Annotated in this window: 201 protein-coding genes and 1 riboswitch (2 of these 202 running past the window's edge); of the genes, 99 read left to right on the forward strand and 102 right to left on the reverse strand. The window is 68.6% G+C overall.

The genetic code is table 11. The features are described 5' to 3' along the window. Window positions 1–690, forward strand: partial view of a hypothetical protein gene (locus AB0P11_RS10760; protein WP_363521875.1) — the 3' portion only. 372 nt of this gene lie to the left of the window's left edge; only the last 690 of its 1062 coding nucleotides appear in the window; the start codon falls outside the window, past its left edge; its stop codon occupies window positions 688–690. Further along, window positions 674–1897, forward strand: a complete 1224-nt coding sequence (locus AB0P11_RS10765) for a hypothetical protein (protein ID WP_363521878.1) — start codon at window positions 674–676, stop codon at window positions 1895–1897. Before AB0P11_RS10760 ends, AB0P11_RS10765 begins: the two co-directional genes overlap by 17 nt. Before the next feature lie 14 nt (window positions 1898–1911). Here the strand turns inward: AB0P11_RS10765 and AB0P11_RS10770 are convergent, their stop codons facing one another. Then, the gene (locus AB0P11_RS10770; RefSeq protein WP_363521881.1) at window positions 1912–3120 is read right to left on the reverse strand and encodes a class I SAM-dependent methyltransferase; all 1209 of its coding nucleotides are present in this window, start codon (window positions 3118–3120) and stop codon (window positions 1912–1914) included. Window positions 3121–3263: 143 nt separating this feature from the next. Between AB0P11_RS10770 and groES the strand changes: the two genes are divergently transcribed. The 3 genes from groES to AB0P11_RS10785 all read left to right on the forward strand — a co-directional run bounded on the left by groES (window position 3264) and on the right by AB0P11_RS10785 (window position 6064). Next, window positions 3264–3560: a co-chaperone GroES gene (groES, locus tag AB0P11_RS10775; RefSeq protein WP_039394204.1), complete on the forward strand. Its 297-nt coding sequence runs from the start codon at window positions 3264–3266 to the stop codon at window positions 3558–3560. Window positions 3561–3703: 143 nt separating this feature from the next. Beyond that, window positions 3704–4642, forward strand: a complete 939-nt coding sequence (rarD, locus tag AB0P11_RS10780; protein WP_363521884.1) for an EamA family transporter RarD — start codon at window positions 3704–3706, stop codon at window positions 4640–4642. Between the two features lie 144 nt (window positions 4643–4786). Further along, window positions 4787–6064 carry an ABC transporter substrate-binding protein gene (locus AB0P11_RS10785; protein ID WP_053098955.1) on the forward strand — a complete coding sequence of 426 codons (1278 nt, stop codon included), beginning with the start codon at window positions 4787–4789 and terminating at the stop codon, window positions 6062–6064. Window positions 6065–6205: 141 nt separating this feature from the next. On the opposite strand, the gene AB0P11_RS10790 is transcribed toward AB0P11_RS10785, so the two are convergent. The 4 genes from AB0P11_RS10790 to AB0P11_RS10805 are packed head-to-tail and all read right to left on the reverse strand — an operon-like array spanning window position 6206 to window position 10278. Further along, window positions 6206–6970, reverse strand: a complete 765-nt coding sequence (locus AB0P11_RS10790) for an ABC transporter ATP-binding protein (RefSeq protein ID WP_363521887.1) — start codon at window positions 6968–6970, stop codon at window positions 6206–6208. Further along, on the reverse strand, window positions 6967–7932 hold the full coding sequence (locus tag AB0P11_RS10795) for an ABC transporter ATP-binding protein (protein ID WP_053099395.1): 966 nt from the start codon (window positions 7930–7932) through the stop codon (window positions 6967–6969). Before AB0P11_RS10795 ends, AB0P11_RS10790 begins: the two co-directional genes overlap by 4 nt. A gap of 46 nt (window positions 7933–7978) precedes the next feature. Further along, the gene (locus AB0P11_RS10800; protein ID WP_053098957.1) at window positions 7979–8956 is read right to left on the reverse strand and encodes a branched-chain amino acid ABC transporter permease; all 978 of its coding nucleotides are present in this window, start codon (window positions 8954–8956) and stop codon (window positions 7979–7981) included. Window positions 8957–8961: 5 nt separating this feature from the next. Beyond that, window positions 8962–10278 carry a branched-chain amino acid ABC transporter permease gene (locus AB0P11_RS10805; RefSeq protein WP_363521890.1) on the reverse strand — a complete coding sequence of 439 codons (1317 nt, stop codon included), beginning with the start codon at window positions 10276–10278 and terminating at the stop codon, window positions 8962–8964. 300 nt (window positions 10279–10578) lie between these two features. Between AB0P11_RS10805 and guaB the strand changes: the two genes are divergently transcribed. Next, entirely contained in the window at window positions 10579–12081 is a 1503-nt protein-coding gene (guaB, locus tag AB0P11_RS10810; protein WP_053098958.1) for an IMP dehydrogenase, read from the forward strand. A gap of 62 nt (window positions 12082–12143) precedes the next feature. Here guaB and AB0P11_RS10815 read toward each other — a convergent pair whose 3' ends face one another. Then, the gene (locus tag AB0P11_RS10815; RefSeq protein WP_072590851.1) at window positions 12144–12557 is read right to left on the reverse strand and encodes a hypothetical protein; all 414 of its coding nucleotides are present in this window, start codon (window positions 12555–12557) and stop codon (window positions 12144–12146) included. Window positions 12558–12774: 217 nt separating this feature from the next. Here AB0P11_RS10815 and AB0P11_RS10820 point away from each other — a divergent pair, with 217 nt between their 5' ends. The 8 genes from AB0P11_RS10820 (at window position 12775) to AB0P11_RS10855 (ending at window position 21023) form a co-directional block, all read left to right on the forward strand. Then, window positions 12775–13818: a response regulator gene (locus AB0P11_RS10820; protein WP_053098960.1), complete on the forward strand. Its 1044-nt coding sequence runs from the start codon at window positions 12775–12777 to the stop codon at window positions 13816–13818. Beyond that, window positions 13818–14807, forward strand: a complete 990-nt coding sequence (locus AB0P11_RS10825) for an ATP-grasp domain-containing protein (protein ID WP_363521895.1) — start codon at window positions 13818–13820, stop codon at window positions 14805–14807. The genes AB0P11_RS10820 and AB0P11_RS10825 overlap by 1 nt, the downstream gene beginning before the upstream one ends. Further along, window positions 14804–15517 (forward strand): PHP domain-containing protein, encoded by a 714-nt coding sequence (locus AB0P11_RS10830; RefSeq protein WP_363521898.1) that lies wholly within the window; start codon window positions 14804–14806, stop codon window positions 15515–15517. The genes AB0P11_RS10825 and AB0P11_RS10830 overlap by 4 nt, the downstream gene beginning before the upstream one ends. Continuing rightward, window positions 15517–17004, forward strand: coding sequence for a glycosyltransferase family 2 protein (locus AB0P11_RS10835; protein ID WP_053099397.1), 1488 nt, complete (start codon window positions 15517–15519; stop codon window positions 17002–17004). Before AB0P11_RS10830 ends, AB0P11_RS10835 begins: the two co-directional genes overlap by 1 nt. Further along, complete coding sequence (locus tag AB0P11_RS10840) at window positions 17001–17144, forward strand: hypothetical protein (protein WP_171821987.1); 144 nt, start codon at window positions 17001–17003, stop codon at window positions 17142–17144. The genes AB0P11_RS10835 and AB0P11_RS10840 overlap by 4 nt, the downstream gene beginning before the upstream one ends. Continuing rightward, window positions 17141–17488: a response regulator gene (locus AB0P11_RS10845; RefSeq protein WP_053098963.1), complete on the forward strand. Its 348-nt coding sequence runs from the start codon at window positions 17141–17143 to the stop codon at window positions 17486–17488. The genes AB0P11_RS10840 and AB0P11_RS10845 overlap by 4 nt, the downstream gene beginning before the upstream one ends. After that, window positions 17485–19269, forward strand: coding sequence for a PAS domain-containing sensor histidine kinase (locus AB0P11_RS10850; protein ID WP_056277283.1), 1785 nt, complete (start codon window positions 17485–17487; stop codon window positions 19267–19269). Before AB0P11_RS10845 ends, AB0P11_RS10850 begins: the two co-directional genes overlap by 4 nt. A 65-nt stretch (window positions 19270–19334) precedes the next feature. Continuing rightward, window positions 19335–21023 carry an ATP-binding cassette domain-containing protein gene (locus AB0P11_RS10855; protein WP_363521903.1) on the forward strand — a complete coding sequence of 563 codons (1689 nt, stop codon included), beginning with the start codon at window positions 19335–19337 and terminating at the stop codon, window positions 21021–21023. A gap of 2 nt (window positions 21024–21025) precedes the next feature. Here AB0P11_RS10855 and AB0P11_RS10860 read toward each other — a convergent pair whose 3' ends face one another. Further along, entirely contained in the window at window positions 21026–22105 is a 1080-nt protein-coding gene (locus AB0P11_RS10860) for an FAD-dependent oxidoreductase (RefSeq protein ID WP_363521906.1), read from the reverse strand. Window positions 22106–22181: 76 nt separating this feature from the next. Between AB0P11_RS10860 and AB0P11_RS10865 the strand changes: the two genes are divergently transcribed. The 6 genes from AB0P11_RS10865 (at window position 22182) to AB0P11_RS10890 (ending at window position 29816) form a co-directional block, all read left to right on the forward strand. Further along, window positions 22182–23297 carry a GuaB3 family IMP dehydrogenase-related protein gene (locus tag AB0P11_RS10865; RefSeq protein ID WP_053098967.1) on the forward strand — a complete coding sequence of 372 codons (1116 nt, stop codon included), beginning with the start codon at window positions 22182–22184 and terminating at the stop codon, window positions 23295–23297. 57 nt (window positions 23298–23354) lie between these two features. Further along, window positions 23355–24113, forward strand: a complete 759-nt coding sequence (locus AB0P11_RS10870) for an SURF1 family cytochrome oxidase biogenesis protein (RefSeq protein ID WP_082298004.1) — start codon at window positions 23355–23357, stop codon at window positions 24111–24113. Between the two features lie 245 nt (window positions 24114–24358). Further along, a complete protein-coding gene (locus tag AB0P11_RS10875; protein WP_363521909.1) occupies window positions 24359–28993 on the forward strand; it encodes an ExeM/NucH family extracellular endonuclease in 4635 nt (1544 codons plus the stop codon). A gap of 129 nt (window positions 28994–29122) precedes the next feature. Beyond that, window positions 29123–29332, forward strand: coding sequence for a WXG100 family type VII secretion target (locus tag AB0P11_RS10880; RefSeq protein ID WP_056277292.1), 210 nt, complete (start codon window positions 29123–29125; stop codon window positions 29330–29332). Then, a complete protein-coding gene (locus tag AB0P11_RS10885) occupies window positions 29329–29469 on the forward strand; it encodes a hypothetical protein (protein ID WP_162253849.1) in 141 nt (46 codons plus the stop codon). Before AB0P11_RS10880 ends, AB0P11_RS10885 begins: the two co-directional genes overlap by 4 nt. Continuing rightward, complete coding sequence (locus AB0P11_RS10890) at window positions 29466–29816, forward strand: DUF2510 domain-containing protein (protein WP_230101018.1); 351 nt, start codon at window positions 29466–29468, stop codon at window positions 29814–29816. The genes AB0P11_RS10885 and AB0P11_RS10890 overlap by 4 nt, the downstream gene beginning before the upstream one ends. A 9-nt stretch (window positions 29817–29825) precedes the next feature. On the opposite strand, the gene AB0P11_RS10895 is transcribed toward AB0P11_RS10890, so the two are convergent. Continuing rightward, window positions 29826–30632, reverse strand: coding sequence for a DeoR/GlpR family DNA-binding transcription regulator (locus tag AB0P11_RS10895; protein ID WP_053098975.1), 807 nt, complete (start codon window positions 30630–30632; stop codon window positions 29826–29828). A 249-nt stretch (window positions 30633–30881) separates the two neighbouring features. Here AB0P11_RS10895 and AB0P11_RS10900 point away from each other — a divergent pair, with 249 nt between their 5' ends. From AB0P11_RS10900 to AB0P11_RS10950, 11 genes are all read left to right on the forward strand, one after another. Beyond that, on the forward strand, window positions 30882–32177 hold the full coding sequence (locus tag AB0P11_RS10900) for a sugar ABC transporter substrate-binding protein (protein WP_056277298.1): 1296 nt from the start codon (window positions 30882–30884) through the stop codon (window positions 32175–32177). A gap of 83 nt (window positions 32178–32260) precedes the next feature. Next, entirely contained in the window at window positions 32261–33184 is a 924-nt protein-coding gene (locus AB0P11_RS10905; RefSeq protein WP_363521915.1) for a sugar ABC transporter permease, read from the forward strand. 2 nt (window positions 33185–33186) lie between these two features. Beyond that, a complete protein-coding gene (locus AB0P11_RS10910; RefSeq protein WP_053098978.1) occupies window positions 33187–34032 on the forward strand; it encodes a carbohydrate ABC transporter permease in 846 nt (281 codons plus the stop codon). A 46-nt stretch (window positions 34033–34078) separates the two neighbouring features. Continuing rightward, window positions 34079–34942 (forward strand): ketose-bisphosphate aldolase, encoded by an 864-nt coding sequence (locus tag AB0P11_RS10915; RefSeq protein ID WP_053098979.1) that lies wholly within the window; start codon window positions 34079–34081, stop codon window positions 34940–34942. 30 nt (window positions 34943–34972) lie between these two features. Then, entirely contained in the window at window positions 34973–36169 is a 1197-nt protein-coding gene (locus AB0P11_RS10920) for an ADP-dependent glucokinase/phosphofructokinase (RefSeq protein WP_363521918.1), read from the forward strand. Beyond that, entirely contained in the window at window positions 36166–37143 is a 978-nt protein-coding gene (locus AB0P11_RS10925; RefSeq protein WP_363521921.1) for a carbohydrate kinase, read from the forward strand. Before AB0P11_RS10920 ends, AB0P11_RS10925 begins: the two co-directional genes overlap by 4 nt. A gap of 40 nt (window positions 37144–37183) precedes the next feature. After that, window positions 37184–37654 carry a DUF3817 domain-containing protein gene (locus tag AB0P11_RS10930; RefSeq protein ID WP_053098982.1) on the forward strand — a complete coding sequence of 157 codons (471 nt, stop codon included), beginning with the start codon at window positions 37184–37186 and terminating at the stop codon, window positions 37652–37654. Further along, window positions 37651–39237: a glutamine-hydrolyzing GMP synthase gene (guaA, locus tag AB0P11_RS10935; protein ID WP_072590861.1), complete on the forward strand. Its 1587-nt coding sequence runs from the start codon at window positions 37651–37653 to the stop codon at window positions 39235–39237. Before AB0P11_RS10930 ends, guaA begins: the two co-directional genes overlap by 4 nt. Window positions 39238–39318: 81 nt before the next feature. Continuing rightward, a complete protein-coding gene (locus tag AB0P11_RS10940) occupies window positions 39319–40257 on the forward strand; it encodes an L-lactate dehydrogenase (protein WP_053098984.1) in 939 nt (312 codons plus the stop codon). Window positions 40258–40370: 113 nt separating this feature from the next. Next, on the forward strand, window positions 40371–40799 hold the full coding sequence (locus AB0P11_RS10945) for a YciI family protein (RefSeq protein WP_053098985.1): 429 nt from the start codon (window positions 40371–40373) through the stop codon (window positions 40797–40799). 1 nt (window position 40800) lies between these two features. After that, complete coding sequence (locus AB0P11_RS10950) at window positions 40801–42090, forward strand: RNA polymerase sigma factor (protein ID WP_363521926.1); 1290 nt, start codon at window positions 40801–40803, stop codon at window positions 42088–42090. A 79-nt stretch (window positions 42091–42169) separates the two neighbouring features. Here the strand turns inward: AB0P11_RS10950 and AB0P11_RS10955 are convergent, their stop codons facing one another. Both AB0P11_RS10955 and AB0P11_RS10960 read right to left on the reverse strand, forming a co-directional pair. Further along, on the reverse strand, window positions 42170–42442 hold the full coding sequence (locus tag AB0P11_RS10955) for a GlsB/YeaQ/YmgE family stress response membrane protein (RefSeq protein WP_053098987.1): 273 nt from the start codon (window positions 42440–42442) through the stop codon (window positions 42170–42172). 159 nt (window positions 42443–42601) lie between these two features. Then, window positions 42602–43528, reverse strand: a complete 927-nt coding sequence (locus tag AB0P11_RS10960) for a Bax inhibitor-1/YccA family protein (RefSeq protein WP_056277311.1) — start codon at window positions 43526–43528, stop codon at window positions 42602–42604. An 87-nt stretch (window positions 43529–43615) separates the two neighbouring features. Here AB0P11_RS10960 and AB0P11_RS10965 point away from each other — a divergent pair, with 87 nt between their 5' ends. Then, entirely contained in the window at window positions 43616–44602 is a 987-nt protein-coding gene (locus AB0P11_RS10965) for a glycerophosphodiester phosphodiesterase family protein (protein WP_363521930.1), read from the forward strand. A gap of 6 nt (window positions 44603–44608) precedes the next feature. Here the strand turns inward: AB0P11_RS10965 and AB0P11_RS10970 are convergent, their stop codons facing one another. Both AB0P11_RS10970 and AB0P11_RS10975 read right to left on the reverse strand, forming a co-directional pair. Continuing rightward, the gene (locus AB0P11_RS10970) at window positions 44609–45070 is read right to left on the reverse strand and encodes a hemerythrin domain-containing protein (protein ID WP_187250070.1); all 462 of its coding nucleotides are present in this window, start codon (window positions 45068–45070) and stop codon (window positions 44609–44611) included. A gap of 29 nt (window positions 45071–45099) precedes the next feature. Further along, on the reverse strand, window positions 45100–45495 hold the full coding sequence (locus AB0P11_RS10975) for a YccF domain-containing protein (RefSeq protein WP_187250071.1): 396 nt from the start codon (window positions 45493–45495) through the stop codon (window positions 45100–45102). Window positions 45496–45660: 165 nt separating this feature from the next. On the opposite strand from AB0P11_RS10975, the gene AB0P11_RS10980 reads away from it, so the two are divergent. The 4 genes from AB0P11_RS10980 (at window position 45661) to ligD (ending at window position 53319) form a co-directional block, all read left to right on the forward strand. Next, complete coding sequence (locus AB0P11_RS10980; protein ID WP_363521934.1) at window positions 45661–48504, forward strand: lamin tail domain-containing protein; 2844 nt, start codon at window positions 45661–45663, stop codon at window positions 48502–48504. A gap of 98 nt (window positions 48505–48602) precedes the next feature. Further along, window positions 48603–51065 carry a UvrD-helicase domain-containing protein gene (locus AB0P11_RS10985; RefSeq protein ID WP_363521937.1) on the forward strand — a complete coding sequence of 821 codons (2463 nt, stop codon included), beginning with the start codon at window positions 48603–48605 and terminating at the stop codon, window positions 51063–51065. A 26-nt stretch (window positions 51066–51091) separates the two neighbouring features. Further along, window positions 51092–52225, forward strand: a complete 1134-nt coding sequence (locus AB0P11_RS10990; protein ID WP_053098993.1) for an SseB family protein — start codon at window positions 51092–51094, stop codon at window positions 52223–52225. A gap of 41 nt (window positions 52226–52266) precedes the next feature. Beyond that, window positions 52267–53319, forward strand: coding sequence for a non-homologous end-joining DNA ligase (gene ligD, locus AB0P11_RS10995; RefSeq protein ID WP_363521940.1), 1053 nt, complete (start codon window positions 52267–52269; stop codon window positions 53317–53319). A gap of 3 nt (window positions 53320–53322) precedes the next feature. Here ligD and AB0P11_RS11000 read toward each other — a convergent pair whose 3' ends face one another. Then, window positions 53323–54366, reverse strand: coding sequence for an ATP-dependent DNA ligase (locus AB0P11_RS11000; protein ID WP_363521943.1), 1044 nt, complete (start codon window positions 54364–54366; stop codon window positions 53323–53325). Between the two features lie 50 nt (window positions 54367–54416). Then, entirely contained in the window at window positions 54417–55868 is a 1452-nt protein-coding gene (locus tag AB0P11_RS11005; RefSeq protein ID WP_363521946.1) for an NAD(P)/FAD-dependent oxidoreductase, read from the reverse strand. 41 nt (window positions 55869–55909) lie between these two features. On the opposite strand from AB0P11_RS11005, the gene AB0P11_RS11010 reads away from it, so the two are divergent. Beyond that, on the forward strand, window positions 55910–56395 hold the full coding sequence (locus AB0P11_RS11010; RefSeq protein WP_053098997.1) for a hypothetical protein: 486 nt from the start codon (window positions 55910–55912) through the stop codon (window positions 56393–56395). Window positions 56396–56425: 30 nt separating this feature from the next. Here AB0P11_RS11010 and AB0P11_RS11015 read toward each other — a convergent pair whose 3' ends face one another. The 8 genes from AB0P11_RS11015 to AB0P11_RS11050 all read right to left on the reverse strand — a co-directional run bounded on the left by AB0P11_RS11015 (window position 56426) and on the right by AB0P11_RS11050 (window position 61667). Beyond that, complete coding sequence (locus AB0P11_RS11015) at window positions 56426–57661, reverse strand: acyl-CoA dehydrogenase family protein (protein ID WP_363521949.1); 1236 nt, start codon at window positions 57659–57661, stop codon at window positions 56426–56428. Between the two features lie 75 nt (window positions 57662–57736). Beyond that, entirely contained in the window at window positions 57737–58399 is a 663-nt protein-coding gene (locus tag AB0P11_RS11020; RefSeq protein WP_053098999.1) for a TetR family transcriptional regulator, read from the reverse strand. 90 nt (window positions 58400–58489) lie between these two features. Next, on the reverse strand, window positions 58490–58750 hold the full coding sequence (locus tag AB0P11_RS11025) for a hypothetical protein (protein WP_053099000.1): 261 nt from the start codon (window positions 58748–58750) through the stop codon (window positions 58490–58492). Continuing rightward, window positions 58747–59190, reverse strand: coding sequence for a hypothetical protein (locus AB0P11_RS11030; protein WP_363521954.1), 444 nt, complete (start codon window positions 59188–59190; stop codon window positions 58747–58749). The genes AB0P11_RS11025 and AB0P11_RS11030 overlap by 4 nt, the downstream gene beginning before the upstream one ends. Next, entirely contained in the window at window positions 59187–59471 is a 285-nt protein-coding gene (locus AB0P11_RS11035) for a hypothetical protein (protein WP_363521956.1), read from the reverse strand. Before AB0P11_RS11035 ends, AB0P11_RS11030 begins: the two co-directional genes overlap by 4 nt. Next, window positions 59468–60928 (reverse strand): glycohydrolase toxin TNT-related protein, encoded by a 1461-nt coding sequence (locus tag AB0P11_RS11040; RefSeq protein ID WP_363521958.1) that lies wholly within the window; start codon window positions 60926–60928, stop codon window positions 59468–59470. The genes AB0P11_RS11035 and AB0P11_RS11040 overlap by 4 nt, the downstream gene beginning before the upstream one ends. Beyond that, window positions 60925–61254: a type VII secretion target gene (locus AB0P11_RS11045; RefSeq protein WP_053099004.1), complete on the reverse strand. Its 330-nt coding sequence runs from the start codon at window positions 61252–61254 to the stop codon at window positions 60925–60927. Before AB0P11_RS11045 ends, AB0P11_RS11040 begins: the two co-directional genes overlap by 4 nt. Next, window positions 61254–61667: a YbaB/EbfC family nucleoid-associated protein gene (locus AB0P11_RS11050; protein WP_056277348.1), complete on the reverse strand. Its 414-nt coding sequence runs from the start codon at window positions 61665–61667 to the stop codon at window positions 61254–61256. Before AB0P11_RS11050 ends, AB0P11_RS11045 begins: the two co-directional genes overlap by 1 nt. A gap of 164 nt (window positions 61668–61831) precedes the next feature. On the opposite strand from AB0P11_RS11050, the gene sucC reads away from it, so the two are divergent. Next, window positions 61832–62998, forward strand: coding sequence for an ADP-forming succinate--CoA ligase subunit beta (gene sucC / locus AB0P11_RS11055; protein ID WP_053099006.1), 1167 nt, complete (start codon window positions 61832–61834; stop codon window positions 62996–62998). A 27-nt stretch (window positions 62999–63025) separates the two neighbouring features. Next, entirely contained in the window at window positions 63026–63928 is a 903-nt protein-coding gene (gene sucD / locus AB0P11_RS11060; protein WP_285364884.1) for a succinate--CoA ligase subunit alpha, read from the forward strand. A gap of 138 nt (window positions 63929–64066) precedes the next feature. Here sucD and AB0P11_RS11065 read toward each other — a convergent pair whose 3' ends face one another. Further along, window positions 64067–65524, reverse strand: a complete 1458-nt coding sequence (locus AB0P11_RS11065) for an NCS2 family permease (protein ID WP_053099008.1) — start codon at window positions 65522–65524, stop codon at window positions 64067–64069. A gap of 91 nt (window positions 65525–65615) precedes the next feature. Here AB0P11_RS11065 and AB0P11_RS11070 point away from each other — a divergent pair, with 91 nt between their 5' ends. The 7 genes from AB0P11_RS11070 to AB0P11_RS11100 all read left to right on the forward strand — a co-directional run bounded on the left by AB0P11_RS11070 (window position 65616) and on the right by AB0P11_RS11100 (window position 75451). Next, window positions 65616–67010: a DUF6350 family protein gene (locus AB0P11_RS11070; RefSeq protein WP_363521962.1), complete on the forward strand. Its 1395-nt coding sequence runs from the start codon at window positions 65616–65618 to the stop codon at window positions 67008–67010. A 43-nt stretch (window positions 67011–67053) separates the two neighbouring features. Beyond that, complete coding sequence (gene purN / locus AB0P11_RS11075) at window positions 67054–67641, forward strand: phosphoribosylglycinamide formyltransferase (protein WP_056277354.1); 588 nt, start codon at window positions 67054–67056, stop codon at window positions 67639–67641. Between the two features lie 40 nt (window positions 67642–67681). Then, the gene (gene purH / locus AB0P11_RS11080) at window positions 67682–69289 is read left to right on the forward strand and encodes a bifunctional phosphoribosylaminoimidazolecarboxamide formyltransferase/IMP cyclohydrolase (RefSeq protein WP_053099011.1); all 1608 of its coding nucleotides are present in this window, start codon (window positions 67682–67684) and stop codon (window positions 69287–69289) included. A 154-nt stretch (window positions 69290–69443) separates the two neighbouring features. After that, window positions 69444–70943 carry an AlkA N-terminal domain-containing protein gene (locus AB0P11_RS11085; protein ID WP_056277357.1) on the forward strand — a complete coding sequence of 500 codons (1500 nt, stop codon included), beginning with the start codon at window positions 69444–69446 and terminating at the stop codon, window positions 70941–70943. Then, window positions 70940–71437: a methylated-DNA--[protein]-cysteine S-methyltransferase gene (locus AB0P11_RS11090; RefSeq protein ID WP_056277359.1), complete on the forward strand. Its 498-nt coding sequence runs from the start codon at window positions 70940–70942 to the stop codon at window positions 71435–71437. The genes AB0P11_RS11085 and AB0P11_RS11090 overlap by 4 nt, the downstream gene beginning before the upstream one ends. A 271-nt stretch (window positions 71438–71708) precedes the next feature. After that, entirely contained in the window at window positions 71709–73640 is a 1932-nt protein-coding gene (locus AB0P11_RS11095; protein WP_053099014.1) for an ABC transporter ATP-binding protein, read from the forward strand. Beyond that, entirely contained in the window at window positions 73637–75451 is a 1815-nt protein-coding gene (locus AB0P11_RS11100) for an ABC transporter ATP-binding protein (protein ID WP_053099015.1), read from the forward strand. Before AB0P11_RS11095 ends, AB0P11_RS11100 begins: the two co-directional genes overlap by 4 nt. Before the next feature lie 124 nt (window positions 75452–75575). Here the strand turns inward: AB0P11_RS11100 and AB0P11_RS11105 are convergent, their stop codons facing one another. Then, a complete protein-coding gene (locus tag AB0P11_RS11105; protein ID WP_187250097.1) occupies window positions 75576–76424 on the reverse strand; it encodes a DUF559 domain-containing protein in 849 nt (282 codons plus the stop codon). A gap of 316 nt (window positions 76425–76740) precedes the next feature. On the opposite strand from AB0P11_RS11105, the gene AB0P11_RS11110 reads away from it, so the two are divergent. Beyond that, window positions 76741–77544, forward strand: coding sequence for a hypothetical protein (locus AB0P11_RS11110; RefSeq protein WP_363521968.1), 804 nt, complete (start codon window positions 76741–76743; stop codon window positions 77542–77544). A gap of 54 nt (window positions 77545–77598) precedes the next feature. On the opposite strand, the gene AB0P11_RS11115 is transcribed toward AB0P11_RS11110, so the two are convergent. From AB0P11_RS11115 to AB0P11_RS11145, 7 genes are all read right to left on the reverse strand, one after another. After that, window positions 77599–79032: a GH1 family beta-glucosidase gene (locus AB0P11_RS11115; protein WP_363521970.1), complete on the reverse strand. Its 1434-nt coding sequence runs from the start codon at window positions 79030–79032 to the stop codon at window positions 77599–77601. Further along, window positions 79029–81263: an alpha-xylosidase gene (gene yicI, locus AB0P11_RS11120; RefSeq protein ID WP_363521972.1), complete on the reverse strand. Its 2235-nt coding sequence runs from the start codon at window positions 81261–81263 to the stop codon at window positions 79029–79031. The genes AB0P11_RS11115 and yicI overlap by 4 nt, the downstream gene beginning before the upstream one ends. Next, the gene (locus AB0P11_RS11125; RefSeq protein WP_198032385.1) at window positions 81263–82150 is read right to left on the reverse strand and encodes a carbohydrate ABC transporter permease; all 888 of its coding nucleotides are present in this window, start codon (window positions 82148–82150) and stop codon (window positions 81263–81265) included. The genes yicI and AB0P11_RS11125 overlap by 1 nt, the downstream gene beginning before the upstream one ends. Next, on the reverse strand, window positions 82150–83115 hold the full coding sequence (locus tag AB0P11_RS11130; protein ID WP_157538122.1) for a sugar ABC transporter permease: 966 nt from the start codon (window positions 83113–83115) through the stop codon (window positions 82150–82152). The genes AB0P11_RS11125 and AB0P11_RS11130 overlap by 1 nt, the downstream gene beginning before the upstream one ends. Window positions 83116–83173: 58 nt before the next feature. Then, on the reverse strand, window positions 83174–84481 hold the full coding sequence (locus AB0P11_RS11135; protein ID WP_363521974.1) for an extracellular solute-binding protein: 1308 nt from the start codon (window positions 84479–84481) through the stop codon (window positions 83174–83176). A gap of 123 nt (window positions 84482–84604) precedes the next feature. Further along, window positions 84605–85618: a LacI family DNA-binding transcriptional regulator gene (locus AB0P11_RS11140; RefSeq protein WP_285364863.1), complete on the reverse strand. Its 1014-nt coding sequence runs from the start codon at window positions 85616–85618 to the stop codon at window positions 84605–84607. Between the two features lie 212 nt (window positions 85619–85830). Continuing rightward, window positions 85831–86289 carry a GNAT family N-acetyltransferase gene (locus tag AB0P11_RS11145; protein ID WP_056277753.1) on the reverse strand — a complete coding sequence of 153 codons (459 nt, stop codon included), beginning with the start codon at window positions 86287–86289 and terminating at the stop codon, window positions 85831–85833. Window positions 86290–86468: 179 nt separating this feature from the next. Between AB0P11_RS11145 and AB0P11_RS11150 the strand changes: the two genes are divergently transcribed. Beyond that, window positions 86469–88688, forward strand: a complete 2220-nt coding sequence (locus AB0P11_RS11150; RefSeq protein WP_056277754.1) for an NADP-dependent isocitrate dehydrogenase — start codon at window positions 86469–86471, stop codon at window positions 88686–88688. A 116-nt stretch (window positions 88689–88804) separates the two neighbouring features. On the opposite strand, the gene AB0P11_RS11155 is transcribed toward AB0P11_RS11150, so the two are convergent. Both AB0P11_RS11155 and AB0P11_RS11160 read right to left on the reverse strand, forming a co-directional pair. Further along, window positions 88805–90319, reverse strand: a complete 1515-nt coding sequence (locus tag AB0P11_RS11155; protein WP_363521977.1) for a L,D-transpeptidase family protein — start codon at window positions 90317–90319, stop codon at window positions 88805–88807. Window positions 90320–90419: 100 nt separating this feature from the next. Continuing rightward, window positions 90420–90827 (reverse strand): RidA family protein, encoded by a 408-nt coding sequence (locus AB0P11_RS11160; protein WP_053095391.1) that lies wholly within the window; start codon window positions 90825–90827, stop codon window positions 90420–90422. Window positions 90828–90852: 25 nt separating this feature from the next. Between AB0P11_RS11160 and AB0P11_RS11165 the strand changes: the two genes are divergently transcribed. From AB0P11_RS11165 to nagB, 5 genes are all read left to right on the forward strand, one after another. Next, the gene (locus AB0P11_RS11165) at window positions 90853–92070 is read left to right on the forward strand and encodes an alanine racemase (RefSeq protein ID WP_363521979.1); all 1218 of its coding nucleotides are present in this window, start codon (window positions 90853–90855) and stop codon (window positions 92068–92070) included. Beyond that, complete coding sequence (locus tag AB0P11_RS11170) at window positions 92061–95315, forward strand: family 20 glycosylhydrolase (protein WP_363521981.1); 3255 nt, start codon at window positions 92061–92063, stop codon at window positions 95313–95315. The genes AB0P11_RS11165 and AB0P11_RS11170 overlap by 10 nt, the downstream gene beginning before the upstream one ends. A 79-nt stretch (window positions 95316–95394) precedes the next feature. Continuing rightward, complete coding sequence (locus AB0P11_RS11175; RefSeq protein ID WP_056277392.1) at window positions 95395–96582, forward strand: ROK family transcriptional regulator; 1188 nt, start codon at window positions 95395–95397, stop codon at window positions 96580–96582. A 58-nt stretch (window positions 96583–96640) separates the two neighbouring features. Then, the gene (locus AB0P11_RS11180; protein ID WP_171821895.1) at window positions 96641–97606 is read left to right on the forward strand and encodes an ROK family protein; all 966 of its coding nucleotides are present in this window, start codon (window positions 96641–96643) and stop codon (window positions 97604–97606) included. Continuing rightward, complete coding sequence (gene nagB / locus AB0P11_RS11185; RefSeq protein ID WP_363521983.1) at window positions 97599–98378, forward strand: glucosamine-6-phosphate deaminase; 780 nt, start codon at window positions 97599–97601, stop codon at window positions 98376–98378. The genes AB0P11_RS11180 and nagB overlap by 8 nt, the downstream gene beginning before the upstream one ends. Before the next feature lie 12 nt (window positions 98379–98390). Here the strand turns inward: nagB and AB0P11_RS11190 are convergent, their stop codons facing one another. From AB0P11_RS11190 to AB0P11_RS11215, 6 genes are all read right to left on the reverse strand, one after another. After that, window positions 98391–98798 (reverse strand): NUDIX domain-containing protein, encoded by a 408-nt coding sequence (locus AB0P11_RS11190; protein WP_363521985.1) that lies wholly within the window; start codon window positions 98796–98798, stop codon window positions 98391–98393. Beyond that, on the reverse strand, window positions 98791–100155 hold the full coding sequence (locus AB0P11_RS11195; RefSeq protein WP_363521987.1) for an FAD-linked oxidase C-terminal domain-containing protein: 1365 nt from the start codon (window positions 100153–100155) through the stop codon (window positions 98791–98793). Before AB0P11_RS11195 ends, AB0P11_RS11190 begins: the two co-directional genes overlap by 8 nt. Further along, window positions 100152–100523 (reverse strand): YrdB family protein, encoded by a 372-nt coding sequence (locus tag AB0P11_RS11200; RefSeq protein WP_053095398.1) that lies wholly within the window; start codon window positions 100521–100523, stop codon window positions 100152–100154. The genes AB0P11_RS11195 and AB0P11_RS11200 overlap by 4 nt, the downstream gene beginning before the upstream one ends. A gap of 30 nt (window positions 100524–100553) precedes the next feature. Further along, entirely contained in the window at window positions 100554–102791 is a 2238-nt protein-coding gene (locus AB0P11_RS11205; protein WP_363521989.1) for a sigma-70 family RNA polymerase sigma factor, read from the reverse strand. Window positions 102792–103219: 428 nt separating this feature from the next. Beyond that, the gene (gene nagA / locus AB0P11_RS11210; protein WP_053095400.1) at window positions 103220–104386 is read right to left on the reverse strand and encodes an N-acetylglucosamine-6-phosphate deacetylase; all 1167 of its coding nucleotides are present in this window, start codon (window positions 104384–104386) and stop codon (window positions 103220–103222) included. After that, window positions 104383–105912: a family 20 glycosylhydrolase gene (locus AB0P11_RS11215; RefSeq protein ID WP_363521991.1), complete on the reverse strand. Its 1530-nt coding sequence runs from the start codon at window positions 105910–105912 to the stop codon at window positions 104383–104385. Before AB0P11_RS11215 ends, nagA begins: the two co-directional genes overlap by 4 nt. 52 nt (window positions 105913–105964) lie before the next feature. Then, a riboswitch (ZMP/ZTP riboswitch) is annotated at window positions 105965–106049 on the forward strand. Between the two features lie 35 nt (window positions 106050–106084). Here AB0P11_RS11215 and glyA point away from each other — a divergent pair. Both glyA and AB0P11_RS11225 read left to right on the forward strand, forming a co-directional pair. Next, window positions 106085–107359: a serine hydroxymethyltransferase gene (gene glyA / locus AB0P11_RS11220; RefSeq protein WP_053095402.1), complete on the forward strand. Its 1275-nt coding sequence runs from the start codon at window positions 106085–106087 to the stop codon at window positions 107357–107359. Then, window positions 107356–108234, forward strand: a complete 879-nt coding sequence (locus AB0P11_RS11225) for a bifunctional methylenetetrahydrofolate dehydrogenase/methenyltetrahydrofolate cyclohydrolase (protein WP_056277410.1) — start codon at window positions 107356–107358, stop codon at window positions 108232–108234. Before glyA ends, AB0P11_RS11225 begins: the two co-directional genes overlap by 4 nt. A gap of 102 nt (window positions 108235–108336) precedes the next feature. On the opposite strand, the gene AB0P11_RS11230 is transcribed toward AB0P11_RS11225, so the two are convergent. Together AB0P11_RS11230 and AB0P11_RS11235 are read right to left on the reverse strand one after the other, a co-directional pair. Next, window positions 108337–108891: a hypothetical protein gene (locus AB0P11_RS11230; protein WP_056277411.1), complete on the reverse strand. Its 555-nt coding sequence runs from the start codon at window positions 108889–108891 to the stop codon at window positions 108337–108339. Between the two features lie 61 nt (window positions 108892–108952). Continuing rightward, window positions 108953–109513, reverse strand: coding sequence for a TetR/AcrR family transcriptional regulator (locus AB0P11_RS11235; RefSeq protein ID WP_363521994.1), 561 nt, complete (start codon window positions 109511–109513; stop codon window positions 108953–108955). Between the two features lie 65 nt (window positions 109514–109578). Here AB0P11_RS11235 and AB0P11_RS11240 point away from each other — a divergent pair, with 65 nt between their 5' ends. Beyond that, window positions 109579–110055 carry a DUF4188 domain-containing protein gene (locus AB0P11_RS11240; protein WP_056277414.1) on the forward strand — a complete coding sequence of 159 codons (477 nt, stop codon included), beginning with the start codon at window positions 109579–109581 and terminating at the stop codon, window positions 110053–110055. Window positions 110056–110075: 20 nt separating this feature from the next. Here the strand turns inward: AB0P11_RS11240 and AB0P11_RS11245 are convergent, their stop codons facing one another. From AB0P11_RS11245 to AB0P11_RS11280, 8 genes are read right to left on the reverse strand one after another with little or no spacing between them, the layout of a single operon-like run. Then, window positions 110076–110798: a DUF6882 domain-containing protein gene (locus AB0P11_RS11245; RefSeq protein WP_187250108.1), complete on the reverse strand. Its 723-nt coding sequence runs from the start codon at window positions 110796–110798 to the stop codon at window positions 110076–110078. 22 nt (window positions 110799–110820) lie between these two features. Beyond that, window positions 110821–112068 carry an MFS transporter gene (locus AB0P11_RS11250; protein ID WP_363521996.1) on the reverse strand — a complete coding sequence of 416 codons (1248 nt, stop codon included), beginning with the start codon at window positions 112066–112068 and terminating at the stop codon, window positions 110821–110823. A 58-nt stretch (window positions 112069–112126) separates the two neighbouring features. Continuing rightward, a complete protein-coding gene (locus tag AB0P11_RS11255; RefSeq protein WP_363521998.1) occupies window positions 112127–112930 on the reverse strand; it encodes an HpcH/HpaI aldolase/citrate lyase family protein in 804 nt (267 codons plus the stop codon). Beyond that, on the reverse strand, window positions 112915–113700 hold the full coding sequence (locus AB0P11_RS11260; protein ID WP_295102880.1) for a fumarylacetoacetate hydrolase family protein: 786 nt from the start codon (window positions 113698–113700) through the stop codon (window positions 112915–112917). Before AB0P11_RS11260 ends, AB0P11_RS11255 begins: the two co-directional genes overlap by 16 nt. 50 nt (window positions 113701–113750) lie before the next feature. Further along, the gene (hpaD, locus tag AB0P11_RS11265) at window positions 113751–114914 is read right to left on the reverse strand and encodes a 3,4-dihydroxyphenylacetate 2,3-dioxygenase (RefSeq protein WP_053095410.1); all 1164 of its coding nucleotides are present in this window, start codon (window positions 114912–114914) and stop codon (window positions 113751–113753) included. A 13-nt stretch (window positions 114915–114927) separates the two neighbouring features. After that, window positions 114928–116424, reverse strand: coding sequence for a 5-carboxymethyl-2-hydroxymuconate semialdehyde dehydrogenase (gene hpaE / locus AB0P11_RS11270; protein WP_053095411.1), 1497 nt, complete (start codon window positions 116422–116424; stop codon window positions 114928–114930). Beyond that, window positions 116421–117107 carry a GntR family transcriptional regulator gene (locus tag AB0P11_RS11275; RefSeq protein WP_053095412.1) on the reverse strand — a complete coding sequence of 229 codons (687 nt, stop codon included), beginning with the start codon at window positions 117105–117107 and terminating at the stop codon, window positions 116421–116423. Before AB0P11_RS11275 ends, hpaE begins: the two co-directional genes overlap by 4 nt. Continuing rightward, window positions 117104–118558: a fumarylacetoacetate hydrolase family protein gene (locus AB0P11_RS11280; RefSeq protein WP_320491365.1), complete on the reverse strand. Its 1455-nt coding sequence runs from the start codon at window positions 118556–118558 to the stop codon at window positions 117104–117106. Before AB0P11_RS11280 ends, AB0P11_RS11275 begins: the two co-directional genes overlap by 4 nt. 154 nt (window positions 118559–118712) lie before the next feature. Here AB0P11_RS11280 and AB0P11_RS11285 point away from each other — a divergent pair, with 154 nt between their 5' ends. Further along, a complete protein-coding gene (locus AB0P11_RS11285; protein WP_053095414.1) occupies window positions 118713–120092 on the forward strand; it encodes an MFS transporter in 1380 nt (459 codons plus the stop codon). 92 nt (window positions 120093–120184) lie between these two features. Here AB0P11_RS11285 and AB0P11_RS11290 read toward each other — a convergent pair whose 3' ends face one another. After that, window positions 120185–120886: an IclR family transcriptional regulator gene (locus AB0P11_RS11290; protein ID WP_363522002.1), complete on the reverse strand. Its 702-nt coding sequence runs from the start codon at window positions 120884–120886 to the stop codon at window positions 120185–120187. Window positions 120887–121018: 132 nt separating this feature from the next. On the opposite strand from AB0P11_RS11290, the gene AB0P11_RS11295 reads away from it, so the two are divergent. Then, the gene (locus AB0P11_RS11295; protein ID WP_072590903.1) at window positions 121019–122890 is read left to right on the forward strand and encodes an FAD-dependent monooxygenase; all 1872 of its coding nucleotides are present in this window, start codon (window positions 121019–121021) and stop codon (window positions 122888–122890) included. A 259-nt stretch (window positions 122891–123149) separates the two neighbouring features. Further along, window positions 123150–123530, forward strand: a complete 381-nt coding sequence (locus AB0P11_RS11300; protein ID WP_053095417.1) for a VOC family protein — start codon at window positions 123150–123152, stop codon at window positions 123528–123530. A gap of 19 nt (window positions 123531–123549) precedes the next feature. Here the strand turns inward: AB0P11_RS11300 and AB0P11_RS11305 are convergent, their stop codons facing one another. From AB0P11_RS11305 to AB0P11_RS11315, 3 genes are read right to left on the reverse strand one after another with little or no spacing between them, the layout of a single operon-like run. Next, window positions 123550–123990, reverse strand: coding sequence for an NUDIX domain-containing protein (locus tag AB0P11_RS11305; protein WP_363522004.1), 441 nt, complete (start codon window positions 123988–123990; stop codon window positions 123550–123552). Window positions 123991–124027: 37 nt separating this feature from the next. Further along, on the reverse strand, window positions 124028–124882 hold the full coding sequence (locus AB0P11_RS11310; protein ID WP_363522006.1) for a PhzF family phenazine biosynthesis protein: 855 nt from the start codon (window positions 124880–124882) through the stop codon (window positions 124028–124030). A gap of 27 nt (window positions 124883–124909) precedes the next feature. Continuing rightward, window positions 124910–126673 (reverse strand): thiamine pyrophosphate-binding protein, encoded by a 1764-nt coding sequence (locus tag AB0P11_RS11315; RefSeq protein ID WP_056277445.1) that lies wholly within the window; start codon window positions 126671–126673, stop codon window positions 124910–124912. 204 nt (window positions 126674–126877) lie between these two features. Here AB0P11_RS11315 and AB0P11_RS11320 point away from each other — a divergent pair, with 204 nt between their 5' ends. The 4 genes from AB0P11_RS11320 to AB0P11_RS11335 are packed head-to-tail and all read left to right on the forward strand — an operon-like array spanning window position 126878 to window position 130883. After that, on the forward strand, window positions 126878–128563 hold the full coding sequence (locus AB0P11_RS11320) for a circularly permuted type 2 ATP-grasp protein (RefSeq protein WP_056277447.1): 1686 nt from the start codon (window positions 126878–126880) through the stop codon (window positions 128561–128563). Then, a complete protein-coding gene (locus AB0P11_RS11325; RefSeq protein WP_056277450.1) occupies window positions 128557–129483 on the forward strand; it encodes an alpha-E domain-containing protein in 927 nt (308 codons plus the stop codon). Before AB0P11_RS11320 ends, AB0P11_RS11325 begins: the two co-directional genes overlap by 7 nt. Further along, window positions 129480–130325: a transglutaminase family protein gene (locus AB0P11_RS11330; RefSeq protein ID WP_363522009.1), complete on the forward strand. Its 846-nt coding sequence runs from the start codon at window positions 129480–129482 to the stop codon at window positions 130323–130325. Before AB0P11_RS11325 ends, AB0P11_RS11330 begins: the two co-directional genes overlap by 4 nt. Window positions 130326–130373: 48 nt before the next feature. Further along, window positions 130374–130883 (forward strand): phosphoribosyltransferase, encoded by a 510-nt coding sequence (locus AB0P11_RS11335; protein WP_053099026.1) that lies wholly within the window; start codon window positions 130374–130376, stop codon window positions 130881–130883. 6 nt (window positions 130884–130889) lie between these two features. Here AB0P11_RS11335 and AB0P11_RS11340 read toward each other — a convergent pair whose 3' ends face one another. From AB0P11_RS11340 to AB0P11_RS11375, 8 genes are all read right to left on the reverse strand, one after another. Next, on the reverse strand, window positions 130890–132413 hold the full coding sequence (locus AB0P11_RS11340) for an ATP-dependent DNA ligase (protein WP_363522011.1): 1524 nt from the start codon (window positions 132411–132413) through the stop codon (window positions 130890–130892). A gap of 78 nt (window positions 132414–132491) precedes the next feature. Further along, window positions 132492–133262 (reverse strand): enoyl-CoA hydratase/isomerase family protein, encoded by a 771-nt coding sequence (locus AB0P11_RS11345; RefSeq protein ID WP_056277458.1) that lies wholly within the window; start codon window positions 133260–133262, stop codon window positions 132492–132494. A 10-nt stretch (window positions 133263–133272) separates the two neighbouring features. Continuing rightward, the gene (gene paaE, locus AB0P11_RS11350) at window positions 133273–134451 is read right to left on the reverse strand and encodes a 1,2-phenylacetyl-CoA epoxidase subunit PaaE (protein ID WP_363522014.1); all 1179 of its coding nucleotides are present in this window, start codon (window positions 134449–134451) and stop codon (window positions 133273–133275) included. After that, the gene (gene paaD, locus AB0P11_RS11355) at window positions 134451–134957 is read right to left on the reverse strand and encodes a 1,2-phenylacetyl-CoA epoxidase subunit PaaD (RefSeq protein WP_056277465.1); all 507 of its coding nucleotides are present in this window, start codon (window positions 134955–134957) and stop codon (window positions 134451–134453) included. Before paaD ends, paaE begins: the two co-directional genes overlap by 1 nt. Next, window positions 134951–135793: a 1,2-phenylacetyl-CoA epoxidase subunit PaaC gene (paaC, locus tag AB0P11_RS11360; protein WP_056277468.1), complete on the reverse strand. Its 843-nt coding sequence runs from the start codon at window positions 135791–135793 to the stop codon at window positions 134951–134953. The genes paaD and paaC overlap by 7 nt, the downstream gene beginning before the upstream one ends. Continuing rightward, the gene (paaB, locus tag AB0P11_RS11365) at window positions 135790–136095 is read right to left on the reverse strand and encodes a 1,2-phenylacetyl-CoA epoxidase subunit PaaB (RefSeq protein ID WP_053095429.1); all 306 of its coding nucleotides are present in this window, start codon (window positions 136093–136095) and stop codon (window positions 135790–135792) included. Before paaB ends, paaC begins: the two co-directional genes overlap by 4 nt. Then, window positions 136095–137072 (reverse strand): 1,2-phenylacetyl-CoA epoxidase subunit PaaA, encoded by a 978-nt coding sequence (paaA, locus tag AB0P11_RS11370; RefSeq protein ID WP_285363146.1) that lies wholly within the window; start codon window positions 137070–137072, stop codon window positions 136095–136097. The genes paaB and paaA overlap by 1 nt, the downstream gene beginning before the upstream one ends. A gap of 122 nt (window positions 137073–137194) precedes the next feature. Then, a complete protein-coding gene (locus AB0P11_RS11375; protein WP_053095430.1) occupies window positions 137195–137614 on the reverse strand; it encodes a hypothetical protein in 420 nt (139 codons plus the stop codon). Between the two features lie 94 nt (window positions 137615–137708). On the opposite strand from AB0P11_RS11375, the gene AB0P11_RS11380 reads away from it, so the two are divergent. After that, complete coding sequence (locus AB0P11_RS11380) at window positions 137709–139829, forward strand: RecQ family ATP-dependent DNA helicase (protein WP_363522018.1); 2121 nt, start codon at window positions 137709–137711, stop codon at window positions 139827–139829. A gap of 24 nt (window positions 139830–139853) precedes the next feature. Here the strand turns inward: AB0P11_RS11380 and paaK are convergent, their stop codons facing one another. From paaK to AB0P11_RS11410, 6 genes are read right to left on the reverse strand one after another with little or no spacing between them, the layout of a single operon-like run. Beyond that, window positions 139854–141149, reverse strand: coding sequence for a phenylacetate--CoA ligase PaaK (gene paaK, locus AB0P11_RS11385; RefSeq protein ID WP_363522020.1), 1296 nt, complete (start codon window positions 141147–141149; stop codon window positions 139854–139856). A 44-nt stretch (window positions 141150–141193) separates the two neighbouring features. Continuing rightward, a complete protein-coding gene (paaI, locus tag AB0P11_RS11390; protein ID WP_363522022.1) occupies window positions 141194–141586 on the reverse strand; it encodes a hydroxyphenylacetyl-CoA thioesterase PaaI in 393 nt (130 codons plus the stop codon). After that, entirely contained in the window at window positions 141583–143664 is a 2082-nt protein-coding gene (gene paaZ / locus AB0P11_RS11395; RefSeq protein ID WP_363522024.1) for a phenylacetic acid degradation bifunctional protein PaaZ, read from the reverse strand. Before paaZ ends, paaI begins: the two co-directional genes overlap by 4 nt. Further along, complete coding sequence (locus AB0P11_RS11400) at window positions 143661–144527, reverse strand: 3-hydroxyacyl-CoA dehydrogenase family protein (RefSeq protein ID WP_363522026.1); 867 nt, start codon at window positions 144525–144527, stop codon at window positions 143661–143663. The genes paaZ and AB0P11_RS11400 overlap by 4 nt, the downstream gene beginning before the upstream one ends. Continuing rightward, on the reverse strand, window positions 144524–145252 hold the full coding sequence (locus AB0P11_RS11405; RefSeq protein WP_363522028.1) for an enoyl-CoA hydratase/isomerase family protein: 729 nt from the start codon (window positions 145250–145252) through the stop codon (window positions 144524–144526). The genes AB0P11_RS11400 and AB0P11_RS11405 overlap by 4 nt, the downstream gene beginning before the upstream one ends. Continuing rightward, on the reverse strand, window positions 145249–146436 hold the full coding sequence (locus AB0P11_RS11410) for an acetyl-CoA C-acyltransferase (RefSeq protein WP_363522030.1): 1188 nt from the start codon (window positions 146434–146436) through the stop codon (window positions 145249–145251). The genes AB0P11_RS11405 and AB0P11_RS11410 overlap by 4 nt, the downstream gene beginning before the upstream one ends. Before the next feature lie 111 nt (window positions 146437–146547). On the opposite strand from AB0P11_RS11410, the gene AB0P11_RS11415 reads away from it, so the two are divergent. Continuing rightward, on the forward strand, window positions 146548–147159 hold the full coding sequence (locus AB0P11_RS11415; protein WP_056277496.1) for a TetR/AcrR family transcriptional regulator: 612 nt from the start codon (window positions 146548–146550) through the stop codon (window positions 147157–147159). A gap of 6 nt (window positions 147160–147165) precedes the next feature. On the opposite strand, the gene AB0P11_RS11420 is transcribed toward AB0P11_RS11415, so the two are convergent. Beyond that, on the reverse strand, window positions 147166–147933 hold the full coding sequence (locus tag AB0P11_RS11420; protein WP_053099028.1) for an IclR family transcriptional regulator: 768 nt from the start codon (window positions 147931–147933) through the stop codon (window positions 147166–147168). Window positions 147934–148091: 158 nt separating this feature from the next. Between AB0P11_RS11420 and dhaK the strand changes: the two genes are divergently transcribed. The 4 genes from dhaK to AB0P11_RS11440 all read left to right on the forward strand — a co-directional run bounded on the left by dhaK (window position 148092) and on the right by AB0P11_RS11440 (window position 153624). Next, complete coding sequence (gene dhaK / locus AB0P11_RS11425) at window positions 148092–149084, forward strand: dihydroxyacetone kinase subunit DhaK (protein WP_056277499.1); 993 nt, start codon at window positions 148092–148094, stop codon at window positions 149082–149084. Then, window positions 149084–149725, forward strand: coding sequence for a dihydroxyacetone kinase subunit DhaL (gene dhaL, locus AB0P11_RS11430; RefSeq protein WP_056277501.1), 642 nt, complete (start codon window positions 149084–149086; stop codon window positions 149723–149725). The genes dhaK and dhaL overlap by 1 nt, the downstream gene beginning before the upstream one ends. After that, complete coding sequence (gene ptsP / locus AB0P11_RS11435; protein WP_363522033.1) at window positions 149725–152190, forward strand: phosphoenolpyruvate--protein phosphotransferase; 2466 nt, start codon at window positions 149725–149727, stop codon at window positions 152188–152190. The genes dhaL and ptsP overlap by 1 nt, the downstream gene beginning before the upstream one ends. A gap of 144 nt (window positions 152191–152334) precedes the next feature. Further along, window positions 152335–153624: a hypothetical protein gene (locus AB0P11_RS11440; protein ID WP_363522035.1), complete on the forward strand. Its 1290-nt coding sequence runs from the start codon at window positions 152335–152337 to the stop codon at window positions 153622–153624. A gap of 53 nt (window positions 153625–153677) precedes the next feature. On the opposite strand, the gene AB0P11_RS11445 is transcribed toward AB0P11_RS11440, so the two are convergent. From AB0P11_RS11445 to pdhA, 4 genes are all read right to left on the reverse strand, one after another. Further along, entirely contained in the window at window positions 153678–155000 is a 1323-nt protein-coding gene (locus AB0P11_RS11445; RefSeq protein ID WP_363522037.1) for an MFS transporter, read from the reverse strand. Between the two features lie 149 nt (window positions 155001–155149). Continuing rightward, a complete protein-coding gene (locus AB0P11_RS11450; protein WP_363522039.1) occupies window positions 155150–156550 on the reverse strand; it encodes a dihydrolipoamide acetyltransferase family protein in 1401 nt (466 codons plus the stop codon). After that, a complete protein-coding gene (locus AB0P11_RS11455; protein ID WP_363522041.1) occupies window positions 156547–157575 on the reverse strand; it encodes an alpha-ketoacid dehydrogenase subunit beta in 1029 nt (342 codons plus the stop codon). The genes AB0P11_RS11450 and AB0P11_RS11455 overlap by 4 nt, the downstream gene beginning before the upstream one ends. After that, a complete protein-coding gene (pdhA, locus tag AB0P11_RS11460; RefSeq protein WP_056277509.1) occupies window positions 157572–158672 on the reverse strand; it encodes a pyruvate dehydrogenase (acetyl-transferring) E1 component subunit alpha in 1101 nt (366 codons plus the stop codon). Before pdhA ends, AB0P11_RS11455 begins: the two co-directional genes overlap by 4 nt. Window positions 158673–158823: 151 nt before the next feature. Here pdhA and AB0P11_RS11465 point away from each other — a divergent pair, with 151 nt between their 5' ends. The 3 genes from AB0P11_RS11465 (at window position 158824) to AB0P11_RS11475 (ending at window position 162301) form a co-directional block, all read left to right on the forward strand. Further along, entirely contained in the window at window positions 158824–159261 is a 438-nt protein-coding gene (locus AB0P11_RS11465; protein WP_187250130.1) for an Lrp/AsnC family transcriptional regulator, read from the forward strand. A 134-nt stretch (window positions 159262–159395) separates the two neighbouring features. After that, window positions 159396–160841 (forward strand): aldehyde dehydrogenase family protein, encoded by a 1446-nt coding sequence (locus AB0P11_RS11470; RefSeq protein WP_053095444.1) that lies wholly within the window; start codon window positions 159396–159398, stop codon window positions 160839–160841. Then, window positions 160838–162301, forward strand: coding sequence for an FAD-dependent oxidoreductase (locus tag AB0P11_RS11475; RefSeq protein ID WP_363522044.1), 1464 nt, complete (start codon window positions 160838–160840; stop codon window positions 162299–162301). The genes AB0P11_RS11470 and AB0P11_RS11475 overlap by 4 nt, the downstream gene beginning before the upstream one ends. Before the next feature lie 177 nt (window positions 162302–162478). Here AB0P11_RS11475 and AB0P11_RS11480 read toward each other — a convergent pair whose 3' ends face one another. The 3 genes from AB0P11_RS11480 to AB0P11_RS11490 are packed head-to-tail and all read right to left on the reverse strand — an operon-like array spanning window position 162479 to window position 166454. Beyond that, window positions 162479–164122: an amidohydrolase gene (locus tag AB0P11_RS11480; protein ID WP_363522046.1), complete on the reverse strand. Its 1644-nt coding sequence runs from the start codon at window positions 164120–164122 to the stop codon at window positions 162479–162481. Window position 164123: 1 nt separating this feature from the next. Further along, the gene (locus AB0P11_RS11485) at window positions 164124–164963 is read right to left on the reverse strand and encodes a molybdenum cofactor biosynthesis F family protein (RefSeq protein WP_363522048.1); all 840 of its coding nucleotides are present in this window, start codon (window positions 164961–164963) and stop codon (window positions 164124–164126) included. A 33-nt stretch (window positions 164964–164996) separates the two neighbouring features. After that, window positions 164997–166454: an APC family permease gene (locus AB0P11_RS11490; protein ID WP_363522050.1), complete on the reverse strand. Its 1458-nt coding sequence runs from the start codon at window positions 166452–166454 to the stop codon at window positions 164997–164999. A 243-nt stretch (window positions 166455–166697) separates the two neighbouring features. Between AB0P11_RS11490 and AB0P11_RS11495 the strand changes: the two genes are divergently transcribed. From AB0P11_RS11495 to AB0P11_RS11505, 3 genes are all read left to right on the forward strand, one after another. Next, window positions 166698–167444, forward strand: coding sequence for an SDR family oxidoreductase (locus AB0P11_RS11495; RefSeq protein WP_072590928.1), 747 nt, complete (start codon window positions 166698–166700; stop codon window positions 167442–167444). Window positions 167445–167516: 72 nt separating this feature from the next. After that, on the forward strand, window positions 167517–168332 hold the full coding sequence (locus tag AB0P11_RS11500) for an SDR family oxidoreductase (RefSeq protein WP_053095450.1): 816 nt from the start codon (window positions 167517–167519) through the stop codon (window positions 168330–168332). Window positions 168333–168627: 295 nt separating this feature from the next. Continuing rightward, a complete protein-coding gene (locus AB0P11_RS11505; RefSeq protein WP_363522053.1) occupies window positions 168628–170139 on the forward strand; it encodes a DUF222 domain-containing protein in 1512 nt (503 codons plus the stop codon). Window positions 170140–170216: 77 nt separating this feature from the next. Here AB0P11_RS11505 and AB0P11_RS11510 read toward each other — a convergent pair whose 3' ends face one another. The 7 genes from AB0P11_RS11510 to AB0P11_RS11540 all read right to left on the reverse strand — a co-directional run bounded on the left by AB0P11_RS11510 (window position 170217) and on the right by AB0P11_RS11540 (window position 176712). Then, entirely contained in the window at window positions 170217–170867 is a 651-nt protein-coding gene (locus AB0P11_RS11510) for an HAD-IA family hydrolase (protein ID WP_053095452.1), read from the reverse strand. 45 nt (window positions 170868–170912) lie between these two features. Beyond that, window positions 170913–171605, reverse strand: a complete 693-nt coding sequence (locus AB0P11_RS11515) for an ATP-binding cassette domain-containing protein (RefSeq protein ID WP_053095453.1) — start codon at window positions 171603–171605, stop codon at window positions 170913–170915. Beyond that, complete coding sequence (locus AB0P11_RS11520) at window positions 171602–173374, reverse strand: ATP-binding cassette domain-containing protein (protein WP_363522056.1); 1773 nt, start codon at window positions 173372–173374, stop codon at window positions 171602–171604. The genes AB0P11_RS11515 and AB0P11_RS11520 overlap by 4 nt, the downstream gene beginning before the upstream one ends. After that, window positions 173361–174221, reverse strand: coding sequence for an inner-membrane translocator (locus AB0P11_RS11525; RefSeq protein ID WP_053095455.1), 861 nt, complete (start codon window positions 174219–174221; stop codon window positions 173361–173363). The genes AB0P11_RS11520 and AB0P11_RS11525 overlap by 14 nt, the downstream gene beginning before the upstream one ends. Before the next feature lie 72 nt (window positions 174222–174293). Beyond that, window positions 174294–175463, reverse strand: coding sequence for an ABC transporter substrate-binding protein (locus AB0P11_RS11530; protein WP_056277792.1), 1170 nt, complete (start codon window positions 175461–175463; stop codon window positions 174294–174296). 36 nt (window positions 175464–175499) lie between these two features. Then, entirely contained in the window at window positions 175500–175889 is a 390-nt protein-coding gene (locus AB0P11_RS11535) for a nuclear transport factor 2 family protein (protein ID WP_072590934.1), read from the reverse strand. Between the two features lie 31 nt (window positions 175890–175920). Continuing rightward, a complete protein-coding gene (locus AB0P11_RS11540) occupies window positions 175921–176712 on the reverse strand; it encodes a MoaF C-terminal domain-containing protein (protein ID WP_363522059.1) in 792 nt (263 codons plus the stop codon). A 218-nt stretch (window positions 176713–176930) separates the two neighbouring features. Between AB0P11_RS11540 and AB0P11_RS11545 the strand changes: the two genes are divergently transcribed. Next, on the forward strand, window positions 176931–177323 hold the full coding sequence (locus tag AB0P11_RS11545; protein ID WP_363522061.1) for a hypothetical protein: 393 nt from the start codon (window positions 176931–176933) through the stop codon (window positions 177321–177323). A gap of 25 nt (window positions 177324–177348) precedes the next feature. Here the strand turns inward: AB0P11_RS11545 and AB0P11_RS11550 are convergent, their stop codons facing one another. Beyond that, window positions 177349–178305, reverse strand: coding sequence for a helix-turn-helix domain-containing protein (locus AB0P11_RS11550; protein ID WP_053095460.1), 957 nt, complete (start codon window positions 178303–178305; stop codon window positions 177349–177351). A gap of 112 nt (window positions 178306–178417) precedes the next feature. On the opposite strand from AB0P11_RS11550, the gene AB0P11_RS11555 reads away from it, so the two are divergent. Continuing rightward, complete coding sequence (locus AB0P11_RS11555; protein ID WP_285363123.1) at window positions 178418–179560, forward strand: DUF998 domain-containing protein; 1143 nt, start codon at window positions 178418–178420, stop codon at window positions 179558–179560. Between the two features lie 10 nt (window positions 179561–179570). Here the strand turns inward: AB0P11_RS11555 and AB0P11_RS11560 are convergent, their stop codons facing one another. Continuing rightward, on the reverse strand, window positions 179571–180425 hold the full coding sequence (locus AB0P11_RS11560; protein ID WP_187249329.1) for a MurR/RpiR family transcriptional regulator: 855 nt from the start codon (window positions 180423–180425) through the stop codon (window positions 179571–179573). 79 nt (window positions 180426–180504) lie between these two features. Between AB0P11_RS11560 and AB0P11_RS11565 the strand changes: the two genes are divergently transcribed. After that, window positions 180505–181455 carry a BadF/BadG/BcrA/BcrD ATPase family protein gene (locus AB0P11_RS11565; RefSeq protein WP_363522064.1) on the forward strand — a complete coding sequence of 317 codons (951 nt, stop codon included), beginning with the start codon at window positions 180505–180507 and terminating at the stop codon, window positions 181453–181455. Beyond that, window positions 181445–182380 (forward strand): N-acetylmuramic acid 6-phosphate etherase, encoded by a 936-nt coding sequence (gene murQ, locus AB0P11_RS11570; protein ID WP_363522066.1) that lies wholly within the window; start codon window positions 181445–181447, stop codon window positions 182378–182380. The genes AB0P11_RS11565 and murQ overlap by 11 nt, the downstream gene beginning before the upstream one ends. Before the next feature lie 79 nt (window positions 182381–182459). On the opposite strand, the gene AB0P11_RS11575 is transcribed toward murQ, so the two are convergent. After that, complete coding sequence (locus AB0P11_RS11575; RefSeq protein WP_363522068.1) at window positions 182460–184439, reverse strand: primary-amine oxidase; 1980 nt, start codon at window positions 184437–184439, stop codon at window positions 182460–182462. A gap of 152 nt (window positions 184440–184591) precedes the next feature. Further along, window positions 184592–185176: a TetR/AcrR family transcriptional regulator gene (locus AB0P11_RS11580; protein WP_053095466.1), complete on the reverse strand. Its 585-nt coding sequence runs from the start codon at window positions 185174–185176 to the stop codon at window positions 184592–184594. A gap of 66 nt (window positions 185177–185242) precedes the next feature. Between AB0P11_RS11580 and AB0P11_RS11585 the strand changes: the two genes are divergently transcribed. The 3 genes from AB0P11_RS11585 to AB0P11_RS11595 all read left to right on the forward strand — a co-directional run bounded on the left by AB0P11_RS11585 (window position 185243) and on the right by AB0P11_RS11595 (window position 188492). Further along, window positions 185243–185782: a hypothetical protein gene (locus tag AB0P11_RS11585; protein WP_363522070.1), complete on the forward strand. Its 540-nt coding sequence runs from the start codon at window positions 185243–185245 to the stop codon at window positions 185780–185782. 163 nt (window positions 185783–185945) lie between these two features. Next, on the forward strand, window positions 185946–187394 hold the full coding sequence (locus AB0P11_RS11590) for a glyceraldehyde-3-phosphate dehydrogenase (RefSeq protein WP_363522072.1): 1449 nt from the start codon (window positions 185946–185948) through the stop codon (window positions 187392–187394). Between the two features lie 36 nt (window positions 187395–187430). Next, a complete protein-coding gene (locus tag AB0P11_RS11595; protein WP_363522074.1) occupies window positions 187431–188492 on the forward strand; it encodes a winged helix DNA-binding domain-containing protein in 1062 nt (353 codons plus the stop codon). Between the two features lie 56 nt (window positions 188493–188548). On the opposite strand, the gene hisC is transcribed toward AB0P11_RS11595, so the two are convergent. Then, complete coding sequence (gene hisC / locus AB0P11_RS11600) at window positions 188549–189646, reverse strand: histidinol-phosphate transaminase (RefSeq protein WP_363522076.1); 1098 nt, start codon at window positions 189644–189646, stop codon at window positions 188549–188551. 127 nt (window positions 189647–189773) lie between these two features. Between hisC and AB0P11_RS11605 the strand changes: the two genes are divergently transcribed. Genes AB0P11_RS11605 through AB0P11_RS11625 form a run of 5 tightly spaced genes read left to right on the forward strand, consistent with a single transcriptional unit; the run spans window position 189774 to window position 194882 of the window. Next, entirely contained in the window at window positions 189774–190742 is a 969-nt protein-coding gene (locus tag AB0P11_RS11605; protein ID WP_363522078.1) for a PDR/VanB family oxidoreductase, read from the forward strand. Window positions 190743–190761: 19 nt separating this feature from the next. Next, the gene (locus AB0P11_RS11610; protein WP_363522080.1) at window positions 190762–191964 is read left to right on the forward strand and encodes an aromatic ring-hydroxylating dioxygenase subunit alpha; all 1203 of its coding nucleotides are present in this window, start codon (window positions 190762–190764) and stop codon (window positions 191962–191964) included. Between the two features lies 1 nt (window position 191965). Further along, window positions 191966–192517, forward strand: coding sequence for a hypothetical protein (locus tag AB0P11_RS11615; protein WP_363522082.1), 552 nt, complete (start codon window positions 191966–191968; stop codon window positions 192515–192517). Then, window positions 192514–193689, forward strand: coding sequence for an amidohydrolase (locus tag AB0P11_RS11620; RefSeq protein WP_363522084.1), 1176 nt, complete (start codon window positions 192514–192516; stop codon window positions 193687–193689). The genes AB0P11_RS11615 and AB0P11_RS11620 overlap by 4 nt, the downstream gene beginning before the upstream one ends. Further along, the gene (locus tag AB0P11_RS11625; RefSeq protein ID WP_363522086.1) at window positions 193689–194882 is read left to right on the forward strand and encodes a M20 family metallopeptidase; all 1194 of its coding nucleotides are present in this window, start codon (window positions 193689–193691) and stop codon (window positions 194880–194882) included. Before AB0P11_RS11620 ends, AB0P11_RS11625 begins: the two co-directional genes overlap by 1 nt. A gap of 7 nt (window positions 194883–194889) precedes the next feature. Here AB0P11_RS11625 and AB0P11_RS11630 read toward each other — a convergent pair whose 3' ends face one another. Then, the gene (locus AB0P11_RS11630; protein WP_363522088.1) at window positions 194890–195618 is read right to left on the reverse strand and encodes an FCD domain-containing protein; all 729 of its coding nucleotides are present in this window, start codon (window positions 195616–195618) and stop codon (window positions 194890–194892) included. Window positions 195619–195778: 160 nt separating this feature from the next. On the opposite strand from AB0P11_RS11630, the gene AB0P11_RS11635 reads away from it, so the two are divergent. The 7 genes from AB0P11_RS11635 (at window position 195779) to AB0P11_RS11665 (ending at window position 205506) form a co-directional block, all read left to right on the forward strand. Next, window positions 195779–197446: a thiamine pyrophosphate-dependent enzyme gene (locus AB0P11_RS11635; protein WP_363522090.1), complete on the forward strand. Its 1668-nt coding sequence runs from the start codon at window positions 195779–195781 to the stop codon at window positions 197444–197446. A gap of 1 nt (window position 197447) precedes the next feature. Continuing rightward, window positions 197448–198887 (forward strand): aldehyde dehydrogenase family protein, encoded by a 1440-nt coding sequence (locus tag AB0P11_RS11640; protein WP_363522092.1) that lies wholly within the window; start codon window positions 197448–197450, stop codon window positions 198885–198887. Between the two features lie 104 nt (window positions 198888–198991). Continuing rightward, the gene (locus AB0P11_RS11645) at window positions 198992–200566 is read left to right on the forward strand and encodes an ABC transporter substrate-binding protein (RefSeq protein ID WP_363522094.1); all 1575 of its coding nucleotides are present in this window, start codon (window positions 198992–198994) and stop codon (window positions 200564–200566) included. Between the two features lie 4 nt (window positions 200567–200570). After that, window positions 200571–201593: an ABC transporter permease gene (locus AB0P11_RS11650; protein ID WP_120493327.1), complete on the forward strand. Its 1023-nt coding sequence runs from the start codon at window positions 200571–200573 to the stop codon at window positions 201591–201593. Next, window positions 201590–203521, forward strand: a complete 1932-nt coding sequence (locus tag AB0P11_RS11655) for a dipeptide/oligopeptide/nickel ABC transporter permease/ATP-binding protein (RefSeq protein WP_363522096.1) — start codon at window positions 201590–201592, stop codon at window positions 203519–203521. The genes AB0P11_RS11650 and AB0P11_RS11655 overlap by 4 nt, the downstream gene beginning before the upstream one ends. Next, on the forward strand, window positions 203521–204321 hold the full coding sequence (locus tag AB0P11_RS11660; RefSeq protein WP_363522098.1) for an ATP-binding cassette domain-containing protein: 801 nt from the start codon (window positions 203521–203523) through the stop codon (window positions 204319–204321). Before AB0P11_RS11655 ends, AB0P11_RS11660 begins: the two co-directional genes overlap by 1 nt. Then, a complete protein-coding gene (locus AB0P11_RS11665) occupies window positions 204322–205506 on the forward strand; it encodes a M20 family metallopeptidase (RefSeq protein ID WP_363522100.1) in 1185 nt (394 codons plus the stop codon). It begins immediately after the preceding gene. A 17-nt stretch (window positions 205507–205523) separates the two neighbouring features. Here AB0P11_RS11665 and AB0P11_RS11670 read toward each other — a convergent pair whose 3' ends face one another. The 3 genes from AB0P11_RS11670 to AB0P11_RS11680 are packed head-to-tail and all read right to left on the reverse strand — an operon-like array spanning window position 205524 to window position 209858. After that, window positions 205524–206891: a hypothetical protein gene (locus AB0P11_RS11670; RefSeq protein WP_363522102.1), complete on the reverse strand. Its 1368-nt coding sequence runs from the start codon at window positions 206889–206891 to the stop codon at window positions 205524–205526. Window positions 206892–206901: 10 nt separating this feature from the next. Beyond that, window positions 206902–208365 (reverse strand): hypothetical protein, encoded by a 1464-nt coding sequence (locus AB0P11_RS11675; protein ID WP_363522104.1) that lies wholly within the window; start codon window positions 208363–208365, stop codon window positions 206902–206904. 50 nt (window positions 208366–208415) lie between these two features. Beyond that, the gene (locus AB0P11_RS11680) at window positions 208416–209858 is read right to left on the reverse strand and encodes an XRE family transcriptional regulator (RefSeq protein WP_056277833.1); all 1443 of its coding nucleotides are present in this window, start codon (window positions 209856–209858) and stop codon (window positions 208416–208418) included. A gap of 108 nt (window positions 209859–209966) precedes the next feature. Here AB0P11_RS11680 and AB0P11_RS11685 point away from each other — a divergent pair, with 108 nt between their 5' ends. Continuing rightward, on the forward strand, window positions 209967–211829 hold the full coding sequence (locus AB0P11_RS11685; protein WP_363522106.1) for a phosphoenolpyruvate carboxykinase (GTP): 1863 nt from the start codon (window positions 209967–209969) through the stop codon (window positions 211827–211829). A gap of 161 nt (window positions 211830–211990) precedes the next feature. Here the strand turns inward: AB0P11_RS11685 and AB0P11_RS11690 are convergent, their stop codons facing one another. Together AB0P11_RS11690 and AB0P11_RS11695 are read right to left on the reverse strand one after the other, a co-directional pair. Beyond that, entirely contained in the window at window positions 211991–213874 is a 1884-nt protein-coding gene (locus tag AB0P11_RS11690) for an ABC transporter ATP-binding protein (protein ID WP_056277840.1), read from the reverse strand. Between the two features lie 78 nt (window positions 213875–213952). Further along, the gene (locus AB0P11_RS11695; protein ID WP_053095473.1) at window positions 213953–214159 is read right to left on the reverse strand and encodes a hypothetical protein; all 207 of its coding nucleotides are present in this window, start codon (window positions 214157–214159) and stop codon (window positions 213953–213955) included. Window positions 214160–214252: 93 nt separating this feature from the next. Between AB0P11_RS11695 and AB0P11_RS11700 the strand changes: the two genes are divergently transcribed. Next, on the forward strand, window positions 214253–215284 hold the full coding sequence (locus AB0P11_RS11700; RefSeq protein ID WP_363522109.1) for a S66 peptidase family protein: 1032 nt from the start codon (window positions 214253–214255) through the stop codon (window positions 215282–215284). A gap of 62 nt (window positions 215285–215346) precedes the next feature. Here the strand turns inward: AB0P11_RS11700 and AB0P11_RS11705 are convergent, their stop codons facing one another. After that, complete coding sequence (locus AB0P11_RS11705; protein WP_053095475.1) at window positions 215347–216807, reverse strand: MFS transporter; 1461 nt, start codon at window positions 216805–216807, stop codon at window positions 215347–215349. Between the two features lie 147 nt (window positions 216808–216954). Here AB0P11_RS11705 and AB0P11_RS11710 point away from each other — a divergent pair, with 147 nt between their 5' ends. Together AB0P11_RS11710 and AB0P11_RS11715 are read left to right on the forward strand one after the other, a co-directional pair. Continuing rightward, on the forward strand, window positions 216955–217452 hold the full coding sequence (locus AB0P11_RS11710; RefSeq protein ID WP_363522111.1) for a metallophosphoesterase: 498 nt from the start codon (window positions 216955–216957) through the stop codon (window positions 217450–217452). Next, window positions 217449–217970, forward strand: coding sequence for a GAF domain-containing protein (locus AB0P11_RS11715; RefSeq protein WP_072590948.1), 522 nt, complete (start codon window positions 217449–217451; stop codon window positions 217968–217970). The genes AB0P11_RS11710 and AB0P11_RS11715 overlap by 4 nt, the downstream gene beginning before the upstream one ends. A 9-nt stretch (window positions 217971–217979) precedes the next feature. Here the strand turns inward: AB0P11_RS11715 and AB0P11_RS11720 are convergent, their stop codons facing one another. From AB0P11_RS11720 to AB0P11_RS11740, 5 genes are all read right to left on the reverse strand, one after another. After that, window positions 217980–218345: an HNH endonuclease signature motif containing protein gene (locus tag AB0P11_RS11720; protein WP_053099033.1), complete on the reverse strand. Its 366-nt coding sequence runs from the start codon at window positions 218343–218345 to the stop codon at window positions 217980–217982. Between the two features lie 37 nt (window positions 218346–218382). Then, window positions 218383–220125 (reverse strand): beta-galactosidase family protein, encoded by a 1743-nt coding sequence (locus tag AB0P11_RS11725; protein ID WP_363522114.1) that lies wholly within the window; start codon window positions 220123–220125, stop codon window positions 218383–218385. 65 nt (window positions 220126–220190) lie between these two features. Next, window positions 220191–221549 carry a sugar ABC transporter substrate-binding protein gene (locus AB0P11_RS11730; RefSeq protein WP_320491256.1) on the reverse strand — a complete coding sequence of 453 codons (1359 nt, stop codon included), beginning with the start codon at window positions 221547–221549 and terminating at the stop codon, window positions 220191–220193. Window positions 221550–221618: 69 nt separating this feature from the next. Next, entirely contained in the window at window positions 221619–222464 is an 846-nt protein-coding gene (locus AB0P11_RS11735; RefSeq protein ID WP_363522345.1) for a carbohydrate ABC transporter permease, read from the reverse strand. A gap of 46 nt (window positions 222465–222510) precedes the next feature. Next, the gene (locus AB0P11_RS11740) at window positions 222511–223428 is read right to left on the reverse strand and encodes a sugar ABC transporter permease (protein WP_056277859.1); all 918 of its coding nucleotides are present in this window, start codon (window positions 223426–223428) and stop codon (window positions 222511–222513) included. A gap of 160 nt (window positions 223429–223588) precedes the next feature. On the opposite strand from AB0P11_RS11740, the gene AB0P11_RS11745 reads away from it, so the two are divergent. Further along, window positions 223589–224572, forward strand: coding sequence for a LacI family DNA-binding transcriptional regulator (locus tag AB0P11_RS11745; RefSeq protein WP_363522347.1), 984 nt, complete (start codon window positions 223589–223591; stop codon window positions 224570–224572). A gap of 25 nt (window positions 224573–224597) precedes the next feature. On the opposite strand, the gene AB0P11_RS11750 is transcribed toward AB0P11_RS11745, so the two are convergent. The 3 genes in view from AB0P11_RS11750 to AB0P11_RS11760 are tightly spaced (at most 9 nt apart) and all read right to left on the reverse strand, a layout consistent with a single transcriptional unit that may run on beyond the window. Then, window positions 224598–226220 carry an MFS transporter gene (locus AB0P11_RS11750; RefSeq protein ID WP_056277862.1) on the reverse strand — a complete coding sequence of 541 codons (1623 nt, stop codon included), beginning with the start codon at window positions 226218–226220 and terminating at the stop codon, window positions 224598–224600. After that, on the reverse strand, window positions 226217–226975 hold the full coding sequence (locus AB0P11_RS11755) for an ion channel (RefSeq protein ID WP_363522117.1): 759 nt from the start codon (window positions 226973–226975) through the stop codon (window positions 226217–226219). Before AB0P11_RS11755 ends, AB0P11_RS11750 begins: the two co-directional genes overlap by 4 nt. Before the next feature lie 9 nt (window positions 226976–226984). Beyond that, window positions 226985–227819 carry the 3' portion of a DUF2252 domain-containing protein gene (locus tag AB0P11_RS11760; protein ID WP_230100682.1) on the reverse strand. 590 nt of this gene lie beyond the right edge of the window, so only the last 835 of its 1425 coding nucleotides appear in the window; the start codon falls outside the window, past its right edge; it ends in the stop codon at window positions 226985–226987.

Consider the following 227819-nt stretch of genomic DNA (forward strand, 5'->3'; position numbering starts at 1 on the left):
CCGATGCAGCTCAGCGCCCAGCAGGAGGAGTGGCAGAGCGCGATCGTCGCATCGGGGGACTTCGACCCGGGGTCGGTGCGGGCCATGGCGGAGGAAGAAGGCGTCGTGATCTGGTTCGCGACGAAGAACGAGAGCGCTGACGTGTGCCTGGTGCTCGGACACGAGGACGCGACGGCTCCCGCGTGCACGACGCGGGAGCAGGCCGTGGTCCAGGGCGTGAATGCCACTCTCACGAAACCCGTGAGCCAGAGTCAGACTTATGACGTCGAGGCGCAGATGTTCCTCACGCCGGCCGGCGAGCCGGCGGTCGTCACCCGCAGCTACATTACCTCGCCGCAGTCCACGGCGATGTTCGCCAGCCCCGACGAGGCGGAGGCGGCGACCGCCCTCGCCGAGCGGACGGGACTGGACCGGCGGACGATCCTGGTCGCCGGCTACGACGATGACGTGCCGATCTGGACGGGGATCGACATGTCCACGCAGAGGTACTGTCTCGTCTACGACGGGTCGATGCCCGACCCTCCGATGGCCTGCGATGACAGCATCATGCTCGCCGACGCGGACAGGACGCTCGTGCTCGACGTCGTGGGTGAGGGGAAGACGACCCGCTACGAGTACCGGTTCGGCTACGGTCAGCAGTACCTGACCGTGACGAAGGGCTGGGAGGGCGACGATGCTGCAGGAGAGTGACTCTACCGAGCTGCGCGCACTGCAGGTCAAAGCGTACGGCCGCGACGGTGGCCTGACCGGGGCCGAGGCGGCGAGGCTGAGAGAGCTCGAATCGCTGCGTGGCGAGCCTGGCAGGCCTGACCGGGTCGACCCTGGCCCGCGTGACCGGGTCGACGCGCCGGTCGGGCAGGGACCGGCCCACGAGCCGCCGACGTCGGAGAAGCCGTTCCGTGACGGTCAGGCACCCGTCGCCGACGCTTCCCCCAGCGCGCCCGGCGAACACGCGGACGACGGACGTCGGTCCACCGAGACCGGAGGCCTCCGCGCGGCATTCCGTCAGCACTGGAAGGCGGTCGTCGCGGCATCCGCACTTCTGCTCGTGATCGGTCTCGGCACCGGCTGGGCGCTCTTCGGGCGTTCCGGCGATGCCGTCGCGTTGACTTCCGCGCAGCAGGAGCGGCGTGCGGAATTGCAGGCCGAGGGCGGGTTCGACCCGGGCAGTCTGCGCGCGATCGGACAGGACGAGGATGCCCTCGTCTGGTACGCGACGAAGGACGACGGCGAGACGGTGTGCCTGACGCTCGATGCCGCCGACAAGTCGGCGGATCAGTGCCAGCCCGCGGCCGATCTCGACAACGGGAACGGCATCGGCCTGAACGCGAGCGTCGCGGTGCCGGGGGAGGGGGACGAGGGCCTCGAGGAGATCTGGGCGTCCGCCGCGCGAGCGATGAACGGGGAGGTCGTCGGCATCATCCAGCGATGGCGTTCGGACGAGAACTCCTGGCTGTCGCAGTTCCAGGGCGACGAGCGGGAACGCGCCGAGCAGCTGGTCGAGGACGGTTTCGAAGAGTTCTCCTTCTCGGTCGTCGGGTACTTCCGCGATGCGCCGGTCTGGCGCGCACAGCGCGTCGCGAGCGACGACATCCAGGACTGCCTCATCGTCGATGCCGTCCAGGCCGTCGAATGCCGCCCGGCGAGCGAGGGACAATCGTCGGCGGACGTCATCGAGGTCGCCGGAACCGTCGTGGACGAGGCCGGAGGGATGACCTCCGACTGGAGCGTGCGTCTCGCGTACACGTTGAACGGCATGCCCTACCTCGTGGTGTCCGGAGACAGCACGACGGCGACGGCAGAGCCGACGGTGAGGCCCGGTGAGACACTCGAGCTCGGCGGCGAATACCAGGATCCGATCCAGGTCGACATCCCGTCAGACGACACCGAGGGCTAGGCGCCGGGGAGACGTCAGCCGGCTGCCGGCACCCGATCGGCGAGGATCGCTCGTCGCTGATCACCCACGCGAGTGAGGATCAGCGTCGCGGTCTGCTCGCCCCGCAGCGCCAGCTTCTTGCGGAAGGCCGCGGGGTCGATGTCCATGCCGCGCTTCTTGATCTCGAGAGATCCGATCTCGTTCGCCTTGAGGACGGCGCTGATCGCCTTCGGGTTCGCCGGCATCGTCTCGCGCACCCGGAACGACTGCACGAACGGACTGGTGACCGCGGCGTCAGAGGTGAGGTACGCGATGCGCTCGTCGAGCATTCCCGCGTCGAGGCTGCGCGCGACATCGCCGATCAGACGCGCCCGGATCACCGCCCCGTCCGGCTCGTGCAGGAACGCGCCGAGTTCCCGCACGGGCTCGTCGACGGCGTCGGCGCCTGCGGTGAGTTCATGTGAGCGCTCGCCGCGGATCACGAGGGCGGAACGGCGGATGCCGTCGCGGGCGAGAGCGCGCGTCCAGAGCACGAGCTCGACCACGCTGCCGTCTGCGCTCACCCACTGCGCCTCGGCGTCGACGGGAAGCGAATCGCGGTCGTGACCGGGACCGAGCTTGATGCCCGTCGATGTGCGCGAGGCCACATCGAAGGCCCAGTCCAGCGGCGGAGAGTAGTCATCGGACGAGACCCGGCGCGTCTCGCTGTGCCCGGCGGTGCGGCGGGCCGGATCCATCCAGATCGCCTGGTTCTCGTCGCCCTCGACGGGCACGTGCGCCTCGGCCGTGCCGTGGATCACCCTCGCGCTGTCTCCGAGAGGCGCCAGGTTGTACGCCGCGATCGCCGAGGTCACCTCGTCGGCGTCGACGGCGACGACGTCGAGCCCTGCACCGGCGAAGGCAAGAGAATCCCCGCCGATGCCGCAGCCGAGATCCGCGACGCGAGTGATGCCGGCGCGGCGCATCCGCTGGGCATGCCGGGCGGCCACGCCCAGCCGTGTCGCCTGCTCGAGTCCGGCCCGGGTGAACAGCATCCGGGCCGCGAAGTCGCCGAACTTGCCTTTCGCCTTGGTGCGAAGTCGTGCCTGTCCGACCACGGCCGAGACGAGCTCGGGCGAGTGGCCGGCCGCACGCAGCCGGGATACGATTCGAGCGACGTCGGCGACGTCGTCGACGGGGCCGAGTTCGTCCAGCGCCTTGAGGCCCTCGGGGGTCAGCAGTGCGCGCAGCTCGGAGATCTCCACTGCCCCAGCTTAGGCGGCGGGCTGTTCGCCGCATTGGCACTCGCATTGCGTGAGTGCCAGCGGAACGCCTAGACTGGATTAGCACTCTCGGGTTGAGAGTGCGAAAAGTCTTCCTGTCAGCGTCAAGAAAGAAGAGGTAGACCGTGTCGGTTTCCATCAAGCCGCTCGAGGACCGCATCGTCATCAAGCAGGTCGAGGCCGAGCAGACCACCGCGAGTGGCCTGGTCATCCCCGACACCGCCAAGGAGAAGCCCCAGGAGGGCGAGGTCGTGGCCGTGGGCCCCGGCCGCATCGATGACAACGGCAACCGCGTTCCGCTCGACGTCGCCGTGGGCGACCGTGTGCTCTACAGCAAGTACGGCGGCACCGAGGTGAAGTTCGGCGCAGACGAGTACCTCGTCCTGTCGGCTCGCGACGTGCTCGCAGTCGTCGTCCGCTGAGACAACGTCTTCGGAAGGCCCGGATGCATCACGCATCCGGGCCTTCCTGCGTGTTCGGCCACCGGTCCATCGATTCCTGCCAATGTCCGGACGGCGGGTCTCGTGGGGCGGAGGCGGCGCAGCGACGGGCATAGGGTTGTGCGGTGACCCCGACGAACGCCGCCTCCCGAGCCACTCAGACGGCGGGAGTCGCGTACGCGGGGGGAGCGTATCTGCTCTGGGGCGTGCTGCCCCTCTACTTCCTGCTGCTCGTGCCCACCGGTCCGTGGGAGGTCGTCGCGTGGCGCGTGCTGCTGTCGTTCGTCTTCTGCCTGCTCCTCCTCACCGTGATGCGCGGCTGGGCCGCCTTCGGCGTCATCGTCCGACAGCCGAGGCTGCTGGGATGGACGGCTCTGGCGGGTGTCCTGATCTACGTCAACTGGCAGGTGTTCCTCATCGGAACCCTCTCCGGGAACATCGTGGAGACCAGCCTCGGGTACTTCATCAACCCGATCACCACCGTGCTGCTGGGGGTGTTCGTGCTCAAGGAGCGCATCCGCAGGCTCCAGTGGGCGGCGATCGGCATCGCGGCGGTCGCCGTGATCGTGATCGTCCTCTTCTACGGCGAGTTCCCGTGGATCGCCCTGTCGCTGACCGCCTCGTTCGGCGTCTACGGACTCATCAAGAAGAAGATCGGCCCCGCGGTCGATGCGGTCAGCGGACTCACGCTCGAGTCGTTCTGGCTGATCCCGATCGCCATCGTGCAGCTGATCCTCGTCGCCGCCACCCCTGCCGGGATCACGATGGGCTCGCACGGTGCGTGGCATGCGGTGCTTCTCGCGTTCGCCGGTGTGGCCACGGCAGTGCCCCTGCTGCTCTTCGCCGCGGGCACCCGGCGCATCAACCTCACCGTCATCGGGATGATCCAGTTCATCACCCCCGTCATGCAGTTCATCATCGGCGCGGTCGTGCTCGGCGAGCCGATGCCGGCCGAGCGGTGGGCGGGCTTCATCATCGTCTGGGTCGCGATCCTCGTGTTCCTGATCGACCTGCTGCTCGCCGCGCGTCGCGGACGCCGGATCGATCAGCCGACACTCGTCTGAACTCCCGGTTCATCCGTCCGGAAACTCGGTGTCGGATCGTTAACGCACCGAAACATCGGCGACCCCTACGGGAAGCCTTTCAGTCCTAGTGTTAGAGCACCCGACCGTGGTCACAATCCACGGCCAGTCACGCAAGGGAGCATCATGACCTCATTCACGCGCTCGCGCAGCGCCAAGATTCTCGCCGGAGTCGCGCTGCTGAGCGTCTCGGCGATCGTCGTCGCAGGCTGCAGCGGCACGCCCTCTGAGGAGCCGTCCGACGGTGGTGGCGGCGGCGGATCGTCGGCCGACCTCACGCTCGAGCTCGGCTCGCTGCTGCCGCAGACCGGTTCGCTGTCGTTCCTCGGCCCGCCCATGGAATCCGGCGTCGGCCTCGCGGTCAAGGAGGTCAACGATGCTGCTGCCGGCGTCACGATCAACCTGACGGCTGAGGACGAAGGCGACACCGACACCAAGGCCTACGAGACGTCGATCAGCAAGCTCCAGGGCGCGGGCGTCACCGCCATCGTCGGTGCCGCGGCGTCGGGCGTCTCACGCCTGATCCTCGACGGAAACGTCAGCGCCGGCATCCTGCAGATCTCGGCCTCGAACACCGGCCCGGACTTCACCGACTGGGACGACAACGGTCTCTACTTCCGCACCGCGCCCAGCGACCTTCTGCAGGGTGAGGTCCTCGGCAACCTGATCGCCGAAGACGGACACAAGACCCTCGGCGTGATCTACCAGAACGACGCCTACGGAACCGGACTGTTCGACAACATCAAGTCGACGTTCGAGAACGCGGGTGGCGAGGTCGTCGCTGACGCGTCGTACAACGTCGGTGACGGTCAGTTCGACGCACAGGTCGAGACGATCAAGGCTCAGAACCCCGACGCCGTCGCGATCGTGTCGTTCGACCAGTTCAAGACCATCGCCCCGCTGCTGGTCAACGCCGGCATCTCGCCCGACAAGTTCTACCTCGTCGACGGAAACCTGTCGGACTACGGCTCCTCGCCCGACACGAACTTCCCGTTCTCGCTCGAGGGCGCACAGGGCACGAAGCCGGGACCGGCGCTCGAGGACGACTTCACCGACCGTCTGCAGACGTTCTGGACCGGTGAGGGCAACCCCGAGGTCAACGACTTCACCTACGCAGCCGAGGCCTACGACGCGGTCGTGCTCGTCGCACTCGCGTCTCTCGCCGCCGGTTCGACCGAGGGCGCGGACATCGCGGCAAAGATGGCCGAGGTCTCGGGCGGCAGCGGAGACGGTGAGAAGTGCACCAGCTTCGAGGACTGCGCGGCGATCATCAACGACGGTGGAACCGCCGACTACGACGGCTACTCCGGCGAGATCACGTTCGATGAGAACGGCGACCCGCAGGGTGCATCGATCGGCACGTACGAGTACGGCGCCGACAACCTGATCTCCCGCACCAACTGATCACGAGCGAAGGCCCCGGATCCTCGATCCGGGGCCTTCGTCGTGTGAGTGCCCCGAGCTGCGGCCGCGTGTCCGGAGCTGCGCGGGGGGACAGAAGAGGGGCGGATGCGAGTCGCATCCGCCCCTCTGTCGTGGGAGCCCTCAGGCGGCGTCGGTGCCGAGAGTTCCGAGGTAGAGACCGATGACCTTCGGATCGTTCAGCAGGTCGCGTCCGGTGCCCTCGTACGCGTCCTTGCCCTGGTCGAGCACGTAGCCGCGGTCGCAGATCTGCAGGCAGCGCCGCGCGTTCTGCTCGACCATGATCGTCGTCACGCCCGCCTTGTTGATGTCGGAGACGCGGATGAACGCATCGTCCTGACGCACGGGGGAGAGGCCGGCGGAGGGCTCGTCGAGAAGCAGCACCGACGGATCCATCATGAGTGCCCTCGACATCGCCACCATCTGCCGCTCGCCGCCCGAGAGCGACCCGGCGCGCTGCTTGAGGCGCTTGCCGAGCTCGGCGAAGATGCCGGTGACGAACTCGAGTCGCTCGGCGTAGATCTTGGGGTTCTGATACAGCCCCATCTGCAGGTTCTCCTCGATGGAGAGCGAGGGGAACACATTGTTCGTCTGCGGCACGAAGGCGACGCCCCGCTTGACGAGCTTGTCGGCCTTCAACCCGATGATGCTCTCTCCGTTCACGGTGATCTCGCCGCTGCGGACGTTCACCATCCCGAAGATCGCCTTCAGCAGGGTCGACTTGCCGGCGCCGTTGGGGCCGATGATGCCGATCAGCTCGCCCTGTCGGGCGACGAGGTTGGCGCCGTTGAGGATGTTCACACCGGGCAGGTAGCCGGCGTGCACGTCCTTCAGCTCGACGACGATGTCGTCGGTTAGCGGTGCCGCAGCGGAGGTCTCGGCGCTCATGCGTTGTCCTTCTGGTCGTGATCCGGCGTGCTCGTCGCTTCGAGCTCCGCCTCGGCTTCTGCTTCGATCTGCTCGCGGAGCTTGGCGGCGGTGGCGTTCTCGATCACGGGGATGCGACCGGTCACGGCACCGAGATCGAGGTCCTGGTGGGCGCCGAGATAGGCGTCGACCACGGCCGGGTCCTCCATGACCTCGTCGGGCGGGCCCTCGGCGACGACCTTGCCCTCGGCCATGACCACGACCCAGTCGGCGATGTGGCGGACCATGTGCATGTCGTGCTCGACGAACAGCACGGTCATGCCCAGGCCCTTGAGGTCGAGGATGTGATCGAGGAGCGACTGGGTCAGCGCCGGATTGACGCCGGCCATCGGCTCGTCGAGCATCACCAGGGTCGGATCGCTCATGAGCGCTCGCGCCATCTCGAGGAGCTTGCGCTGGCCGCCCGAGAGCGCCGCGGCGAAGTCCTTCTCCTTGGCGTCGAGCTTGAAGCGGGCCAGCAGCTCGCGGGCCTTGACCTCGATCTCCTGATCCTGCTTGCGCCACAGGAACGGGAACAGGCTCGACCAGAAGCCCTCGCCGCGCTGTCCCGGAGCACCGAGCTTCATGTTCTCGAGCACCGTGAGCAGCGACAGCGACTTGGTCAGCTGGAACGTGCGCACCTGTCCCATGCGCGCCACCTTGAAGGAGGGAACGCCCGAGAGGCTCGTGCCGTCGAACGACCAGGTCCCGCTGTTCGGCTTGTCGAAACCGCAGAGCAGGTTGAACAGGGTCGTCTTCCCTGCTCCGTTCGGGCCGATCAGAGCGGTGATGGCGCCGCGAGGGATCTCGACGTGGTCGACGTCGACGGCCGTCAGACCGCCGAAGCGCCGCTGCACGGCATCCGCGATCAGGATGGGATCGACCTTCGGCACGCCGGGGGCCGCAGGGCCCTTGGCGAGTCCGGTGGTCTTCGGTCGGCGGATGCTGCCGGTCGCGGGCGCCGTCTGGGCGCTCTCGTCGGGGGTCAGTTCATTTGACAAAGGTCATCTCCCTCTTGTCTCCGAGGATGCCCTGAGGTCGGAAGATCACGAGCAGCATCAGGGCGATGCCGACGAAGATGAACACCAGGGTCGAGGCCTGGCTGTCGGACATGGGCAGGATTCCGGACCGCGCCATCGCCGGGAGCAGGTTCGCCATGAAAGCGAAGACGACCCAGAAGAGGATGGCCCCGAGTGTCGGGCCGAACACGGTGGCCGCGCCGCCCAGCAGCAGGATCGTCCACAGGAAGAACGTGAGCGAGGTCGTGTAGCTGCCCGGCACGACAGCCGAGGGGAGGACGAAGACGATTCCTCCGGCTGCGCCGATCACGCCACCGACGACGAGCGCCTGCATCTTGTACGCGAAGACGTTCTTGCCGAGCGAGCGCACGGCATCCTCATCCTCGCGGATTCCCTTGAGGACGCGTCCCCACGGGCTGCGCATGAGCGACCACACCAGCAGGATCGCGACGAGCAGCACGATGAGTCCGAACACCCGGTTCCACAGGTCGTTCGCGCTGTAGGTCCACGGTCCGAAGCCGTAGGTGCCCGGCGGGAACGGATTGGCGTCGCGGAACCCGCCGTTGAACTGCGCGAGACCGTCGGCCGAGTTGGTGTACTCGTCGAAGATCTGGGTGGTGAAGAGCAGTCGTACGATCTCACCCGCGGCGATCGTCGCGATGGCGAGGTAGTCGGCGCGGAGCCGCAGCGTCGGGATGCCGAGGAGGACTGCGAAGAACGCGCCTCCCAGGAGACCGATGAGCATGCCGACCCACCAGGGGAGCCCGAAGGTCAGCACGGAGATCGCGTAGCCGTATCCGCCGACCGCCATGAAGGCGGCCATGCCGAAGTTGAGCAGGCCCGCATAGCCGAAGTGCACGGCCAGACCGGTCGCCGCCAGCGCGTAGGCGAGGGTGACGGGGCTGAACAGATAGACGGCTGTGTTCGAGAAGATGCTTCCGAAGTCCATGGCGATCAGCCCAACCTTTCCCTGCGTCCCAGCAGGCCCTGAGGTCTGACGAGGAGGATCACGATGAGCACGACCAGGGCGCTCGCATACTTCAGATCCGAGGGGATCCAGAGGGTGGAGACCTCGACCGCGATGCCGACGATGAGGGAGCCGACGAGCGCACCGAACGCCGTGCCGAGCCCGCCGAGGGTGATGGCGGCGAAGATGAGCAACAGCATCTGCATGCCCATGTCCCACTTCACGCCGGGGCGGAAGTAGGCCCAGAGGATGCCGGAGATGGCGGCGAGCGTGCCGGACAGGATCCAGACGTAGCGCACGACCTTGTCGACGTCGATGCCGGATGCTGCGGCGAGCTGCGGGTTGTCGGAGATGGCGCGGGTCGCCTTGCCGATGCGGGTGCGGGTGAGGAAGAACGCGACGCCCACGATCACGACGATGCTGACCACGATGCCGATCAGGTCGATGTAGGACAGCGAGATCGGACCGAACCGGAACGGCTCGGGGCTGGCCCCGGGGAGCTGGCGAGTGCCACCACCGATCATGTACTGGAACGCATAGCGCAGGGCGAGAGACAGACCGATGCTGACGATCATCAGCTGCACGACACCGAGGCCTCGTCGTCGAAGCGGACGCCAGATGCCGGCATCCAGGGCCCAGCCGAAGAGACCGCCCCCGATCACGGCGGCGATGATGCCGAGCCACAGCGGCAGATGCCAGAAGCTCGTCGTCACGAGGGCGACCAGGCCGCCCCACGTGACCATCTCGGCGTGAGCGAAGTTCGACAGCCGCGTCGTGCCGTAGATGAGCGCCGCGCCCATGGAGGCGAGCGCCAGCAGCAGACCGAAGTTCAGGCCGCCCACGAGACGTGAGAGGAGCTGGTCGATGAAGGACGTCGTCATCCTCTCGCCCTCACCGAGGAAGAGGTTGAGGATCTTCGTGCCGGTCAGGCCGAACTCGACCTCGAACGACGCCGTCGTGCCGGCGATGGGCTGGGTGCCCTCGGGCAGCTGCGCCGCATCGACGATCACGCCGTCGGGGAGGGTCTCCTCGTCGACCGTGAGCGTGTACGTGTCCTTCTCGGGCACGTACAGGCGCCACTTGCCCTCGGCGTCGGTCTCGGTCTCGCCTTCGAAGCCGCCGCCGTCGATCGTCATCACGACGCCTTCGACGGGGTCGTCATCGAAGGTGATGACACCGGCGAAGTAGAAGTCTGTGATCTCCTGGCCGTCGTCCGTTTCTTCGGCGGAAGCCGCAGCAGGAGGCTGCAACCACAGGAAAGCGATGGCGAGGAGCGACGCGAGCAGGATGATGACCCACCGCATTCCGCTTCGATTCGCCGAGATCGTCGGACGCACAGAACCTCCAGCCCAGTACACAGGCCATGACGGAGTTGTTCATCGGCCCTGATGTACGACGGTATGAGCGTAATGTGTCGGCTCTGTTTCGACCAAGGCACGATCTGCTCACGGTGAGAACGATCCCATCACGAAGTTGCGAAATACCGATAGGTCACCCGGGGCGTCCTGCGCGCGATGTCAGCGGGCGCAGGGAATTTCCTCAGCCGCTCCGCACTTAGAATTGGTACACCCTCGCCCCAGATCGCGCCCGCAGGAGGACTATCCATGGACCAGCACGACCCCTTCGGCTTCGTCGGACTCACGTACGACGATGTGCTGCTCCTTCCCGGGCACACCGACGTCATCCCCAGCGAGGCAGACACCTCGTCGCGGATCACTCGCCGTATCTCGGTCGCGACTCCGCTGCTCTCCAGCGCCATGGACACGGTCACCGAATCCCGCATGGCCATCGCGATGGCGCGAGAGGGCGGCATCGGGATCCTGCACCGCAACCTCTCCATCGCCGATCAGGCGGCCCACGTCGACCGCGTCAAGCGCAGCGAGTCGGGCATGATCACCGACCCGATCACGACGTCGCCCGACGCGACCGTGGAAGAGGTCGACGCGCTCTGCGCCAAGTACCGCATCTCCGGTCTGCCGGTCGTCGACCCCGACGGCCGCCTCGTCGGCATCATCACCAACCGCGACATGCGCTTCGTCTCGGGCTTCGAGCGTCAGACCACCTTCGTGAAGGACGTCATGACGTCGGAGGGTCTCGTCACCGCACCGGTGGGCGTCGCCGCCGGCGAGGTCATCGCCCTGTTCGCGCATCACCGTGTCGAGAAGCTGCCGCTCATCGATGAGGACGGCAAGCTGGCCGGTCTCATCACCATCAAGGACTTCGACAAGAGCGAGAAGTACCCGCTCGCCACGAAGGACGACCAGGGTCGTCTGCGTGTCGGCGCGGCCATCGGCTTCTTCGGCGATGCCTGGGAGCGCGCAGAGGCGCTGCGCGACGCCGGAGTCGACGTCCTCGTCGTCGACACGGCCAACGGCCAGTCACAGGGCGTGATCGACCTCGTCACGCGGCTCAAGGCGGACGAGAGCTTCGCGCACATCGACGTCATCGGCGGCAACGTCGCCACCCGCGAGGGCGCTCAGGCGCTCATCGACGCAGGTGTCGACGCGGTCAAGGTGGGCGTGGGGCCAGGCTCCATCTGCACGACGCGCGTCGTCGCCGGCGTCGGCGTGCCCCAGGTCACGGCCGTCTACGAGGCGTCGCTCGCCGCACGTCCGGCCGGCGTCCCAGTGATCGCCGACGGTGGTCTGCAGTACTCCGGCGACATCGCCAAGGCGCTCGTCGCGGGTGCTGACGCCGTGATGCTCGGCTCGCTGCTCGCCGGCACCGACGAGTCGCCGGGCGAGATCGTCTTCCAGTCGGGCAAGCAGTTCAAGCAGTACCGCGGCATGGGCTCCCTCGGGGCCATGCAGACCCGCGGCAAGCAGACCTCGTACTCGAAGGACCGCTACTTCCAGGCCGACGTGCCCAGCGACGACAAGCTGATCCCCGAGGGCATCGAGGGACAGGTGCCGTACCGCGGCCCCGTGTCGGCCGTCGCGTATCAGCTGGTCGGCGGACTGCGGCAGTCGATGTTCTACGTCGGAGCCCGCACCATCGAAGAGCTCAAGCAGCGCGGCAAGTTCGTGCGCATCACCGCGGCGGGTCTCAAGGAGTCGCACCCGCACGACGTGCAGATCGTGGTCGAGGCGCCGAACTACAAGCGCTGAGACGAATCGAGAAAGGGGCCGGATGCGATCGCATCCGGCCCCTTTCTCGTCCGGCCGCGAACTCAGCTGCAGGTGTAGGTGACTCCGCCGACCTGCCACACGCCCGGACCGAGGTCGGCGCACATCGCGAACAGGTTCGCGAAGACGCTCACGAGCACGATGATGCCGATGATCCAGATGACGGTGATGACGGCGCCGACCGCGATTCCCGCGATGGCGAGGCCGCGCGGCGCCCCGGCCTTGCCGAGCCTGACGGCGGCGACGATGCTCAGGATCAGTCCGAGCGGAGCGATGACGAAGGCCAGGACGAGTCCCGCGACCGCCAGCCCCTGCCCGGCCGGGGAGGTGTACGGCGTGGGCTGTCCCGGGCCGGCCAGCGGGTAGGCGGCAGGATCCACGGCGGCATCCGCCGGTCGCGCTCCGTCCCACGCGGGAGGGCTGTACTGCGGGTCTTCGGGCCGCGTCGAGTCGGTCATGGTCGCTCCGTTTCGAGAGGGGCGGCCGTCCGCAGACCGCTTTCATCCTCGAGAGTACTGAGGGAGCAGCCGTGGCCGCCATCGCGGCGGTCTGTTGATATGCCAGTATTTAGAGACACCCGCTCGACTTCCCCTCGAGCTCCCGGCGCGAAGGGCGCAGGGAGTGCCACGCCGGCCGCTGACCGGCAGGGGGACTTCCCCACTGAGAGCTGCAGATATGCCCCAGGATGCTCCCCGCGTCCTCGTCGTCGACGACGACCCAGACGTCGCCCTGCTCGTCAAGACCGTGCTCGAGAGGCGGGCCGGCTGCGAGGTCGTGGTCGCTCACGATGGCGAGTCCGCCGTCGCGCGGCTCGAGACCTTCACGCCGGACGTGGTCGTCACCGACATCGAGATGCCCGGACTCGACGGGCTGGAGCTGCTCGCGCAGCTGCGTCGGAACGACCCGCTCCTGCCGGTGGTCGTCATGACCGCGCACGTCTCGGTCGAGTACGCCGTCTCGGCTCTGCGCGCGCAGGCCGACGAGTTCCTCACCAAGCCGCTCGACAACGTGAAGCTCGTCGAGGCGGTCACCCGGCTCGTGACGGAGGGCCGCACGCGCCGCGAGGCCAACCGCACCAAAGAGGTGGTGCTCGCCATCGGCGCGCACCCCGACGATGTCGAGATCGGCGTCGGAGGACTCCTCGCCGCGCACTCCCAGGCGGGCGACTCGATCACGATCCTCACCCTCTCGCGCGGTGCGCGCGGGGGAGACGCTGACAGCAGGCAGCACGAATCGCTCGCCTCGGCGGAGATGCTCGGTGCGCGACTGTTCGTCAAAGACCTCATCGACACCGAGATCTCCGGCGGCGGAGCCACGGTCCGGTTGATCGAGGAGGTCGTGCAGGAGGTCCAGCCGACGATCGTCTACACGCACTCGTCGAACGATCGGCACCAGGATCACCGAGCGGTGAGCGAGGCGACGATCGCCGCGACCCGGCGGGTCGGAACGGTCGCCTGCTACCAGAGCCCCTCGGCGACGATCGACTTCCGCCCGACGCGTTTCGTCCGCATCGACCAGTACATCGGTCAGAAGCTGCGGCTGCTCGAATGCTTCGGCTCGCAGACGGCGACCCGGGACTACCTCGAACCCGAGTTCGTGACGGCCACCGCTCGCTACTGGTCGCGCTTCGGCGGAGGATCGGCGGTCGAGCCGCTCGAGGTCGTCCGTGAGACCGCCGAGTTCATCGGCGCCCACGAACTCACGCGACGGGAGAGCTGATGAGCGCGCGCGTACTGGTGACGGGCGCCGGTGGCCCGGCGGGCGTCGCCGTCATCCGCTCGCTGCTTCGTCGTGAAGACCTCGAGGTCTTCGCCGCGGACATGGACGGCTGGGCGAGCGGCATCTACCTCGTGCCGCCGACGCACCGCCGTCTCGTGCCGCCGGGGCGCGATGACGACTTCGTCTCGGCGATAGCCCGCATGGTCGAGGATGACCGGCTCGATCTCGTGATCTCCACCGTCGATGTCGAGCTGATCGCGCTCGCCGGCAGGCGCGAGGAGCTGGCTCCGGCTGTGCTCGCCGCGCCCTCGCAGGACACGCTCTCCGTCGCCCTCGACAAGCTGCTGCTCGCCGAGCGGTGCGAGTCGACCGGTCTCACGCCGCGTACTGTCCTCGCAGGCCCCGATGCGCTGGCGGTCGATTGGGAGTTCCCCGTCTTCGCCAAGCCTCGTCAGGGAGCCGGCAGCCGCGGCGTACGGCTCGTCCCCGACCGGGCGGCGCTCGAAGCGCTGCCGCAGGACGAAGGACTCATCGCGCAGGACTTCCTCCCGGGCGAGGAGTACTCGGTCGATGTGATCGCAGATGCCTCCGGCTCGGTCGTCGCGGCGGTGCCGCGGACCCGAGCCAGGGTCGACTCCGGTGTGGCCATCGCGGGGCGCACGGTGCACGACGACGAACTCGAGAACGCGGCGGCATCCATCGCCCGGGCGATCGGACTCGTCGGCGTCGCCAACGTCCAGCTCCGGCGCGACCGCGACGGCCGAGCGGTGCTCCTCGAGGTGAATCCCCGATTCCCTGGCGCGCTTCCGCTCACGATCGCCGCGGGAGTCGACATCCCCTCGCTCGTCGCCGACCTGTTCCTGGGCCGCGGGATCCCGTCGACGGTCGCCTTCCGCGAGATCGCGTCGGTGCGCTTCCTCGAGGACGTGATCGTCGAGGTCGACGAGATCCTCGTCTCCGCGCACGCGGGACATCAGGAGGAACTGTGAGTCACGCGCTGCTGCGAGGCGACCACCACGTGCATTCGACGTTCTCGGATGACGCGGTCTCCACTCTCGCCGAGAACGTCGCCGCGGCATCCGCTGCCGGTCTCACGACCGTGCGCCTGGTCGACCACGTGCGGCAGTCGACGCCCTGGGTGCCCGAGTACCTCGCGGCGGTGAGGGCGCTGCGCGTGCCCGAGGATCTGACGGTACTGACGGGAGTCGAGGCGAAGATCCTCGATGCCTCGGGAGAACTGGACATCCCCGAGCTGCCGAGCGGGATCGATCGCATCCTGATCGCCGACCACCAGTTCCCCGGAATCGACGGACCCCTCGGTCCGAGCGCCGTCCGCGAACGGCTCGACGCCGGCTGGGCCGCCGAGGACGCGCTCGATCAGCTCGTGTCGGCACTGATCGCGGCGATGCGACGTCACCCCGGCAATCAGCTCGCCCACTGCTTCTCGATCCTGCCCAAGATCGGTCTCTCCGAAGCGGAACTCGGTGCCGATCGCGTCACCGCGTGGGCGACGACGGCGGCCGAGACCGACACGCAGGTCGAGGTGAACGAGAAGTGGGGCTGCCCCGGCATCCCCCTGCTCGACGCGCTGCGCAGCGCCGGCGCCGAGATCGTCGCGTCCACGGACAGCCACATCGCGTCCGACGTCGGACGCTACGCGCGCGTGACAGAGATCCTCGACCGATGGAGGGCGAGCTGATGGCCGAACTGAACTGGGTCGAGACCGTCGTCGTCGTCATCCTCCTGCTCTGCGTGCTGGTCGGCACCCTGCCGGTGATCAACACCGGGCTGCAGTTCCTCGCCCTGCCCGTGCACGCGTTCCGCAACCACTACGGCAAGGCGGCACCGCACCATCCCCGCGTCGCGGTGCTGATCCCGGCGTGGAACGAGGGCCTCGTGCTCGGCCAGGCGATCGAACGCCTGATGCAGCTCGAGTACCCGGCCGACCGCCTGCGCATCTTCGTCATCGACGATGCATCGACCGATGACACCCCCGAGGTGGTCGCCGCGAAGGCGGCGGCATTCCCCGGACGAGTCGTGCATCTGCGTCGGGACAAGGGCGGCGAGGGCAAGGCGCACACGCTCAACCACGGACTCGACATCGTGCTCGCGGACGAGTGGACCGAAGCGGTGCTGATCATGGACGCCGATGTGATCTTCGCGCGGGATTCGCTGCGCAAGATGAGCCGGCATCTCGCCGATGAGAAGGTCGGCGCCGTCACCGCGTATATCGCCGAGGGCAGTCGCGACCGCAACTACCTCACCCGGTTCATCGCGATCGAGTACGTCATCGGGCAGCTCTCGGCCCGGCGGACGCAGAACGTCGGGGGAGCGATCGCGTGCCTCGCCGGAGGTGCGCAGCTGCATTCGCGCGCGAATCTCGAGGCGATCGGCGGCCGGATCCCGACGGGAACGCTCGCCGAGGACACCATGACGACCTTCGAAGGGCAGCTGGCCGGGCGCAGGATGGTGTTCGAGCCGCACGCGGTCGTGCTGGCCGAAGAGCCGCGCACGATCGACAGTCTGTGGAAGCAGCGCCTGCGGTGGGCCCGCGGCAATGTGCAGCTGACGTCGATCTACCGGCATCTGTGGTTCCGCCCGAGCCGAGTGCACAACCTCGGCAGCTTCGCCTTCGGGCTCGCGTGGTTCACCATCCTGCTGCTGCCGGCCTTCATGATCCTCGCAGCCACCGCGCTGCTCGTGCTGCTGGTCCTGCACAGCGACATCGCCGAGTTCGTGTTCCGATTCATGTGGATCGCCGCCGCGTGCATCTATCTGTTCTCGATGCTCTACGCCGTGCAGCTCGATGGGCGGATCGGCCGACAGTCGTGGCGTGAGGCGCTGATGTTCCCCGGGCTCGGCGCCCTCATCCTGATGGCGATCGCCCTGTTCCCCTGGCTGTTCGAATCGGGCCTGAACGACCTCGGGCTCGCGCTCACCGACGAGACGCGGTTGATGTGGGCTGTCGTCTTCTACCTCTGGGGACCGATCTCGATGCTCGGGATCTGGCTCGCCCGTGTCGTCGAGCCCCTGCCGGCAGGACGGTTCTTCGCCGGGCTGCTGCTCTACGTCTGCGGGTACGGCTCGCTGCTCTGCGCCATCACGGTGGACTCCTACATCAAAGAGTGGCGCCACGCCGACGCCGCATGGATCAAGACCGAGAAGATCGGACGGGTCGACTCATGACCGAAGCACCTTCGAGAAGCGCCGAGGAGGAGGAGATCGCCGCGGACGCCCGTCGGGAGAAGCTCCTGATCCCGCAGGCCCTCCTCGCCCTGGGCATCGTCGTCGTCATCGTGATCGTGCGAGAGCTGTTCCTGCGATGACCGCGCGGCCGCTGGCCCTCGTGGTCGAGGACAGCGCAGACCAGACGGCGCTCCTGAAGCGCTATCTCGACCGCGAGGGCTTCGACGTGTTCGCCGCGGTGGACGCCGAATCGGCGATCGCCGCATTCTCGACGATCTCACCGGTCGTCGCCGTGCTCGACCTGCTGCTGCCCGGCATCAGCGGCTCGGAGCTGGCGAGACTCATCAAGACCCGCTTCCCGGAGTGCTTCCTGATCGTGAGTTCCGTGCTCGACGTCGCCGACTACCCCGACGCCGACGCGGCACTGCCCAAGCCGATCATCGGGGCCGAACTGCGGGCACTCCTCAGAGAAGTGGCACGATGACTCCGACCAGCACCGTCCAGCAGACGATGGAGCGCAGCTGGCGCCGGTACTTCGACAATCCGACGCCGCTGATGAAGCAGGGTCCCACGGCGATCGCCGTCGCGGTCGCCTCCGTTCTCATGTTCACGATCCCCGGCATCCCGGTGACCGACACCGGCGTCGCGATCTTCGGCCTCGCCACCATCGCGGTGGTGACGGCACTCGCGGCGGTGCTCTCGGTGCGCGGGGTGTACGACGGCTGGGTCGTCATGCTCATTCCGATGATCGACATCCTCGGATTGGGTGCGATCAGGGCGGGTACCGGCGGGCCGGCTTCCCTCTTCTCCTCGTTCGTGCTCCTCCCGGTCATCTGGATCGCCGCAGCCCCCGGGCGACGCCAGGTCGTGATCGTCGGTGTGTTCTCATCGATCGCGCTGCTCATGCCGAACATCATCGATCCGCCGGAAGACCCCGTGGCCTGGCTTCGCGGTGTCATCGGCCCGCTGGTGTTCGCCACCGTCGGTGCGATCGTGAACGAGCTCTCCCGACTGCAGAGACTGCGAACGGCCCAGGCCGAGGCGCATGTCGTCGAGCGCACGGCCGCTCTCGCCGCCAACGAGGCGATGCTCGAGCAGCTGAAGTCGAGCGAGCAGCAGTACCGCGCGCTCTCCGAGTCCTTCACGAGCCTGTGGAACTCCATCACCGGCCAGGCGGTCATCGCCACCGACAACTGCGGGGTGATCACGGCATGGAATCCGGGTGCGGTGCGCCTGCTCGGCATGGCAGTGCCGGACGCGCTCGCCGCCGTTCCGGTCGACCGGTTCTTCCCGTCGCACGCTCTCGCCCCGTTCGCGACCGAGGCCGCCGCCCACGCTGACGACGGGCTGCACCCCGGCCTGCGTGCGCTGTTCGACGATGCCGACGCCGGCCTGCCGGTGGACTCGCACATCGACGTGGCGACCGTCGGCGGATCGACGGTTCCCGCGCGCGTCACCGTCACTCCCTACCAGGACTCCGACGGCTCCCGACACGGCTACCTGCTGGTGATCACCGACGAGACCAGGGCGGTGGAGGTCGCGCGCATGAAGGACGAGTTCGTCGGCATGATCTCGCACGAGCTGCGGACACCGCTCAGCGCCATCATCGGCTTCCTCGACCTGCTGCAGAACGATCCCGCGCAGCCTCTGACGACCGACCAGCAGGAGTTCGTCGACATCATCGAGCGCAACGCCCAGCGCCTGCTCAACCTCGTCGGGGACCTGCTGTTCACCGCCCAGGTGGAGTCGGGCCGCTTCCCGCTCGAGCGCCGAGACGCCGACGTCACCGAGCTGGTGCGCAGCGCCGTCGCATCGTCCGGCCCGCATGCGCAGCGCGAGGGCATCGAGATCGTGGCCGAGATCCCGGCGACTCCCGTCGTGCTCTCGGTCGACTCGGGACGAATCGGACAGGCCCTCGACAACCTGCTCTCGAATGCGATCAAGTTCACCGCTGCGGGCGGGCGGGTCACCGCGGGCGTGCGTCTCGTCGACGGAGGCGTCGAGCTCTCCGTGCGCGACACCGGTGTGGGCATCCCCGAAGACGAGCAGGGCATGCTGTTCACCCGATTCTTCCGCGCGTCGACAGCGACCCGCAACGCCGTGCCCGGCGTCGGCCTGGGCCTCACGATCACCCGGGCGATCGTGCTCGCCCACGGCGGCACGATGGACGTGACGAGCAGAGAGGGCGTCGGCACCGAGTTCCGGATGCTGCTCCCGGCGGCGCCGCGCACCGAGGCGATCCAGGTGGTCGGCCGCACTCGCTGACCGGTCGGCCCGATTGCTGATAGCCTGGTCGGCTCGCCACGCGGGCGGAAGGACGGCCACGCACGGTGGGATACATAGATGTTGCGGGGGTCTCGCTGACCCTTCCCGACGGCAGACCGCTGTTGGACGAGACGAGCTTTCGCGTCGGAGCCGGGTCGACGAGCGCCCTCATCGGGCCCAACGGGGCCGGCAAGACGACGCTGCTCCGCATCATCCGAGGCGACCAGCCCGCCGATGACGGCGTCGTGACGATCGATGGCGGCCTCGGCGTGATGGACCAGTTCGTCGGCCACGGCGAGTCCGGTCAGACCGTTCACGAGCTGCTGGTGCGGGTCGCGCCCCATCGCATCCGGCAGGCGGCGCAGGCTCTCGAGGCTGCGGAGGACGCGCTGATCGAGCGCGATGAGCACGACACGCAGATGGCGTATGCGACGGCGATCGCGGAGTACGCGGATGCCGGCGGCTACGAGCACGAGACGGTCTGGGACCAGTGCACGGTCGCCGCGTTGGGAGTGCCCTTCGAGCGTGCCCGCTTCCGCGATCTCACGACGCTGTCGGGTGGCGAGCAGAAGCGACTCGCTCTGGAGGCGCTGCTGCGCGGACCCGACGAGGTGCTGCTGCTCGACGAGCCGGACAACTATCTGGACGTTCCCACCAAGCGCTGGCTCGAGGAGCAGCTCAGGCAGACGCCGAAGACCGTGCTGCTGGTATCGCACGACCGGGAGCTGCTGGCCCGTGCGGTCGATCGGCTGATCACCCTCGAGCCCGGCGGCGCGGGGGCCTCGGCGTGGGTGCACGGCGGCGGATTCGCGACCTACCACCAGGCGCGCAGCGACCGCATGGACAGACTCGACGAGCTGCGCCGCCGGTGGGACGAGCAGCACGAGAAGCTGCGGACCCTCGTCGCGAACCTCAAGGTGAAGGCGTCGGCGAACGACGGATTCGCGTCGCGGTACCAGGCGGCGCAGACGCGACTGCGCAAATTCGAGGAGGCCGGACCGCCGGAGGAGCGACCCCCGGCTCAGGACTTCGACATGAGGCTGCGAGGGTCACGCACGGGAAAGCGCGCGGTGGTCGCACACGGGCTCGAGCTCTGCGGGCTGATGAGGCCGTTCGACGCCGAGGTCTGGTACGGCGATCGGGTCGCCGTGCTCGGGTCGAACGGATCGGGGAAGTCGCACTTCCTCCGCCTCCTCGCACGCGGGGGCAGCGACCCGGACCCGACGCTGGGTCACGTGACGTCCACCGGGGAGCAGCTCGCGACGGTCGATCACCGTGGGCAGGCCGTGCTGGGAGCGCGCGTCGTGCCGGGGCTGTTCGCGCAGACGCATGCGCATCCCGAGTTCGTCGGCCGAACGCTGCTCGAGATCCTCCACAGGGGAGACGAACGACGGGCCGGCATGCCGCGGGATGCCGCGAGCTCGGCGCTCGACCGGTACGGACTCGTGCGGCAGGCGCAGCAGACCTTCGAATCGCTGTCGGGCGGCCAGCAGGCCCGGTTCCAGGTGCTGCTGCTCGAGCTCTCCGGTGCGACGCTGCTGCTGCTCGACGAGCCGACGGACAACCTGGACATCGAGTCGGCCGAGGCGCTCGAAGACGCTCTGCGTCGTTTCGAGGGGACCGTGCTCGCGGTCACGCATGATCGCTGGTTCGCCCGCTCGTTCGACCGGTTCCTCGTGTTCGGCTCCGACGGCGAGGTGTACGAAGCCGATGCCCCCGTGTGGGACGAGCGCCGCGTGGTGCGAGCCCGCTGAGTTCAGCGCAGTCGGAACGGCTCCGCCGCGAGAGCGGAGGGATCGAGGGCCAGATCGGCGAGGGTCGCGCCCACGCCAGGGGCGAACTTGAAGCCGTGGCCGGAGAAGCCGGCGCCGACGACGATCCGCCCCGATCGGTCGAGCACGAAGGCGCTGTCATCGGTCGAGGTGTAGGTGCAGCTGATCGGCTCCGCGGATGCCGGGTCGAGGCCCGGCATCCACTCGCCCACATAGTCGGCGAGAGCCTGCGCGTGCGTCACCGCGTGCGGGCGGGCATCCGGGTCGACGACGTCGCCCACGCGATGGAACCCGACCTTGACGCCCTCGCCGGGCGTCGGCATCCCGTAGACCGTCGCCGGGTAGCGGCCGGGATCGACGTAGTGATTGAACGAGGGCCATACCGAGTCGGCGGCGGGGCGGAAGTGCGCGGGGAACTCCTCGGTGACCTCCAGGCTCGGCAGCGGGATGCCGGGAAGCATCCGCTCGGTCCAGGCGCCGGCCGCGACGACGACGACGTCTGCCCGCACGCGGGCGTCAGGCAGCACGATGTCGACGCCCTCGTCGGTCTCGTCGATCCGCGTGACGGGGGTCTCCCAGCGCACCTCGCCTCCCGCGGCGACGATCCGTCGCTCGAACTCGCCCAGCGCGGCGGATGCGCGGGCGACGCCCGCGTCGCGGGAGAAGAGCACATCGTCGCCGAAGCGCATGCCCGACCATCGCGACGATGCCTCGTGCGCCGTCAGCATCTCGGCGTGGATGCCGCGCTCGGACAGCCGCCGTTCGATCGCGGCGACGTCGACATCTCCGTGGGTGACCAGGCCGTGCAGACGCAGCAGCGGCTCGCCGCCCACCTGCCCGAGGGCGTCCCATCCGGCGCGTGCGCGGACGAGCAGGTCGAGATAGTGGTCCTCGTCGTAGGCGTTGTTGAAGTTGCGCGTGGCGCCGTGCGAGGCGCCCTGGTGGTGGCCACGGGCGAAGCGCTCGAAGACGACGGGCTTCATCCCTCGTCGGGTGAGCTCCCACGCGGTCGCAAGGCCCATCACGCCGCCACCGACGACGGCGACCTCCACCGACTCCGACATATTGCCTCCCGACCTCTCTCTCAGTCTCCCAGCCGTCGGTGTCATCGCGTACGCCCGGTAGTCTGGGGTGGTGACCATGGAGATCGAGCTCGGCCGAGGCAAGCGTGCGCGTCGCGCGTACACGTTCGACGACATCGCGGTGGTGCCCTCGCGGCGCACCCGCAACCCGGAGGACGTGTCGACCGCCTGGACGATCGACGCCTTCGGCTTCGGGATCCCGGTGCTCGGCGCACCGATGGACTCCGTCGTGAGCCCTCAGACGGCGATCATGCTCGGGCAGCTCGGCGGACTCGGCGTCCTCGACCTCGAAGGACTGTGGACCCGTTACGAGAACCCCGAGCCCCTCCTTGCGGAGATCGCATCCCTCGGTGAGGGAGAGGCGACCGCGCGCATGCAGCAGCTCTACTCCGAGCCGATCAAGCCCGCGCTCATCACGCAGCGTCTCGCCGAGATCCGTGAAGCCGGAGTGACCGTCGCCGGATCGCTGACGCCGCAGCGCACGCAGGAGTTCTACGACACGGTCGCCGCCGCAGGGGTCGACCTGTTCGTCATCCGCGGAACCACCGTGTCGGCCGAGCACGTCTCGAGCGTCGACGAGCCACTGAATCTCAAGAAGTTCATCTACGACCTCGACGTGCCCGTCATCGTCGGAGGCGCAGCCACCTACACCGCGGCCCTGCATCTGATGCGCACGGGTGCGGCCGGTGTCCTCGTCGGCTTCGGCGGGGGAGCGGCGTCGACCACGCGTGCGACCCTCGGCATCCACGCTCCGATGGCCACGGCCGTCTCGGACGTGGCCGCGGCCCGCCGTGACTACCTCGACGAGTCCGGCGGACGCTACGTGCACGTCATCGCAGACGGTGGGGTCGGCACGTCCGGTGACATCGTCAAGGCACTCGCGATGGGTGCCGACGCGGTCATGCTCGGCGTCGCCCTCGCACGCGCCACCGATGCACCGGGTCGCGGCTTCCACTGGGGTCCCGAGGCGCATCACCCCAAGCTCCCGCGCGGTCGTCGCGTCGAGGTCGGCGGCATCGGCACGCTCGAGGAGATCCTCTACGGTCCGGCGCCCGTCGTCGACGGCACGGCGAACCTCATCGGTGCGCTGCGCAAGTCGATGGCCACCACCGGATACTCCGACCTCAAGGAATTCCAGCGGGTCGAGGTCGTCCTCGCACCGTACGAGGCCTGAGGCCCGCACCACGCCGTGACTTCTGCTGCTCTGTTCCCCCCGACTCTCCGCGAGGTCATGCTCCGGGGACGCTGGATCGGGATGCTCGTGCTGTGCCTCGTGGTGGCCGGCGTGTTCGCGTGGCTGGGGCAGTGGCAGCTCGAGCGCGCGATCGAGACCGATCCGCCGCCCGCAGGAGCGACCGAGCAGGTGCGACCGCTGACCGATGTGGTCGAGCCGGGTGCGTACCTCCCCGAGCCGCTGGTCGGGCAGAAGGTCGAGACGTCGGGGACCTGGATCCGCGATGACTTCCTCATCGTGTCGAGCCGGTTCAACGACGGCGTCGAGGGCTACTGGGTGACCGGTCAGCTGCGGGTCGCGGAGCGCACGTCGATCGCGGTCGCGATCGGATGGACCGCCGACCGTGCCGTCGCCGAGGCGGCCGTCGAGAAGCTCGACGAGAGCGCAGAGGACGTATCCCTCGTCGGTCGGGTGATCTCGGACGAGGGGCCATCGGTGCCGCCGAAGGACGATCCCCAGCGCATGGACCGCATGTCGACCGCTGCGCTGCTCAGCCACTGGCACGACGTCGACGAGCTCGACGTGTATCGGCCGTACCTCGCCTCGATCACGGCGACGGCAGGTCTCACGGACATCTCCTCGCCTGCACCCGAGGAGCAGTCGCCGGTGAACTGGCTCAACATCTTCTATGCCGCGGAGTGGGCGATCTTCGCCGGGTTCGCCTTCTACCTCTGGTATCGACTCGCCAAGGACGCCTGGGAGCGTGAGGTCGAGGAGTTTGAGGACGCAGCGACCGCCGCCGGCGACTCCGTCTGATTCCGCCTGACCCGACCCGCATCCGCGCGGCGCATCGCGCGCATGTGAGCGGTTCGCGGTCCGATATTCCACCTTCGTCAGGGTCGGGTCCGGACGTTCGGTGAGGGCTTGGTTACCAATCGGAAAACTCCGTTGAGGTTGTCGGAGGGCCTCCGTATGCTCGCTCACATGTGCGTCGGCTGAGAGCCCGCACCGCCCGGTTTCACGAGAGCCGTCGCCAGAACACACCCGAGGAGACAACACAGATGATGTCCGCTCCCGACGCCGCGAACCATCAGGTTCCCGGGTCAGACCGCAGAAGTCGGGGGCGTCTCGGCGTTCTCGCCGCCACCTGCGTCGCCGCACTGGGCGCCAGCGCCCTGATCGCCGCGCCAGCCTCCGCAGACGTCTCGGGAACGGGGGTGGTGATCAACGAGGCCTACCTCTCCGGGGGCAGTGCCGGGGCGGCGTTCACCAACAAGTTCGTCGAGCTCTACAACCCCACGGCGGCACCCGTCACCCTCGACGGGCTCTCGCTGCAGTATCGATCCGCGACAGGAACGGGCGGTTCGAACGGCGTCGCGCCGCTGACCGGCGTCATCCCCGCCGGCGGCCACTATCTCGTGCAGGCGGGCAGCAACGGAGCCAACGGCGCAGCACTGCCGACGGCCGACGTCGTCAGCACCCTCAACCCGAGCGGAACGAACGGCACTCTCGCGCTGGTCGAGGGCACCGCGGCGGTCACACTGACCCCCGGCTCGGTCACGGGTGTCGACGGCGTCATCGACGTGCTCGGCTACGGCACCTCGAACACATTCGAGACTGCCGCCGCGACTCCTCCCACGGGCAACACCGACGTCAAATCGCTCAACCGCACGGGCGGCAAGGACACCGACGACAACAAGGCGGACTTCAGCCTGTCGGCCACCATCACGCCGCAGAATGCGGGCACGGTTCCCGACCCCGACCCCGATCCTGAGCCTGAGCCCGAGCCGACCGACGTGTCGATCGCCGACGTCCAGGGAACGACCGATGTCTCGCCGCTGAACGGCCAGACGGTCACGGTCGAGGGCATCGTCACCGCCGACTATCGGACCGGCGGCTACAAGGGCATCGTGATCCAGACCGAGGGCTCCGGCGGCGCGGTCGACGCGACCCCCGGCGCATCGGACGGCGTCTTCGTCTTCCTCAACGCGCTCGCTCCCACGCTCGCGATCGGCGATCGCGTCTCGGTCACCGGCTCGGTCAGCGAGTACTTCGGCCAGACGCAGATCAACCCGGCAGCGCTGACCGGCATCTCGGTCCTGCAGGCAGGGGTGGGCGTTCCCGAGGTCACCCCGCTTCCCGACGCCGCCGTCGGCGGCGACCGTGAGCAGTACGAGAACATGTACGTGGCCCCGGCGGGCACCTATCGCCTGGCTTCCAGCCACCAGCTCTTCAACTTCGGAACCCTCTGGCTGAACGCCGGGGCGGATCTCAACGTCAAGAGCACGGAGCTCGTGCGTCCGGGAGCCGAGGCGGCGGCGATCACCGCGGCGAACCGCGCCAACCGGATCCTGCTCGACGACGGGTGGTCGATCCAGGTCTCGAACAGCGGGCACCCCAACGACCAGCCGTACTTCACGAAGGACCTCGTCGTCCGCAACGGCGACACGGTCGACTTCAGCGAGAACGGGTACGTGCTCCAGTACGGCTTCGACGACTGGCGTCTTCAGCCGGTCGTGCCGATCGACAGCACGTCGTCCGCCGACCTGAAGGTCGGCTTCCAGCCCACGAACCCTCGCACGGACACCGCCCCGACGGTCGGCGGCGACGTGCAGGTGGCGTCGTTCAACGTCTTCAACTACTTCACCACGCTGAAGAGCGAGAACTCGAACGCACGGGGCGCGGCGAATGCTGCCCAGTTCGAGATCCAGAAGTCGAAGATCGTCGCGGCGATCAACGGCCTCGACGCCGAGATCGTGTCGCTGATGGAGATCGAGAACTCGATCAAGCTCGGCGGCTCGCTCGACGAGGCGCTGGCCGATCTGGTCGACGGGCTCAACGACGCACTCGGCAGCGCGGAGTGGGACTACGTCCGCACTCCCGATGAGCTGAACGACTCGGCGACGACCGACTTCATCACGAGCGCGATCATCTACAAGAAGGACGCGGTCGAGACGGTCGGCGACAGCCTGACCGTGACGGACGAGAGCGTCTGGGGCAACGCCCGCGAGCCGATCGCGCAGGCGTTCGACATCGACGGACGCGTCGTCACGGTGGTGGCGAACCACTTCAAGTCGAAGTCGGCACCCGAGGGCGGCGGCGCCGAGCCGGCAGACGGCCAGGGCTTCTTCAACGCCGACCGCGTGAAGCAGGCGAACTCGCTCAAGACCTTCACCACCGAGATCGAGGAGACGACAGGCAGCAGCGACATCCTGCTGATCGGTGACTTCAACGCCTACGCGAAGGAGGACCCGATCGAGGTCTTCACGAGCGAGGGGTGGAGCGACGTCGCACGCGAGAAGGCTCCGGAACAGCACACGTACACGTTCGACGGCGAGCTCGGCTCGCTCGACCACGTGCTCGCGTCGCCGTCGCTCGCCGCATCCATCACGGGCGCGGGTGTGTGGAGCATCAACTCTCCGGAGTGGAGCGACCGCGGCTACGCGTTCGGCGCCACCGAGGCGGGAACACCGTTCCGCTCCAGCGACCACGACCCGATCATCGTCGGCGTCTCCTCCGAGGTCCCGCCGGTGAGCATCGACGTCGTCACCATGAACGACTTCCACGGTCGCATCGAGGCCGACGGCGCTGCCGCAGGCGCGGCGGTCGTCGCCGGAGCCGTGCAGCATTTCCGTTCCGAGAACCCGAACACGATCTTCGCCGGTGTCGGCGATCTGATCGGCGCATCGACGTTCACCTCCTTCATCAACGATGACAACCCGACGATCGACGCGCTCAACGCCGCCGGCCTCGACGTCAGTGCCGCGGGCAACCACGAGTTCGACCAGGGCTGGGAGGACCTGCGCGACCGCGTGCAGGACCGCGCGGACTGGGAGTACATCTCGTCGAACGTGTTCGTCACCGAGACGGGCGAGCCCGCGCTCGCACCGGCCTGGGTGAAGGAGCTCGACGGCGTGCGCGTCGGCTTCGTCGGCGCCGTCACCGAGGACCTCGACTCGCTCGTGTCGCCTGAGGGCATCGCGGATCTCGAGGTGCGCAGCATCGTCGATTCGGTGAACGCCGTGGCCGACGACCTGCGTGACGGAGACGCGTCCAACGGCGAAGCGGATGTCGTCATCCTTCTCGTTCACGAGGGAGCATCGAGCGTCGAGCTGTCGAGCATCACGCCGGATTCGCCCCTGGGCGAGATCGTCTACGGCGTGGACGATGACGTGAACGCGATCGTCTCGGCACACACGCACCTCGCCTACAACCACGTGATCGACGGGCGTCCGGTCATCTCGGCCGGGCAGTACGGCGAGAACCTCGGACTGATGAACATCCAGGTCGACCCGAAGACGAAGGACCTGATCTCGATCACCAACGAGATCAAGCCCCTCACCTCGGCAGGGAAGGCGCTCTACCCGGCCGTCCCGGAGGTCGCCGACATCGTCGCGAAGGCGAAGGCTGAGGCCGACGTGCTCGGCGCGGTCAAGGTCGGAGACATCACCGCCGACTTCAACCGCGCTCGTCAGACGAACGGCTCGGAGAACCGCGGTGGGGAGTCCACCATCGGCAACTTCGTCGCCGACGTGCAGAAGTGGTCCACCGGTGCGGACATCGCGCTGATGAACCCGGGAGGCATCCGCGCCAACCTGACGTACGCCTCGTCGAACGCCAACGACCCGAACGGCAATGTCACCTACCGCGAGGCGGCCACGGTGCAGCCGTTCGCCAACACGCTGGTGACCCTGTCGCTGAGCGGCGTGCAGCTCAAGGGCGTGCTCGAAGAGCAGTGGCAGCCGGCAGGCTCGGCCCGTCCGTTCCTGAAGCTCGGCGTATCGGAGGGTCTCGTCTACACCTACGATCCGGCCGCGGCTCAGGGATCGAGGATCACGTCGATCACGCTCAACGGCACGCCGATCGACCCTGCGGCGAACTACACGGTCGCAGCGAACTCGTTCCTCGCCGGGGGTGGAGACAACTTCTTCACCTTCAAGGAGGGCTCGAGCAAGCGTGACACCGGCAAGATCGACCTGCAGTCGATGGTCGACTGGTTCGATGCGAACAAGACGGCGACCCCCGACCTCGCGCAGCGCGCGGTGGGAGTCTCGGTCAGTGCACCGGATGCCGACGGCTACAGCGCCGGCGACCAGGTGACGGTCGCTCTCTCGTCGCTGGCGTTCAGTGCGGGGGAGCAGGCGCCCGGCGAGGTGACCCTGTCGCTCGGCGGCACCCAGCTCGCTGCGAGCGCCGTCGATCCCACGATCGTCGACACGACCGATGAGGCAGGGCGCGCGTCGCTCGGCTTCACGGTTCCGGCGGGTGTCTTCGGTGAGCAGCTGCTCACCGTCGCCGTCGCCGGTACCGGGACCACCGTGCAGGTGCCGTTCTCGATCGCGGGGGAGGAGCCGGTCGAGTTCGCAGGATCGATCGACCTCGGCTCGTCGAAGGTGGCAGCGGGCAAGAAGCTCACGATCACCGGCGAGGGCTACCAGCCGGGTGAGACGGTGACCGTGCAGCTGCGACCGAAGAAGGGCGCGGCCCTCGACGTCGGCACCGTTCAGGTCACCGCCGACGGCACGTTCTCGACCACCGTCACGGTGCCGAAGAGCACGCAGCCGGGCAAGTACACGGTCGCGGTCGCTCAGGCCGACGGCGATGAGGCGACGGCCACCGTCACCGTCAACCGCGCGGGCGGCATCATCGGCGGCATCATCGACTGGCTGTGGGATCTCATCTCCGGCTGGTTCTGACCTCGACAGGCGGCACGCCCGCCTGACACGCACGAAGGCCGTCGGGAGTGATCCCGGCGGCCTTCGTCGTTCCCGTGGTTCGTCAGGGTGCCGCGTTGCAGAGCGGAGGAGGGATGTCATGGTGCTGGCATGGGGGTAGCAGTCGAGGTCGATTTCGACCAGATCCAGACCATGATCGATGTCCTGCTCGGGTCGCTTTCCGATCTGCGGGCCGAGGGTGCCGCTCTCGACAGCGCTTCGCAGGTGATGCTCGCAGGTTGGGACGGCGAAGCCGCAGACGCCTACGAGAGTCGGCACGACCAGTGGCAAGCGGACCATGCCTACAGTCTCGACGCATGACTCCCTCAGACGACCTGACCGCCCGCATCGACGCTGTCATCGGACGAGGCGACTCGGAGTCTCGCGCATCCGTGCTCTCGGGGGTTCTCTCGTGCACCGCCCTGCCCTCGTGGCCCCAGCCCTCGTTCGCCTCATGAGCGGCGGCGGACCCGTTGCACCGGGCTGGTACGACGTCCATCGACGCACCCAGAGGTGGTGGGACGGTCGCCAATGGACGGAGAACGTCATCCATCACGGGCGACCGATCACGGCCACGGCACTTCGCACAGCGACGACCAGGATGCAGTGGACGTGGGTCGGAGTCGGCGTGGTCGCCTGGGCGGCGTTCCTGGTCTTCGCGTTCGCCTTCGGTCCGAGCGCGGCGTTCGCGCTCGCCCTGCTGCCGGTCGCCGGCACGGCGGCGATCGTCGCCGCCGCGATCACCGGGTCGCGCCTGATCGTGGCTGTTCCCCCCACCCCCGGTGGCCCGGTCGCCTCCCGATGACGAGAGCGGTCAGGCTGAGGGGCTGATGACCTCGACCTCTGCCTGCGCGAGAGCGGCGGCGAACGCCGGCGCCGGGGACGAATCCGTCACCAGGTAGTCGGCTCGGTCGAGCGTGGTGACCTGAGCGAACAGTCGTCGGCCGAACTTCGACGAGTCGGCAAGGATCGCGGTGCGCTCGGCCCGCTGGATCATCTCGGCCATCATGTTCGCGTCCCCCATGTTCGACGTCGAGAACCCGGCCTCGTCGATGGCGCCCACGGCGATCAGTGCCAGATCGCAGCGGATGTCCACTTCCGGGCCGCCCGGGGTCATCATGAACGCGACGGGTCCGGTGGTGGCCTGGGTGATCGCCCGCACGGCCCCGCCGAACACGTAGAGGTCGCGGAAGGCGGATGGCGAGATCTCCGCGGGGATCCGCAGGTTGTTCGTGGCGATCGTCAGGTCGCGATGGTTGCGAAGCGCCCGAGCGAGAGCCAGCGTCGTCGTTCCGGCGTTGAGCATCACAACCGCTCCGTCGTCGATGAGTCCCGCCGCGAGACGCGCAATCGTCTCCTTCTCCTCCGTCTGCAGCCGGAGACGGACGTCGAGCGCCCGGTCCTTGAGCTGCCCCTCGGCGCTGACCGCTCCGCCGTGGGTGCGGATGACGACGCCCTCTCGGTCGAGCTGATCGAGGTCCCGACGGATCGTGTCGATCGAGACGTGGAAGTGCTCTGCGAGACCTCCGACGGTCACTTCGCCGACCTGTTCGACGTAGGCGGCGAGGTCGGCTTTGCGGCCGGCGGGGAGTCGACGCTTGGGCGACGGAGTTGCTTCCATGCAGACATCTCTAGCACAGGTGCGCAGATAAACCCGCAGACTTCGGCAGAGATCGGCATCCGACGTATCCACGCGACCAACTTGGTTTTCGCCGTGACAATGCGGGTACAGTCGTGAAATCTGTAGTTACAAGTCGAAATAGATGCAGAGAATGCTTGACGATCTCGCAAACTACGGCATAACATTGCTCAAAACCGCATGAACAAGCATTGAAGCGCGAATGCGGCACGATCTCGAAGAGGAGAAGTGATGATCACAGTGGGGCGAGGGCGACGCATTCTGAAGCTCGCCGGCGCAGCGACAGCAGCCGTGACAGTCCTGGCCGTGGCAGGGTGCGCGGCAGGCGACAGCGGAACCGATGGAGGGGATGGCGGAGACGTCACCATCGAGTTCGCCCAGTGGTGGGAGCCCGAGCTCCCCGACGGTGAGTTCCGGGCGCTCATCGACGAATTCGAGGACGCCAACCCGGGCGTCACGGTCAAGCTCGTGAGCGGACCGTACGCATCGACCAAGGAGCAGCTGTTCGCGGGAGCGGCCTCCGGCACCATGCCGGACGTCGTCGGCCTCGACGGCGCGTGGGTCAACGACTTCGCCTCTCAGGGAGTGATCGCAGACCTCACCGCACTCATGGAGGAGTACGACTACGACGACAGCGAGCTGGCGAGCCAGATCCAGGTCGACGACAGCACATACATGATCCCGGTGGTGAACTTCGTCTACCCGATGTTCACCAACGACACGCTGCTGGCAGATGCGGGCGTCACCGCCCCGCCGGCCACGCGCACGGAGTTCGCCGATGCGGCATCGAAGGTCTCGGCGCTCGGCGGCGACGTGTCGGGCTGGGTGCTCCCGCTCTCCCTGGAAGCGCCGAACGGCGTGCAGAACGACGTCATGTCGTGGGTGTGGGCCTCCGGAGGCTCGATGCTCGAAGACGGTCAGCCCGATCTGACGAACGACGACGTGACGTCGGCGGTCGACTTCATCGGCGGCATGTGGGATGACGGCTCGATCGCCTCCGGTTCCTTCACGATGAAGGAGCAGGACAAGGTCGAGGAGTTCACCAACGGTCGTGTCGGCATGATGATCGACTCGCTCGCGCACATCAACCTGATCCGCGAGACGAACCCCGATCTGAAGTTCTCGATCTCGGCGCTGCCGGCCGAGGACGGATACGACGGCGAGCGCGGCATCCCCTACGCATCCTGGGGCATCGGCGTCGCCGAGAACTCGGAGCACAAGGAGGCGGCATTCAAGCTGGTCGAGTTCCTCATGAGCGAGCAGACCAACTCGGAGCTCTCGACGATGGCGAACGCGTTCCCCGGCAACTCGAAGTCGGTCCCCGGATTCGTCGAGGACGATGAGCTGTTCAAGACGGCGTTCGAGATCTACCAGGCGGGCTACCCGGCGAACGAGTTCACCGGGCTCCCCGTGGCGGAGGAGCTGATGCGTCAGCTCGGCGAGCAGCTGCAGTCGGCCTTCGACGGTCAGCAGTCGATCGACGACGCGCTCAAGAAGGCGCAGGACGCGTGGGTCGCGGAGTTCTGATCTCCCACGACCCGCATTGAACGGGGTGCCGCATCGCTCCCGATGCGATGCGGCACCCGACCAACCAAGGAGCCACGCTTCCCATGAGCCTGAGAACGTCCGACGACACCGAGGTGATCGTCACCGGAGTCGCGCTGTCGCGTCGCCGACGGCAGCTGCGCAAGACGACCGAGTCGTACGCCTTCCTCTCGCCGACCATCATCCTGCTGTTCGTGCTGATGATCGTGCCGATCGTCATGGTGATCGGCTATTCGTTCCAGGACAACGTGATCCTGAACAAGTCGCCCGAGTTCGTCGGCATCGGCAACTACGTCGAGATCCTGTCGGATCCGCGCTTCTGGAAGGCGACGGGCAACACCATCCTCTTCACGGTGACGAGCGTGGTGGCGCACCTGGTGCTCGGTCTCGCCTTCGCGATGATGCTCAACAGCGCGCTGCTCGGTCGGTTCTCACGGTCCTTCTTCCGGGCCCTGTACGTGCTGCCGTGGCTGTTCACGGTCGCCGTGATCGCCGTGCTGTGGCGGATGCTCCTGGCCCCGAACGGTGTGGTGAACTTCCTGCTCAACACCGACATCGAATGGCTCGCATCGCCGCAGCTCGCGCTCGGCACCATCATCTTCATCAACATCTGGGCGGGATACCCCTTCTTCATGGTCAGCCTGCTGGCCGGCCTCCAGGGCATCCCGAATGAGCTGAACGAGGCTGCCACCGTCGATGGCGCGGGTGCCGCGCAGCGCTTCTGGAACGTCACCATCCCGCAGCTGCGTCCCATCATCGTCAGCCTCGTGCTGCTCGACCTGATCTGGACGTCGCAGCAGTTCGCGCTCATCTGGATGACCACGGGTGGCGGACCGATCGACGTGACCGAGGTGCTCAGCACCTTCACCTACAAGCTCGCCTTCGCGAAGTACGACTTCTCGCTCGCGGCGACCTCCGCCGTGCTGGTCCTGCTCATGTCGATGGTGCTCGCCGTCTTCTACGTCCGTCACCAGAAAGCGAGGGACTGACCATGGCTCTCACCGTGCAGAACCAGCGCCGCGTCGCCAAGACCGGGGTCATGATCGGCCTCATCCTCGGAGCAGTGTTCGCCGCAGGGCCCGTGCTGTGGATGCTGTCGAGCTCGTTCAAGTCGAACACGCAGATCTTCGAACTGCCTCCTCGTCTGGTCACCGACACGTTCTCGTTCGACGCCTACATCGCGATCTTCACGAACCCCGAGACGATGCGGTTCTTCTTCAACAGCTACGTCGTCGCGGGCTCCGTCACGATCCTCACCCTCCTCGTCGCGATCCAGGCGGCGTACGCGTTCAGCCGGTTCGACTTCCGGGGCAAGCGCATCCTCAACGTGGTCATCGTCAGCGTGCAGGCCGTGCCACCCATCACCCTGCTGATCCCGTACTTCGGTCTGATGGTGGCGCTCGGGCTGTACAACTCGTACCTCGGGCTGATTCTCACCTACATGGTGTTCACGCTGCCCTACGCGATCATCATGATGACCGGCTACTTCAACACCCTCCCCAAGGAGCTCGACGAGGCCGTCCGCGTCGACGGCGCCGGATCCATGACCGCCCTGTGGCGCATCCTCGTGCCGATCTCGATCCCCGGGATCGTGTCCGTCGGCATCTACACGTTCATGATCGCGTGGAACGAGTACCTCTTCGCTCTCACCCTCACCCGCACGATCGACATGCGCACGGTGCCCATCGGCATCCAGCTGCTCATGGGGCAGCACTCGTACGAGTGGAACCAGATCATGGCGATGAGCGTGCTCGGCTCGATCCCGGTCCTCATCCTCTTCCTCATCTTCCAGCGGTACTTCATCAGCGGTCTCACGGCGGGGTCCGTGAAGAGCTGACGTCGTCCCGACGGATCCACGACCACCACGAAACAGGAGAAATCACGTGCTCTACACCGGCAAATCCATCCTCGATGTCGCCAATGCCAATAACTTCGCCATCCCGGCGTTCAACATCAGCGACTGGGCGATGTTCAACGGGATCATGGACATCAGCGAGGAGAAGGCCGCTCCGGTCATCATCGCGATCCACCCCGACGAGGTGTCGCACATCACCACCGACCTCATCCCCGCGATGCACGCCCGCGCCCACCGGTCGAGCGTTCCCGTCGCGATCCACTGGGACCACGGCGGAAGCTACGAGGAGATCATCTCGGCCATCAAGGCCGGCTTCACCTCGGTCATGATCGACGCATCGCTGCTGCCGTTCGACGAGAACGTCGCGCTCACGCGCAAGGTGGTCGATGCGGCGCATGCCGTCGGCATCCAGGTCGAGGGCGAACTCGGCACGATCGGCGCCAACGACAGCTACGGCGAGTCGGGAGCGGCCGAGATCATCTACACGAACCCGGAAGACGCGGTGCGCTTCGTCGAGGAGACCGGCGTCGACAGTCTCGCCATCGCGATCGGCACGTCGCACGGCCTGTACCCGAGCGACAAGAACCCCGAGCTGCGTCACGACCTGCTCGAGCAGATCAAGGCCGCGGTCGGCATCCCGCTCGTGCTGCACGGCGGATCCTCGAACCCGGATGCGGAACTCCGCCGCGCCGTCGAGCTGGGTGTGAACAAGATCAACATCTCGAGCGACATCAAGGTCTCGTACCACAACCGCATGCGCGAGATCCTCGGCACCGATCAGCGTCTGCGCGAGCCGAACGCGATCCAGCCGGCGGCGCTCGAGGCCATGAAAGCCACCGCTGCTGAGAAGATCGAGCTGTTCGGTGCGGACGGCAAGGCGTCGCTGTACTGAACCCCGGATCTCGGAAGGATGATCGGCGACGTGGGCAGAACTCTCGTACTCGGACTCGGCGGCACCGTCGACTACGAGCTGAAGTGGGATTCGTCGGTGTTCGACAGGCTGGCGCACGCGCACGGAGTGCGGCGGCACGAGCTCACCACCACGGCGCCGATCACCGACGAACGGTCGTTGCTGGTGGCGGTGCTCGCGTTCGTCGCCTCGGGGACCGGGGCGGAGCGTTTCGTCGCCTCGTCCGAGGTGATCGAGGACTTCGTGTCGCACTTCGAGCACGCGATCACGCTCGGGGGCACCGGTGTGCGAGCGGGGCTCGTGCTCGACGCCCTCGGCATGCCGAGCGTGCAGCACCTCGTCAGCATCGACGACAACGTCCGTCGTCTGCTGCCGGACACGATCTCGTACATCTGCTCGGCGACCGAGGACACCCTCGACCCGCATCTGATCGTGCAGTATCCGGTCGGCGCGCACGTGCGCCTCACGGACGGCGACGTCCTGTCGCCCGCGCCCAATCGGCTGATCTTCGCGAACGATCCGCCGAACCGGAGGATGCTGCTCGCCACCGATCTGCCGACGACGCTGTCGGACGCGGGCGTCTTCCTCGTCTCGGGATTCAACACGATGCAGGATCACGACCTGCTGGAGCTCCGGCTCGCCGAGGTGCAGGGCGCGATGCGCAGCCTCCCCGACGACGCGCTCGTCTACTACGAGGACGCGGGCTTCTACACGCGCGATTTCGCCGACACCGTGCGCCGCCATCTGCTGCCGCAGATCCATGTCTACGGCATGAACGAGGATGAGCTGCAGGAGTACCTCGGACGCGCGGTGAACCTCCTCGACACCGACGACGTCATCCGCGCCCTCCGCGCGGTGCACGCGATCATCCCCGCGCGGGCACTCGTCGTGCACACCCGCTACTGGGCGATCGCCATCGGACCGGATGCCGCTCGGCACGGTGCCGCCCTCGACTCCGCCGTCCGCGTCGCCGCCACCCGCTACCGCGTGGGTGACGGCCTGACCGCCGCGGACGTCGACGACACCGATGCGATGCCCCGCCACGGGGGAGGGGAGGCGCTCGTCGCCGCTGTCGAGGCCGGTCTGCCCGGTTCCGTCGGGGTCGCCGCATTCTCGCTCGACGTCGCCACACCGACGACCGTCGGACTCGGCGACACGTTCGTCGGCGGCTTCCTCGCCGGAGCCGTGCGATCGAAGGAGAACGTGTGAACCCGATCCTGCTGTCGTCCAACCGGCCCGCCGCGCGCTTCTACCGCGGCGGTGCGCGCATCAGCGCCTTCCGCGGCGAAGCCAGTGACGCTCCCCGCGAGCCGGAGGACTGGATCGGCTCGACGACCACGGTGAACGGCGAGCCCCTGCTCGGGCTCACCACGCTCCCGGACGGCCGCGTGCTGCGTGACGTGATCGAGCACGATCCGACGGCCTGGCTGGGCGATGCCCACGTCGCACGGTGGGGTGCGGACACACGACTGCTCGTGAAGCTGTTGGACGCGGGGCAGCGACTGCCGGTGCATGCGCACCCGCACGACGACTTCGCAGCGACGCATCTCGGTCGAGCACACGGCAAGGCAGAGGCGTGGTACATGCTCCAGGGCGGCACGGTGCATGTGGGACTTCGGGAGGACGTCGATGCCGCGGCGCTCGCCGACCTCGTGGATCGGCAGGACGTGGACGCACTGCTCGGTCTGCTGCACGAGGTGGAGGTCGCTGCGGGCGACGTCGTCTGGGTGCCGCCGGGCGAACTGCACGCGATCGGCGCCGGAATCCTGCTGCTCGAACTCCAGCAGCCCGAAGATCTGTCGATCCTTCTCGAGTGGGACGGCTTCGCGATCGACGGTGCGGAGGCCGGGCATCTCGGCCTCGGCTTCGAGCTGGCGCTCGCCGCGGTGAACACCCGTGGGCGTTCGGCGGCCGACCTGGATGCGCTGATCGGAACCGCCCCCGATTCCGGTTCCGTCTTTCCAGCCGCCGCGGACGAGTACTTCCGACTCGAGCGGATCCCCGTCGACGGCTCGACCGTCGTCGGTCGCGGCTTCTCGATCGTGATCGTGAGCGGCGGTGACATCGAGATCGACGGACGGAGACTCCGCATCGGTTCCTCGCTGCTCGTGCCGGACGCGGCCGGGGTGCTCGAGGCGACGGGCGCGGGCGAGCTTCTCGTCGCCCGCCCGCCCGCGCCCTGACTCGGAATCGACGCGGACTCTCCCCGGCTAGACTGGAGCCATGCCCGAACCGAAAGTCGCCAGCTTTCCGGCGATCCGTGGTGCGCTGAAGTTCTACCAGATCGCGTCGATCATCACCGGAGTCATGCTGCTCCTGCTGGTCGCCGAGATGGTGCTGAAGTACACGCCGATCCGACTCGAGCTCTTCGCAGGGGGATCCGGCGGTCTGCTGTGGTTCGCACCCGTGGTCGAGGGACCCGAGGGCCTCGAATCGACCGGCGACGGACTCAACATCTCGCTCTCGATCCTCGTCGCGCACGGCTGGTTCTACGTCGTCTACCTCTTCGCGTGCTTCCGGATGTGGAGCCTGATGCGCTGGCCGTTCCTGCGCTTCATCCTGCTCGCGCTCGGCGGCGTCATCCCGCTGCTGTCGTTCTTCATGGAGGCCATCGTCGCCCGCGACGTCAAGGCCTACCTCGCTTCCCGGGAGGCCGCCGCGGCCCCCGCCCCTGCCACGGAAGGTGTCCGGTGACCGAACAGTCCGAGACCCAGCAGCGCCCCGCGCTCGTCGTCGACTTCGGCGCGCAGTACGCGCAGCTGATCGCCCGCCGAGTGCGTGAGGCGGGTGTCTACAGCGAGATCGTGCCGCACACCGCCACGGCCGCCGAGATCGCCGAGAAGAACCCCGTCGCCATCATCCTCTCGGGTGGTCCGTCGTCGGTCTACGAAGAGGGCGCCCCGCGCCTCGACCCGGCCGTGTTCGACCTCGGAGTGCCCACGCTGGGCATCTGCTACGGCTTCCAGTACATGGCGCAGACGCTCGGCGGCGAGGTCGCGAACACCGGGCTTCGCGAGTACGGCGCGACGGATGCCGTCATCTCCGGCGACGGCGGCACGCTGCTCGGCGGCCAGCCGGCAGCGCAGAACGTCTGGATGAGCCACGGCGACCAGGTCGCCAAGGCGCCCGAGGGGTTCGACGTGCTCGCCACGACCGACGCGACGAAGGTCGCGGCGTTCGCGAACGAGGAGCGCGGCTTCTACGGTGTGCAGTGGCATCCCGAGGTCAAGCACTCCGACCACGGACAGCAGGTGCTCGAGAACTTCCTGCACAAGGGAGCCGGGCTCGCCTCCGACTGGAACAGCGACAACGTGATCGCCGAGCAGGTCGAGCGCATCCGCGAGCAGGTCGGTGACGCCCGCGTCATCTCCGCCCTCTCCGGCGGTGTCGACTCGGCGGTCTCGACCGCGCTCGTGCACAAGGCGATCGGCGACCAGCTGACCGCGGTGTTCGTCGACCACGGCCTTCTCCGCAAGGGCGAGCGCGAGCAGGTCGAGAAGGACTACGTCGAGTCGACCGGCGTGCGTCTGATCACGGTCGACGCGGCAGATGTCTTCCTCGGTCATCTCAAGGGCGTCACCGACCCCGAGGAGAAGCGCAAGATCATCGGGCGCGAATTCATCCGCGCTTTCGAGAAGGTGCAGCTCGACCTCGTCGCCGAGGCGAAGGCCTCGGGCGGCGCCCCGGTCAAGTTCCTCGTGCAGGGCACGCTCTACCCCGACGTCGTCGAGTCGGGCGGCGGTGCAGGCACCGCGAACATCAAGTCGCATCACAACGTCGGCGGACTGCCGGATGACCTCGATTTCGAGCTCATCGAGCCGCTGCGCGCGCTGTTCAAGGACGAGGTCCGTGCGATCGGCCGCGAGCTCGGCATCCCCGAGGCCATCGTCGGGCGCCAGCCGTTCCCCGGCCCCGGCCTCGGAATCCGAATCATCGGCGAGGTCACGCAGGACCGCCTCGAGATTCTCCGCGAGGCCGATGCCATCGCTCGCGAGGAGCTCACCAAGGCCGGACTCGACCAGGACATCTGGCAGTGCCCGGTCGTTCTCCTCGCCGACGTCCGCTCGGTCGGCGTGCAGGGCGACGGACGCACCTACGGCCACCCGATCGTGCTGCGTCCGGTGTCGAGTGAAGACGCCATGACCGCCGACTGGACACGCCTGCCCTATGACGTGCTGGCCAAGATCTCCAACCGGATCACCAACGGCGTGCGCGACGTCAACCGCGTCGTGCTCGACGTGACGTCGAAGCCGCCGGGGACCATCGAATGGGAGTGAGCGTCTCGCTCACCTGATCTCGAACGGGCACGGACCATCACGGTCCGTGCCCGTTCGCGTTATTTCGGGCAGGATGAGCGTATGACCAAGGCGCGGACGAAGATCACGGTGATCGGTGCAGGCAGTGTGGGCGTCAGCGTCGCGTATGCGGCGCTGATCCGGGGGAGTGCGGCCGAGGTGGCGCTCTACGACATCGCCACCGACAAGGTGGATGCCGAGGTGCTCGATCTCGCGCACGGGACGCAGTTCACCTCCGCGGCCGTGAGCGGCGGCTCCGACCTCGCCGTCGTCGAGGGCAGCGACGTGATCGTCGTCACCGCCGGAGCGAAGCAGCAGCCGGGACAGACCCGCATGGAGCTCTCGGGCATCAACGCTCGTCTGCTCGAGAAGCTCATGCCCCAGCTCGTCGAGCGCGCGCCGAACGCCGTCTTCATCATCGTCACGAATCCGGCCGATGTGATGACGGTCGTCGCCCAGCGTGTCTCGGGCCTGCCGCCGCATCGCGTCTTCGGATCCGGAACCGTGCTCGACACGTCGCGTCTGCGCTGGCGGCTCGCGCATCGCGCGAATGTGAGCACCGCGAGCGTGCACGCCGACATCGTGGGCGAGCACGGCGACACGGAGTTCCCGCTCTGGTCGAACGCGACCATCGGCTCGGTGCCGATTCTCGACTGGCCCGCCGATGAGCCGTTCACCGTCGACGAGCTCGACCGCATCGCCGTCGAGGTGCGCGATGCGGCCTATGCCGTCATCCGCGGCAAGGGAGCCACGAATCTCGCGATCGGCGTCAGCTGCGCCCGCATCGCCGAGGCAGTGCTGCACGACGAGCGGGCGGTGCTTCCGGTCGCGACGGTGCTCGACGGCGAATACGGGCTTCGCGGTGTCGCGCTGTCGGTGCCCTCGGTGGTGGGCGCTGCCGGGGCCGTGCCGTTGGCCGAGACGCCCATGAGCGAGCACGAACTCGCACTGCTGCGGGCCTCGGCCGACGCGATCCGGGCTGCGGTCGACGAGCTCGACTGAACGGCCACCGGAGAATCCCAGAGTTTTTTCGCGGAGATGTCGATCTGCGGCACCTTCGTTCGACGTCTTCAATGAGAGGGTCGACAGGCGGCCCCACCACCGAGGAGAACACCATGAAGTACATGCTGATCATGCGCTCGAACGACGAAGCGGTCGAGGCGTACAAGGAGATGCCGTTCGAGCAGGTCATCGAGGCGATGGGCAAGTACAACGAGTCGATGATCAAGGCCGGCGTGCTGGCTGCGGGCGAGGGCCTCAGCGACGCGGCGGAGGGATTCGTCGTCGACTTCAGCGCCGAGAAGCCTCTCATCACCGACGGCCCCTACGGAGAGACGAAGGAGCTGTTCAACGGCTTCTGGATCCTCGAGGTCTCCAGTCGTGAAGAGGCGGCGGAGTGGGCGAGCAGGGCTCCCCTCGGCAAGGGGTCGTTCCTCGAGGTGCGGCGTGTGACCGACGAGTCCGACTTCCCGGCCGACAACGAGTGGATCGAGAAGGAGAAGGGCTGGCGCGAAGAGGAAGAGGCGCGTCGCGCCCAGCAGTGAGATGACCGACTCCGCACACCGCGAGACGGTCCGCCACACACCCGACGAGGGTGTGCGGCGGGCCGTCGCCGCCGTGTGGCGCATCGAGTCGGCGAAGATCGTCGCGACCCTGACGCGTGTGGTCGGCGACTTCGGCCTCGCCGAGGACCTCGCGCAGGAGGCGCTGCTCGATGCCCTGCGGCAGTGGCCGGTCGAGGGCGTGCCGCGCAACGGCGCCGCCTGGCTCACGGCGGTCGCGAAGCGCAAGGCGATCGACGGCTGGCGGCGCCGCGAACGTCTCGACGACCGGATGGCCGTGCTCGCCCACGACCTCGAGCGAGAGCAGGCGGATGCCGCAGATGCGCCGCCCTGGGACCCGGATGCGGTCGACGACGACGTGCTGCGGCTGATCTTCATCTCGTGCCACCCGGTACTCTCGCGCGAGGCGCAGGTGGCGCTCACCCTCCGCGTGGTGGGCGGCCTGTCGAGCGAGGAGATCGCCCGGGCGTTCCTCGTGCCGACGGCGACTGTGCAGCAGCGCATCGTGCGGGCCAAGAAGACTCTCGGTGCGGCGCAGGTCCCGTTCGAGATGCCACCACGGGAGGAGCACGCAGAGCGCCTGGGAGCGATCCTGGGCGTGCTCTACCTGATCTTCAACGAGGGGCACGCCGCGAGCAGCGGTCCCGACTGGATGCGCCCCGAGCTGAGTCTCGAGGCGATCAGACTCACGCGGGTGCTGGCCGCGCTGATGCCGCGCGAGCGCGACGTGCACAGCCTGCTGGCCCTGATGGAGCTCACCGCCGCGCGGTTCCCCGCCCGGATCGATGCCCACGGCGAACCGGTGCTCCTGTCCGACCAGGACCGTCGTCGCTGGGATCGCAGCCGCATCGCGCGGGGACGTGCTGCGCTTGCGGCCGCTGACGCACTCGGCTCGGGTCGAGGCCCCTACGGCCTTCAGGCGGGGATCGCGGAATGCCATGCGACAGCCGCCTCCGTCGACGACACCGACTGGGAGCGGATCGTGCTCCTGTACGAGGCGCTCGGTCGGATCGCTCCCTCGCCGGTCGTGGAGCTCAACCGGGCGGCTGCCGTCGCGATGGCGACGGGCCCGGCATCCGCTCTGCAGATCATCGACCGGCTCGGCGCCTCGGGTGCGCTGGCCGGTTACCACCTGCTGCCCGCGACGCGGGGGGAACTGCTGCTGCGACTCGGTCGCGCGGAGGAGGCGCGCAGCGAGTTCGCCGTCGCCGCAGCGCTCGCAGGCAATGACAGGGAGCGGGCGCTGCTGCAGGCCAAGGCCGACGCGCGCTGAGCGCAGACGGCACACAGAGAAACCGCCCTCTTCACCAGCGTCGCTGGGGAAGAGGGCGGTTTCCTGTGTTGCTATGAGGTCAGCTGCGGGCCTTGCTGCCGCGGTTGACGATCAGGCCGTAGATCAGCAGCACGATGATCGAGCCGCCGATGGCGAGGAGCCACGTGCCCAGGTCCCAGAACTCCGTGAGAGGACGGTTCAGGATCAGGCTTCCGAGCCAGCCGCCGAGGAGGGCGCCGACGACGCCGAGCAGGAGGGTGATGAACCATCCGCCACCCTGCTTGCCGGGAAGGATCAGCTTCGCGATGGCTCCGGCGATGAGGCCGAGAAGAAGGAATCCGAGAAAGCTCATGTTCAGCTCCTTTGTTTCGTGAGCCCTGGGGTGCCAGGGCTCGTGTGATCCACTGTGCCCTCTCAGCTGATTATCAGCCAACCCCTTGCGCTGGAGGCCTCGGATATGCCAAGAGGCCCGCCCCCGAAGGGACGGGCCTCTGAGTGAGGCGGTTCGCGGTCAGTTGTTGCCGCGGACGATCGCGATGATGCGCAGGATCTCGACGTAGAGCCAGACGACCGTGACCATGATGCCGAAGGCGCCGAGCCAGCCGTACTTGCGGGGAGCGCCGTTGCGCACGCCCTGCTGGATCTGGTCGAAGTCGAGGACCAGCGAGTAGGCCGCCATGATGACGACCAGGACGCCGATGATCAGACCGAGCGGGATGCCGAAGATCTCAGCGCTGTAGAGGCCGAACGCCTGTCCCTGGGGGAGGACGCCGGTCCACATGAGCACGAGGTTCAGCAGCGAGAACACGAGGTAGCCGACCATGGCGATCATGAAGATCTTGGTGGCCTTCTTCGACGCGCGGACCTTGCCGCTGGCGAAGAGAGCGAGGGTCACGCCGACGACCGAGACCGTGGCCAGGGTCGCCTGCATGACGATGCCGGGCCACAGGACCTCGAAGAACGCCGAGATGCCGCCGATGAAGAGGCCCTCGAATGCGGCGTAGGCGAAGATCAGCGCGGGGCGGACCTTCTTGCGCGAGGTGAACGTGATGACCATCGCGAGCACGAAGCCGCCGAGCGCGCCGACGATCCACGGCATGAGGTTCGGCTCGAAGCGGTTGTAAGGGTTCAGCTCGGGAGCGGCGACGCCGCCCAGAGTCAGGAACCAGCCGACGGCGGCGGTGACGAGCAGGATGGCGAAGAGTCCGGCGGTCTTCCAGACGGTGTCCTCGACGGACATGCGGTCGGTCTCGATCGCTCCGGCCGGGGGAGCCGCGTACATGCCCTCCAGCTGTGCGTTCGCCGCGGCGTCCATGGTGCCGTGCTGGAACGACGCGGCTTGCGCCCCCTGCGCTCCCTGCGGGGCACCCGGGTAGGTCGCGACGTTGCGCGGATCCTGCTGCTGGAACGCCGGGTTGTTGAAGGCGAAGTTGCTCATGTGGGCCTCACTCCAAAGTGGGTTGTAGGTCGCTTTCCTCCACGATACCCGGAAGGGCAGGTCATCAGGGTGTTCTACGCTGAGAGCGTGCCCAGGAAATCGCCTCTCGTGATCGGGCATCGCGGTGCGCCCGGCTATCGTCCGGAACACAGTCGCTCGTCATACGAGCTCGCCCTCGCGATGGGAGTCGATGCGGTCGAACCCGACGTCGTCGCCACGAAGGACGGCGTGCTCATCGTGCGGCACGAGAACGAGATCTCCGGCACCACGGATGTGGCCGAGCACCGGGAGTTCGCCGACCGGAAGACGACCAAGCGCGTCGACGGCGAGGCCCTCACCGGCTGGTTCACCGAGGACTTCACCTGGGATGAGCTCACGACGTTGCGCAGCCGGGAGCGCCTTCCGAAGGTGCGCGTGTCGAGCGCGAGCTTCGACGGTTCGCAGACGATCCTGCGGTTGACCGACGTGCTCGACATCGTCCGGGCCGGCTCGGTCGAGTACGGACGCGAGATCGGCGTGGTGCTCGAGGTCAAGCACGCCACATACTTCGCGAGCATCGGCCTCGACCTCGCGCCGCTGATCGAACGCGACCTGCGTGCGGCGGGGTGGGCCGAGGGCGAGCTGCCGCTGATCGTGGAGTCCTTCGAGTCGACGATCCTCGGACAGCTGAGGGCCCGAGGCATCGCGGCGTCGTACGTCTATCTGATCGAGGCGTCGGGACGCGCGTACGATCTGGTCGTCGCTCAGGGCACGCAGGCGCCCACGTATGCGGCCACCGTCACCCCGCAGGGACTCGATGCGCTCTTCGGCCGGGTCGACGGAATCAGCGTCGACAAGCGCATGCTGCTCGCCGCAGGCAACTCGATCGTCCCCGATGCGCACGCGCGCGGACTCGCGGTCTTCACATGGACCTGTCGGCCGGAGAACGCCTTCCTCTCGGCGGAGTTCCGCGGCCACGGAGGCAAGAGCGCCTACGGGGACTACGAGGCCGAATGGGGCGTCATCGCTCGCACGGGAGTCGACGGGGTCTTCGTCGATCACCCCGACCTCGGGGTCGGCTTCTTTCGCGGCTGACCTCGATCAGAACGGGCCGAGCACGTCCGGAACGGGGCGATCGAGGTGGAGCGCTCGCAGCGGCTCGAGGATCTCGCGCTCCTCGAAGCGGAAGTGCGACTCCATGATCGCGCCGATGCCGTCGAGGTGGCGCTTCAGCGTCTCGCTGCCCTCTCCGCTCTCGACGGCCGTGCGGAGTCCTCCGAGCAGGTGGGCCAGCATCGAGTGATCCTGCATCAGCTTGGCGATCACGTCGCCGAGTTCCGGGTGCTGGTCGCGCAGCGCGGGGAACAGGGCGCGGTCCTCGCTCAGATGATGCCCATCGAGGGCCGAGCAGAAGCCGATGCAGAACAGCGCGAGCTCGCGCGCGGCATCCGGAGCATCCGAACCGTCCTGCACCGCCTCCCTCGTGGCCTCGAGGGCGGCGCGGAGTCTCGTGTGCGCCCGGCGCAGCTCTGCGTCCCAGGCGATCAGGCGATCGGCATCCATCCCGGCAATTCTAGAGCCGGCGTCCGCGGTCAGAGCGTGCGGTCGAAGGCGCCGCGGCGCGACACGATCTCCTTGCCGAGAGGCATCAGCGAGACGGGCACCATCTTGAAGTCGGCGATGCCCATCGGGATGCCGATGATCGTGATGCAGAGCGCGAGGCCGGAGACGATGTGTCCGATCGCCAACCACCAGCCGGCGAGGATGACCCAGAGCACGTTGCCGAGGAACGAGCCGACTCCGGAGGTCGGCTTGCTGACGATCTCACGCCCGAACGGCCAGATCGCGTAGCGGGCGATGCGGAACGAGGCGATGGCCCAGGGGATCGTCACGATCGGAATGCACAGCAGGATGCCGGCCAGCATGTAGCCGAGGAAGAGAGCGAGTCCGGCGAAGATCAGCCAGATGATGTTGAGGATCGTGCGCACGGGCCGATTCTCGCATCGACGGCTGAGCATCCGCCTGTTCGCGGCCTCCCGGGCCGATGGCGAACCGCCACCGGTCGTTCACCATCCGTGCACCTGCACGCCGTCGTTCGGCCATGCGGGATCGCTGATGTGGAGTCCTACCCGACTGATTCCCTCAGGAGCCCTATGTCCCGCCTGCACTCTGCGGCTGCGGTCACGACGGTCTGCGCACTCAGCGCTGCCGCCCTGCTCGCCGTGCCGCTCGCCGCCACCGGAGCCGAACCCGGTGTCCGCATCAACGAAGTCGAGTCGAGCGGGGGAGCACCCGGCGACTGGATCGAGTTCGTCAACACGTCGGCCGTCGCGGTCGACCTGAGCGGTTTCGTCGTCAAGGACGACGGCGAAGATGAGGCGTACACATTCCCGGACGGATCGGTGATCGAGCCCGGCGCGCATCTCGTTCTCGACCAGGCCGATGCCGGAGCGGGCGACTTCGCCTTCGGCCTCGGCAAAGAAGACCAGGTGCGACTGTTCGACCCGAGCGCCGTGCTCGTGGACGAGACATCGTGGGCGGCTCACGCTGCAGTGTCCTGGGGAGCGCGGGAGGTCGACGGCATCGTCGAATGGGCGGAGACGTCCGAGTCCACGAAGGGCGCGGCGAACGTCTTCGCATCCGACGAACCTCTGGGCGGCACCATCGCGATCAATGAGGTCGACTCGCAGCCGGCGGACTGGGTGGAGTTCCACAACGCGGGCGATGCCCCTCTCGACATCTCGGGCTACGAGATCCGCGACAACTCCGACGACCACCGCTGGCAGTTCCTGCCGGACACGGAGATCGCCGCCGGCGAGTTCCTCGTCGTCGAGGAGGGGACCATCGGTCTCGTCGGTGGCGTCGAGACGGCCTTCCGCGATCCGATCGGAATCGGCAGCGCCGACCGCATCCGCCTGTTCGACACGGCTGGCGTGCTGGTCGACGACACGCAGGCATGGAGCGGCCATGCCGCCATCGACGGCGACGCCATCGCCGCGACCCTCGCTCGCTGCCCCGACGGAGAGGGCGCCTTCGTGCTCGCATATGCGACCCCGGGGGCGACGAACACGTGCGTCATGCCGGACGTCGTGATCAACGAGATCGAGTCCGACGGCGACGCGACCGACTGGGCCGAGGTCGTCAACTCGGGCAGCACACCGGTCGACCTCTCCGGCTGGACCGTCATGGACGGCGACCCGGTCGGCCACGCGGCGGAGACGACGCCGCTGCCCGCGGGCACCGTGCTCGAACCCGGCGCGTACCTCGTCTTCGACCAGCCGAAGGACTTCGTGTTCGGTCTGGGGAACGGCGACACCGTCACGCTGCGCGACGCGAACCTCAACATCGTCGACGAGCACGTCTACGCGGCGCATGCGGCGGGCGTCCTCGCGCGATGCGCGGACGGAGCTGGAGAGTTCGCCGACATCGCGGTCTCGACCAAGGGCCAGCGCAACGCGTGCGGCAACCCGGTGCGGATCAACGAGGTCGAGTCCGACGGCGGATCGCCCGGTGACTGGATCGAACTCGTCAACCCGACCGCATCCGCCCTCGACGTCTCCGGCGTCGTCGTGAAGGACGACGACGACACCCACTCCTACGTCATTCCGGCCGCGACCACCATCGCCGCGGGCGGATACCTCGTCATCGAGGGCACGGACCTCGGCTTCGGTCTGGGTGACGGCGACTCCGTTCGCGTCTTCGACGGAGATCTGCTCATCGACTCCACCACGTGGGGCGCAGGGCACGCGGCCACCACGTGGGGGCGCTGCCCGGACATCGCCGGCACCTTCGCGGCGACCGCGGAGAGCACGAAGGGTGCGGCGAACATCTGCGCCGGCGCGATCCCCGTCTCGCCATGGCCGGGTTCGGCCGACGTCCGGGTGCTCGACACCGCGCCGACGTTCCTCGAGGACAGCTCGGGTCTCGACGTGCAGGAGACGTCGGACGGATCGTTCCTCTGGGCCGTGGACAACGGCGAGGGGCGCATCTGGAAGCTCGAGGCACACGCCGACGGCTCGTTCTCGCAGATCGCCGGGTGGGAGTCGGGCAAGCGCGTGCGATTCCAGAAGGATGCCGGCGACCCGAACGCCGCAGGCCCCGACACCGAGGGCATCACCGTCGACGGCGAGGGATCGGTCTACGTCGCCTCCGAGCGTGACAACAGCGCCAAGGGCGTGAACCAGAACACCATCCTGAAGGTCGACCCTGAAGCCTCCGCCGACGACCTCGTCTCCGAGCAAGAGTGGGATCTGACCTCGTCGCTCCCCGCCGTGGGAGCGAACCTCGGCATGGAGGCGGTGCAGTGGGTGCCGGACAGCGCTCTTGACGGCGCACTCTTCGACGTCAACACCGCGGCCCCGTACGACTCGGCAGACTACGCCGGACACGGCGGCGGCCTGTTCTTCGTTGCGGTCGAGGACAACGGTCACGTCTACGCGTTCGCGCTCGGCGCCGACGGCCGGGCCACGCTGGTGTCGGAGATCGCACCCGGTCTGCCCGGCGTCATGGCGCTCGACTACGACAGCGTGCTCGACGTGCTGTGGGCGGTCTGCGACGACGGCTGCCAGGGGCAGTCGGCCCAGATCACGCTGAACGGCACCGAACAGCCCGGCATCGCGCACTTCGCCCGCCCTGCCGGCATGCCCGACATCAACAACGAGGGATTCGCGACCGCCCCGGCCTCGCTGTCGGTCGACGGTGAGCGTCCGGTCTGGTGGTTCGCCGACGGTTTCGCCGCCGAGGCGCTGCGAGTCGGCACCCTTCCCGGAGTGACCGGAGAGACGCCCGGCGAAGGGCCCGGGGAGAACCCGGGGCAGACTCCTGGCGAAGGCCCGGTCTCGAGCCAGCCCGGCGGCGCGCCTTCCGGTGACGACCGTGACGGTGCCGCCGGCCTCGCTGCGACCGGCGCGGAGGTGCCCGTGGCCCTGATCGCTCTGGCCCTGATGCTCGTCGTCGGCGGTGCGCTCGTCGCCGGTCGGCGCCGGCGCGTCAGCTGACACGAGCGACGCGACGAGGATGGGGCGGATGCACGGGATCCCGTGCATCCGCCCCATCCGCCGGCAGTGTCGGTGGCGCGGCCTAGACTCGTAGAGCCATGACCGAAGCCCCCCTCATCGTCCCCGGATCCGTCGGCCCTCGCTCCACCGGAGCGCAGGGACAGGACGACCTCCTCGCCGGCCTCAACCCGCAGCAGCTCGAAGCGGTGACCTACCGCGGACCCGCGCTGCTGATCGTCGCGGGTGCAGGCTCCGGCAAGACCAGCGTGCTGACACGGCGCATCGCCTCTCTGCTGAGGTCACGCGAGGCATGGCCCAGCCAGATCCTCGCGATCACCTTCACCAACAAGGCCGCCGGTGAGATGCGCGAGCGCGTCGAGGCGATCGTGGGCGACGCGGCGCGGGGCATGTGGATCTCGACGTTCCACTCCGCCTGCGTGCGGATCCTCCGGCGTGAGGCTCAGCAGTTCGGGTTCACCAAGTCGTTCACGATCTACGACTCCGGTGATTCGCGGGCGCTCATCAAGCGGCTGGTCAAGCAGCACGAGGCCGATGCCTACGGTCTCACGCCCGGGGCCGTGCAGTCGCGCATCTCCAAGCTCAAGAACGAGCTGTCGGATGCCGACGCGTATGCGCGACAGGCGAACATGAACGACCCGGCCGAGCGGATCTTCGTCGAGCTTTTCGCCGACTACCAGCGGCAGCTGCAGAAGGCGAACGCGTTCGACTTCGACGACCTGATCGGCCAGACCGTCTATCTGTTCCGCGCCTTCCCGCAGGTCGCCGACACCTATCGGCGCAGGTTCCGTCATGTGCTGGTCGACGAGTACCAGGACACGAACCACGCTCAGTACGCCCTCATCCACGAGCTGACGCGTCCGGTCTCGGGCGATTCGCCCGATCCGTATGCCTCCGACGGCATGATGATCTTCGAGCCGGAGACCACGCCGGAGCTCGAAGGCGCGTCACTCACCGTGGTGGGTGATTCCGACCAGTCGATCTACGCCTTCCGCGGCGCCGACATCCGCAACATCAGCGAGTTCGAGCGCGACTTCCCCGGCGCTCGCGTCGTGCTGCTCGAGCAGAACTACCGTTCGACGCAGAACATCCTCTCGGCGGCGAACGCGGTGATCGGCAACAACTTCGACCGCAAGGACAAGAAGCTCTGGAGCGACAAGGGCGACGGCGACATGATCGTCGGCTTCACCGGGTACTCCCAGCACGATGAGGCCCAATTCGTCGCCGACGAGGTCGAGGCGCTGCACCGCGCCGGCATGCCGTACTCCGAGATGGCCGTCTTCTACCGCACGAACTCGCAATCGCGTGCGCTGGAGGAGATCTTCATCCGCTCCGCCGTGCCCTACAAGATCATGGGCGGCACGAAGTTCTACGAGCGTGCCGAGATCAAGGACGCCCTCGCCTACCTGGTCGCCGTCGCGAACCCGGCCGACGAGATGGCTGTCCGCCGCATCCTGAACAAGCCCAGGCGCGGCATCGGCGATGTGACCGAGACGGCGATCGCCCGGTTCGCCGAAGACCACGACATCACGTTCCGGCAGGCCCTGTCCGTGCCCGAGCAGCTGGGCTTCGGTCCGAAGATCCAGGCCGGCATCGCCCAGCTCGATGCCGTGCTGGCCGAGGCGACGGAGATCATGCTCCCCGCCTCCGGCGAGGTTCCCGCTCCGACCACCGTCGCCGACGGGCTCAGCGTGCTGCTGTCGAAGAGCGGCTACCTCGACGCCCTGCGGGCGAGCCGCGACCCACAGGATGAGGCGCGCGTCGAGAACCTCGACGAGTTCGTCGCCGTCGCGCGGGACTTCGCGCGCAACAATCCTGACGGGACGATCGTGGACTTCCTCACAGAGGTCGCCCTGGTCTCGGATGCCGATGACCTCGATGACGAATCAGGGTCGGTGTCGATGATGACGATGCACACCGCGAAGGGGCTCGAGTACGACGCGGTCTTCGTGACCGGCGTCGAAGAGGATCTGATCCCGCACCGCATCTCGGCGGGGGAGCCGGGCGGTCCTCAGGAAGAGCGGAGGCTCTTCTACGTCGGCATCACGCGCGCGCGGAAGCGCCTGCACCTGTCGCTCGCGATGACCAGGGCCCAGTTCGGCGAGGTCTCGGTCGCGATGCCCAGCCGCTTCCTGCAGGAGATCCCCGCCGGACTCATCGACTGGCGCCAGTCGCCCGGCGACGTCAACTCCCGGGGAGGCATGCAGTCCCGTGCGCTCAATGTGCGCCGGGCAGGCGGATTCGGCGGCTCCGGCGGCTCCGGTTCCGGCGACCGTTTCGCGGTGAAGCAGCTGCCGGGGCGCGACTCTCTCAAGCCGCTCTCGACCGCGATGGACAAGTTCCCCAACCGCGTGACGGCGAAGATGCGTGACAACGGCGACCTCGAACTCGCCGCCGGGGATCGCATCCGCCACACGGACTTCGGCGACGGACGGGTCGACGCGGTGACGGGCGAGGGTGCCAAGCGCATCGCGCACGTGCGCTTCGATTCCGCCGGCCAGAAGAAGCTCCTGATCAAGGTCGCGCCGATCGAGAAGATCTAGCCCTCTGGCGGGTTAGGCTGGCTGATATGGCCCTGTTCTCCCGCCGCAAGAAGTCCGCCGACGACGTCGTCGCCGACCAGTTCGACACCGAGACCGAGGAGTCCGCCGACGAGACTCCGGACGGTGCGGAGGCGCCGGCGGACGCCGCCGAGGCCACGCCCACCATCGGTATCTCCGTCCAGGCGTTCCGTGGGGTCGGTGCTCAGGCCGGACCGGAGGTCGAGCTGCCCGGTCCTGACGCGCCGGCAGCATCGGCGCCTGCGACAGCACCCGCCCCTGCTCCCGCTGCGCCGGCACCCGCCCCCGTGGCCGAGCCCGAGCGTCGACTGCCGCTGGCGCCCGCGATGCCGCCCGAGCAGACCGAGACCGTCCCGGGCATGAAGGACAACGTCCTGCTGCGTGAATCCCTGAAAGAGGTCGAGCAGGGCGCCACGAACGAGCAGCTGCTCGGAGTGCTCCGCCAGGCGCTGCAGGGGCACATGTACATCCGCGTCAACGGTGATGCACGCGCGCAGATCAGTGAGGGCAAGCCTCTCGCTGTCGCGGTCGTGCGTGATGGCGATCGTCAGTTCATGCTCGCGTTCAGTTCGGCCGCCGCTGTCCGAGACTCCGTGCAGCTCGAGAAGGACCCGACGGCGACATCTGCCGTCGCCCAGCCCGTCACGTCCGTTCTGCAGCAGGTCGTCTCGGGTGACTTCGCCGGCCTCATCGTCGACAACGCCTCTGCGCCGCACCGCGTGGTGTTCCCGTCCGAGCTCCTGCAGAAGGCGCTCGAGCAGGCAGACGTCGACATGACGGTCAAGTCGCTCATCGCCGCGCCGCGTGAGCAGGACACCGCATCGAAGGTCGGCGAGGCGCTCGCGACGAAGCGCATGTGGGTCGCCGTCAACGAGGGAAATCCCGGCGGACAGGTCGGGATCGCCGAAGCGCAGACTCCCGACGGCAAGCGGTTCCTCCAGCTCTTCTCGCACCCGCTCGAGGTGCTCGCGCTCGGTCGGGGCGATCGACCGCTGCCGTTCGAGCCGCTGCAGCTGGCCAAGATCCTCTCCAGCCACATCGATATGGCCGGGGTCATCATCGATCCGGCCGGCCCCAGCATCGTGGTCGAGCGCGACGCTCTCACCTCGGTGCTGATCCTCGCGATCGACATCGACGACTGACGGGCTTCCCCCGCGTCGCACCGGCCCTCTAGGGTCGGAGCATGGCCTCAGAACGCGTGACCCTGACAGTCATCGATCCCGATGGAGAGCGCGAGGTCGCGCTCTCGAGCCCGAACAGGGTCGTCTGGCCGAAGGACGGCATCACGAAGGTCGAGCTCGCGGAGTACTTCCAGCTCGTCAGCGTGCCGTTCCTCGAGGCGAACGGGAATCGTCCCGTCTCGCTCGAGCGCTTCCGCGACGGCGTGGGAAGCGACGGGTTCTTCTCGAAGAACCCGCCCAAGGGAACGCCCGACTATGTCGACGCGGTCACCGTGACCTACAACAGTGCGCGTCGGCATCCGCAGATCGTCCTGAATCGCCCGAGCGCGATCGTCTGGGCGGCGCAGATGAACACGATCGTCTTCCATCCCTGGGCGTCCCTCGCCACCGACCCGGACAATCCCGTCGAGTTGCGGATCGACCTCGACCCGCAGCCCGGCACGGGTTTCGCGGATGCCATCCCCGCCGCGCACGCGCTGAGAGAGGTGCTCGAGGAGGTCGGTCTCACCGCGTTCGTGAAGACCAGCGGCAACCGTGGACTGCACGTGTTCGCGCCCATCGAACCGACTCATGAGTTCCTCGATGTGCGGCACGCCGTGATCGCAGCCGGCCGCGAGCTGGAGCGACGGATGCCGGAGCAGGTCACGATGAGCTGGTGGAAGGAGGAGCGTGGTCAGCGGGTCTTCATCGACTTCAACCAGGCGAACCGCGACCGCACGATGGCCGGTGCCTACAGCCCCCGCGCGCTTCCCGGGGCCACGGTCTCGACGCCCGTGTACTGGGACGAGCTGGACGGTCTCGACCCCGCGGTCTTCACCGTCCGCAGCATCCCGAAGAGACTCGCCGAGGTCGGTGATCCCTGGGCGGGCAAGCAGGACGAGCCGGGGCGCATCGACACGCTTCTCGAGTGGTGGGAGCGGGACAAGGCGGCGGGCCTCGGCGAGTTGTCGTTCCCGCCCGAGTTTCCCAAAATGCCCGGAGAGCCCCCACGCGTGCAGCCCAGCAAGAAGGTCGACGCCCACTGGGATGCGAACGGTGACCCCGTCGAGGAGTGAGCCTCAGCCGATGACCTCGGCCAGGTCGTACCCGGCCACGGTGTCGAGCTGGTCGTAGGTGCACGACCGCGCATCCCGGTCCGGACGCCAGCGGTCGAACTGCACCGTATGGCGGAACCGCGAACCCTCGAGCTGGTCGTAGCGCACCTCGAGCACGAGCTCGGGGCGCAGCCGGACGAACGAGACATCCTTGGACCCGCTGAAGCGCGAACGCTCACCCTCGCCGGTGAGGGCCTCGCCGGAGTCGTCGCGCTGCACGAGCGGGGCGAGCTCCTCGACGAGCTCCCGGCGGCGCACATCACTCCATGCGGCCACGCCGCCGACCTGCCGCAGGGTGCCGTCGGAGTCGTAGAGGCCGACGAGCAGAGACCCGACGCCCGACCCGGACTTGTGCACGCGGTAGCCGAGCGCGACCACGTCAGCGGTGCGGGCATGCTTGATCTTGATGAGGGTGCGCTTTCCGGGCGCGTACGGCTGATCGAGTGGCTTGGCGACGACCCCGTCGAGCCCTGCGCCCTCGAACTCGGCGAGCCAGCGCACGGCGGCGTCCCGATCGCGGGTGGTGCGCGTGATGTGCAGGGGATGCTCGACCCCTTCCATCAGGGTCTCCAGGCGCGCGCGGCGTTCGGCGAACGGAGTGCTCAGGAGGTCTTCGTCGTCGACGGCCAGCAGATCGAAGGCGATGAACATCGCAGGCGTCTCCGCGGCGAGCTTCGCCACTCGTGAGGCCGCGGGATGGATGCGCTGACTCAGCGCCTCCCAATCGAGTCGCTGCGCCCCCTCGCGGCCCGTGGCCACGACGATCTCTCCGTCGAGCAGGCACGGCCTCGGAAGCAGTCGCGGGATCGCCTCGACGAGCTCGGGGAAGTATCTCGTCAGCGGTTTCGCTCCGCGGGAGCCGATCTCGACGGTCTCGCCGTCCCAGGCGATCAGCCCGCGGAATCCGTCCCACTTGGGCTCGAACAGCAGCCCTCCGGCGGTCTTCGCGGGATCGGGGACGGATGCTGCCGCCTTCGCCAGCATCGGGGACGGGATCTCGTAGCGCATGGATCCATCCTGGCGTCGGTCGCGTCGTGGCAGAAGGGTGATTTCGCCCGTCAGGAGAAGAGGTCGTCGAGGGAGACGCGCATGCCGGCATCCTTGAGCGCCGTGCGGGCGGCATGCCATCCCGCCATGCCGTTGACGCCCGGGCCGGGCGGTGTCGACGCCGACGCGAGGTACACCCCGTGCATCGGAGTGCGCCAGGGCGCGATGCCGAGGACCGGGCGCCGCAGCGCCTGCGGGATCGTGAACGCCCCGCCGAGGATGTCGCCGCCGATCTCCGACGGGTTGACCGCCTCGCGCGACGACGCCGGCACCGAGTGGTGCGCGAGGATGAGGTCCCGGAATCCCGGTGCGAATCGCTCGACCTGACGCGTGATGAGTTCGGTGGCGTCGAGATCGGAGTCCTGGGGAACATGGATGTACGCCCACAGCACCGCCTTGCCCTCCGGCGCCCTGCTGGGGTCGAAGACCGAGGGCTGCACCGTCAGGACGTACGGTCGGTCGCTGATCCGTCCCCCGGCGACAGCGTTCTCACTCGCCCACGTCTCCGCGGCCGATCCACCGATGTGGACGGTGGGCGACTGGGCGACGTCGGGATTCGCCCAGGGAATCGGCCCGTCGAGAGCGAAATCCACCTTCGCAGCGGCGGGGCCGTATCGGTAGTTGCGGATCGCCCGCGCGTAGGCCGCGGGGATGTCCGGATGGGTGAGGGTGAGGCGGGGCGATGTGTTCAGCATCAGCAGATCACCACGGGCGGGGTCGCCCCAGTCGAGCGATCCCAGGTCGGTGACGTGGATGCCCGATTCGACGGATCCGCCATGGGCCTCGATATCGGCGACCATGCTGTCGGCGATGCGCTGCGCGCCGCCTCGCGGGTACATCCATCCGCCGGCGTGCGCCTGCGCGGCGAGCAGCAGCCCGGCTGCGGCACCGGCGAGCGAGGGGAGCGGGGTGTTCGCGTGCGCCAGGACACCGGCCATCAGCGCGGCGGCCTCTTCGGTGCGGAAGCTGCGCCGGGCGAGCGGCGTGCCCTGGTCGAGCATCCGCAGGGCGAACCGGAGAGCCGTGATCGGCTCGCGAGGCACCCTGAGCATCTGGTTGCCGGTGAAGTCGACGACACCCTCGACGTGAGTGCTGAGCGGGCGCAGGAGCGACAGCCAGGCCCGCTCGTCGATGCCGAGCCCTGCCGCGGTGCGTTCGATGTCGCGCCATGCGATTCCGGCTCTGCCGCCGTCTAGCGGGTGCGCGTACGAGATGTCGGGGAGGATCCAGTCCACCCGTTCGGCGAGGCCGAACGCCTGGAAGAACGACGAAGAGAGCGCGGCCGGGTGCACGGCGGCGCAGACGTCATGCCGGAAGCCCGAGAGGGTCGATTCCGTCGTGCGGACTCCGCCGCCGATCGTGTCGGCGGCTTCGAGCACGTGCACCTCGTAGCCGGCGCGCGCGAGGGACACAGCCGCCGCCAGGCCGTTCGGTCCGGAGCCGATGATCGTCGCGCGTGCCATTCGGCCAGTCTTCCATGCCCGGGCGTGAGATCCTTGAGGAAATGAATGAAGTTCAGGGCCCGACCCCCACAGGCAACTCCCGTCCGTACCGAACCCTCGCGGAGGCGCTCCGCGCGCATCGCATCGCCGAGGAGAACCACGAGTTCATCTCCGCGATCACCGACGCCGTCGGCATCTCCTCCTATATCGACCGCGGTCGCTACATCGAGGCGATCCGCCGCGGCGACGGCGCCCCGCTGCACATCGGCAAGACCTACACCAACGGCTTCACCGAGGACGAGACGATCGTCATCGGCTCGACGCCCCTGCGACTGCAGCCGAGCGAGGGACGCGCACCGTACTTCTACGTGACGCACCCGAGCGAGTTCCGCCCGATCGCGCCTGTCAAGGCGAAGAGATCGACGACCCCTCGTGTCGCGGCTGCGCCGAAGGCCGAGCGCGCGACCAAGACGGAAGAGCGCGACTACGGCGTCTGCGACGTCTGCTTCATGGTGAAGACGCCGGCCGGCGGCTGCGGCTGCGACTGACGTCCTCGTCGGCGCCGCGGTGGTGAGCGCTCAGGTGAAGGCGCTCATCCCCGTGATGTCGCGCCCGAGCAGCAGCGCCTGCACGCTCTCGGTGCCCTCATAGGTGTGGATCGCCTCGATGTCGGCCATGTGCTGCATCACACCGTTCTCGAGCAGGATGCCGTTGCCGCCGAGGAGGTCACGGGCGACGGATGCCACGCGTCGAGCTGCTCGCGTGTTGTGGAACTTCGCCAGCGAGGCCTGCGTGGGGCGAAGCTCACCCGCGGTCTCGAGGTCTGCGAGGCGACGGCAGTACAGCTGCATGGCCGTGAGGTCCTCGAGCATGTGCGTGAGGCGCTCCTGCACCATCTGGAACTTGGCGAGCGGCTTGCCGAACTGGATGCGCTGGGTCGAGTAGGCCAGCGCCGCCTCGTAGCAGGCCGTCGCGTGGCCGAGGGCCGACCACGCGACCCCTGAGCGGGTGGCGTAGAGGACGACCGACGCGTCCTTGAAGCTCTTGGTGCCAGGGAGCACGGAGTCGAGCGGCACCCGGACGTCGTCGAGCACGATGTGAGCCTGGTGGATCGCCCGAAGCGAGGCCTTGCCGCGGATCGGCGTCCCTGAGTATCCGGGGGTGTCCTGTTCGATGAGGAAGCACCGGACCGCACCGTGTTCGGGCGCCGTCTCGTCGTCGACGCGGGCCCAGACGAAAGTGATGCCGCCCGAGGCGCCGTTGCCGATCCACTTCTTCGCGCCGCGGATGACCCACTCGTCGCCGTCGCGGCGGGCCACGGTCTCCAGCGATACCGAATCAGACCCGTGGTCGGGCTCGGTGAGGGCGAAGGATCCGAAGACCGAGCCGTCGGCCAGAGCCGTGAGCCACTTCTCCTGCTGAGCGGGGGATCCGAAGAGCGCCAGGGTGCGCAGCGCGAGCCCGCCTTGGACGGCGAGCACGGTGCCGAGCGACCCGTCGCCGCGCGAGATCTCCATGTTCACGAGCCCGGCAGCGAGGGGAGAGAGCCGGGTGAGGGCAGGATGCTCGATGCCATCGACGACGAGATCCATCTCGCCCATTCGGCGCGCGGCCTCGAGTGGATACTCCGCGCGATCCCAGGCGTCCGCCATCTGAGGCCCGACCTCGTCGATGTAGGCCTTGGCGCGATCCCAGGCCGACCGGTCGGCGTCGGGGATGTCGGCGAAGACGGCGTAGTAATCGCTGTCCTGTCGCCCGGTGATGTCGTACGACGAGACGCGCTCGCCGGGCAGGGGAGAGGCTGCGGTGCTCATGGTGACTCCTTCGTGACACCAAGTATCGTACGCTCTGAAACTCGGTTTCACGACTCCGGTGGAGAGAGTCCTGGTTCAGTCGAGTTGAGAGCGCAGGCGCCGGGTGACCTCGGCGATCGGCATCGAGCGAGGGAACACGGCGACGACCACGTCATCCGGAGCCTCGGAGACCGCGTCGGAAGGCACCCCGTAGCGGCGGCGGACGTCGGCGAGCGCCGTCTGCAGCGTCGAGAGCGGCACCTTCTTCTTGCCGCGCAGCAGCTGCCGCAGCACATGGTTGTGCACGGCGGTGACGAGGGCGGAGAACCCGACGGCATCGAGAGGATCGATCCCGGGGAGCGAGCTGCGCAGATAGTCGTCGAACAGCCGCTCGTAGCGGAACACCGTGATGATCTCGCGCTCACGGAGCACCGGCACCTGGCGGACGATCTGATAGCGGCGACGCGCGAGTTCGGGATCGTGCGCGAAGTGGGCGAAGACCGACTCGGATGCCGCGCAGACCGCACGCCAGGGATCGTCATGCCCTTCCGCGAGGAAGGTCCGCAACTGGTCGAGCAGCACCTCATGGTCCGCGAAGACCACATCCTCTTTGCCGCCGAACTGGCGGAAGAAGGTCGAGCGTGAGACGCCTGCGGCCTTCGCGATCTGCTCGACGGAGGTCTGGTCGAAGCCCTGTGACGCGAAGAGCTCGAGTGCAGCGGCCACGACGCCGGTGCGCAGTTCTGCGGATTCGTGCATGGAATGAGCCTAGACCTGTCGATGTCGTCGACGATCATGGGGGTCGCCGTAGGGCGTGAGGCCGTGGCGACCGGACGGAGGCGTGGCCGTCTATGCCGTCGGACGGACGCCGCTGACGCGGTTCCAGATCTCCACCCGGTGGGTGAAGTCGGCGAGGGCCTCGGATTCCGCGTCGAAGGCGCGGAGCGAACCGGCGATGGGTTGTGCGCGTTCGTCTTGGATCCAGGTCTGGAAACCGTTCCTGCCGAAGGTCAGGACGATGACGTTCGGCTTGCCGCGCGGGTCCTCGAAGAGGGAGTACCCGGCATGGCCGCGTGCGCGGAGGTCGGCGAGCACGGTGTCACGGTTCATGCCAGTCCTCCAGGGACGCTCAGTTCGCGCACGACTCCGAGTCGCAGATAGAACGAGAGCGGCAGGGGCAGCACGAGCTGGGTGGCGCCGCCGGGTTCGCCGAATGCGGGAGCCACCCTGCCGCTGTAGATGGGCTCGTCCCAGCGGTAGTAGCCGATGTCCACGAGATCATCCAGGTCGCGGCGAAGCGCGGCATCGCCGGATCGCTCGTATGCGGCACGGACGTGTACGCAATCGCCGAGGACGATGAACTGGTGGTACGCCGACGGATTCTCGACCCAGGGGAGCGAGCGCTCAGGATACGCAGCGGGCTGCCCGTTCTCGACGAGGAAGACGTAGCGGGTGTTCACGGGGCCGTACATGTCCCAGACCTCCGCGCCGGCCGGCACGGGCTCGCGAGTGAGGGCGCGGCCGTCGGGGCCGATCCAGACCTCGGTCATGCGGAGTCCCCGATCCGGCGCACAGCGGTGGAATCCGCTGCCTTGTGCGACCGTGCCATCCGCAGGAACTGGTCGAGAGCCTCGGCTTCGGAGGAGAAGCGCGACGGGCCGAAGAACCGGTCGCCGCGCTCGTCGGTGTCCCACACGATCCACTCATCGCCGTCGTGATCGATCCATGCCGACCGTTCGCGACGGCCGGTGCGCCCGAACCAGTTCGCGGTGGCGGTGAGCTGTTCGTCCTGGATGATGCGCTGTGCGTCGGCGGCGGTGAGGTTCGTCATGGGATCTCCTTTAGCAGGCCCAGCGCGATGAGCTGCTCGGCGGTGAGCGGAAGCTGCACCTGGGAGCCGCCACCCGGCGAGCCGAATCCGGGCGCGATGTCTCCCTGGTACCCCTGTGAACCGAGGTATTCGGGCTTGAGACCGCCCGCCAGGAGTTCGTCCTTGACGTGCTGAGGGGCGCTGTCGAACGCACCACGCAGATCGGACAGATCGCCGACGACCTCGTAGCGGTGGTAATGCGCGGGATTCTCGACGTAGGGCAGGGAACGCTGGTCGTACGTGTACGGCCCGTCATCCGGCACCGGTGAGGTGTATCGACCGTCGGGGGGACCGTAGCGGTCGAGCACATCACCGGGCTGCGGCGTGTGCGGCTGTCGGATCGGATTGTCGTTGGCATCCAGCACGTACCCGCCGCCGGGCACCTGGCTCCAGTCGATGCTCCCATCCGGCTGAAGGACCTCAGGCCCCTTGGGGATCTGCACGTCGGGTGGGAGCGTGCCGGTCTCGGCGAAGTCGTCGGCGTACTGCGGGTAGTTGCGCTCGAGATATGTCTGGAGCTGCTCGTCGGTGAGCATGCTCTGGTCGCGCACGCTGGGACCGGGCGAGGTGGGCCCGTCCGGCGTCGTGCCGTCCGGCGGGTTGTGGGGAGGCGTGCCGTTCGGGCTGTGCGGTGCTCCGGGACCGGAGGGAGCGTTTCCGCCGCCCGGACCGCGCGAGAAGAGGTCTCCGAGGCGCTGGAAGAGCGCCTTGAGTTCGTCCAGGTGCTTGGCGAGAGCCGTGACGGCGTCGACGAGCTTGAGCACCGTGCCGGAGATCCGGGCGGTCATCGCCGAGACCCGGCTCGTCGCCTGCGCGATGACGTACGGGGTTGCAGTGCCGAGTGAGATCACCAGCGTGCTCGCATAGGAGATCAGCGAGCCCACGAGCTGCGAGAGCGTGTCGCGTACGAGCTCATGAACGACCTGGACGAGCATGGATGCCGCTTCCATGCCGGTCTTCATGCCGCCCGCCCACGCGCCCGCGGCGGAGATATGAGCGGCGACGTCCGCCTGGAGTCGGAGGTACGCGGCGATCGCCTCGCCCGACATCGAGCTCACGTCGGCGAGTCGGGAATCGAGGGTCTCGCCCGCCTGCTGCAGATGCTGGGCGATGTTGCCCCACGTCGCGGCGAATCCGGCGACTTCACCTGCGTCGCCGGTCAGGTCGTTGAGCCAGCCTTTGAGCGGCTCGAGATGGTCCATGAGCCAGCCCAGACCCGCCGCGATCAGCGATCCGAGCGGATCCATCGCCGTCGCGACGGTGTTCGCCAGGGCGGAGAACGATGCGAGGCCTCCGGCCACCCAGTCTCCGCTCTCGATGGCGTTGACGAGCTCATAGCCGTCCTCGAGCAGCCCTGCGCCGCTGAACGGCGTCGTCGGATCGATCGGTCCGGCCACCAGCGGGTTCGGCGGCGTCATCGGACGCCGCCCTCGACCGATGCCATCAGACCGCTGATCGTGTCGAGCTGTCGCTGCTCGCCCTCATCGAAGTCATCGGCGAGACCTTTGAGCTGTTCCTCGGACTGCTCGAGCATGGTCGCCGCGGCGGAGATCGCGCCGATGGCGATCGACGAGACGAGTTGCGCAGGCGGAACCAGGAATGCGCACATCACCCCGAACGCCCCGCCGCCGACGTTCATCGACCCGGCGGCGTTCTCGGCGAGCCTGACATCCGACGCGATCTGGCCGACGCGCTGCGCGTGCCTGCGCACCGTCTCGGTGTCTACCGCGATCAGCTCCGCCATCAGCGGTACTCGATCCGTGGCTGGCCGTCCTGACTCGGGTCGGGGAGCTGAGCGATCTCTTCACGCAGGTGCTCGACGGCTGCGTCGTCCGCGCCGAACGCCTCGGCGGCGATCTCGACGGCCTTCGCGCCGGCCGCGCGCTGCGCATCTCCGGCGAGGGAGACGATCAGAGCGCCCAGCGCTGCGGGGGATCGGTCGTATGCGGCATCCGTGAGCGTGACCTCGGCGAGCCGACCGGAGGAATCCACCGTGACCGCGACATCACGGCCAGGCGACGTCGCCCGCTCACGCACGGCAGCGATGTCGTCGCGCACCTGCTCGGCCTGTGCCGCGCGGCGCTCTGCGTCTCTGACCTGCTGCTCGATGCGGGCCCGTGTGGCGATCGGATCCGACCAGTCGAACGTGTCCGTCATTGTCTCCCCCTGATTCAACGCACAAGAATGCTACCGGACGACATCGGCTCGTCGCCCGCGCTCTGCGGACGTAGGGGCGCTCAGGCGGCGGTAGTAGGCTGGGGGATTGATCGATGTCTCGACATCGAGAGAATTCCAGGCCGCAGCCCAGTGAAGGAAGCACAGTGGATCTGTACGAGTACCAGGCACGAGACGTTTTCGAGAAGTACGGAGTGCCGGTCCTCGCCGGCATCGTCGCCGACACCCCTGAGGAGGTGAAGGCAGCCGCTGAGAAGATCGGCGGCGTCGTCGTCGTCAAGGCCCAGGTCAAGACCGGTGGTCGTGGCAAGGCCGGCGGCGTCAAGGTCGCCAAGACCCCCGACGAGGCGTACGAGGCGGCCAAGGCCATCCTCGGTCTCGACATCAAGGGCCACATCGTCAAGCGCGTCATGGTCGCGCAGGGTGCCCGCATCGCTGAGGAGTTCTACTTCTCCGTGCTGCTCGACCGTGCCAACCGCTCGTACCTGAGCCTCTGCTCGGTCGAGGGCGGCATGGAGATCGAGGAGCTCGCGGTCGAGCGTCCCGAGGCGCTCGCGCGCGTCGAGGTCAACCCGCTGACCGGCATCGACAAGGAGAAGGCCGTCGAGATCGCTCGCGCCGCCAACTTCCCGGAGGACCTCATCGAGAAGGTCTCCGACGTGTTCGTCAAGCTCTTCGACGTCTACAAGGGCGAGGACGCGACTCTCGTCGAGGTCAACCCGCTGGTCCGCACCGAAGAGGGCGACATCATCGCCCTCGACGGCAAGGTCACGCTCGACGACAACGCCTCCGAGATCCGCCACCCCGAGCACGAGGCGCTCGAGGACAAGGACGCAGCGGACCCGCTCGAGGCGAAGGCCAAGAAGAGCGGTCTGAACTACGTCAAGCTCGACGGCGAGGTCGGCATCATCGGCAACGGCGCAGGTCTCGTCATGTCGACGCTCGACGTGGTCGCCTACGCCGGCGAGAACCACAACGGCGTCAAGCCCGCGAACTTCCTCGACATCGGCGGCGGCGCCTCGGCAGAGGTCATGGCCGCAGGCCTCGACGTCATCCTGGGTGACCCGCAGGTCAAGAGCGTGTTCGTCAACGTCTTCGGCGGCATCACGGCGTGCGACGCCGTCGCCAACGGCATCAAGGGCGCACTCGAGACGCTCGGCTCCACGGCGTCCAAGCCGCTGGTCGTGCGCCTCGACGGCAACCGCGTCGACGAGGGTCGTGCGATCCTCGCCGAGTACGCGCACCCGCTCGTCACGCTCGCCAGCACCATGGACGAAGGCGCCGACAAGGCCGCCGAACTCGCCAACGCCTGATCGCAGAGAGACACAAGGACTAGAGAAATGTCGATCTACCTCAACAAGGATTCCAAGGTCATCGTCCAGGGCATCACCGGCGGCGAGGGCACCAAGCACACGGCGCTCATGCTGAAGGCCGGCACCCAGGTCGTCGGCGGCGTGAACGCACGCAAGGCCGGCACCACGGTCGCGCACACCGACAAGGACGGCAACGCCGTCGAGCTCCCCGTCTTCGGCTCGGTCGCCGAGGCCATGAAGGAGACCGGCGCAGATGTGTCGATCGCCTTCGTGCCCGGCGCCTTCACCAAGGACGCGATGATCGAGGCCATCGATGCCGAGATCCCGCTGCTCGTCGTGATCACCGAGGGTGTCCCCGTCGGCGACTCGGCAGAGGCCTGGGCTTACGCCCAGAGCAAGGGCAACACGACTCGCATCATCGGACCGAACTGCCCCGGGATCATCACCCCCGGTGAGGCGCTCGTCGGCATCACGCCGGCGAACATCACCGGAAAGGGACCGATCGGGCTCGTGTCGAAGTCGGGCACCCTGACGTACCAGATGATGTTCGAGCTGCGCGACCTGGGCTTCTCGACGGCCATCGGCATCGGCGGCGACCCCGTCATCGGCACGACGCACATCGACGCGCTCGCCGCGTTCGAGGCCGACCCCGATACCAAGGCGATCGTGATGATCGGTGAGATCGGCGGCGACGCCGAAGAGCGCGCGGCCGACTACATCAAGGCGCACGTCACCAAGCCGGTCGTCGGCTACGTCGCGGGCTTCACGGCTCCCGAGGGCAAGACCATGGGCCACGCCGGCGCGATCGTGTCGGGCTCCGCGGGCACCGCCCAGGCGAAGAAGGAGGCCCTCGAGGCCGCGGGGGTCAAGGTCGGCAAGACGCCGTCCGAGACGGCCGCACTCATGCGTGAGATCGTCGAGTCGCTCTAAGCGCTAGACTGTAGGAGAAGGCCCTGGACTCCACTCCGGGGCCTTCTTCTATGCCCGGACGCTTTCGACACGCCAGGTGCGTGGGGACGACGAAGGGCGGATGCCGCAGCATCCGCCCTTCGTGTTGTTCGTCGTCGCTCAGGCGACGCCGAAGAGCGCCTCGATGGGACCTCGGGCGAAGAAGATCACGAAGCCGACGGCGACGATCCACAGCAGCGGGCTGATCTTGCGGGCCTTGCCGGAGAACGCCTGGATGAGCACCCAGCTGACGAAGCCGGCGCCGATTCCGTTGGCGATCGAGTAGGTCAGCGGCATCACGGTCACGGTCAGGAAGACGGGCAGCAGCACGTCGAACTCCGTGAGGTCGATGTACTTGATCTGCGCCATCATCATCGCGCCGACGATCACGAGCGCGGCGGCCGCGATCTCGGTCGGGACGATCGAGGTGAGCGGCGTGAGGAACATCGCGAGCAGGAACATGCCACCCGTGATCAGGTTGGCGAATCCGGTGCGCGCACCCTCGCCGATACCCGCTCCGGACTCGATGAACACGGTGCTCGACGACGAGGACGTACCACCACCGACGATCGCGCCGACACCTTCGACGACCAGCGCCGACTTGATGCGCGGGAAGTCGCCGTTCTCATTCGCGAGGTCGGCCTCCTTGGCGAGACCGGTCATGGTGCCCATGGCGTCGAAGAAGTTCGAGAAGACGAGGGTGAAGACGATCATCACGATCGCGACGAGGCTCACCTTGCTGAAGTCGAAGCTGAAGTCGACCGCGCCGACCAGGCTCAGGTCGGGCAGACCGAACGGCGATCCCGTGAGAGTCGGAACCGTGAGCCCCCAGCCGCCCGCGTTGTCGTCGGATGCGGCTCCGAGATGCCAGATCGCCTCGACGATCACCGCGAGGACGGTGCCGGTGACGAGGCCGATGAGCAGCCCGCCCTTGACCTTGCGCGCGACCAGGATGCCGGTGACGATGAGCGTGACGATGAACAGCACGGTGGGCACGGTCGCGACCGATCCGCCGACGCCGAGACCGACCGGCGGAGATGCGCTGCCGGTCGCGGTGACGAAGCCGGAGTTCACGAACCCGATGAAGGCGATGAACAGGCCGATTCCGACCGTGATCGCGATCTTCAGCTGGAAAGGAACCGCGTCGAAGATCATCTTGCGCAGGCCGGTCGCCGCGAGAAGCACGATGACGAGACCGTTGATCATCACGAGAGCCATCGCCTCGGGCCAGGTGACCTGACCGACGACCGAGAAGGCCACGAAGGCGTTGATGCCGAGGCCGGCGGCGAAGCCGAACGGCAGGCGGGTGATGAGACCGAACAGGATCGTCATGATGCCGGCGGTCAACGCGGTGGCGGCGCCGACGGCGCTGAAATCGAGCGTGTCGCCGGCGACGTCGGCCGAGCCGGACAGGATGATCGGGTTGAGGATCACGATGTAGGCCATCGTGACGAAGGTCACCAGGCCCCCTCGGATCTCGGTGCCGATCGTGGATCCGCGCTTGCTGATCTCGAAGAAGCGGTCGAGGGCGTTCTTGGGTTGGGCCTCTGAGCGGGTGGGGGACGGGGCAGTTGTCATCGGGAAACCTCCGCTGGAGACGATATCGTGTCGCCCGAGTCGCGCGCGCCCACAGGCGACGACAGGGTTCTCGTCGTAGTCTCGATTCGATATGCAACGCCTCCTCGTCGCGCTCCTCGCCGCCTTCGATGCCGCAATCGCTGCGGCGGTCGGTCTCGTGGTCCTGCTGGCGCCGCTCACCCTGCTCTGGACGCTCTCGTTCGGCGTCACGGCCGACTGGGGCGCGCTCTGGCCGCTCACCGGCACCCTGTGGCAGTTCGGCCACGGCGTGCCGCTGAGCATCGACGTATCGACCGAGGTGCTCCGCACGACGGGCATCGCACCGGCGGCCGCCGCCTTCACGCTCTCGGTGACACCGCTCGCGTTCCTGATCTTCACGCTGCTCTTCGCAGCCCGCTCCGGCACCCGCGCCGCGCGCGCGGGGGCCTGGCTCCTCGGCTCGCTCTCCGGCTCCCTCACGTTCGCGGCGATCGCGACCGGAGTCGCACTGACCGCCCATCTCGGAGCCGTCGAGACGCCCTTCGTCGAGGCGATCCTGCTTCCGACAGCCGTCTATCTCGTGGGCGCCGTGTGCGGTGCCGTCCGCATCGCCTGGGAGGACGGTGACGGCGGCTTCCTCGACCGGATCCACGACGTCGTCGACTCGTGGGGCGATTGGGGGCCGGTTCCGAGTGCGGCCGTGCGCGGAGCGGCCTTCGCCGTCGTGGGGACCACTGCAGTCTCCGCAGTTGCTGTCGCCGTGCTCACGGCGGCACGAGGCGGCGAGATGGTGGCTCTCTTCCAGGCGGCGCGGGTCGATGCGCTCGGCGCCGGAGTCATCACTCTCGGGCATCTCGCGTATCTGCCCACCATCATCGTCTGGGCGGCCTCCTGGCTCGCCGGACCCGGATTCGCCGTGGGTGTCGGCACAGCGGTGTCCCCGGCGGGCACCCAGCTCGGCGTGGTCCCCGGAATCCCCGTGCTCGGGCTGCTTCCCGAGAGCACGTCGATCTGGATGCTCATCGTCATCATCCTCCCGATCGGTGCCGGTGCCTTCGCCGGATGGGCGGTTCGGTCCCGCCTCGTCTGGGAGGGCACGCCGCTCGGTCTCGCCCCGCGTGCGACGATCGCCCTCGGAATCGGCGTGCTGACCGCCGCTGTCGCCGCGATCGCCGCCCTGTTCGCCGGAGGGTCGATGGGTCCGGGGCGGCTCTCCGAAGCCGGCCCTGCCCCGCTGCCGTTCGCTCTCGCGCTGGGGGGAGAGGTCCTGCTCGGCGCAGCGATCCTGCTCCTGTCGCCCCGCAATCGCGATGAGCTCGCGGAAGAGCGCACCGACCGCTGGGTCGCCGAGATGACGGCATCCGATGCGGTGTCGAACGCACGCACGGATCCCAGCGACGGAACGGTCGGCTGGCCGGACGGACCGTCGACCTATGACACGGCGCCGCTCGATGACGCGGGCGGATTCCGGCTCCCGCGGCGCGATCCGCGCGATCCCGTCGGCTGACATGCGGCTCGGGGCCTCCCATCGGCCCCGGTAGACTGGGCGCGTGCTCACGGTCGCCGTTCTCATCTCGGGCACCGGCTCGAACCTTCGCGCCCTCCTCGAGGCTGCTCGCCACCCCGATTTCCCTGCGCGGGTGGTGGTCGTCGGCGCCGACCGCGAAGCCGACGGCCTGGCTCACGCCGAGGAGTTCGGCATCCCGAGCTTCACGGTTCCGTGGCACGAGCACGAATCGCGCGAAGCCTGGGGCGAAGAGCTCGGCCGCCAGCTCGCCGTCTGGAACGCAGACCTCGTCGTGCTCAGCGGCCTGATGCGTCTGCTTCCTGCCGCCCTCGTCGCCGACCTCTCGCCACGACTGATCAACACGCATCCCGCATACCTGCCCGAGTTCCCCGGCGCACACGGAGTGCGCGACGCGCTCGCCGCGGGCGTCTCGGAGACCGGCGCGAGCGTGATCGTCGTCGACGACGGCGTCGACACCGGCCCGATCCTCGCGCAGGAGCGCGTGCCGGTCGTCGCCGGTGACACCGAGCACAGCCTCCACGAGCGCATCAAGCCCGTCGAGCGCCGACTTCTCATCGACGTGGTGCGCCGCATCGCGACCGGTGAGCTCTCGCTGACCTCAGCATCCTGAACCGATCCACGCACGCCCCCCTCGCACGAAGGAGCCCATCATGGCCGGCCCCCGCCACGACCACTCGCTGTACCGCGATCGCGACACCGTCCCGGTTCGCCGCGCACTCGTCTCGGTGAGCGACAAGTCCGGTCTGCTCGATCTCGCCGCCGCTCTCGCCGGCGCGGGCGTGCAGATCGTCTCGACCGGCTCGACGGCCTCCACGATCCGCGAGGCGGGCTTCGAGGTCACCGACGTCGCCGCCGTCACGGGAGTCGCCGAGATGCTCGACGGCCGCGTGAAGACGCTGCACCCGAAGATCCACGGCGGTCTGCTCGCGGACCTGCGCCTCGAGGATCACGAACGTCAGCTCGCGGATCTCGACATCGCGCCGTTCGAGCTCGTCGTCGTGAACCTGTATCCCTTCGTCGAGACGGTCGCCTCCGGTGCTGAGGGCGACGACGTGGTCGAGCAGATCGACATCGGCGGCCCCGCCATGGTGCGCGCCGCGGCCAAGAACCACGCGAACGTCGCGATCGTCGTCTCGCCGCAGTCGTACCCGGGCATCATCAGCGCCATCGAGAACGGCGGCACCACGCTGACGCAGCGCCGCGAGCTCGCGGCCCGTGCCTTCGCCCACACCGCCGCCTACGACACCGCGGTGGCCTCATGGTTCGCGGAGGGCACGCTCGGCGAGGGCGAGGACCTGCCGACGCACCTGACGATCCAGGCCGAGCTGCTGGCGACGCTGCGCTACGGCGAGAACTCGCACCAGCGCGGCGCGATCTACACGCGTGTCGGCGGCCACGGCATCGCCCAGGCGACGCAGCTGCAGGGCAAGGAGATGTCGTACAACAACTACGTCGACGCGGATGCCGCGCTGCGCGCCGCCTACGACATGGTGAAGCCGGCCGTCGCGATCATCAAGCACGCGAACCCGTGCGGCATCGCCACGACCGCCCCGAACGCCCTCGACCCGATCGCGAGCGCGCACATCCGCGCCCACGAGTGCGATCCGGTGTCGGCGTACGGGGGAGTGATCGCCGCGAACGGCACCGTCACCCTCAAGATGGCCGAGAATCTGAAGGACATCTTCACCGAGGTCATCGTCGCGCCGTCGTTCGAACCCGCAGCCCTCGAGGTGTTCAAGGCGAAGAAGAACCTGCGTCTGCTGCAGCTGCCGGAGGACTGGCAGCAGGAGCGCATGGATGTGCGCCTCGTCTCGGGCGGACTTCTGCTGCAGGATGCCGATCGCTTCCCCGACGACATCGTCTCGGTCGCGAAGAACTGGGAGCTCGTCTCGGGCGAGCGCCCCAGCGACGAGGAGATGGAGAACCTCATCTTCGCGTGGAAGGCGTGCCGCGCCGTCAAGTCGAACGCGATCGTGCTCGCGAAGGACAACGCCACGGTCGGCGTCGGCATGGGTCAGGTCAACCGTGTCGACTCGTGCCGCCTCGCGGTCGAGCGAGCCGGTGATCGTGCAGCCGGTTCTGTCGCTGCCTCCGATGCCTTCTTCCCGTTCGCCGACGGTGCGCAGGTGCTCATCGATGCGGGCGTCACCGCGATCGTGCAGCCCGGTGGCTCGGTGCGCGATGAAGAGGTCGTCGACGCCGCACGCAAGGCCGGCGTCACGATGTTCTTCACCGGGGAGCGTCACTTCTTCCACTGAGTGCGGCGGCCCTGAGGCCCAGGCACATCCGAGACCCCTCGCGCCGATGCAGGTGCGAGGGGTCTCGTCGTCGGATGATGCGGCCGATCCCGATGTCCACCGTGATGTCCGATTTCCGCCAGTCGATGTCGGAGGGCGGTGGCAGAGTGGAGGCATGAGCTTCCCCGTGACCGACTTCGATGAGCGATACCGTGCGATCAGCGCGCGCGACACCCGCTTCGACGGGCAGTTCGTGACCGCCGTGCGCTCTACCGGGATCTACTGCCGTCCGAGCTGCCCCGCGCGCACGCCCAAGCCGCAGAACGTCACCTTCTATCCCACCAGCGCAGCGGCGCACGAGGCGGGCTTTCGGGCGTGCAAGCGCTGTCTGCCCGAAGCTGCCCCGGGCTCGCCTGCGTGGGACCTGCGCAGTGACGTCGCGGCGCGGGCGATGCGTCTCATCGCCTCGGGCGTCGTCGAGCGCGAGGGAGTGTCGGGCCTCGCCGTGCGTCTCGGCTATTCGACACGGCACCTGACCCGACTGCTCTCGACCGAGCTGGGGGCAGGTCCGCTCGCCCTCGCGCGGGCGCATCGCGCGCACACGGCGCGCATGCTGCTGGTGGGCACGGACATGCAGATCTCGGATGTGGCTTTCTCGGCCGGTTTCGCGAGCATTCGGCAGTGCAACGACACGATCCGCGAGGTGTTCACTCTGACTCCGGGCGAGCTCAGGGCTCGACGGAAGACCCCGGCGTCCGCTGCTCCCGGTGCGATCGACCTCGTCCTCCCGTACCGCGGGCCGCTCGATGCGTCCGGAATCTTCCAGTGGATGGCTGCGCGTGCGGTATCGGGGGTCGAAGAGGCCGCGACCACATCTTTCTCTCGGCACCTGCGTATGGCGGGCGGGCCCGCGTGGTTCGAAGTGCATCAGGACTCGACGCAGCGACTGCACCTTCGGGCGCGCGTCGCTCAGCTCGGCGACCTCGCTCCGCTGGTGTCGACCGTGCGACGGATCTTCGACCTCGACGCCGACCCTCTCGCGGTCGACGAGGCGCTGAGCGCCCACCCCGAGATCGCTCCGCTGGTCGCGCGCACTCCGGGCATCCGCGTGCCGGGCTCGGCGGATCCGCACGAGATGCTGATCCGTGCCATGGTCGGTCAGCAGATCACCGTCGTCGCCGCGCGCACTGCCCTCACCGCGCTCGCCGACGCGCTGGGGGAGCGCACGGAGCAGGGGCTGCTCTTCCCGACGATGGCGGCGATCGCCGAGCACGGGGCCTCGGTGCTGCGCGGACCGGCCGCCCGCATCAGGGCGATCGTCGGCGCAGCCACGGCCCTCGCCGACGGCAGCCTCGCTCTCACGGTCGGCGACGACGGAGTCGAGCAGCGCGCTGCCCTGCTCGCGATGCCCGGCATCGGCCCCTGGACGGCCGACTATGTCCGGATGCGGGTGCTGGGCGACCCCGACGTGCTGCTCCCCGGCGACGTCGCACTTCGTGCGGGGGCCGCCGCGTCCGGACTGCCGGCGGATCCGCTGCCGCTGGTCGCGTGGGCCGAGCGGGCTGCCCCGTGGCGCAGTTATCTCAGTGCTCACCTCTGGCGAGCAGCGCCCGCACGTCCGGTTCGACGGCCGAGCGCGAGACAGACCACCGCCCTTGTGAAGGAGACCTCATGAACGCCATCATCCAGACCGTCGAGACGCTCGACGGACCGTTCACCATCCTCGCCGACGACCGTCAGCGGGTGCTCGCCTCTGGATGGACGGCCGACCAGGCGACGATCCTCGCACGGCTCGCCGTCCCGGTGCGGCCGACGGAGGTGCGCGAGGGCGAGACGGATGCGGCTGCCGCTGCGCTCTCTTTCTATGCCGGGGACCTCTCGGCGATCGACGCGGTCGCCGTGAAGCAGACGGGCACGGCGCTCCAGCTCACCGGATGGTCGGCGCTGAGGTCGATCGAGCCGGGGGAGCCGCTGACCTACACCTCGTTCGCAGCGCGGCTCGGCAACCCCCGTGCGGTGCGCGCCGCGGCATCGATCTGCGCCCGCAACGCCCCCGCGCTGTTCGTGCCCTGCCACCGTGTGCTGCGATCGGATGGCACCCTCGGCGGGTTCGCCTGGGGTCTCGACGTCAAGGCGAGCCTGCTGGAGCGAGAAGCCGCGCGGGCATGAATCGGGAATCTCTCTTGTGCTCAGCTTGTTCACAGGAATAGGCTGGTGGGCTGTCGCACCGACCGGGACGACATAGCCGAGCCCCTGAGGAGGACACCATGACATCGATCGCCGCTGTGCAGATCGCCGCTCTCGGCTCGACCCCGGTGCGCCCGCTCCGCTAGAGCCACTTTCCGACACGCACGACCACCGGATGCCGGACTCCGAGAGTCCTTCGCTGCGTCTGCCGCCTTCAGCAACCGCTTCCCCATACGAAACTCGTCTGAGAGACATGTCTTCCTCGCCTTCATCGCAGAACGCCTCCCCCTCCTCCTCCCTTTCCACACCGGCCGCACTGTGGCGCCTGAAGCCTTTCGTCAAGCCCGTCATCTGGCGGCTCGCGGGAGGCGCCGCGAGCGCGCTCGTCGCCGCGATCATCGCACTGATGATTCCCATCGTCCTCGAGCAGATCATCCGCGGTCCTGTGCGGACGGGCGCGATCGATGCGATCGCCTGGGGTGCGCTCGCGGTCTTCGGCCTCGCTCTGGGTGAGGCGCTCATGGTCTGGCTGCGCCGCCAGTTCGTGCTCAACCCCGCAACACAGGTCGAGTACAAGATGCGCACCGAGCTCTACTCGCGCCTGCAGACGCTGCCGGTCTCCTTCCATGACCGCTGGCAGTCGGGGCAGCTGCTGAGCCGGATGATGCAGGACATCGGCCTGATCCGCCGGTGGCTGGCCTTCGGCCTCGTCCTGCTGGTGGTCAACGTCCTGACTATCATCATCGGATCCGTGCTCCTGTTCCGCTGGCACTGGCTGCTGGGAGTGATCTTCATCGTCACCGCCATTCCGCTCTGGATCCGCGGCTACCTCTTCGAGAAGCGTTACGGCGCGCTCACTCGCCGCAGCCAGGACCAGGCCGGCGACCTCGCCACCAGCGTCGAGGAGAGCGTGCACGGCATCCGCGTGCTCAAGGCGTTCGGTCGGGGCAAGCACGCTCTGAGCCGCTTCAGCCGCCAGGCCGAGACGCTGCGTGAGACCGAGATGAGCAAGGCCGGCGCGATCGCGTCGATCTGGTTCTGGCTCGATCTCATGCCGCAGATCGCGTTCGGGCTGAGCTTGATGTCCGGCATCTGGCTGATCTCGCAGGGACAGATCGACGAGGCTCAGCTGTTCGCGTTCTTCGCCATGGCCGTCGTGCTGCGCTGGCCGATCGAATCGATCGGGTTCCTGTTCTCGTTCATGCTCGACGCCCGCACGGCGACCGATCGAGTGTTCGACATCTACTCCGAGACGAACAGCATCACCGACCCCGAGAACCCCGTGCACATCGCGGAACCCCGTGGCGAGCTCGCATTCGACAAGGCGCACTTCCGGTACCAGGACGCGGGCGCGAACGAGCGCGATCTGCTCGACGGCATCGATCTCGTGCTGCGCCCGGGCGAGACCATGGCGCTCGTGGGGCTGACCGGCAGCGGCAAGACCACCCTGACCACCCTGCCCACGCGCCTCTACGACGTCACCGGCGGGCGCGTGACGCTCGACGGCGTCGACGTGCGCGACCTGCCGCTCGCCGAGCTGCGTCAGCACATCGCGATGGCGTTCGAGGACGCCACGCTGTTCTCGGCCACCGTGCGCGAGAACGTCCTGCTCGGACGGGCCGATCTCGACGTGCACAGCGACGAGGCCGAACGAGTGCTGCGCGAAGCGCTCGACGTGGCACAGGCCTCTTTCGTGGACTCGCTCCCCGAGGGGGTCGAAACCGTCATCGGCGAGGAAGGGTTGAGCCTGTCCGGCGGACAGCGTCAGCGTCTCGCACTGGCCAGGGCGGTCGCCGCCAAGCCGAAGGTGCTCGTGCTCGATGACCCGTTGTCGGCGCTCGACGTCGACACCGAGGCTCTCGTCGAAGAGGCGCTGCGGCACGTGCTGGCCGATACGACCGCCATGATCGTGGCGCACAGGCCCTCGACCGTGGCTCTGGCCGACCGGGTCGCGCTGCTCGAATCGGGCCGAGTCACCGCCGTCGGGACGCACAGCGAGCTGCTGAAGACGAGTCGTCACTACCGCCACGTCATCTCCAGCCTCGAGGCTGAGGAGGCGGCGCGCACCGGCGCGATCCCGATCATCCGCGATGAGGAAGACGAGATCGACGCCGTCGTGCAGGACGGGATCCGCCAGGACGCCGCCGACGAAGACATCATCACCGAGAAGGAGGTGCAGCGATGAGCTCCGCGATCACCGGAACCCAGGACGAAGACCGCTCCAGCTACACCAAGGAGGAGAGCCGGGCCATCCGTCGCCGGTCGCTCCGACTGCTGGGATCGCTCGTGCGTCCGCTGAAGCCGCAGATCACTCTGGCGGCCATCGTTCTCGTCATCTCGACGGCGCTCCAGGTCGCGGGACCGATCCTCATCAGCATCGGTCTCGACCGTGCCCTGCCCGCTGTGCTCGAGCGCGCCGATTGGATGCCGACCTTCATGATCGGCGGGATCTACCTTCTCGCCGGCGCCGTCGCGGCGGCGATGATCGCCTGGTACGTGATCATCGCGGCCAAGCTCACGCAGGCAGTGCTGCTCGACCTCCGCAAGCGGATCTTCCTGCACACCCAGCGCCTCAGCCTGGAATTCCATGAGTCCTACACGTCCGGTCGCATCATCTCGCGTCAGACGAGCGACCTCGACTCGATCAAGGAGCTGCTCGACGGCGGGCTGAACGAGCTCGTCTCCGGCGTGCTGTTCGGCCTGTTCACCTTCATCGCGCTGTGCGTGTGGGACTGGCAGTCCGGGCTCATCCTCGCGATCGGCGGCGTACCCCTGTTCTTCCTGATGCGCTGGTTCTACTCGCGCTCGCAGCTCGTCTACCGTGAGTCGCGCGTCATCAGCGCGAAGGTCATCGTGCAGTTCGTCGAGACCATGACCGGCATCCGTGCCGTCAAGGCCTTCCGCAAGGAGCCTCGCAACGACGTGACCTTCCAGAAGATCGCCGGCGACTACCGGGACGTCAACCGACGCTCGATGCTGCTGTTCGGCACGTTCGAGCCCGGCCTGATGGGCGTCGCGGCGCTCGTGCTCGGAATCGTCGTGCTGTGGGGCGGCATCAGGGTCTCGAACGAGACCCTCACCGTCGGCGTGCTGCTGTCGGCCGTGCTGTACGTGCGCAACTTCTTCGCGCCGATGCAGGAGATCGCGATGTTCCTGAACTCCTACCAGTCCGCCACCGCGGCCCTGGAGAAGGTGTCCGGAGTGCTCGAAGAGGTGCCGACGGTTCCGGATCCCGAGAAGCCGGTCGACCTGTGGGAGTCGCGCGGACACGTGCGGTTCGACGAGGTCACGTTCGGATACAACGGCGAGAAGACCATCCTGCCGAACTTCTCGCTCGACATCCCTGCCGGGCAGACGATCGCGCTGGTGGGTACCACGGGCGCGGGCAAGTCCACTCTGGCGAAGCTGATCTCCCGGTTCTACGACCCGTCGATCGGCACGGTCACGCTCGATGGAGTCGACCTGCGCAGCCTGCATCCGAAGGACCTGCGTCGCGCCATCGTGATGGTCACGCAAGAGGCCTACCTCTTCAGCGGCACGGTCGCCGACAACATCGCTCTCGGAAAGCCCGATGCCTCGCTGGATGAGATCCGTGCGGCTGCCCGCGCGGTCGGGGCAGACGAGTTCATCTCGTCGCTGCCCGACGGATACGGCACCGACGTCAACAAGCGCGGTGGCCGGGTGTCGGCGGGGCAGCGTCAGCTGATCTCGTTCGCGCGGGCGTTCCTCGCGGACCCTGCGGTGCTGATCCTCGACGAGGCGACCGCGTCGCTCGACATCCCCTCGGAACGTCTGATCCAGGATGCGCTGCAGACGCTCCTCAAGGACCGCACGGCGATCATCATCGCGCACCGGCTGTCGACGGTCGCGATCGCCGACCGGGTGCTCGTGATGGAGCACGGCAAGATCATCGAGGACGACACCCCGGAGACCCTCATCAGCGGCACGGGCAAGTTCGCTCAGTTGCACGCCGCCTGGCAGCAGACGCTGGTGTGACCGTCTCCTGAGCGAGCGCGACTGCTGTCGTCCTCTGCGTCTTCTGCGGCCAGGCGCACTTCTGCGGCCACGACGAGAAGTCGTGGCCGCAGAAGTTCACTGTGGCCGCACGAACCGTTGGCCATCATCGGCGCCGACGGGGTGGAAGATGCAACCCCCGCGCGATCGCGGCCTGCAGAGTGCGCTCGACGTCTTCCCACCCGTGCACGATCTGCGCATAGGACAGGCGCAACACGGTGTACCCGCGCAGGCGCAGCTCGGCATCATGGGCGACATCGGATCCCCGCTGCGCCGACGAGGAGTGATGTGCGTATCCGTCGATCTGCACGACCAGGTGTGAGCCGATCACGATGTCGACCCGGCGACCCGCGAGCCGGACCTGCTGGCGCAGGGGCACACCCCAACCACTGAGCCGTACGACCACCATCGTCTCCAGGCCGGAGTCCGACAGTCCGATGACCTCCTCGGCCAGTGCGCGCGACCGCGGCTCACGCCATTCCACCAGTCGAAGAGCTTCGACGTCGAGCCGCTCGATGCGGACGGCCGACTCCCAGATCACCCGTGCGTCCTCGTGGAGGCAGCAGCCGGCGATGTGCGCCAAAGCGTCTTCGACGGACGCCGTGAGTCGCCGCGGGCCGCAGTCGACGAGCGGCGCGCCCCAATGCAGGGTCGCGTCATCTCGGTGGCGGTGCGCATTGGGCCCGACCTGCAGGTGCAGACCGCCCGGCGCTCGATCCGGCACCCACCACCCGCGACGACGTGCGAGCGACACGCAGGTCAGCCGCGCGGATGCCGCGGCAGCCGCCACCAGGTCGTCGGGCGCCGATGCCAGGGCCACCCACTGAGCGCGCAGGCGGCGCACTGCTCCGGAGCGGATCGCCCCACGAACCTGTCTCGGGGCGAAGCCGTGTTCGGCAGCGTCCGATCGGTGGGCGATGCCGCCTCGCGCAGTGAGCCATTCCCTCAGGTCCATCGCCTCAGGATGCCGCCCCGCCCACCTCCTCGAAAGCCGGCTACCCGCATCCTGAGGAGAACCGACTGCCGAAGCGGGATGTGGAGGGGCAGTCACGCCCTCCACTTCGGCGGCTCGGGTGAGCTTCTGCGGCCGTGAGCTTCGGCCCTGGCCGCAGAAGGTGACCAAAGCCGCAGATGTGGGGAGGGAGACACGAGGGAGGAGGGGGAGAGGGGAGGGGAGGAGGGGAGGGGGGAGGGGGGGAGGAGGACAGGAGGAGGGGAAAGGGGGAGAGGGGGGAAGGGACACGAGCCTTGGCTCTGGGTACCATCGAGGTATGGATCCGCTGCTGCTCGCCGTCGAGTTGTGGTGGATCGCGCCCGCCGCAGCCGGGGGTGTCGCAGCCGGCGCGGTCGGGCTGCGTCGCCGCAGCATCAAGAGCGGACGCCGACTCGAGTACGACGCGGCTCGGCATGATCTCAAAGCCGCCAGGCAGACGGCGGTCGAGAGGCGGATGGCCGTCAAGCTGGCGCGCGCCGACGTCGCCCGCATCTCGGCCGAACGCAGCGCGCGGCGTGCGACCCCGGAGCAGGTCGCGGGTGCCAAGCGGATGCTGCGGGCGAAGGAGAACGACGCCAAAGCCGCGTCCGCCGACGTCCGCGCCAAGCAGGTGCGCCTGAACGCCGCCCGTGCGGCGATCCCGCCGGCATCCGCACCACGCCCCCTGGAGAGGCTTCAGGCGCAGCACGAGGCGATCGTCGTGCGCTGGATGAGCTACGAGACCGATCCGGGGCTGCAGATCGCCTACCCGGAGATGACCGACGTCCGACAGCCGACGACTGCGGCGTATCTGCGCGCGGCAGCGCACGCGGTCGAGATGCGCCGCGCCGCCACCGGAAGGGTCAGCGCGGCGGACTTCGCCGCGTACCGCGACGCCGTCGCCGATCTCGAGCGGGCCTTCGAAGCGGCCGAGCACGCCGCTCGGGTGCACGCGGGAGAGGCGTCCTCGGCATCGTCCACCTGGCAGGATGCCGCGCAGGATGTGATCAGTCGGTCGGCCGAGGCGATCGACCGTGCCGCCGGTGCCGCCGCATCGGCGTTCGCCGCGTGGAACGAACGCAAACGCCCGGACAAGCGCTGAGCGCCGCCTCCGCAGGGCGAAGACGGCGCTCGATGCTCACGTGAGTGCGGTGCCTCAGGCGCCGATCGTCCGTGAGGCGATCAGCTGTCGATACCAGTGCCCCGAGTCCTTGACGGTGCGTTCGAGCGAGTCGAAGTCCACGCGCACGATGCCGAATCTCTTGGCATAGCCGTAGCCCCACTCGAAGTTGTCGAGGAGCGACCACACGAAGTAGCCGCGCAGGTCGACACCGCGCTGGATCGCACGATGAGCGGCCGTGAAGTGCCTGCGCAGGTAGTCGGTGCGCTCGGGATCGGGGACGGAGCCGTCCTCAGCCACCTCGTCGTCGAACGCCGCCCCGTTCTCGGTGACCATGAGCGGCTGCGACGGGAACTGCTCCGACAGCGAGACGAGCAGCTCCTCCAGTCCCTCGGGCGCGATGTTCCATCCCATCGCCGTGTACGGCCCCGGCTGCTCGACGAACTCGACCAGCTGATCGCTGCCCGGCCACGCCGTGCCTCCGGCCGTGCCCTTGTGCCCGTCGTTCTGCTGCTTCTCCGACACCCCGTCCCACAGGCGGACGGTCGCCGTCGAGTAGTAGTTGACCCCGAGGACGTCGATCGGCTGGTTGATCGTGGCGAGGTCGCCATCCTGCACGAACGACCAGTCGGTGACCGATGCCGTGTCGTCGAGGAGGTCTGCGGGGTACTCGCCGCGCAGCATCGGGTGGGTGAAGGCGCGATTCGCGAGACCGTCGATCCGGCGCATGGCCTCGTCAGCGCCGTCGCCGACGCCGCGCAGGACATGGAAGTTCAACGTCACCGAGTAGTCCGGGTCACCGGTCGACGTCGCCCGGAGCGCCTGGATGGCGCGCCCGTGCGCAAGGTTCAGGTGGTGCACGGCCGACAGCGCGGAGGCGGGCTCGTGCCGACCCGGCGCGTGACCGCCCTGACCGTAGCCCAAGTAGGCGGAGCACCAGGGCTCGTTGAGCGTGGTCCAGGTGTGTACCCGGTCGCCCAGTGCTGCGCCCACGATCGACGCGTATCGCTCGAAGGCATCGGTCGTGGCGCGAGACGTCCACCCGCCCGCATCCTCGAGGTACTGCGGAAGATCCCAGTGGTAGAGGGTCGCCACGGGGCGGATGCCGCGCTCGAGGAGTCCGTCGACGAGACGCGAGTAGAAGTCGATGCCCGCCTGATTGACTCGTCCGTCTGCCGCAGGGACGATGCGCGGCCAGGCGATCGAGAATCGGTAGGCCTGCAGTCCGAGATCCGACATCAGGTCGAGGTCCTCATCGACGCGATGGTAGTGATCGCAGGCCACATCGCCGGTGTCGCCGTTCCACACCTTGCCCGGCGTTCGGCTGAACGTGTCCCAGATCGACGGCGTCCTGCCGTCCTCGTCTGCCGCACCCTCGATCTGGTACGCGGCGGTCGCCGATCCGAACGTGAAGCCCTCGGGGAGGACGAGTCCGGATCCGCGGTAGTCATCGGCGGGGGAGAGAGTCACCGGGTCACCTCCGTCAGGTCGGTTTCGTAGATCTTCTCACGGCCGTCGGGGCTCGTGACCGTCACCGTCGTCGACCCCGATCCGCCGGGGAACACGCGCAGTCGCAGGCCGTCGTGATAGTCGTAGTCCGGCCGATCGGTGCGAGCGCCCCAGGGGAGCGCGGTGCCGGGGCGCACGTACAGCGGCAGCGAATCGAAGGCATGGGTCTCCCGGCGCCATCCGCCGCCCGCGACCGTCTCTCCCGTCAGCAGCGACGTCCACTCGCCCTCCGGGAGATAGAACTCCACCGTTCCGTCCTCCGAGAAGACCGGCGCGACGAGCAGGTCAGAGCCCAGCATGTACTGCCGGTCGAGGTAGCCGACGGCCGGGTCGTCCGGGAACTCCAGCTGCATCGGACGCATCACCGGCAGCCCGGTCCTCGAGGCGATGATGCCCTGCTGATAGAGGTAGGGCATGAGCTGCATCTTGAGGTGCGTGAAGCGCCTCGTCACGTCGACGGCCTCCTCGTCGAAGGCCCACGGCACCCGGTACGAGCTCGAGCCGTGGAAGCGGGAGTGCGAGCCGAGCAGGCCGAACGCCGTCCAGCGTTTGAAGACCCCGGCATCCGGAGTGCCCTCGAAGCCCCCGATGTCGTGACTCCAGAAGGCGAAGCCGCTGAGCGCCAGCGACAGCCCTCCGCGCAGGGTCTCGGCCATCGACGCATAGGTCGAGGTGGAATCCCCGCCCCAGTGCACCGGCATGCTCTGTCCGCCCGCCGTGGCCGAGCGCGCGAACAGCACGGCGTCATCCGCGCCGCGGGCGTCGACGAGCACGTCGTGCACCGCGCGATTGTAGAGATCGGTGTACAGGTTGTGCATGCGCTCGGGGTCGGAGCCGTCGGCCCAGACGACCTCGGTCGGGATGCGCTCGCCGAAGTCGGTCTTGAAGCAGTCCACGCCCTGGTCGATCAACCCGCGGAGCTTCGACTGGTACCAGGCGGTGGCCTCGGGGTTCGTGAAGTCCACGAGACCCATACCCGCCTGCCACAGGTCCCACTGCCAGACCGATCCGTCGGGGCGCTGCACGAGGAAGCCCTGATCGGCGGCCTCGCGGAACAGCGGGGAGCGCTGGGCGATGTAGGGGTTGATCCAGACGCAGACGCGCAGGTCCTTGTCGTGCAGTCGCGACAGCATGCCCTCGGGATCGGGGAACACCCGCGAATCCCAGACGAAGTCGGTCCAGTTGAATTCCCGCATCCAGAAGCAGTCGAAATGGAACACCGACACCGGCAGCTCCCGCGCCGCCATCTCGTCGATGAACGAGTTGACGGTCTGCTCGTCGTAGTCGGTCGTGAAGCTCGTCGACAGCCAGAGCCCGTATGACCAGGCGGGAACCACCGGCGGCCGTCCGGTGAGAGCGGTGTAGCGCGAGAGCACCTCCTTCGGCGTCGGACCGGCGATGAGGAAGTACTCGAGCACCTCTCCCGAGACCGAGAACTGCACGCGCTCGACGGATTCCGAGCCGATCTCGTACGACACGTGACCCGGATCGTTCACGAGAACCCCGTACCCGCGGTTCGACACATGGAACGGGATGCTCTTGTACGCCTGCTCGCTCGAGGTCCCGCCGTCGGCGTTCCAGATGTCGACCGACTGACCGTTCTTCACCAGCGGGCCGAAGCGTTCGCCGAGGCCGTAGATGAGCTCGCCCACTCCCAGGTCGAGCTGCTCGTGCACGAAGACGGATCCGCTGGGGGTCGAGCCGCCCTGGCGGGCGTTGTCGACGATTCCGGCATCCACCTGCGCGTCCGGAGCGAGCCGGACGTAGCCCTGAGCCTTGTGCCCGCTTCCGGTCACACGCCTGCCGTCGACCTCGAAGGACAGGCCCCACGGCGCACCGTGTGTGATCCGCGCCACGAGCGAACCGGCATCCAGGACGCCGCCCGCCTCGCTCACGGACACGGCGGCGGCCCCCGCTCCTGCGCCGGGGAGGCCGAATCCGCCGTGCCAGCGGCCGCCTTCGTGGTGCGCGATGCGCACGCGCACCACCCCTTCGGCGGGAGAGGAGAGCGTGGTCGTGAGCACGGGACGGTTCAGGGTGTCGCCGCGCTTGGCGATCACCATGGTGGGCGCCGTGATGACGATCCCTCGCCCGTCGGGGGTGTCGGTGGTCTCGGCGATGTCATAGGCCTCCTGCGCGTACAGCGCGGTGACCCCTGGACGCAGTTGCCAGAACCCGTCGGTGAACTTCATTACTTGACTGCTCCTGCCGTGATGCCGCGCGTGAGGGTGCGCTGGAAGATGAGGAAGAAGATGAGCGTGGGGATGATGCCGAGCAGCGCTGACGCGCTCGTCGTCGTGACGTCCATGAGCCGGTCGCCCTGCAGCACGCTGATCGCCACGGGGACCGTCTGGTTGGCGTTCGACGCGAGGAAGGTCAGCGGGATCAGGAACTCGTTCCACGTCCAGATGAAGAAGAAGATGAGCAGCACCGACAGGGTCGGACGGCTGATCGGGAAGACGACCCGCCACAGGATCTGCCAGCGGCTCGCGCCGTCGAGGGACGCCGCCTCGAGGATCTCCTTCGGGAACGTCCCGTAGACCGACGACAGCAGATACGTGCCGAACGCCGCCTGGATCACGGTGAAGACGATGATCACCGACCACACGTTGTCGTACAGGCCGACGGACTTGAACATGTAGTAGAGCGGGTAGAGGAGGGCCTCCTGGGGCAGCAGGTTCGCGAGCAGGAAGAGCAGCACGATCCAGCTGCGTCCGCGGACTCGCCCGATGCCGATCGCGAAGGCGTTGAGCATCGAGATGACCACGGCGAGGACGGAGACCACGCCAGCGATGAAGAGCGAGTTCCAGACCTTCTCGGGGAAGTTCACCCTCTCCCAGAACTTGATGATCCCGCCGAAGTCGAGGGTCTCGGGGAACGCCAGCGGACCCGACGTCGCGTAGTCGACCGGCGACTTGAACGAGTTGACCAGCACGAGGTAGAACGGCGCGATGATCAGCAGCGCACCGATCACGACGAGGGCGAGCATGAGCCAGTCGATCGGACGCTTCTTGGTCATGCCGCCGCGCGGACGGCTGGTGGCCGGCTTGCCGGTGACGATGGCGGTGGTGGCGTGCATCAGAGACCCGCCCTTTCCTTGCGCTCGAGCGAGTTCTGCACGCGGATGAAGATGATCGACACGATCACCACGACGATGGTCAGCACGGTGGCGATGGTCGCGCCGTAGCCGACGTTCCGCTTCGTGAAGAACTCCTGGTAGGCGTAGTACGCGGGCACCAGGGTGGCGCCTGCGGGGCCGCCGCGGGTGATGATGTAGACGGGGCCGAAGACCTTGAGTGCCGCGATCGTGCAGGTCAGAGTGACGACGAAGATCTCCGGGCGGATGATGCTCATCGTGATCGCCGAGAATCGCTGGAACCAGTTCGCCCCGTCGAGTTCGGCGGCTTCGTAGAGCTCAGGGTCGACGCGCTGCAGCGCCGCCATGAAGACGACCACGGGGTAGCCGAGCTGCACCCACACCATGACGACCATCAGCACGATGAGGGCCGAGGGCATCTGGCCGAGCCAGTCGTAGGCGGGGATGCCGAACCATCCGAGGATCTGGTTCAGCGCGCCGTCGCCACCCGGCCGGACGATCCAGCCGATCACGATGCCGGCGACGGCGATCGGGAGGATCTGGGGGAGGTAGTACGTCGCCCGCAGGAAGCTGCCCACCTTGCCGCCGAACTTGCGTCCGACGACGTCGAAGAGAAGGGCGGCGACGATGAGACCGACGATCGTGGGCACCACGACCATGGCGATGATCATCCACACCGAGTTCGTGAATGAGGTCCAGAAGTCGCTGTCGGTGAGGATCTTCTGCCAGTTCTCGAGACCGATGAACTCCGGTGTGCGGACGCCCTTCCACTTCGTGAAGGTCAGATACACGTTCCAGATCAGCGGGACGATGACGACGACGAGGAGCAGGACGAAGCCCGGGAGCAGGTACATCCAGTAGGCGCCGGTCCCACCGCTGCGCTGCGGGATCGACGGCTCTTCGGGCGGCAGCTTCGTGCGGCCCTCGCGGCGGGTGACGAGTGACATGTTCATCTCCAGGAGGATGCGGGGGCGGCGACGTGCGGTCGCCGCCCCCGCGAGTGGATCAACGGAATTCGGACGTGCCCTCGTCGTACTGCTCGCCGAGGTTGGTGTTGGTCGTCTCGGCGTCCTGCGTGCCGGTGATCAGACCCTGGAGCTCCTGGACGATCACGTCGTAGAAGCCGGGGGCGGGCCAGTCGGGGTAGAACGAGAGTCCGTCGGCGTCGAGCACGCCGTTGAACGTCTCGATCAGGGCCGCGCTCTTCTCATCGGTGATGTCAGCGGTGTCTGCCGCGACGGGGAGGCCGCCGTTGTTGCCGATGATCGCCTGGATCTCCGGCCGCATCGTGATGTCGATGAACTCGTACGCGAGCTCCTTGTTCGCGGCGTTCTCGGGGACGACCCACAGGTTGCCGGACGAGCCGAGCGAGAGATCCGCTCCAGGGAACGCCGTCATCGTCCAATCGAAGCCGGTGGCCTCCGAGACGAAGCGTCCGAACCACCAGGAGCCCGAGACGAAGATCGGCGAGGTGCCGTTGATGAACGAGACACCGGCGTCCTCGGCCTTGACCGATGAGACGTCCGAGGCGATGTAGCCCTTGTCGACGTATTCCTGGAGCGTCTCGGAGGCGGCGGTGACCTCCGGGCCCTGCCAATCGACCTCTCCGTCGTAGAGCTGATAGGAGTCGACGAAGTCGCGGTCTCCTTCGAGCAGCGCGAGCTGATACCACAGCTGTCCGAGCGGGTACTCCGCACCGGCCTCGGCGAGAGGGGTGACTCCCTGTGCGACGAACGCGTCGAGCACGTCGACGAACTCCTCGTAGGTGGTGGGGATCTCGAGCCCTGCCGCGGCGAACGCGTCCTGGTTGTAGTAGACGCCGACGAACTCGCCGTAGTTCGGGACGCCGAACCACGTGTCACCGCCCATCACACCGTCTTCGGAGTACTTCGCGGTGGTCTGGAGAGAGGGTGCGAGCTTCTCGTCCCACCCGTACTCCTCGACGGCGTCGGAGATGTCGGCGATCAGGCCGGTGGAGGCGAGGAAGCCGGCCGTCGCGTTGCCCTTGTTGAACTCCATGAGGTCGGGGGCGGCGTCCGTGTCGAGCACCTGGCTGGCGGTCTTCTGGATCTGTTCGAAGGACTTCTCCTCGAACTCGACCTTCGCGCCGGTCTCCTCCTCGAAGATCGCGATCGCCTCGGCCCACGCCTTGCCCATCGCGCTGTCGGCGCCCTCGTAGTGCCAGAGCTTGAGGGTGTCGCCGCCGCCCCCCTCGTCGCCGGAACCGGCGGTGCATCCGCTCAGGGCGATGCCTGTCGCGGTGAGAGCGGCGAGAGCCGCCAACGTCTTCGTCCTGCGGGTGGTGCGTGCCATCGTCGGCACTCCTTTCTCGGTGGCCCTGGGGCCGGACACTTCAGTGGGTCGGGTGTTCAGTTGTGATGAGGCGATCGTCGAAGCGCTTCGATGATCGCGATGCGGCTGCGTGGTCGACGCCCGTCACTCCCGGGCGGGAGCGACGGAGCCGGCGGACTGGTATTCGGGTGGGATCAGGTGGATCTGCGCGGGCAGGCCCGGTTCCTCCAGGCGTCGCACCGCGAGGTCGACGGCGAGCTCGCATGACCTCTGCGGCACGAGCGGGATCGTGTCGATCGGGACGACGAGCGCAGACGTGTCGAACGATGCGGCCGCCGAGATGACGGAGACGTCTTCTCCCACCGTCAGCCCCTGGGCCGAGATCGTCTCGAGGAGGACATCGTGGACGTCGCCGACGGCGTGGACGATGAAGGCGCGGACGCCGCGCTCCAGCGCCAGCTCTGCGGCCGCGCGCACGGAGGAGGCATCGGTGGTCGTGACGCCCGTCGTCACCCAGTCGAGGTCGACGCCCCGCTCGGCCGCTCGCTCCTGCACGCCGAGGAGCAGGCGACGAGGGAAGTTCGACTTCCGGTAGGAGACCTCGGTCTGGCCGAACAGCGTGACCGACGTATGTCCGGCATCGGCCAGTCGATCCACCGCGAGATGCCCCGTCGCCTCGAAGTCGAGGTCGACACAGGTCAGATCCCGGGCGTCGTCAGGGATGCCGATGAACACGGTGGGGGAGCGCAGGGAGCGGGCGATGTCCGCGCGCTCATCGTCGGGGGCGACGTCGAGCACGAGGATGGCGTCGACCAGATTGCTCGCGGCGACGCGGTTCATGCCCTCCGACGCCTGCTCGTCGGTCAGGAGGAGGATGTCGTAACCGCGGCGCCGCGCGGCGACCGCGGTCGCGAGCACGAACGCCATGTGGGTCGGGGCGTGCGTGTCGGCGCGGAGGGGCTCGGTGAGCCCGAAGATCTGAGTGCGGCGCCCGGCGAGCATCCGTGCTCCGGCGTCGGGTTCGTAACCGAGCGTGTGCACCGCGTCCTCGATGCGGCGTCGCGTCTTCTCGGAGACGGGGCGCTTGCCGCTCAGAGCGTAGGAGACCGTGCTGATCGACACTCCGGCGGCTTCTGCCACCTCGTGGATCGTCGTCATCAGGACTCCATCGTCGCGTTTCGGTCACATCGTCGAAGCGCTTCGCTACCGCCTCTGACAGCGATGATAGGCACGGTTCAACGCTGCGCGCAACCTTTTTGTGGTCACTCGCAACAAATCGATCGCGGAGAGCGCGGGAGCGGTCCCATCGATTCACCGGACAGGGCGACGGGGCCTCGATGGGGGAGGGGATTCGAGACCCCGCCGCCGGTCTACGAAGGGATGCGGATCTGAGCGATGACCTCGGAGTACTCGGTCTCGCCGACAGGGGTGAAGCCGACACGCAGGAAGAACGCCTCGGGGCCGTCTTCTCCGGCCTCGTAGATGACGTTGATGTGGTCGAATCCGCGGACTCGCGCCTCTTCGATGAGCTGCTCGACCGCGAAGCGACCCACGCCCTTGCCCTGGTCGTCGGCGTCGACGTTGATGCGCCACAGCACGGAGCGGAAGTGCTCTTCCGGGGCGTCGGCGTCGAAGTTCGCACTGACGAAACCGACGACCTGGTCGTCGTCGAGGACGACTCGCTGCCAGGAGGTCTGGGGGTTGATGACGGTCGCGGCGATGCCATAGGACACCGGAGCGAGGAACTGCTCCTGTCCGGGCTTGAGCGACATGTTGTTCACGGCGACGATCGTCGCAGCGGAGAGTTCGACCATGCGCAGTTCGGACATGATCACAGGCTAGCCCCTCATCGGGTCGCCGCGCAGAAACCTCGACTTTCGTCAGGGGTGCAGCTCTGCGGGATGCCGGAAGTCGATGTCCACCCCGCCTCGGGGCGAACGTGCGTCGGGAGCGGCTCAGGTATCTTGGTATCGAGACAAATATGCCCTCGCGAACGGAGAACCTCCTGGTGACCGACGACGCCATCATCTACACCTACACGGACGAGGCTCCGGCTCTCGCCACCGCTTCCTTCCTGCCGATCATCAAGGCCTACACGGGGCAGGCGGGCATCGAGGTCGAGACCCGCGACATCTCGCTCGGCGGACGCATCCTCGCGGCATTCCCGCAGAAGCTCACCCCGGAGCAGCAGGTCGGTGATTCCCTCGCCGAGCTCGGTGGCCTCGCCACGCTCCCCGAGGCGAACATCATCAAGCTGCCGAACATCTCGGCCTCGATCCCGCAGCTCAAGGGCGCGATCGCCGAGCTGCAGGCCCAGGGCTACGACATCCCCGACTTCCCGGACGAGCCGACCTCTCTCGAGGAGAAGGACGTCCGCGCCCGCTACGACCGCATCAAGGGCTCAGCGGTGAACCCCGTGCTCCGCGAGGGGAACAGCGACCGTCGGGCACCTCTGGCCGTGAAGAACTACGCGAAGAAGCACCCGCACCGCAACAAGCCGTTCGCCGAGGGATCGAAGACCCGCGTCGCGACGCTCGGTCACGACGACTTCAAGCACAACGAGCGCTCCTGGGTCGCCGCCCATGACGACGTCCTCAGCTTCCGCCACACCGCCGCAGACGGCACCGTCACGATCCTCAAGGAGGGGCTGAAGGTCCTTCCGCGCGAGATCATCGACGCGACGTTCCTCTCGGCCGCGCACCTCGACGCCTTCCTCGCCGAGACGCTCGAGACGGCGAAGAACGACGACGTCCTCTACTCGGTGCACCTCAAGGCCACCATGATGAAGGTCAGCGACCCGATCATCTTCGGTCACGTCGTGAGGGTGTTCTTCAAGGACGTGTTCGCGCAGTACGGCGACAAGCTGGCCGCCGCGGGACTCAACCCCAACGACGGTCTCGGCTCGATCCTCTCGGGCCTCGGCGACATCGCCGACGGCGACGAGATCGCCGCAGCGTTCGACAGGGCCATCGCCGAGGGGCCGCGTCTCTCGTACGTGAACTCCGACAAGGGGACCACGAACCTGCATGTCCCGAGCGACGTCATCGTCGACGCCTCCATGCCCGCGCTCGTCCGCAACGGCGGCAAGCTGTGGGGCAAGGACGGCGGCGAGGCCGACACGCTCGCGGTGATCCCGGACTCCTCGTATGCGAGCGTCTATCAGGCGGTCATCGACGATGTGATCGCCAACGGCCCGCTCGACCCCGCCACGATCGGCACCGTGCCGAACGTGGGCCTCATGGCCCAGGCGGCTGAGGAGTACGGCAGCCACGACAAGACGTTCGAGATCGCCGCCGCAGGCACTGTTCAGGTGCTCGACAGCGAGGGCACCGTGCTGATCGAGCACGAGGTCGGCGCGGGTGACATCTGGCGTGCGACGCAGACGAAGCACATCCCGGTGATGGACTGGGTCAAGCTCGCCGTCTCCCGCGCTCGCGCCACGGGCGTGCCCGCGGTGTTCTGGCTCGATGCCAACCGCTCGCACGACGCGCAGATCATCGCCAAGGTGCACCAGGGTCTCGCGACGCTCGACACCAAGGGCCTCACGATCACGATCCTCGCTCCCGAGGAAGCCACTCGCTACACGCTGGCGCGGATGCGCCACGGCCTCGACACCATCTCGGTGACGGGCAACGTGCTGCGCGACTACCTGACCGACCTGTTCCCGATCCTCGAGGTCGGCACCAGCGCGAAGATGCTGTCGATCGTCCCGCTGCTCGCCGGCGGTGGCCTCTTCGAGACGGGCGCCGGCGGATCGGCCCCCAAGCACGTGCAGCAGCTCGTCGAGGAGAACTACCTGCGGTGGGACTCGCTGGGCGAGTTCTTCGCGCTGGCCGCGTCGCTCGAGCACTTCGCCGACCGCACCGGGAACGAGAAGGCCCGGGTCCTCGCGGAGACCCTCGATGCGGCGACCGGAACGTTCCTCGAAGAGGACCGCTCCCCGGGCCGCGCTCTCGGCACGATCGACAACCGCGGCAGCCACTTCTACCTGGGTCTGTACTGGGCGCAGGAGCTGGCGAAGCAGACGAAGGATGCCGAGCTCGCCGCGTCCTTCGCACCGATCGCCGCCACGCTCGCCGAGAACGAGGAGAAGATCGTCTCCGAGCTCAACGCCGTGCAGGGCAAGCCCGTCGAGATCGGCGGGTACTACCGCCCCGACGACGCGCTCGTCACCGCAGTCATGCGCCCGTCCACCACGCTGAACGGCATCGTCGACGCGCTGAGCTGACGCAGATCACAGAAGAAGGGGACGGATGCGAGAGCATCCGGCCCCTTCTTCGCGTGATCCCTCCGCGGAATCGACGACGCGTCGCGTGCGGGGGATCTGCTCGGTGAGAGCGGGGATCAGTAGTGGACCGCGACCTCGAGGCCCACGGGCGACCATTCGTAGACGTACCGGGCGACATCGATCGGCATGTTCACGCAACCGTGGCTGCGGGGATTGCCGAAGTCGTTGTGCCAGTAGGTGCCGTGGAAGCCCTCGTCGCCGTTGAAGTAGGTGACCCAGGGGACGTTGGGCGTCTCGGTGATCGAGCCGTCCGGCTCGCGGCTCTTCATGGTCTGCTCGCGCACGTGCGCGTAGACACGGAAGTTGCCGGTGTCGGTGGGTGTCGCGCTCTTGCCCGAGGAGATCGCCCAGGAGCGCACGACCGCGCCGTTCTCGATGAGGGTCGCGGTCTGCGACCCGAGGTCGACATCGATCTTGCGCACGAGGTTGACGGACTCGAACGGCGTCTCGGTGACCTCGATGGCGAAGATGCCCTCGCCGGCCTCGAGCTTCGTCGCGACGTCTGATGCGAGGGCAGAGGTGTCGCCGATCGCGCGACCGCTCACTCCCTCGGCCTCGGTGCGGAGGATCTTGCCGGCCGAATCGACGATGTTCGTCGCGTTGACCGGGGCCCGGTCGACGGCTGCCGGGAGGGCGTCGATCGTCGCCTGGATCGAAGCCTCGTCGGCGACCACGCTGAGCTCGCCACCGTCGTCGACGACGGAGATCCAGGTCGAGGCGGTCGCCGCGTCGACGGGCACCGTGCGCTCTTCGCCGATGTAGAAGCCGATCGAGCCGAGCATCGTGTTCAGTGAGGTCGCGAAAGCCGTGGCGTCTTCATCAGTGATCGCCGGCGCGGCTTCGGCCGGGTCGCCGGAGAACTCGAGGCTCGTGCCACCGTCCGCGATCGTGTCGACGATGGCGGCGGTGAGACCGTCGAGGTCGACGGCCGTCCCGGTGGCTGAGGGGGTGATCGCGTAGCCACCGCCTGCGGCGTCGAAGACGACGCCGGCATCGACCGCGTCTTCGAAACTCGACGGCACGGCCTCACGCAACGCGGCCTCGGCCGTCGCGGGATCGAGAGTGATCTCGCCGGCGACGGGTTCACCCATCCAGGCGGTCACGTTCCAGAACGGACGCTCCGCGAAAGCGGCGTCCGCGAGTGCGGTCGCGTCGATCTCGGCGCCGAGATCCGCTCCCGTCAGCACGGTGTCGCCGCCTGCTCCGGTCAGAGTGACCTCTGCATCGGCGACGTGGGCCTGGATCGTGTCGGCCGCGGCACCGGGCGTGAGCCAGCCGACGGGAATCCCGGCGACCGTGGTGCCCGGCGCGATCAGGATCATCGAGGCGGCGGCCGTGCCCAGGGCCAGCGCGCCCACGCCGAGGCCGATCCACAGGCCGAGGCGCTTCTTCTTCGGAGCCGGTTCGATCGGCGCCCAGGCGAGTTCCTGGTCGCCGCTGCGCGGCGGCTGGGAGTCGGTGGGTGCGTCGCCGGAGTCGGCGGGCGCGACAGGATTCGGCTGGTCGCCGGAGGCGGTCGCCTCGGTCAGCTTCTCGGTCTTCGCATCCTGCGCTGAGATCAGATCGGTCACGAACTCACCCCCCGGTTTCTCACGTGTCCTTAGCGATATGCTACGCGATCGCTGATAACGAGGAGGCAACGGTCCGTGGACCGCGGAAATTCCCGATGCGTCAGTCGCTGATGACGGCGAGGCCGTCGATCTCGACCAGCATCTCCTCGCGGGGGAGGCCCGTGAAGACGGTCGTGCGCGAAGGCAGGACCCCGCTGGTGGTGTGCGCTGTCACGAACGCGCCATACGCGTCGTTCATGATCGCGAAGTCCTCGCGCTTGGTCAGGTAGACGCGCAGCATCACGACATCGTCGAATGTCGCGCCGGATGCCTCGACGATCGCCTTGACGTTCTCGAGCGTGCGCGTGGTCTGAGCCGCGACATCGCCGGGGAAGAGGTATTCGCTCGTCTGGGGGTCGACAGGGCCCTGCCCGGAGACCTGCACGATCGGGCCCTTTCGGATCCCCTGCGAGAAGGTGTGAGCGGGAGCGGGGGCGGCGTCGGTCGACACTCGGATCTTCGCGGTCATGCGACCAGCCTAGTAGCCTTGTTAGATGCCTCTACAAATCCCGGATCCTGTACTCGGCACCTGGGCGAAGGGTTTCCCTCCGCGTTCCGGGGGGCTGCGGCTGTCGGAGGTACCCGACGCGGGCCTGCACCTGTCCGATCTCGTGACGCCGGTGCTGACGGTCCACGAGGCGGCGCTCTCCCACAACGAATCGACCGTCTTCGCCTGGGCGGCGGAACAGGGAGTCGTCCTCGCACCGCACGGCAAGACGACGATGGCACCGGCGCTCTGGCAGCGGCTGCTCGATGCCGGCGCATGGGGGATCTCCGTCGCGACGCCGTGGCAGGCCGAAGTCGCGGTGGAGGCAGGGGTCTCCACCGTGCTCATCGCGAACGCCGTCACGGATCGTGGCGCCGCGCACCACCTCGGCGCTCTGCTCGCTGCGGCGGGCGATCTCCGGATCCTCTGCTGGGCGGACTCCGTCGAGACCGTCGGCATCCTCGCCGACGCGCTTCACGACGCCGAGCGTCCTCTCGACGTGCTCGTCGAACTCGGTGGCCGGGGCGGGCGCACGGGCGCACGCAGCGTGGAAGCGGGGGAGCGCATCTCCCAGGCGATCGTCGCGGCCCCCGGTCTGCGGCTCGCCGGAGTAGCCGGCTACGAAGGACCGTTCGGTCCCGACCGGTCGGAGGCGTCTGTCGCCGCCGTCGACGCCTATCTGTCCACACTCGTCGACCTGCACCGTCGCCTCGAGTATCCGCCCGGCGTTCGGCCCGTGCTCAGCGCAGGAGGCAGCGCCTTCCCCGACCGGGCAGCGGCGATCCTGGCCCCTCACGGAGCGGATGCCGACATCGTGCTGCGGTCGGGTGCGTTCCAGATCCACGATGACGGCTTCTACTCGCGCATGTCGCCGTTCGGCGCCCTGACATCGACGGCGCCGCTGCGATCCGCCATGCACGCGTGGTCGCGCGTCGTCTCGCAGCCCGAAGAGGGACTCGCACTGCTGGACGCGGGCCGTCGAGATGTGCCGTTCGACCTCGACCTGCCGGTCCCGCAATCGGTCGAGGGGCGGATCACGGCCCTGAACGACCAGCACGCCTTCCTCGCTCTTGCAGACGGGGCAGATGTCTCCGTCGGCGACGTGGTGCGTCTCGGGCTGTCGCATCCCTGCACGGCTTTCGACAAATGGCGCGTGGTGGCGGTCATCGATGACCCGGATGCGGCGGACCCCCGGGTGATCGGAGCGGTCGCGACATGCTTCTGAGCACCGAGAAGCCCGTGCGGGTGTACCGAGGCGTCACCGTGGTCGACGGCACCGGAGCCGAGAGGTTCGCGGCCGACGTCGCGGTCGAAGGAGCCCGCATCGTCGCGGTGATCCGCGACGGAGATGAGAGGGTCCTGGAACTGCCGGCGGATGCGGTGGAGGTCGCGGGGGCGGGGCGGGTGCTGGCTCCCGGGTTCATCGACATGCACGCGCACAGCGAGCTGGCCGTGCTGCAGGGAGCAGCCCACGACGCGAAGATCCTCCAGGGCGTCACGACGGAGGTGCTCGGCCAGGACGGGCTCGGCTATGCCCCGCTGGACGACGCGACGGCTGCGGTGATCCCGGCTCAGATCGCGGGCTGGAACGGCATGCCGCCCGCCGTCCCCTGGCGTTCGATGGATGACCTGCTCGCTGCGATCGACTCGGCCGCGGTGGGCAACGCCGCGGTCCTGGTGCCGCAGGGCAATCTGCGCATGATGGTGGTCGGTCACGAGAACCGGGCGGCCACACCTGCGGAGATCGCAGCGATGTCCGGCATCCTCGGCGCGGCGCTCGACGCAGGCGCGTTCGGCATGTCGAGCGGATTGACCTACACCCCGGGGATGTACGCCGACACGGCGGAGCTGGAAGCGCTCTGCCGAGTCGTCGCCGAACGCGGCGGCTACTGGGCGCCCCACACCCGAAGCTACGGCGGGGGAGCCCTGGACGCCTATCGGGAGGCGCTCGACATCGGCCGTCGCACCGGGTGCCCGATCCATCTCACGCATGCGACCATGAACTTCGCTCCGAACCGCGGGCGTGCGGCAGAGCTGCTCGCTCTGGTCGATGAGGCCCTCGACGACGGCGTCGACGTGACCCTCGACACCTACCCTTATCTTCCCGGTGCCACCACGCTCGCGGCGCTGCTTCCGAGCCGACTGGCCGAGAGCGGCGACCTGCTCGCGACCCTCGCTGCGCTCGATGAGAGCGGACGCGAGACCGTCCGCGTCGAGCTCGAGGAGATCGGCTGCGACGGTTTCCACGGGGAGCGTGCCGACTGGTCGGCCATCCAGATCTCCGGCACCTCGTCGCCCGAACTCGCGGACCTCGTCGGACGGACCGTCGCGGAGATCGCCGAGTCGTCCGGCAGGCGCTCGGTCGACGTGGTGCTGGACACGATCCTCGAGGATGCGGGGGCCACCGGCATCCTGATGCACATCGGCGACGAGGAGAACGTCCGCACGATCATGCGGCACCCGCGGCACAGCGGCGGCAGCGACGGGATCCTGATCGGCGCGAGGCCGCATCCGCGGGGCCGAGGGACCTTCCCGCGCTACCTCGGGCACTACGTGCGAGAACTCGGGGTGCTCTCCCTCGAACAGGCTGTGCAGCACCTGTCCGGGACGCCGGCGATGCGGCTGGGCCTTGACCGGGGTGACGCGCCGCGGGGTGTGATCCGCGAGGGAGCCACGGCCGACCTCGTGCTGTTCGATCCCGAGACCATCACGGCGGGGGCGACCTTCGATGCTCCCCACGAGGCGCCGATCGGCGTCGACGAGGTGCTCGTCGGCGGTGTGCCGGTGGTGCTGGCGGGACACGCGTGCGGCGCGACACCGGGTCGAGCGCTGCGAATGACGCCCGCCGCGCATCGTGCCCCGGTCCCGAACATCCCGTCGGTGATCGATCCCGCTGCCGAGCCGTTCAAGTGGACGGTTCACACCTCGGTGTCGGCTCCGGAAGCCCTCGTCGCGAGCGCATCCCGTCTCGGCGAGCATCTCGAAACCGCGAAGGCGGCACCCGCGATCACGCTGAGGATCGACGAGTCTCTCGCGGGGGAGCCGTTCGCCCGAGCGCGTGTCGGCGCCGAGGCATTCCGCGTGACGGTGACCGCCGACGGAATCGACGTCGCGGGGGCGAGTGCGGCGGGCGTGTTCCGGGGCGTCACGCTGCTCCGGCAGCTGCGCGAGCCCGGCTCCGATCGCGCTCGGATCCCCGCAGGAACATGGCAGTCTGCTCCGGCTCACACGTGGCGGGGGGTCATGCTCGATGTCGCGCGGCACTTCCGCCCGGTCGAGGACCTGAAGCGACTCGTCGATCTGATGGCCGACCACCATCTCACGGTGCTGCACCTCCACCTCACCGACGATCAGGGCTGGCGCTTCGAGGTGCCGGGTTATCCGCTGCTCACAGAGGTGGGCGCGCGCCGCGAGGAGACACAGCGGGGCCACGGGCCGCACGCCACAGTGGTGCCGGGGCTGCACGAGGGTCATTACACGGATGCGGAGCTGCGCGACCTGGTCGCCTACGCCGCGGAGCGATTCGTGGCGGTCGTGCCGGAAGTCGAACTGCCCGGGCACATCCAGGCGGCGCTCGCCGCGTACCCCGCGCTCGGCAACACGGATGCGAGCGAGCGAGCTGTCGCGCCGTGGTCGCGCTTCGGCGTGAACCCTCGCACCCTCGCGCCGACGGATGACGCCCTCGCGTTCGGGCGTGCGGCGATCGACGCCCTGTGCGACCTCTTCGACTCTCCGTGGATCGGCATCGGCGGCGACGAGGTGCCGGTCACCGAGTGGGCGCAGAGCGCCGCTGCGCGCGAGCGGATGGGCGAGCTCGGTCTCGCGACTCCCCACGACGTGCAGCCCTGGTTCACCGATCACTTCGTCGCCCACCTCCGCAGCCGTGGGCGCATCGCCCTGGCATGGGACGAGGTGCTCGAGGGCGATGTCCCCGAGGGTGTGCGGATCCTCGCGTGGCGGGGTCCCGTCGCGATGCGCGAGGCGCTGAGGCGCGGCATCCCCGTGATCGCGTGCCCCGACCTCGAGGTGTATCTCGACTACCCCCAGTCGGAGTCGGCGGAGGAGCCGATCCGGGTCGGCCCGCCGCTGCCGATCGAGCAGGCCTACACGCTGCGCATCGAGGACGGCGCGGTCGGCGGACAGGCCAACGTGTGGACCGAGCACCTCCCGACGAGAGATCGGGTCGACTTCGCGATGTTCCCTCGTCTCGCAGCGATCGCCGAACGGCTGTGGGACGGCGGCGAACCACCCTCGTATGAGGGGTTCGCGCGACGTCTTCCCGTCCATCTCAGACGCCTCGCCGAGTCCGGTGTGCGGTATCGTCCTCTCGACGGTCCGACGCCCGCGCAGAGGCGTCCTGGAGTGCCGGGGAAGCCTCTGACACGCGAGGCGCGGCAGGCGATAGTCGCGGGCCTCGTCGAAGGCCTGGCGGACTCGTCGGGCACCGCCGCCGGAGTACTCTCGGCATAATGTAACGTTTCCGTAACCCTCCCTGTGCTAACTGTGGCAGGGGTTGCGAAATTTATGTTCGTAAGGTCTACTAACAAACATGTCCGTATCGGATGGATCGCGTCCTTCGACGTCGCCAGATTACGTCGCCGCGAGCGCGCACGCCTTCGGCCCGGGGCGCCACCTGCGCTCTCGCTCGAAGGTGCTCCCGGAACACGCTCGCGGTCACAACCGCGCGCTCGTGCTGCAGACGCTCTATCACTCGGGAGCGATGAGTCGAGCGGACCTCTCTCGCGAGACCGGCCTCACTCGGGTCACCATCTCCGACCTCGTCGCGGAGTTCATCTCCGACGGCATCGTCGTCGAGATGGGAGTGCGCGAGACGGTCGGACCGGGCAAGCCTCCGATCCTCATCGACATCGACCGAGTCGGGCACCAGATCATCGGGATCGATCTCTCCGGCCCCCATGCCTTCGTCGGCGCTCTGCTCAGCCTCGACGGCGACGTGCTCGAGCGCCGTGAGGTGCCGCGACCCGAGAGCGCAGACGGCGACGCCGCCTACGCCGCCACGCTGGAGCTGGCCCGAGCGCTCGCCGAGACGGCCACGCAGCCCATCCTCGGCGTCGGGATCGGCAGCCCCGGTGTCGTGCGTCCTGACGGCGTCGTGCTCAGCTCGCCCAACCTCGGGTGGAGCAATCTCCCTCTCGAGGCGAAGCTGGGCGTCGATCTCGATCTGCCGGTCCTCGTGCGCAACGACGCCAACGCCGCGGTGCTCGCCGAGTACACGTTCGGCGAGGCGAAGGCCGACTTCATGCTCATCAAGATCGGTCGCGGAGTCGGAGCCGGCGTCATCACCGGCAGCCAGCCGCTGCTCGGCAGTCGCTTCGCAGCGGGCGAGATCGGCCACGTCGTCGTGGGCACCGACGGTGGACCCCGCTGCGCGTGCGGCAAAGACGGCTGCCTCGAAGCGTGGCTGAGTGAGACGCGGCTGCGTCCCGCCATCGCAGACGCCCCCGGATCGCGCGACGAGATCCTCCGCGATGCGGGAACCCGCATGGGCATCGCGATCGCCCCGATCGTCGCGGCACTCGATCTGTCCGAGGTCGTGCTCTCGGGTCCCGAGGATCTGCTCGACGGCGTGCTGATCGACGCCGCGGTCGAGACCCTGCACGCGCGCACGCTCGAGGGCGTCTTCGAGGACGCGCTCATCCGCCGCACCCACCAGGACGACATCGTCCTGCGCGGTGCCGCCGTGATGGTGCTGTCCAGCCAGCTGGGCGTCTCGTGATCCGTGCCTGCGGGAGCGACCGCGTCCCCGAGCCGAAGACGAGCAGGGGCACCATCCGATGACGGATGCGCTCGCCGTCGACCTGTCCGGTCGGCCCATACGAGTGGGCCTGGACGTCGGCGGAACCAAGATCGATGCCGTCGCGGTATCCGCGGACGGAGACATTCTGGCGCGCCTGCGCCGACCCACCGGCTGGGGTGAGGAGGCAGTCGTCGTCAGCATCCTCGAGACGGTCGATGCGCTCGCCGACGAGGGAGGATTCGCTCGCTCGTCGGTCAGATCGGTGGGCGTCGGGATCCCCGGGCTGGTCGACGCCGACACCGGTCGGGTGCTCCATGCCGTGAATCTCGGCGTCGAGTCCCTGGATCTCGCCGGGCGCGCCGGTCGACAGCTGGGTATCCCCGTCCGCGTGGAGAACGACGTGAAAGCGGCCGCCCTCGGGGCTGCGGTGCTGCGCGGCGTCGACGGGTCGATGGCCTATCTCAATCTCGGCACCGGGGTCGCTGCCGGGATCGTCGTCGACGGCACGATCTGGCGTGGCGCGCGAGGCACGGCCGGCGAGGTGGGGCACCTCTCGGTCGACCCGAACGGCCGTCTCTGCGGCTGTGGACAGCGCGGCTGCATCGAGACCTTCTGCGGCGGAGGCGCGCTCGCCCGAGCCTGGGATCGTCCCGGTGCGCTCCCGGTGCGCGACATCTTCGACGCAGCCGACACCGGTGACGAACGGGCGCTCGCGCTCCGCGCCGATCTCTTCCACGGCGGGGCCGCGGCGGTGCGTGCGCTCGTGCTCTCCGCCGACGTCGAACGCGTGATCATCGGCGGCGGCCTCACTTCGCTCGGCGACAGGCTCTACACGGGCATCCGCGACGCTCTCCGGTCCGATGCCGAGGCCTCGCCCTTCATGCGCTCGCTCCACCTGGACGACAGGATCGAACTGCTCCCTGCCGGCTCTCCCGCCGCGGCCTTCGGGGCCGCGGTCGTCGGCGCAACCACCCCCTCTAAGGAGACCGTTTCTCATGGCTGAAGTCGTCATCGTCGAGAACGCAGAAGCGGCAGGCGCGCTCGTCGCCGCCGAGATCGTCGAGCTGATCGACGGACGTGCGGACGCCGTGCTCGGCCTCGCCACCGGTTCGACACCCCTCCCCGTCTACAAGGCACTGCGAGACAGGCTCGCGGGTCGCGACGTCTCGCAGGTGCGCGGTTTCGCCCTGGACGAGTACGTCGGGATCGACCCCGCTCATCCCGAGAGCTACCGCTCGGTCATCACCCGCGAGGTCGTCGAGCCGCTCGGGCTCGACCCGCGACGGATCCATGTGCCCAACGGCGCACAGGCCACCATCCAGCACGCAGGTGACGACTACGAGGCCGCGATCGACGCGGCCGGAGGAGTGGATCTGCAGATCCTCGGCATCGGCACCGACGGACACATCGGCTTCAACGAACCCGGCTCGTCGTTCGCCTCGCGCACGCGCGTGAAGACCCTCACCGAGCAGACCCGCGACGACAACGCCCGCTTCTTCGACTCGATCGACGACGTGCCCATGCACTGCATCACCCAGGGGCTCGGCACGATCCTTCGCGCTCGGCACCTCGTGCTGCTCGCCTTCGGAGAGGGCAAGGCACAGGCCGTGGCGGATGCCGTCGAGGGGCCGCTGTCGGCCATCCTCCCGGGTTCGGCGATCCAGCTGCACCCGCACGCGACCGTCGTCGTCGACGAGGCCGCGGCGTCCCGGCTGAAGCTCGCCGACTACTACCGCTACACCTTCGCGAACAAGCCGAGCTGGCAGGGGATCTGACGCGGCCGGCTCTCAGGGGCGAGTCGTCGGCCACGCCAGCGGCAGCAGGTGCTCGATGCTGAGCGGCGCCAGCGGCAGCGTCTCGGCATCCGCGGGTGTGATCCATCGCAGCTCGGCGAGCTCCGCCTGGACGACGACCTCCGCCGCGGCGATGGACACCGAGAACGCGTCGGCCACGACTCGGTGACCGGGCTCGTTGGCCGCCTCGGAGACGAACGTGCCGAGCGGCTCCAGATCGACCTCATCCAGGCGAAGGCCGAGCTCTTCGTGCAGCTCGCGGATCAGCGTCTGCGACGGGGTCTCCCCGGGCTCGGGCTTGCCGCCGGGCTGCATGAAGCGCGTCGTGCCCTGCTTGCGCACGACGAGCACCCTGCCGGCGTCATCGACGATGACCGCGGCGCTGACGTGGATGTCAGGCATCGGGCGCGAAGACCTTGCCGGGGTTGAGGATTCCCAGCGGATCGAACACCCGAGTGATCTGACGCTGCAGCTCCCACTGGTCGTCTCCGAGCTCGTCGGCCAACCAGCGGCTCTTCAGCGTTCCGATGCCGTGCTCTCCAGTCAGCGTGCCGCCGAGCGCGATCGCGGCCCGGAACAGCTCGTCCGCCGCCGCCCAGACCTCAGCGGGAGGCTCTGCGCCCTCGAAGATGAAGTTCGGATGCAGGTTGCCGTCGCCCGCGTGAGCGACCGTGGGGATCGCCATCGAGTAGGCCTTCTCGATGCGGGCGATCTCGTCGAACATGGCGGGCATGGCGCTGCGCGGCACCGACACGTCTTCGATGAGGGTCGTGCCGAGCGCCGACATGGCGGGGTGCATGGCACGCCGGATGGCCAGGAGGCGCTCTCCTTCTTCGCGGTCATGGGAGACCTCGGTCACACCCTGATGAGCCGTCAGGATGTCGGAGATCATCGTCGCCTCGGCCACTGCCGCCGGACCATCGGTCTGGATCGTCAGCTGGGCGCTCCCGGCCACGGGCGAGGGAAGGTCGAGCAGGGCTGCGACGGCGGCGAGGCTCGCGGAGTCCATCAGCTCCATGATCGCCGGCTGCGCACCCGAGGCGGTGACCGCGGCCGAGGCGGACGCTGCGGCACGCACATCGGGGAAGACGGCCGTCACGGTGCAGGTCGTTCCCTCGACCAGTCGGCGCAGCTTGAGGGTGGCGCCGACGACCACGCCCAGCGTGCCCTCGGAGCCGATCACGAGCGAGGTGAGGTCGAGTCCTGTCACGCCTTTGACGCTGCGGTGGCCGAGGTGCAGCAGTCGGCCGTCGGCGAGAACCAGGTCGACACCGAGGACCGCGTCTCGCACGACGCCGTACTTCGCACAGAGCAGCCCACCCGCTCCGGTGGCGATGTTGCCGCCGACCGTCGAGATCGCACGGCTCGCAGGATCCGGCGCCCACCAGAGTCCGTGCTCCGCGAGTACGTCGTTGAGGTCGGCGTTGAGGATTCCGGGTTCGACGACGGCAAGCAGGTCGTCGGCCCGGATCTCGTGGATCGCGGTCATCCGGCGAGTGGACAGCACGATCTCGCCATCGCCGCCGTTCGCCGCGCCGGCGAGACCGGTGCCGGCGCCACGCACCACGACAGGGGTCGCCGTCTCGGTCGCGATGCGCATCACCGTCTGGACGTGCGCGACCGTCTCGGCGTGCACGACCGCGAGCGGCCGCCCGGGCGCCGCATGCCCGGATCTGTCGGCGCGGGCTTCTTCGAGGACCGTCGCATCGGTGTCGACGATGTCGCCGAGCGCGGCGACGAGCAGGTCGAGGGCGCTCATCGGATGCGACGCCGGCCGCTCACGACGCCGGCGCCGACGGCGACCACGGCGAACGCGATGCCGATGAGGGGCTGGTCCATCAGCCACCACGCGATCGTGACGCCGACGTAGATCAGCAGCTCGACGACGACGCGAAGGAACGGATGCAGTCGCAGGACGGGTCGCGGCGAGAGGAAGAGCGCCCAGATCAGGATCACGACGACCGGAGCCCCGATGCCGAGGATGACGTTGTACGGGAAGGGCCAGGTGGCGAATCCCCACAGGGCGAGGGTGCCCACTGCGACGATCAGGACGACCGATCGGACGACGTCGAGAGCGGTGATGGTGGGGCGGTCGACGCCGGGAACGGAGGCGGGATCCTGGGACATGGATCCAGTCTATTCGCCGCCGATGGCGGGTCAGAGCGCGGGCGCGGCCTCGTCTGCGGCCACCTGGTCGACCGGCGCGGTCTGGTCGGCGGGCGCGGTGTCGTCAGCGGGGGCCGGCTCTGCCGGAAGGGCGGTCTGGTCCTCGGTCACGGGCTCTGCCGGAGGAGCGGTCTCGACGGGAGCGGCCGGGGCCTCCGTCTCGGGTGCCGGCGTCTCAGGGGACGCCTCGGCGTCCGGGGACTCGGTCGGGGCAGCGGGTGCTGCCTCGTCCGTCGGCTCGGGGATCGGCGCGATAGCGTCGTCCGGAGTCGGCTCGGAGGGTACCGTCTCGGCGGGATCCGCAGCCGGCCCTCCGCACGAGGGAGCGAGGGCCACGGAACCGAGGGTCACCCCGAGAGCCGAGAGGCTCGTGGTCGTCGGCAGCATCGGACCGGACGCCGTCACGTAGTGGACCTCGAGGGGCGCGCCGAGGAGAATCTGGACGAGACCGGGGCGCAACTCGATCGTGCCGGTCCCTGCGTCACTCAGCGATGTGCCGTCGACGCCGCCGCGGCGTCCGCCGAGCAGCGCTTCGATGTCCGCGCCCGGTTCGCCGGACACATTCACGGTCACATAGGTGACAGCGCGTGCGTCGAGGCAGATGCTCGCGAGGCTCACTTCGATCGGAGTCGTCGGCGCGGCCGGTTCCGTGGGGTTCTCGCCGGGGGTTTCGCCGCCGGGGGTTTCTCCGGGGTTCTCGCCGGGGGTTTCGCCGCCGGGGGTTTCTCCGGGGTTCTCGCCGGGGGTTTCGCCGCCGGGGGTTTCTCCGGGGTTCTCGCCGGGGGTTTCGCCGCCGGGGGTTTCTCCGGGGGTCTCTCCGGGGTTCTCGCCCGGGACCTCGCCATCGGGGTTCTCGCCGTCGGGGTTCTCGTCGTCAGGCTCTTCGTCCACGGGAGGGGACGTGGACTCGGGCAGTGCCGGCGCGGTCGACTCGGTCGGGGCCGGGGGTGAGACGATCGCCGGCGCGATGTCCTCAGCGGGCTGGGGGGTGACGGGTGCTTCGACGGGCGGGGTGACGGGCTCGGGCTCGGTCTCCGCTTCATCGACGATCGGCGTCTTGTCGTCGGACATCGACTCGTCGGGCCCGACGTCTGCACTGATCGACGAGGAATCGCTGTCGCCCGCACTCGGCATCGATGCCGCGGGCGTCGCGCCCGTGAGGCTCGGGATGATTGTGGCGGCCGCCACGACGCCGGCGACCACGAGGGCCGCCGATCCTGCGCTGACGAGCGCACCGACTCCGCTGAAGATGCCTCCGGTCGCCGTGCCACCGGCTCCGCCACCGGTCGCTGTGCCTGCGCCGGTCGCGCCGGCTCCACCGGTGCCGCTCGACGATCCGGCGGCGGCTGTTCCGCCTCCCGCAGCCACGACAGCTCCCTCGGTGATCCCCGAGGGCATGGCCGCGAGCGCGACGATGGGCGTACCGCCACCCTGGAGGGTGGCGAGGTAGCCTGCGGAACCCGTGACTCCGAGGACGAGCGGCAGCAGCACGAGGGCCAGCCGCTTGGAGACGTCCTTCGCCTCAGCCGCGACGATCATGCAGCGTGCGCACTGGTCGAGGTGCTGCTCGAGACGGTTGTGGTCTCGCGTGCTGAGGTTGCCGCGCGAGTAGGCACCCAGGTGCTCGATGGTCCACCGGCAGTCGGAACCTTCGGCCGCGCTGCGGAGGTGAGCCTGGATCCACGCTTCGCGAAGTCCTTCACGCGCTCTGAAAGCCAGCTGCGAGACGGCGCCGGACTTCATGCCGAGCAGGGTCGCGGCCTCCTGCGGCTTCATCTGCTCGATCTCTGTGTACCAGAGCACTTCCTGCCAGCGGGAGGGCAGGCTGCGGAACGCCTGCGCAGTCAGGCTGCGATCGAGGGCCTCGTTGGCGGCCTGGTCTGTGCTGTCGGGATCGGCGACGGAGTCGAGCTCGTCGATGGCGGACTCGCGTCGAGAGCGGCCCCACGCGGCGGCGGTGTTGCGGATGCTCGTGAACAGGTAGGCGCGGAACGATCCGTTCGGTCCGCCGCCCTTGATGATCGCCTGATAGATGCGGGTGTAGGACTCCTGCACGAGGTCGTCGGGGTCGATCGACGACGTGATAGATCGCGCGACCGACATGCCGGAGGGATAGTGCCGCCTCCACAGTTCGCCGAAGGCCGCCGCGTCACCCGAGCGGGTGCGCAGGACGAGATCGGCGTCGGCGATCGTTTCCTCGTGTGAAGTGCTGTCCTGATCCACTGTCATCCATCTGTCGTGGAGCGCGAGTGCGCCTCCACATGAAGAGACGCGTGAACCCCATTTTCATCACGCGTCATCTCCATTCTCTCTCCTATCTCTCAGGCTTGCCACCCCTTCTCGAAAAGTGCTCGCAGAAGACCGGGGGCGAATAAAGACCTGATCACGGGCAGATCAGTCGGGCGCGCGGAAGAACCGTGAAAAAAGATCTGAGAAATCGCGTAATGAATCGGCGTCGACGTCGTCTCATCACTAGAGACAGCCATGGGGCTCCACCGGGGGGCGGAGCTCAGGCGCTGGTGCAAGGGGTAAGTGCACCGGCATGGTGGGTCGGGCACCTCGGGGGAGGAGCGCTCGGCCCGCCAGCTCTCGCAACGTGGGGGGAATTGTGACGGGGTCGCCGATCTGGGGAACGGCGGCCCCTCACCCGCACCGGGCTACGGCCGGTCGCCGACCCACACGCGAGCGACCTGCAGCTGTGCGTTCAGCAGCACCGCGTCAGCGACGAACCCGACCGCCAGGCGACCGATCCGGTCGCCGTATCCGATCGCTCCCGCCGGTGTCTCGGTGAGCGCCCGGACGGCTTCCGTGAGAGGTGCGCCCGCCGCGGTCGCCCTGCGCAGCGCCACGTCGAGGGTGAGCGTCGACCCCGCGATCGATCCCGTGTCGTCCGCGCGCGCGATGCCGTCGAGGACCGTCACGCTCACCGCACCCAGGTCGTAGTGCCCGTCGGCGCTGCCGGCAGCCGCCATGGCATCCGTGATGAGTGCGACGCGACCGGGTGCCGAGTCGAACACGAGCTTGACCACGTGCGGGTCGAGGTGGATGTCGTCGGCGATCACCTCGAGCACGACGCGGCGGTCGGCCGCCGCCGCCAGTACCGGCCCCGGCGCTCGGTGATGGATTCCGGGCATGGCGTTGAAGGCGTGGGTCAGCACGGAGGCGCCGGTCTCGAATGCCGCGTCCGCAGTCGCGGCATCCGCACTCGTGTGTCCCACCGCTGCGACAGCGCCGGCGTCCACGATCATCCGGATCGCCTCGAGACCGCCGGGGAGCTCCGGTGCGATCGTCACCTGCCGGATCGTCCCGCGGCCGGCGTCGAGCAGGCGGGCGACGTCGTCTCGTGTCGGAGTGCGCAGCAGCGACGGCTCGTGAGCTCCGTGGTGCGCCGGGTCGAGGAACGGCCCTTCCAGATGCGAACCCAGGATGTCGGCATCCGACTCCATCAGGTCGGCGATCTGCGCCACGCGTCGAGCGAGGGCGTCGACGGGGGCGGTGACGAGGGAGATCACCGATCGTGTCGTGCCATGAGCGCGGTGCAGAGCGCGAGCCGAGCGGATCGCCTCCGGCCCGTCGTCGAACGACGCTCCGGCGCCGCCGTGGCAGTGGATGTCGATGAATCCGGGTGTGAGCACGGCATCCGGCCCGGCGACGACGGTCGCGTCGACGACCTCATCGGCGGGGGCCCACGTCTGGCCGGTGCCGAGAGCGGCGACCCGCCCGTGTTCCATGCGAACCCAGGCGTCCGCGACCTCGACGCCGTGGTCGATCAGTCGGGCCGAGTGGATGACGACCGATCCCGTCGCTGTCGAAACGGATGTCATCGCTCGCTCCAGGGGATCTCGTCTGCGGGGTGGAAGTCCACGCCCTCAGCCTTCCACAGCGGGGCGAGTGCGCCGAGTCGCCCGCGGAACGACTCCCAGTCCCGGCCGTCGGCGTCGCGCGGTGACCACGCGACCTCCGCCTGAGCGGCGGCCCGCGGAAAGACCAGCTGCTCGACCTCGCTCAGGGTGCGGGTGGTCTCGCTCCACAGCGGAGCCTCGATGCCGAGGATCGCGGACTCCGGGACGTCGAGCACAGCGGTCGGCTCCCACTCGTACGCCCTGCGGACATCGATGATCGCGGCCCAGGTGAGTCCGAGCGGAAAATCCTCGGTGTACTTCATGTCGAGGTAGGCGACGTCGGCGGTCGACATGATGAGCGCCCCGCCGCGCTCGACGAAGTGCGCCGCCTCCTCAGCGTGCGATCCCTCGGGCGTCGTCTTGCCCCAGTACTGGCCGATCGTCCCCTCGGCGATGTCCTTCGCTGCGCCCACCTCGTGCCAGGCGACGGGGATCTTGCCCTCCTCGAACACGATCGCGGTGGCGCGCTCGACGAACAGATCGAAGTCCGCCTGCGGGGTGCCGAGAGACTCGTCGCCGCCGATGTGGATGTACGGACCCGGGGTCATCTCGGCGAGCTCGCGCACGACGTCACGGACGAACTCGTAGGTGCGCTCTTCATGGATGCGGACGCTCGAGTGCCCGACGCCCCACCCGAGATAGGGCTCGCCTGCGACGGGGAGCGGCTGCCCCAGGCGCGCCGATTCGGCGATCAGGCTGTCGTTCATGACCGGATCCTCGACGAGCTCCGGATACGCGACGCCGATGGCGTGCGTGTGACCGGGGAGGTCGATCTCAGGGATCACGACCATGTGCCGCTCAGCGGCGTACGCGACGATCTCGCGATAGTCGTCCTTCGTGTAGAAGCCGCCGGGGTCGCCGAGGGAGGCCGTCGACGAGGCGAGCTCGGTGAGCTTCGGCCACGAGTCGATCTGGATGCGCCAGCCCTGGTCGTCGCTGAGGTGCAGGTGCAGGTGATTGAACTTCAGGGCACTGGTGCTGTCGATGAACTTCTTGACCTCATCGACGTCGAAGAAGTGACGCGTGACGTCGAGCATGACGCCGCGACGTGCGAATCGTGGCGCGTCGGTGATCTCGGCGCGCAGGAACGCCCATCCCTCGTCGTCCTCGCGGAGCAGTTGCAGCAGCGTCTGCATGCCGTAGAAGAGTCCGGCCTCGTCGCCGCCCACGATCTCGACGGAGTCGCCGACTGTGAGCCCGTATCCTTCGGGCGCCGTGGTGGGGTCGATCCGCAGGACGATCGTCGACGCGACGCCGTCGCCGGCGCCGTCGCTGTCCGTCGAGTGCGACAGCCGGATGCCGCTGCGGCGCGCGACGGCGTCGATGAGCTGGGCCGCCGCGGGGGAGTCGCCGATGACTCGCAAGCCGTCGGAGACGGGCAGCCGACCATCCACGGCGATGGAGGAAGCGGGAAGAGGAACAAGGGGCATGGAATGGGGAAGGACCATGAACAAAACCTACCGTGCGCAGAGTCGGCAGCACAGGGAAATCCGCTATGCTTTCTCACGTCGCGACTGGCGTCTGGGTGGACTACCACCGGGGAGCGACTGACCACGGAATTCGACCGCGCGCCTGGGCCGATAGGTACACCCTTCGAATCCGTTGTCAGAGGAGCATGTCATGACCGACCGTTACTTCAACGCCCCACTCTCCGAGGTCGACCCCGAGATCGCACAGGTCCTCGACCGAGAGCTCGCACGGCAGCAGACGTTCCTCGAGATGATCGCATCCGAGAACTTCGTGCCCGTCTCCGTGCTCCAGTCCCAGGGCTCGGTGCTGACGAACAAGTACGCCGAGGGATACCCCGGCCGTCGTTACTACGGCGGCTGCGAAGAGGTCGACGTCGCGGAGGAGCTCGCGATCCAGCGCGCCAAGGACCTGTTCGGCGCGGAGTTCGCCAACGTCCAGCCGCACTCGGGAGCATCCGCGAACGCCGCCGTGCTGCACGCGATCGCTCGGCCCGGCGACACGCTGCTCGGCCTCGCCCTCGACCAGGGCGGTCACCTCACTCACGGCATGAAGATCAACTTCTCCGGCCGCCTGTACGACATCGTCGCCTACGGCGTCGACCCCGAGACCTCGACCATCGACATGGACGAGGTGCGTCGCCTCGCCCTCGAGCACAAGCCGAAGGTCATCATCGCCGGCTGGTCGGCATACCCGCGCACGCTCGACTTCGCCGCCTTCCGTGCGATCGCCGACGAGGTCGGCGCGCTGCTCTGGGTCGACATGGCGCACTTCGCCGGCCTCGTCGCCGCCGGCCTCCACCCGAACCCGGTGCCGCACGCGCACGTCGTCTCGTCGACCGTGCACAAGACGATCGGCGGCCCCCGTTCGGGCTTCATCCTGACGAACGACGCCGACCTCGCGAAGAAGCTCAACACGGCTGTGTTCCCGGGGCAGCAGGGAGGCCCCCTGATGCACGTGATCGCCGCGAAGGCGACGGCGTTCAAGCTCGCGGGCACCCCGGAGTTCAAGGAGCGCCAGGAGCGCACGCTGCGCGGAGCGTCCATCCTCGCCGAGCGTCTCTCGCAGCAGGATGTGAAGGATGCCGGCATCGGAGTGCGCTCCGGCGGCACCGACGTGCACCTGGTGCTCGTCGACCTGCGTGACGCCGCGATCGACGGCAAGCAGGCCGAGGACCTGCTGCACGACATCCACATCACCGTCAACCGCAATGCGGTGCCGAACGACCCGCGCCCGCCGATGGTCACCTCGGGTCTGCGCATCGGGACGCCGGCACTCGCCACCCGCGGCTTCGGCGACGCCGAGTTCACTGAGGTCGCCGACGTGATCGCACTCGCGCTGCTCCCCGGCGCCGACGTCGAGGCGCTCCGTGCGCGTGTCGATGCGCTCGCCGCAGGCTTCCCGCTCTACCCGGACCTGCAGCAGTGACCGCGAAGATCCTCGACGGCAAGGCGGCGTCGGCCGCGATCAAGGCCGAGCTCACCGAACGGGTCGCCGCGCTGAAGGCGAAGGGCGTGGTGCCCGGCATCGCGACCGTTCTCGTCGGAGCCGACCCGGCATCTCAGCTCTACGTCGGTATGAAGCACCGTCAGTCCGAGGCGATCGGGATGAACTCGATCCAACGCGAGCTGCCGGCCGATGCCACCCAGGCCGACGTCGAGGCGCTGATCGACGAGCTCAACGCCGATCCGGACTGCCACGGATACATCGTGCAGCTGCCGCTGCCGAAGCACATCGACACGGACGCGATCCTCGAGCGGATCGACCCGGCGAAGGATGCGGACGGACTGCACCCGACCAACCTCGGTCGACTCGTGCTCAACGTCAACAACCCGATCCACACCCCGCTGCCGTGCACGCCGCGCGGTGTCATCGAGCTGCTGCTGCGCAACGGCTACGACTTCGCCGGCAAGCACGTCGTGGTCGTCGGACGAGGTGTGACGATCGGTCGCTCGATCGGCCTGCTGCTGACGCGACGCGACCTGAACGCCACGGTCACGCTCACGCACACCGGCACGGTCGACATGCCGCGGTACCTGCGGGAGGCCGACGTCATCGTCGCCGCCGCGGGCGTCAAGCACCTCATCCGCGCCGAGGACGTCAAGCCGGGCGCCGCCGTGCTCGACGTCGGCGTGACACGCGAGACCGACCCCGAGACGGGCAAGAACCTCGTCTTCGGAGACGTGCACCCGGATGTCGCCGAGGTCGCGGGCTGGGTGTCGCCGAACCCGGGCGGAGTCGGTCCGATGACCGTCGCCCTGCTCATGACCAACGTCGTCGAAGCGGCGGAACGCCTGGTCTGACCGTCGCCGGTCTCGATCTGCATCGTCGGTCCCGATCCGTGGACTTCCCCTTCCGATCCGCCTGCGGATCGGGGTGAGGCCCGGGATCGGGACCGTCTGCGTTCAGCCCAGCTCGTCGAGCATCCGCCGCTGCTCCGGGGTCAGACCGTCGTGGAGCTCCTCCCGCGCCTCCGCGGCGGCGGTCGTCTCCGGGGCGGGCGTGGAGGCTGCGGGCGCCGGCTTGCGGCGCGACACCTTGCCCTGCACGGCGTCGTACAGCTCGCCGGCCTTCGCCCGCAGCCTGTCGTCGACCTGGTCGTAGATCATCCAGCCGAACAGCAGGAAGAGCGGCGGGAGCGCGTAGCTCCAGAAGCCCGAGGCTCGGACGCCGCTCAGCCAGACGACGGCCACCCAGATGAGCAGCTCGACGAGATAGACGAGGACGTACTGGACGACCTTCTCGCCGGTCCTCGTGCGATCGGCCGCGGACTTCGCCGCCGCGTTGCGGAACGCCGCGGTGAGCAGCGGCTTCACGAAGAGCGCTGCGAGCGTCAGGATGACGGCCGCCCACAGCGCGGTGAACCCGACAGAGACCCCCGACGACAACAGGCCGATGAGCAGCAGCACCGCGACGTTGAACACGTAGAGCGCGGCGAACCGGACGATTCCGTTCTTCATCTGACCAGAATTCCACACACTCTCGGATGCCGCGGCATCTCCGTGCGGAGCCTGGTGGGGATCAGCGCGCGGGAAACGCGCGTTCGACCGCATCGACCACGGTGCCGTAGACGGAGTCCCACGGGACGAGCGGGGGAGTGACCCCGGCGAGTTCGAGGCTCACGGCTCCATGCACCTGCGCCCAGACGGTGAGAGCGGCGGCCATGACCTGCGGTTCGTCGACGCGGGCCGCGAGCGCGCGCACGAGCGGCGCCATCGCCGTGCTCATGGTCGCGTCATCGGGGCGGCAGTCCTCGGTCGCCACTCCGCCGCCGAACATGAGGCGGTAGAGCGCGGGATTCTCCATCGCCCACGTCCGATACGCGAATCCGAGTGCGCGGAGCCCTTCCGGTTCGGCCGTGGCCTGCGCCTCGCCGAACGACGCGAAGCCGTGCTCGATGACCGCGACGAGCAGTTCGGTCTTCCCACCGAACAGCGCGTAGACCGCTGAGGTCGAGGTGCCCGCGGTCTGTGTGATGTCGCGGAGACTGATCCGCTCCGGGCCCTTGTCGTCGACCATCTCGGCCGTCGCGTCGAGCAGGCGGTCGCGCAGGGCGTCGTCGTACAGGGGAGGTCTTGCCATGGGATCGATCTTATCGTAACGTTGTTGCATAACGCAGTTACGTAACGATGTTCCAAGGAGAGCGCATGACTCAGCACGTCTTCCCCGGCAGGTTCACGGCCGCTCCGGAACGATCGGATGTGACGGTCTTCCTGATCGGGATGCGAGCCAATCGGTGGTGGCAGCTCGGCAGGGTGTGGCGCACGGCCAGCAAGATGCCCCCGATGCTGCAGCATCTCGCGACGCACCCGGAGGCGGGGATGCTCGGAGTGCACAGCTGGTTCGGTCGCACGACGATCCTGCTGTCGTACTGGGAGAGTCCGGAGCATCTGCAGCGGTTCGCCGCCGACCGCGACGCACCCCATCTGCAGCCCTGGCGCGACTTCATGCGCACGCTGCAGGGAACGGGGAGTGTCGGCGTGTGGCATGAGACCTATCAGGTGCCGACAGCGGATCTGGAGGCCGTCTACGTCGACATGCCGGCATTCGGACTCGCGGCGGCGACCGCGCACGTCCCCGTGGGGCCGGGCATGAAGACGGCGCGCCAGCGGATGGGTCGCTGACGCGCCGGCGTCATCAGAGCTCAGCCCTGGGGGTGCAGGCTGCTCTCGATGTTCGTGATGCGAGCCTGCTCGTCGAAGCGGAAGGTCGCAGTGCCGGTGCCGTCGGCGACCGTGGCCCCCGAGAACGCCTCGTCGGTCCACGTGAGGTTCCACCCGGCGAGACGGGCGGCGTCCCAGACCGCCGTCCGGGCATCAGGCAGAGCCAGGCCCGAGAGGATCCGCGGAAGGGCGATGGAGGCTGCGGCGACGGTCAGGGCGGGGAGCGGCGCATCGAGCAGGAAGACGGCGTACGTGCCCCCGCCGACCGGCGCGAGGTAGTAGGGCGCTCGACCGGTGAGCTCGACCGCGACCGCGCCGACCGTGTGGGCGGCTGCGGTGATCCAGTCGGCGTCGCCGGTGGCGTCCGCGGGGAAGGGGAGCTCCTGCTCGCTCAGCTCCGGGATGCCGTGCTCCCTGCCGTAATCGCGCAGCTGGCCGGCGATGCCGGCAGGGTCGCCCTGCGGGTGCGCCCACGCCCAGAGCAGCGAGCGGGGGCCGGGGGCGATCGTCGCGACGAGGTGGGCGCGGGCCACGAGCCGGCGCGTGGCATCGGCGTTCGAGGTGAAGGTGAGGGTGCCCGCCGCCATGTCGGCATCCCATCGATTGTCACCGAGGTCCTCGAGGGCGGTGGCCAGGGAGTCCTGACGGAGGGCGGAGAACAGTGCGGCACGGTCTGCGAGCGGCTGGAGCGCGGCGAAGGTCATGCCCACAGTCTCGCCCGGATTGCTATGAATCCGCCAACTCCGAGCGCGGGGACACTGCATCGGAGGGGCGGCCCATCCGCCAGACACTCGGTACCACCAGTGTCACGGCGGCGAGCACGGCATAGAGGATCCCCGAGGTGACCAGCACCGTCTCGACATCGCTGCGGGTGATCAGCCAGCCGTAGACGAGGGTGCCGATCGGCATCACGACGAAGCTGCCGAGCATGTCGTAGCTCGACACGCGGGACAGCTTGTCGCCCGGGATGTTCTCCATCATCGCGAGGTTCCACCCGGTGCTGAACACCTCGGCCCCGGCGCCGGCGAGGAAGGCGGCGATGGCGAGCAGCACCACCGCGGGGTGCACGCCGAGGACGGTGAGCGGGATCGCGAACGCGGCCATGCCGATCATGCCGTAGCGCAGGGGGCGTTTCAGCGGGAACCACATCAGGACGAGGGTCATGAGCAGGATGCCGACGCCTTCGGCGCTGACGACCCACCCCCAGCCGGCGATGCCGAGCCGTTCGTCGTTCTTGGCGATGTACGGACCGACGACGCCCCACGCGCCGATGTGGATCGCGTTCATGACCATGAAGGCGAGAACGATGACCCACAGCCACGTGCGACTCCAGAACTCCTGCCACCCGATCCTGAGGTCGTGGAACATCGTGGTTCCGCCCGCATGATCAGGCGGAGGCAGCCGGACCATCGCCAGGACGGGGATCGCGATGACCCAGCCGATCGCCTGAACGACCATGGCCCAGGCGGGGCCGGCCGCGGCCACGACGATGCCCGCGATGATCGGGCCGCCGATCGTGGTCGCCGAGCGCACGAACGACAGCATCGCGTTGGCCTGCTGCAGGTGCTCGGGGGAGGTCAGCTGCGGGATGATCCCCTGCATGGCGGGGAGGACGAACGCGGTGGACGCACCGTTCACCACCGACAGCAGAGCGAGCAGGGGAACCGTGGCTGTGCCGCTGAACAGGAGGGCGGCCATCGTGCCCACCGTCAGGATGTCGATGACGTAGCAGGACTGGATGATCAGCGCGCGAGGCAGCCGGTCGGCGATCACGCCGCCGAAGAGCAGGAAGACGATGTTGCTGACGGTGAAGGCGGCCAGGACCAGGGAGAGCGAGCGTGCGTCGTTGTCGATCTCGAGCACGGCGAAGGCCAGCGCGATCGACGACATCGACCCTGCGATCAGAGTGATGGCGCGGGCGAGGAAGAACCAGCGGAATCCTCGGTCCTGCATCGCTGCGAGGGCGCGGATCATGACGGCTCGTCGCTGCTCTGCATCCGTCAATCCTGCCACTCGAGGGCAGCGGCAGGCGTCAGTAGCTGGCGCGGGTCGTGTCGTCGGATGCCGGGATGAAGCGGGCGGCCAGAGCCTCGGATGCGCGTGCCAGCATCGCCACGTCGGCACCGACCGCCACGAAGTCCGCGCCGGCGGCGGTGTACGCATCGGCGGCGGAGGGATCGAAGGCGTTCACGCCGACGGGCGTGCCTGCGGCCGCGACCGCGGCGAACACCTGCTCGACGGCGGCGACGACATCCGGATGCGTCTGCTGGCCGAGCAGTCCCATCGACGCGGAGAGGTCGGACGGGCCCACGAACACGGCGTCCACGCCTTCGACCGCCACGATCTCGGAGGCGGCCTCCACCCCGGCGACCGTCTCGATCTGCACGGTGAGGGAGGTGTGCCGCGCCGAGTCGCGCAGGTAGCCGTCGACCCGGTTCCAGCGCGCGCTGCGGGCGAGCGCGCTTCCGACTCCTCGGACGCCCTCTGGCGGATAGCGGGTCGCCGAGACGGCCGCGCGTGCCTCCTCGGCCGACGAGACCATCGGGACGATGAGGTTCTGTGCTCCGAGGTCGAGGACCTGTTTGATCGCCACGGTGTCGTTGGACGGCACGCGCACCACCGGGGTGATCGGATAGGCGGCGACGACCTGCAGCTGCAGCAGCGTGGACTCGAGCGTGTTGGCCGAGTGCTCCATGTCGATCAGCAGCCAGTCGAGGCCCGAGCCCGCAGCCACCTCGGTGACGATAGAACTGCCGGAGCACGCCCACATCCCGATGAGCGGGCGATCGGAGGCGGCGAGATGCTCGCGGAAGGAGGGGCTCAGATGAAGCGGCATTCGATCGTTCCCATCGGTCCGTAGTCGCACAGCACCTGATCGCCGCGAGACACCCACATCGGGCGTGTGAACGATCCTGCCAGGATGACCTCGCCGGCCTCGAGACGCGCGCCGTGCTGGTGGAACTTGTTCGCGAGCCAGGCGACGCCGGTGGCGGGGTGGCCCAGCACGCCGGCGGCGACTCCGGTCTCCTCGATCTCGCCGTTGCGCGAGAGCACGCCGGGCACCCATCGCAGGTCGATCTCGTCCGGGCGCCTGTGCACATCGCCGAGGACCATGGCCCCGTAGGCGGCGTTGTCGCTGATCGTGTCGACGATCGTCCTGCCCTCGAGCTCGATGTGCGAGTTCAGCACCTCGAGCGCCGGCACGGCGTAGTCGATCGCGGCGAGGGCGTCGTCGAGCGTGCAGTCGGGCCCCTCGAGCGGATGCTTGAGCACGAACGCGAGCTCGACCTCGATCCGCACGTTCGAGAAGTGGTCGACCGGGATCTCGGCACCCGACTCGTAGACGGTGTCGTCGAACATCACCCCGTAGTCGGGCTCGGTGATGCCGGTGGCCTGCTGCATCGCCTTCGACGTCAATCCGATCTTGCGTCCGACGAGACGGCGTCCCGCGGCGATCTGCGAGTCGCGCCAGACCCCCTGGATCGCGTATGAATCCTCGACCGTCGCGTCCGGGTACCGGGCGGTGATCCGGGGGATCACGGAGTGGGTCCGGTCGGCCTCGGCGAGCTCTCCGGCGATCTGCGCGACGATGTCAGGTGACAGCATCCGTCTCTCCTCTGTGTGCGAACCTGCGTGCGAACCTGCGGATGAATCGATCAGAGCTGGTGGCCGAGCTTGTACTCGCCCTGCTTGTACTCCGGCATGGCCTCGTCGTCGCCGGGTCGCGTGTATGAGAAGCCGTCGGCGCCGATCGTGACGGCCATCTCGGAGTCGTCGGTGCGGGCGACGACGGGCTGGGGGTTGCCGTCGAGGTCGAGCACGAGCGAGGCCTCGGTGTACCAGGACGGGACGACCGGGTTGCCCCACCAGTCACGGCGCTGGTTGTCGTGCACATCCCAGGTGATGACGGGGTTGTCGGGGTCGCCCGTGTAGTAGTCCTGCGTGTAGACCTCGACACGGTGACCGTCGGGGTCGCGGAGGTAGAGGTAGAACGCGTTCGAGACGCCGTGACGGCCCGGGCCGCGCTCGATCGCGTCGGAGCGGCGGAGGGCTCCGAGCTTGTCGCAGATCGCCAAGATGTTGTGCTTCTCGTGCGTCGCGAAGCAGACGTGGTGCATGCGCGGACCGTCGCCGCCGGTCATCGCGGTGTCGTGCACGGTGGGCTTGCGACGCATCCATGCCGCATACACGGTGCCCTCATCGTCCTGGATGTCCTCCGTGACGCGGAAGCCCAGATCCTGCATGAACTTCACGGCACGGGGCACGTCGGGGGTGACCTGGTTGAAGTGGTCGAGTCGAACGAGCTCGCCCGGGATGTGCAGGTCGTAGCGCCACGACATGCGCTCGACGTGGTCGGACTGGTGGAAGAACTCGATGGGGAAGCCCAGCGGGTCGACCACGCGCACCGAGTCGCCGACGCCCTTGACGAAGCCCTCCGGGTTGCGGCGCACGTCGCAGCCGAGCTCGGTGTAGAACGCCACGGCGAGGTCGAGATCCTCAGCCGAGCGCACGCGGTAGGAGAACGCGGCGACAGCGGCGATCGGCCCCTTGCGCAGCACGAGGTTGTGGTGGATGAACTCCTCGGTCGAGCGGAGGTAGATCGCCTCGTCGTCCTCTTCGGTGACATACAGCCCCAGGACGTCGACGTAGAACACCCGCGAGGCCGCGAGGTCGGTGACGACCAGCTCCATGTAGGCGCAGCGCAGCACGTCCGGGGGAGTGCTCTCGGGCGTCGCGATCGGGTTGGCGGTCTCGATCGGAGCCTCCTGGCTCACGTAGTAGCCCGAGGAGGTCAGCGTCTTCGCAGTCTTGTCGGTCATGTCGGGTCCTTGCTCAGTTCTTGCCGAAGGTCGGGTTGTGCGCGCCGCCGAGCGTGATGTGCACGCTCTGCTGGTCGGTGTAGAAGTCGATCGAGCGGTAGCCGCCCTCGTGGCCCAGGCCCGAAGCCTTGACGCCGCCGAAGGGGGTGCGCAGGTCGCGCACGTTGTTGCTGTTCAGCCACACCATGCCCGCCTCCACGGACTGCGCGAAGTTGTGGGCGCGCTTCAGGTCGTTCGTCCAGATGTAGGCGGCCAAGCCGTACTTCGTGTTGTTCGCGAGCGAGAGCGCCTCGTCGTCGGAGTCGAACGGGGTGATGGCGACGACGGGGCCGAAGATCTCCTCCTGGAAGATGCGGGCATCGGGGGAGACGTCGGCGAACACCGTCGGCGCGACGAAGTTGCCCTCGTCGAAGCCCTCGGGGCGGCCGCCGCCGGCGACGAGGCGGCCCTCGGTCTTGCCGATCTCGACGTAGCTCATCACCTTGTCGTAGTGCTCGGGGTGCACGAGCGCGCCGACCTCGGTGGCCGGGTCGTGCGGGTAGCCGACCTTCACGCGCTTCGCCTGGGCGGCGTAGCGCTCGACGAACTCCTCGTAGATGGAGCGCTCGACGAGGATGCGGGAGCCGGCGGTGCAGCGCTCGCCGTTGAGGGAGAACACGCCGAAGATCGTCGCGTCGACCGCCGCCTCGATATCGGCATCGGCGAAGACGACGGCGGGGGACTTGCCGCCGAGCTCCATCGACAGGCCCTTGAGGAACGGTGCGGCGTTGCCGAAGATCAGCTGTCCGGTCGAGCTCTCGCCCGTGAACGAGATGAGCGGCACGTCGGGGTGCTTCACGAGGGCGTCTCCGGCGTCTTCGCCGAGGCCGTTCACGAGGTTGAACACGCCCTGCGGCAGCCCGGCCTCCTCGAAGATGCCCGCCCAGAGCGAGGCGGAGAGCGGCGTGAACTCGGCGGGCTTGAGCACCACGGTGTTGCCGGTCGCGAGTGCGGGGCCGAGCTTCCACGACTCGAGCATGAACGGCGTGTTCCACGGCGTGATGAGGCCGGCGACGCCGATCGGCTTGCGGTTGACGTAGTTCATCTGCTTGCCGGGAACCTTGAAGGCGTCATCGGACTGGGCGACGATCAGGTCGGCGAAGAAGCGGAAGTTCTCGGCCGCGCGGCGGGCCTGGCCGAGCGCCTGGGTGATCGGCAGGCCGGAGTCGTACGACTCGAGCTCGGCGAGGCGGGCATCCCGCGACTCGACGATGTCGGCGATCCTGTGCAGCACCCGCGAGCGCTCCCGCGGCAGCATCCGAGGCCAGGGGCCCTCGTCGAACGCGCGCGTGGCAGCGGCGACGGCGAGCTCGATGTCGGCCTTCTTGCCGGCGGCTGCGGTCGTGTAGGTCTTGTTCGTCACCGGATCGAGCACATCGAACGTGTCACCGTCGACGGAGTCGACGAACGCTCCGTCGATGTAGTGCTGGATGTGGTCGGGCAGGTCTGCGGGGATGCGGGAATCGGTCATGACTCGTCTCCTGAGTTGTGGTGAGAACGGGTGTGCAGCGCGTCGAGGAAGGCGTCCCTCGTGCGCAGGCGGTGATTGCGGGCGGCGAGCTCGATCTCGAGCGGGTCGGCGCCCGTTCGGATCAGCTCGAGGATCTGCGCGTGCTCCTCGACCGAGTGCTGAGCCCGGCCGGGCACGTAGGCGAAGGTCGAATCCCGGATGCCGGACAGCCGCGCCCAGCCACGGTGCACGAGGTCGAGCAGGTGCGGATTCGGGCAGGGTTCGAAGAGCAGCGAATGGAACTGCCTGTTGAGCTCGGTGAACGCATGGGCGTCGAGATGACCGAGCATCTGGATCATCCGCTCGTTCACCGCCTCCGCGGCGTCGAGCGCCTCGGCGTCGAGGAAGGGAGCGGAGAGGGCGGTGGCCGAGCCTTCGACCAGCCCGAGCGTCTGCATCGTGTGCGCGTATTCGCTCTCGTCGACGAGGGTCACCCGCGCGCCCACGTTGCGCTCGAACGTCACGAGGCCCTCGGCTTCGAGCCGGCGGATCGCTTCACGCACCGGCACGACGCTCATCCCGAGCTCTTCCGCCAACGATCCCAGCACCAGACGGTAACCGGGGCCGAAGACGTGTCCCGAGATCCGTGAGCGGATCCAGGCGTACGCCTGCTCCGACTTGCTGGAGTTCGCCACCGTCGTCATGAGCCGGCACCGGTGCCGGTGGCGGCTTCGTACTTCTCCCGCCACGCGGCGTTGAGCGGGAAGAGGCCGTCGACCGGATGTCCGGCGGCGACCTGCTCGGCGATCCACGCGTCCTCGATCTCCTGCGCGAGAGCATCGTCTGCGACCTGCTCGGCGAGCGAGGGAGGGATCACGATGACGCCGTCGCCGTCGCCCACGATGATGTCGCCCGGCTGGACCGTGGCGCCGCCGCACGAGATGGTGACGTCGGAGTCCCACGGCACGTGCCTGCGTCCGAGGACCGAGGGATGAGCGCCCTGCGAGAAGACCGGGAGGCCGATCTCGGCGACCGCATCGAAGTCGCGCACACCGCCGTCGGTCACGACTCCGGCGGCGCCGCGGGCGCGGGCGCGGAGCGCGAGGATGTCGCCCAGTGTTCCGGTGGTCGCGTCGCCGCGCGCTTCGATCACGATGATCTCGCCCTCGCCGACGGCATCGAACGCCCGCTTCTGGGCGTTGTATCCGCCGCCATGGCTCGCGAACAGGTCTTCTCTGAACGGCACGAAGCGCAGCGTCTTGGCTGTGCCGACGATCTTGCTGCCGGGGAGGTTCGCAGAGACGCCGTCGATGAAGCACGAGTGGTGTCCGCGCTTGCGCAGCTGCGACGAGAGGCCGGCTGTCGGAGCTTCCATCAGCTTGGCGCGGAGCTCGGGGGACAGCGCGGACGTGGCCTCAGGCGGCAGACCCGCGTCTTCGCGCGAGCCCCATGCCTCGGTGCGCTGCAGGTCGTCGACGGCGGGAAGCGAGCCGACCTCGGCGTCGAAGGGCACATCGCCCTGCGTGACGGTGGTCACCAGGCGTCCCGAGGAGGGGGAGCCCTCGGCATCCGGAGCATCCACCTCGATCTCGACCACATCGCCGGGGACGATCACGGAGGAACCCGCCGGCGTGCCGGTGAGGATGACGTCGCCGGGTTCGAGCGTGAAGTGCTGAGAGAGGTCGGCGACCAGCTGGGCGAGGGGGAAGATGAGGCCGGCGGTGGTGTCGTCCTGACGCAGGTCTCCGTTGACCCAGGCCCGGACACGCAGGGCCGCGGGGTCGACCGCGCGGGCGTCGATCAGCTCGGGACCGAGAGGCGTGTAGCCGTCGCCGCCCTTGGATCGCACGTTGGATCCCTTGTCGTTGGCGCGCAGGTCGTAGAGGCCGAGGTCGTTCGAGGCGGTGACCCAGCCGACATGGCTCCACGCGTCATCGAGCGAGACGCGGCGGGCAGGGGTGCCGATGACGAGCGCGATCTCGCCCTCGAAGGCGAGCAGCTCGGTGCCGGCCGGGCGCTCGACCGTGCCCCCGGAGACACCGACGGAACTCGCCGGCTTGAAGAAGTAGGAGGGAGCTGCGGGGCGCCGGCCGCGCTGGTCGGCACGGGAGGCGTAGCTCAGATGGATCGCGATGATCTTGCCGGGGCGGGTCATGGATGCCGTCACGGGGCGCCTCCTCGCGCTTCACGTCGACGCCTTGTGCGTCGTATTCGAAATCATATATCATCGTGTCACCCCTCGGCAAGCAACTCGACACACCTCGGACGCGAGCCGTGACAATGCGGTCACAATCAAAGGAGACACCCCTATGAGCGGGCAGTCACAGGCTGGGTTCACACCCACCGGAACCATCGCGACACCGGCCGATCGGCGCCGGGTCGTGTTCGCCACCGTCGTCGGCACCACGGTCGAGTGGTACGACTTCTTCATCTACGCCACGGCGGTCGGGCTGGTCTTCGGGCAGCTCTTCTTCGAGCCGCTCGGCGCGAACAGCGCGTTGATCGCCTTCGCCACCGTCGGCGTCAGCTTCCTCTTCCGCCCGCTCGGAGCGTTCCTCGCGGGACACTACGGCGACAAGCTCGGGCGCAAGACCGTTCTCATGTGGACGCTGATCCTGATGGGAGCGGCGACCGCGCTCATCGGAGTCCTGCCGACCTACGACGCGATCGGGATCGCCGCACCCATCCTGCTGGTGCTGCTGCGCATCCTGCAGGGCATCTCGGCCGGAGGCGAGTGGGGCGGTGCGGTGCTGATGGCCGTCGAGCACGCCCCGAAGAAGAAGCGCGGGATCTTCGGCGCATCGCCCCAGATCGGTGTGCCGCTCGGTCTGCTGCTCGCGTCGGGAGTGATGGCGCTGATGACGGCGATCGCCCCCGGAGACCAGTTCATCCAGTGGGGCTGGCGCATCCCGTTCCTGCTCAGCGTCGTCCTGATCCTGGTCGGCTACTACGTGCGCCGCAAGGTCGAGGAGAGCCCGGTGTTCATCGAGCTCGCCGAGCGCAAGGAGAAGGCGAGCATGCCGATCGTGCAGCTGTTCCGCAAGCACCTCCTGCTCGTCATCGTCGCCGCCCTCGTCTTCGCCGGCAACAACGCGGTCGGGTACATGACGACCGGCGGATACATCCAGGGCTACGCCACCAACCCCGAGGGCCCGATCGGTCTCGAGCGCGGACCGGTGCTGTGGGCGGTCACCGGCTCGGCCGTCACCTGGCTCATCACGACGCTCATCGCCGGGTGGCTGTCGGACCGCATCGGTCGGCGCACCACCTACATCATCGGCTGGGTGATGCAGCTCGTCGGTGTGTTCACGCTCTTCCCGCTCGTGAACACCGGCCAGGTCGGACTGCTGTTCGCCGGCCTCGCGATCCTCACGATCGGTCTCGGCTTCACCTACGGGCCGCAGGCGGCGCTCTACACCGAGCTCTTCCCCGCCAGCATCCGCTTCTCGGGCGTCTCGATCTCGTATGCGATCGGCGCCATCGCCGGCGGTGCGTTCGCGCCGACCATCGCGACCGCCATCGTGCAGGCGACCGGCTCGACGCAGGCCGTCACGTGGTACCTCGCCGGCATGACGCTGCTCGGCCTTGTGGCGACGCTGCTGCTGCGTGATCGCTCGGGCATCCCGCTGGGGCCGGATCACGAGGAGGAGCAGTCCGTGAGCCCGATCCGCGGGCTCGCCAGGGCCTGACCCGCATCCACGCACGAGCGCACGTCCGCCTGGCGGGCGTGCGCTCGTGCGTGTGCAGGAGAGCGTCGGTCCGGTTCTCCGCCGCCGAGCGCTCAGCCGTCGAGCGCGTCGCGGATCGCGGATGCCGAGCGCCTCAGGCGGTCCGCGATCTCGGCGTCATCGAGGGCGGTCGCGACGTGGACGACCGCGATCGCCGCGGGGCGCTGGCCGCGCAGCACGAGGGGCACGGCGACGGACTGCACGGTGGGGATGACCTCGTCGTGGCTCGTCGCATACCCACGGGCGCGAGCCCGGTCGACCTCTGCGCGCAGTGTCGCCCCCGGTTCTCCGGGCCACTGGGGCACCGGGAGCTGCGTGAGGATCGCCTTGCCGGGCGCTCCGACCGTGACGGAGTGCCTGGCGCCCGGTCGCTGGGCGACGCTCGCGATCGCGTGGCGGGGTTCGATGCTCGCGAGCGTGATGCAGTCATCGCCGTCGAGCACGCCGAGAAAGCAGGTCATGCCGAGCTCGTTGGCGATCGCGGTCAGCTCGGGGATGGCCTCGGCCTGCAGATCGTGAGCCACGCCCGCCGCCAGCGCGGCCATGCGCGGTCCCAGGGTCACGGCGCCTGAGGCGTCCCTTCCGATGAGTCGGTGGTCTTCCAAGGTGCGCAGCAGGCGATACGCCACCGAGCGATGCACGTCGAGTCGCGCGGCGATCTCGTCGATCGTCAGGGGGATCCGCGCATCGGCGAGAACCTCCAGGATGCGGATGCCGCGACTCAGGGTCTGCGAGGCCGGAGTGCCTTCGGGCATGCGTGCGCTCCCTTGCGTTTCGAGACGACCGTCCCTAAGCTGTGTTCAATAGTAGAACGTTGTGTTCGAATATAGAACACACGCCGTTCGAAGGCAACACCTGACAGAGAAGTCCGGAAGGAATCGACGACGATGCAGTTCCACCACCACGGCTATGTCTCCGGAGACCCCCGCGTGAAGGACGCCGCGGGGCTCGGCGCGGACCGGCCCGCCGACCTCCCCGACGAGATCGATGTGCTGATCGTCGGCTCGGGTCCCGCCGGCATGCTGCTCGCGGCGCAGATGTCGCAGTATCCCGACATCTCCACGCGCATCATCGAGAAGCGCGAGGGTCGTCTGGTGCTCGGGCAGGCCGACGGCATCCAGCCGCGCAGCGTCGAGACGTTCCAGGCGTTCGGATTCGCCGAGCGCATCATCGCCGAGGCCTACAACATCGGCTGGATGAACTTCTGGGGTCCGAATCCCGAGAAGCCCGACGAGATCGTCCGCACGTCGCGGACGGCGGACTACGCCTACGACATCTGCGAGTTCCCGCACCTCATCGTCAACCAGGCACGCGTGCTCGACTACTTCGCCGAGGCGGCGTCGAACGGTCCCGGCCGCATCGCGCCCGACTACGGCATCGAATTCGCCGGACTCACCGTGCACGACGAGGGCGAGCACCCGGTCGAGGTCTCCCTGCGCTACGTCGCAGGTGAGCGGACCGGCGAAGAGCGCACGATCCGCGCGAAGTACGTCGTCGGCTGCGACGGCGCACGCAGCGGCGTGCGCCAGGCGATCGGCCGCACGCACGTCGGCGGCAGCGCTGCGCATGCCTGGGGTGTCATGGACGTCCTCGTGAACACCGACTTCCCCGACTGGCGCACCAAGTGCGCGATCAACTCGGAGGCGGGCAACATCCTGCACATCCCGCGGGAGGGCGGGTACCTCAGCCGGATGTACATCGACCTCGGCGAGGTCGCCGAGGACGACGACCACCGCGTGCGGCAGACGCCCATCGAGGACATCATCGCCAAGGCGAACGCGATCCTCAGCCCCTACACGCTGGACGTGAAGGAGGTCGCGTGGCACAGCGTCTACGAGGTCGGCCACCGGGTCACCGACGGGTTCGACGACGTGATCGACGGGTCGGGTCGCACGCCGCACGTGTTCCTCACGGGCGATGCCTGCCACACCCACAGCGCGAAGGCCGGCCAGGGCATGAACGTGTCGATGCAGGACGGATTCAACCTCGGCTGGAAGCTCGGATCGGTACTGACCGGTCGGGCGCCCGAGGCGCTGCTCGCGACCTACGGTGCTGAGCGTCGGCCGGTCGCGCAGCAGCTCATCGACTTCGATCGGGAGTGGTCGACCCTGATGGCGCGCAAGCCGTCGGAGATCACCGACCCCACGGACCTCGCGACGTACTACCTGGCGACGGCGGAGTTCCCCTCCGGCTTCATGACGCAGTACACCTCGTCGATGATCACCGGCTCGGACGCACATCAGGCACTTGCGGGCGGCTTCCCCCTCGGCAAGCGCTTCAAGTCGGCCGAGGTCGTGCGGGTGGGCGACGGCAACGCGATCCATCTCGGGCACCACGCCAAGGCGGACGGGCGCTGGCGCGTCTACGCGTTCGCGGGTCGCGATGCGGCGACGCTCGACGCGTGGGCCGAGTCGGCGGCTCCGGTGCTCTCCCGGTTCACGCCTGCGGATGCCGACACCGATGCCGTCTTCGACGTCAAGGCGATCTACCAGCAGCCGCACGAGGAGGTCGAGGTCACCTCGGCGCCTGCGCTGTTCCAGCCGAAGACCGGTCCGCTCGGGCTCACCGACTGGGAGAAGGTCTACGCGGCCGGCCCGTCGAAGTGGACCGAGACCGACATCTTCGAGGCGCGGGAGCTGTCGCGCGACGGTGTCATCGTCGTGGTGCGGCCCGATCAGTACGTCGCCGCGATCCTGCCCCTCGACGCGACGGACGAGCTGGCGTCGTTCTTCGAGGGGGCGCTGCTGCCGGCATCCTGAGCCTGCGATCCGGAGGGCATCTGCGATCCGGAGGTCGTGGTCCAGGAGGGCGCGATCCGCACGGCATCTGCGATCCGGAGGGGATCTGCGATCCGGAGGTGCTTCCTGCGCAGGACGCCCTCCCGATCGCAGATCTCCTCCCCATCGGGCGTCAGTGACGAGCGCAGACTGCTGCGGGCGAGAGCCTCTGGCGGGTGTCGGGGGCCCCGCGTACTCTGAGGGCCGATGGGCGAAGGCGCCCCGACAGGAGGAGTGCGCGATGGAGTGGAAGATCGAATTGATCTTCGTCCCGGTCTCGGATGTCGACCGGTCGAAGGAGTTCTACGAGAGGATCGGCTTCCACGCCGATCATGATCAGGTGCCCTACGAGGGCCTGAGATTCGTGCAGATGACACCGCCGGGGTCGGCCTGCTCAATCGCCTTCGGCACCAACCTGGGCGAGGGACTGCTGCCGGGGCAGCAGAACACGATCCAGGTGGTCGTTCCGGATGCCGATGAGGCGCTGGCGCATCTGACGGGCCTCGGCGTCGAGGCGCAGGGGGTCGATGAGCAGGCGTGGGGCCGTTTCGTCACCTTCGACGACCCCGACGGCAACACCTGGACACTGCAGGAGCTTCCCGACTACGGCGCTCAGTCCTGACGTTCTGTGATCCGGACGCTCACCGGACGCGCTCGACGAGGGTGAGCAGCGCTTCCGGTGCGCCCTCGGGGAACAGGATGCGGGTGCCGGCACGGATGTCGTCGATCGGCACCCAGCGCACCGGGCTGCCCTCGTCGAGGATGTGAAGCTCGGCGTCGAGGGGCACCGCTTCCAGCTCGGCGGATGTCACCGCGAACACATGGGCGATCTCGTGACCGGGCGCGCCCTCGTACGTGAAGATGTTCTCGAAGACGCCGAGTGGCTCGGCGCCCTCGAGAGTGACGCCGAGCTCCTCCATGAACTCGCGACCGAGAGCTTCTGCGGCGGTCTCACCGAATTCGATCCCGCCGCCGATCGCCCGGAGGAAGTCCAGGCCGCGCGAGGCGTCGTGCCCTTCGAGCGCGAGCAGGTGTAGGTCCTTGACGGGCAGGCCGACGGCGATGTTGCGGATGGCAGGCATCTCGGAAGGCTAACGCAGCGGGTGTGTGACGACGGGCTCAGGTCAGGAGGGACGCCCCGCCGGAGACCTCGATTCCGCCGGTCGGCGGGATCGTCACGGTCAAGAGGCTCGGACGACGCACGTGAGCGCCCTGATGGATGCGGACGGTCGTCGCCGGGTGTCCGAGGTCGCGCAGATACGCCCCGACCGATGCAGCCGCCGAGCCCGTCGCCGGGTCCTCGGTGATCCGTCCCACCGGGAAGAGGTTGCGGGCATCGAAGTCGGCGGTGCTCGCCGCGTGCAGCACTGTCGAGGTGCCGAACCACCCCTGCTCGCGCATGAGTGCGGCGACCTCGGCGGGCGAGAAGCGGAACTGATCGAACAGCTCCCGATCACGCAGCACGACGATCGGATGCCAGTTGCCGGCGAACGATTCCTTGGCGGGGAAGCGCTCATCGAGATCCGCCGGGGTGAGTCCGAGCAGCGCGAGGAACCGGTCGAGCACGTCGGAGTCGAGATCGCGCACCTGCGGCTCGACGCTCGTGAACGACACGGTCACCGCGCCATCCCGATCCACCGTCGAGCGCAGCGTCACAGCGCCCGCGTTCGTGTCGAACACGACATCGCCCGGCCCGTCGCGTTCAGCGAGGGCGACCGCCGTCGCGACGGTCGCGTGTCCGCAGAACGGCACCTCGGCCGCCGGTGACCAGTAACGCGCCCGGTAGCGCGGCACACCGTCGCCGTCGGTGCGTGCGACGAGGAAGGCGGTCTCGGAGAACCCGACGTCCACGGCGATCCGCTGCATCTGCTCGTCGCTCAGATCTGAGCCATCGAGTACGACTCCCGCGGGGTTGCCGCCGTCGGGCGTCGCGGCGAATGCGCTGTATCGCAGGACTCCGGAATTCTCGGTCATGACGAGGAGCCTAGCGACTCGGCGAGGTCAGGAATTCACGCGGATGATCTCCTGCTGGTAGGGCGCGATCACGTCACCCGAGATGCGCAGGTCGAGCAGCAGGAACCGCCGCGTCGCAGCATCCTCCTGCGTCCATGTGGCGAGTCGATCGAGGTCTGCGAGCGTCTTCACGACGACGCCCTCCGCGCCCACCGCGGCACCGAACGCCGCGAAGTCGACCTCAGGGATGCGCATCGGGCCCTCGGCGAGCCCCTTGAGGCCGTAGAGGTTGACCTCGGCACCGTAGGCGGCGTCGTTCCAGATCACGGCGATGCCTCGACCCGCTGCCGCGCGCACGGCCGACTCGAGGTCGGCGATCGCCATGAGTCCGCCGCCGTCGCCCGACGTCAGTACGACGGTCGACTCGCGGCGGGCGAGGGCTGCGCCGACGACACTCGGCCAGCCCTGCCCGATCGACTGGAAGGCGGTGCCGACCATCATCATGCGGTCGGGGGCCTCGACCGGCCAGTACATGTTCGCCCAGCCGATGAAGTGGCCGCCGTCGGAGACGACGACGCGGTCGGAGGGCAGGAGCTCGGCGATGCGGCGCGCTGCGGAGCGGGGGTCGAGGCGTCCGTCGGGAGCGAGCTCGTCGCCCTCGTCGTACGCGCGTGCGGCCTCGACGTCGACCGTCTCGCGCCACGGCTGTGCGGGCACAGCGTCGGATGCCGGGTGCGACTCGCCGTGCTGGACAGTCGGAGTCTCGGTGCGGTGTGCCTCCGCTCCGAGGCCGTGCTCGGCAGAACCGCTCTCAGGGGCGGCGCCGGAGCCGAGCGAGCCGACCCGGGCGACGAGCTCCTCGGCCGCCACGCGAGCATCCGCACGCACGAAGCCGCCGACGTGCGGGTGCGTGGCTGCGGGCGCGATGTCGATCTGGAAGACCCTGGTGCCCGGTGCGAAGAGTTCGCCGAATCGCATCGTGAACTGGTTCAGGGAGGCGCCGAACACGACGGCGACATCGGCGGTGCGCACGAGTTGCATGGCGCCGTCGGCCCCGAATCCTCCCGTGACGCCGAGGTCGAACCGGGTGTCGGGGAAGACACCGCGCCCCAGCGCCGACGACGCCGTCAGAGCGCCGGTGAGGGTCGCCAGCTCGCCGAGCGCCGCACCGGCCCCCGCGAGCCAGGCGCCGCGACCCGCCAGCAGGAAGGGGCGCGATGCTCCGTGAAGCGCCTGGGCGATCTCGTCGAGCGTGCCCTCGGCGAACTCGCCGCGCGGCGCGGGCGGCGCGGGGATGCGCGGCAGCGGAGCCTCGGGCACCGGGCCGGCCTCGCGTGAGGCCACGTCGTAGGGGATCGCCAGCACGACGGGCACGCGGTAGGTCAGTGCGTGCTCGATCGCGATGACGGTGGTCGCTGCGGCATCCGCGTGCCCGACCGTATAGGTGCGGGCACCGACCGCCGAGGCCAGGGCGATCTGGTCGACGTCCCATGGACGAGGACCGGACGTCGGCTCATCGCCCACCACCAGCACGAGGGGGACATGCGCCTGCACGGCCTCGGCGAGTGCTGTGAGGGTGTTCGTGAAACCGGCGCCGTAGGTCGAGGTGCCCGCGGCGATCCTGCCGGACGCGCGGAAGTGCGCATCGGCGGCGACCACTGCGCCCTGCTCATGACGGACGGCCGTGAAGACGGCATCCGTCTGGGTCTCGATCGCATCGAGGAAGTAGGCGTTGCCGTTGCCCATCACACCGAAGACGGCGTCGATGTGCTGGGCGAGAGTGAGTGCGACGTGCGCGGAGACGGAGGGCATGCGAAAGCCTTTCGAGACAGGGACGGAGAACGTTCGTATTCCGTATGTGTCTCGCCCCCGCGTCATCGTGGGGAGCTTCGTGCCTCTTTTTCAGGCACCGGCGTCGGAGAGCGCCGGACGCGTAAATCCTATCGCGCCCGTGCCGACGCGGCGCCGACTTGCGCGCGTAACACCGCCGAAACCGCGACACGGAAACATGCGGCCATGGAGTCACTGTTCGACGGATACACCTCGCGCCGGTCGCCGCAGCGAGCGGGGGCCGCGCCGTGGGACGAGATGTTCCCTGCCGATGCGCAGCCCGGTGGTGGGGGAGTGCGCCTGCCCTATCAGGACATGTATCCCGCGCTCGCGAGCATGGACGACGCCGAGCTGAGGTCACGGACCGACGCGCTCGCCAGCTCGTACCTCGCGCAGGGCGTGACGTTCGACTTCGCCGGGGAGGAGCGTCCGTTCCCGCTCGACGTGGTGCCTCGCGTGGTCGCCGCCGACGACTGGCGCTATGTCGAGTCAGGGGTGAAGCAGCGGGTGCGTGCGCTCGAGGCCTTCCTGGCCGACGTCTACGGCCGGCAACATGCGGTGCAGGACGGCGTGATCCCCTCGTCGCTGATCAGCTCCTCCGCGCACTTCCACCGTCAGGCGGCCGGCATCGTCGGAGCGAACGGCGTGCGCATCCATGTCGCGGGGATCGACGTCATCCGCGACGAGCTCGGAGCCTGGCGCGTGCTCGAGGACAACGTGCGCGTGCCGAGCGGCGTCAGCTACGTGCTCGCGAATCGCCGGGTGATGGCGCAGACGCTCCCCGAGCTGTTCACCAGCCTGCGCGTGCGTCCCGTCGTCGACTACCCCGGGCGGCTGCTCCAGGCGCTGCGTGCGGCGGCGCCGGACGGCGTCGATGATCCGACCGTCGTCGTGCTGACCCCCGGGGTGCACAACTCGGCGTACTACGAGCACACCCTGCTCGCTCGCATGATGGGCATCGAGCTCGTCGAAGGACGCGATCTCTTCTGCTCGGGCGGTCGGGTGTGGATGCACACGACCTCGGGGCCGACGCGGGTGGACGTGATCTACCGCAGGGTCGATGACGAGTTCCTCGACCCGCAGCAGTTCCGTCCGGACTCGGTGCTGGGCGCACCGGGGCTGATGCTCGCGGCGCGCCTCGGCACCGTGACGCTCGCGAACGCCGTCGGCAACGGCGTGGCCGACGACAAGCTCGTGTACACGTACGTCCCCGATCTGATCCGCTACTACCTGGGAGAGGAGCCGGTGATCCCGAACGTCGACACCTGGCGGCTCGAGGAGCCGGACGCGCTGGAGGAGGTGCTCGACAGGCTCGACGAGCTGGTGGTGAAGCCCGTCGACGGATCCGGCGGAAAGGGGCTGGTCGTCGGTCCCGACGCGTCGCGCGAGACGCTGGACGAGCTGCGTCGGTCGCTGCGGGCGGATCCCCGAGGCTGGATCGCCCAGCCGGTCGTGCAGCTCTCGACCATCCCGACGCTCGTGGAGGACGGATTCCGCCCGAGACACGTCGATCTGCGACCCTTCGCCGTGAATGACGGGCACGACATCTGGGTGCTGCCCGGCGGTCTCACGCGCGTCGCTCTGCCCGAGGGGCAGCTCGTCGTGAACTCGAGCCAGGGCGGAGGGTCGAAGGACACCTGGGTGCTGGATCCGTCGCTCTTCACCGGGCCGACGTCGACTCTGGACGGCGACCCGGACGCCGCCGCAGACGAGGTGTCGCTGGCGACCGGGGCGATCGCCGTGGTCGCTCCGGCGCGTGAGGAACCGCATCCGCCCTTCCTCTCGTCTCCGCAGGACGAGGACCTGGACCTGCGTCACCACCAGCAGCAACAGCAGCAACAGCAGCAGCAGCAGGGAGGCGCAGGATGCTGAGTCGCATCGCCGAGGCGCTGTTCTGGATCGGCCGCTACGTCGAGCGGGCCGACGGCACCGCCCGCATCCTCGATGTGCACCTGCAGCTGCTGCTCGAGGATCCGTGGGTGGAGGAGGACACCGCGTGTCGGGCGCTCCTGTCGGTGATGGGGACGACGGCGGATGCCGGCACCGTGCTGAGCCGGGACGACGTCGTGCGGCTGCTCGCGCTGGATCGTGAGCACTCCGCGTCGATCGCCCATTCGATCGCGGCGGCGCGGGAGAACGCTCGTCGAGCGCGCGAGATCATCTCGACGGACCTCTGGGAGACGCTGAACGAGTCGAACGCACGGATGCCGCGGCGGATCGCCTCGGACAAGACGCACCCGTTCTTCCGCTGGGTGCGTGATCGGTCGGCGCTGGCCTTCGGGGTCGTCGACTCCTCGACGAGCCGGGATGAGGCCTGGCACTTCTTCGTGCTCGGCCGCTCGATCGAGCGCGCGGACATGACGGCGCGGCTGCTGGCGACGCGGTCGCTGACCGACGCAGGGGGGCCGAGCTGGACGACGCTGCTGCGCAGCTGCGGGGCATACGAAGCCCATCTGCGCAGCCACCGGGCGGTGCCCACGGGAGCGTCCGCCGTGGAGTTCCTCCTGATCGACCGGCTGTTCCCCCGATCGGTGCTCTCGAGCATCCTCCAGGCCGAGGAGTGTCTGCGCGGTATCGATCCGGCGGGTGCGTTCGGCGTGCCCGATCGGGCGCATCGCGTCTTGGGACGCATGCGGTCGGAGCTCGAGTACCGACCGATCGGCGACACCGTGCATCGGCTGTCGGAGAGCATGGAGGAGGTCCAGGTGGGGATGTCGGTGGCGAGTGACGCGATCAGGGAGCGGTACTTCCCCTCGATCGCGATGCCGGTGTGGATCGGAGAGGCGCTGTGAGTCGGCTCAAGATCGTTCACCGCACCGGCTTCCGCTACGAGCAGCCGGCGACGGCGTCGTACAACGAGGCGCGGATGCTGCCGCACTCCCGGGACGGACAGTTCGTGCTGCAGGCGACGCTCGACATATCGCCGACCGCGACCCAGCACTCGTACACCGACTACTGGGACACCCGGGTCTCGACGTTCGAGCTGCTGACCCCGCATCAGATGCTCTCGGTCACCGCGACGAGCGTGGTGGATGTGAGGCCGCTGCCGACGGGAGAGGCGGACATCGACTGGGACGAACTGGCAGCCCGGATACCCCAATCGCTCGAACTCGCGGAATGCGTGGCACAGACGCCTGCCACCGCTCCCGATGAGGAGATGCGCGACCTCGCCCTGCACATCGAAGCGGAGGGTGGTGGCGTCGACGAGACGGCCCGGGAGATCTGCCGCACCGTCGGGGAGGCCATGGAGTATCGCAGCGGCGTCACCGGCGTGAGCTCGACCGCCCGCGACGCGTGGCCCACCCGGTCCGGCGTCTGCCAGGACATCGCTCATGTGGCGCTGGGCGTGCTGCGCGCCGCGGGGATCCCGGCGCGCTACGTGTCGGGGTACCTGCATCCCGATCCGACGGCGGCGATCGGACAGGCTGTGACGGGGGAGTCGCACGCCTGGGTCGAGTGGTACTCCGGCGAGTGGCGCGGATACGACCCCACCAACCTCGTCGACATCGGCGAATCGCACGTCTATGTCGGCCACGGTCGGGACTACGCCGATGTCGCACCGCTGCGCGGGGTGTACGCGGGACCCAGCGCCTCCGAGCTGTTCGTCTCGGTCGAGGTCAGGCGCCTCGGCTGAGGCGACGGCGTGGCGGGAGTTCGAGTGGTGGTGCAGGAGAATGAGACGATGACGGATGCATCGATCGAGCGCGAGACGCTCACCTGGGACGGCTTCGGATCCGCGACGCGAGACCTCGCGCGCCGGATCCTGGACAGCGGCTTCATGCCCGAGGTGGTGGTGGCCATCGCGCGGGGCGGTCTGCTGCCTGCCGGTGCCATCGCCTACGGTCTCGGAGCGAAGAACTGCGGTGCGATCAACGTCGAGTTCTACACCGGCATCGGCACGGTGCTCGACGCGCCGGAGGTGCTGCCGCCCGAACTCGACATGGCGTATCTCGACGGTCGACGCGTGCTGCTGGTCGACGACGTCGCAGATTCGGGTCGCACGCTCGCCCTCGCCGTGCAGCTGCTGAAGGACAAGGGTGCCGACGTGCGCTCGGTCACGATCTACACCAAGCCGTCGACGATCATCCAGCCCGACTACGCCTGGAAGGACACCGACCTGTGGATCAACTTCCCCTGGTCGTTCCAGGGCACGGTGCGCGAAGAGGACCTCGGTCTCGCTCCGTCGGCCTGACGGGAATCACCCGCGCAGCAGCGCCCGCAGGGTCTGGATCGTGTCGGCGTCGGCAGGGTTCTTGTCGGGTCGATAGCCCTTGACTCTCGCGAACCTCAACGCGATGCCTCCGGGGTATCGCGGCGAGCGCTGCACGCCGTCGATCGCGATCTCGACCACGAACTCCGGTCTCAGGAACACCGCGCCCTGCGTGCGCCTCGTCTCGAGCGGCGGGAAGTTCTCCGTCTGCCAGCGCAGCAGCTCGTCGGTGAGCCCCTTGAACGTCTTGCCGACCATGACGAGACCGCCGGGCTCGCCGAACTCGCCGGTCGGGTCGAGTGCGCCGAGGTGCAGGTTCGACAGGAGCCCCTGGCGCCGACCCGACCCCCATTCGGCGGCGAGCACGACCAGGTCGTACGTGAGCACGGGCTTGACCTTGACCCAGGACTTGCCGCGGCGTCCCGCCGAATAGGGCGCATCGATCCCTTTGACGAGCACCCCCTCGTGGCCCGCGGCGAGAGCCTCGCGCGACAGCTGCTCGGCCGCTTCGGCGTCGTCGGTGACGATGCCCGGCATACGCCATTCGCCGACGACCCTCTCGAGTTCGGTCAGGCGGGTGGACAGGGGCTCGTCGAGCAGATCGCGTCCGTCGACGTGCAGGATGTCGAAGAACCACGGCCGCAGCACGAGCTCGCGCGAGACGTCTGCCCCGAACCGCGACATCGTCTGCTGGAACGGCCGAGGGCCGCCGTCTTCGTCGAGTGACAGCGTCTCACCGTCGAGGATCAGCTCGTGTGCGGGGAGCGCGCGCACGATCTCGACGATCTCCGGCACCCGGTGGGTGATGTCGGCGAGGCTGCGGGTGTAGACGCTCACATCGTCTCCCTGGCGATGCACCTGGATGCGCGCGCCATCGAGCTTGTACTCGACGGACGCGGTGCCGGTGATGTCGAGCGCGGCGGTCGGGGTGGCCGCGGTCGATGCGAGCATCGGCAGCACGGGGCGACCGACCACCAGCCCGACCGCATCGAGGTCGTCTTCCGTGCCGGTGAGTGCGAGCACGGCGGTCTCGCCCAGGTCGCCGGAGAGCATCGCTGCTCGTCGCACCGATGCCGCCGGGCGATCCGCGGCACGGGCGATGGCATCGAGCAGGACGCCGCCGAGCGCGCCCGTGCGCAGCTCGCCGAGCATGGCCCGCGACAGGAAGTCCCATTCGGGAGCCGTCGCTCGCGACGCGAGAGCCGAGAGGATCGCGGAACGCGCCGCGGCCGACCCCGACCCTGACGAGCCGGTCAAGGCCTCGAACGCGTCATCGACATCACGGATCGACAGCGAGGGCTCGGCAGCGTGCTGCACGTCGAGCGCCGCCACTCCGCGCCAGCCGACACCCAGCCGTCCCTGTCGCGGCGTCGCGAGCAGCAGCCCGACGAGGGCGGGCACGTCGGCAGCGTCAGCGCGTGCGAGCAGCCGGGACACGGCGTCGATCTTCGCCAGGCGCGATGCGGTGGCGGTGACCTCTTCGGCGGTGGAGACGAGCTCCGAGAGCAACATGCAGGCAGTCTCGCATCCGCATCCGACATCGGCGACGGCCTTGCGTTCGTCCGTCCTGCCGCAGTAAGCGGATGCGACTCAGCGGCCGCGGAACTCCGGCGTGCGCTTCTCCTGGAACGCCGCGAACCCCTCGCGGTAGTCGTCGGTGTCGCACAGGGCGGCCTGGGCGGCGTTCTCGAGATCGATCGACTCCCACAGCGCCAGGCGCTCGTCGCGGATCCTGGCGACCAGCTGCTTGCTCGCCAGGAAGGCGGCGGTGGCGCCACGCGCAGCGGTCGCCGCGGCATCCGTCGTCGCCTGCACGACCTCGTCGTCGGGCAGCACCCGGGAGAAGAGCCCCGCTGACACGGCCTCGGTGCCGCTCATCAGCCGACCGGTGTAGATGAGGTCGAGTGCCCGGTGCGCCCCGAGACGTTCGACGAAGAGGGCGTGGCCGCCGGAGTCGAGAGTGGCACCGAGCGCGGCGAACGGTGACCCGATCTTGGCCGACTCTGCGACGTACACGACGTCGGTGGCGATGAGGAGTCCGAGGCCGACGCCGAGACAGGCGCCGTGCGCCACCGCGAAGGTCGGGGCGGGGAACCGCGCCATCCGCTGCAGCAGCGGGGTCACGAGCCCGCCGAGATACCCGATCACGTCGTCGTCACGGGGGTCGACGCCCGAGATGTCGCGACCGGCGCAGAAGGCCCGGCCCTCGCCCCGCAGCACCAGCGCGCGCACTCCCGCGGCATCCGCCTCGTCGTAGGCGCGGCCGAGATCGCGGAGCGCCTGCTCGTCGAGTGAATTCCGCTTCGTCGGCGCATTCAGGACGACGGTGGCGACGTCGTCGGCGACGGTCAGATCGATCATTCGATGCTCCTCAGACGTCGTAGTCGACCACGATGCGGTCGCTCGTGGGGTGGGATTGGCAGGTGAGGACGTAGCCGCGCTCGAGCTCATCGGGCTCCAGCGCGTAGTTCTCCGTCATCGTCACGCTGCCCTCGATGACCCTCGCACGGCAGGTTCCGCAGACGCCGCCCGCACACGCGAACGGCGCATCGGGTCGCACCCGCAGAGCGGCATTGAGCACGGACTCGTGCGCGTCGACCGGACTCTCGACGGTCGACGAGACGCCGTCGAGATTCACCTCGATGCGGATCGTCTTCTCGCCCGCGCGCACCTCGACAGGGCGGGCGGCGCGCGCCGGCTCGTCACCCGTCGTGAAGAGCTCGAAGCGGATGTGCTCACGCGGCACACCGACGTCGGCGAGTACGTCTCGGCACAGGTCGACCAGTGAGAGCGGTCCGCACAGGAACCATTCGTCGACGTCGGTCGGATCGATGAGCGCCCCCAGGATGGTGCGCAGCTTCTCCTCGTCGATGCGTCCGGAGAGCACGGGGGCCGTGCGCTGCTCGCGGGACAGCACATGGTGCAGCGTCAGGCGCGTCGGGTAGCGATCCTTGAGGTCGGCGAGATCCTCGAGGAACATCACGTCGAGCGTCGAGCGGTTCGTGTAGAGCAGGGTGAAGCGGGAGGTGTCGGAGCGCGTCAGCACGGTGTGGGCGAGAGCCATCAGCGGCGTGATGCCGGAACCGGCCGCGATGCCCACGACGTGACGCTGATCGAGATCGTCGAGCCCGGAGGTGAACGTGCCCTGCGGACTCATCACGTCGATCTCGAACCCGGGGTGAAGGCCCGTCTGCGCCCAGGTCGAGAAGAGCCCGCCCTCGTCGCGCTTCACGGCGACACTGAGCCGGGTCGGGACACCGGCGGAGATCTGCTCTGCCGTGCGGTGCTCGGGTGCGCGGCACAGCGAGTACGACCGGCGCACCTCCGTGCCGTCGAGCGACGTGCGCAGGGCGACATACTGGCCGGGCAGGTGGTCGTAGTCGTCGGCGAGGTCGGCGGGAACCGAGAAGGTCACCTCGACCGAGTCGTCGGTCAGCGGCCGCACCTCCTCGACGGCGAGGGTGTGGAAGCGCGCGCGCTTCTTCGTCGGCGCGGCGGCTCGACGAGGCGACGGCGCGGGCGCGGGATCGGAGAGGGCGAACAGCGACATCAGTGCACCTTGAAGTGGTCGAAGGGTTCGAGGCAGGCGCGGCATTCGAACAGCGCCTTGCACGAGGTCGAACCGAAGCGCGAGACCTCGCGGGTGTCCAGCGAGCCGCACCGAGGGCACCGCACGCTGATCGCGAGGCGAATCGGGCCGGACGAGATCGCCGAGCGCCCGGTCGGAGGCGCGATGCCGTACTCGGCGAGCTTCTGCCTGCCGGCATCCGACATCCAGTCCGTCGTCCATGCGGGGGAGAGCACGAGCCGGACCTCGACCCGTGAGTATCCCGCGGCGGTCAGAGCGAGGATGACGTCGTCGCGGATCGTGTCCATCGCCGGGCACCCGCTGTAGGTGGGGGTGATGTCGACGCGCACCACGTCGCCGTCGACGGTGACCGCGCGCAGCACGCCGAGGTCCTCGATCGTCAGCACGGGCACCTCGGGGTCGGCCACGGCCGCGGCGATCCGCCACGCGGTCGACCGGGGCGCGGTCTGCAGCGTGCCGGTCACCATGATGCTCCCGGATGCCGTCGCGCCAGGACCTGCATCTCCGCGAGGACATGGCCGAACGGACTCGCGTGCGCTCCTCGCCGTCCTCCGGCCGAGGATGCCGCGACGGCGGGAAGCGTCAGCTCGGCCTCGGCGAAGACGGCGGCGACGACGGCGTCGAAGCCCGCTCGCAGCGTCGACGGACGCGCCGCGGCGTCCCCGAGGCGGTCGATCAGGGGCTCGTCGCGGAAGAGCTCGTCGGCATACGGCCAGACGTCGCCCAGCGCGCGGATCATCCGCCGCCGGGATTCGTCGGTGCCGCCGGCGAGCCGCAGCACCCATTGCACCGCGTGGTCTCGGTGGTAGTCGACCTCTTTGAGGGACTTCTCGGCGATCGCCGCGAGGGTCGGGTCGCTGCTCGCCCGCAGGGCCGAGTACAGCTCGAACATGTAGGTCGACACGACGAACTGGCGGGCGATGGTCTGCGCGAAGTCGCCGTTGGGCTGCTGGACGATCCAGGCGCAGCGGAACTCCGGCTCGTCGCGGAAGTACGCGAGATCGTCTTCGGAGCGTCCGTCGAAAGACCCCGCGAAGTGAAGGAACGAGCGGGCATGCCCGAGCAGGTCGAGCGCGATGTTGCCGAGGGCGACGTCCTCTTCGAGTTCGGGCGCGCGGGAGATCCACTCACCGAGCTGCTGCGACAGGATCAGCGCGTCGTCGCCGAGCCAGAGCGCGTACTCGGCGATGTCGGCGGATGCCGCCGCGGAGCCGGTTCCGGTGAGCTCGTCACCGAGCCGCAGCTCGTCGACCGAGACGTCCCCGTGCGGGTCGCCGTGGATATCGCCCTGGATGTGGCTCACAGGTGCGGCACCCCCTCGGACGCCGTGTAGTACACGGCGTGCCGATAGTTCTTGCCGGCGGGGCTCTCGAAGTAGGCGCCCTTCGCGTCGGGGTCGCTGGTCGTGATCGCCTCGGCGGGCACCGCCCAGATCGACACGCCCTCGCCGCGTCGCGTGTAGAGATCGCGGGCGTTGCGGATGGCCATGTCGGCATCCGGGGCGTGCAGCGACCCGACGTGGACGTGGCTCAGGCCGCGGTTCGCGCGGACGAAGACCTCCCAGAGAGGCCAGGGCTCGCGGTCGTCGGCACCGGGCGTCGCCATCACGCCACCGCCTTCGTCTTCAGCGCCTGCTTGCGGGCGTACTCGGCCGCAGCCTCGCGCACCCACGCGCCGTCCTCATGGGCCGTGCGGCGGCGTTCGAGACGCTCGGCATTGCAGGGGCCGTTGCCGCGCAGCACCTCGAAGAACTCGTCCCAGTCGATCTCGCCGATCACGTACTGGCCGGTCTCGTCGTCGAAGCGCAGATCAGGGTCGGGCAGGGTCACGCCGAGGATCTCGGCCTGGGGCACGAGCATGCTGACGAAGCGCTGACGCAGCTCGTCGTTCGTGAAGCGCTTGATCTTCCACTTCATCGACTGCGCGGAGTTGGGGGACTGGTCGTCGGGCGGACCGAACATCGCCAGGCTCGGCCAGTACCAGCGGTTCACGGCATCCTGCGCCATCTTCTTCTGCTCGTCGGTTCCCTGCATCAGCGACAGCAGGATCTCGAATCCCTGGCGCTGATGGAACGACTCCTCCTTGCAGACGCGCACCATCGCGCGGCCGTAGGGCCCGTAGGAGGCGCGGCACAGCGGCACCTGGTTGCAGATGGCGGCTCCGTCGACGAGCCACCCGATCGCCCCCATGTCGGCCCAGGTGGGCGTCGGGTAGTTGAAGATCGACGAGTACTTGGCCTTGCCGCTGATGAGCTGATCCATCATCTCGTCGCGCGTGATGCCGAGCGTCTGTGCGGCGGAGTAGAGATAGAGTCCGTGCCCCGCCTCGTCCTGGACCTTGGCCATCAGGATCGCCTTGCGCTTGAGGCTCGGCGCCCGGGTGATCCAGTTGCCCTCCGGCTGCATGCCGATGATCTCGGAGTGCGCGTGCTGCGAGATCTGACGGATCAGCGTCTTGCGATAGGCATCGGGCATCCAGTCGCGAGGCTCGATGCGCTGCTCGTTCGCGATGAGCTCGTCGAACAGGCGCTCGTCGTCGGACAGCTCTCCGTCGACGAGGGAGAGATCTGCGGGGCTGGTCATCATCGACTCCTCGGTTTCCGATCCGCTTTACTGACCGGTCGTTAGGTAATTCTGACACGGAGGTCGTCGCGGCGCAAGGAAGACCCCCGATGCGGCACTCGGCGAGATGCTCGGAGAGTTGCTCAGCGCGAGCGGGAGACGAGGTCGAGGAGGGCTCTGCCGTACGCCTCGGAGGGATCCGGATGCTCGAAACGCAGGGTCTCGCCGGCGATCTCGACCTCGACCACGAAGGTGTCGGAGAGGCGGCTCAGCGCCCGGAAGGTGCCGCGCAGCAGCTCACGCAGCTGATCCTCGCGGGGGAGCCACACCGCGTCCGCGAGGGTCACGGCGTCGAGCGCCCACTCCGTCGTGCCGTTGAAGGCGAGGTCCGTGCCGCTCGGTGTCTGGCGGGCCTCGATCGTCATCTCGCTGACCGTGAAGACATCGGCTTCGGCCTCGAGCTCGACATCGTTCGGGAGGTCGAGCTGAAAGCGGTCGCCCTCGGCGGGGTGCCACACGAGTCCGGCGTCGCGCAGGGATACGGCCAGTTCTCGCGTGATCATCGTCCCACGCTAGACGACGTCGCCGAGGCTCGGCTCGAATCCGCCTGTGGATGGTGGCGCACCGGGTGTCGGAGGCATCGGGCAGAGTGGAGACATGACTTCTCCCGCCTCTGTCGACACCCGCACTGCTGCGCTCTCGGCTCTGCGCGAGCTGGTCGGCCGCCCGGACGCCGACTTCCACGACGGTCAGTACGAGGCGATCGAGGCTCTGGTCGAGGGGCGCCGCCGCGCGCTCGTCGTGCAGCGCACCGGGTGGGGCAAGTCGGCTGTGTACTTCGTCGCGACGCTGCTGCTCCGCCGCCAGGGCGCAGGGCCGACCGTCCTCGTCTCGCCGCTTCTCGCGCTGATGCGCGATCAGATCGCTGCGGCCGAGCGGGCAGGCGTTCGAGCGGTGGCGATCAACTCGACCAATGCGCACGAGTGGTCGGAGGTCATGGAGCAGCTCGACCGAGACGAGGTCGATGTGCTGCTCGTCTCTCCCGAACGACTCAACAATCCCGCGTTCCGCGAGCAGCAGCTGCCGGCGCTGGTTCGACGGATCGGCATGCTGGTGGTCGACGAGGCGCACTGCATCAGCGACTGGGGGCACGACTTCCGCCCCGATTACCGGCGGCTGCGCGACCTCATCGAGCAGATGCCGCCCGAGGTGCCCGTGCTCGCGACGACGGCGACCGCGAACAGCAGGGTCGTGGCCGACGTCGCCGAGCAGCTCGGCACGGAAGGGGCGTCGGATGCCGCCGGCTCCGAGGTGCTCACGATCCGCGGCCCGCTCGCGCGCACCTCGCTGCGTCTCGGCGTCCTGCGTCTGCGCGACTCCGCCAGCCGGCTCGCATGGCTGCTCAGTCATATCGACGACCTGCCCGGTTCGGGCATCATCTACACCCTGACGGTCGCGGCCGCGGTCGACACCGCCCGGCTGCTGCGCGATCACGGGCACGACGTGCGCGCGTACACCGGACAGACCGACACTGACGAGCGCACCGAGTCGGAAGGGATGCTGAAGCGCAACGAGGTCAAGGCCCTCGTCGCCACGAGCGCGCTCGGGATGGGCTTCGACAAGCCGGACCTCGGTTTCGTGCTGCACCTCGGCGCGCCGTCGTCGCCGGTCGCGTACTACCAGCAGGTCGGCCGTGCCGGTCGTGCGAGCGAGAGCGCCGACGTGCTCCTGCTGCCCGGCGTCGAAGACCGCGACATCTGGCACTACTTCGCGACCGCGTCGATGCCGGATCGGGAGCGCGCCGAGCGGGTGATCGCCGCACTCGGCGATCAGCCCATCTCGACGCCCTCGCTCGAGGCGATGGTCGACATCCGGCGTACTCCGCTCGAACTGCTGCTCAAGGTTCTCGACGTCGACGGCGCGGTGCGCCGGGTGCAGGGCGGGTGGGTCGCGACGGGACAGCCGTGGGCCTACGACGCCGAGCGCTATGAGCGCATCGCGGCCGAGCGTCGCGCCGAGCAGCAGCACATGATCGACTACGAGCAGACCGACGGATGCCGCATGGAATTCCTCCAGCGCTCACTCGACGACGACACGGCTGCGCCCTGCGGGAGATGCGACAACTGCGCCGGCATCTGGTTCCCGAGCGAGATCGGCGAATCGGCGACGACGCAGGCCGCGGAATCGCTCGATCGCGTCGGTGTCCCGGTCGAGCCTCGTCGCGCCTGGCCGACCGGAGCCGACAAGCTCGACGTGCCGGTGAAGGGGCGCATCCCCGCGGGGGAGCAGGCCGGAGAAGGGCGCGCACTCGCCCGTCTCACCGACCTCGGCTGGGGCGGCACGCTGCGCGAGCTCTTCGCGGCGGGAGCCCCTGACGCGGTGGTGACGCCCCAGGTCCTCGGCGGCTGCGTGCGCGTGCTCGCCGACTGGGGGTGGACCGAGCGCCCCGTCGCGGTCGTCGCCATGCCGTCGCGATCGCATCCGCTGCTCGTCGACTCACTCGCCCGCGGGATCGCCGAGATCGGCCGCCTGCCGTATCTCGGTGCGCTCGACCTCGTGAACGGCGGGCCGACGGGCCAACCCGGTGGCAACAGCGTGTTCCGGCTGGCAGGTCTGTGGGACAGATTCAGCGCGCAGGGCCTCGACGTGCCGACCGGTCCCGTGCTGCTCGTCGACGATCTCGCCGACAGCCGCTGGACGCTCACGGTCGCCGCGCGCACGCTGCGCCAGGCGGGGGCGAGCGACGTGCTCCCGTTCGTGCTCGCGCTGCGCGGCTGACGGCGGGGACACCCGGCTCGAGCCCTACCGCAGGTCGTAGACCCGCTGGTATTTTCCCTCGCTCCGGGGCAGCGTGCCCGGCTCCTCGACCGTCACGTCGACGCTGGTGCCGATGTGCATCTTGATGCGGTGGGTGAGCACCGCAGCGGCGGCATCGCAGTCCTCGGCACTCAGCGACGGGTGTCGCTCGATGCGCACGGTCATCGTGTCGAGCTGCCCGACGTGGTGCAGCTCGAGCACGAAGTGCGGGGTGAGCGTCTCGATGCCCATCACCAGCTCCTCGATCTGGGTGGGGAAGAGGTTCACGCCGCGCAGAATGATCATGTCGTCGTTGCGGCCGGTGATCTTCTCCATGCGTCGAAGCGCCGGAAAGGTGGTTCCCGGCAGCAGGCGCGTCAGATCGCGCGTGCGATACCGGATCACAGGAAAAGCCTCTTTGGTCAGCGACGTGAAGACGAGCTCGCCGAGCGCATCGTCCGGCAGCCGTTCCCCGGTCTCTCCGTCGATGATCTCGGGCAGGAAATGGTCCTCCCAGATGTGCGGGCCGTCTTTCGTGAGCACGCTCTCGCTCGCGACCCCCGGCCCCATCACCTCGCTGAGCCCGTAGATGTCGACGGCATCGATGTTCAGTCGCCGCTCGATCTCACGACGCATCTCGTTCGTCCACGGCTCGGCGCCGAGCACCGCGACGCGCAGCGACGTGGTCGTCGGATCGATGCCCGAGGCTTCCATCGCGTCAGCGATCGTGAGTAGATAGCTCGGCGTGCAGAGGATGGCATCCGGTTCGAAATCCCTGATCAGCTGCACCTGCCGGGCGGTCTGCCCGCCCGACACCGGGATCACGGTCGCTCCGAGACGCTCGATCCCGGCATGCGCGCCGAGTCCGCCGGTGAAGAGCCCGTAGCCGTAGGCGTTGTGCACCTTCATCCCCGCGCGGATGCCCGCGGCGTGCAGCGACCGCGCCACCAGGTCGCTCCACCGGTCGAGGTCTCCTTCGGTGTAGCCGACCACCGTCGGCCGCCCCGTCGTGCCCGACGACGCGTGGACGCGTCGCACGTCGGCCATCGGCACGGCGAACATGCCGAACGGATAGCTCTCGCGCAGGTCGGCCTTGGTGGTGAACGGCAGACGCCGCACGTCGTCGAGGGTGCGCACGTCGTCGGGGTGCACGCCGTGCTCGTCGAACTTGCGGCGATAGGTCGGCACGTTCTCGTAGGCATGCCGGACGGTCCACTGCAGGCGCTGCAGCTGCAGCCGCGCCAGTCGTTCAGGCGAATGCAGCTCGGCCTCGGCACCGATCTCGGCATGTGTTGCGGTCATCGTCGACTCCTTCGTCGGGGACAGAGCAGTGAGCGTGCGTGCGCTCAGGCGGGGTGCGAGCGGTTCGTCGTGAGCGAGCGGCCGCGGACCTCGGCGACGACATCGCCCGTTTCGTCGGTCACCGTCACGTCGTACAGGCCGTTGCGTCCGCTGACGACACGGCGCACCGCGCGCGCTGTCAGTCTCTGGCCGGCGGTCGTGGATTTCAGGAAGGTGATGTCGGCACCACCCGCGACCGTGACGCGATCGTCCTCGTTGCAGGCGATCGCGAAGGCGGTGTCGGCGAGGGTGAACACCAGTCCGCCATGCGTGATGGCGAACCCGTTCAGCATGTCGTCGCGCACGGTCATCGAGACGACGGCCTCTCCGGGGGCGTCCTCCTCGACGGTCATGCCGAGCATCTGCGATGCGGCATCGCGCTGCATCATCTCTCTCATGCGGCGACGACCTCGGGTGTCGGCTGCTTGTTCACCAGCGTGAGCACGTCGTAGGTGGCGACGAGCTCGTCGCTCTGATTGCGGATCACCGCGTCCCAGCGCACCTCTCCGTACTCGTCCGTCTCACGCGGCGTGATCTGCTTCGCGGTCAGCTCGACGCGGATCGTGTCGCCGGGGGAGACCGGCGTGACGAATCGCAGGTTCTCCAGACCGTAGTTCGCGAGCACGGGTCCGGGCTCCGGATCGACGAAGAGACCGGCGGCCCACGAGACGAGCAGGTAGCCGTGCGCGACCCGTCCGGGGAAGAACGGGTTCGCGGCGGCGGATGCCTCGTCCATGTGGGCGTAGAACGTGTCGCCCGTGAAGTGCGCGAACGTCTCGATGTCGGCGAGGGTCACCTCGCGCGAGCCGGAGACGATCTGGTCGCCGATGCGGAGTTCCGCGAGCGACTTGCGGAACGGATGCCGACCGTCGCTGCGCGCGGCCGCCCCCGCGTGCCAGACACCCGTCAAGGCAGTCAGCATCTCGGGTGAACCCTGCACTGCCGTGCGCTGCATGTGATGCAGCACCGCGCGGATGCCGCCGAGCTCCTCACCGCCGCCGGCTCGACCGGGGCCGCCGTGCACGAGGTTGGGCAGGGGCGATCCGTGCCCGGTCGACGATCGTGCATCGTCGCGGTCGAGCAGCAGCATCCGGCCGTTGAACGGTGCGATGCGCGTGGCGAGCTCCACGGCCTGCGCCGGGTCATGCGTGGCGATGCTGGTGACCAGCGAGCCGCCACCTCGGGCGACGAGCGCTGCGGCCTCGGCGATGGTGTCGTAGGTGAGCAGCGACGACACGGGGCCGAAGGCCTCGATCGAGTGCGCCGCATCGGACTGCGAGTCCTCGAAGCGCAGCAGCAGCGGCGACACGAAGGCTCCGTCGGGTGCGGTGCCGGTGCTGCCGTCTGCGCGGCGGACCTCGGGAGCATCCGTCGTCCCGACGACGACCTGCCCGCCCGCCGCCTGCAGGCGATTCACCTGGCGCAGCACCTCATCGCGCTGCCCCGTCGAGGCCAGGGGACCCATGGTGACGCCCTCGGCGCGGGGGTCGCCCAGCACGGTCTTCTCAGCGAGGCGCGCCTGCACGGCGCCGATGATCGCGTCGGCCGAGCCCGCCGGCACGATCGCACGCCGGATGGCCGTGCACTTCTGGCCGGCCTTGCTCGTCATCTCGGTGACGAGCTGGCGCACGTAGGCGTCGAACTCCGGGGTGCCCTCGATCGCGTCTGTGCCGAGCACCGAGGCGTTGATCGAGTCGGTCTCGGCGGTGAACCGCACACCGCCGGTCTGCACCGCGGCGTGGGCTTTGAGGCTCTCCGCGGTCGACGCGCTGCCGGTGAACCCGACGATGTCGCCGAGCCGCAGGTTCTCGAACAGGTCAGGCACGCTGCCGCTGACGAGCTGCAGCGATCCGTCGGGCAGCAGTCCCGATTCGACGAGGATGCGCACCATCGCCTCGGCGACGTAGCCCGTGGGCGTCGCGGGCTTCACGAGCGTCGGCATGCCGGCGAGGAACGCGGGTGCGAACTTCTCGAGCGAACCCCACACCGGGAAGTTGAACGCGTTGATCTGCACAGCGACCCCGGGGAGCGTCGTGTAGACATGACGACCCAGGAACGACCCGTCCTTCGACAGCGGCTCCACGGGGCCGTCGACATGCACGCGGCTGTTCGGCAGCTCGCGGCGACCCTTGCCCGAGTACGAGAAGAGCACGCCGATGCCGCCGTCGATGTCGACCCACGAGTCGGCCTTCGTGGCGCCGGTACGGGCGGACAGCGCATACAGCTCGTCCTTGCGCTCGGTGAGAGCGAGGGCGAACTGCTTCAGCAGCACGGCCCGCTGGTGGAACGTGAGCGCACCGAGGCTCTTCTGCCCGACGGAGCGGGCGTACTCCAGTGCCCCGGCCAGGTCGAGGCCCACGGACGACACGACGGCGACGACGTCGCCGGTGGACGCGTCGCGGACCTCTGTGGATCGCGTGGGTGACGACGGCGTCCACCACTCGCCCTGGACGTAGCTCGGCAGATACTCGGTCATCTCTCCTCGTTCCATGCGTAGAACCCTTCGCCGCTCTTGCGGCCCAGCTTTCCCTCGGCGACCATGCGGCGCAGCAGTTCCGGTGCAGCGAATCGCTCGCCGAGCGTGCGCTCCAGCTCTTCGGCGATGCCGAGGCGTACATCGAGCCCGACGATGTCGGTGGTGCGCAGCGGACCCATCGGATGCCGATACCCGAGCGTCATCGCGGCATCGATGTCGGCGGCCGAGGCGACGCCCTCCTCGAGCATCCGGATCGCCTCGAGGCCCAGCATCACGCCCAGCCGCGACGACGCGAAGCCCGGGGAGTCGCTGACGACGATCGGCGTCTTGCCGAGGGCGGCCACCCAGGCGGTGGCGCTCTCGACGACCGACCGGTCGGTCGCTGCGCCGCGCACGACCTCGACTAGGGCCGACGCGGGCACCGGATTGAAGAAGTGCAGGCCGAGGAATCGCTCCGGATGCCTGCGGCCCGCAGCGAGATCGTCGATCGAGATCGACGAGGTATTGCTCGCCAGAACCGCCGACGGGGGCAGCACGGCTTCGGCCCGCGACAGTGCGTCCTCCTTGAGGGCCCGGTCTTCGGGAACCGCCTCGATCGCGAGGTCGACCGCGGCGAAGGCTCCGGGATCGACGCCGGTCGTGATGCGCCCGGTCAATTCGGTCTCGTCGAGCGAGGGGTCGCGGTCGACGGATCTGCGGATGCTGTCGCCGATGCGGGTCAGCGCCGCCTCGGCGCTCGCCGCATCACGCTCGATCACGCTGACGTGAGATCCCGCGAGCAGGAACGCATGTGCGATGCCGGCTCCCATGCGGCCGCCTCCGAGCACGCCGACCCGATTCGGGGCGCTGCCGATGTCGCTCATCGTCTCTTCTCCAGGAAGTCGGTCATGCGGCGGATCTTCTCGGGCGACTCGAACAGCTCGGCCTGAAGTTCGACCTCGATCGCCGGGTGGCCTGCTCGCGGAGTGCGCAGAGCGCGTTTGGTGTGCCGCGTCGCGAGGGGATCGTTCGCCGCGATGCGATCGACGATCCGGTGTGCGGCCGCGAGCAGCTCGTCGGCCGGATGGAGCGACGACACGAGTCCCCACCTCAGCGCCTCTTCGGCATCCAGAGCTCGGCCGGTGAGGAGCAGCTCGCTCGCCCTCGCGTCTCCGACGATCTCGGGCAGGCGCCAGGTCGCGCCGGCTGCGGCGATGATGCCGAGCCCGGTCTCGGGGTTGCCGATGCGGAGGGACGGCGTCGCGATGCGGATGTCGGCGGCGTAAGCGAGTTCGGCTCCGCCCCCGAGCGCGTATCCGTCGAGTGCGGCGATCACCGGCATCGGGAGATCGTGGACGCGGATGAATGCGGTCGCATTGATGGCGCGCCGGGCGTCGTCGGCGGTGCGATCGCGCAGCTGGGCGATGTCGGCGCCCGCCGCGAAGACGCCGTCGGTGCCGGTGATGATCAGCGTGCGCGGCGTCCGCTCGAGCAGCGCGCAGAGGTCGTGCAGCGCGTCGATCGTCGCCTGGTCGATGGCGTTGCGCTTCTCGGGCCGGTCGAGCGTGGCGATCACCCGGTCTCGATGCTCCTCGATGCGCAGAGTCATGTCAGACGCTCCACGATCATCGCGGTGCCCTGACCCACGCCGACGCACATCGTGGCCAGACCGAAGCGCGCGTTCTCGCGCTCGAGTCGGCCGAGCAGTGTGACGATGAGTCGGGATCCGCTGGAGCCGAGGGGATGGCCGAGTGCGATGGCTCCGCCGTCGGCGTTGACGATCGACGGGTCGAGTCCGAGGCGGCGGATGCAGGCGAGGGACTGCGAGGCGAAGGCCTCGTTGAGCTCGACGGCACCGAGGTCGCCGACCTGTAGGCCCGCCTTCGCGAGTGCCTTCTGTGTTGCCGGCACGGGACCCAGGCCCATGATCTCGGGAGCGAGCGCGGCGGTCGCCGAGGCGACGATCCGTGCGCGCGGACGAAGGCCATGTCGCTCGACCGCTTCGGCGCTCACCACGATGATCGCCGAGGCTCCGTCGTTCAAGGAACTGGAGTTGCCCGCCGTGACGACCTGGCCGCCTGCGACGACCGGACGGAGTGCGGCCAGCGCGTCGAGCGTGCTGTCCCTGCGCGGGCCTTCGTCGGTGTCGACGAGTGCGCGGCCCGTCTCGACGCCCACGATCTCGGGGGCGAGGCGTCCCCCGTCGATCGCCGAGATGGCGCGCTGATGGCTCAGAAGCGCGAAGGCGTCGGCATCCGCTCTGGTGATCCCGTCGATGCGTGCGACCTCTTCGGCGGTCTCGGGCATCGAGAACGTGGCCTTGTCGCGGGCGCTCAGCCGCGGGTTCGTGAAGCGCCAGCCGATCGACGTGTCGAAGGCCGCGCCGGGCTTGGCCCATGCCCGCTCGGGCTTCGCCTGCACCCAGGGCGCGCGTGTCATGGACTCGACGCCACCGGCGACGATGAGGTCGGCGTCCCCTGCGCGTACGGCGTTCGCGGCGAGTGCGATGGCTGACATCCCCGAGGCGCAGAGGCGGTTGACGGTCAATCCGGGGATCGAATCGGGGAGGTCCGCGAGCAGCACGGCCATCCGTGCGACGTTGCGGTTGTCCTCGCCCGCCTGATTCGCGGCGCCGAGGATCACCTCGTCGATGTCGTCCGCGGGGATGGCGGCTCGCGAGACTGTGGCGGCGACGACGAGGGCCGCCAGATCGTCCGGACGGATGCCGGCGAGTGCGCCTCCGTAGCGACCGACGGGGGTGCGGACCCCGTCGACGAGATAGGCCTCGGACATCATCATCCTCTCGAACGCCCACGCTGGCGATAATTTCAGACCGATCGGTCAGGAATACGATCTCAGATCCTTCCGCGAATGGCAACTCATCCGGACTGACAGACTGGGCCCATGGCAGAGCCCCGAATCCAGGCGCCGGCCCCCAAGCGCGGCCGGCCAGGTTATGACCGCGAGCAGGTGCTCGCGGTCGCCGTCAAGGTCTTCAACGAGCACGGCTACGACGCGACGAGCGTGGCCGACCTCAGCGCGACGCTGGGGCTGACGAAGTCGGCGCTCTACCATCACTTCGAGTCGAAGTCGGCGATCCTCGAGCTCGCGCTGAACGATGCGCTCGATGCGCTCGAGGCCGTCGTCGATGACGCGACCGCGCAGCACTCGCTGGCCTCCGACCGGCTGCGGGCGATCATCCGCGGCGCGGTGCGGGTGCTCACCGAGAAGCTCCCCTCGGTGACGCTGCTGCTGCGCGTGCGGGGGAACGGCGATGTCGAGACCTCCGCGCTGGTGCGCAGACGTGCGTTCGACCAGCGCGTGACCGCGATCGTGTCGGAAGCGCAGACCGAGGGGCTGATCCGTGACGACGTCGATGCGGCGGTCGCCACCAGGCTCATCTTCGGAATGATCAACTCGGTCGTCGAGTGGTATCGACCCGGGGGTCCCGTCGATCCCGACGAGCTGGGGGAGGACATCCTGCGGGTGAGCCTCGACGGGCTGCAGTCCCGCTGAGCGGGCTCAGTCGTCGGCCGGCGCCACGCGGGGAGGCCAGCTGGTCGCTCCGAGCTCGCGGGAGATGTTGCGCGCCGTCTCGCGCAGCGCGTTGAGCACCGCGTCCGAGGCGGGCGCCTGCGATGTGGGCATCACGACGGCGACCGCGGCGACGATGTCGTTCGACGCGTCGGCGACCGGCGCGGCGACGGACGACTCTCCGAGCACGGCCTCATCGGTCTCCGAGGCGCTGCCCCGCTCGGCGATGGCCGGCAGGTCGAGCAGCAGTCGGGCGACGTCGGTGATCGTGTCCCCGGTGAGGCTGTGCAGCGGCCGCTCGAAGACGGTGCGCTGGAAGCCGAGGTCGTGCGCCAGCAGGACCTTTCCCATCGCGGAGGCATGCGCGGGGATCGCCACGCCGGTCTCGAGCATCTGCTGGCTGTCGTCCGGACGCAGGTCGTGGTGGATCACGAGCACCTCGTGGAAGTGCGGCGCCCCGAGGCGCACCGGCAGGTTCGTGCGGCGTGCGAGCTCCTGCGTCCACCGCATGGCTCTGGCCCGGACGTCGAGGGTGTCGAGGTAGACGTTGCTCAGCCGCAGCAGGGTGGGACCGAGCATGTAGCGCTGCCCGCCGCGCTCCTTCGCGACGAGTCCGTGCTCGCGCAGGGACTTGACGATCCCGTGCACGGTCGACGGGGGAAGGCTCAGGGCGAGCGCGAGATCGGTGATGCCGAGATGGCGCGCACCCTGCAGCAGCTCGAGCACTTTCGCTGCGCGATCGATGGCTTGGATCATCGCGGCTCCTCTCTCCGGATCGTCGTCGAGCCGGGCGGTCGCATCGGTCGTCAGGTCGATCTTGACAACTCGACTGCGCCCGAGCATATTCGACATTGACGAATAACTTTCCAATATTGCGAAAGAGCGCCGCCGTAGAGATCAAAGGAGATCGAACGATGAAGAAGCTCATCAACAACCCCGCCGATGTGCTGGTCGAGTCGCTGCGCGGCGTCGCACTCGCGCATCCGGAGCTCTCGGTCGACCTCGAGACGCACGTGATCACCCGCTCGACGCCGAAGGCGGAGGGGAAGGTCGCGATCGTCTCGGGTGGAGGGTCCGGCCACGAACCGCTGCATGGGGGATACGTGGGCCTCGGCATGCTCGACGCCGCCGTCGCCGGCGAGGTCTTCACCTCGCCCACCCCCGATCGAGTGCAGGCCGCCACGAAGGCCGTCGATCGCGGGGCAGGCGTGCTGCACATCGTGAAGAACTACACGGGAGACGTGCTCAACTTCGAGATGGCGGCGGAACTGGCCTCGATGGAGGGCATCGAGGTCGGCACCGTGATCGTCGATGACGATGTCGCCGTGCAGGACTCGCTCTACACGGCAGGGCGTCGTGGCGTCGGACTCACGGTGCTGCTCGAGAAGCTGGTCGGCGCCGCGGCTGAGGAGGGGCAGGATCTCGATGCCGTCGTCGCCCTCGCGAAGCGCATCAACGGACAAGGGCGGTCGATGGGCATGGCGCTCACCAGCTGCACGGTTCCCGCAGCGGGCAAGCCGACGTTCGATCTGCCCGAGGACCAGATGGAGATCGGCATCGGCATCCATGGCGAGCCCGGTCGGCACCGGGAGCCACTGGCGCCGGCATCCGAGATCGCCCGGCAGCTCGTGGAGCCGATCCTCGCCGATCTCGACGTCTCAGGTCCCGCCATCGTGATGCTCAACGGCATGGGCGGATCCCCGCTGATCGAGCTGTATCTGATGTACGGCGAGGTGGCCGCACTGCTCGAGCAGGCGGGAGTGCAGATCGCCCGCAACCTGGTCGGCGACTACATCACCTCGCTCGACATGGCCGGCTGCTCGCTCACGGTGCTGAAGGCCGACGACGAGCTGCTCAGGCTGTGGGACGCACCCGTCAACACCCCCGGACTGCGATGGGGGGCATGATGGCGGCGATCGACACCGCGGCCCTGGCCGACTGGATCCGGCGGTTCCGCGACGTCATCGCCGAGAAGCGCGAATGGCTCACCGAGCTGGACTCGGCGATCGGAGACGCCGACCACGGCGCGAACATGGCCCGTGGCATGGATGCGGTCGTGGCGAAGCTCGACTCGGGTGTGCCCGACACGGTCGACGAGCTGCTCAAGACCGTCGGCATGACTCTCGTGAGCTCGGTCGGAGGCGCCAGCGGGCCGCTCTACGGCACGCTGTTCCTGCGGATGGGGATGGCTGCAGGGCCCGTGACCGAGCTCGATGGCGCCGGACTCGGCGGCTCGCTGCGTGCCGGACTCGATGGCATCGTCGCTCGCGGCAAGGCCGAGGCCGGCGACAAGACCATGTTCGACGCCATGGCGCCCGCGGTGGACGCGTTCGACGCCGCGATCTCCGGAGGGGGAGACCTGTCTGCCGCGACGGCGGCGGCCGCAGAGGCGGCAGCGTCCGGTCGGGATGCCACCGAACCGCTCGTCGCCCGGAAGGGACGTGCGAGCTATCTCGGGGAACGCAGTGCCGGCCATCTCGACCCCGGTGCGGCGTCGACGACACTGCTGTTCGAGTCCCTCGCCCAGGCGACCGCGGAATCCTCCTGATGATCGGCATCGTCGCCGTCTCCCACAGCGCTCGACTCGGGGAGGCGGCGCTGGAGCTCGCCCTGCAGATGGTGCAGGGCGGGGGAGCGCGAGTGAGAGTCGCCGCAGGCGCCGGAACGGATGCCGACGGCGCGCCCGTCCTCGGTACGGATGCCGTCGCTGTCGCCGCGGCGATCGACGAGCTGGCCGCCGACTGCGACGGTGTCCTCGTGCTGATGGATCTCGGCTCCGCAGTACTGAGCGCCGAGCTCGCGCTGGAGCTGCGGACGAGCGATGTGCCGGTGCGCCTCGCCCCCGCGCCGTTCGTGGAAGGGCTGCTGGCGGCCGTCGTGTCGGCCGCTGCCGGCGCATCGCTGGACGTCGTCGCGGGGGAGGCGTCGATCGCGCTCGCCGCCAAGAGCGGCCAGCTCGAGGACCCGTCGACGGAAGCCGCTCCGATCGAGTCCGCATCGACCGACCGGTCGGGTGCCGTGACGCGGACGGTGGTCGTGCGCAATCCGCTCGGTATCCACGCGCGACCGGCGGCTCTGATCGCCGAGGCATCGGCGGGCATCGATGTGCGACTGCGTCGACTGCCCGACGGCGCTGAGGCGTCGGGTGCGAGCCTGTCACGCCTGCTGATCCTCGGTGCCAGGCAGGGCGACCGGATCGAGCTGTCGGCACTCGGGCCCGACGCCGAGGGGGCGCTCGACCGACTGGTGGCCCTGTTCGACGACGGATTCGGTGAAGGCACGGACGTCGACGCCGTCGCCTCGGGGTCGGTCGGGGCGCACGCTGCAGAGACAGCCCCCGAGTCCCCTCCCGTCCGGGCAGGCGACGTGCTGCGTGGTCGCGGCGTGAGCTCGGGCAGGGTCGCCGCCGAGGCCGTGCTCCTCGCCGCGCCCGTGCGTGAGCCGGAGGAGAGCACCGTCGTCGCGCCTGGTGATCGGGAGGCCGAGGCATCTGCGATCGAGTGGGCCGCAGTGGCGGTGGCAGACCAGCTGCGGGCGCGCACGAGGGCGGCGACCGGCGAGGCTCGGGCGATCCTCGACGCGTCGCGTCTGCTGGCCTCCGACCCCGAACTGGTGGCCGAGGCGGCGGACCTCGTGCGGTCGCGGGGTCGAACGGCCGCGCGGGCCATCTGGGAGACATCGGCGGCGCACGAGAAAGGACTCGCGGCTCTCGGTGGGCGGATGGCCGAGCGAGCGGCCGACATCCGCGACGTCCGTGATCGGATGATCGCGGAGATCCTCGAGGTCGAGATGCCGGGCGTTCCCGAGCGTGAGGAGCCTTTCGTGCTGGTCGCGTCGGATCTCGCCCCCGCGGACACGGCAGCCTTGGAAGGCGGCAACTGCGTCGCTCTCGTGACGGAGCAGGGTGGCCCCACCTCGCATACGGCGATCATCGCCCGGTCGCTCGGAATCCCCGCAGTGGTCGGAGTCATCGGCGCGACCGGGATCCCGCGCGGTGCGGTCGTGCTCGTCGACGGCGATCGGGGCACGGTCGAGATCGACCCGAGCAGCTCTCGAGTCACCGAGGCGAAGGCCGCGTCGCTCGTGGTGCCGTTCGACGGCGAGGGGGTGCTCGCCGACGGACGGCGCATCCCGCTCCTCGCCAATGTCGGGGGAGCGGCCGAGGCCGTCGTGGCCGCTGCCTCGAAGGCCCAGGGCGTCGGTCTCTTCCGCACCGAGTTCTGCTTCCTCGACCGCGCCGACGCACCGACGATCGACGAGCAGGTCGACGCCTACCGAGGTGTCCTCGCCGCGTTTCCGGGGCAGAGGGTCGTGGTGCGCACGCTCGATGCCGGCAGTGACAAACCGCTGCCTTTCGCGAACTCCGACGCGGAGGACAATCCCGCTCTCGGCGTGCGGGGACTCCGGATCGCGCGACGGGCTCCGAAGCTGCTGGACGATCAGCTCAGGGCACTGGCGCTCGCCGCGGGGGCGGAGTCGGCACTCGTCGAGGTGATGGCTCCGATGGTGGCCACGGTCGATGAGGCACGCGACTTCGCGGAGCGTGCGCGAGAAGCCGGACTGGAGACTGTGGGGGTGATGATCGAGACGCCCTCCGCCGCGCTCCTCGCGTCGGAGATGCTCGAGGTCGTCGACTTCGTGAGCATCGGGACCAACGACCTCGCCCAGTACGCGCTCGCGGCTGATCGACTGCTCGGAGAGCTGGGCGATCTGAACGATCCGTGGCAGCCGGCCGTGCTGCGACTGATCGGGCAGGCGGGTGCGGCCGGACGCCGGTGGAGCCTGCCGGTGGGGGTATGCGGCGAGGCCGCTGCCGATCCCGCTCTGGCCGCCGTGCTCGTGGGACTCGGCGTCACGTCGCTGTCGATGACACCCCGTGCGCTGGGTCGAGTCGCGGCGGCGCTCGCGGGCGTCACGGGCGAACAGTGCGATGCCGCTGCGCAAGCGGTCCTGAGAGCAGCGACGGCTGTCGATGCCCGCGCCGCCGCAGCCGCCGTACTCAACGGAGAGTGACGCGGTCGTCGCGTCGACGACATATGCGCTCTCCGGCATCATTCTGATCTCGACATGCACGGGCTCCTGGTCGAGGTCGTCCCAGCGCGCCTAGGCTCCAGGAGGGGACGTCTGCATCGGCGAATGACGAGGTCGGAGGATTCAATGGCTGTCTTCATCACGGGTCGAGCGCGAGTGACGCTCGCCTTGATCGGGATCGGCGCCGTGGCCGCCGTGAGCGCCTGCGCCCCGAGTCCCCAGACGTCATCGCCTCCGTCGCCATCGCCGTCCCGGACGGCCGCCGCGCCCGAGCCGTATGCCGGACCGATCGTGTTCGTCGGCGACGAGCTCGACGCATTCGCGCTCGCCCCCGAGGAGATCGTGGGGATCGTTCCGGACGCCACGGACGTCGGCGATCCGTCGCCGGTCCTCGAACAGATATCGGACGGAGGAAGCCTCCCTGCGGATCCGCCGATCTGCGACGCTCTCTACGCCGAGCAGTCACTCGGCAGCGTCGGGGCGAGGACGATCGAGTGGCAGGTGCCGACGGATCCCACGAACGGCTTCGGCCGGATGACGATCATGCAGTTCGCCGACGAGGCTCACGCCGAGGGCCGCATGGATCAGCTGCTCCAGGCGGCCGAGCAGTGCGCCGAGTTCGTCAAAGAGGGAACCGTCTCCTTCGATGCCGTGATCCCCGAAGCGTCCGAGAACACCCGGGCCTTCGCGGGCTCGCTGATCGATGCGGCGCTGGACTGGCGGTCGTTCAGCGCGTTCGCCTCGACCGGGAACGTGATCGTGCAGCTGTGGCAGCCTTTCAGCGGCGATCGCGACTTCGACGCCGAGGCGGCGGCGCTGCTGCTTCGAGAACGCGCCGAGGAGGCCCGGTCCGGGCTGGTCGAGGAGCTCACCGAGAACCCGCCCGTCGCCGAGACAGACCCGTCCGGCGATCCCGGAACCGCGTGGAGTGACTGGCAGGTCGGAGTCGGCGGCGTGGGTCCGCTCCGACTCGGCGACTCGGTCGAGTCCGCGATCGCCGCCGCCGGCGAGGACGCGCAGGTCGTCGAACCCGAGTACGACGGCGGCCCGTGGACCCTCATCGCCCCCACGGAGGCGGGGACGATCCTGGTGCGCCCCGTGGAGGCCGGCGATGCCGTCGGGTCGATCACCGTCGGGAGCGACCGCAGCCTCGGCGACACCGTCGGTGACGGAGCCGCGCTGCCGTCGCGAGGTGATATCCGCCTCGGCGCCCCCGTGGCGGATGCGATGGCTGCATACCCCGGAGGCACCGTGGTCGAGGTCGTGTCGTCGAGCGATCACTTCTACGCCGTCACGACGCGCGACGGGCAGGTCTTCCGTTTCCAGGCCGATCGCGAGGTGCTCGAGGAGGGGGCGACGATCGTCGGCATCACGGTCGAGGACGCGACGGCACGCACGCCGCTGGTCTTCGGCTGACGACGGGCCGGTCGGATGACCGACCGGCCCGCAGCATGCCGGGAAGACGATGATCAGGCGTGCAGATCCACGCCCTTGGTCTCCTTCACCATCGACACGGCGATGAGGGAGATCACCGCCGTGATGGCGATGTAGACGCCGATCGTCCAGGCCGCCTGGAACTGGTTCATCAGAGCCTCCGCGATCATCGGTGCGAACGCCCCGCCGAGGATGGCACCCAGCGCGTATCCGATCGAGACGCCCGAGTAGCGGACGTTGGCCGGGAACATCTCGGCATAGAGAGCCGCCTGCGGGCCGTACGAGAGCCCGAGCGCGAACGTCATCACGAACAGCGCCACGAAGTACCAGAAGATGTTCGCCGTGTCGATCAGGAACCACATCGGCACCGCCCACAGCGCGAGCGCGATGTATCCGATCTGGAAGGTGCGGACGCGTCCGAGACGACGATCGGAGAGGTGGCCGCCCCAGAGCGTGAAGATGAGCCAGCCGAACGACGCGAGCGTCGTCGCCAGCAGCACGGGAGGACGCTCCATGCCGAGGGCGGTGACGGCGTAGGTGGCGAAGAACGCGATGAGCAGGTACCCGGCGGCGTTGTTGCCGATGAAGATCAGGGCAGTGAGCACGACCTGCTTGGTGTTCTTGCGGAACAGGCGACCCAGCGGCGCGGAGGCCTCCTGACGACGACGACGGAGATCCTCGAAGACGGGGCTCTCGTCGACGGCGCGCCTGATCACGTAGCCGACGGCGATCAGCACGATCGACATCAGGAACGGGATCCGCCAGCCCCACTCGAGGAACGCCTCGGGGGACATCGAGCTCGTCAGCACCCAGAGCGTGGCTGTGGCGAGGATCATGCCGATCGGGACGCCGATCTGCGGGAAGGCGCCGAAGAGCCCCCGGCGGGCCGTGGGGGCGTGCTCGACGGCCATCAGTGCCGCTCCGCCCCACTCGCCGCCCGCCGAGAACCCCTGCAGGATGCGGAGCACGATGAGAAGGATCGGAGCGGCGACGCCGATCGCGGCGTAGGTCGGCAGCACGCCGATCAGCGAAGTGGAGAGTCCCATCATCACGAGCGTGAAGACGAGCATCTTCTTGCGACCCAGCTTGTCGCCCAGGTGCCCGGCGACGATGGCTCCCAGGGGACGGAAGAGGAAGGAGATCCCGATCGTGGCGAAGGAGAGGATCTGCGCGAACCCCTTGTTCTCCTCAGCGATCGGGGCGAGGAAGAGCGGCGCGAGCACGAGGCCGGCTGCTTGCGCGTAGATGAAGAAGTCGTACCACTCGATCGAGGTGCCGACCAGGGTGCTGGCGAGGACTCGCCGCTCCTCGGCGGGCATTCGCGCTGTCGAGGTGCGCGCGGATACTGCTGACGTCATGAAGAACTCCATTGTTCTGCGGGTGCGGAGGAGCGACGCTGCGTCACCCCGAGCTACTTACCGAATGATCGGTCAGTAATTGACGAGAGTAGCGCACGGTGGCCGGGCGACCCAAGCCCCACATCTGCGACCGCGCGACTCAGACGTCCTCACACCTTGCCGAACGCGCGCAGCGGATGCTCGATGAGCTCCGTGACGCGGCGGAGGAAGCTCGCCGCATACCCGCCGTCGCACACGCGGTGATCGAACACCAGTGACAGTTGAGCGACGCGGCGGGCGACGATCTGACCGTCGATCACCCACGGGCGCTCGATGATGCGACCGATGCCGAGGATCGCGACGTCGGGGTGGTTGATGATCGCGGCCGAGCCGTCGACCCCGAGCCCGCCGTAGTTGTTGAGGGTGAACGTCGACCCCCGCAGCCGCTCCGGAGGCATCGCCCCCGAACGCGCCGTCGCCGACAGCTCGCGCAGCGCGACATCGAGCTGTTCGACGGTGAGCTCGTGCGCCCGCGGGATGACGGGCACCAGGAGGCCGCGCTCGGTGTCGGCGGCGACGCCGAGGTTGAGGCCGTCGAAGGAGATGATCTCCGACCCGTCGTCGCTCAGGCGGGAGGCGAGCACCGGATGCTCCGCGAGCGCGAGCACGACGAAGCGTGCCACGAGGGCGGTGATCGACGGTGCCCTCCCGCCTGCCGGAACCATCTCGGAGCGCAGATTCCAGAGATCGGTGGCATCGACGTCGACCCAGACCGTGGCCTCGGGGATCTCGGAGCGGCTGCGGGTCAGTCGTGCGCTGACCGCCCTGCGCAGCGGGGACATCCGCTCACGGGAGACGACGGCGAGGCCATCGAGACGTTCGGCGTTCGCGGACTGCGGCTGGTGATCATCGCGGCGATGCTGCGCCGCTGCCCCGTCGACGGCGTCGTCGACAGCGGCCGCCAGCACGTCGGCGCGCGTGACGGCGCCGTCATGGCCGGTCGGGGTGATGGCGTGGACGTCGAGTCCGAGGTCGCGGGCGAGTCGTCGCACCAGGGGAGAGCGGACGGCCACGGGCCGCCGTTCCGAAGCATTCGGGTCCGGCTTCTCGCGTGGCATCTCGGATGCCGCCGTCGCCTTCGGGCGCCGTCGGCCGGTCGCGCCGCGCTCCGAGGTCCCATAGCCGATCAGGACGTTGCCGGACCCTGCGCGCTCCTCTTCGCGGTACGCCTCCTGCTCCGGATCGCCGGCATCCGCACGGAGATCTCCTTTCGCATCCGTGTCCGGAGCGTCCGCCGAGGAAGGATCCGCAGAAGAAGAGGCGCCGTCGGCGACCTCGAGCACCGGCGCTCCGACGTCGATGGTCTCGCCCGGTTCTCCGTGCAGTGCGGTGACGACGCCGGCGAAGGGCGACGGCAGCTCGACCACGCTCTTCGCCGTCTCGACCTCGGCGATCGCCTGGTCGGTGACGATCGTGTCGCCGACGCAGACGAGCCACTGCACGAGTCCGGCCTCGGTGAGTCCCTCGCCGAGGTCCGGCAGCCGGAAGATGTGGGTGGTCAGCGCCGTCATGACTCGTCCTCCCAGTGCAGCGAGTCGATGGCGTCCAGCACGCGGTCGACGTCGGGCAGGTACCAGTGCTCGAGCTTGGGCGGGGCGTAGGGGGTGTCGAATCCGGTGACGCGGCGCACCGGAGCCTCGAGGTACTCGAAGCAGCGCTCGAAGACGCGCGCCTGGATCTCGGAGGCCACGCTGGCGAATCCGGGAGCCTCGGCGATCACGACCGCTCGTCCGGTCGCGCGCACGGCGGCGGTGACCGTGGCGTCGTCGAACGGGGACAGCGAACGGATGTCGACGACCTGCACGCTGCGCCCCTCGGATGCCGCCACATCGGCGGCCTCGAGCGCGAGCGGCACCGAGGCGCCGTAGGCGAGCAGGGTGACGTCGGTGCCCTCGCGGGCGATGCGGGCGGAGCCGATGTCCGCCGTCGCCGAGGTGTCGACCTCTCCCTTCGTCCAGTACAGCTTCTTCGGCTCGAGGAAGATCACCGGGTCGGGCGAGGCGATCGCCGCCCGGAGCAGCGAATAGGCGTCCTGGGGAGTCGACGGGCTCACGACGGTGAGGCCCGGGGTGTGCGCGTAGTACGCCTCGGAGGAGTCACAGTGGTGCTCGACCCCGCCGATGCCGCCGCCGAACGGGATGCGGATCACGAGCGGCATCCGCACCGCACCGCGCGTCCGGTTGCCGAGCTTCGCGACGTGACTGACGATCTGCTCGAACGCCGGCAGTGCGAAGGCGTCGAACTGCAGCTCGACGACGGGACGCATGCCGTTCATGGCCATGCCGACGGCTGTGCCGACGATGCCGGATTCGGCGAGCGGGGTGTCGAAGCAGCGGTCCTCGCCGAACCGCGCCGTGAGTCCGTCGGTGATGCGGAACACGCCGCCGAGCGCTCCGACGTCCTCGCCGAAGACGACGACCTCGGGATCGCTCTCGATCGCATCCGCGAGGGCGAGGTTCAGTGCGGCGGCCATGCTCATGGTCGACACGGACAGTGCGCCGGTGTCGACCCGGATGTCGTCGTGGGCGATGGTCATCGTGCACCTCCGGCTGCTGCGTGGTTGCGTGCGATCTCGTCCCTCAGCATCTGCCACTGCTCCTCGCGCTGCGGAGAGCGGGTCTCTGTGACGAAGCGGAACAGATCCTCGGGATCGATCTCGGCATCGACGTTGAGCGCCTCTCGCATCGCCGCGGCGGTCTTCTCGGCCTCCGCCGCGTACTCGGCTTCACGGTCGGCCGTGAGGACGCCGGCGCTCGTCAGGTGTGCTCGCAGTCGCGTCAGCGGGTCGCGCTCGACCCACGCCTGGACCTCGGCGCGCTCGCGATAGCGCGTGTCGTCGTCGGCGTTCGTGTGCGCCTGCATCCGATAGGTGTGCGCCTCGATGAGCGTCGGACCGTCGCCCGAGCGTGCATGTGCGATGGCCTCGCCGAGAACGGCCAGCACGGCGGCGACGTCGTTGCCGTCGACGCGCTGCCCCGGCATCCCGTATCCGATCGCCTTGTGGGCCAGCGACGGCGCGGCGGTCTGGCGGCTGAGCGGCACCGAGATCGCGAACTCGTTGTTCTGCACGAGGAAGACGACCGGCACACGGAAGACGGCGGCGAAGTTCAGCGCCTCGTGGAAGTCGCCCTCACTGGTCGCACCGTCGCCGCACAGTGCCAGGACGGCCGTCTGCTCTCCGCGCTTCTTCGCGGCATACGCGAAGCCGACCGCGTGCAGCAGCTGTGTGGCGAGCGGAGTGGCCTGAGGCGCGACGTGGTGCGCTCGCACGTCGTAGCCCGAATGCCAGTCGCCCTTCAGCAGCACCATCGCCTCGGCCGGTGCGACACCCCGGGCGATGACCGCGACCGAGTCCCGATACGTGGGGAAGAGCCAGTCGCCGGCGTCGAGGGCGAGGGCCGCTCCGATCTGGCACGCCTCCTGACCGTGCGACGACGGGTAGACGGCGAGGCGGCCCTGGCGGACGAGAGCGCTGGCCTGATCGTTGATGCGGCGCCCCTCGACGAGACCGCGATAGGCGGCGAGCAGGGTGTCCGTATCCGGCAGCGGGAAGTGCGGGTCGTCGACGACACGGCCCTCTGCGTCGATGAGCTGCACCGCCGTGTCGCGTGGGAGCAGGTGTGCGTGTTCCATCCGTTCGCCCTCCTTGCCGAACTCGATGACGCCAGCATGCTCTCCTCGCGACAGACGTCCAAGAACATTCGGCGCATCGTGGACGAATGCGATCTACTTGCTCACCTCCGTGACGAAATGTCAGAATTCAGGCAGAGGACGAAGGGGTTCCATGATCACGCTGGACGACACCGATCACGCGATTCTCGAGCAGCTGCGCATCGACGCCCGGGCGTCGATGACCGCCATCGCCGAGGCCGTGCACATCTCGAGAGCGGGCGCTCACGCACGGATCAAGCGGCTGACCGATGCGGGCATCATCACCGGCTACTCGGTGCGCACCGACCCCGTGCTGCTCGGCCACCATGCGAGCGCCTACGTGACACTCGCCATCGAGCAGGCCACCTGGCAGGAGGTCAGCGCCAGGCTGCGGATGATTCCCGAGATCGAGCACATGGCGCTCGTCGGCGGTGACTTCGACGTCATCCTGCTCGTGCGGGCGAGCGACGCGCGCGACCTCCGCCGCATCGTCTTGGAGGACATCCAGGCGATCCCCTCGATCCGCTCCACACGCACGACCCTCATCTTCGAGGACTTCACCCTGATCTGAGCGGGTGGGGAGGTCATCCCTTCGCACTCGGACATCTGCGGCGCGCTCCGCGACAAGTGGGCTGTCGCATCGCGTTCGACAATGAGACGACCCGCCAGATCCTTGGCACGCGTCCCGCTCGAAGGAGAGTCCCGATGTCCGAATCCGCCGCATCCGCAGCCGCCGCGCTGCTCGACCGCATCCAGGCGCCGGAGGGCGCGGGGCGAGACATCCCGGATGCCGCCACACGCGAGGTCATGGGTCGTGCGCCCGAGCACTCGGTCAGCGACCTCGACGATGCGATCGCGCGAGCGCGAGCCGCTCAGCCCGGCTGGGAGTCCCTCGGCCACGCGAAGCGCAGCGAGCTGCTGATCGCTGCGGCCGATGCGATCGACGCGAACGCCGAGGCGCTCGCGCACCTGCTCTCGCGCGAGCAGGGCAAGCCGTTGAACGGCCCCAACGCGCGCTTCGAACTGGGTGCGTGCTCGGCCTGGCTGCGCACCAATGCGTCGATCCCGCTCGAGTCGCAGGTGCTCGTCGACGACGAGACCCTGCACGCCGAGCTCGTCTACAAGGCCGCCGGAGTGGTCGGCGCGATCGGTCCGTGGAACTGGCCGCTCATGATCACGATCTGGCAGATCGGTCCGTCGCTGCGGATGGGCAACACCGTCGTCGCGAAGCCGAGCGAGTACACGCCCCTGAGCGTCCTCGCGATGCTGGCGGTGATGAACGACGTGCTGCCCGCCGACGTTCTGATCGGTGTCTCCGGCGATCGCGAGGTGGGTGCGCGCCTCGCCTCGCACCCCGACATCGACAAGATCATGTTCACCGGATCCACCGCCACCGGGCGACGCATCATCGAGAGCTCGGCCGGCAACCTCGCCCGCCTCACCCTCGAGCTCGGCGGGAACGACGCCGGCATCGTGCTGCCGGGCACCGATGTGTCGGCTATCGCGCAGGACCTCTTCTGGGGCGCCTTCATCAACACCGGTCAGACCTGCGCCGCGATGAAGCGCCTCTACGTGCACGACTCCGTCTACGACGAGGTCGTCACCGCGCTCGCCGAGATCGCGGCATCCGTCCCGATGGGTAACGGGCTCGACGAGGACAACGTGCTGGGTCCGCTGCAGAATCGCGCCCAGTTCGACATCGTGTCGCGCCTGGTCGACGAGGCGAAGGGACGCGGCGCCCGTGTCGTCACGGGCGGCGAGGCGGCTCCCGAGCTCGGCGAGCTCTTCTATCGCCCCACGATCGTCGCCGACATCGACAACGACGCGGCCCTCGTGCAGGAGGAGCAGTTCGGTCCGGCGCTGCCGGTGATCCGGTACAGCGACGTCGACGAGGCGTTCGCGTTCGCCAACTCGGTCGACGTCGGTCTCGGCGCATCGGTGTGGTCGAGCGATCCGGACGCCGCCCGCGAGGCCGCGACGCGCATGGAGTCCGGCACGGTGTGGATCAACTCGCACGGCGGGCTGCACCCGATGGTGCCGTTCGGCGGCGTGAAGAGCTCGGGCTACGGCCTGGAGTTCGGTGTCGAGGGGCTCAAGTCCGTCGCCGTGACGCAGGTCGTGTCGGGGCCGGGCCGCAAGGCGCAGGCATGAGAACCGCGATCGTCGTCGGGGCCGGGACCTCGGGCGCGATCGTCGCGCGACGCCTGGTGGACGCCGGCGTCGAGGTGACGCTGATCGAAGCCGGAGGATACGACGCGAATCCGGCGATCCACGACCCGTCGAGGGCGGGGGAGCTGTGGCACTCCGCCGACGACTGGGACTTCTTCACCGTTCCGCAGAAGCACGCCGGCGGACGCCGACTGCACCTGCCGCGCGGGAAGGTCACCGGAGGCTCGCATGCGCTCAACGCCATGATCTGGGTGCGCGGCGCCGCCTCCGACTACGACGCCTGGGAACGCGCGGGCGCGACGGGGTGGGGCTGGAACACGGTCGAACCCGTCTTCGCCGCGCTCGAGCACGATGTGCTGCCCGTCACCGACGACTACGAGCTCTCGCCGATCCAGGCCTCGATCATCGACGCAGCCGTCGAAGAGGGGCTGCCCCGCAACCCGGACTACAACGGCGGCACCCTCGACGGCGTCTCGCAGCAGCAGGTGACGATCCGCGACGGCCGGCGGGTGAACACGTGGATGGCCTACGCGCAGCCGGTCGGCGACAGGCTCACGATCCTCACCGAGCGCGAGGTGCATTCGGTGATCGTCGAGGAGGGCCGCGCCGTCGGAGTCCGACTCGGCTCGGGCGCCGACTCCGAGGAGGTCTTCGCCGACGAGGTCGTGCTGTCGGCCGGTGCGATCGGATCACCCGTAATCCTCCTGCGCTCGGGCATCGGCCCCGCCGACGAGCTCGCCGCGCTCGGCATCCCCGTCGTGCTGGATGCACCGGGCGTCGGCAAGAACCTGCACGACCATCTGCTCTCACCGGTCATCTTCACGACCGAGAGGCCGGTCGGACCGCCGCAGCCGGGCGTCTCGGTCACGCAGTCGCACCTGTTCTGGCGCAGCCGCGACGACCTCGCCGAGCCCGACACTCAGCCCATCCACTTCTCGGTGCCGATGTGGGGCGAGCTCGAACCTCGAGGGGATGACGGATTCACCCTCATGGCCGGTCTCGTGACGCCGTACAGCCGCGGTGGGCTCACCCTGTCCGGTCCGGATCTCGCGGACCCGCCTCTGATCGACCTCGCCGCGCTCGAAGACGACAGGGACGTGGCAGCGCTCGCGGCATCGGTTCGTCAGTGCCGCCGGATCGGCGCGCAGCCGGCGCTCGCCGAGGAATGGGGAGCGACCGAGGTGTACCCCGGCCCCGACGTGTCGGACGACGGGATCGACGACTGGGTGCGCCGCACGGCCATCACCTACCACCACCAGGTCGGCACCTGCCGGATGGGATCGGATGCCGAGGCGGTGGTCGACCCGCTGCTGCGGGTGCGCGGTCTCGAGGGGCTGAGCGTGATCGACGCGTCGGTGATCCCCACCGTTCCGACGGGCAACACCAACGCCCCCGCGGCGATGATCGGCGAGCTGGGGGCGAGGTTCCTGCTCGGACGCTGACGTCGACGCTCGCGATGCCCCCTCCTGCCGAGTAGGTGGAAGGGGGCATCAGCGTCTCATCCGGCGTGCGAGGTCCTGCGTGTCGTCCCGCATGCGGGGTCACCAACGCATCCGAATCGCTGCTGAGCGGTGCGTCATCGACCCCGCAGGGAAAGACGCGCACGGCATGCGACGTGATCAGCCCGCGGAGTACACCTCGCGACCGGCGAACCACGTCGACCGCACGGGAGTGTGCACGATCTCGTCGGCCGGGCCGGCGATCGCATCCCGGGCGAGCACCACGAAGTCCGCGGACTTGCCCGGCGTCAGCGATCCGGTCTCCGCGCCGAGGCCCATCGCGGTCGCGGCATTGATCGTGAAGACCTGCAGGGCCTCCTCCGCCGTGATCGCCTGCTCGGGCCAGAGGACGCCGGGCGCTCGGCCGAGAGGATCGGCGCGCGTGACGAGACCCTGCAGCCCCTCGAGGGTGTTCGGCGATTCGCTCACCGGCCAGTCCGAGCCGCCGGCGACGAGCGCGCCGGCGTCGAGCAGGGCACGGTTGGGCTGCGAATGCTCGCCGCGGTCGCCGAGGACCTCGGCCAGCGCCTGCGGGATCACACCCGGGAACCAGATGAACGGCGAGATGTCGGCCGAGACGTCGAGGGCTCGCAAGCGCGGGATGTCGTCGTCGGCGAGGAACTGGCCGTGCGCGATCTGGATCGGGGTGGTGAAGCCGTCGGACCGGATGCGCTCGGCGACGTCGAGCACGAGACGCGCCGATCCGTCTCCCGTGCAGTGCACCTTGGCGCCGAGTCCGCGCTCGGCCACCGACCGCAGCCAGGTGTGCAGCTCGTCGAAGTCCATCGTCGTCTCGCCGTGGAAGTGCGCACCGTGCACGGCATCCGCGATATACGGCTCGAGGAACGACGCCGTGCGCGCGGGTGGTACTCCGTCGAGGAAGATCTTCACGAAGTCGGGCCGGTGGTGCGGGGTGCGGAACTGCTCACCGAGGTCGATGAGCGGGGTGCCGATCGGATCGAACCCGAAGATCTCATCGTTGATCAGCAGCGACGAGACGACCCAGGCGGTGAGCTCGTGCGACCGGTCGAGGGTCGCGAGGGCGGCGAGGATGTCGGTCGACACTCCGGCATCCTGGAAGGTCGTGATGCCGTAGGAGTTGAGGATCTCGACGCCGCGGCGCGACGCGGCCACGTGCTGCTCGCCCGTCAGCCCACCGCTGCGATCGTAGGCCTCCTGCACCGGGATTCCCGCTGCCTCGAACAGCACCCCGGTCGGCGTGCCGTCATCGGGATCGAGCACGGTGACTCCGCCGGAGGGGATGCTGTCGGCGGTGATCCCGGCGAGCTGCAGCGCCCGCGTGCTCGCCCACCTGTTGTGCCTCGAGTCCTCGACCAGGACGACGGGGCGACCGCCGGCCGCCTCATCGAGACGCTGCCTGACCGCGCTGTTCGCGAGGCCGGGCAGCAGAGTGGTCGACACAGGGCCGCCCACGATCCACGCGTCGGGCGGCAGCGCGCAGGCCTTCTCGCGCACGAGGTCGAGGATGTCGTCGAGGCCCAGCGAGGGCGGCAGCGAGAGCTCGAACAGCTCGGTGCGCCCGGCGAGAGCGTGGTGGTTGTGCACGTCGACGAAGCCGGGGTAGACCGCGGCATCGCCGACATCCAGCATCCTCGTGTCCGGTCCGCGGTGCGCGTCCATCTCGGCCCGCGTGCCGACGTCGAGGATCCGCCCGTCGCGCACCGCGAACGCCTCGACGATCGGTGCTCGGTGATCCGCCGTGCGGATCACCGAGCCCGTCACGATGAGCTCGGCCGTCGTCATCTCAGAGGGTTCCGAAGAGCGCCGGCTCGAGGCCGTTCGTGTGATGGGTCGTCGAGAGCAGTCGGCCGTGAGCGCCGAACGTGAAGTGCGTGGGCACCTCGCCCGACTCGTCGAGCCCGAAGAGCACGCCGTGCGAGCGGATCGCGTTCACGTCGCGATGGTCGGCGATCGTGACCGATGCGCAGGGGATGACCTTCTCGCGCCACGCGAAGACGTAGATCCCGGGGCGCACCTCCCACACGCTGTTCTCGTCGGTGTCTGCGAGGCCGCGCTCGGGGCCGGCGAGACACTGCCATGAGTACCAGCGCTCCGAGAGGTACACGTGCTCGTAGGCGTGCTCCTCGCTGTAGATCCACTCGACCCGGCGACCGATGAGCGTCGTCGTCGGCGCCGGCTCTGCGCCCGTCACGGTCGCTCCGTCGATGATGCTCGGCGCGAAGACGTGCTGCACGCGGGTGCGTCCCTGCTCGGGCGCGGGCAGGATCACCGAGATGACGGCGAGGGCGCGGCCGTGGCGCAGGTCGACGATCAGAGACACTGCTTCGTTCGGCAGGTAGTCGTGATGGAACTGCACGAAGTACAGGTCGTCGTCGACCTCGAACGCCTCGTAGTCGTCGGTGTCGGAGGCGGGTGCTGTCGTGTCGTCGGCACCGGGCTGGTAGTCCCACGCGACCGTGGTGTCGGCGAACCGGTGCGAGATGCGGGTTCCGCGGGCGTCCACGACGGTGATCTCCCGACCGCTCAATGCGGCCGTGTGCGGAGCCTTGTTCGCGTCGAAGCCGGGAGCCAGGCCCTCGAGCGGGAGCCAGGTGGAGGTGTCTGCGGGGTTCAGGGTCGTCATGTCTCTCCTCAGGTGAGTGGGGTTGCGGGAGCGTCAGCGGTCGCTGAAACGCTCGAGGTCGGATGCGAGGCCCTCGTACACGGCGGGCCGGGAGCGCTTGAGATAGGCGCCGTAGACGATGCCGCCGATCAGCGCCACCACGAGCAGCAGCGGCATGAGACGGATGGCGAGCTCCTCGGATCCGGCGACGATGTTGAAGTTCACGATCGCCAGCACCGAGATCGCGGCGATGCCGAGGAATCCGATCCCCGGAGCGATGAACGTGCTCCACCATCGCGGATCGCCGGCACGGCGGAAGTACACGACGATCGAGATCGCGGCGAGTCCCTGCAGGATCAGCACGCTCAGGGTGCCGAAGCCGAGCATCGCGGGCACGAGCGTGATGATGGGGTCGGCGCCGGCGATCGCGAAGATGATCGCGACGAGCGCCGCGAACGATGCCTGCACGATCCCGGCCAGCTGCGGGGCGCCGTTGCGGCGGGTGCGGGCCAGCGCGTGCGGCAGGATGCGCGAGCGCCCGAGGGAGTAGAGATAGCGCGTCGCGGAGTTGTGGAACGCGAGCATCGCCGCGAACAGACTGACCAGCAGCAGGATCATCATCACGGTCGTCAGCGGGCCCCCGAGGTACTGCTGCGACAGCATGAAGATCAGGTCGCCCGTCGGCAGGTGCTCGAGAGCGGTTGCCTGCGCCTGCGCGACGCCGGTCGCGCTCACCACCGCCCAGGTGGTGACGCCGAGGATCACGCCGATCGCGATGATCGAGGTGTACGTCGCCCGCGGGATCGTGCGCAGCGGCTGCTTCGCCTCTTCGCTGAACAGGGCGGTCGCCTCGAAGCCGAGGAAGCCCGTCGCGGCCAGGAGGAGGCCGATCGGCAGCGACCCCGAGAACACGGCTTCCGGGCTGAACGCGGCCACGTCGTATCCGGTCTGCACGAGCACCGACACGTCGAACACCACGAGCATCAGCACCTCGAGCACGAGGCACACACCGAGGATCTTCGACGAGAAGTCCACCCCGACCCGTGCGAGCACGAAGCACACGACGATCGACAGCAGACCCCAGATGAGCCAGTGCACGTCGAGGCCGGTGAGGTCGCGGATGATGTTCTGCATGAAGAAGCCGCTGGTGCCGATCGTGCCGACGACGAAGAAGTTGTAGCCGAGCGTGGCGATGAGGCCGGCGACCAGACCGCCGGTGCGACCGAGGCCCTTCACGACGAAGGCGTAGAAGCCGCCGGCGTTGACCAGCTGCTTCGACATCTGCGCGTATCCCACGGCGAACAGCAGCAGGATCGCGGCCACGATGAAGAAGGCCATCGGCGTGCCGCCGCCGTTTCCGAGGGCGATCGCCAGCGAGGCGACCACGACGATGCCGGTCAGTGGTGCGACGGCGGCGAGCACGAGGAAGACGATCCCGGCGACGCCCAGCGCGCCGGGTCGAAGAGAGGTGTGGTCCTGCTGCGTCGTGGACGCAGATATCGGGTCTGCCACGTCGGCTCCTTTGCTCGGTGACGGCCGTGTCGGCACGGCATCGACGACGAGGGGTTCGTCGATACAGCGAGTCTGCTCGTGCCGGGAGCGCGGCGGTTGACCCTGAGCGAAGGACGATGGTGCCAGCGCGCACAGCCGTCCTGGTCGTGTTCCCGGCCCGGATCCGGCGGAGCAGGATGACGGTGATGACACCGCCGTCCTCGCGGAGCGCCGCCGGCGCCGCGGCGATGTCTCGAGGAGATCATGGACCTGCAGCTGACGGGCACGACCGCGCTGATCACCGGCGCCGCGAGCGGTATCGGCCGCGCGACCGCCCGCGCGCTCGCCGCGGAGGGGGTGCGCGTGGCGCTCCTCGATCGGGATGCCGTTGCGCTCGCAGAGACGGCACGCGGATGCGGTGACGCTGTGGTCCGGGTGGTCGATGTCACCGACGAGACACAGGTCGCGCTGGCGGTCTCCACGTCCGTCGAGGAGCTCGGCGGGGTGGATGCGGTCGTGTGCTGCGCGGGGATCTCGGGTCCGGTCGGATCGACGATCGAGCAGATCTCGCTTCACGACTGGAACGCCGTGTTCGCGGTCAATGTCACGGGGGCGTTCCTGGTTCTCGCGCAGGTCCTTCCCGCGTTGCGGGCGTCGGCTTCGGCATCCGTCGTGCTGCTCGCGAGCGACTCGGCGTTCGTGTCGTCGCCCGGCATGGCGCCCTATTGCGCATCGAAGGCCGCGCTCGTGCAGCTGGGTCGATCGTTGTCGGTGGATCTCGCCGGCACTGATGTCCGGGTGAACACGGTGGCGCCGTCGATCGTCGACACCCCGATGAGCCGTGGAGACCTCGGGGAGCACGCGTTCGTCTCCCCGACTTTCGAGGTGCAGTCGCCCGAGGACGTCGCTTCACACGTGCTGTATCTCGTGTCGCCGCGCAGCAGAGCGATCAACGGCACGACCATCCTCAGCGATTTCGGGTATTCGGCCCGATCAGGATTCCCGGCCTGATGGTCACGGGGACGACGGACCCGCGCACGAGCGCGGCGAGAGCGCGTGAGCGCGGCGAGAACAGGAGCGAACATGGGTAGTGCAGTGGGATCGACGGTCTCCGGGCGGGTCATCGTGATCACCGGCGGGGGTACCGGCATCGGGGCGGCGATCGCCGAACGGTATGCCGCTGAAGGGGCGCACGTCGTGGTCGTGGGGCGTCGGCCCGAGCCGCTGCGCGCCGTGGCCGACGCCGTCGGCGCGCATCCGATCATCGCGGATGCCGCGGACACCGCATCGGCGCAGGCAGCGGTGGCGGAGGTGCTCGCGACATTCGGGCGCCTCGACGTGCTGGTGGCGAATGCCGGCGGACACGGCTTCTCGCCGGTCGCCGACACCGACGACGACAGCTGGGATGCGGCGATCCGCGCGAACCTCACCACGGCGTTCGTCATGGCGCGAGAGGCGTTGCCTGCGCTGATCGAGGCGAAAGGGCAGATCGTGATCGTGTCGTCTCTCGCAGGTCTCTTCGCGGGTCCGTCGGTGGCGGGATACACCGTGGGCAAGCACGCGCTGATCGGGCTGACGCGGACCCTCGCCCGCGACTACGGACGGCAGGGTGTGCGCGTCAACGCGGTGTGTCCAGGGTGGGTGCAGACGCCGATGGCCGACGACGAGATGGACGAGTTCGCCACCCATGCCGGGCTGGGCTCGCGGGAAGAGGCGTATGCGACCGTCACGGCGGATGTGCCGCTGCGGCGCCCGGCTCGGCCGGCGGAGATCGCGTCGGTCGTGCGGTTCCTGGGATCGGGGGAGTCGTCGTACGTCACCGGTGCCGTGATCGTGGCGGATGGCGGGTCACACGTCGTTGATGTGCCGACGATCGCCTTCGACCGGGCGGGGATGTAGGAGGCGGTCGCTCGGGTGCATGGTCGGTCGTCCCCGGCGTGGGCGCTCTCGTTCTGGTTCGGTCGTTCGCGCTCCGATGACGCCTCTGTGTTCTCCGTTCTCACGTATCCCGTCTTTCGCCTCTTCCCCGCTTCCTCCTGTCGGTCGCGCCTCTTGGGGGTTTCCCCTGCATCTCTCGCGCGATCTGGGCGCCTGCGCTGTGCCATTCCGGGAGATTGGAATACGGATCTGATCTGGGGTAATTCGAGGTGGTTTCGGGTCTCGAATGTCGGTGGCCCGGGGTTGACTAGGGGGTATGAACAGCACTGCGGAGCTTCTGGATCGGGTCATCGCCGACCTCGACACGGTGCTGTCCGATGACGCGCTGGCGGGGTTGTCGGATGCGGATCGGGTGACTGTTCTGCAGGGTGCGGGTGCTGTCTTCCGCCGCGCGGAGGCCGTGATCGTCGAGACGATCGCGACGGGCGACGCGGCGGATTTTCCGCATTCGGCGGGGTGTCGTGGGCTGAATGAGCTGTTGCAGCGGACGGTGTCGGTGGATGTGCGGGGCGCGTCCCGGGTCGACAGGGTCGTTGATCTGGTGCGGAGGCCGGTGAGTCTGGCGGGGGAGAGGATGCCGGCACGGTGGTCGGAGTTGCGTCTCGCGTTGCTGGATGGGGTGGTCGGGGTGGCCGGGTTTCTCGCGGCGACGGGGCCGATCGAGAAGGTGTGGGATCGGCTGACGGTGGATCAGCGGTTGGCGGCGGATGTCGCGTTGGCGGGGTGTGCTCGCGGCCACGGCGTCGTGGTCGACGCTGATGATGAGGGCCTGGAGGCTGATGAGCCGGGTCCGGCGCCGACGCCGCAGGACTTGAAGGCCCTCGCCGAGGATCTCGCGTCGATGTTCGACCCCGATGGGGAAGAACCCAAGGATGAGGACTCCCGGCGCCGGCGGGGCATCACGATCGGTCGTCTCACGGACGGCGTGCACGCGATCCGCGGGTATCTGACCCCAGAGGTCGCGGCGCAGTTGCAGCTGATCCTGGACGCGATCCTCAACCCCAAAGGTGACGGCCCGCCCATGCCCGGAGTGCACTTCGCCCCGAGCGCTGGTGCTGGTGCTGGTGCGGGTGCGGGTGCGGGTGCGGGTGCGGGTGCTGGTGCGGACGGTGACGATAGGGATCCGTTCAACTCGGATCCTCGATGTGTACTCGATGACCGCACCGCGGCGCAGAAGCGTCACGACGCTCTCGCGATGGTGTTCGCGATCGCCGCGCGACACAGCGACATGCCCACCCTCGGTGGAGCGGCGCCGGTCCTCGTCGTGAACGTCGACGCGAAGGATCTCGTGGGCGGAATGGGCGGAAACGGTGGGTGGGCGACGGTCGCCGGATCCGGTGCCCACGTCCCGGTCTCCGTCGCCGCGCACGTCGGATGCGCGGGGACGATTCAACGGGTGCTGGTCGATGAGGGCAGGATCATCGGGATCACGACCACCGACCGGGTGTTCACCGTGCACCAACGCCGGGCGATCATCGCCCGCGACAAAGAATGCCTCATCCCCGGGTGCCACGTTCCCGCGTCGTGGTGCGAGATCCACCATGTCGTCGAGCATGCCAGGGGTGGTCCGACTCACACGGATAACGGGGTCCCGTTGTGCTGGTGGCACCACCGATCCCTCGGGACCTCGGGGTGGGAGATCCGCATGGACGACGGGGTCCCGCAGGTGCGGGGACCGAGATGGTGGGATCCCGACGAACGATGGCGCACACCGAGGCTCAGCGCCGCCCGACTCACACTCACCGTGCCGCTCACCCGCACCGGATGACGCGGGTGATCGTCACCGATGCGACCGCAGCACCACGGCACCACAGCAGCGCATCAGCGCATCAGCGCATCACCGCATCAGCGAATCGCGAGCTCGAAACCGTCCGCCGTCGGAATGACGGCCACCTGGGTGAGGTCATCGACATGGAAGGTCGGCTGATGAGACGTCGCGTGCGCGCCCACGCCGATGACCCGCATCCCCGCAGCATGCGCGGCCTGGATGCCGGCGCCCGAGTCCTCGAACACCACGCAGTCGGCGGGGTCGACGCCGAGCAGCTCCGCACCCAGCAGGAAGCCCTCGGGGTCGGGCTTGGAGGCCGACACGTTCTCGGCCGTGACCGTCAGTGCGGGCACGGTCAGGCCGGCCTGGCCCATCCGCGCGTTCATCAGCGTCACGTCGGCCGAGGTGACGATCGCGTGGGGGTAGGGGAGCAGGGCGGCGAGCAGGGCATCCGCACCCTCGATCGGGATGACGCCATCGACATCCTTGCTCTCGTTCGCGAGCATCACCGCGTTCTCGCGGATGTTGATCTCGTGGTCGCGCTCCGGCAGCATGATCGCCATGCTCTGGTGCCCCTGACGGCCGTGCACGACGCTCAAGACAGTCTCGGGAGCGATTCCGTGGGGCTCGGCCCACGCCAGCCAGAGCCGTTCCACGACAGCCGTCGAATCGACGAGAGTGCCGTCCATGTCGAGCAGGACGGCGCGGGCGCTGATGGTCTCGGTCATCCCCTCAGGCTACTGCCGCAGCATCTGAAGCCCGACCTGACGGCGCTACCCACCGAGGTACGCGCGGTGCAGCAGCTGCGAATCCTCCTTCAACGCCTCGGCGGTGCCCTGGAAGGAGACGCGGCCGCCGGCCACCACCACGGCCTCGCGAGCGAGGCCCAGCGCGAGCTGCGTGAACTGCTCCACGAGCAGCACCCCGACGCCCGACTCGGCGATCGACTTCACGATCGGCATGAGCCGCATGAACACGACAGGCGCGAGACCGAGCGACATCTCATCGATCAACAGGATCCGCGGCTTCGCGGCGAAGGCACGTGCCAGCACCACCATCTGCTGCTCGCCACCCGACAGCAGCGCGGTGGGGGAGTCGATGCGCTTCTCGAGCTCAGGGAACTGCGCGAGCGCCGCATCCTGTTCCGCAGGCGTCCGCGCGGTGAGCGAGATGTTCTCGCGCACGGTCAGCGATGGGAACACCGCTCGCCCCTGCTCGATGTGCACGATGCCGCGCCGCGCTCTCGACACCCGGGACAGCTTGTCGAGCGGCTCGCCGTCGAGCATCATCGATCCCGCGGAGTGCGGGGTCACCCCCGACACCGATTCGATCAGACTGGTCTTGCCGGCCCCGTTCGGTCCGACGAGCGCCAGCACCTCGCCACCGCGCACGGTCAGCGACACATCCGAGATCACCGGCCCCGCGCCCCGGCTGACCGTCACCCCGTCCAGCACCAGTTCGCTCACTTCAGCAGCTCCGTCTCTCCCATGTACGCCTTCACGACCTCCGGGTTCGCGAGCACCTCGGCCTGCGGACCGCTCGCGAGCACTCGACCGAAGTCGAGCACAGTCAGCGTCGGGCACACCGAGCGCACGAGATCGAGGTCGTGCTCGATGATGATCAATGCCACGCCGAACCGGGCCGGCAGCTCGCGCAGACGCGCGGCGAGAGCCAGGTGCTCATCGTGCGACAGGCCGGCCGCGGGCTCGTCGAGGATCAGCAGCCGCGGACGAGAGATCACGTTCGCCGCGACCTCGACGAGTCGCCGGGTGCCGACGTCGACGCTCGACAGGCGCGCACCCGCCGGCGGGCATCCGAAGAACTCGAGAACCTCATCGATGTCGGATGCGGCGAGTCGGCGTCGAGCGACGAACCTCACGTACGCGCCGACTGTGAGCGACGGCGGGACCCTGTCCTGCTGGAAGGTCCTGCGCAGCCCGAGCCGGGCGCGACGCGTCGGAGACAGGCCGGCCAGATCGCGATCTCCGAGCAGTACTCGACCGCCGTGCTTCGGCAGGAACCCGCTGATCGCATCCACGAACGTCGACTTGCCTGCCCCGTTCGGACCGATCAGGCCCATGATCGACGCCGCCGGCACCTGGAACGACACATCGTCCAACGCTGTGAGAGCACCGAACTGCACCGTGAGTCCGTCGACAGTGAGCACCGGTGCACCATCGAGCGCGCGCTCATCGACCGTCGCGGTGGTCGTTGTCGTGATCGCTCGATCCTCGGCATCCGCATCGGGAGGCAACGCGGTCAGCTTCGCCGAGGCGGTCCTGCGATCCGCGCGCTTCCAGATGAGATTGCGGATGCCCTGGCCGAGGTTGGTCCCGGTGGTGAGCGCCTGCACGCCGAGCACGCCGAAGACCACGAACGCCCAGTCCTGGGGCACGCCCCAGCGCTTCAGCAGCTCGGGCACGAGCACCCAGAGGATGCCGCCGAGGATCGCCATGTCGATCAGATGGGCCCCCGACATGACGGCGAGGACGTAGAGCGCCAGCGACTGCAACGGGGTGAAGCTCGATGCGAACGGAAGCTGCACCTGGCCGGCGAGGAGTCCTCCGGCGATGCCTCCCAGCGCAGCCGAGACGGCGAACGCGGTGAGCTTGGCGCTCTGCACGCTCTGCCCGGCAGCCGCGGTGCCGCGTTCCGAGAAGGCGACCGCCTTCCAGCTCGAGCCCCACCGTCCGCGCTGCAGGAAGAAGACTCCCAGCGCGCAGACGGCGAGCACCACGACCGAGAGGAAGAAGAATTCGCGATCGTTCGAGAACAGCGTCGGGCGCTCGACAGCCGTGCCGTCGGCGGACCCGGGGAACTGGATCTGCACGAGGGTGACATCCGCCGCGGCAGCGAAGCCGAGGGTGACGACCGCGAGGTTGACGCCGCGCAGCCGCAGCGCGGGGAGCCCGACGAGGATGCCCACAAGACCGGCGGCAATGCCGCCGAGGAGAAGCCAGACGACGAAGCCGCCCGGCGCCTGCATGACGTTGAGCAGCGAGACGATCCAGGCGCCCACGGCGGCGAACGTGAGCTGGCACAGCGCGATCATGCCGGCGGAGCCCGTGACGATGCCCAGTCCCAGGATCGCGATGGCCGCGACGACTGCGCTGATCGCGAGGAACACGAAGTAGCCCGGAAGCGCCGCGCTCAGAATGGCACCCAGTCCGACCGCCGCGGCGGCGACGGCGAGGGGCCAGGACAGACGGAACCAGGGACGGTCAGCGAGCGGCATCCCACACCTCCTTGCGCTGCGTCCACAGGAGCAGGACGACGATGAACAGGAACGGGAGGAAGTTGCGCACGAGCGCGACCTCGTCGATCTGCGCGACGAGCCCTCCCAGAACGCCCAGTACGACTCCGCCGACGACGGCGAGGTCGAGACGGCGGAAGCCGCCGAGCAGCGCAGCGGCTGCGGCGGGGACGATGAGCATCGCGAGGCTGGTCGCGTCGTTCGACTGCGACGGCGCCACGATCATGATGGCGATCGCGCTGATCACACCGGTCACGAACCACACCGCGATGGAGAGCGGACGGGAACGGATGCCGAGCAGCTCGGCGGTGGTGGGGCGCTCGGAGAGCGCGCGCAGCTGCGTGCCCACTCTCGTCCGGCGCAGCACGATCCGCACCACGACCGCCGTGACGACCGCCATGGCGACGGTGGCGACGGTGACCTGACTGATCACCACGCCCCCGAACGAGAAGGCGGGGCCCGCGATGATCGGGGTGAACGGCTGCGGTTTGTTGCCGAACAGGATGAACGACATCGAGATGAGCAGGAGAAGCGGACCGACGGTCATCGCCGAGCGAGTGGTGGTGGAGGCCTCGGAGAGCCAGGTCGCGGCGATCCACCCGATGGTGGCGGAGAGCGCCCCGCCGACGACGACGCCGAGCACGGAGCCGAGCCAGATCGGCACCCCCAGTTCGCTGACGAACCACACGGCGCTGAAGGCGCCGAACATCCCGGTCGCGGCCTGGGCGAAGTTGACGACCCGCACGAGGCGCGACATCAGGGTCAGGCACACTCCGAGGACCGCATAGAGACCGCCGGCGGCGAGACCGGCGATGGCGCCTTGCAGCATGAGGCGTCCTTTCTGGTGTGAGGGGGAGAGGACCTGCCGCCGAGAATGCGCTCGGCGGCAGGTGAAGGGCGGCTACTCGCCGATGCGGAGCCAGTCGTCGGCGACCTTCTCCCAGGCGTTCGTGCCGGATTCGAGGATGATCGGCCATCCCGCGGTGTTCTGCGTGCCGAAGGCGTAGGGCGTTCCGACCATGGGGTTCTCGATGGGATCCATTCCGCGCAGCGCCTCGGTGACCGTCTCGCGGGTGATGTCGCCGTCCATGCCCTCGAGCACCTCGATGAAGTAGGTCGCGGCGAGGTATCCGCCCTGGCTGAATGAGGTGAGGGGGATGTCGTTGGCCTCCATCAGCTCCCGCCAGTCGGTGTTGATCTCGTCGTCGTCCGTGAACGGGTAGAACTCGGCGGGCACGTAGATGCCGGCCCCGGCGTCATCGATCGCATCCGCGAAGTTCTCGCTGTAGACGCTCGTCAGATAGAGCCAGGTCACGTCGTCCCAGCCCTGCGCGTTCGCGGCCTTGACCTGGCCGATCGCGTCGGGCTCGACGGGGTTGATCGCGAGCGCCTTGCAGCCCTGTTCGCGGGCCTTCACGATGTAGGGCGTGTAGTCCGAGGCGCCGTACGGCACGGTGTCGTCGACGTACTTCGGCTCCTTGCCCGTGATCTCGGTCCACTTGTCGATCGCCGCCTGGTAGGTGGGTCGGGTGGATCCTGCGATCTCCAGCAGGATGCAGATGTCGTCGAGTCCGAGCACCTCCGAGCCGTACTGCAGCGTGAGGGTCATGTCGTTGAACGGACCGACGTTGGCGGGGGAGATGTTGTCGCTCGCGAAGCAGCCGGTATCGACTCCGATGCCGGGCAGCGAGAGGATCTCCTCCTGCTCGTAGTACTTCGCGTTGATCTCGCACTCGATCAGGCTCGCTGATCCGACCAGCGCGACGGCCCCGTCGCTGCCGACGAGCTCTCGGGCTGACGCGGTGGCTGTGGCCGGGTCGCCCTTGTCGTCGAGGGTCTTGTACTCGATGGTGCGTCCGTCGAGGCCTCCGGCCTCGTTGAAGGCGTCGAACACCGCCGCCGCCGCCTGCGACGCCTCGGGGAACGTCGCCGGACCGCTGATCGTGTTCACGGAGCCGACGACGATCGGGGCGTCGCCGCCACCTCCGCTGCCGTCTCCGCTGGCGCAACCTGCCAGAGTGAGGGCTGCCACGGCGATGAGCGCCGCAGTGCCGGATACTCGCTTGTTCATGTGATTCCTGCCTCTCGTGTGCTTGTCGTGCTGCGGTCAGTCGCGCAGCGCGCGGTTGACCAGTTCGGTGTCGGTGAACTGCTCGAACGCGACGACCCGGTGATCGGCCAGGCGCCAGACATGCGCGACACGTGCCGCGAAGAATCGGCCGGTCGCGCGGTACGTGCCCGAGTAGGTGCCGATGCCGACGACCACGTCCCCGCCGTCGATGACCTCGTCGATCGCGACCGTGTAGTCGTCCCACTCGTCCTGGATGCGCTGGAAGACGCCTGCCGCGACCGCATCCGGCCCGATGTACGTGCCGGCGTACGGGAAACCGGCGGCCTCGGTCCAGCTCACGTCGTCGGCGAGCGGCGCCAGCATGCCGTCGAGGTCGCCGCGGTCGCTGGCCGCGTAGTGCGCTGCGATGATGTCGGCGTTGCTCATGGGAGGTCCTCTCCTGGATCTCGTCGCGGGGTCAGACGGGCTGGGCGTCGGGGTAGTCGACGGACCCGAGCGGATAGATGTGACCGCCGCCGCGGGAGTGCTCCGCGGCGCCGTCGCCGGTGAGGCCGAGGAAGATCCCCGTCGTCCTGAGCTGGTAGCCGAGGTCGTGCAGCCAGACGCTCGCGACCGCGATGCGGAACTCCCGGAAGCAGAAGAGGTAGAGGCCGTCGGCGAACTTCCAGACGGTCGACAGGTCCATGTCGCCGTGGCCCCGCTGCACGCCCTCGAGGCACTGCCAGGCGTAGCGCCGGCTCGAGATGTAGACGTGCTCGTAGAGGTGGTGCGGGCTGTACCGATAGATGTTGCGCTTGCCGATGAGGTCTCGGCTCGGCCCCGGCACCTCGCCCGTCGCGGGACCGGCATCGGTCGTCGCCGCCCAGAAGTCCTGACCGACCTGTGGTGTGCCCTCGACAGCCTCGGCGGCGATGCGTGAACGCACGACGGCGGCCCGGTGGGTCGAGGTCGAATAGACGACGGTGATCGCTTCGCGTTCACGGCTCTCGAGCGGGATGTTCACGAAGATGACGTCGTCACGCACCGCGACGGCGTCGTACGGGTCGGTGCCCGACTCGCCGAGTCCTGACCAGGTGACAGCGACCGCATCGAACGTCAGCGCCAGCGCGGATCCATCGTCGAGCGTGAGCGTCAGCGCGGTGCCCGACAGCGAGGTGTTCGGCAGTCGGAAGGTGTCGATCCCGGCGGCGAACTCGTCGTACGTGCGCCATTCGTCGAGTGCGGGATCGGTCGTGACGGGAGCGGTCATGGGAGTCCTGACGTCGCATGCGGCGGAGCGTCCTCGCTCCGGGCACCGCATCCTCGCGGTGTGCTTGCCTCATGCTCCGGCTCGCCCTGGCATCCGCTCAAGAGAAGCGGCGCCATCGCGCGCCGACAGTCAACCGGCGTGCCCTGCAGAGCAAGGACGGGCCTGGGAATCCGCCGTGGCGTCAGCGGCGCGGCTCCGGGCGGGTGTCAGGATGAGTCATGCGAACAGAACCCCGGGCCGCCCTCTCGCCGGCGGTCAAGGCGGTCACCTGGACGGCATCCGTCTTCTTCGCTCTCCTGTTCTTCGCCGTCGCGTGGGTCTGGTGCGGGATGTCGTACGAGGAGGAGTTCAGCGAGCAGCCGAAGGCCGTCTCCGCAGGGTCGACGATGGAGGGCTGGGGGTTCACCATCGGCCTCGTGCCCGTGCTGGTGCTCCACGCCCTGATCGCGATCGGCGCCTTCTTCGCCGTCCGGGACGGAGGACGCCGCGGGGGGCTTCTCAGTGCGATGCTCGCTCTCGCGCTCGTGGCGGCCGTGTCTCTGCCGGGCTTCGTCGCCGTGCAGATGCTGTACGGCGGCACGATGTTCGCGCCGCCGGTCTACGTCCCCTGACGGACGTTCTCCCGCTGCGCTGCGCTCAGTGCGCCGCGCGGTACTCGCTGGGGGAGATGCCGAACGCCGACTTGAACGCGCGGCTGAAGTGCGCCGCATCCACGAAGCCCCATCGGGCCGCGATCGCGGCGACGGGCCGGTCGGCGAGCATCGGGTCGAGCAGATCGCGACGGCACTGCTCGAGGCGGCGGGTGCGGATCCAGGTCGACACCGTCACGCCCTGCTCCTGGAACAGGCCGTGCAGGTGACGGGTCGAGATGAAGTGCGCCGATGCGATGGTCGCGGGTCCGAGATCCGTCGAGGCGAGGTTGCGGTCGATGTACGAGCGGATGCGCTGCACGAGCGCGCGATGAGGGTCGGCCGACACCTCGTCGAGGCCCAGCTCGCGGGTGAACACCGTCGTGACGAGGTCGAGCGCGCTGTGCGCCAGTCGTGCCCCTGTCGTGCCGGCGAGCTGGTCGAGGTTGCCGGCGAGCTGCGTCAGATACGGCACGACCATTCCGCCGAGACCGCCCTGACCCGAGATGCGCACCGCGGTGAGCTGGCCGATCATGTCGGAGGGCAGGCTGATCAGGTGCTTGGGGAACATCACGACCATCGTGCGGAAGTCGTCGTCGAAGACCAGCGAGTACGGGCGGTCGGTGTCGTAGACGGCGAGATCGCCGGCCTGGAGCACGGCCTCCCGGTCGTCCTGGATCAGCATCCCGGTGCCGGCGAGCATGAGGCTCAGCTTGAAGTACGACCGGTCGCTGCGTGCGATGAGCTCGGGTGTCCGCTCGACGACGTGCGAGGTGGCGCGCACCTCGTTGACGTGCACCTCGTCGACCGAGGCGCCGCGGATGATCCCGCGGAAGTGGTCGGGCCCGGCCGTCGACACCTGGAGCGGCACGAAGGACTCCGAGACGGCGGCCCGGAACTCGCTGATGTTGCGCGCGACGAGCGTCGACACCGATTCGGCGGGGGCGGCGAGTGCACCGTTCATGACTGATCACCTCGGGTGGTGGAACGACGACGTTGTATACGATCCGTGCCGTGATGCTATCACCGGCGCGGTCCGGAGGGCGAGGCTTCTATGATGTGGGCGGAGGCCAGTGATGCGATATGTCGGCGAGAGGGTCATGCAGGTCCTGCGTCAGCTGCGCGGACCCGACACAGCGGATGCGGTCTTCGAGGCCACCGCGCTCATAGTCGGGGCGGTGTTCTTCGTGCTCGGCTTCGCCATCGGGTGGCCGGTCTTCTGGGGTCAGGAGATGGCGATCAGCGGCACCGGCTCGATCGGCGCGTTCGCCGCCTACGGCGGCGCGATCACCGCCGTCCTGGCGTTCGCGCTCGGGCGTCTCGTCGTGCGACCGGCGGCGGTCGCGCCGGACGGCACCCGCGATGGATTCAGCGTCCCCGGGGATCGGCTGCGCTGGTACGACCTGGCCGCCATCGCCTTCGCGCACGCCGCGATCGCGTACCTCGGATGGCTCGGAATCGCCGAACTGCTCGATCGCAGCTTCACCGACGCCCCGGTGTTCGCCTTCCCCGGGGCGATCCTGGTGGCCGTCGCGTTCGCTCTCACCGCCTATGTGACGTTCCTGAGCGCGGTGGCGCTCACGCCGATGGTGCTCTCCCTCGTCCTGGCGGTCTTCCTCGTGGTCGGCGCCTTCGCGGCGATGCTCGCCTCCAGCGATGTGCACTGGTGGCAGGACAACCTGTCGGCGCTGGGGATGAGCAGCAACAGCGCGTCTCTGGCGTTCAACGCGACGTTGATCATCGCCGGGGTCCTGGTGACGACGATCGCCCGCTATGCCACGGCGGGGCTGCCGGTCGACGACCACGTCGATCGTCGCGGACGGCGCGTGGTGCGAGGCGGGCTGATCCTGATCGGGATCTTCCTCGCGTGCGTCGGGATCTTCCCGGTCGACGAGTTCTTCCTCGTGCACAACACCGTCGCCACCGGGATGACCGTCGCGTTCGCCGTGATCGTCGTCGGGCTGCCCTGGTTCGTGCGCACGATCCCACGGGTGTTCGTGGTGCTCGGGTGGATCTACGTGCTCGTGATCGTGCTGCTCGGCGTGTTCTTCGCCGTCGGCTACTACAACCTCACGGCGGTCGAGCTGATCGCGGCGGTGCTGATCTTCAGCTGGATCATCGTGTTCCTCCGGACCGCAGGATCGGTGCACCCCGCCGCATCAGCGCACCCCGCCGGGTCCGTGCACGCGGGGCAGCGGCCCGGTCCGACCCCGGCCTGAGCGTCGGTCCTCAGCGCAGCGGCTGCGTGGCATCCGCCGTGCGCTGCAGCGCATGGATGGTGTGCGCGTGCCGGCGCTGGGCGACGCCGACGAACAGGCAGTCCACCAGTGCGAGCTGCGCGATGCGGCTCACCATCGCGCCCGCGCGGAGGCGAGGCTCACGCGCCCGCGTGAGCAGGGCGTGGTCGCAGTTCTCGGCGAGCGGCGAGGCCGGCCCACCCGTGACGCCGATCGTGGTGCCGGATGCAGCCCGTGCCGTCTGGAGGAAGTGCACGGTCTCGCGGGTCGTTCCCGAGTGGGAGAACCCGATCGCCACGGTCTTCCTCGCTCCGAGCGATGCGGCGGCGCTCGCCTCGTGCGCGTCCGTCAGGACGATCGCCGCATGTCCGATGCGGAGCAGCTTGCGGCCGAGATCCGCAGCCGCCTGTCCGCTCGCGCCGATCCCGAAGAGCAGGACGCGGTCGGCGTCGTCGATCGCCTCGACCGCGGCCGCGAGCTCGTCGTAGTCGAGGTTCGCGACGGTCTCCTCGATGGCCAGCAGCTCGAGTGCGGCGACCTTCGCGGTCGCCTCCCGCAGGGTGTCGGCCGCGGAGATCTCGGATCCGAAACCGGATGCCGCGGGGAACTGCACGGATTCGCGACCGAGCTCTGTGGCCAGCGCCATCCGCAGCGCGGCGTAGCCGTTCACGCCGATGGTGCGGCAGAAGCGGACGACCGAGGCGACCGACGTGTCGCACCTCGCCGCGATCTCGGTGATCGTGCTGTCGACGACGATGGTGGGATCATCGGCGATCGTCCGAGCGATGCGGGCCAGCGACGGCGGCAGCTTCTCGGCGGCCGAGGCGATCGTCGTCTGGATGCTCATGGCTCTCCTGCGTCAGAGGCGGATTTCGGGCGTGTGAACAATTCTTTCATGATCGGATGCTCGTGCGTAGACTATTTCCATGCCCTCTTCGCATGCTCTCGTCGCCGTCGACCTCGGCAAGTCGCGCTGCCGGGCCGTGATCGCCGAATCATCCGGTGTCGACTCTGGCGTCGTCTCTGCCGCCGATGAGCGTCGAGTGCCCCGGCGTCCCGTGTACGACGGGATCGGGGCTCCCGGGCTCGCGGCCGCAGGCGGCGTCGACGCAGCTCTCGCCGCGATTCTGCCGATGAGAGATCATCTCGATGCACAGATCTCCGTGGTCTCGGTGGGTGCGGCCGGAGCCTGGGCCGCCCCCGAGGCCGCATCAGAGCTCGCCGCCGTCCTCGCCGATGCTTTTCACGTGCCCGTCGCGGTGACCTCCGACGTGGTGTCCGCTCATGCCGGAGCGCTCGGGGGCGGTGCGGGCGTACTGCTGATCGCCGGAACGGGCGCTGCGGCCCTCGGCATCGACGGCGAGGTGGCGACGCTGGTCGACGGGTGGGGGCCCGAGCTGGGAGACCTCGGCAGCGGATCCTGGTTCGGGCGCGAGGCGCTGCGTGCCGTCCTGCGCGCCTCGGTCGGGCTCGCGGTCGAGACCGTGCTCACCGATGCGGTTGCGGCGACGATCGGCGAGCCCGCCGCGGTTCCCGCCTGGATCTCCATGGACGGGCCGGTGCCTCGCCGCCTCGCGACTCTGGCGCCGCTGCTCCTCGAAGCGGCGCAGAGCGGCGACGCCGTCTCCGCGGACATCGCCGCCGAGGGTATCCGCCTGCTCGTCGCGTCGGCGATCGCGGCGTCCTCGAGCAGTCGCGAGGTCGCCCTGCACGGAGGGCTCACCGACCACGTCTGGTTCCGCTCGTCGCTCGCCCAGGCGCTCCGCGCCGCTGACCGCACGGTCGTCGTCTCCTCCGGCGACGCCCTCGACGGCGCGCTCCTGCTCGCGGAGCGCACCGATCTTCCCCACGAAAGGTTCGTGCATCGTGCCGAATGAACACTCCAGACTGACTGCGCTCCTCGACGTCCTCTCGACGCTCGGCACCGAGGCGTCGACGACCGATCGCGGCGACCTCGATCTGCTCGACACCGATGAGCTCGTGCGGCGCATGAACGCGGAAGATCATCGTGTGCCGGCGGCCGTCGGCGAGCGGAGTGCGGAGATCGCCGCGGCGGTCGACGGCATCACCGCCCGCTTCCGCGCCGGCGGACGACTCATCTATCTCGGGGCGGGCACCGCAGGCCGCGTCGGAGTTCTCGACGCGAGCGAATGCCCGCCGACCTTCGGCACCGACCCCTCGATGGTGGTGGGGCTGATCGCCGGAGGCGAGACGGCCATCCGGTCGGCGGTCGAGAATGCCGAGGACGACGACGCGGCGGCAGCGGCCTCGCTGCGCGAGCTCGGCCTCACCGAGCGCGACGCCGTCGTCGGGATCTCGGCGTCGGGTCGCACCCCGTACGTCGTCGGCGGTCTGGAGTTCGCTCGGGGAGTCGGCGCGCTCACCGTGGCGATCGCCTCGAATCCGGCATCCGAGATCGGTGCGGTCGCCGAGATCGCGATCGAGGTGGTCACGGGGCCCGAGTTCATCTCGGGATCGACGCGTCTGAAGTCGGGAACAGCCCAGAAGCTCGTCGTGAACATGCTCACCACGCTGTCGATGATCAAGCTCGGCAAGACCTATCACGGCGTGATGGTCGATCTTCAGGCGACGAACGAGAAGCTGCGCGCGCGCTCGATCCGCACCGTGACGGAGCTCACCGGCGCAGAGGTCGACCAGGCTTCCGCCGCCCTGGATGCGGCGGGGGGATCGGTCAAGCTCGCGATCCTGATGGTCGCCACGGGGGCGTCCGCAGAAGCCTCGGCCCACGCGCTCGACAGCGCCGACGGCATCCTCCGTGTCGCGATCGCCGCACTGTCGTGAGGGGTACCTTCGCCGCGTGCTTCCGCCAGGGCGTTCCCGATGACGACGCCGCGTCGACCGCCGAGGCCGACGCCGCGGCTCAATGGGAGCAGGTGCAGCCCTCGCCACCTCCGCAGCATCCGGCGTCCTCGGTGACGTGCGCCTGAGACGACTCGGGAACATCCATCGCGGGGTTCTGATCGAGGAAGCCGTTCGGCTTGAACCAGAATCCGGCATAGTCGACCGGCATGATCGGCCAGTCCTCGGGGCGCGGGAAGTGCGTGAGTCCGAAGGTGTGCCACAGCACGATGTCCTCGCCGTCGAGCGAACGGTCGCCCGCCGAGTACTCCGGCAGGCCGGAGCCTCCCTGGTGCGCGTTCGGATACCGGCCGGCCGGCCAGATCTGCCCGTGTTCATGGCGGGTGGCCCAGAGATGCTTGGTCGCGAACGCCGCACGCGCGGCGACGGATGACGCGGGGTCGGCCATCAGCAGTGCGGTGGGCTCCGGGATCAGGTGATAGGCCGTGGGGCGGCCGACGTGGTTCGTCCGAGTGGTGCTCTGCACCTCCCACGCGCGCGCGACCGAGGTGTCCGCCTCCCGCTGCGCCCCGCCCTCAGAGAGCAACGGAGTCTCCGACCACGTGAAGGCATTGCCGAACGGGTTGTCCGGCCCCATCGGGATGCGCTGCGCGTCGATCTCGACCAGACGGTTCTCCTCGCCGTCGACGGCGACATCGAGCCGTGCGCAGAACAGGTGCTGGTGCACCGGCGCGAAGACGCCCGGCGCGAGCTCGGTGGCGTGCTTCTGCCGCACCCCCGGTTCGCCGGCGCCGGCGAACACGATCCCGGTGGCCTTGGCGACGACCTCGATCGAGCCGTCGAGGGAGAAGTGCCAGTAGAACCCGTAGTCGTAGTTGCCGATCGTCGAGAAGTACGACACCACGAAGCGGCGCGAGCGGCGCACGTCCGAGCGGCCGGCGAGGTCGGTGTGCTTCCAGAGGATGCCGTAGTCCTCCTCGTGCATGCACACCACGTTCGGGATGCGCACCGGATGGCCGTGGTCGTCGGCGACATAGCCGTCGAGGTAGCGGATCACCCCCAGGCAGTCGCAGCCGAGCTCGAGGTGGTTCGCGTTCTTGCCGAGAAGGTACTCGCCGGCGTCGAAGTAGCTGATCCAGAAGCGCCCGGGTGCGGTGTCGCCGTAGGGCACGACCATCTCGGGCACGCTCGCCCGATTGAGCACCGACCGTCCGTCGAACCTGACGTCGTGCAGCACGAGACCCTCGCGGGCGTTGAAGCTCACCCGCATCGACCAGTTCTCCCACTCGACGAGCGAGCCGCTGACGGCGAAGCTGGGCCCTTCCGGCTGCGTGATCTCGATCGGCTTGAGCGAGGTGCGCGCGGCGCCCTGCACCTCGGGGTAGTAGTTTCCGTGGCCCGCCGGCACCGGCACGTCGCCCTCGTCGTCGATGCGGATCACGCTGTTCGTCGTGAGGTCGATGTGCACGACCAGCCCTTCGACGGGATGCGCCCAGGGGGAGTCGTGCTCGTCGTATTTCAGGAAGGTGAGAGAGCGGATGACCCGGCGGCCCACCTCATCGGCGCGGCCGGTGTACCCGGGTGCGAGCGGTCCGCAGAACGCGAGAGCCATGTGCGCGGCGAGCCCTCGGCGCGTCATCGCCGCCTGCCATTCTGGTGACGCCTTCGCGATCGCCTCAGCGCGCTCGTACTCCTCGAAGAGGTACTGGGGCTGGCCGTAGGGTGGCGCATCGTTGGGGACCCGCTCGGCGCGCAGCACCTCGCCGCGGGTGATCGAGACGACGACTTCGCTCGCGACGCCGGTCGCGGTGTCGAGCAGGGTCGCGTCGATGCGGCGATCGATGGGGGCGCCCGGCCTCCATGCGGCGAGCTCCTCCTTGGTGGGCTCATCGGGCAGCAGCATCGGCACGCGGACGGTCTCGCCGAGCAGTCCGGCGGACTCGAGCACGGCTCGGGCCGCCGCGATCTCCTCGCCGGTGAGGGGGTCGAGCGGGTGCGGCGCGGCGATCCTGTCGATGGTGACGGGCTGGGGGTGGGACATCGGCGTACCTCACTATTTCGAGCGTTCGCTCAATAAACGGATTGGGTCGATGGTACGACGGCGCGGCGGGGCGCACAAGAGCACATCGTCAGCAGGCCGAGTGAGCGTGCGCGGCTGGCAGGTGGCGCGAGCGTGCGGGGTGTGGCAGTGACTCAGGCGCGCCAGGGCGCGAGGATGCTGTCGAGCACCGCGAGGTGAGCGTCCGCGCCACGGGGCTCGGTGACCTCCAGCACCTGCTGTCCGTAGGTGATCGAACGGAGCAGCGACATCACCGCGTGCTTCGGCGTGGTGGGGGACAGCTCGCCGTCGGCGACCGCTTCGTCGATGGCTTCGCTGATGCCGTTCTGCCAGGTCGCGCGAGTGGGGGAGCCGGCGTCCGGGTCTGAGGCGAGAGTCGCGAGGCGCCCCCAGAATCCGACGACGACATACGCTTCCGTGCGCGTCTCCGCGTCGACGGGGAGGACCTCCCGCATGAGGGCGTCGAGTCTGCTCAGCCCGCGGAGCCCGGTCGTCACCGACCGGATGCGCTCGTCGGTGCGTCGGGTGATCTCCACAGCGGCTGCACGCACGACGTCGTCGAATCCGTCGAAGTAGTGCCAGAGAGAGCCGGTGGCGACACCGAGCTCTTTGGCGACCGCGCGAGACGACACCGCTTCATGTCCGTCGCGAGCGGCGACGGCGAGCAGCGCCTCGGCGATCTGCCGGCGGCGCTCATCATGGTCTACGACGCGGGGCACATGCCCATCCTGACGCATCCACCGCGGGTATCGCTATTTTGAGCAGTTGATCAATATGATGCGAGTGTGGACCACCTCCTCCCCGCAGCACCGTGGCTGATGGCGCTCGCCGCCGTCGTCTCGGCCGTTGCGTGCATCGCCGTCTGGCGGGCTGTGCCGTGGCAGGGGAGGCAGAGCGCCCTGATCATGGCAGCTGCGATGATCGTGATCGCGGTGAGCGGTGGCGATCCGCTGATCGGCCTGGTGGCCGCACTCGTGCTCCTCGTCTCCGCGATGCTCGGCACGGCGGGCGTGCGTGGAACGCCCGCGGCCGCCACCTGCTGTCACCGTGCACTGGTGTCGCTCGTCATGGCGATCTGCTCGTTCGAGAGCCTGTCGACGGGCCAGGCGATGGCGGGGGCGGCCGAGGTCGGGGCCCACGGTGGGCATGGGCTCGGCGGGCTCCTCTCGGCGCTCGTGATCGTCGGCGTCATCGGCGTCGTGCTCTGGACGGTCGTCGCCGAGTGGGTGCTCGTCCCCGTGCATCAGGGGCGTACCGCCCGCCTGCTCGCGGTCGAGTCGTGGGCGATGGCGGCGGGAGTCTCCGTCATGTGCCTCGGGTTCTGACGGCCGGCCAGTCGGATCGGCCACCGAGGCCGGTCGGGGCAGCGCGTGGCCTCTGATTTCAGAACCCTCGCGCCCGGCGCGTACCCTGGAGGCATCCCCCGAAGCTCACCCGGCAATCTCGCGCGCCGGCGACCTCGGCGCGCTCACACATGCAAGGACGCAGATGAACGTAACCGCCGCACCCCACGACGACTGGACGGCGAGAGAAGAGCTGGCCGAGCGGATGATCCCGCTCATCGGCGCCCTCAAGCGCGAGCGTGATGTGGTCACCTCCCTCCACGGCCACCGACTTCTCGGTCTGTCGGCCACCGGCATCGTCGAGGTGCACGACAGGGTGGCGCAGCTCGGGCATGAGCGACTCGCCGTCGACGAGACTCTGGCCGTGCTCGAGGGCGTCCACGAACTCGCCCCCGGCGCGTCCTCGCTCGACCTCGCGCGCCTCGCCGCAGGTCATTCCGACAGCGAGCTGCCCCTCGACGCCTATCTGGCCGAGGCGCTCGCGCCGGCGGTCGGAGCGGTCGCAGCGGCCCCCACCGATGTCGTGCTCTACGGCTTCGGACGCATCGGGCGCCTGCTTGCGCGCATCCTCATCGCGCACACGGGTGGTGGGAGTGGCCTGCGTCTGCGGGCCATCGTCGTGCGCCGCGGTTCGGAGAACGATCTCGTCAAGCGCGCGTCGCTGCTGCTGCGCGACTCGGTGCACGGCCGCTTCGCAGGCTCCGTGACGGTCGATGAGGACGCCGACCAGATCATCGCGAACGGCACCCGCATCCAGGTGATCTACTCCGACGACCCCTCGACGATCGATTACACGGCGTACGACATCCACGACGCGATCGTCGTCGACAACACGGGACGCTGGCGCGACGACGCAGGACTCAGCCGGCACCTGGAATCGACCGGCGTCGCTCGCGTGCTGCTCACCGCACCCGGCAAGGGCGCGCTGAAGAACATCGTGCACGGGATCAACGACGACACGATCGAGGCGGACGACCGCATCATCACCGCCGCCTCCTGCACGACGAACGCCATCACCCCCGTGCTCAAGGCGATCGATGAGGCCTACGGGATCGTGCGCGGGCACGTCGAGACCGTGCACTCGTTCACCAACGACCAGAACCTGATCGACAACTTCCACAGCGGCGATCGTCGCGGCCGCTCGGCCGTGCTCAACATGGTGATCACCGAGACGGGGGCGGCCAAGGCCGTCGCGCGAGCGCTGCCCGAGCTCGAGGGCAAGCTCACCGGCTCTGCGATCCGCGTGCCGACCCCCGACGTCTCGCTGGCCGTGCTGCACCTCGGCCTCGAGCGCCCCGCGGTCAAGGACGAGGTGAACGACTACCTGCGTCGCGTCTCGCTGCACTCGAAGCTGCGTCAGCAGATCGACTACGTCGAGAGCCCCGAGGTCGTCTCGACGGACTTCGTCGGCTCGCATCGCGCGGGCATCGTCGACGGTCTCGCGACCATCGCGAACGACCGCGACGTCGTGCTGTACGTCTGGTACGACAACGAGTACGGCTACTCCTGCCAGGTGATCCGCGTGCTCGAGGTCATGGCCGGTTCGCATCCGATCGTGCTCCCCGAGCGCCGTGAGGTGACGCTGCGAGGCTGAGTGCGCGATGTCCGTCCTGCCCGGCATGATGAGGGCATGAAGACCGCGACTCTGCGCACCGAGCGGCTCCGCTCTCATCGGCTGAGCACTCCGGCGCGCACGGTGACGGATGCCGCGTCGCACATGCTCGCCGTGCAGAGTCAGGACGTCATCGCGGGGAGGTGGGCACTGGCTTCCCGCACGCGCGGCGAGTCCGCGCTCCGCACGGTGGATCGCGCCTTCGACCGGGGCGACCTGGTTCGGGCGTGGACCATGCGCGGCACCCTGCACATCATTCCGGCGCGTGACCTTCGCTGGGTGATGTCCGTGACCGCTGAGCGGCAGCGTCGACAGGCGGCGGGCAGGCGCCGCGATCTCGGGATCGATGCGTCGATGGTCGCCGCGGTCGTGGCGGCGGCGGTGCCGCGTCTGCGCGACGGAGGACTCACGCGGGCCGAGATGTTCGAGGTGTTCGCCGGTATCGGCATCGATCCCGCCGGGCAGCGCGGCATCCATCTGCTGAGCGAGCTCACGCTCGACGGGCTGATCTGCCAGGGTCCGGCCGTCGCGCGCGATGGTGTGAGCCGGGAGCAGCGCTTCGTGCTCGTCGAGCAGCACATCAGCGAGCATGCGGCGCCCGACGATCCGCTCGCCGAGCTCTTCGTGCGCTACATCGACGGGCACGGGCCGGCCGGAGTCGCTGACTTCGCCTGGTGGTCGGGGCTCACGCTCGGGCAGTCGCGCGACGCTCGGGACCGGGCGACGGGCCGGGTGCACGAAGTCGAGGAGGGCATGTTCGTCAGCGTCGATCGCCTGCGGCGGTCATCGAATGCTCCGGCGGTGCTCGCCCTGGCGGCCTTCGACGAGTACTACATCTCGTACGCCGACCGCACGGCGGTCTGCGCTCCCGAGCACCTCGCGCTGGTCGGTCCGGGCAAGAACGGCATGGTGCGAGCGACGATCGTCGCCGACGGCCGGGTGATCGGATGCTGGACGCACGCGAGCGCCTCGCTCGGCACGCCTCCAGAGCTCTTCGAGTCCGCAGGCGAGGCACCGGCACCAGGCGAGGAAGCGGTGCGCGCTGCGCTCGCGCGGTTCACCCGCTTCCTCGACGGCTGACGGCTGACGGCTGACTTTCCGACGTCTGGACACGTCAGCCGTCGGTCGACTGCGACTCAGACGACCGCGACCGGGGAAGCGAGCGCCGCGAGCTCCGGCGCCAGCTTCACGAGCAGATCGTTCGCCTCTCGTTCGGCGATCGTGACGCGGAAGCCCTCGCCCGCGAACGGACGCACCAGAAGACCGTGGCGCTCGAGGATCTCCGCGGCGGCCGTGGTGGCGTCGCCGAACGGCACCCAGACGAAGTTCGCCTGGGTCTCGGGCAGAGAGATCCCGGCTGCCAGGAATGCAGCGACGACGCGCCCGCGCTCGGTGACGAGATCGGCGACGCGCGCCGAGAGCTCCTCTTCGGCGTGCAATGAGGCGACGGCTGCTGCTTGGGCGAGATCTGTCACGCCGAATGGGATCGCGACCTTGCGCAGCGCGTTCGCGAGACGCTCCGGAGCGATCGCGTAGCCGATCCGCAGGCCCGCCAGGCCGTATGCCTTCGAGAACGTGTGAGCGACGGCGACGTTCGCGTAGCGGCGGAAGTACTCGATTCCCGAGGGCGAATCGGCACGCTCGTTGAAGTGCACGTAGGCCTCGTCGATCACGACGGTGATGTCGTCGGGTACCGCGTCGAGGAACGTGGTCAGCTCCTCGGCTCCGATGGTCGTGCCCGTCGGGTTGTTCGGGTTGCAGACGATGATGAGTCGAGTGCGATCGGTGATCGCCGCATGCATGGCGTCCAGGTCGTGCCGGTGGTCGGCGGTGAGAGGCACAGCGACCGGAGTCGCGCCGGCGGCGCGGACCAGCATCGGGTACGCCTCGAACGACCTCCACGCGAACACGACCTCGTCGCCCTCGCCGGCGGTGGCGCGCATCAGCTGGGACACGACCTCGACCGATCCGCTGCCGAGCACCACGTTCGCCGGTGAGACCTCGAATCGGGCGCAGAGCATCGAGGTGAGCGCAGTGGCGGCGGTCTCGGGATAGCGGTTGATGACGCCGATCCGGTCGGCGATGGCGGCGGCGACGGACGGCAGCGGCGGGTAGGGATTCTCGTTCGACGACACCTTGTACACGGGCACCTCCGGCGCGGTCTGCGCCGTCGCCTTGCCCGGCTTGTAGTCCGGGATCGCGCTCAGATCCTCGCGCAGCCTCAACTCCGACATCCGTTCCGCCTTTCTCTCTTCGCCCGTTTGACAGTCCGGGGCGGGATTCATAGTATCGCAATTGACTATATCCATTGTTGTCAATTCGATCAGGGGTGATCGGAACGACGAAAGGAGCGGAACGACGGTGTCTCAGTTCGCGCCCGAGCTCTCCCCGCTGACCCTCGACCTGCGAGTCCGGGCGATGCGCTGGGAGGCGCACGATGTGCTCTCTCTCGAGCTCGATGATCCGACCGGGGCGCTCTTGCCGGCCTGGACCCCGGGCGCTCACATCGATCTGCGCTTCGCCAACGGCGTCGAGCGTCAGTACTCGCTGTGCTCCGACCCGGCCGAGCGACGATTCTGGCGGGTCGCGGTGCTGTCCGAGACTCCGAGCCGCGGAGGATCGCGCTACGTGCATCAGACGCTGCGCACCGGCGACCCGGTCACGGCGTCGGCACCCATCAACCACTTCGAACTCGGCGATGCGGCCTCCTACGTGTTCGTCGCCGGCGGCATCGGCATCACGCCGATCCTGCCGATGATCGCCGAGGCCGAGCGCCGCGGCACGCCTTGGCGTCTGGCCTACCTGGGCACCCGCGCCGACGGCATGGCCTTCGCCGCCACGCCCCATCTGACGGCTGCGAGCGCGCTGCTGGTCAGCCGTGATCGTGATGATCGTCTCGACCTCGCAGCGTGGATCGGGAGTGTGTCCGATGACACAGGCGTGTACGCGTGCGGCCCCGCCCGCATGCTCGACGAGCTCGAATCCCTGAGCGCAGCCTGGCCGCAGGGTGCGCTCCACCTCGAGCGCTTCCAGGCCAAGGTCTTCGGGGAATCCCGGGGCGCCGACACGTTCGAGGTCGAGGCCAGCGCCTCGGGACTCATCGTCACCGTCGAGCGCGGCTGCAGCATCCTCGAGATGCTCGAGCAGGCGGGCATCGGCGTGCCGAGCTCGTGCCTCGAGGGTGTCTGCGGCACCTGCGAGACCGCCGTGATCGACGGTGCCCCCGAGCACCGCGACTCGATCCTGACCCCCGACGAGCGGGAGAGCAACGAGACCATGATGATCTGCGTCTCCCGATCGCTCGACAGCAAGCTCGTCCTCGACATCTGACATCCGAAACGGAGACACCATGGACACCGGCACCGCATACGGCCTTCGCCTGGGCCAGCCCCTGAACGAGCTCGCCCAGGTGGGTCCGGGCACCCCCTACGGCGAGGTCCTGCGCCGCTACTGGCATCCGGTCGCGAAGGTCGAGGACGCGACGACGCGCCCGACCTCGTTGCGCGTGCTCGGCGAGGATCTCGTGCTGTTCCGCACGAGGAAGGGAAAGCCCGGACTTCTGCACCCCCGCTGCATCCACCGCGGAGCCTCGCTGTTCTACGGCGGGGTCGAAGACGAGGGCATCCGCTGCTGCTATCACGGCTGGGTCTTCGACACTGAGGGGCACTGCCTCGAGCAGCCCTGCGAACCCGATCTGGGGCTGCACCGCGATCGCGTGCGCCAGCCCTGGTACCCCGTCGAGGAGCAATACGGACTGCTCTGGGCCTACATGGGTCCGCCCGACAAGAAACCGGTTCTTCCGCGCTACGACACGCTCGAAGAGCTCGCACCCGGAGAGCAGCTGATCGTGAACGACCAGGGCGTCGGCGGTGGAGGCCCCGCGCAGCTCGACTTCAACTGGTTGCAGCACTGGGAGAACGTCATGGACCCCTTCCACGTGCCGATCCTGCACGCGCGCTTCAGCGGAAACCAGTTCACTCCCGAGATGGCGTTGATCCCCGAGGTCAGCTACGAGTACACCCCGCTGGGTGTGAGGTCGATCCAGATGCGCGACCTCGGCGACGGGCGTCAGCTGCGACGGGTCACCGAGGTGATCTTCCCGAACCTGCGCGTGGTCGCGAGCCCGAAGCTCAGCTCGGGGCAGACCAACATGATCGGCTGGGTCGTGCCGATGGATGACACGAACTTCCGCATCTTCACGGTGGCACGGGACGAGGACTCCGAATTCCTCGCGAAACTGCGATCCACCCACGAGGGAAAGCCCTGGAAGGACCTCACGGATCTCGAGCACCAGCGACTGCCCGGCGACTACGAGGCGCAGAAGTCGCAGGGCTCGATCTCGCTGCATTCCGAGGACCACCTCACGACGACCGATCAGGGCATCGCGATGATCCGCCGGATGATGGCGAAGCAGCACCGAGCGGTCGCCGGTGGCGGCGACCCGGTCGGCGTGTTCTTCGACGAGTCCGCGCGCCTGGTGCGCATCGAGGGAGGCAACTACTTCGAGGGCGAGGCGGACGCCCCGCTGCTCGCCGAGGCCGTGGACGACTGAGATGGCCAAGTACACGGCGCGCCCGCCGCGAGGCGATCGACCGCTGCTCGTGCTCGGCATCAGCGGCGTCGTGGTGCTCGAAGGCGAGGCCGCCGTGCCCGTCTCGACGCATCATCTCTCGGCGTGGGGCCGCTGGGTGCGCGATGTCGAGATCCCCGACGCCGCTTCCGAGCGTCTTGCCGAACTCTCCGAGCGATTCGAGATCGTCTGGGCCTCGGAATGGGGGCACAACGCGCACACTGCTTTTCGCGAGGCCCTCGATCTGCCGGAGGAGCCCTGGCCGTTCCTGCCCGTACAGTTCGACAAGCTGTGGATGATCCGGGAGTACGCCGGAGCGCTGCCCTGGGTGTGGGTCGATGACCCGATCGTCGACCTGCACGGCACGCCCGAGTGCGCGGACGGCGTGATCGTGCGGGTGGACCCCGCCGTCGGAATCGTCGGGGTCGACGCCGACGATCTGTGGGAACGGGTCGCGCAGCTGCCGCAATACAGCGCTGCTGTGTCCGAAGGCGCTGCTGTGGTCGGAGACATTGATGTGAGAGGGCGCGCATGACCGCGGACGTGGCGATCATCGGCGGGAGGGTCGTCACCGGGCTCGGCGACGACATCGAGGGTGCGACCGTGCTCGTGCAGGGCGGGCTCATCACCGCGCTCGGCGTCGGCGTTGAGGTGCCGGACGATGTGCTGACGATCGACGCCTCCGGTGCCTGGGTGCTTCCCGGGCTCATCGATGCGCACAGCCATATCGGCGCGCACGAGGAGGCGAACGGGGCGGCGGGGTTCGACGGCAGCGAGGTGACGTCGCCCAACACGGCGGGAGTGCGAGCGATCGACGCGATCAACATCGAGGACATCGCCTTCCGTGATGCTCTGGCCGGCGGAGTGACGACCGTGGTCGTCAAACCGGGGTCGGGCAATCCGATCGGCGGGCAGAGCGTGGCGATCAAGACCGGCGGCGGTTCGACCGTCGATGCGCGCGTGGTGCGTGCCGACGTCAGCGTGAAGTCTGCTCTCGGCGAGAACCCGAAAGAGACCTACGGCAAGCGCTCGCAGATGCCGGCTACCCGACTCGGTATCGCCTACGTCATCCGTCAGGCCCTCCTGGATGCCCAGGACTATGCGGTGCGCCGTGCGAAAGCCGACGACGACGGCACGCCGTTCGCCCGCGATCTCGGCAAGGAGGCGCTGGTGCGCGCGCTGTCGGGCGAGCTCAGCTGGGATCAGCACGTGCATCGTCATGACGACATCGCGACGGCGCTGCGGATCGCCGACGAGTTCGGGCTCCGGCTCGTGCTCAACCACGGTACCGAGGCGCATAAGCTCGCCGATCTGCTCGCCGAGCGCGACGTGCCGGTGATCTTCGGCCCGATCCTGTCGAGCCGATCGAAGGTCGAGGTGCGCGAGGCAGATCCCGCGAACCTCGCCACGATCGCCGCGGCGGGCGTGCGCATCGCGTTGACCACGGATCATCCTGTGGTGCCGATCGGACACCTCGCACTGCAGGCCGCCGTCGCGGTGCGGGCCGGTCTTCCGCGGGACGCGGCGATCGCGGCGATGACGTCGTCTGCCGCTGAGATCGTGCGCGTCGACGACCGCATCGGAGCGCTCGACATCGGCCGCGACGGCGACGTCGTCATCTGGTCGGGTGACCCGTTGCAGGTGGCATCGCGAGTGCTGCGGGTGTTCATCGACGGCATCGAGGTGCACACCGCGGAGGCCGGCTGATGAGCTCACTCCGAGAGGATGCCGCGGTGCTCCAGCCGGATCTCGTCGCGCTGCGGCGCCGACTGCACGCGCGCCCAGAGGTGGGCTTCGCGTTGCCCGAGACACAGCGGACCATTCTCGAGGCACTCGCACCGCTGGGCCTGGAGGTGGCCACCGGCAATGACCTCGGGTCGGTGACGGCCGTGCTGCACGGCGCGTCGGACGGGCCGTCGGTGCTTCTGCGCGGTGACATGGATGCGCTCGCCATCGTCGAGCAGACCGGACTGTCCTACGCGTCGACGAACGGTGCCATGCACGCATGCGGGCACGATCTGCACATCGCGGGTCTCGTCGGCGCCGCACGACTGTTGGCGAGCAGACGCGAGCAGATCGCCGGGTCGGTGGTCTTCATGTTTCAACCGGGCGAGGAGGCGGGAGGTGGCGCGCCGCTGATGATCCGCGACGGAGTGCTCGATGCTGCGGGGCCGCGTGTCGAGGCCGCCTACGGCATCCACGTCATGCCCGGGGTGCCCGGTGTCTTCCAGACGAGGGCCGGAGCGCTGATGGCGAGTGCGAACTCGGTGCGCATCCGCGTCCGCGGCCAGGGAGGCCACGGATCTCGGCCCTATCAGGCTGTGGACCCGGTGCCGGTCGTCGCCGAGATCGTTCTCGCACTGCAGGCGTGGGTGACGCGCGGCTTCGACGTATTCGATCCGGTCGTGCTCACGGTGACGCAGTTGCACGCGAGCGAGGTGATCAACGTGATCCCCGACGAGGCGGGGCTGGGCGCCACACTGCGAACCGTCTCGGACGACGCCGTGGCGAGGGCCCAGCGCGAGATCCCGCTGCTGGCGTCGCGCATCGCAGCGGCGCACGGATGCTCAGCAGAGACCGAGGTCGTCGTGGGCTATCCGGTGACCGTCAACAGTGCTCCGGAGACTGCGGGCGCGATCGAAGCTCTCGGCGCCGAGTTCGGGCACGTCCGCGTCGAGCGACTGGCCGCCGCGGTCATGGCCTCGGAGGACTTCTCATTCGTGCTCGCCGAGGTGCCGGGAGCATTCGTGTTCCTGGGGGCGACGCCCGCGGGGATCGATCCTGCCACCGCCGAGATGAACCACTCGCCACGAGCGGTGTTCGACGACGGGGTGCTGGGCGATCAGGCCGCGGCGCTCGCCGCTCTGGCGCTGCGCCACGTCGGCACCGAGGCGCAGTAGCGAGCGGTCAGCGCCCGAGTGTGCGGTGGTCGAGCACGGCCTTGCGCCCTGCTTCGACATCGCCCGAGCGGATGGCCTCGATCAGCGCGGTATGGATGTGCAGACGCTCGTCGGTGTCGGGACGGAATCCCGGAACCGACAGGTCGGCGTCGTCGGTGCTTCCGCTGGTCTCGCCTTCGATGTAGTCGACGAGGTTGAGGTAGAACGTACGGAGCACCGCGTTCGGGGAGATCTCCGCGATGCGTCGGTGCAGGCGCCAGTTGCCGTGCAGGCCCTCGACCGGGTCGTGCCAATGGTCGGCGATCTCGGCCATCAGCGCATCGAGGTCGGCGATGTCGGCGTCGGTGCGATGCACGACGGCGTCTCCCATGACGGCCTCGTCGAGCGCATCGAGCACCTTGACGACGTCGTGCACGGGGGCGCCGGTCTGGCGGAGCCGCAGCACGCTGTGCGCGAGTCGGATGAGCGGCGACTGGTCGGCGACGAAGATGCCGCCGCCGGGGCCGGGGCGGAGGTCGACCGAACCGCGGGCGCGGAGCACGCGGAGGGCTTCTCCGAGGGTGGCGGGCGCGACGCCGAACTGCTCGCACAGCTCCTGCCTCGTGCCGATCCGATGGCCGGGGGTGAGCTCTTCGGCCTTGATCATGGCCTCGACCTCGCTCACGACCCTGTCTGCCACGGACTGTGCCGGCGCGACACGCTGGAAGGTGCGTGCATCGTCCTGGGTGTGGGCCACGGTTGTCCTTCGGTCGAGATCGTGGATGTGGAGCGGATCCTTCACATCCTAGGGAGCGCGTGACGCGGCGAGGACGTGACACGGGGGAAATCTCCTATTTGCAGTAATTGAATGTATCTAATACAGTCAATCTCGCAATGCTGCTCATGAGAGGAACCAGATGACCGACCCCACCGGTGGCGATCTGCTCGCCGACTCCCTGATCAACCAGGGTGTCTCGACGATCTTCGGCATTCCGGGCGTGCAGCTCGATGCCGCCGCAGACGCGCTCCAGTCCCGTACCGACCAGGTCGACTTCATCTGCGCACGCAACGAGCAGGCGACGACCTATATGGCAGACGGCTATGCGCGCAGCACCGGAGAGGTCGGCGTCGCGATGGTCGTCCCCGGCCCCGGAGTGCTCAACGCCCTGTCGGGTGTCGCCACCGGGTACTCGGCGAACTCGCCGATGTTGCTGATCGCCGGACAGATCGACTCGAAGGCGATCGGCCGCGGACTCGGTGCCCTGCACGAGCTGCCGGACCAGACCGGCATCCTCGAGCGCCTGACCAAGTGGACGGGGACCGCCCGGTCGGCCGACGAGATCCCCGGGCTCGTGCGTGAGGCGTTCGCGCAGCTGCGCAGCGGCCGCCCGCGTCCCGTCGCGATCGAGGTGCCGCCGGATGTGCTCGCCGCCACGTCGAGGGCCGTCGCCGCCGAGAACGTCGCCGCCGCCCCGCTCGTGCCCGACGAGCAGCAGATCAGGGCTGCCGCGGCCCTGCTCGCCGCCGCCGAGCGTCCGATGATCGTGGTCGGAGGCGGAGTACTCGCCTCGAACGCGTCCGTCGCGCTGCAGGCGCTCGCCGAAGCGCTGGAGGCTCCTGTGCTCATGACCGAGAACGGACGTGGTGCGCTCGATGCCCGTCACCGTCTCGCCTTCGACTCGCTCGCACTCCGCGCCTTCCGTGAGGACGCAGACCTCGTGCTCGCCGTCGGCACGCGCTTCGTCTCGACATTCGGCACCCAGGTCGACACCAACGGTGCTCCGGTGATCCTCGTCAACGCCGAGGAGGCCGATCTCGGCGCCCCTCGCGCCGCCGTGCAGAAGCTCCATGCCGATGCCCGCCTCGCACTCTCGGCGCTCGCCGCGGAGGTCGGGCGTGCGACCCGCGGCTCTCGCGAGAGTGAGTTCGCTCGGGTGCGTGCATGGCTCGGTGAGCAGTTCGACGACATCGCTCCGCAGCGGGAGTACCTCGCGACGATCCGTGCCGCACTGCCCGACGACGGCGTCTTCGTCAGCGAGTTCACGCAGGTGGGCTACGCGGCCAGCGCCTGCTACCCGGCGTACCAGCCGCGCACCTACATCGGCCCGGGCTACCAGGGCACGCTGGGATACGGCTTCGCGACGGCCCTCGGCGTCAAGGCTGCAGACCCGTCGAGGGCGGTCGTCTCGGTGAACGGCGACGGCGGGTTCTCGTGGACGCTCCAGGAGCTCTCCACCGCCAAGCGCTACGGCCTCGGGCTCGTGACGATCGTCTTCCACGACGGTTTCTACGGCAACGTGCGTCGCATCCAGAAGAACCGCTACGGCGCACGCTACTTCGCGAGCGACCTGACGAACCCCGACTACGGCGTGCTGGCCGACGCGTTCGGCATCCGCTCCGCCCAGGCGTTCACCCCGCAGGAGCTCGCCGGCGTGCTCGCCGACGCGATCCCCGCGAACGAGCCGATCCTGATCAACGTCCCGGTGGGGGAGTTCCCCTCTCCGTGGCACCTGATCCATGAAGGGGTGCCGCGCCCGTCGCCGCTCGCGCCCGGATCGCACCTGATCGAGCGGGCAGGGGTCTGACATGATCATCGGCCACGACATCGCCGGCATCAGAGAGGATGCCGAAGGGCGCGCCTCGATCGATGTCGTCGATCCGGCGGACGGCACCGTGATCGGTGCCGTCGTGGCCGGTGACGCCGCGGATGTCGACCGGGCGGTGGCTGCGGCCGTATCGGCCTTCGGCCCCTGGTCGACCACGCCGATGTCGGAGCGGATCGCCCATGTCGAGGCTCTCGCTGCGGGACTCGATCGTCACCGTGAACGACTCGCATCGACGCTCAGCGCCGAGATGGGCTCGCCGATCGCCTTCGCGAGAGCCGCGCAGGTCGGGGTCGCGATTGCCGATCTCGCGCAGCTCGTCGACGCGGCGCGCGCCCATGTCGAGCGCGAGTCCGTGTCGAACTCGCTCGTGATCGCCGAGCCCGTCGGTGTGGTCGCCGCGATCACGCCGTGGAACTTCCCGCTGCACCAGATCATGCTCAAGGTCGGGGCGGCGATCCTCGCCGGCTGCACCGTCGTGCTCAAGCCGAGCGAGGTCGCACCTCTCAACGCCGCGATCGTGGGAGACATCCTCCGCGAGATCGAGCTGCCGGCTGGTGTCGTGAACATCGTCCACGGCGACGGGGCGGGGGTCGGCTCTCCGCTGGTCTCGCACCCCGGCGTCGACATGGTGACGTTCACGGGTTCTCGCGCGGTCGGCGAGAGTGTCGCCCGAGCGGCGGCCGCGACGATCAAGAAGGTCGCGCTCGAGCTGGGTGGCAAGTCGGCGGCCATCGTGCTCGATGACGCTCCGCTCGAGGAGTCGGTGCGGTCGGTGCTCGCCTCCTGCTTCGCCAACGCCGGTCAGACCTGCGCCGCACAGACTCGCGTCCTGGTTCCGGCTCCGCTCGTCGAGGCGTGGCAGGCTGCCGCCGTCGAGGCCGCTGCGGGCTGGGCTCCCGGTGACCCGAAGGACGAGGGCACGGCGACCGGGCCGGTGGCATCGGCGCTGCAGCGCGATCGCGTGCAGGGCCACATCGCGACAGCGATCATGCAGGGCGCACGCGTGTTGACCGGCGGCCTCGATATCGTCGAACCGACGGCAGGCGGCGCCTATGTGCAGCCCACGATCTTCACCGATGTGACACCCGAGATGCAGATCTTCCACGAGGAGGTCTTCGGACCGGTGCTCACGATCACCCCATACGCCACGATCGATGAGGCTGTCGATCTGGCGAATGACAGTGTGTACGGGCTGTCGGGCGGCGTCTGGTCGAGTGATCCTCGACGCGCCCTCGATGTCGCTCTGCGCATGCGAACGGGCACCGTCGGCATCAACGGCGCCGGCCTCGACGTGGGTGCGCCCTTCGGGGGGTACAAGCAGTCGGGGATCGGCCGGGAGTGCGGCGTTCACGGCTTCGAGGAGTTTCTCGAGCTCAAGTCGGTGATGGGCGCTGCTGCCCTCATCGGCGACCATTCGTGATCAGTTACAAACCCGAAACACCGCTGACACGAACCTATAAAAAGCAATTCATAACATTCAATTGGGTTGAACCGCACCCCGCGGAACCCGTGAGAGAGGACACCATGAGACGCAGCATTGTCGCCGCGGCCGCCGTCGGCGTGACGGCCCTTGCCCTGTCCGGTTGTGCCGCAACGGCGCAACCCGGGGGAGAGGGACCGCAGACGATCAAGCTCGCCGTGCAGTCGGATCCAGGAACACTGAACCCCATCACGAACGCGACGAACGCCAGCGAGTCCGTGTCCACCTTCGGATACGAGTCGCTGCTCTTCTACCCGACGGGGGCGGAGCCGAAGGGCCTGCTCGCCGACTCGTGGGAGTCCACCACCACCACGGTCCAGTTCACCCTCAAGGACGGCATCCTCTGCGTCGACGGCGAGCCGCTCACCGCGACCGACGTGAAGTCGACGTTCGAGTACGCCGCAGCCGACGAGACGGGCTCTCCCTACAAGGGTGTCTACTTCCCCGCGGAGGGGCTGACCATCGAGGCGGATGACGCCGCGAACACCGTGACCTTCACGAGCGCGAACGCTCAGAGCTTCCTCGCGGAGACCATCGGCGCGATGCCCATCGTGTGCGCGTCCGGCCTCGCCGACCCGTCGGTGCTCGACACCGAACTGCACGGCACCGGTGCCTACTCCCTCGAGGACTCGTCTCCCGGCCAGTCGTACACGTTCGCGCTGCGCGACGACTACGCCTGGGGCGTCGACGACACGACGAGCAAGACCGAGGGTCTTCCCGGCACCGTGGAGGTCTCGATCATCGAGAGCGACTCGACCGCGGCGAACCTGTTGCAGACCGGTGAGGCGAACATCGCCGAGGTCGGTGGCAGCGAGCGCGATCGTCTCGGATCGACCGATTTCGCGACCGAGCTCGAGGTGCCGCTGCGACCCGGTCTGATCTTCTTCAACCAGGCCGAAGGGCGGGTCGGACACGACCTCGCCGTGCGTGAGGCGCTCGCTCAGGCTGTCGACCGCGAGTCCGTCGGTCCCGTCGCGTCCGCCGGACGCGGCGAGCAGATCACGACGCTCGTGTCGGAGTTCGGCGCCGCGTGCACGACCATGGACAGCTCGTCGGCGATCCCGTCGTACGACGTCGAAGCGGCAGCGGCCGCGCTCGACGAGGCCGGCTGGGTCGAGGGTGCCGACGGCATCCGTGCGAAAGACGGCAAGCCGCTCTCGATCCTGATGCTCTACCCGGCGTCCGAGAGTCAGGGAGTCACCGCGGCGATCGAGCTGCTGCAGACCGAGTTCGCCAAGATCGGTGTCGACGCGAAGCCGACCCCCTCGGCCGCGTACACCGACGTCATCTTCTCGGGTGGCGACTGGGACATCGTCTGGGCGCCGATCTTCACGAGCCTGCCGAGCGACTGGGCCGGAATCCTCGGAGGCGACTTCCCGCCCAACGGGGGCAACTGGACCTACAACGCCAACCAGGAGTACTTCGACCTGGTGGGCGAGGCTCAGGCGCTCGCCGGCGCCGATTCGTGCGACGCCTGGCAGGCGGCGCAGGACTCGCTGTTCAGCAACCTCGAGGTGCTGCCGGTCTACTCGTCGACGTCGACCTTCTACGGCGTGGGAGTGGAGTTCGGGATGTCGAAGAGCATCCTCGCTCCCACCACGATCCGCGTGACAGAGTGACCGTATGACGTCGCAGATCGTGACGCGGCCGAAGACCGTCGTGGTGGCCACCCCTCGGGGTGGTCGCCACGGCGGCGGGCGCTGGGTCCCCTTCCTCCTTCGGCGTATCGGCCGCATGCTCATCGCGATGCTCGTGATCGTGACGGCGGCATTCGTCGTGCTGCGCGCTGCCGGGGGAGACCCGGTGCGGGCCGCACTCGGCCCCACAGCGCCGGCATCCGTCGTGGCTGAGCGCCGCGCGCAGCTCGGGCTCGACGATCCGCTCATCGTGCAGTTCTGGGACTACCTGACCGGCATCGTGCTGCGGGGCGATCTCGGCGTCTCTCTCATCACCGGGCGGTCGGTCAACGAGCTCGTCGAGTTCCGTCTCCCCGCCACGGTGCAGCTCGCGGGGATCGCCTTCATCGTGATCCTGCTCATCGCGATTCCGCTGGGCCTCGCGATCGCGATCCTCACCGTCGGCAACAGACGTCGACCGGTCGAGCTCGCTTTCACCTCGGTCACCGGGTTCTTCGCCGCCGTGCCCGAGTACCTCATCGGCGTCGTGCTGCTCATGGTGTTCGCGATCACGATCCCGCTTCTCCCCGTCGCCGGCATGAGCGGGCCGCAGTCCTTCATCCTTCCGGTCCTCGCACTCGCTCTCGGCGCCTCGGCCTCTCTGTCGCGCATCGCACGCGTCGAGGCCATGAACGTGCTCGGCGACGACTACATCCGCACCGCGCGATCGAAGCGGCTGCCCGCCGCGATGATCTACTTCCGCCACGCGTTGCCGAACATGCTCACCGCCACACTGACACTCGGCGGCGCTCTGCTGGCGACGATGATCGCCGGAAGCGTGCTCGTCGAGCGGGTCTTCAACTGGCCGGGCATGGGCAGCGCGTTCGTGCAGGCCATCATCACGAAGGACTACGGCATCGTGCAGGGCCTTGCCATCGTCTACGCGGCGATAATCCTCGTCGTGAACCTGCTGGTCGACATCGTCCTCGCCATCCTCGACCGTCGCACGACCATTCTGGAGACCGCATGACCTCCGCACACCGGCGTCGTTCCTGGCTGCTGCAGTCACCGATGGCACTGATCTCCCTGACCTTCATCGCGATCTTCGCCCTCCTCGCCGTCGTCGCCCCCATGCTCTGGGGTACCCAGGCCGAGACCCCGTCTCCGGCCGACCTGCTGCAGCCTCCGAGTGCGGAGCACCCGCTCGGCACCGATGCGCTCGGCCGCGACCTGCTGCTGCGCACGCTCGTGGCGACGCGCCTGTCGCTCGTGATGGCGCTGGCTGCGACCGCGATGGGGGCTGTCGCCGGTCTCATCCTCGGCGCACTGCCGGTGGTCGCCGGTGCTCGCGTGCAGCGCCTCTTCGGGTCGGTGATCAACACCTGGCTCGCGTTCCCCGTGCTTCTCGTGGCGATGCTCACGGTGATCCTGCTCGGTACCGGATCCACGACCGCGGTGATCGCGCTGGCGCTGACGATGACCCCGTCGTTCGCCCGTCTGGCGCAGACCCTGTCGTCTCGCGTCGGCGGCTCGGAGTATCTCGCAGCAGCCCGCCTGCTCGGTGTGTCGAAGACGCGTCAGTTCACCCGGTACATCATTCCCAACATCGCCGAACCCGTGATCGTCAACGTGACGCTCTCGATCGGCGGAGGGCTGCTCGCACTGTCGAGCCTGAGTTTCCTCGGGGTGGGCGTGCAGCCGCCCGAGTACGACTGGGGCCGCCTGCTCAGCGAGGGCTTCGAGCAGGTCTACAGTCAGCCGTCGGCGATCGTGGGCCCTGGCGTGATGGTGGTGATCGCCGGCATCATGTTCGGCATGTTCGGTGAGGCGCTCGCCTCGCACATGCGCGGTCGAGGTCGGACGCGCACGCTCTCGGCGCGCGAACTCGGCGATCCGAGCCGCGTCGATGCGTCGGCCGTGGCCGAGGAGCCCACCGACGACGTCGAGCCTCTCCTCGAGGTGGCAGGTCTCAGCGTCTCGTTCCCCGGCGAGCACGGCTGGGTTCGTCCGGTGCAGGATGTCTCGTTCCGCATCGCCCCCGGCGAGATCGTCGGCGTCGTCGGCGAATCGGGCAGCGGCAAGAGCGTGACGATGATGGCGATCGCGCAGCTCGCGCCGGCGGGTGCAGCGGTCAGCGCGCAGCGGCTCCGCTTCGCCGGTGAGGAGCTCGCCGGTCTCTCGGACGAACGTGCGGCGAAGAAGCTCGGCACTCGCGTCGGCGTCGTCTTCCAGGACTCCCTGACCGCGCTCAACCCCGCGCTCCGCGTGGGCACGCAGCTCGCCGAGGTTCCGCGGGTGCACCAGGGCGCATCGCGCAAGGATGCCGATGCCGCGGCGGTCGAGGCGCTCGCGGCAGTGTCGATCACCGACCCGACCCGCCGTGCCAAGCAGTTCCCGCACGAGTTCTCCGGAGGCATGCGTCAGCGCGCGCTGATCGCGATGTCGCAGATCGGCAAGCCGCGACTGATCATCGCCGACGAGCCGACCACGGCGCTCGACGTCACGGTGCAGCAGCGCGTGCTCGCCCTGCTGCGTCGCGAGTGCGAGGAGACGGGGGCTGCCGCGATCGTCGTGTCGCACGACATCGCGGTGCTCGCCGAGCTGTGCCAGCGGATCCTCGTGATGTACGGGGGCCGGATCGTCGAGGACGTCGACGTGCGTCACCTCGCCGAGCCGGAGCGCCTCGCGCATCCGTACACGCGGGCGCTCGCCGAGTCTCTCCCCGACCTCGACACCGATCGCACCGCTCCGCTCGCGACGATCCCCGGTGAGCCGCCGGATCTCTCGCTGCCGGTCGTCGGATGCGGGTTCGCACCGCGCTGCGCCTTCGCGACCGAGGTGTGCCGCACCGAGACGCCGCAGCTCGTGGCCCACGGCTCCGGACGTGTGGCGTGCTGGCATCCGCAGGATCAGGATGCGGGCGTCCACGAAGACTCCTTCGAGAAGGCGGGTGCATGATGGCTGATCTCGTCATCGAGAACCTCGTGGTCACGTTCGGTCGAGGCCACCACGCCGTGAACGCGGTCGACGACGTGTCGCTCACCGTGCCGCACGGCACGACGGTGGGGCTCGTCGGCGAGTCGGGTTCGGGAAAGTCGACCGTCGCGCGCACCGTCGCCGGGCTGCAGAAGCCGACCTCGGGGCGCATCCTGCTCGACGGCACGGACCTCGCGGTCGGCCGCCGCGATCGCCGTGCACATGCCCGCGACGTGCAGATGATCTTCCAAGACCCGTACTCCTCGCTCAATCCGCGCATGTCGGTCGGAGAGACGCTCGATGAGGCCCTCGCGACTCACGGAACGGGCAATGCGCGCGCTCGCGCCGCCGGAGTCAAGGAGCTCCTCGAACTCGTCCGGCTCAAGCCCGGGGTCTCGGAGCTGCATCCGTCGAGCCTGTCCGGAGGCATGCGGCAACGCGTCGCCATCGCACGCTGCCTCGCCGTGAAACCGCGACTGATCATCGCCGACGAGATCACCTCCGCCCTCGACGCCTCGGTGCAGGGTGCGGTGCTGAACCTCATGCGAGAGCTGCAGCGCGAGCTCGAGCTCTCGGTGCTGTTCATCACGCACAACCTCGCCGCGGTCCGCTACATCGCCGACACGACGGCGGTCATGCGCAACGGCGAGATCGTCGAGTACGGAGACGCCGATGCGATCGTCTCGCACCCGGTGCATCCGTACACCCAGGCGCTCGTCGCCGCGATCCCGCGCATCCAGAACGCGGGAACCGACAGCCTCCTCCACTCGATCGGATACTGAATGACCCTGCTCGACGATGCTCGGGGCCTCCTTCCCGAGCTCGTGGCCCTGCGCCGCGCCATCCATGCCGACCCCGAGCTCGGACTCGCGTTGCCTCGAACACAGCAGCGGGTGCTCGATGCCCTTGACCCCTGGGAGCTCGAGACGCGGTGCGGCACTGGCCTGAGCTCGGTGGCCGCGGTCGTTCGCGGCGCGCACCCCGGCCCGACGGTGCTGCTGCGCGCGGACATGGACGCGCTGCCGCTCACCGAAGACACCGGACTCGACTACGCAGCCTCGGAAGCGCGGATGCACGCGTGCGGGCACGACCTGCACGTCGCCGGTCTCGTCGGCGCCGCTCACCTGCTCGCCGCCCGTCGAGAGCAGCTTCACGGCGACGTGCTGCTGATGTTCCAGCCGGGCGAGGAGATCGGTGACGGCGCGAAGCGGATGATCGACGAGGGGCTGCTGGAGCTCGCCGGATCGATCCCTGTCGCGGCTTTCGGCATCCATGTGGTGCCAGGGGAGTACGGGATCTTCTCGACCCGTGTCGGTGCTCTCATGGCTGGAGCGATCGAGGTCGAGGTGACCATCACGGGTCAGGGCGGCCATGCCTCGGCGCCGCACCTCACCCGCGATCCCGTGCCGGCGTTGGCTGAGCTGGTGACGGCTCTGCAGGCCTTCGTCACACGACGCTTCGATGTGTTCGACCCTGTCGTGCTCAGCGTCACCCAGGTGCATGCGGGCAGCCCCGCCCGCAACATCATCTCGGACACCGCGACCCTCGTCGCCTCGGTGCGGGTGCTCTCGCACGAGAGCAGCGCCCGTGTGCAGGACGAGCTGCCGGTGCTCGCCCGCGAGATCGCCGCCGCTCACGGCTGCACCGCGGAGGTCGACACCACCGTGCTCTGCCCGCCGACCGTCAACGACGCGAGCGCTGTTGCCGCCGTTCGCTCGACGCTTGCCGGGCTGTTCGGCGAGGAGCGGGTGCGCGAGACCCCGAATCCGGTGATGGGGTCAGAGGACTTCTCGTACGTGCTCGAGCAGGTGCCCGGTGCGTTCCTGTTCCTTCGGGCGACGCCCGCAGAGGTCGATCTCGAGACTGCCGCTCCGAACCACTCGCCGCACGTCGTGTTCGACGACTCGGTGCTGGCCGATCAGGCAGCCGCCCTCGCCGCTTTCGCTCTCGACCGGCTGAAGGGCTGACGCGGCCCCTCAGCCCATCAGCGCTGCAGGAACGCGCGGAGGTCGGCGTTGAGCCGCGCCGAGACATCGGCGTCGCTGTACATCATGTGCCCGGCCTCGTAACGGTGGGCCTCGGTGCGCTCGCGCGGCAGGTTCCAGTGGCGCAGCAGGTGGTCGGCCGCGCCGACGGTCGTGAGAGAGTCGTAGACCCCGCTGCCGACGAAGAGCCGCGATCGGGGCATCTGCGCCATCCACTGCGAGAGCCGTGCCGGGTACGGGTAGGTGTGGAACGGCGAGGGGCGGCCCATCGCGATGAACCTCGTGCTGCCCTCGTCTTCCCACGTCCAGCTCCTGCCGGCCTCGGGGTCGACGATCCGATACGGACGATCGGGGGAGTCAGGAAACGCCTCGGCCAGCAGTTGTGCGAGTCCAGCGGCGTACCGCGGCGACAGCGTGACATCAGACGGGTCGATCTCCCCCTCTCCCCACGAGCGATCCCCGGCACGCGACTGGTAGCGACTGTCGGTGACGCCCAGCGACCTGCCTGGCAGCAGCCGCGCGCGGAAGTCCTGCTTGCTGATCCAGAGTCGTGAATCGATCAGCTCCTGCGTCGGGATGCCGATCATGCCGGACAGCCTCGCCGCTGTCTCCGACAGTGCGGATGCCGAGATCTCGTCGCCCTGCAGCATCGCGAGCGCCAGGTCGGTGCGCGCGAAATGGAGTGCGGCATCGATCGCGTCGTCGACCGTCGAGTGCTCGCGCGAGCCGACGCCGTGGAACCACGCGGTCGCCGCCTTGTAGGGCAGATTGGCGAGCGCGCCGACGACGTTGCCCGGCCGGTCGAAGGTCTCCTGGATGTTGACGGCCTGCCCGAGCAGCGCGATGCCGTCGAGGGGCGCGGTGTCCACACCGTGCGGGGTGGTCGCGAGGAAAGCCGCGCGCTGCGTGCCATAGCTCTCGCCGAGGAAGAACTTCGCAGAGTCCCACCGTCGGTGACGGTTCACCCACTCGGCGATCGCGACGGCGATCGCGTCTGCGTCGCCCTCGACGGATCGGAAGGCCGCTGCATCCGCGCCCTCGGTGAACGAGCCGAAGCCGGTTCCCGGGGCATCGAGGAACACGAGGTCGGCGACGTCGAGGATCGTCGACGGACTCGCCTCGATTCCGTAGGGCGGGGAGCCATCGGCCACAGGGTCGTGAGGGATCCGCGCACGCCACGGGCCGATGCCGCTGAGGTGCAGGTAGACCGACGACACTCCCGGGCCGCCGTTGGTGAGGAACAGCACGGGGCGAGTGGCCGTGCCGTCGACGACGTAGCTGAACGCCGAGACCGTGCCCTGCGCGGCGCCGTCCGAGCGCCGCAGCGGCAGCTCCTCGAGCAGCGCGGTGTACTCCAGGGAACCCACGCGCGGCATGTCAGCGGGCGGTGGCGTCGAGGTAGAACGCGTCGAGGTCGCTCTTCATCCGCTCGACCGCTCGTTCGTCGACGAACGTCATGTGACCGGACTCGTAGAACGTGAAGCGGATGTTCTCGCGCAGCGACGGCGCGAGGTAGAGGTGAGCGACGTCGAGCTCCGGGCCGAAGAACGGCGTCGCCAGGTCGTACAAGCCGCCCATGACGTAGACCTTGAGGTTGGGGTTGCGTCGAACCGCTGCCGAGAGATCGAGCGAGACGTCGGGCACGAGCTGCGGAGCGTCGATCCCCGGTGCCTTGTGCTTCCAGTCCCAGGCCCGGGCGATCGGCATGTTGTGCAGGTGCCGGTAGTGCAGCTCGCTCGTGTAGCCGATGTCATCGACCAGATGGGTGCGGTACGTCGACAGGTGCGCGCTGTTCACCCCGGCTGTCGCCGCATCGTCGGTCGCGGGGTCGTGCGAGCCGTTGCCCACGACGTACTGATGCTCGGCCGTGAAACGGGTGTCGAAGCGTCCGATGACCTTGCCCTCATCGGCGAGCAACGCATAGCGGTACTGCTCCATGCCGATGCGGAAGCGGTGCTTCTTCAGGTAGTCGGCGTCGAGCCCGATCAGGGCGCTCAGCTGTTCGGCCACCGCATCCTCCTGCCCGTCGGGAAGCAGGTCACCGCGCAGCAGAGCTTCGGCGAAGGGGCCCTGCGCGAACTCGCGGGCCTCTGCGAGGAACGGCTCGAGCGCCGTGTGCGTCGTGCGCGCCTTGCCGTGATACCAGGCGGTCGCCGCATACGAGGGCAGCAGGTTGATGTACTCACGCGGTCCGCCCAGGTTGCTCTCGCCCCAGTTCAGCACGGTCGACAGCAGCACCACGCCGTTGAAGTCGAGTCCCTGGTTCTGCAGGCGGTGCACGAGCGCCGACGCCCTGGTCGTGCCGTACGACTCGCCGAACAGGAAGCGGGGGGCGTTCCAGCTGTTCGTGATCGTGAGCCAGCGGGTGATCGCCTTGGCGAAGGCATCGACGTCCTGATCGACGCCGAACACCTCGGACTCCTTGGTGTCTCCGAGCAGCCGCGAGTATCCGGTGCCGGGGGCGTCGATGAACACGAGATCCGACGCGCTGAGCAGGGTGTGCGGGTTGTCGCCCGAGAGGTACGGCGCCGGGGGAGTCGCCTGAGGCGTGTTCGTGGGGGTGCGCTTCGGGCCGAAGCCGCCGATGTTGAGCCACAGGCTCGCAGATCCGGGGCCGCCGTTGAAGAGGAACGTCACGGGGCGCACGGGGTCGCCCTCGACGCGGTCGGCGATGTACGAGGTGTAGAACACGCTCGCGAGCGGTCGCTGCTCGTCGTCGCGGACGACCACCATGCCGGCACCCGCGGAGTATGACAGAGTGCTCCCGCCCACCGTGATCTGGTGGCGACGCGAGGTGAACGTCTCAGAGGTGGCGGTGTCGGCAGGCGTCGGCTCGGTCACGGTGCTCCCTGGATGAAAACGAATGAGTGAATTGAATATATCTTAATCGATCACTCGCTCGCGTGGCGTCCGAGGAAGTTGTAGACCTCGTTGTCATCGACGCCGGGGAACGCGCCACGGGGGAGCGGCGAGAACATGTGGGTGTGCACGCGGGCGCTCGGCCAAGCCTTCCCGTTCCACCGTTCGGTGAGGTCGGCCGAGGGGCGGCGGCAGCACGCCTCATCCGGGCAGGTCGAGACCGCGCGGTCGGCGGTCTCGCGCCCACGCCACCAGCGCGCGTCGTCGAAGGGAACGCCCACCGTGATCGAGAACTCGCCGTCGGTCGAGGCGCCGGTCTGCGTCGAGCACCAGAAGGTGCCGGAGGGTGTGTCGGTGTACTGGTGGTGTTCGTTCGTGCGGTTCTGCTGCGTGAACGCCGCGCGCGCCTGGAACTTCCGGCACACCCGCTGGCCCTCGACAGCGCCCGTGACGTCCATCGGCAGGGGGAGGTCGTCGTTCTCGTAGACCCTCGTGATCGCACCGGTGGCGTCGACACGGAGGAAGTGCAGTGACATGCCCAGGTGCTGGGTGAGGAGGTTCGTCATGCGCATTCCGGCCGCTTCGTGGGTCACGCCGAATGCGTCGCGGAAGTCTTCGACCGCGAGGTTGCGATCCTTCTTCGCCTGCTGCAGGAAGGCGACGGACGCCGTCTCGGGCATCAGGCACGCGGCGGCGAAGTAGTTGATCTCGAGCCGCTGCTGCAGGAAGTCGGCGTAGTCGGTGGGCGGGGTGTGGCCGAGCAGTCGGTGCGCCATCGCCTGCAGTGCCATGGACCGCAGGCCGTGACCCCCGGGGATCGATGCGGGCGGCAGGTAGATGCGCCCGTTCTCGAGGTCGGTGACCGAGCGGGTCGAGTGCGGCAGATCGTTGACGTAGATCAGTTCGAAGCCGAGCTTGTCGGCCATGATGCTCACGGTGCGGTGCGTCAGCGCGCCCTGCACGTGCCCGGCGGACCGCAGCTGCTTCTCGGCGAGTCTCTCGATGTCCGCGAGGTAGTTGTTCTGCTCGCGCATCCGCAGACGCAGCTCGGTGTTCGCTCGTCTGGCTTCTTCGGGCGTGGCGATCGCCTCTCGTTCGCGTCGCTGGAGTTCGCGATGAAGGCCCAGAAGCGACTCGATCGTCTCGTCGCTCATCCCCTTCGTGACGCGCACGGGGGCGATGCCGAGCTGCCGGAACACCGGGCTCTCCTGGGCGCGTTCGAGTTCGATCTCGAGAGCGGCGCGACGGTTCGGCGGCTCGCCCGAGATGAGGTCGGTGACCTCGGTGCCCGTCGCCAGCGCGATGGCCTGCAGCAGCGAGAGCTTCGGTTCGCGCTTGCCGTTCTCGATCAGGCTCAGCTGCGAACCGGCGACGCCGACGAGTGCGCCTAGCTCATCGAGCGTGAAGCCCTTCTCGAGGCGGTGGTGCCTGATGCGGTGGCCGAGAGTCGCGAGGTGGATGCCGGAAGGAGCCATTCCTTGATACTAGCGAAAGAAGCGTGATTCTTATCGCCCGGAATGGCAGAAAGTCGAGCCCGAACCGGAAGAAGATGGAACAAACGCCCCTCACTTCAAGGAGTAGTCATGGCGATCGCCGAAGTCTTCACCCCCCGAGCATCATCTGTCGCACCTGTGCGCACCTTCGGGACGGCTCCGACGTATGACACCCCTGCGATGGCAGAGCTCGCCGCCTGGGTCGATGAGATCGCGGCGCTCACGCAGCCGGCATCGATCCACTGGGTCGACGGCTCGCGTGCCGAGAACGACTGGCTGCTGCGCGGGCTCGTCGACGAGGGCAAGCTGATCAAGCTGAACCCCGAGTGGCGTCCCGGCTCGTACCTCGCCCGCTCGCACCCCAGCGACGTCGCACGCACGGAGGGCCGCACCTACATCTCGTCCGAGAGTGAAGAGGATGCCGGCCCGACCAACAACTGGGCTCCTCCTGCGCAGATGCGCGAGAAGATGACCGAGATCTTCGAGGGATCCATGCGAGGCCGCACGATGTTCGTCGTGCCCTTCTCGATGGGGCCCGTCGGGGGACCGCTCTCGCACATCGGCGTCCAGGTCACCGACAGCGCCTACGCTGTCGCGTCGATCGGCATCATGACGCGCGTCGGCGATGCGGTCACCCGCCAGATCGCCGACGGCGCTCCGTGGGTCAAGACCGTGCACTCGGTCGGCTCGCCGCTCGCTGCGGGAGAGCCCGACGTCGAGTGGCCCTGCAACGACGACAAGTACATCGTGCACTTCCCCGAGACGCTCGAGGTCTACTCCTTCGGCTCGGGCTACGGCGGCAACGCGATCCTCGCGAAGAAGTGCTTCGCCCTGCGCATCGCCTCGGTCATCGCCCGCGACGAGGGCTGGCTCGCCGAGCACATGCTGCTCATCCGGGTGATCGATCCCACGGGCAAGGCGTACCACGTGGCTGCGGCGTTCCCCTCCGCGTGCGGCAAGACTAACCTCGCGATGCTGCGCCCGACCATCCCGGGATGGCGCGTCGAGACGCTCGGCGACGACATCGCGTGGATCCGCCCCGGTGAAGACGGCCGCCTCTGGGCGATCAACCCGGAAGCCGGATTCTTCGGCGTCGCGCCGGGCACGGGCGAGTCGACGAACGTCACGGCGGTCGAGACCCTCTGGGGCAACACGATCTTCACGAACGTCGCGCTCCGGCCCGACGGAGACGTCTGGTGGGAGGGGCTGACCGATCAGGCGCCCGCCCACCTCACGGACTGGGAGGGCAACGACTGGACGCCGGACTCCGGCCGCCCCGCCGCGCACCCGAACTCGCGCTTCACGGTCTCGGCCGCGCAGTGCCCGCAGATCTCGGAGGACTGGGAGGAGGCGGTGCCGCTCGACGTGATCCTCTTCGGCGGACGTCGGGCGACCAATGTGCCGCTCGTCGTCGAGGCCACCGACTGGACCCACGGCGTGTTCCTCGGCTCCAACATCTCGTCCGAGCGCACCGCGGCCGCCGAGGGCAAGGTCGGCGAGCTGCGTCGCGATCCGTTCGCCATGCTCCCGTTCTGCGGCTACAACATGGCCGACTACTTCGGTCACTGGCTGAAGGTCGGCCGTGGTCTCCGGTTCGACCGCGCACCGCGCATTTTCCAGGTGAACTGGTTCCGTCGTGGCGCGGACGGCCGCTTCCTGTGGCCCGGATTCGGCGACAACTCGCGAGTCGTCGACTGGATCATCCGTCGCGTCTGCGGCGAGGTCTCGACGGTCGACAGCCCGATCGGTCGCCTGCCGCTGATCGAGGACCTCAATCTCGACGGCATCGACGTGCCCGAGGCCGACCTCGAGGAGCTCTTCTCGATCGACACCGACGCCTGGAAGACCGAGGCCGACCTCACCGAGGAGTTCTACGACACCTTCGGCGACAAGGTCCCCGCCGCCCTCCGGGCCGAGCTCGCCTCGCTGCGCTACCGCCTCGACAAGGCGTGACAGAGCGGGCGCCGGTTCGGGGGAGCCGGCGCTCTACGGCCCCCGTGGCCCCAGACCCGCGAAGGCGGGACGTCAGAGACGAACCCATGGCTGAGTGGTCTCCGGCATCCCGCCTTCGCGTACTTCTCCCGCGCTGACCGCGTGCGCCCCTGCCGCGACGCTCAGGCGAGCAGCTGGTGCCGAGCCAGGTCGCGATAGAGCGGCGTCGACTCGATCAGCTCGGCGTGAGTGCCCTGACCGACCACTGCGCCGTCCTGCAGCACGACGATGAGATCGCTGTCGACGACGGTCGACAGTCGATGAGCGATCACGATGAGGGTGCGATCGGTCGAGACCGCGTCGATGGCCTCGCGCATGCGCTGCTCGTTCACGCCGTCGAGCGACGAGGTCGACTCGTCGAGCAGCAGGATCGGTGCGTCGGTGAGCAGCGCGCGGGCGATCGCGAGACGCTGGCGTTCTCCTCCTGAGAGCATCACGCCGTCTTCGCCGACGGGGGCATCGAGACGCAGCGGATCGCGATCGAGCACGTCGCCCAGGTTCACCGCGCGCAGCACCTGTTCGCAGGCCGCATCCGAGGCATCCGGCGAGGCGAGACGCAGGTTGTCGCCGAGCGTGCCGGCGAGGGTGGGGGCGTCCTGCTCGACGTAGCCGAACTGCGCGCGCAGCTCGTCGCGCGGGTAGGTGCGCGAGTCGTGGCCGTAGAGGCGGATCGAACCGCCCGTCGGGTCGTAGAAGCGCTCCACGAGCGAGAGGATCGTGCTCTTGCCGGCACCGCTGGGCCCGACGAGTGCGACGCGCGCACCTCGGGGCACCGCGAACGAGACGCCGCGCAGCACCTCGCGCTCCGCCACGGCGGCCGAGTCGTCGGTCGGTTCGAGGTGCGCGTCGGCCAGAAGCGTCTGCGCCTCCTTCGCGGCGGCGAGGCGAGCGGCGACCACGTTCTCGGGATAGCGGAAGCGCACGTCACGGAACTCGATCGCCGGAGCGAGGGGGTCTGCCGCATCGCGGGGGACGGATGCGGCGATCTCGGCGTCGTGCTGGGTCTCCGTCGGCAGGTTCAGCACCTCCTGGATGCGGCCGAGGGCGCCGAGTGCCTGGTTCACCGAGGTGATCGCCCCGAAGGTGGTGGCGAGCGGCATCACGAGCATGAACAGGAACAGGATGAACGTGATCAGCGAGGCGATCGTGATCGTGCCGGCCGCGACCCGGAAGCCGCCGACGCCCAGCACCACCAGGAGCGACACCTGCAGTGCGACTCCGGCGATGGGGACCACGAGCGACGAGATCTTGGCGATCCGCACCCCGATGCCGTAGGCCTCCGAGGCGAGCGCCGACACGGTCTCGGTCTCGCGCTCGGTGGCTCCCGAGGCGCGCACGGTGCGGATCGAGCCGACGGCGCGCTCGACCCCGGAGGCGAGTTCGCCGACCTTCTCCTGCTGAGCGGTGGACGCGGTGCGGATGCGGCCGCTGAGCGCCGTGACGACGACGACCGAGGCTCCGATCACGACGACGATGAGCAGCAGCAGGACCGGGTCGATCACGAGCATGGCGATCAGCGCGCCGAGGAAGAGGATCGCGCTGCCGACGGCATCCGCCAGTCCCTGGGTGAGCACGGCGTAGAGCAGTGTCGTGTCGGTGCCCACGCGCGAGACGAGGTCTCCGGTCCGGCGGGCGTCGAACTCGCTGATGGGCAGGTGAAGGATGCGCGAGATCAGCTTGCGACGGCTCGAGTACACGACCGCGGTGCCGGTGCGCTGCAGCAGATAGTGCTGGTAGCCGGAGATGATCGACGACACGATCACGAGACCGACGAGGACCCACACCAGGATCCCGAGGCCCTGGTCGGACTGCACGGCTTCGATGAGCTGCCCGACCAGCAGCGGTTGCGCGAGCGAGGTGGCCGCCCCGAAGACGCTGAGCACAGCGACGACGATGAGCGTGCGCCTGTGCTCGAAGAGGAAGGGGAGGAGCTGGCGGAAAGTGGCGCGCGGGCCGTCGTAGTGCGCGCCGCGTCCGCGTCGGCGTGATGTCGCCGTGCTGGACATGCGGGACCTCGTTCTGAAAGGGGGTAGTTCGACCGTACTTCGTGTGCGGGCGGATCCTGTGGATGGGCTGTATGAGTGTCAGTGCCTGCCGAAACGGCGGTGCGCCGCCTGCTTCGAGACGCCGAGGGAGCTCGCGATCGCCTGCCAGGAATAGCCGAGATTGCGCGCCCGTCGCACCTGTGTCTCCTCGGCCCTGGCCAGCTCGCTGCGCAGAGCGGCGAGGCGGTGGAGCTCCGAGAGCGGCTCGCCCGCGTCATCCTGTGCGATGGCGGTCTTCATGGTCATGGGGAACCTCCTGCGTCAATACTTGTTGACGATCGACCCCTTGTCAACATGCATTGACGTTCATCTCCGTGCTCAGGATGCGAGACTGGGCCGATGCTGTCCGCATCGAAACCCGTGCCCGGCGACCGCGTCGCCGTCCTGTCGCCCGCCTTCGCCGCGCCCGCGGTCGCGCCCGAGCTCCACGAGCAGGCGCTCAGCCGACTCGAGCGGCTGACCGGACTGATCCCGGTCGAGTATCCGACCACGCGGCAGCTCGATGCGAGTCCTGAAGCCCGGGCCGCCGATGTGAACGCGGCCTTCGCCGACCCGAGCATCCGGGCGATCCTGGCGACGATCGGCGGGGACGACCAGATCCTGGTGGTGCCGCACCTCGACGCCGCGCTCGCCCAGGCCGACCCGAAGCCGTTCCTCGGCTACAGCGACAACACCAACATCCTCAACTGGCTGTGGAGCCTCGGGATCCGCGGCTACTACGGCGGATCCACGGCCGTGCATCTCGGTCCGGGGCCCGCGGTCGACGACGTGCATCTGCGGTCGCTGCGCGCGGCGCTGCTCGACGGCGGCACGGTCGAGATCACGGAGCCCGGAGAGTCGGAAGATGTGGGGAGGCGCTGGACGGACCCGCGCGCTCTCAGCGAATACGGCGATCGGGTCGCGACCGAGGACTGGACCTGGTCGGGTCCGGCTGTCCGCGTCGAAGGTCGCACCTGGGGCGGCTGCCTCGAGGTCGTCGATCAGCTCGCGCTCGCCGACAGGCTGCCCTCGGCATACGACCTGCGCGGCGGGATCCTGCTGCTCGAGACCAGCGAAGAGCGTCCGCCGGCGAGCTGGGTGGCGCGATGGATGCGCGGGCTGGGCGAGCGTGGCATCCTCGATGTGGTCGCGGGAGTGGTCGTCGCGCGTCCGCCCGTGAGCGATTTCGAGTTCCTCCCCTCGTCGACCGAGGCAGACGCGCTGCGCGCCGCGCAACGGGATGCGGTGATCGAGACGGTCTCGCGGTACAACCCCGACGCGGTGGTCTGCGTCGGGGTGCCTTTCGGCCACACGCGGCCGCAGTGGATCGTCCCGTTCGGCGGGACGATGGTGCTCGACGGCTCGACGCGCACCGTCCATGCCGCCTACTGACCGCCGGACGACGAAGGGCGGCACCTCCCGAGGAGATGCCGCCCTTCGTGTGGACGAGCGCGTCAGAGTTCGACGGCGGCCGCGACTCCGAGATCCGATTCGTAGTCGTTGTCCTTGGTCTCCTTCGACAGCAGGAGCGCGATGAAGGTCAGCACGCCCATCGCCGACAGGTACAGTCCCACCAGCCACGGAGCGCCGTCGCCGAGCTCCCAGAGCCAGAGCGCGATGAGCGGAGCGACGGCTGCGCCGAGGATCGACGAGACGTTGTAGGAGATCGCGGATCCCGTGTAGCGGACGTTCGTCGGGAAGAGCTCGGGCAGCAGCGCTCCCATCGGACCGAACGTCGCGCCCATGAGCATGAACCCGAACACGAGGAACGCCTGCGCGAGGGCGCCCGTGAACTTCGGGTCCATCGCGGGGAGCAGGAACGCGTTGAACGTGAATCCGAACACGATGATGAGCCCGGTGACCCACAGCAGCAGCTTGCGACGCCCGATCGTGTCGGCGATGGGACCGGAGAGCAGGGTGAAGATGCCGAAGAACACGACGCCGACGATCTGCATGAGCACGAAGTCCGTGTAGGCGAACCCGAGTCCCGGATAGAACTGCGCGGCGAAGGCCGACGCGTCGAAGTCCTTGCCCGTCGCCTCGGCAGCGGCCTGAGCGGCGGCGGACGCCGTCTCGAGCGTGGCCGGCTTGGTGCCGTACGCCAGGGTGAAGTTGGTCATCAGGTAGAACAGCACGTACGTCGCCAGCATGATGAACGTGCCGAGGATCAGCTGCTTCCAGTGGTGGCGGAACACGGTCGCGAGGGGCAGCTTGCGGATCGCGCCCTTCTTCTCGGCCTTCTTGAAGGTGTCGGACTCGACGAGCTTCAGACGCACCCACAGGCCGATGATGACCATGACGGCCGAGAACAGGAACGGGATGCGCCAGCCCCACGACAGGAAGGCCTCGGACTTCAGTGCGGGGTTGTCGGCGTGGGGAAGCAGCCAGTTGATGCCGAGGAAGAGGAAGTTGGCGATGATGAAGCCGAGCGGCGCGCCCAGCTGCGGGAACGTGCCGTACCAGGCGCGCTTGCCGGCCGGAGCGTTCTCGGTGGCGACCAGCGCGGCACCCGACCACTCGCCGCCGAGGGCGAAGCCCTGAGCGAGGCGCAGGATCAGCAGCAGCAGTGCCGCCCACCAGCCGATCTGCTGGAACGTGGGAAGGAGGCCGATGATGAAGGTCGCGATGCCCATCGTGAGCAGCGAGGCGACGAGAGTCGCCTTGCGTCCGAACTTGTCGCCGAAGTGGCCGAAGACGACCGCGCCGATGGGGCGGGCGACCATGGCGGCGCCGAACACGGCGAACGATGACAGCAGCGACGTGGTGTCGTTGCCGGTGGGGAAGAACAGCACGGGGAACACGAGCACGGCCGCTGTCGCATAGGCGTAGAAGTCGTAGAACTCGATCGTGGTGCCGACCAGGCTCGCCGTGATGACACGCGAACGCGGGTTCGCGGGGGCGGTGGACGTACTCATACAGCTCCTTAGATCCATGGCCCGGTATACCAAGGCACCGAGAGATCCTACGCCTTCCTGAACGTTTGCTGGGTGCGTATGACATCCCGCTGGACCGCGTGCGTAGAGTCGGAGGCGGATGCCCGTGCCCACCCGAGACGGAGAACCGTGACGACGAGACTGCTGCTGATCGCCGATACGCATGTGCCCGCCCGTGCCAAGCGACTGCCCGACGCGGTGCTGCGAGCGGTCGACGACGCCGACATCGTCGTGCACGCGGGGGACTGGATCGACCTCGCGACGCTGGATCTGATCGAGTCCCGGTCGCGGCTGCTCGTCGGCGTCCACGGGAACAACGACGGACCCGCGCTGCGAGAGCGACTGCCCGAGATCGCACGGCTGACGGTCGAGGACCTCGAGGTCGCTGTGGTGCACGAGACCGGACCGAAGCAGCGGCGCGAGGAGCGGATGGATGCGGCGTTCCCGGGCGTCGACCTGCTCGTGTTCGGCCACTCCCACATCCCGTGGGACACCGTCGCCCCATCCGGGATGCGCCTGCTGAACCCAGGGTCGCCGACCGACCGCCGCAGGCAGCCCGTCTGCACGATGATGTCGGTCGCGATCGACGGCGAACGGGTCGACGCCACGCTGGTGCCGCTCGCATGACCACCGCACCTCGCGCGGGTAACGACATCGAGGTTCCCGCGGCGTACCGCGCCCCGATGCGATCGCGCGACGACGGGGTGCGCGAGGGGCTCGCTGTCGAGCGCGCGCTGCGGATCGGGGTCTGCGGAGTGGGAGGTCGCCTCGACCGCATCCCGGAGTCGCCGGCCGACGCGCTCGCCGCAGTCGATGCCGCCTTCGGTGAGCGGGCGGCGCGCAGGCTCGAGAGGTTCTCCTCGGTTTCCGAGGGGTCGTTCGTCTGGACGCGCGACGTCGACGGACTGCTGTGGCTCGGCCGGATCGCCGGGCCCTGGCGCTACGACGCGTCGGGCGAAGCCCGTGCAGTCGACCTCGTGCACGTGCGCGCGTGCGACTGGCTCGATCGTCCGGTGGAGCCGGCCGCGGTGCCGTCCGGCGTGCACGAGTCGTTCGCGCGGGGCGGTCGCAACTGGCAGAGCATCACCCGGGCCGACGCCGCGCACCTCACCGCGGCCGTCTGGAAGTCCCGCCGCAGCGGGTGACGGGCCCGATCAGTCGGTCGGGCGCAGGTCGCGGAGAATGGCGTCATACCGGCTGAGGAAAGCGCGCTCGTCGAGTCGCTTGCGTCGGAGCCACGACGTGACCTCGTCGTTGCGCTTGCTCGCGTTGCAGGACCCGCACGCGGGCACCACGTTCTCGACGGTGTAGCGACCGCCGCGGGAGATCGGCATCACGCAGTCGCGTTGGAGCGCGATGTCGCCCGCTCCGCAGTATGCACATCCGCCCCAGGCCTCCTGCAGCGAGGCCCACTGCTCGGCGGTGAGGTCGTTGTCCGCTCTGGCCACCCGGCCCCGGCGCCGCTTCGCATGACGGGCGCGCGCAGCGGGCGTGGGGGTGGAGAATCTTCGGCGCGGCACAGACACACGGTACTGGGCGGATGCCCGTGCCTGTGATCTATTCCTCGGTGTCGCCGAGAGCGAGCGCCGGCACGAAGTCGGCCGTGGGCGCGAGCAGCTGCTCCAACTCGAGCACGATGAGCCGGTTGTCTCCCGCTCGCGTCGCCGGGGCCGGCACGAACAGGGTGCGCTGCGGCCCGTTGCGCCAGTACCGTCCGAGGAAGAACCCGTTGACGAACGCATAGCCCTTGCTCCAGGCAACGGTGTCGAGGAACAGGTCGGCGGCGGAGTCGAGCGCGAAGTCTGCGACCCACGCAGAGGGTGCGCTTCCCGGGCCGCTCGACGTGTTCCCGCCGCTGGAGCCGATCTCCGCCGCGATCCCTGCGACGTCCAGCGCGGTCGAGTGCCAGCCGGTCAGCGGCGTGCCGTCGAGGGCAGGAGCGCCGATCAGACCCTTCTGCTCGCCGAGTCGGTGGTCGTAGTTCACGCGGCCGCCCTCCTCGACGAGGATGCTGAGCGTCCGTCCCGCGGGAATCCGCAGGGAACGGTCATGACGGGTGCGGGAGAGCGTGCCGACGGGCTGGCCGTCGACGCTCACCCAGGCGAGGTCGCGCACCTCGTCGAGCACGAGCTGACCGCCGCGACCTTCGGGAAGCTCGACGTCGTAGCGGACCAGAGCGCTCAGGTGCTCCAGCTCGTCGAATGTCCTCGGAACTGCGGATGCGGGCGTCGATGCCGCAGCATCGGTCCATGATCCCGCCGGCTTCAGCGGCACGGAGAAGACCGGTGCCGCGGTGGCCGCGGCGGGCAGCTCGTCGGGGACGGGCGCGTACTTCGCGATGACGTCGCGGAAGGCGAAGAACTTCGCGGTCGGGTTGCCGGCCTCGTCGAGAGGCGCGTCGTAGTCATATGACGTGACGATCGGCAGGTAGCGGCCCTTGTGGTTGGCACCGTTCGTGAGACCGAAGTTCGTGCCGCCGTGGAACATGTAGATGTTCACCGAGGCCCCCGCGGCCAGCAGCTCGTCGAGATCGGCGGCGGCGGTGTCCACGTCGGTCGTGTGATGCACGCCGCCCCACCAGTCGAACCAGCCGTCCCAGAACTCGGAGCACATCAGGGGGCCGGTGGGCTGGTGGGAGCGCAGGGTGGCGAGGCGCTCGGCGCTGCGCGATCCGAAGGATCCGGTCTTGTGCAGCTCGGGGAGGCTGCCGTCTGCCAGCATCCGATCGGTCGGCTGGTCGACCGTGGTGAGGGGCACGGTGATACCGGCTTCTCGGGTGAGGGCGACGAGCGCCTCGAGGTAGTCCTTGTCCGAGCCGTACGCGCCGTACTCGTTCTCGATCTGCACGAGCACGACCGAGCCGCCACGGTCGATCTGCCGGGGCGCGACGATGTCGTAGACCCGGCGGAGGTAGTCGCTGACATCGGCGAGGAACGTCGGCTCGGAAGAGCGCAGCTCGCGCTCGCCCGCGGTGAGCCAGTTCGGCAGCCCGCCGTTGTGCCACTCGGCGCAGATGTAGGGGCCGGGCCGCACGATCGCATCCATGCCCTCCGCCTGGATCAGGTCGAGGAACCTGCCCAGGTCGTTCCAACCCGTGGCATCCCACTCGCCGCGCCGAGGCTCGTGAGCGTTCCATGCGACGTAGGTCTCGATCGTGTTGAGTCCCATCAGACGGGCCTTGCGGATGCGGTCCTGCCACTGGTCGGGGTGCACCCGGAAGTAGTGGATGGCACCGGAGATCACCTGGTGGGGGAGCCCGGCGCGGAGGAAGTCTGTCTCGCCGATGGAGAAGGAGGTCACGATGAGGTGCTTTCGATGGGGAGGGCCGGACGGAGAGCGAGTCCCCGTCCGGCCCGGACGTGCGATTACTTGTTGACGGCGAAGCCCTGCGAGTTGCCGTACTCGACCAGCGCGTCCTGCCAGGTCATGAGGCCTTCGTTCAGGTCGGTGCCGTTCTGGTACGACTGGCCCACGGTGTCTCCGAAGATGCTGTTGCCGTAGACCTGGTAGGGCAGGTAGCTCCAGCCCTCGACCACGTCGTCGGCCGCTGCGGCGAGGACCTCGTTGATCTTCTGGCCGCCGAAGTACTCGGGCGCGTCGGCGAGGAACTCCTCGCTCGACAGCTCGGCGGTCGTCGACGGGAATCCGCCGGACTCGAGGAACGTCGAGATGCTCTCCTCCGAGTTGTTCAGCCACCACAGGAATCCGGCGGCGAGTGCCGGGTTCTTGCTCTGCGTGGTCACGGCCTGGCCGCCGCCGCCGTTCTCCGCGGTCGCCGGGGTGCCGTCGTAGGTCGGCATCGGAGCGACGCGCCAGTCACCGGCACCGTCGGGGGCGCCCGTGATCAGGTTGCCCGGCATCCAGGCGCCGATCACGAGGGTCGCGAGGCTGCCGTCGCCGAGAGCGCGGAACCACTCGTCGCTCCAGCTGCCGTAGGGCGCGAGCAGGTCCTCCTCGACGAGGCGGTTCCAGTTCTCGGTCCACTTCTTCGATCCGTCGTCCTGCAGGTCGATCGTGACGTCGGTGCCCGACGTCTCGAACGGCTTGCCGCCGGCCTGCCAGATCATCGAGGTCGCGAAGCCGGCGTCGCCGGTGTCGTTCGTGATGTAGGCGTCGGGGTTCGCGGCGTGGATCGCCTTCGCCGCCTCGTAGTACTCGTCCCACGTGGTGGGTACGGTGACGCCGGCGGCGTCGAACACGGCCTTGTTGTAGAAGAGCGCCATGGGGCCGGAGTCCTGCGGGAGGCCGTAGATCGCGTCGCCGTCGGTGACGGAGTTCCAGGTCGAGGCGGTGTAGTCGTCCTCGAAGTCGGCGAAGCCGTACTGCGAGAGGTCGACGAAGGCATCCGTCAGCGCGAACTGCGGGAAGGCGTAGTACTCCATCTGCACGACGTCGGGGGCGCCGGAGCCCGCCTTGATGGCGTTCTGCAGCTTGGTGTACTCCTCGTTGTTGGTGCCCGCGTTGACCACGTTCACCTTGACGTTCGGGTACTCCTTCTCGAACGCCTCGACCTGAGCCTCGGCGGAGGGGGTCCACGACCAGTACGTGATCTCGCCGCCCTTCTCGAGAGCGGCCTCGACGGAGTCGAACGAGCCGTCGCCGGCAGCGCTGCCGCCGGAGCCGGAGTCGCCGGTGCTGCAGCCGGCCAGCGCCAGCGCTGCCACGGTTCCGGCCGCGAGCACCGTGAGGGTGCGCCGTGCGGCGGGTGAGGGAAGGTGCTTCATTGCTGTGTCCTTTCGGGGGTGCGGTCCAGCGTCGGACCGACAGGGGGGCGGTGCGGAGGGTGCCGGAGGCTACTGCTTGACGCTTCCGGCGGTGAGACCTGACTGCCAGAACCTCTGCAGCAGCAGGAAGGCGATGACGATCGGGATGATGGTGAGGAGGGAGCCCATGATCACGAGGTTGTAGATCGGCTGAGATCCGGCGCCGATCGCCTGAGCGCTCCACTGGTTCAGGCCGACGGTGAGCGGGTACCAGGCCGGGTCGGAGAGCATGATCAGCGGCAGGAAGTAGTTGTTCCACGTCGCGACCACGGTGAACAGGGTCACCGTCACGATGCCCGGTGCGAGCAGTCGCATCGAGATCGTGAAGAAGGTGCGGAACTCTCCGGCGCCGTCGATGCGGGCCGCTTCCAGCAGCTCGGTCGGCACGGACTCCGACGCGAACACCCAGATCAGGTACAGACCGAACGGGCTGATCAGCGAGGGGATGATCACCGCCCACGCGGTGTTCGTGAGCCCGAGCTCGCTGAAGAGCAGGAAGGTCGGCACGGCGAGGGCGGTGCCCGGCACGGCGACCGCGCCGAGCACGACGGCGAACACCGCGCGGCGGCCGGGGAAGCGGTACTTCGCCAGGCCGTAGCCGGCCATGGTGGCGAGCAGCGTCGCGCCTCCGGCGCCGACCACGACGTAGAGCAGCGTGTTGCCGAGCCAGCGCAGGAAGATGCCGTCCTGATACGAGAAGGTCGCCACCAAGTTGTCGACGAATGCGAAGTCGTCGGAGAACCAGAGCCCGAACGAGCTGAACAGCCCGGACTGCGTCTTGGTCGAGCTGAACAGCAGCCAGACGAGCGGCACCAGTGTGTACAGGGCGTACATCACCATGACGATCAGCAGGATCTTCGACTTGCGCGGATTCATCAGATCGTGGCGCTTCTGCGAGGGACGGGCGAGGGGGAGTGCCATGTCAGCGCACCTCCGACTTCGAGCCGCGCAGCTGCACGACGTAGGCGATCACTGCGGTGATGACGCCCATGATGATGGCGATCGTCGCGGCGTAGTTGAACTGCTGTCCGGCGAACGAGAGGTTGTACGCGTACATGTTGGGGGTGAAGTACGTCGTGATCACGTTCGGAGCCAGGGGCCGCAGGATGTTGGGTTCGTTGAAGAGCTGGAAGCTGCCGATGATCGAGAAGATCGTGGCGATCACGAGAGCACCGCGCACCGAGGGGATCTTGATCGAGAAGATCGTGCGCCATGCGCCCGCGCCGTCGAGCGACGCCGCCTCGTACATGTCGGTGGGGATGGTCTTCAGCGACGAGTAGAAGATCAGCATGTTGTAGCCGACGAACTGCCAGGTCACGATGTTGCCGATCGAGACCAGGATCCACTCCCGGGCGAAGGGCGTGATGAGGTCGCTGCCGAGGAAGTCGTTGAAGTTCGACGTCAGACCGAACTGGTCGCCGTAGATGTACCCCCACATGAGCACCGCGACTACCGCGGGCACCGCGTACGGCAGGAAGATCAGGATGCGGAAGAACGATGCGCCGCGCAGACGTGCGCTGTCGAGGGCGAGCGCCGCGGCCAGCGCCAGGACGAGCATGATCGGCACCTGCACCACGAGGAACAGCACCACGCGGCCGAAAGCCTCCCAGAACTGCGGGTCGGTGAGCGCGCGGACGTAGTTGTCGAACCCGACGAACGCCGTGCCGCCGATCAGCTTCTCCTGGAAGAAGCTGAGGTAGAGCGCGTAGGCGAGCGGGGTCAGGAAGACCAGGGCGAAGACGACCATGAACGGGCCGACGAAGGCCCATCCCTTCCAGTCGCGCTTCTCGCGCCGGCGGATGCCGTGGTCCGCCAGGGCTGCGGAATCTTGAGTCGTCATTGACGAGAACCTTCTTAGAGATCGGGCGCTCACGGCGCCGTGTGTCAACGTCAACATATTCGATGCACTGCTAGTGTGTCAACGTCAACACATGAATGGATGAGTGCTCGTGACCTCGGTACAGTCGGCAGAGCCGCCGCAGCGGCGGCGAGACCCCTCCATGGAGGACGTGGCCCGCGAGGCCGGTGTCTCCGGACAGACCGTGTCGCGCGTCGTGAACGCGCGCGGCTACGTCGGCGCCGCCACCAGGGAGCGCGTCGAAGACGCCATGCAGCGGCTCGGCTACCGGCCCAACAGTGCGGCTCGTGCGCTGCGATCCGGCCGATTCCGGGCGATCGGCGTCATCATGTTCTCCTTCAGCTCGTACGGCAACCAGCGCACGCTCGATGCGATCGCCGTGCGCGCCTCGCAGATGGGATACGCCCTCACCCTCATCCCCGTCGAGTCGAGTGCCCGCGACACCGTCGCGGGAGCCTTCCGCCGCCTGGAGGAGCACGCCGTCGACGGGATCATCATCGTGATCGAGGCGCATCAGCTCGACGAGGCCGAGGTCGAGATCCCCGACGGTCTGCCCGTCGTGCTCGTCGACTCGAACCGCGGCACGACTCACCCGTTCGTCGACACGGATCAGGCTCAGGGTGCGCGCCTCGCGACCGAGCACCTGCTCGACCTCGGCCATGAGACCGTCTGGCACGTCGCAGGACCGGCGAAGTCCTATTCCGCAGAGCGTCGACGCGAGTCCTGGCGCTCGACTCTCATGGATCGCGGCATCGAGGCACCCGAGCCGCTGCAGGGCGACTGGTCAGCCGAATCCGGCTATCGCGCCGGGCTCCGCCTGCGTGACGACGACGGCGTCACCGCCGTGTTCGCGGCGAACGACCAGATGGCGATCGGCGTCGTGCGGGCATTCCGCGAGGCCGGTCGAGACATTCCCGGCGACGTCAGCGTGGTCGGGTTCGACGGCCTGCCGGATGCCGCCCAACTGTGGCCGCCGCTGACCACGGTGCAGCAGCATCCCGAGAAGGTCGGCGCTCTCGCGGTCGACGCCCTCCTCGCCGAGCTCGATGGGGGAGAGCGCAGTCAGACGCCGCTCGTCGGCACCGAGCTCATCGTGCGCGAGAGCACGGCAGCGCCGCGGATCTGAGTTCACACGGCGAGGGACACGCCGATCAGGCCTTCTCCGCCACGTCGGCGCCGTCTTTTCGCCGGATCGACAACCCTGCCGGGATGCCCCGCGAGAACAGGATCGACAGCAGGCTGATCACGATCAGCCCGACGAACGACACGCGGAGTGACGAGAGCTGCGACTCGCGGTAGATGTCGGCGAGTTCGCTCGAGTCCTCGTCGCTGAGGCCGGCCGCTTCCCCGATTCCGGTGACGTCGGCTGCGGGCACCACTGTGACGCCGCGGTCTGTCGCGGCGCTCACCGTCTCGCGCACGTCGTTCGGAAGATCGCTCACGGCGACTCCCGACGCGAACGAGGTCGACAGCGCCCCGATCAGCAGCGACCCGATCAACGCTGTTCCGAGCGATGAGCCGAGATTCTGGAAGACGCCCTGCAGTCCGCCGGCTTCACTCGTGTCCTTCTCGCTCACGCTCGACATGTTGACGTTGCCGAGCTGCGAGGCCAGAAGACCGAGAGCGCTGCCGGCGAGGAACATGCCGACCGCGAACAGGCCGCCGCGGAGGTCCTCGGTCACCGAGCCGAGCAGCAGGACGGCGCTGAGCACGAGGGTCGACTGCCCGGCTCTCACGATGCGGCGAGGCGACCACCGCCGAGACAGAGCGGTGCCGATGATCGAGAAGAGGATCAACGAGACCGAGAGCGGGAAGATCTTGATGCCCGTCTCGAGCGCGTCGAATCCGAGTGTCATCTGCAGGTAGACCGGGACCATGAAGAACAGCCCTGCCGTCACGGCGTACTGGGCGCCGAGTACCGAGAGCCCGCTGCGCAGAGTCGTGATGGAGAACAGGTCCGGCTGCATCAGAGGAGATCGGCCGTCGCGCATCAGCCGTCGCTGCCACCTGATGAAGAGCGTGATCAGAGCGGCGCCGAGCGCGATGCACCAGGTCGTCAGAGAGACTCCGAGGGGTGCGATGGGGATGCCCGCGATCTCCGGCGTGTACAGGGGCAGCACCCACCCCCACGTCTTGCTCTGCAGCATGCCGAAGACGATCAGGACGAGACCGGCAGACGAGAGCAGCACGCTGCCGATGTCGATGCGGATGCTCTGTCGCGGGGTGGAATCGGCGATGATGCGAGCGCACAGCACGACGCCCAGCATGATCACCACCTCGGCGACGAAGACGAACCGCCAGCTCGAGTAGGTGGTCACCGCTCCGCCGATCAACGGACCAGCCGCGACGGCCGCACCCGACACGGCGCCGATGACGGCGAAGGCCGTGACGCGCTCGGCACCTCGGTAGTTGTCGGCGACGAGGGCGGCGATTGCGGGGATCACCAGCACCGCGCCCAGCCCCTCGATGATCGACCACCCGAGGAACAGGAACCCCACGGACGGACTCAGCGCCGTGATGAGGGAGCCTGCGGCATAGACGCACGAACCGATCACGAAGGCGCGGCGTCGACCCCACACATCGCCGAGCTTCGCCCCGAAGAGCATGAACGCCGCCATGGTCAGGGTGTAGAACGTGATCGCCGCCTGCATCGCCGTCACGGAGGTGTCGAGATCGCTCACGACCGTCGATATCGACACGTTCATGACGGTTCCGTCAAGCACCATGACGAACTGCGCGGCGCCGAGCACGATGACGACGTTCCACTTCTTCATGACATCTCCTCGGGCGTGGGTGCGTGTGCAGGTGCGGGCGATACCTCGGGGGCCGCCTCGGACGCGGGACGGCGGTTGCCGCGCATGATCCGCGCCACGGCCGTGATCAGGAACAGCTGTCCGGTGACCGCCTCGGCGACGGCGATTCCCTGCACGGCGGGGCTCACCGGAACGATGTTGCCGTAGCCGGTGGTCGTGAGCGTCGTGTACGAGAAGAACAGCTGGCTCGAGAGGGAATCGACGACCTCCCCACCGAAGGTCGGCGAGATGGTCAGAAGCGCGCCGAGGTTGTAGACGAGAGCGAAGAACATGCCCACCAGGACGTACGCCGAGATCGCGGCGAGCAGAGCCTCGGCATCCAGGCCCCGCCGCGTGACCTGGTGTCTGATGATCGCGACCGGTGCGATGAGGAACGCGACCATCGACGCCGCCGACAGCGCGATGTCGAGTGCGTGTCCCTGCAGGTCGAACACTGCGACCACGATCGCGGCGATGCCCGCCGCCGAGAGCACGATCCAGGCGATGCGCTGCACCCGGGCGTGGGCCTCGGTCACGCGAAGCACGACGGCGACGGTGACCAGTTGCACCACGAACGCCGGCGGGCTCGGGTCGGTCGTGCCCTGAGCGGCGCACAGCCCGTAGGTGAGCACGAGCAGCGCGAGCACGAGCCAATAACCGGACGGCCATCCGGGCACCGGCCTCGCGACGTGTGCCCCGAGAATCGCGGGTTCACGCATCGTGTATCGGGATCCCATGGAGGCGCCTCACACCGGTCCGTGCTCGCTCGGCAGTCGCCCCGATGCCAGAGCCGTCTTCAGAGCCCGGAAGTCGCTGTCGTTCTGATCGGCGTACGCCGCGGCGAAGTCCGCGATCGCCTCCTCGAACATCTCGCTCCGCCCCATGTACCCCGCGATCTGCACCCGGTCTCCCGAGCGGGAATGGGCTCGAGCCAGTGTCTCCCCGCAGATCCGCGCGTACAGGATCGCACCCCGCACGCTCATCGTGTCCGGGTCGATTCCCCCCTTCCCGTCCTGCAGCTGCCGGATGTAGAAGTCGCGGGGCTGCCCGTCGAGACCGACGACGGATTGCCATCCGAGGAAGATGTCGCTGGATGCCTGCATGAGGCGCTGGCCCCGCACGACGCGTTCCGCGTGGTCGTCGAACTCGCTCGGCCCGAGGAAGCGCTCCAGCACAGATGCCTGAGCCTCCTTCGCCTGAAGGAGCAGAGGGTCGTCGTCGTCGCGTCCGCTGAGCAGGAGCACCCAGGCGCGTGTCCCCACGCTTCCGACACCGACGACCTTTCGAGCCATGTGTCGGTACCTGTACTCGGCGATCGGATGCCGTTCGCTGACGAGCGTCGTCCGATACGCGCCCAACACCTGGTGCATCACATCCGCTTCGTCTGCCGCGCGCCCCGCGTCGCGGATGAGATCCTCGACGGGGACGATCAGCGGCGGCGCCGCGACGATGCGCAGGTGGCCGTCGACGACGCGCACCAGCTTCTTGAAAGCCTTCCGATGATCGCGTTTTCGCGCCTTGTCGATCGTCGCGTCCAGCCGGCGCACCTCCTCGTCTCCCACCTGCCGGTCGAGCTGTGCC

The organism is Microbacterium sp. NPDC079176, from assembly GCF_040686675.1.
Taxonomy (GTDB): Bacteria; Actinomycetota; Actinomycetes; order Actinomycetales; family Microbacteriaceae; genus Microbacterium.

Bases quoted from the DNA above. Each gene is read 5' to 3' on its own strand.
- AB0P11_RS11345 (WP_056277458.1), bottom strand. From the start codon at position 133,262: ATGATCGATCTGACCGTCGCCGACGACGTCGCCACCGTCGTCCTGAAT.
- AB0P11_RS10960 (WP_056277311.1), bottom strand. From the start codon at position 43,528: ATGAGCAACTTCGCCTTCAACAACCCGGCGTTCCAGCAGCAGGATCCG.
- AB0P11_RS11495 (WP_072590928.1), top strand. From the start codon at position 166,698: ATGGACCTGCAGCTGACGGGCACGACCGCGCTGATCACCGGCGCCGCG.
- AB0P11_RS11745 (WP_363522347.1), top strand. From the start codon at position 223,589: ATGGAGGACGTGGCCCGCGAGGCCGGTGTCTCCGGACAGACCGTGTCG.
- AB0P11_RS11610 (WP_363522080.1), top strand. From the start codon at position 190,762: ATGGACACCGGCACCGCATACGGCCTTCGCCTGGGCCAGCCCCTGAAC.
- AB0P11_RS11660 (WP_363522098.1), top strand. From the start codon at position 203,521: ATGGCTGATCTCGTCATCGAGAACCTCGTGGTCACGTTCGGTCGAGGC.
- AB0P11_RS11415 (WP_056277496.1), top strand. From the start codon at position 146,548: ATGGCAGAGCCCCGAATCCAGGCGCCGGCCCCCAAGCGCGGCCGGCCA.
- dhaK (WP_056277499.1), top strand. From the start codon at position 148,092: ATGAAGAAGCTCATCAACAACCCCGCCGATGTGCTGGTCGAGTCGCTG.
- AB0P11_RS11145 (WP_056277753.1), bottom strand. From the start codon at position 86,289: ATGTCCGAACTGCGCATGGTCGAACTCTCCGCTGCGACGATCGTCGCC.
- AB0P11_RS11255 (WP_363521998.1), bottom strand. From the start codon at position 112,930: ATGCCGCTTCATCTGAGCCCCTCCTTCCGCGAGCATCTCGCCGCCTCC.
- AB0P11_RS11195 (WP_363521987.1), bottom strand. From the start codon at position 100,155: ATGAGCGCCCTCGACCTGCTCGTCGCCGCGCTCGGCGACATCGTCGAC.
- AB0P11_RS11620 (WP_363522084.1), top strand. From the start codon at position 192,514: ATGACCGCGGACGTGGCGATCATCGGCGGGAGGGTCGTCACCGGGCTC.
- AB0P11_RS11240 (WP_056277414.1), top strand. From the start codon at position 109,579: ATGACTCAGCACGTCTTCCCCGGCAGGTTCACGGCCGCTCCGGAACGA.
- AB0P11_RS11030 (WP_363521954.1), bottom strand. From the start codon at position 59,190: ATGACCGAGGTCTGGATCGGCCCCGACGGCCGCGCCCTCACTCGCGAG.
- AB0P11_RS10815 (WP_072590851.1), bottom strand. From the start codon at position 12,557: ATGACCGACTCGACGCGGCCCGAAGACCCGCAGTACAGCCCTCCCGCG.
- AB0P11_RS11310 (WP_363522006.1), bottom strand. From the start codon at position 124,882: ATGACCGAGAATTCCGGAGTCCTGCGATACAGCGCATTCGCCGCGACG.
- AB0P11_RS11475 (WP_363522044.1), top strand. From the start codon at position 160,838: ATGAGAACCGCGATCGTCGTCGGGGCCGGGACCTCGGGCGCGATCGTC.
- AB0P11_RS10970 (WP_187250070.1), bottom strand. From the start codon at position 45,070: ATGGATGCCGATCGCCTGATCGCCTGGGACGCAGAGCTGCGCCGGGCG.
- AB0P11_RS10875 (WP_363521909.1), top strand. From the start codon at position 24,359: ATGATGTCCGCTCCCGACGCCGCGAACCATCAGGTTCCCGGGTCAGAC.
- AB0P11_RS11280 (WP_320491365.1), bottom strand. From the start codon at position 118,558: ATGACCCGCCCCGGCAAGATCATCGCGATCCATCTGAGCTACGCCTCC.
- AB0P11_RS11530 (WP_056277792.1), bottom strand. From the start codon at position 175,463: ATGAACAAGCGAGTATCCGGCACTGCGGCGCTCATCGCCGTGGCAGCC.
- AB0P11_RS11740 (WP_056277859.1), bottom strand. From the start codon at position 223,428: ATGACGACTCAAGATTCCGCAGCCCTGGCGGACCACGGCATCCGCCGG.
- AB0P11_RS11560 (WP_187249329.1), bottom strand. From the start codon at position 180,425: ATGAGCATCCAGACGACGATCGCCTCGGCCGCCGAGAAGCTGCCGCCG.
- AB0P11_RS10840 (WP_171821987.1), top strand. From the start codon at position 17,001: ATGACCGAAGCACCTTCGAGAAGCGCCGAGGAGGAGGAGATCGCCGCG.
- AB0P11_RS10990 (WP_053098993.1), top strand. From the start codon at position 51,092: ATGGCCCTGTTCTCCCGCCGCAAGAAGTCCGCCGACGACGTCGTCGCC.
- AB0P11_RS11545 (WP_363522061.1), top strand. From the start codon at position 176,931: ATGCGAACAGAACCCCGGGCCGCCCTCTCGCCGGCGGTCAAGGCGGTC.
- AB0P11_RS11485 (WP_363522048.1), bottom strand. From the start codon at position 164,963: ATGACGACCCTGAACCCCGCAGACACCTCCACCTGGCTCCCGCTCGAG.
- AB0P11_RS11400 (WP_363522026.1), bottom strand. From the start codon at position 144,527: ATGAGCGACATCGGCAGCGCCCCGAATCGGGTCGGCGTGCTCGGAGGC.
- AB0P11_RS11250 (WP_363521996.1), bottom strand. From the start codon at position 112,068: ATGATCCGCGCCCTCGCAGCGATGCAGGACCGAGGATTCCGCTGGTTC.
- ligD (WP_363521940.1), top strand. From the start codon at position 52,267: ATGGCCTCAGAACGCGTGACCCTGACAGTCATCGATCCCGATGGAGAG.
- AB0P11_RS10845 (WP_053098963.1), top strand. From the start codon at position 17,141: ATGACCGCGCGGCCGCTGGCCCTCGTGGTCGAGGACAGCGCAGACCAG.
- AB0P11_RS10985 (WP_363521937.1), top strand. From the start codon at position 48,603: ATGACCGAAGCCCCCCTCATCGTCCCCGGATCCGTCGGCCCTCGCTCC.
- AB0P11_RS11095 (WP_053099014.1), top strand. From the start codon at position 71,709: ATGTCTTCCTCGCCTTCATCGCAGAACGCCTCCCCCTCCTCCTCCCTT.
- AB0P11_RS11305 (WP_363522004.1), bottom strand. From the start codon at position 123,990: ATGCCTGCCATCCGCAACATCGCCGTCGGCCTGCCCGTCAAGGACCTA.
- AB0P11_RS11555 (WP_285363123.1), top strand. From the start codon at position 178,418: ATGCGATATGTCGGCGAGAGGGTCATGCAGGTCCTGCGTCAGCTGCGC.
- hisC (WP_363522076.1), bottom strand. From the start codon at position 189,646: ATGTCGGAGTTGAGGCTGCGCGAGGATCTGAGCGCGATCCCGGACTAC.
- AB0P11_RS10765 (WP_363521878.1), top strand. From the start codon at position 674: ATGCTGCAGGAGAGTGACTCTACCGAGCTGCGCGCACTGCAGGTCAAA.
- AB0P11_RS11565 (WP_363522064.1), top strand. From the start codon at position 180,505: ATGCCCTCTTCGCATGCTCTCGTCGCCGTCGACCTCGGCAAGTCGCGC.
- AB0P11_RS10785 (WP_053098955.1), top strand. From the start codon at position 4,787: ATGACCTCATTCACGCGCTCGCGCAGCGCCAAGATTCTCGCCGGAGTC.
- AB0P11_RS11480 (WP_363522046.1), bottom strand. From the start codon at position 164,122: ATGACGACGGCCGAGCTCATCGTGACGGGCTCGGTGATCCGCACGGCG.
- AB0P11_RS11170 (WP_363521981.1), top strand. From the start codon at position 92,061: ATGCTTCTGAGCACCGAGAAGCCCGTGCGGGTGTACCGAGGCGTCACC.
- pdhA (WP_056277509.1), bottom strand. From the start codon at position 158,672: ATGGAACACGCACACCTGCTCCCACGCGACACGGCGGTGCAGCTCATC.
- AB0P11_RS10895 (WP_053098975.1), bottom strand. From the start codon at position 30,632: ATGGAAGCAACTCCGTCGCCCAAGCGTCGACTCCCCGCCGGCCGCAAA.
- yicI (WP_363521972.1), bottom strand. From the start codon at position 81,263: ATGAAGTTCACCGACGGGTTCTGGCAACTGCGTCCAGGGGTCACCGCG.
- AB0P11_RS10905 (WP_363521915.1), top strand. From the start codon at position 32,261: ATGAGCCTGAGAACGTCCGACGACACCGAGGTGATCGTCACCGGAGTC.
- paaK (WP_363522020.1), bottom strand. From the start codon at position 141,149: ATGACCGCAACACATGCCGAGATCGGTGCCGAGGCCGAGCTGCATTCG.
- AB0P11_RS10835 (WP_053099397.1), top strand. From the start codon at position 15,517: ATGGCCGAACTGAACTGGGTCGAGACCGTCGTCGTCGTCATCCTCCTG.
- AB0P11_RS11615 (WP_363522082.1), top strand. From the start codon at position 191,966: ATGGCCAAGTACACGGCGCGCCCGCCGCGAGGCGATCGACCGCTGCTC.
- AB0P11_RS11105 (WP_187250097.1), bottom strand. From the start codon at position 76,424: ATGGACCTGAGGGAATGGCTCACTGCGCGAGGCGGCATCGCCCACCGA.
- AB0P11_RS11205 (WP_363521989.1), bottom strand. From the start codon at position 102,791: ATGACAGTGGATCAGGACAGCACTTCACACGAGGAAACGATCGCCGAC.
- AB0P11_RS10870 (WP_082298004.1), top strand. From the start codon at position 23,355: ATGCTCCGGGGACGCTGGATCGGGATGCTCGTGCTGTGCCTCGTGGTG.
- AB0P11_RS11180 (WP_171821895.1), top strand. From the start codon at position 96,641: ATGACGGATGCGCTCGCCGTCGACCTGTCCGGTCGGCCCATACGAGTG.
- AB0P11_RS11550 (WP_053095460.1), bottom strand. From the start codon at position 178,305: ATGAACGGTGCACTCGCCGCCCCCGCCGAATCGGTGTCGACGCTCGTC.
- AB0P11_RS11020 (WP_053098999.1), bottom strand. From the start codon at position 58,399: ATGCACGAATCCGCAGAACTGCGCACCGGCGTCGTGGCCGCTGCACTC.
- AB0P11_RS11315 (WP_056277445.1), bottom strand. From the start codon at position 126,673: ATGCCCTCCGTCTCCGCGCACGTCGCACTCACTCTCGCCCAGCACATC.
- paaI (WP_363522022.1), bottom strand. From the start codon at position 141,586: ATGAGAGAGATGATGCAGCGCGATGCCGCATCGCAGATGCTCGGCATG.
- AB0P11_RS11040 (WP_363521958.1), bottom strand. From the start codon at position 60,928: ATGACGCCGCCGAACCCGCTGGTGGCCGGACCGATCGATCCGACGACG.
- AB0P11_RS11005 (WP_363521946.1), bottom strand. From the start codon at position 55,868: ATGGCACGCGCGACGATCATCGGCTCCGGACCGAACGGCCTGGCGGCG.
- AB0P11_RS11595 (WP_363522074.1), top strand. From the start codon at position 187,431: ATGAAGACCGCGACTCTGCGCACCGAGCGGCTCCGCTCTCATCGGCTG.
- AB0P11_RS11085 (WP_056277357.1), top strand. From the start codon at position 69,444: ATGAGCTTCCCCGTGACCGACTTCGATGAGCGATACCGTGCGATCAGC.
- AB0P11_RS11455 (WP_363522041.1), bottom strand. From the start codon at position 157,575: ATGACCATCGCCCACGACGACATCCGGGTCGACACCGGCGCACTGTCC.
- AB0P11_RS10865 (WP_053098967.1), top strand. From the start codon at position 22,182: ATGGAGATCGAGCTCGGCCGAGGCAAGCGTGCGCGTCGCGCGTACACG.
- sucD (WP_285364884.1), top strand. From the start codon at position 63,026: ATGTCGATCTACCTCAACAAGGATTCCAAGGTCATCGTCCAGGGCATC.
- AB0P11_RS11045 (WP_053099004.1), bottom strand. From the start codon at position 61,254: ATGGCGGAGCTGATCGCGGTAGACACCGAGACGGTGCGCAGGCACGCG.
- AB0P11_RS10955 (WP_053098987.1), bottom strand. From the start codon at position 42,442: ATGAGCTTTCTCGGATTCCTTCTTCTCGGCCTCATCGCCGGAGCCATC.
- paaE (WP_363522014.1), bottom strand. From the start codon at position 134,451: ATGTCGCTGTTCGCCCTCTCCGATCCCGCGCCCGCGCCGTCGCCTCGT.
- hpaE (WP_053095411.1), bottom strand. From the start codon at position 116,424: ATGACCGATTCCCGCATCCCCGCAGACCTGCCCGACCACATCCAGCAC.
- AB0P11_RS11650 (WP_120493327.1), top strand. From the start codon at position 200,571: ATGACGTCGCAGATCGTGACGCGGCCGAAGACCGTCGTGGTGGCCACC.
- AB0P11_RS11380 (WP_363522018.1), top strand. From the start codon at position 137,709: ATGACTTCTCCCGCCTCTGTCGACACCCGCACTGCTGCGCTCTCGGCT.
- paaZ (WP_363522024.1), bottom strand. From the start codon at position 143,664: ATGACCGAGTATCTGCCGAGCTACGTCCAGGGCGAGTGGTGGACGCCG.
- AB0P11_RS10910 (WP_053098978.1), top strand. From the start codon at position 33,187: ATGGCTCTCACCGTGCAGAACCAGCGCCGCGTCGCCAAGACCGGGGTC.
- AB0P11_RS11410 (WP_363522030.1), bottom strand. From the start codon at position 146,436: ATGTCCGAGGCCTATCTCGTCGACGGGGTCCGCACCCCCGTCGGTCGC.
- AB0P11_RS11325 (WP_056277450.1), top strand. From the start codon at position 128,557: ATGCTGAGTCGCATCGCCGAGGCGCTGTTCTGGATCGGCCGCTACGTC.
- AB0P11_RS11215 (WP_363521991.1), bottom strand. From the start codon at position 105,912: ATGGTCCTTCCCCATTCCATGCCCCTTGTTCCTCTTCCCGCTTCCTCC.
- AB0P11_RS11130 (WP_157538122.1), bottom strand. From the start codon at position 83,115: ATGTCACTCGTCACCCGCCGCGAGGGCCGCACGAAGCTGCCGCCCGAA.
- AB0P11_RS10890 (WP_230101018.1), top strand. From the start codon at position 29,466: ATGAGCGGCGGCGGACCCGTTGCACCGGGCTGGTACGACGTCCATCGA.
- AB0P11_RS11690 (WP_056277840.1), bottom strand. From the start codon at position 213,874: ATGTCCAGCACGGCGACATCACGCCGACGCGGACGCGGCGCGCACTAC.
- AB0P11_RS11735 (WP_363522345.1), bottom strand. From the start codon at position 222,464: ATGAATCCGCGCAAGTCGAAGATCCTGCTGATCGTCATGGTGATGTAC.
- AB0P11_RS11165 (WP_363521979.1), top strand. From the start codon at position 90,853: ATGCCTCTACAAATCCCGGATCCTGTACTCGGCACCTGGGCGAAGGGT.
- AB0P11_RS11025 (WP_053099000.1), bottom strand. From the start codon at position 58,750: ATGAACCGTGACACCGTGCTCGCCGACCTCCGCGCACGCGGCCATGCC.
- nagA (WP_053095400.1), bottom strand. From the start codon at position 104,386: ATGACATCCGTTTCGACAGCGACGGGATCGGTCGTCATCCACTCGGCC.
- AB0P11_RS11340 (WP_363522011.1), bottom strand. From the start codon at position 132,413: ATGTTGCTCTCGGAGCTCGTCTCCACCGCCGAAGAGGTCACCGCCACC.
- AB0P11_RS11505 (WP_363522053.1), top strand. From the start codon at position 168,628: ATGAACAGCACTGCGGAGCTTCTGGATCGGGTCATCGCCGACCTCGAC.
- AB0P11_RS11160 (WP_053095391.1), bottom strand. From the start codon at position 90,827: ATGACCGCGAAGATCCGAGTGTCGACCGACGCCGCCCCCGCTCCCGCT.
- AB0P11_RS11450 (WP_363522039.1), bottom strand. From the start codon at position 156,550: ATGACGGCGCTGACCACCCACATCTTCCGGCTGCCGGACCTCGGCGAG.
- AB0P11_RS11635 (WP_363522090.1), top strand. From the start codon at position 195,779: ATGACCGACCCCACCGGTGGCGATCTGCTCGCCGACTCCCTGATCAAC.
- purH (WP_053099011.1), top strand. From the start codon at position 67,682: ATGGCCGGCCCCCGCCACGACCACTCGCTGTACCGCGATCGCGACACC.
- AB0P11_RS11300 (WP_053095417.1), top strand. From the start codon at position 123,150: ATGGAGTGGAAGATCGAATTGATCTTCGTCCCGGTCTCGGATGTCGAC.
- AB0P11_RS10825 (WP_363521895.1), top strand. From the start codon at position 13,818: ATGAGCGCGCGCGTACTGGTGACGGGCGCCGGTGGCCCGGCGGGCGTC.
- AB0P11_RS10880 (WP_056277292.1), top strand. From the start codon at position 29,123: ATGGGGGTAGCAGTCGAGGTCGATTTCGACCAGATCCAGACCATGATC.
- AB0P11_RS11525 (WP_053095455.1), bottom strand. From the start codon at position 174,221: ATGCTGCAAGGCGCCATCGCCGGTCTCGCCGCCGGCGGTCTCTATGCG.
- AB0P11_RS11465 (WP_187250130.1), top strand. From the start codon at position 158,824: ATGATCACGCTGGACGACACCGATCACGCGATTCTCGAGCAGCTGCGC.
- ptsP (WP_363522033.1), top strand. From the start codon at position 149,725: ATGATCGGCATCGTCGCCGTCTCCCACAGCGCTCGACTCGGGGAGGCG.
- AB0P11_RS11235 (WP_363521994.1), bottom strand. From the start codon at position 109,513: ATGGCAAGACCTCCCCTGTACGACGACGCCCTGCGCGACCGCCTGCTC.
- AB0P11_RS10900 (WP_056277298.1), top strand. From the start codon at position 30,882: ATGATCACAGTGGGGCGAGGGCGACGCATTCTGAAGCTCGCCGGCGCA.
- AB0P11_RS11470 (WP_053095444.1), top strand. From the start codon at position 159,396: ATGTCCGAATCCGCCGCATCCGCAGCCGCCGCGCTGCTCGACCGCATC.
- AB0P11_RS11665 (WP_363522100.1), top strand. From the start codon at position 204,322: ATGACCCTGCTCGACGATGCTCGGGGCCTCCTTCCCGAGCTCGTGGCC.
- AB0P11_RS11035 (WP_363521956.1), bottom strand. From the start codon at position 59,471: ATGACGAACCTCACCGCCGCCGACGCACAGCGCATCATCCAGGACGAA.
- AB0P11_RS11640 (WP_363522092.1), top strand. From the start codon at position 197,448: ATGATCATCGGCCACGACATCGCCGGCATCAGAGAGGATGCCGAAGGG.
- AB0P11_RS11230 (WP_056277411.1), bottom strand. From the start codon at position 108,891: ATGAAGAACGGAATCGTCCGGTTCGCCGCGCTCTACGTGTTCAACGTC.
- AB0P11_RS11440 (WP_363522035.1), top strand. From the start codon at position 152,335: ATGGCTGTCTTCATCACGGGTCGAGCGCGAGTGACGCTCGCCTTGATC.
- AB0P11_RS11110 (WP_363521968.1), top strand. From the start codon at position 76,741: ATGGATCCGCTGCTGCTCGCCGTCGAGTTGTGGTGGATCGCGCCCGCC.
- AB0P11_RS11730 (WP_320491256.1), bottom strand. From the start codon at position 221,549: ATGAAGCACCTTCCCTCACCCGCCGCACGGCGCACCCTCACGGTGCTC.
- AB0P11_RS11090 (WP_056277359.1), top strand. From the start codon at position 70,940: ATGAACGCCATCATCCAGACCGTCGAGACGCTCGACGGACCGTTCACC.
- AB0P11_RS10940 (WP_053098984.1), top strand. From the start codon at position 39,319: ATGACCAAGGCGCGGACGAAGATCACGGTGATCGGTGCAGGCAGTGTG.
- AB0P11_RS10950 (WP_363521926.1), top strand. From the start codon at position 40,801: ATGACCGACTCCGCACACCGCGAGACGGTCCGCCACACACCCGACGAG.
- AB0P11_RS11175 (WP_056277392.1), top strand. From the start codon at position 95,395: ATGTCCGTATCGGATGGATCGCGTCCTTCGACGTCGCCAGATTACGTC.
- AB0P11_RS11755 (WP_363522117.1), bottom strand. From the start codon at position 226,975: ATGGGATCCCGATACACGATGCGTGAACCCGCGATTCTCGGGGCACAC.
- AB0P11_RS11625 (WP_363522086.1), top strand. From the start codon at position 193,689: ATGAGCTCACTCCGAGAGGATGCCGCGGTGCTCCAGCCGGATCTCGTC.
- AB0P11_RS11695 (WP_053095473.1), bottom strand. From the start codon at position 214,159: ATGACCATGAAGACCGCCATCGCACAGGATGACGCGGGCGAGCCGCTC.
- AB0P11_RS10805 (WP_363521890.1), bottom strand. From the start codon at position 10,278: ATGCGGTGGGTCATCATCCTGCTCGCGTCGCTCCTCGCCATCGCTTTC.
- AB0P11_RS11510 (WP_053095452.1), bottom strand. From the start codon at position 170,867: ATGACCGAGACCATCAGCGCCCGCGCCGTCCTGCTCGACATGGACGGC.
- AB0P11_RS11125 (WP_198032385.1), bottom strand. From the start codon at position 82,150: ATGCACGCCACCACCGCCATCGTCACCGGCAAGCCGGCCACCAGCCGT.
- AB0P11_RS11520 (WP_363522056.1), bottom strand. From the start codon at position 173,374: ATGCCGCTCGCTGACCGTCCCTGGTTCCGTCTGTCCTGGCCCCTCGCC.
- AB0P11_RS11655 (WP_363522096.1), top strand. From the start codon at position 201,590: ATGACCTCCGCACACCGGCGTCGTTCCTGGCTGCTGCAGTCACCGATG.
- AB0P11_RS11285 (WP_053095414.1), top strand. From the start codon at position 118,713: ATGAGCGGGCAGTCACAGGCTGGGTTCACACCCACCGGAACCATCGCG.
- AB0P11_RS11190 (WP_363521985.1), bottom strand. From the start codon at position 98,798: ATGCCTGACATCCACGTCAGCGCCGCGGTCATCGTCGATGACGCCGGC.
- AB0P11_RS10980 (WP_363521934.1), top strand. From the start codon at position 45,661: ATGTCCCGCCTGCACTCTGCGGCTGCGGTCACGACGGTCTGCGCACTC.
- paaB (WP_053095429.1), bottom strand. From the start codon at position 136,095: ATGGCGACGCCCGGTGCCGACGACCGCGAGCCCTGGCCTCTCTGGGAG.
- paaD (WP_056277465.1), bottom strand. From the start codon at position 134,957: ATGGTGACCGGCACGCTGCAGACCGCGCCCCGGTCGACCGCGTGGCGG.
- AB0P11_RS11700 (WP_363522109.1), top strand. From the start codon at position 214,253: ATGCTGTCCGCATCGAAACCCGTGCCCGGCGACCGCGTCGCCGTCCTG.
- AB0P11_RS11295 (WP_072590903.1), top strand. From the start codon at position 121,019: ATGCAGTTCCACCACCACGGCTATGTCTCCGGAGACCCCCGCGTGAAG.
- AB0P11_RS11750 (WP_056277862.1), bottom strand. From the start codon at position 226,220: ATGAAGAAGTGGAACGTCGTCATCGTGCTCGGCGCCGCGCAGTTCGTC.
- AB0P11_RS10850 (WP_056277283.1), top strand. From the start codon at position 17,485: ATGACTCCGACCAGCACCGTCCAGCAGACGATGGAGCGCAGCTGGCGC.
- AB0P11_RS11705 (WP_053095475.1), bottom strand. From the start codon at position 216,807: ATGAGTACGTCCACCGCCCCCGCGAACCCGCGTTCGCGTGTCATCACG.
- AB0P11_RS11050 (WP_056277348.1), bottom strand. From the start codon at position 61,667: ATGACGGACACGTTCGACTGGTCGGATCCGATCGCCACACGGGCCCGC.
- AB0P11_RS11010 (WP_053098997.1), top strand. From the start codon at position 55,910: ATGAATGAAGTTCAGGGCCCGACCCCCACAGGCAACTCCCGTCCGTAC.
- AB0P11_RS10860 (WP_363521906.1), bottom strand. From the start codon at position 22,105: ATGTCGGAGTCGGTGGAGGTCGCCGTCGTCGGTGGCGGCGTGATGGGC.
- AB0P11_RS11320 (WP_056277447.1), top strand. From the start codon at position 126,878: ATGGAGTCACTGTTCGACGGATACACCTCGCGCCGGTCGCCGCAGCGA.
- AB0P11_RS11535 (WP_072590934.1), bottom strand. From the start codon at position 175,889: ATGAGCAACGCCGACATCATCGCAGCGCACTACGCGGCCAGCGACCGC.
- AB0P11_RS11065 (WP_053099008.1), bottom strand. From the start codon at position 65,524: ATGACAACTGCCCCGTCCCCCACCCGCTCAGAGGCCCAACCCAAGAAC.
- AB0P11_RS11135 (WP_363521974.1), bottom strand. From the start codon at position 84,481: ATGGCACGCACCACCCGCAGGACGAAGACGTTGGCGGCTCTCGCCGCT.
- AB0P11_RS11015 (WP_363521949.1), bottom strand. From the start codon at position 57,661: ATGAGCACCGCAGCCTCTCCCCTGCCCGGCGAGCGCGTCTCGTCGTAC.
- AB0P11_RS11245 (WP_187250108.1), bottom strand. From the start codon at position 110,798: ATGACCTTCGCCGCGCTCCAGCCGCTCGCAGACCGTGCCGCACTGTTC.
- AB0P11_RS11290 (WP_363522002.1), bottom strand. From the start codon at position 120,886: ATGCCCGAAGGCACTCCGGCCTCGCAGACCCTGAGTCGCGGCATCCGC.
- AB0P11_RS11445 (WP_363522037.1), bottom strand. From the start codon at position 155,000: ATGACGTCAGCAGTATCCGCGCGCACCTCGACAGCGCGAATGCCCGCC.
- AB0P11_RS11000 (WP_363521943.1), bottom strand. From the start codon at position 54,366: ATGCGCTACGAGATCCCGTCCCCGATGCTGGCGAAGGCGGCAGCATCC.
- AB0P11_RS11575 (WP_363522068.1), bottom strand. From the start codon at position 184,439: ATGTCCCACCCCCAGCCCGTCACCATCGACAGGATCGCCGCGCCGCAC.
- guaB (WP_053098958.1), top strand. From the start codon at position 10,579: ATGGACCAGCACGACCCCTTCGGCTTCGTCGGACTCACGTACGACGAT.
- AB0P11_RS10945 (WP_053098985.1), top strand. From the start codon at position 40,371: ATGAAGTACATGCTGATCATGCGCTCGAACGACGAAGCGGTCGAGGCG.
- AB0P11_RS11335 (WP_053099026.1), top strand. From the start codon at position 130,374: ATGACGGATGCATCGATCGAGCGCGAGACGCTCACCTGGGACGGCTTC.
- AB0P11_RS11680 (WP_056277833.1), bottom strand. From the start codon at position 209,858: ATGGCTCCTTCCGGCATCCACCTCGCGACTCTCGGCCACCGCATCAGG.
- AB0P11_RS11685 (WP_363522106.1), top strand. From the start codon at position 209,967: ATGGCGATCGCCGAAGTCTTCACCCCCCGAGCATCATCTGTCGCACCT.
- glyA (WP_053095402.1), top strand. From the start codon at position 106,085: ATGACCGACCGTTACTTCAACGCCCCACTCTCCGAGGTCGACCCCGAG.
- AB0P11_RS11645 (WP_363522094.1), top strand. From the start codon at position 198,992: ATGAGACGCAGCATTGTCGCCGCGGCCGCCGTCGGCGTGACGGCCCTT.
- AB0P11_RS10820 (WP_053098960.1), top strand. From the start codon at position 12,775: ATGCCCCAGGATGCTCCCCGCGTCCTCGTCGTCGACGACGACCCAGAC.
- AB0P11_RS11140 (WP_285364863.1), bottom strand. From the start codon at position 85,618: ATGACGACGATCCACGAGGTGGCAGAAGCCGCCGGAGTGTCGATCAGC.
- hpaD (WP_053095410.1), bottom strand. From the start codon at position 114,914: ATGACCGACAAGACTGCGAAGACGCTGACCTCCTCGGGCTACTACGTG.
- AB0P11_RS11070 (WP_363521962.1), top strand. From the start codon at position 65,616: ATGCAACGCCTCCTCGTCGCGCTCCTCGCCGCCTTCGATGCCGCAATC.
- AB0P11_RS10790 (WP_363521887.1), bottom strand. From the start codon at position 6,970: ATGAGCGCCGAGACCTCCGCTGCGGCACCGCTAACCGACGACATCGTC.
- AB0P11_RS11500 (WP_053095450.1), top strand. From the start codon at position 167,517: ATGGGTAGTGCAGTGGGATCGACGGTCTCCGGGCGGGTCATCGTGATC.
- AB0P11_RS11260 (WP_295102880.1), bottom strand. From the start codon at position 113,700: ATGCTGTCACCTGACATCGTCGCGCAGATCGCCGGAGAGCTCGCCGAG.
- AB0P11_RS11200 (WP_053095398.1), bottom strand. From the start codon at position 100,523: ATGTCCCAGGATCCCGCCTCCGTTCCCGGCGTCGACCGCCCCACCATC.
- dhaL (WP_056277501.1), top strand. From the start codon at position 149,084: ATGGCGGCGATCGACACCGCGGCCCTGGCCGACTGGATCCGGCGGTTC.
- nagB (WP_363521983.1), top strand. From the start codon at position 97,599: ATGGCTGAAGTCGTCATCGTCGAGAACGCAGAAGCGGCAGGCGCGCTC.
- AB0P11_RS11420 (WP_053099028.1), bottom strand. From the start codon at position 147,933: ATGATCCAAGCCATCGATCGCGCAGCGAAAGTGCTCGAGCTGCTGCAG.
- AB0P11_RS10885 (WP_162253849.1), top strand. From the start codon at position 29,329: ATGACTCCCTCAGACGACCTGACCGCCCGCATCGACGCTGTCATCGGA.
- AB0P11_RS10800 (WP_053098957.1), bottom strand. From the start codon at position 8,956: ATGGACTTCGGAAGCATCTTCTCGAACACAGCCGTCTATCTGTTCAGC.
- AB0P11_RS11100 (WP_053099015.1), top strand. From the start codon at position 73,637: ATGAGCTCCGCGATCACCGGAACCCAGGACGAAGACCGCTCCAGCTAC.
- AB0P11_RS11590 (WP_363522072.1), top strand. From the start codon at position 185,946: ATGAACGTAACCGCCGCACCCCACGACGACTGGACGGCGAGAGAAGAG.
- AB0P11_RS11715 (WP_072590948.1), top strand. From the start codon at position 217,449: ATGACCACCGCACCTCGCGCGGGTAACGACATCGAGGTTCCCGCGGCG.
- AB0P11_RS10930 (WP_053098982.1), top strand. From the start codon at position 37,184: ATGCCCGAACCGAAAGTCGCCAGCTTTCCGGCGATCCGTGGTGCGCTG.
- paaA (WP_285363146.1), bottom strand. From the start codon at position 137,072: ATGACCAGCCCCGCAGATCTCTCCCTCGTCGACGGAGAGCTGTCCGAC.
- AB0P11_RS11405 (WP_363522028.1), bottom strand. From the start codon at position 145,252: ATGACTCTGCGCATCGAGGAGCATCGAGACCGGGTGATCGCCACGCTC.
- AB0P11_RS11540 (WP_363522059.1), bottom strand. From the start codon at position 176,712: ATGACCGCTCCCGTCACGACCGATCCCGCACTCGACGAATGGCGCACG.
- AB0P11_RS11275 (WP_053095412.1), bottom strand. From the start codon at position 117,107: ATGACGACGGTGGCGAACTCCAGCAAGTCGGAGCAGGCGTACGCCTGG.
- AB0P11_RS11375 (WP_053095430.1), bottom strand. From the start codon at position 137,614: ATGATCACGCGAGAACTGGCCGTATCCCTGCGCGACGCCGGACTCGTG.